Raw genomic sequence first — 230686 nt, 5'->3', positions numbered from 1 at the left:
ATACGGCGTCTCTTTAAAAATACTGTTTTTGACTTTCATCATGGCATCAAGTTGACTTTCAGGGTCAGTATGGAAGGTTGTGATATCGATGATGTCATCGAAGGTACAGCCCGCTGCCGCTAGCGTTTTGCGCAGATTCTCAAATGCCAGCGTCACTTGCTTCTCAAAACCCATCTCTGGACTACCGTCCTCAAGACTGCCCACTTGACCTGAAACAAAGAGTAAATCCTTTGATTGAATCGCGGCAGAGTAACCATGTTTTTCATAAAGCGCGTGTCTGCCAGCTGGAATAATTGCTTTTTTTTGACTCATAAAATGCTCCAATGGGTTTAGATGGATCAATTAAGAACGGAAGATAGACAGCGCTTCTCACTGGATTTGCTATCATTTAACATACACTACGTATGTTAAATTAAAACATACGCGTCGTATGTATTTTTAAGTAGCTAACATAAGGAGATACTATGTCAAAGCGTGCGTTAAAAATGGCTGAAACTCGGAAAAGTATCATTGCTGCTGCCAGAAAATCATTTGCTGAATATGGCTATTCAGAAACCTCAATGGATAAGTTAACCGCCGATGTGAACTTGACCAGAGGGGCGCTTTACCACAATTTTGGAAACAAACAAGGACTGTTTGCCGCGGTCGTTGAACAAATTGACTTAGAGATGGTAGAGAAAGCCAAGGCTAGGGCAGAGGGATGCAATAATTTTTGGGAAGGATTGCTGATTGAGGGGCAAACCTATATCGAAAGCGCACTCGATCCAGAAGTTCAAAGAATCATTTTATTAGACGGTCCCGCTGTCTTGGGAGATCCCTCGCTTTGGCCCAGTCAAAATCGCTGTTTGTTATCTACCCAGCAGATTGTGACTCAACTGATTGCTGAAGGCACGATGAAGGAGGTCGATCCGGAAGCTGCTTCCATGCTCATTAATGGCGCTGCTATGAATGCTGCCCTTTGGATTGCTTCGAGTCCTGAGCCAGAAATTGCTTTACCGAATACAGTGGCGGCCTTCAATGCCATGTTGTCTGGATTTAAAGCATGATGGTTAGCCAATCTAACCAGTTGTCTAGCCTTACCTCAACGCGCTTAGATGCTCATAGAAAAACACACCAAACTTAATTGCGTACTTTTCAACCGACAACCTTGAATGCTTAATACTGCAATTTTTTGCAAAAAAATATTTGATTAATCAAGAAAAAGGAGATTACATTTATAACAAACTGACATGACATAATCTCTCTTATTTTTTAAAAGTATCTTTAATGTCAGTTAGTTGAATGTTTTTATTGCTAACTTAAATAAATTGGTGATAATATTTATTTAAGTTATTCTTAAATAAACCCAATTCAAAAAGGATCAACACTAGCAGTTATGATCTAAAAAATTTCTATTTCCTATTTTTTAGGAAGACCCGGCTATGAATAATACTCAAAAAAAACGTATAAGTTCTTGTTGGAAAGTCTTCCTAATGATTCTTATGTCTACTGCAATAATATATATGGTCATTCACTACCATACCTATCAATATAATCCTATGTACTTTAGTCGCACTAGAGTATGTACAGCTTTATATATGGGCATAGTGATAACACTCAGCATACTTATCTTTATAACTACTAGGCACAAAAAAATCAACGTTAGATTAATCATTTATACCACTAGCGTAGTGCTATTTTTATTAAGTATTTGGGGGTTTCGATTGCAAATGGCCATTGACCCAGTCAATTGGAAGCAAGAAATCATCACCTATCATTCGATTGTTTTATCGACCATTACAAATACCGATAACGATGAATACTGGAGGAGGCAGCTAGCTGAAAATAATCTTGAACTCAAAGAAAGTGAAATTAGAGAAGTGAGTTTACTCGTTGAGGAGGGGGATTAAATATCCTTTATTAATATTAACTAAAAAATCAGCGCTATTTAATAACTATTATATTAAAGTAGTCTAATTATTTACTAAGATATGGTGTTGTCTTGTAGGTGTTAAACTTATTCACTTATAGCTACTTTATATTATAAATAGTTATGAATTAAATATTTATAATATAAAGTTTAATACTGGAATAAAAAAGCGTTTCTTTATTAAAAACGCTAGTTATTTCATTGTTCAAGTTGCCTCAATATTATTGACGGTGGCATACGTTGTTTCCAGATTGTTAGATGGTTTTATTGAGAAAATATCTTAAATTATCATATGGGTAAAAATTAAATATTGGATAAAAACATGGAAGATTTAGCGTTCAAAGATCATTTTTCTAAAGACTCAAAAGATTATGCTACTTATCGTCCTTCATACCCTATTGGTTTAGTCAATGAGCTCGCTGATTTATGCATTAATCAAAACCGTGTTCTAGACTGTGGTTGTGGTACAGGGCAGCTTTCTGTGTTATTGGCGGCAAGATTCAAAGAAGTGATCGCCACTGATGCAAGCTCAGCGCAAATCGCCAAAGCCCAAAAAAAAGAGGGGGTCATCTATCGAACAGCGTTGGCGGAACAAAGTGGACTGGCCGATGAGTCAGTAGATTTGATTACCGTTGCTCAAGCAGCGCATTGGCTAGACCTAGATAAGTTCTATAAAGAAGTCGAGCGGGTTGCCCGGCCCAATGGTGTTTTGGCCTTAATTACCTATGGTGTTTTACAAGTAGAAGGGACAGTGGATGCGCTTGTTCAACAGTTCTATTATCAAACCATTGGACCCTATTGGCCAGCAGAGCGCCAGCATGTAGAAGACGTTTATCGCAGCTTGCCTTTCCCATTTACCGAGATCAAAGTACCTGTTGTAACTATGCAGGAGTGCTGGAATTTAGATGAACTCATGGGATATTTTAATACGTGGTCAGCTGTTAAAGAAGCCAAAAAGGTGTTGGGCTTCAATCCTGTAGATCAGCTTAGAATGGCGTTGTTAGCTGAATGGGGCGATCCTGACAGTAAGAAAAAGATCATTTGGCCTTTGTCTATTCGGGCAGGGACAGTAAACGTTCAATAAGTTTACACGTTACCGCCATAAAAATTTTTCTTTATAAATGGATAAATCAAAAGCAGCGTTTGGTTACAGTCTCAGACCTTTCTTTACTTATCTTACTTTAATAGGACAGAAGTTAGATGAGAATACATTGAACTAAGCAATTTTTAACAATAACCTGAAATCATACCTTTATGTAGCGATCCACTTATTTCTACTTTATTTAAAACTGAAAATATCTATGGTGCTGAATATTCCAAAATGAAAATTAAGGAAATCATCATGAATCATTTTAAAGAACTAAGACAGCAAATGATAGATCATCAACTTATGCCGCGCGGCATTCGCGATCAAACGGTGCTCAATGCGTTGAATGCAGTACCACGTGAAGCTTTTATACCTACCGATCTTGTCGAATTTGCTTATAAAGATTCCCCCTTACCTATTGAAGAAAACCAGACCATCTCACAGCCCTTTATGGTGGCATTGATGACAGCCGCACTTGAGCTAACATCAAACGATCGTGTGCTTGAAGTTGGGACCGGATCTGGATATGCCGCTGCTGTGCTCGGAGAGATTTGTGAAAGTGTCTATACCATTGAGCGCCACAACGCTTTAGCCGATACGGCTCAAGCAAAACTTAACGAGCTGGGATATACCAATGTTCAGGTCAAACATGGCGACGGTACTCTCGGCTGGCTAGAAAAATCCCCTTTTGATGCCATCATTGTTGCCGCTTGCGGGCCTGATGTCCCGCAAGCGCTCAAAGAACAGCTAGTGATTGGCGGGCGTATGGTTATTCCCGTGGGTTCTTCTTTGGAATCACAAAAACTGGTTCGTATTCGGCGTGTCAGTCACAATGAATATGAAACAGAAGAGTTGGAAGACGTGCGTTTTGTGCCACTGATTGGCACGGCAGGATGGCAAGATAAAAGTGAGGACAGCTCAAGAGTGCAGACTTTGTCTGAATTGATTACTCAATCAAGTGAATCTTTTACAAGTATTGCTGACGTCAATCTAGACAATCTCATGGCGCGTATCGGAGACAGCCGTGTCGTGCTGCTCGGAGAGGCGTCACATGGTACTGCTGAGTTTTATGAGATGCGTGCGCGTATCACAAAAGAGCTTATAGAAAAGAAAGGTTTTACCATTATTAGTGCTGAGGCTGACTGGCCAGATGCCGCGCATATCAATCGTTATATCCAAGGACAAGAACATGATGCGCTGCGACAGAAGCAACCTTTTTCCAGATTTCCTACTTGGATGTGGGCCAATAAATCCATGCTCAAATTCACCCACTGGCTTCATGATTATAATCAGAAAACCAAATCTTTAGAACAAAAAGTAGGGTTTTATGGGCTAGATTTATACAGCTTATATGGGTCTATTGAAAGTGTGTTGAATTATTTGCAAGAAGTGGATTCTAAGACGGCCGAAATTGCCCGCGACCGTTATAGCTGTCTGCTGCCTTGGTCGGATGAACCTTCTTTGTACGGTCATGCTGTGATCACTCAGCAATATAAAGACTGTGAAACAGAAGTGCTCAGAAATCTACAGGATTTACTTAAGAAGCGTCTAGAGTATTCTGCAGCCAATGAAGCGCAATTTTTTGACGCCGAACAAAATGCTAAGCTGATAGTCGATGCCGAACGTTATTACCGAACCATGTACCATGCTGAAGACAACTCATGGAATCAGCGCGATCAGCATATGGTTAAAACCTTACAGGCCGTGCTCGATTTTAAAGGTCCTGAGTCAAAAGCAGTCGTTTGGGCACACAATTCTCACGTCGGCGATGCTCGCGCAACCCAAATGAGCGCGCGCGGCGAACTCAATATAGGGCAATTGGCGCGGCAAAAGTATGGCGATAAAGTCTACAATATTGGTTTTGGCACCGATCATGGCACGGTTGCCGCGGCTTCTGATTGGGGTGGACCAATGGAGATAAAACAGGTACAGCCATCACACATTGACAGTTACGAACATCTTTTTCATGATTTATCGATAGATAATTTTCTGTTGCCATTACGCTATCCATTAAATGAAGATATCCGTAAAAAACTACTCCCCGAGCGTTTAGAACGAGCAATAGGCGTTATTTATAGACCGGAAACTGAGCGGCAAAGTCATTATTTTTATGCCTCTTTGCCCTCTCAGTTTGATGAATACATTTGGTTCGATAAAACGCGTGCAGTTGAAGCGTTGGCAAAGCAGAGGGGAGAAGGATCATTCGATACCTTTCCGTTTGGTTTATAAATATTCATATATCATATTGCGCGATTGGGGCGACGGGCTTTCTAAGTTATATATGCGGTGAGGAAGGGTGGTACGCCCATCAAGACTCGAACTGACTTCTTATAGGTCAATACAAAGTGGAGCTAATACCAGTACTTGAACTTAAATATAACTTTTGGAAATTCTATTTAAAGAGTTTTCTTTTTGCCACTATGAGGAGGCAATCAATAAAACACTGGAAGCGCTTTATAGTAAAATTACGAACTTTTGTTATCGCTTTCAATAAGCATAGTTTTCAATTCTATTTTTTCGCATTCAAAAACTATTTCTGTATCACCTAATAAAAATAGTGAATGTATAATCTTATTATCAGGCGTTACGTCTACTTCATGTGCCATTATGGTGATTGGTAATATCCAACAATTGATATTAACATTGACAATATCAGAATAGATAATTTCTATTAAATCTCTGCCATATCTTTGCTCGATCTTCAACGAGATTTTATCATTTTCTAAATCATAATAAATCGCCTTAATTATACCTCTATTAAGCGTCTTCTCTATATCGTCTATTCCGTTTAAATCACTTGATAAAATTAGGCTTAAATCTTCCCTACGTTTAAGTATCTCAGGTACTACTTCATCATAGTAGTACCTAAAATCCCAATTATGGTCTCCACGAGAATTTACAGAGTGTTTGATATATTTCATTATAACTGTCCTTACATCATATGTTTTGGTAATAATTTAACTAGGTAATACCTTTGTAGAGATATTTCGTAGTTAGAATCCAGTTTTAACTGCAATTTATCCCTCAAACCACTGCGACTATTTCAGCAAGTTAAGACATCATCACTATTAGACCGTGCTGAACCACATTTTTTTGGATATAGCTACATCACAAACTCGACAGCAAAACGCTTGTCTCGCTGTTCAGAATGCCGTCAATTTCTCTTACTTGACGCAGTACTTCATCAAATTCTCTCAAGCTTGTCGTGTGTATCTCTGCCACCAAGTCCCACGCCCCATTGGTCGTATGAAGCTTAATCAATTGCGGGATACCTCGTAATTTCCTAATCACTTGTGACGTAGACTTTCCGGTTACTTCAATCATCATCATCGCTTTGACGGTTTCTTTATCTAAGGCCTCATGCACGCGAATCGTAAATCCTAAAATAGCGCCGTTATGAATCAGTCTGTCCAATCTGTTTTGGACAGTGGCACGTGAGACTTTGAGTTTTTTTGCAAGGTTTGAAATGGTTGCGCGGCCGTCTTGTCGCAATTCAGATATCAGTTCGCTGTCTAAAGAATCATAAGTATAGTACGCCATAAAAAGGCTTCCTTTATTGAGTTTTGACATTATGCTAAGTAGCACCTAGCAATATGTCAAAAAATGATCAATATTTAATAAATTATTGACATTTTAACTGACATTTATAGTTGGTAGGATATTGATTGTCGGTTTAATAAACCATATTCATGGAAGGGAGCAAAACTAATGTCTAAATTTATCGTATCACAAAAGCAGGGTGTGCCATTTATTAGTGTACAGGCGATGGCTGAAATAATCAGCAATCATGGTATAGAACAGACCATAACAGAATTGGTAGATGCTTTAGAGAAAGATTTTTGTCGTTGGGATCAGTTTGAAAAATCCAGTCGTTTTGCCTCGCATTCTAAAGACGGGGTCATAGAGTTGATGCCTGTCAGCGATGGTGACATGTTTGCGTGCAAATATGTCAATGGCCATCCCATCAACACCAAGCGTGACTTGCAGACGGTAGCGGCCTTTGGCGTCTTGTCGGATGTTGATACCGGCTATCCAATTTTACTGACAGAAATGTGCATTTTGACGGCACTGCGCACGGCGGCGACCTCGGCACTGGTTGCCAAATATTGTGCGCCTAAAAACGCCCAAACGTTGGCGCTCATTGGTAATGGTGCGCAAGGAGAGTTTCAAGCAATGGGTATGAAGGCAGTGGTAGGTATCTCAAAAGTGCGTTTATATGATGTCGACCCAGCCGCGTCTGAAAAAGTCGCGCGCAATCTTGCCGATTCGGGTTTAGAGATTACTATTTGCAAAACAGCAGAAGAAGCCGTTGACGGTGCAGATATCATCACGACCTGTACCGCCGATAAGAAAAACGCCACCATTCTCCGTGACGATATGGTCAAAAAGGGCGTTTATATCAATGCCATCGGTGGCGATTGTCCGGGCAAAACGGAGCTGGATGCCAATATCTTGTTAAGAGCGGATCATGTCATTGTCGAGTTTGAACCACAAACCCGTATCGAAGGCGATATCCAACAGCTCTCTCCTGACTTTCCTGTGACGGAGTTTCATCGCATCGTGAACGGTGAGGCAGACGTACGTACCAACGACAATAACTTAGTGGTATTTGATGGTGTGGGTTTTGCCTCAGAAGACTTTACGGCTTTGGTATTTTTGCGTGATTTGATCAAAAAACAGGACGCCTATGAGCTACTTGATTTGATCCCGCAGCAACAAGATCCTAAAAACCTCTATTCGGTCGTGAAAGCGCATAACAAAGATCATAGCGTATTGACGAATGAAGCCATGGCTATATAATCGCTTCACTTTAAAAGCGATGCACAACATTATAATGCGTGACTGGAATGAGTTTTTATTGTTGGCTGTGCCGTTGCCGACAAAGGTGGCAAAAAACTCATCCCAGCCAAGCTGACTCTTTTTTATAGTTGTCTTACTATATGTTTGGCATGTTTCTTAGGCAGTTGTAGACACATTTTTTATTTTAAATCTCTCTGCTACTTTTGTAAGAGATTTAACATAGGAAAAAAATAAATTTGATTCCAAGTTTAATTTTTATAAAAAATATTTTATTTAATAGAGAGAGAATTATGACTGATGTGATGACAAATATAAGAATAGTAGAAGTTTATTCAGATGTTGCTGGACATAAAAAAGGCGCTTCTCTAGGCATTGATGCATTGCGAGCATCATCACAAGAGCTTAATGCCGAATATTATGAAAAGCTGCAATTTGACAGTATTAAGGATGACAGTAATAAATATGACGAAGATTATGAGGGAGAATCGCAATTTTCGCACGCAAAGTATGCGGATGTGATCGAGCCGATTATATCTAAGTTAGCCCATAAAATAAAAGATATAAGAGAAGAGAATAAATTTCCAATTGTTATCGCAGGCGATCATTCTAGTTGTGCAGGCACAATGCATGGTCTGAAAATGGCGCATCCTGATGCTGAAATTGGTGTGGTATATATAGACGCGCACGCTGATTTTCATTCGCCTTATACCAGTGGCTCAGGAAACATGCATGGTATGCCCTTGGCGATGGCGTGTGCCATCGATAACTTGGAATGTCAGCGTAATGAGCTCTCTGATGCAGAAAAAGCGTATTGGGAACGATTAAAGTTTATGGCATCCGACGAGCCATCCATCAAGCCAGAAAATATCGTGTTTTGTGCCGTCAGAGATTACCAAGAAGAGGAGATGGAATTAATTAAAAGACATAAAATCCCTTTATATAGCGTGGCTGAAATAACGAAAAAAGGCATTAGCGCCACAGTCGCAGAAATCTTTAAAAAACTAGAATACTGTGATCATATTTATGTCTCATTTGATGTGGATAGTGTTGATCCTTTATACGTCCCAGGAACCGGTACGCCTGCGATGAATGGTCTGTCGTATGAGCAAGCCATGCAGCTCAATATAGAATTAATTAAAAATGAAAAAGTGTGTTGCTGGGAAATAGCAGAAATCAATCCCTTGTATAACAATTCAAAAGATGACTCAACCAGAATATTTAAAATTTTAGAAGAAGTGACGCATTCTCTTTTAAATAATTACTAGTAGGAAAGATTAAAAATGAGTTAAAAGAATCCAACCTAAATAGTTATATAAAATTATTTAGGTTGGTCAAAAAAGGGACGAAAGGTAACAATAATATGGATATTATTAAAGCCAGTGCTTCAGATCAGGATGTCAGCAGCACCAGTATCAACATCAAACAATTTTTAAAATTCTTCATACCCTCTATGATCGGGTTGATCGTCTTCGTATTTCCCATTCCCTATGTAGATGGTAAGTTTGTCAGCTACTCCGAAGGATTTACCATTCCTATCGCTGTGCTAAAAGATTATATACAAAGTTATATGAGCGACTTTTTAACAATGCTGGTCGTCACCTCAATTATGATTACGGTGGTTGGTAGCTTGTATACCAAAATCATGAAGCCTGCATTCATTTTAAACAATCAATTTTTGAATAACTTACTAAACGTAAAAACATCTTGGCTAATGCTTAGACTACTTGGTGCGTTTTTTGCCGTCGTGACCTATTTTCAATTTGGGTTTGAGACCATATATTCAGATAACATTGGTGGTCTATTGTTATATGAGTTGATGCCCATACTTTTTATCGTGTTCTTTTTAGCGGGGTTGTTACTACCGTTGTTGCTTGATTTTGGCTTATTAGAATTTGTTGGTGTTTTATGTACTAAGGTCATGAGACCGTTATTTGGTCTGCCAGGCAGATCATCTGTTGATTGCTTGGCATCATGGTTAGGTGACGGCACAATTGGCGTATTATTGACTGATAAACAATTGCAAAGTGGATTTTATACCAAAAGAGAAGCAGCCGTGATTGCGACAAGCTTTTCAGCGGTTTCGGTTACCTTTTGCTTGGTGGTGATCTCCCAAGTCAAGCTAGAAAGTTACTTTATCAATATGATTGGGGTAGTTGCATTATGCGGCATCGTTTGTGCGCTTATCGTACCAAAATTATTCCCTCTGTCTAAAATTGAAGATACGTATATCACAAAGAACGATGAGGTAGATTGTGAAGCCATTCCCGAAGGAAGAACGTTATTCAACTATGGCTTACATAAAGCGGTGCAAAAAGCAGAAAAGAGTCCCAGTTTTTTCGCTTTCTTAAAAGACGGATCAAAAAATATCTTGGATATGTGGATAGGCATACTACCTGTCGTCATGGCAATCGGGACTTTAGGTTTGATTGTGGCAGAAAAAACGCCCATATTTGACTATTTAGGTATGCCATTCATCCCATTCTTAGAGCTATTGAATATACCGTTTGCAGCAGAGATGTCAAAAACGATCATGGTAGGTTTTGCCGATATGTTCTTACCGGCCATTATCGGCTCGTCAATAGAATCAGAGTTGACGCGATTTGTCATTGCTTGCTTATCCGTTTCTCAATTGATCTATATGTCAGAAGTCGGTGGATTGATTTTGGGAACAAAAATCCCCGTGAGCTTTGTTCAGTTGTTAGTTATTTTTCTATTAAGAACTGTTATCTCATTACCGATTATTGCGTTATGTGCTCATATGATTTTTTAATGACTTAACTCCTGCCTTCAAATCTAGACAGTAATACCTATTATCTATGGCGCGATTGATAAAAACTTCGCATTATCTTTTCGGTTTCATTACTCTTTTTATATATAGTGAGTTCGGTATAAAAACGATACAGCGGGACGGATATCAATTTTTTGCAGCCTTTGCCTGCGCAGGCACAGCAAGCCAGAAAAATTTATATTAGTTCCGCGTCATAAAATAATGTATCTGTTTTATTTAGAATCGACTATACATCAAAAACAGGCGTATTACTTAGCAGTAGTAAGCCTGTTTTTGATGTAATGATTCTCGCAAATGGGCAACGAGCAATTTTAACTTTTGATCTGGTTGCCGCGCTTTGGGATAAACGGCATACATGCCCAGTTTCTTTCGGGTAAAACGTTGTAAGATTTGCGTGAGTGTATTTTGCTGTATCTCCTCATAAACCAGCGCTTGGGGTAAAAAAGCGATACCTAAATCGCTGAGCGTGGCTTGTTTAATCGCACTAAGATGATTGCTATGAAACCGACCATAGACAGACATTAACTGTTTTGTACCATCAATATGTAATGGCCATACGTTATTAGACGCATTATCAAATCTATAGATCAAGCACTCATGACTCTCTAATTCTTCAGGGGTTTGAGGCATACCATGTTGCTTTAAATAGTCTGGAGTCGCACATATCACCCAGTGGCTATCTATAAGGCGCTTGGCAATAAGCGAGGAGTCTTCAAGCTCAGCAGTTCTTACTGCTAAATCAAACCCTTCTTCTATCAAGTCAACCAACCGATTGGTAATGTGTAAATCCACCGATATTTCAGGATGCTCTTTACAAAATTCGGCAATAGATTCGCTCAATATCAAATTCGCAGAGACCGCTGGCATGGTTATACGTATGTTGCCTTTCATATCTTTACCGTAACCCGTTACAGCATTTTCGGCTTCTTGCAAGGCAGATTGGGCAATTTTGGCCTTGTCATAAAGCGTCCTGCCAGCATCGGTTAAGCTGAGCTTCCTAGTGGTTCTATAAAGTAGCTGAGCATTTAAGTTCTCTTCTAATCTAGCAATGCGTTTGCTTACCACGGAATTGGTTAATGACAGTTTTTCAGCGACCTTAGAAAACGACCCTTCATCAACCACTTGGACGAATAAAACCATATCGTCGGCTTTGACCATATTTGTGCTCCAATTGGTGTAATACGGTTTGGATTATAGCAAAAAAAGAAAATAACATTCTCCTTTGATGCAATATATCAATCTATTAACAAGGCGTAGACTGTTTTAGGATGTTTTAAACATGAGACCATGGACTAGCTGAACCTATACTTGACTCTATCTGAGAGACAGCGTGGATAAATTAGCAATGCCTGTCCGTGAATGTTTAATACAGCTTAGTCAATATGGAGTCATCAAAATAAAAGCTTCAATGACTTGGTTCAAGGAAGATTAAACGATAGAAAAAGGATGTGATTTTGAATCAAACAATATATGGGCTGCTGGCATTACTGCCAATCGTTCTCTGTGGTATTTTTTTGATAGGCCTGCAATGGTCGGCCAAAAAAACCATGCCAATCATTTTAGCGGTGACCGCCGCGCTTGCTATTTTTGTATGGGATATGACGCTTAATCGCGTGTCCTCATCTATTATTCAGGGTTTGGTTATTACTGTCTCGGTGTTGTGGATTGTCTTTGGTGCTATTTTTTTGCTAAATACATTGAAACATACTGGTGCCATCGCTGTTATCCGTGCTGGGTTTACCAATGTATCGCCAGATAGGCGGGTGCAAGCCATTATTATTGCCTGGTGCTTTGGCTGCTTTTTGGAAGGCGCTTCTGGCTTTGGTACAGCTGCCGCTATTGCCGCCCCTTTACTGGTCGCGATAGGTTTTCCGGCACTGGCTGCGGTATTGATGGGAATGATGATACAAAGTACGCCCGTATCATTTGGTGCGGTCGGTACGCCTATTGTGATAGGGGTAAATAAAGGGTTAGATACAGCAGCGATTAGCACGCAACTTGCCCAACAAGGTTTACAGTGGGACAGCTTTTTACAACTGATTACGAGCCAAGTTGCCATGATTCATGGGGCTATTGGTACGTTCATGCCACTTTTTATGGTGATGATGCTCACGCGCTTTTTTGGTAAAAACAAAAGCTGGAGAGAAGGCTTCGCTATTTGGCCATTTGCTATTTTTGCAGGTTTGGCATTTACGATTCCTTATACGGTCACTGGTGTTTTTTTAGGGCCAGAGTTTCCATCATTGGTCGGTGGTTTGATCAGTATTACTATCGTTGTTAATGCTGCCAAAAGAGGGTTTTTAGTACCAAAAACCACATGGGATTTTGAACCGCAAAAAAATTGGCCAAGTGAATGGCTTGGTAAGTTAGTGGTTAGTAAAGAAGATATTACGCCGGCTTTAGACGATAAAAAGATGTCCACCCTTATGGCGTGGTTCCCTTACTTACTGGTTGCGCTTTTACTGGTGTTTTCAAGAGTATTTACAGGCTTTCAGTCTTTGCTTAACAGTGCGACAGTAGACCTAACTTCGATTTTAAGTGAGGCAGATATTAGTGCCAGCTTTAGTCCTTTATATTTACCAGGCGGCTTGTTACTCATCAGTGCCTTAGTTGCCGCCGCGCTGCAAACTAAAAAACCTGTTAGTGCACTAAACAATGCCTTTAAAGAATCAGGTAAAACGGTGTTAGGGGCAGGTTTTGTCCTTATCTTTACGATTCCAATGGTTAGAATTTTTATTAATTCAGGCGTAAATCTATCAGATGTGGCGAGTATGCCAGTCGCCAGTGCAGAGTTATTTGCGGGTACTTTTGGTAATGTTTTTCCCTTAATCAGTGCCACCATTGGGGCTTTAGGTGCCTTTATCGCAGGCTCTAATACCGTATCAAACATGATGTTCAGTCAATTCCAATATGAAGCCGCCATGAGCTTAGATATTTCACCGTCTCTAATTATCGCAGCTCAAGCGGTTGGCGCAGCAGCTGGTAATATGATCGCCATACATAACGTGGTGGCTGCATCAGCGACCGTGGGTTTACTTGGTATGGAGGGTGCCACCCTGAGGCGTACTATTTTACCCACCTTATATTATGTGTTGTTCTGTGGAATAATCGTGATGGCCGCCATTTATATTTTCGGTTTTCAAGGGCCCTTGTCATCATGAATGACATACCATTACAAGATAAGGAGCGTCATATCTCTTCATCAAATCGAGTTTCTCAAGACATACTGAGTCCTTATCAGGTGTTAGATAAACTAACCAACTTATTAGGCGCCAGCAATATACAGGCAGACCCAGAAAAAAACGAGCATTATAGAATGGGATGGCGCTCTGGTGGCGGCACTGCCTTGGCAGTTTTGTTTCCGCAAACATTGCTAGAGATTTGGCGTAGCCTAGAAGTGTGTGTAGCAGGCGACTGCATCATTATCATGCAAGCGGCAAAAACAGGCCTGACGGAAGGCTCAACACCCAGTGGTAATGACTATGATCGACCCGTTGTTGTTATCAATACCTTGGCAATGAACCAGTTATACTTGGTAAATGATAACGAGCAAGTAATTAGCTTACCTGGGGCTACCTTGCATCAGTTGCAAAGCCAGCTTAATGCCGTCAATAGAGCGCCTCATTCAGTCATTGGTTCCTCGACTTTAGGGGCCTCTATTATTGGTGGTATATCTAATAATTCAGGTGGGGCGCTGGTTAAAAGAGGTCCGGCTTATACCGAGCTTGCGTTGTTTGCTCAAATAAACGAACACGGCCAACTGGTACTCGTCAATCACCTAGATGTAGAGTTAGGAGATACCCCTGAAGCAATACTCACTAACTTACAAACCGGTAATTTTGATAAAAGCAAACTCCCTAATACTGGTAAGCTGGCATCGGACAAAGAGTATATCGCAAGAGTGACAGATGTTGAGGCAAGCACACCGAGTCGTTTTAATGCTGACAAGCGCAGGTTATGTGAGGCCAGTGGGTGCGCTGGCAAGCTTGCTGTATTTGCCGTACGCATTGATACTTACCCAACCGCTGCAAGAGAGAAGACCTTTTATATAGGCAGTAATAGTGTGGGTGAGTTGGCACAGTTGCGACGACAGATATTATCAAGTTTCAAAAATATTCCTGAAGTTGGGGAATATATGCACCGTGATATATTTGATGTATCCGCTAAATATGGCAAAGATACTTTCTTGAGTATTAAACATCTCGGTACAGACGCCTTGCCAAGATTGTTTTCTATCAAAGGCACGATTGACGCCAAGTTGAACAAATGGCCGTGGATGCCGAAACATTTTACTGATAAAGTCATGCAATTTATCGGTAATATATTTCCAAAGCATTTGCCCAAGAGAATGATAGAGTACCGTGATAAGTACGAGCATCACTTAATAGTAAAAATGAGTGACGACGGTATAGAAGAGGCACAAAATTTCTTAAAGTCTTTTTTTGAAACTTCAGAAACGGGTACTTATTTTGAATGCAATAAAGAAGAATCAGAAAGCGCCTTTTTAAATCGTTTTGCCGCAGCTGGTGCGGCATTACGGTATGAAGTCATACATGAAAAAGAGGTAGGGGAGATATTAGCGCTTGATATTGCCATCCCACGTAATGAGTTAGAGTGGCTGGAAACCCTACCTGAAGAAATAGCACAACATTTAGAAAAGAAGCTCTATTACGGACATTTCTTTTGTTATGTGTTTCACCAAGATTACATCTTAAAAAAGGGCAGTGATGCTCATCATGTCAAAAAAATGATGCTAGCATTATTGAATGAGCGCGGGGCAAAATATCCTGCTGAGCATAACGTCGGGCACTTATACGAAGCGGAACCTGATTTGCAAAACTTCTATAAAAGCCTAGACCCAACCAACAGCTTTAATCCCGGCATTGGTAAAATGTCAAAAACCAAACGCAACTGCTCGTGTTGTGTGTAATAGTAAATGGGGGCTGCGCTTGTGGCTGCAAAAATGAGTCAGTTGTATCCATCGGCCAGTACTGAGCGCTGCACAATGAGGCATCCAAGAATATTACCTAGTTATCTAACAGAATAAAAAGGGTAAGCGTATGATTATTTCATCTGCAAATGACTACAGAGCCGCTGCCAAGCGCCGCCTGCCTCCGTTTCTATTTCATTATATAGATGGCGGGGCTTATGATGAATATACCTTAAAACGTAATGTTGAAGATTTATCACAAATTGCCCTTAGGCAACGTGTACTCAATGATATGTCGCAACTGAGCTTAGAGACGCAGTTGTTTAATGAAACCCTGTCTATGCCTGTCGCGTTATCGCCCGTTGGTCTGACAGGCATGTATGCACGCCGCGGTGAAGTACAAGCCGCTATGGCCGCCGATCAAAAAGGCATTCCGTTTACCATGTCGACGGTGTCGGTGTGTCCAATTGAAGAAGTGGCCCCTAAAATTAGCCGTCCGATGTGGTTTCAGCTTTATGTATTAAAGGATAGAGGCTTTATGCAAAATGCCTTGGAGCGTGCTAAAGCGGCGGGGTGCTCGACACTGGTCTTTACGGTAGATATGCCAGTACCAGGGGCACGCTACCGCGATGCGCACTCGGGTATGAGTGGTAAAAATGCCGCGATGCGCCGTTACTTACAGGCTATGACGCATCCCCAATGGGCGTGGGATGTAGGATTAAATGGCCGTCCGCATGATCTGGGCAATATCTCGACTTATTTAGGTAAGCCGACAGGGTTAGAAGATTATATAGGCTGGCTGGGGAATAATTTTGATCCTTCCATTTCTTGGAAAGATTTGGATTGGATTCGTGAATACTGGGATGGGCCTATGGTCATCAAAGGTATTTTGGACCCAGAAGATGCCAAAGATGCGGTGCGTTTTGGGGCGGACGGCATCGTCGTATCCAATCATGGTGGACGCCAGTTAGACGGTGTTTTGTCCAGTGCGCGTGCTCTACCGTCTATTGCCGATGCGGTGAAAGGAGAGATTAAAATATTGGCCGACTCCGGCATACGCAATGGCTTAGATATTGTGCGCATGCTGGCTTTAGGTGCCGATATCTGTATGCTAGGGCGTGCATTTATATATGCGTTAGCCGCGGATGGCAGTGCAGGGGTAAGCCATTTTCTAGAGCTGATGGATAAAGAGATGCGCGTTGCAATGACCTTGACTGGCGCCAAAACGATTGCTGATATTAATTCAGATTGTTTGGCAAAACTGGATAAGTAAACCGAACTTGTGGAAATGATAATTACATGAAGTGCGCTTATTGTTTTGGTTGATGAGCAGCGAGATCTTCAACACGCCCTAGTTCCGCGTCATCAAATAACGTATCTGTTTTATTTAGAATCGATTATAAGAGGATTAAGGATGACCATAGATAACGACGTATTACGAGAACGCATTAGTTTACTGGCTTCATTCCTTGGTGACGCGATTGCTCGCCAGACTGGGGAGCAAACTATCCATACCATTGAGACGCTGCGAAAAGGGTTTATTCAGCAGCGACGCGCACCTAATGACACCCATAAGCAGCAACTTATCGACTTCATCGCCTCTTTAGACAATCAAACCTTAAAAAACGTCATCCGTAGCTTCTCTATTTATTTTTTCTTAGCCAATCTCAGTGAAGAAAACTACTTACGAGAGCAGCGTCAGGCACTGCGGGCACAGTCCGAGCAAAGCTGGGAGGGGTCGTTTCGTCGCACCTTACTTGAGTGCCGTGAACGAAATATTGAACCTGAGCAAATGCAAGAACTCATTGATCAATTAAAATTTATACCTGTCTTTACCGCGCATCCTACCGAAGCGCGCCGCCGTACGACAATGAATATCCTGCAAAGTCTGTTTACCCATAGCGATGCGTTAAATAATTTTGATGAAAATAGCGTCTCGTACGAACAAGCCAAAGCGCAAACCGCGCAAACCATTGATTTATTGTGGTCATCTGATGAGGTGCGTACGCGTAAGCCCTTGGTTTATGATGAGATCAATAATGGTCTGCATTATTTTAATGCCAGCTTATTTAATGCCATCCCCAAAGTTTATCGCAATATGAAAGCCGCCATTGTCGATATCTATCCAGAGTTGAGCGACTATCCCTTACCTGCCTTTATGAGCTTTGGCTCTTGGATCGGTGGCGATAGAGATGGCAATCCGTTTGTGACGTTTGAGACCACAGAACTTGCCGTTCTCATGCACGCCGATACTGTGCTGCGCCATTACCAAGTGCTGCTAAAAAAACTGCGCCGCCAGCTGATTCATAGCGACACAATCGTGACGGTTATGCCCGAAGTCTATGACAAAATCAACCATTATGCCGAACTTGATCAGCGTGTGTTTGATTACAATCTTGATGATTATGTCAACGAGCCTTACCGCCGATTACTCTCCTTAATTCTTAATAAAGTTAAAGCCACCAATCAACTGATTCAAAGCAAAGGGGATGACAGCGACGCCAAAAAAGACGCTTATGCCAACCCGCAAGAACTGCTAGAAGATTTGCGTATCATTCGTCAAAGTGTCAATACCCATGACACCGCGCATGGCGAAGGGCTGCTCCTTGATATGATTCGTCTGGTCAAAACCTGCGGCTTTCATTTGGCGGCCCTCGATATTCGCCAAGAGTCGTCCTATCATGGTGAAGTCATTGCAGATATTTTTGCTAGCGCTTCAAATCTACCCGACTATCAAACGCTCAGTGAAACAGAGCGTCAAGAATGGCTAACGCGCTTACTCAAAAAGCCCGGTACACCGCTCATTTATACGGATAATTTGAGCGATAAAACCCGTGAACAGTTGGCATTAATGAACTCGGTCGCGACATTGCGCAAACTGGTCGGGCAAGATACCTTTGGTAGCTATGTGATTTCGATGACCAACAACGCCAGCCAAATATTAGAAGTGCTACTGCTTATGCGCTTTGCAGGCTTATGCAGAGTTGATGACGAGGGGCAATTAGCCGCCGACTTACCAGTCGCGCCTTTGTTTGAGACGATCGAAGATCTTAAAAATATCGATCAGATTTTACCTGCTGTATTAGATAATCCCCTGTATCGAGGATTGCTTCAAAACTCAGACAACACCCAAGAAATCATGCTGGGATATTCAGATTCCTCAAAAGATGGCGGGATCATTACCTCTGCATGGCAGCTTTATAGCGCGCAACAAACCATTGATCGTATTGCAAAACAATATGGCATCAAAACACGATTGTTCCATGGGCGCGGCGGTTCTGTGAGTCGTGGCGGCGGCTCAACACACAATGCCATCGCCGCCCAACCTGCTGGTACGCTGCACGGTCAGATAAAAGTCACAGAGCAAGGCGAGGTACTTTATGCCAAATACGCCAACACCGATACCGCGGTGTTTGAGCTGACCATGGGTATCACAGGCACGTTAAAAGCGTGCTCATCAAGGTTTGTGGTACAACCGTTTGAGCTGCCCAATTATGAGTCGCTCTTTGCACGTTTGGCAGACGCAGGTGAGCGGCGCTATCGCGAATTGACCGACCATACTGAAGGGTTTTACCAGTTTTACTCACAGGTCACCCCTGTACAAGAAATCTCTTTATTAAACATTGGCTCACGTCCCTCGCATCGCAAAAAAGGCTTGCCAAGCAAAACCACCTTACGGGCGATTCCTTGGGTGTTCGGTTGGTCATTAGCCCGCTTTACACTGCCAGCTTGGTATGGAGTCGGTAGTGCGCTGCATAGTGTCAAAGCAGATGAAGATTTGATGAAAGAGATGAACGCTCACTGGCCGTTTTTTAGCGTGTTTATTAGCAATATTGAGATGGCATTTACCAAATCTGAGATGAGTATCGCTCAAGCCTACAGCCAATTGTGCGACGATGAGGCCTTGCGTGATAAGATTATGGCAGCCGTCATGGAAGAGCACGAACTGACCTATTCAGGTCTGAACGCGTTACTTGAGCAAACCTCGTTATTATCAAATCAGCACAATCTTGCTGCTTCTCTGCACTGGCGAAATGCGTATTTAGACCCCATTAATTATATACAGATTGAGCTGTTAAAACGTGCCAGACAACAAGGCAATGAACAAAGCGATGAAAGTGACAAGGGTAATATTGATGTTGAAGATCCATTAATCCGCAGCATCAATGCTTTGGCGGCTGGTCTGCGTAATACGGGTTAATCTCCGTATATCTTTAAGGAAAATATGAAGCATATTACTTATATTCATGAGGATCCAAACTGGACCGAGTGGCAATAGTCGGATAAAAAACTATGGCCACTCGTCTTATGCTAAGACAAGATATATGAATAAGCACTGGACCGCCCCGAGTATGTCGGAGGTTGAATTACTCGAGTTAGGCAGGGATGTCTAACAAGGTTAAATTATCATAATACCGTTTTTCAAATTCAAAAAGTGACATATAACCAATCGTGCTACGTATACGAGCTATATTGAACCAATCTACTCATTCAAGGGTTGCTATTCCAACATCATTTACGCCGTTCCAGCTCTGCTTTAGATATTTAATCACTTCACCTTTATCTATATCAATGTCTTGATATAGATAAAGTTAGCAACCCACAATTGATCAGGACGGTGAGCATTAAATTTATGATGGATCAGGTCATTAGCTCGCTTCTGATCGTCACGAAATTTAATCGTGATTTTATTTTTACCACGCCAGACGCCTTGTAGGTCATGCAGTCTTATTAATCGCTCTACGGTACATCGAGCAACCCTTATACCATCTGCTTTCATTTGCTGCCAAACTTTACACACACTATAACGGCCTTTGCTATCCTGCCAAATGTAGAGGGACAATCGTTTGGTGCTTTATCAGCAGGTGAACGACGCGTTCTTTAATCTTAGAATTGTAGGTTTGTTTTTTCACCGGCATATTGTCTCAGAATGTTGAGTCTCCGATAATTTCGGGGCGTGTTATCAATGATACGCCCTCAATCATATTACAATGAGTAATACTGCTTAAACTTTACAAGCCACGCTCGCTTCTTTGGCTTTTTCGTACACAGTTTGCGGGTCTAAGCCCGAAGCGGCGACATCATTTAGATATTTTTGGGTACCTGCCTGCAATGGTGCTTTCCATTGAGGGTCATTTAAAGGGTCTGGGATATCGATCATGGTATCGCCTTTGGCTTTGGCTTCTGCCATGAACCTGTCGTCTTCAGCATCGAATACTTTACCAGCAATCGCCCCCATTGCTTTGCCAGAGTTTTCATCGATAACTTTTTTGAGATCATCGGGTAGGCTTTCATACTTGTCTTTGTTCATCGTCACCATAATGGCAGAGCTATAAAAAGGAATGTTGGTATGAGTGTTGGTCAGCTCAATCAATCTAAAAGAGCCTGTCGCATCCCATGGTAAGCTCAATCCATCCAAAACGCCGCGCTGTAAGGATGTGTAAATATCAGTGGCTGGCAGACCTACTGGCGTACCGCCGGCAGACTCGATGATATCTCCCGCAATCGCTGATGGACGACGCATACGCAGACCCTTTAAGTCATCTGGTGTGCGAATGGCTTTGTCAACAGTATGCATACCACCCGGGCCTGTACCCATCATAAATAACAAATGCGTGTCTTCGTATTCACTAGAGATGACCCCATCATCGTATAGGGTTTGGAGCATACAGTTCATTTGTGTGGCAGAGTTAGACAGCCCAGGCAGTTCGGCTACTTGGGTCAGTGGGAAGCGGCCATTGGTATAGCCTTGCAGTTGTGAGCCGATATCGACCGTGCCTTTGGCAGTGGCATCATAGGTCGCATCAGGTTTGCTGAGTGTTGCTGATGGGTATATCTCAACTTTTAGGCGGCCACCAGATTCTTCTTCAACCTTGCGTGCCCATGGCTCAAAAATCTCAGTATGGGTTGCTGCCGTTGCAGGCCAAAAATGCGAAAATCTTAGCGTAGTAACCTCATCCGCACCATCTGCACTAGCAGTATCATTTGATGGTGAGCAGCCAGCCAAGCTAATCAGTGCCGCCAATGTCAAGCCAACGGGCAGTATCTTTTTCATCATAAAATCCTGTTTTGATTTTTTATTCTAAATAAGAACTTATGTTCGTATAATGAATTAAAATTACTTTGTTTTTGTGTTATTGTCAATTTTATTTACTGCTCATGCGCTTGGATTTTTATCGTTGATTTTTTCGATGGCGTCTAGTGTGGTCTCACATTGTCTTGTAGCCGCACCGCAATAGCTTAAAGGGGACAGTATATTATCAAGTTCGCTATTAGTCCCAACGCTGATAGAGGACTTTTTTAGTAAAGGTCGTAGCGTTGCTACAAACCCTATATGGTTGTCATGTGCCTGCTTGGAGGCTTGCTTTATTAAGGGGTAAACGCTGTCTGCATTGGCTTGAAAATGACGCTCTAGGGCTTTGGTTAAATACGCATCGCTATTTAAATCAAGATTGGCTGCCATACGCTCAGGGTATACTTGTAGTCCTTGCAGTAATGTTTTTAAATAAGAGAGACTGCCGCCAACCAGCGCTGTGCCCTCAACTAAAGGTACCCAGCTGGCATGCCACTGTCCTAGTGCACGCTCGAAAGGCTGCGCGGTTGTATTGCTAATGACACTCATATGTCCATGCATTCTTATCGCGCCAGCTTTGATTAGGGCACATAGTACAGGGTTGTGTTTGTGCGGCATTGATGAGGAGCCGCCCATACCCTCAACGGCAGGTTCGGCCAGCTCACCTAGCTCAGATTGAGACATCAATGCGATGTCTTCGACGATATTTTCTAGGGCACCAGCACAAGCATCTAGTGCCGCAGCGATGGTATAAATAGGCTGTCTATTGGTATGCCAAGGGAGTAGGGGCGCTGATAAACCAAGGGCGGCTGCCACCTGCTGCGGTAAAGCGAAGCGCTCATTGTCTTCGTCGCTTACCCCCACAGGCCCACCCCATTGTAGATACAGTCCTGATTGTGCGACTTGTACCAAATACGGCGCAACTGCTATCAATGAAGCTGCCCACTGTGATACTTTTGTACCAAACGTGATAGGCAGGGCTTGCTGCATTAAGGTTCTACCTGCCATTGGCGTTGTCTTGTGTGCCTGAATCAGTGTTTTGCACGCGCCAAGTATGTCAGCGACATCTTGATTGATACGGTTGAATGCAGGTTTAAGCATTAACATCATGGCAGTATCGATCACGTCTTGGCTGGTCAACGTTTGATGAAAGTAAGGTCTTGTGTCTGAGGGCAATAACGATTTTGCTTGTTTGACAAAAGGGACGGCTGCGTTGCCGCTCAAATATGTGTCTGCTCCTATGGCATCAATATCGAATGCGTCTATCGTCAATGCTTGTTTAGACTGTTGAAAAACATCGTTTGGAATCAGTTGGTTTTTCTCTCTTATCTCTAAGATAATAAGTTCAAAATCAATCATGGCCTGCACAAATGCACGATCGGAAAACTCATTTGCGATGTCAGGATGTACAAAAGGCTGATTGATTAGTTGATTAATTTTCATTTAAAATCCTTAACTTTGGTGAGTGTTAAATAATATATCTATGAAACAAGACAAGAAAATATCCTCTGATAGTCCAGATTTCGTGACGTCTCTTGCTGGCGGCCTCAGTGTCTTGATGGCTTTTGATGAAAGCCACGCTACGATGACATTGAGCGAAGTGGCTGAACGTACTGACATGGACCGTGCAAAGGCGCGGCGCTATTTATTGACCTTGCACGCTTTGGGATATGTTCACAAGGACAAGCGACAGTTTAAACTGTCGCCTCAGACCTTGAGTATTGGTTCCAGTTACCTAAGCAGCACTCATCACCATGATATTGTGCAGTTTTATTTAGAACGTGTGACCGAAAAAACAGGCGAGTCCTGCTCATTTGCTGTGCTAGATGGCGATGATGTGGTCTATATTGCTCGGTCTGCGGCTAAGCACCGTCTCATGTCAATTGCCTTATCAATCGGCACCAGATTGCCTGTTGCCTATACTTCTATGGGCCGTACTATTTTGGCCAACCTACCCGAAGAAGAGCGTGAAGACTATATCAGTAAAGTCGAGCTGACCGCGCACACATCCTTTAGTGTTACCGACCGCACGCAGTTCAAAAAAATGCTTGATGAAGCGCGTAACAATCAATACGTCATTATCGATCAAGAGCTGGATACAGGTTTGCGCTCATTGGCATTACCGATCTACAAATCAAACCATGAGCTTATTGGTGCCATAAATATTAGTACCAATGCTATGCGCGTCTCTAAAGAGGTTTTGATCGACGAGTTTTTGCCTATTTTACGTGACTGTGCCGAAAGCATTCAAAAGTATTATATTTAGAAAAACCATTTCAATATAAAAACGATTCAGCGAATGATATCGATATCAAGGCTGGCAACGCTTTATAGGGTTGGTGGCCTTTTTTGTTGGGTTGTGCCCAACTCGTATTGCGGTAGTAAATATCCGAGTTCAAGCCTATCGTTATCTGGAACAGAGAGTATCAGTATAATACGCAAATCATTGACAGAAGAATAAAAAAAGTATAATTTAATTCACTATACGAACATTAATTCTATTATAGAACAAATATATTCGTATCGATAGAATATTTAGCGATGAAAGTTTGCCCACAAAAACATGGACATTGACTGTTTTTACTTCAGACCATGGGCTTATAAGAAGATATTTTTTAAGCATATATTGGTTCTGCTGTACTTGAACAATCAAAAAGGGATTTTATGATGAAAAAGATATTGCCTCTGAGCTTGACATTGGCGGCTTTGATGGGTTGCTCGCAGTCAAACGAGACTGCGACAAATGCTGAGAAGAGTAATGATGAGGTCACCACCTTACGCTTGTCACATTTATGGCCAGCGACATCCGCCGCGCATACAGAGGTGATAGAGCCTTGGGCAAAAAAAATCGAGACAGACTCGAACGGCCGCTTAAAAGTCGAAATCTACCCGTCTGCCACCCTAAGCAAACCTGACGCTACTTATGAGGCTACTGCCAAAGGTACTATCGATATTGGCACACAACTTCAAGGCTATACCAACGGCCGCTTCCCCTTGACTCAAGTCGCCGAGCTGCCTGGCCTGTCCAGTTCAGCCACGCAGATGAACTGTATGCTCCAAACTTTATATGATGATGGAGTAATCTCCAGTGAGTACGAAGATACCCATTTGTTATTTATGATGGGTACTGGCCCTGGCGGGATGCATACCGTTGACCAAGCCATCCGTACGCCAGATGACTTACGAGGCCTGCGTATGCGCCGACCATCAGCAATCGCAGGCGACATCATTGAGTCAGCAGGCGGTACGCCCGTCGGTCTGCCTGCCACTGATTTGTATACTTCGCTGCAGCGTGGCGTGTTAGATGGGGTAAGCCTAACGTGGGATGCGATGGGGCCGTTTAGGTTAATTGAGCTGACCAACGCGCATACCAATATTCCGTTTTATAGCTCTGCTATGATGGTCACGATGAATAAAGACAAGTATGAAAGCCTGCCCGATGATCTCAAAAAAGTCATCGATGATAACTCAGGCAAAGCCATGGCGGCGAGCGCTGGTAAAGTCTTTGATGCTCAGGACGCTAAATACATGGCTGAAGCTAAAGCCAAAGGCGATACCATGATTGATATTCCTGACCCTTTAAATGATCCTCAGTGGAAAGGGCCGCTGGAAGCAGGTACTGAAAAGTATCTAAACGATGTCGCTGCTTTGGGCCTAGATGCGCAAACAGTCTATCAAAAAGCAAAAGAAGCCAGTGTAGCCTGTAAGGTATAACAAATGAGATTTTTAGGGTCTATTAAGTCTTCAATAGATCCTAGGACGTCTCTGCGCTTTTAGTCCATTTAGAAGCTTTTGTTCAGATTGAGAAAATACCTTAATAATAGGCAATAAAAAAGACCCCAATAGGGTCTTTTTTATTACTTTGTTTAAAAGTAATACGCTCTAAATATCTAATACTAGCTGAGCGCTTTTTGCCCGTGAACAACATGGGGTGAATTGATCGTTTTTCGCTTGTTCCTCTTCTGTGAGAAAGACATCTTTGTGATCTGGCACGCCTTCTAGTACACGAGTTAAACACGTACCGCACATGCCTGATTCGCAAGAAAAAGGGATCTCAATATCAAACGCTTCTAAGGCTTCAATGACCGTCTTGTCTGCTGGTACGTTGATGATTTGTCCTGTGCTACTGATCTGAACATCGAAGCTGTCATCATCGGCGGTGCTGATCGGCGCGGCAGAAAAATACTCGCGATGTAATTGTGCAGCAGGCCAATCTTGTGCTTTTGCGGTCTCAAGAACGTGCTCCATAAAACCACCAGGGCCACAAACGTAGACATGTGTGTCGGATTGAGGTGAGGCAAGAACGCTTGCTGCATCCAGCTTTTGCGTGGCATCCCCATCATCAAAATGAAAATGTACCCTATCAGCAAAAGCCGATGCCTGAATACGCTGCATAAAAGCGGTCTTATCTGGGCTGCGCGTGCAGTAATGCAACTCGAAGTCTGCGTCAGTATGGGCCAGTCGCTCTGCCATACATAAGATTGGCGTGATACCGATGCCACCTGCAAACAGCAGGCTGCGCTTGGCGTCGTGGGCCAGTGGAAAAAGGTTTTTGGGTTCACTGATTTGTATGCGGTCGCCGATATTTATTTTTTGGTGCATGGCTACCGATCCGCCACGTGAAGCTGGGTCTTTTAGTACTGCTATTTGGTAACGATGGTTTTCGTGGGGGTGATTGCATAGCGAGTATTGACGCGTAATGCCGTTAGGCATTTTGACATCAACATGGGCTCCCGCACTAAAAGGGGGCAGCGCTTTACTATCTGCGCTTGCCAGCTCAAAAAGACAGATATCGTTCGCAATCACTTCTTTTGACTTTACCAAAACTTCCATCATGATAGGTATCCTTGACTCACTAAATACCATGCCAGCATACTTAGCGAATTATTCTTTAAATTGTCATTTGATAATGGTATTAACCTCAGCGTTTATAGATTGGCGTCTATAAATTGACGTTCTCTATCAGTTGGTTTTCTTCTTTGATGAGCGTGTCTAAGATACGCCGTGACTTGACACCACCGGTATCAATATTCAATTTTAATAGTTTGCGTTCAGGATAGGTCAATAGGTTGAGCTGCTGACGCTCTAGCATCTCCAAGTCCTCACTGAATATCTGATGCTGCCCTTGGCGAATCTGCTCTGTCAGCTCGGCGTCCTCTGGTTTGAAGTTACGGGCCATGCCCCAAAAATACCAAATAGAGGTCTCCGTCTCAGGGGTGATAAAATCGACGACGATGCTGCCTGCTTTATGTTCAGGATCCGCCTCGTAACCACCTTTTCCAGCATGGGCAACCCCAACTTCAATCATGACGTGACTGGGAGGGCTGAATTTACAAATTTGCCATCTGTCTACTGGGACATCGTCAGCCAGTTGATTGGCGCGCAACGCCGCTTGCCAAAAAGGCGGGGCGATGATGTTTTCCATAAAACGGCTGGTGACAACCAAGTTGTCTTCGGAGGTCGTATTGACAGGGGTTTCATCGATCTCTTCTTGCCCGATGCTGCTGGCATGGACATAGGTCTCATGGGTGAGGTCCATCAGGTTGTCAATCATGAGGCGATAATCACAGTTGATGTGAAACAGACCACCGCCATACGCCCATTCAGGATTGTTTGCCCATTCTAGTTCTGGAATGTTTGATTCATCGGCAAGATCAGCATCACCTGTCCATACCCAAACGAAGCCATGACGCTCGACGACAGGGTAGCTGCGGTTACAAGGGAAGCCTCTGACTCGTTGGCCTGGCATGGCTGCGGTTTTGCCGTCGCTGCCCATCTTTAGGCCGTGATAGCCGCACACCAGTAGGCCATCTTCTACATAACCTAGCGATAAAGGCGCACCTCGATGCGGACAAAAGTCTTCGATGGCAGCGACGCCTGTGTCGCTTTGATAAAAGACAATATTTTCACCGCATATGGTGCGACCTAGCGGCTTTTCTTGATATTCATCTGGCGTACAGGCGACGTACCAGCAATTTTTTGGAAACATAGCAAACTCCTTTTGTGTGTAAAAATCCCTTTAATTGGATCCAATCTATCATAAAAATAGCGTTTGTCTACCGAAATTTGGATAAATTGGATCCAATGATATTGATATTAACCATTTCTTCGTGCAAAGATTTATATGGATCAGCAGTGATATAGTTAATCTTATTGCTACTCATTAATATGTTTGCATCGTTTATACAAAAGATATGCTTGAGTAGACATAACCATAAAAAACAGTACGGCTAATCTATCATGGCCATACACTGTTTATACTGCTAGCGTGCTATTCTAGATTGGTGTTGATGGCTGGCTTATTTGGTCTTTTAAAAATGTGAATGGATGGTGAGGTTTTAATGAGTAAAGCGGGACAACGCGTGATCAGCGCATTGCGGCAAATGATCATTTCAGGTGAGCTGGTCGCGGGAGAGCGTATTGCTGAAATACCGACGGCTGAACGTCTTGGAGTATCTCGTACGCCCATACGCATCGCTTTTCGTTCCCTTGAGCAAGAAGGGCTGTTGATTAAACTAAAAAATCGCGGCTATCGCGTGCGTGAAGTGACGCCTGAAGAAATCAATGGTGCCGTTGAAGTCAGAGGGGTGTTAGAAGGGTTGGCTGCAAGGCAGGCCGCCGAAAAGGGTCTGGCAGCAGAACATCGTCAAAGTATGGTGAAATGTTTAGTGAGAGGGGATGCATTATTTGCTAAAGGATATGTGACGGAAGAGGATCTCGAAATCTATCATGAGATTAATCAACGTTTTCATACGTTAATCATTGAAGCCAGCCATAATCCTGCCATTGATATCGCAAAAACGCGCAGTGAACACATGCCATTTGCCTCTGTCAGCTCATTGGCTATTGATCGTGATAACTTGGCGGGAGAATATCGACGGTTTAATTTTGCCCATATGCAACATCATGCGGTGTTTGATGCGATCAGCCATGGTCAAGGAGCAAGGGCTGAAGGGATCATGAGAGAACATGCCAATGCCACTTTGCGTTATGCACAGATATTCAACTCTGACCTAAAAGATCCCGATACGATACGGGTCATTAGTGGCGATGCAAATGAATGACTAGAGGGTTATTGAGGACTATTTGGGAATTAATCAGCATTTTGTGCTGGTGTGCAGCTGACAATCAATGGATCCATTAGCTCTTATTTACGTCACTTATAGACGATCAAGCAAAGACCCAATAGGGTCTTTTTTGTTGTTGTACAAGTCATCCGTCATGTTTTCAATAGTCCCAGTGATAAAGGAAATGCTAGATACGATATGTAATTGAATAAGATATGAAATAACTCGATTGACAAGCGAAAAAAAAGGGTGTAATTTAATTCATTATACGAACAAAAATTCTAATTAAGAACAATTATAGTTTATCAAATTATCTAGGAATAAACCATGACCGCCGTTTATATTTGTCATCCAAAACGTTCAGCAGTGGGTCGCTATGGCGGCGCTCTGGCCGATATCCGTCCTGACGATCTGTTAGCGCAAGTCATTAAAGCGGTAATCGATGATGCGCCTGACTTTGATCACAGCGCGATTGAAGATGTCTTTATAGGCTGTGCCAACCAAAGCGGCGAAGATAACCGTAACGTGGCGCGCATGAGTGTGTTGCTATCAGGTCTACCAGAGACTGTACCTGCCAATACCATCAATCGATTATGCGGCTCAGGTCTGGATGCGGTCGGCACCGCATTTCGCGCGATAGCCAGTGGTGAGATGGATCTGGTACTGGCAGGCGGCGTTGAGTCGATGACCAGAGCACCATTTGTCATGGGTAAGCCTGAAAAAGCCTACGACCGCAGCCAAACCTTGCAAGACACGACTATGGGCTGGCGCTTTATCAATAAAAAGCTAGATGCTATGTATGGCACAGAGGCCATGCCACAGACGGCTGAAAATTTGGCTAAAAAATACGATATCTCACGCGCTGATCAAGATAGCTTTGCACTATGGTCGCAGCAAAAAGCGGCCACCGCGCAAAATGACGGTCTACTGGCGGCTGAGATCACCCCTATCACTATCGAGAGACGCAAGAAAGATGCACTCATCGTCGATACCGATGAGCATCCACGCCCAGACTCGACTATAGAGGCTTTAGAAAAATTGCGTCCTATCTATAAGGACGGTACGGTCACCGCTGGTAATGCCTCAGGGATCAATGATGGTGCTGCCGCCATGCTAATCGCGAGCGCGGCAGCAGTAAAAAAATATGGCTTGACCCCAATGGCAAAAATTGAAGGCATGGCAACAGCAGGTGTGCTACCAGAAATTATGGGTATAGGGCCTGTACCTGCGACCGAAAAGCTGTTAAAACGACTCAACTTGACCTTGGATGATATGGACATCATTGAGCTTAATGAAGCGTTTTCGGCGCAGGTACTTGCGTGCTCACGTACGCTTGGGCTTGATGATAACGATCCGCGTATCAACCCTAAAGGTGGATCTATTGCCTTAGGTCATCCATTAGGCGCTTCTGGCGCGCGTATTTTGATTTCAGCAGTTTATGAATTACAACGCATCAAAAAAGATCGTGCACTTTGTACCATGTGTATTGGTGTTGGTCAGGGCATTGCTTTGGTCGTATCAAGAGTAGGAGAATAATCATGGCATTTTTGAGAACAGACACGCACCTTATAGCGTATAAAGACAGTGGTGAGGCTTATTTGCCAGCGTTATTTATGGCGCACCCTTTAGGGATGAGCTGCGCTGTATGGGATCAGGTTTGCGATCAATTGCACGGTCATTATCGCTGTGTTCGCTGGGACTTGCCTGGGCATGGCAGTAGTGATGTGGCCCAGCAGGACTTATCGCTAGATACATTGGCGCAAGACGTGCTTGAACTTGCTGATGCGTTAGACATTGAAAGTTTTAGTTTTATTGGTACATCCATCGGCGGCGTGATTGGCCAGTCGTTGTGCCAGCTGGCAGCCGAGCGCTTAGAGCAAGTATGGCTGACCAATACAGGCGCTGTGATTGGTACAAAAGAAGCATGGGCAGAACGCGCGGCTAAAGTCCGTAGCCTAGGTTTGGTTAACATGACCGATCAAATTGTGCCACGTTGGTTCTCACCAAGCTATGTAAAACAAAACCCTGAAGTATTGCAAGGCTGGCAAGTGCAATTGTCACGCAACGATGATGAAAGCTATGCCAAGCTTTGCGAAGCCTTAGCACAAGTCGATAATCGTGGAAAACTATCTACTTATACCGACAGGGTTGTCTTGATAGCAGGGGCGGATGACGTATCTACCCCCACTGCTGCTTTAGAAACATTGAGAGCTGAATTTGCTGATGCAAGCTTGAGGGTCTTTAAAAATGTGGGTCATGTGCCGTCCATTGAGGCGTTAAGCCAATTGGTTGAGTGTATTCAAACACATCCTGCTCGTGAAACGATTGGTCAGACAGGCATTGACTACGAGCAAGGTCTAATACAACGTAAGCGCATCCTTGGTGAAGATCATGTCGCCAAAGCCTCTAAAAATGCCACAACGTTAGATAACCCTTTTCAACAATTTATCACTCGCCATGCGTGGGGAGAATTGTGGGGTGACAACTGCCTAACTGTGCAACAAAGAAGCATGATTACGACAGCGATACTGGCCGCACTAGGACGTGATGGTGAGTTAGGCTTGCATCTGCGTACCGCTCACCGTTTGGGTATCAATGAAGATCAATTACGCCAAGTATTAATGCATGTGTCTATATACGCTGGTGTACCAGCTGCTAACCATGCTTTTTCTTTGGCAAAAGCTAATGGATGGGGTGAGTCACTGTCTTAAGCTGACTCTCGTAAGGAACACGCAACCTACAACGTTTATTGATAAACATGGAGACAATTATAATGAGTCAACACTACCCTTATTTTTTGGTTCGTGACCGCGCTTGGCAACCTGCGCAGTATACGCCAGCCTATAAAACATCTGTACTGCGCTCACCGAGGGAGGCTTTGGTCAGCATTCAGCATGCCAGCCCATCCGAGCGTAGCGGTCCTGTCTTTAATGGACTGGACATTGGACGTTACGATAATGACCTATTAATGAACTTTCGAACAGAAGGTACAGAAGCAGGCTTACCAGTTGGTGAGCGCATTATTGTACATGGTCGCGTGATTGATCAGTTTGGCAAGCCAGTACCTAACACCTTGATTGAGATGTGGCAAGCCAATGCAGGAGGTCGCTACCGTCATAAAAAGGACAGCTATCTTGCCCCCCTTGACCCCAATTTTGGCGGGGTTGGCCGCTGTCTTACGGATGACGATGGGTGTTACCGTTTTCGCACCGTGCGTCCTGGCCCTTATCCATGGCCAAATGGGATCAATACGTGGCGTCCTGCTCATATTCACGTTTCGGTCATGGGTGCTTCAATCTCAACGCGACTGATTACCCAACTGTATTTTGAAGGCGATCCGCTGATTCCATTGTGTCCAATTGTGGGGGCTTTAAAAGACCCTGACGCAGTTGAGACTATGATCGCTCGCCTAGATATGCCGATGAGCCGTCCGATGGATTATCTGGCTTATCGTTTTGATATTGTCGTTCGCGGTGCCTTACAAACCTATTTTGAGGAGTAGAACATGTATAGCCAATACAAGTTACAAAATGACACCGGTTTGCTGCATGAAACGGCTTCCCAAACCGCAGGGCCTTTTGTGCATATCGGTTTGGCACTAGAGATTGCAGGTTTTGAATCGCGGTCAGATGAGATTTGGCAAGACTTGGCAAAAGCGGATGCTAAAGGAGAACACATTGAGCTGGTCGGGCATGTCTATGATGGCAATGGTGACTTAGTGCATGATGCTTTAATTGAAATATGGCAGGCTGATAGTGATGGCAACTACATCAGTAATTTTGATAACAAACAGCCCTTTAGTGGGTTTGGCCGTAGTGCTTGTGCCATAGATGGAGATTTTCATTTTCATACCGTCAAACCCGGCCCCGTTGATTTTGATGGTAAATTAATGGCGCCGCATGTCAATCTTGCGATTTTTGCCCGTGGAATCAATATCCATCTACAAACCCGTGCCTATTTTGAAGATGAAGTCACCGCTAACGAAAGTTGTCCGATCCTAAGCTCGGTGCCATCACCGACGCGCCGCCAAACCCTGATCGCCAAAAAAGAACCAAGCGATGGCAAACCGCGTTATCGATTTGATATTTACTTGCAAGGTGAGGGTGAAACGGTCTTTTTTGATTTTTAGAGCCAAGCCCTTATAAGGTGTTTTGTTTTTGATAAAAAATGGCAGTACAAACAAGGATGTAATAGGTAAGAAAAGGGATATTATGAAACACAAAACCCAAGTGGCTATTATTGGTGCTGGCCCATCAGGTCTGTTACTGGGTCAATTACTCACTAAATCAGGTATCGACAACGTTATTTTAGAACGGCAAACGGGCAAATATGTTCTAGGACGTATTCGTGCAGGCGTCTTAGAACAAGGTACTGTCAACCTCATTCGCGAATCAGGGGCTGGTGCACGTATGGATAAAGAAGGACTGATTCATACTGGCACAGATTTTAGTTTTCAAGGTGATCATTATCATATCGATCTCGAAAAATACAGTGGCGGTAAGCACGTCGTTGTTTACGGTCAAACCGAAGTCACGCGTGACTTGATGGAAGCCCGTGAAAAAGTGAGCGGCGTGACGATATATGACGCTAAAAACGTCGAACTGCATGATATCGAGTCAGAAAACCCTTATGTGACCTATCAGCATAATGCCGAATCCCATCATTTAGACTGTGACTACATTGCAGGCTGCGATGGGTTTCATGGTGTCTCGCGCAAATCTATCCCATCTAATGAATTAGAAGAGTACGAGAAAGTTTATCCATTTGGTTGGCTTGGGCTCATGAGTGACACACCGCCTGTGAACGACGAGTTGGTGTACTGCGCGCATGAACGCGGTTTTGCACTTTGCTCTATGCGTTCTCCAACTCGCAGTCGCTATTATATTCAAGTGCCAGATACCGACACAATTGAAAACTGGAATGAAGAAAAATTCTGGGCGGAGCTTAAGCGCCGTATTCCACCAGAGATGGCTGAACGCTTAGTGACTGGTTCTGCCATTGAGATGAGTATTGCACCGCTGCGTTCTTATGTCTGTGAGACGGTGCAATATGGCAAGGTATTCTTATTGGGAGATGCCGCGCACATCGTACCGCCAACAGGGGCCAAGGGCTTAAATCTGGCCGCAAGCGATGTGGAAACAGCGTTTCGCTTATTTGTAAAAATATATGAAGATGCGCGCACCGATCTTATCCCTCGCTATCAAGAGATATGCTTAGCGCGGGCTTGGAAAGCCGTACGTTTTTCATGGTGGATGACCATGCTATTGCATCGCTTTCAGAGTGCAGGTCGCTTTGATTTTCGAGTACAGCAAGCTGAATTTGATTATTTTATTCACTCAGAAGCAGGCAAGGCGACTATTGCTGAAAACTATGTTGGATTGCCCTTTGAAGCCTTGGAATAGATAGTAAAGCTTTAGTTATTCAATATTTTTATAGAGGATGATTCGATGTTAAATAAAGTGACAGACTCTGCCAGTGTAGCCATGAGTCAGGTTAATGATGGGGCAACCATCTTAATAGGTGGCTTTGGCTTGGCAGGTCAACCTACAGAACTGATTGATGCGCTGATTGAACGCAATGCAAAGGATTTAACCATCGTTAGCAATAATGCCGGCAATGGCGAGACAGGATTGGCCTTGTTGTTAAAGTCAGGCTGTGTGCGCAAAATTATTTGCTCATTTCCGCGTCAGCATGACTCATATATTTTTGATGATCTGTATCGAACAGGAAAAATCGAGCTAGAAGTAGTACCGCAAGGAACACTAGCGGCGCGTATGCAAGCGGGCGGCAGTGGTTTTGGTGCCATCTATACGCCAACCGCGTATGGGACGCTATTGGCTGAAGGCAAAGAGACGCGGACAATTGATGGTATCAATTATGTCCTAGAGTACCCAATTAAAGCCGATTTTGCGCTTATCAAAGCCTTTAAGGGTGACCGCTGGGGTAATTTAACGTATCGAAAAGCGGCACGCAATTTTGGTCCCATTATGGCAGCAGCATCTCATCATACAATTGCTCAAGTTAGCGAAGTGGTTGAACTGGGAGACCTAGATCCTGAACACATTATTACCCCAGGTATCTTTGTGCATGACGTTGTCTTGACTGAAGGAGAAAGATGATGAGTGATTATACACCACGTTCTGTTGATGAGATTGCTCAGCGTGTTGCTCAAGATATCGAAGAAGGTATGTATGTCAATTTGGGTATTGGGCAGCCCACTCGAGTCGCCGATTTTTTGCCAAAAGACAAAGACATCTTCTTGCATAGCGAAAACGGTGTCCTAGGTATGGGTCCTGCGCCTGCTGAAGGTCACGAAGATGGCGATTTAATCAACGCAGGCAAACAATACATCACGCTGCTCGATGGCGGCAGTTATTTCCATCATGGCGACTCATTTGCTATGATCCGCGGTGGACATATTGATTTGTGCGTACTTGGGGCTTTTGAAGTAGCACAAAATGGTGATATTGCCAATTGGTTTTTGGGTCGACCAAAAGATATTCCAGCCGTTGGCGGCGCGATGGATCTTGCCGTGGGTGCCAAGAAAGTCTATGTCATCATGGATCATGTAAGCAAAAATGGCGAACCCAAAATTGTCGAAGCATTGCAGCTACCTATCACAGGCAAGCGATGTGTCAATCGAATCTATACTGACTTAGCAGTGATTGATGTCACTGAACAGGGCTTAGTGATTCGTGACATGGTAGATGGATTGAGCTTTGATGAGTTACAAGCCAAGACTGGGGCAAAATTATTAAAGTCATATGTTCACAGTTAAAATAATCTAATCTATAAAAAAGAAACAGTCTTTACCATCAGGAAAGGAGTCTATGATGAAGAGAATCCATTTTTCACCGCAGTGCCAGCTACTCGTCCTATCTACTTTGATAATAGAGCAGACTATTATGATTAAGTGGGAGGTGTCACATGGCATTCTTAATTAAACTTAGCAATTCTATTTCTAGGTTGTGTCAATTTATTGGTGGCATTAGTTTAATCATTATTGTTCTTGTCACTATTATAGACGTGGTCACCCGGTATGTTTTCAAACTTACTGGCGGTGAGTTTGGTTTTACCGTAAAAGGCAGCGTTGAGATTGTCTCCTACTTCATGCTATTTGCTTTGCTTGCCGCCTTTGCTGCTTTTGTTGAACGCTCACAAATTATCGTCGATGTCTTTACCCAAAAAATGCCACAGTCTATTAAAGGCTACTTAATGGGGACATTCATGATCGGCTTCTTTCTAGTTGGTATCGTTTTTGCTTGGGGTCTCTATGAGAGTGCCATTGACGCCCTTGAACACGGCAATATGACACAAGACCTTAGAATCTCAATGATGCCTATTTTCTTGGTAAGCGCATTTTTAAGTGTCTTGCTTGCCATACGCTCCCTAATCGAATCCATCAACATCTTTAAAACAGGCGAATTTTTTGACGCCGAGGAGACAGGCGCATGAGTCCAGAAATTATTGGTGCTGTCGGTTTGTTATGTATGATCGTAATGGTAATGTTGCGCGTTCCAGTAGCGTTAGCAATGTTAGGGGTTGGGCTCGTAGGATTTGGGGCAGTGACGACATCAAGTGGTGCTCTACAAATGCTCAAAGACATCCCAGTTGATGTCTTAGCCAAATATGATTTTAGTGCCATCCCTCTATTTATTCTAATGGGGGTATTTGCTACTCACTCAGGTATGGCAGGCAAATTGTTTGAAGCTACTCGCACCATATTTGGCGGGGTAAGGGGCAGTCTAGGTATTGCAGGTATCGGCTCTTCTGGTATCTTTGCATCCATCTCAGGCTCCTCTTTAGCCACTGCTTCTACCATGACTAAAGTGGCCCTGCCGCAAATGGAGAAGTACGGCTATCAGCCAGGCTTTGCCTGCGGTATCTTAGCCGCAGGTGGTACACTTGGCATCATGATTCCGCCCAGTATTGCTTTACTGGTTTATGCCATTTTAACCCAGCAGTCTGTGGGTGATATGTTCATCGCAGGCTTCTTACCAGGTATGCTCGGCATGGTGATGTATTCAATCACAGTCATGATCATGGTACGCTGGAAACCGCACCTAGCACGCCGCGGTGAGTCAACGTCTTGGAAAGAGAAGCTATTGTCGCTGACTGGCCTAATACCCTTTAGTTTTATCTTTATTGTGATTATTGCGGGTATCTTCTTTGGATTATTCACCCCAACAGAAGGGGCAGCAGTGGGTGCCTTTGTTTCTTGGGCTTATGCCTTTGTTAAAGGCATGCGGATGGAAGGGCTTAAGCAATCACTAGTTGAGACACTGGCATTATCAGCGGTCGTGTTCTTTATGCTTTTGGGCGCAGAGGCGCTGGGTTATTTTATATCAGTATCGCAATTGTCAAGTTCTCTAGCCGCTTGGATTGGTGGGTTGAATGTTAGTCCAATGATCATTTTGATCAGTATTTTAATCATGTACTTTTTGCTTGGCCTGTTTATGGATGCCTTGGCAATGTTGGTGATTACGATCCCTGTGGTGTATCCCATTATCTTAGCATTGGGGTTTGATCCAGTTTGGTTTGGTATTATTGCTGTACTAACTGTAGAGCTTGGGCTTATTACACCACCTATGGGCATGAATATCTTCGTGATCAAGGCAATGGCACCGCATATTAAATTGTCTGATATGTTCCGCGGGGTAGCACCATTTATTGTCTCTGATTTGATCAGGTTAGTAGTATTAGTGACATTTCCAGCAATATCATTGGTATTGTTGGGTTAATCGCTACAATAGGTTATTGGATATAACCTTCTCAAAATATTCAGATAATGATAAATTTCAAAGCCATATTATCATCAAGATAATATGGCTTTTTTTATAAAACGTCATTGCAAAATCGTTTTCGCAACTTGTATAACAACGCTCAATTTCTCTAACACCCTCTTGTAATACTGACTAATGTTATCAACTAGGTTTATTATTTTAATGTTAATTTTATCTATTTATAACCAAATTAATCGAGTTAAAAAGAAGAATGAAATACCAATGAGAACTTAAATTAATTATAAAAGAATAATAATATCAAAGACTAATAAATAAAATAGGTAAAAATTACTACTTTTTTAGATATATTTCGACTAAATATATTTATCTCAAGAGCTTTACAAGTTATTAAGTTTGTTGATAATATTGGTTGGTACTAATTGCTTAAATAAAAACGCTTGTAAGTATCAAGAAACTTAATCAAACACTGGAGCATACTATGTCAGATTATGAAAACCGCTGGACAACCGTGAAGGTAGATGTCACCGAAAATATCGCTTGGGTGACGTTGAATCGTCCAGATCAACGCAATTGTATGAGTCCAACGCTCAACCGAGAAATGATAGATGTATTAGAAACGCTAGAGCAGGATCCAGATGCTGGCGTTGTAGTTATCACTGGCGAAGGGAGCGCTTGGACGGCTGGTATGGATCTAAAAGAGTATTTCCGTGAGACAGATGGACAACCTGAAATTGCTCAAGAAAAAACACGTAGAGATGCTTGCAGATGGCAATGGCAACTATTACGTATGTACAATAAGCCTACTATTGCGATGGTAAATGGCTGGTGTTTTGGTGGCGCTTTTTCACCGCTAGTGGCGTGCGATCTCGCTTACTGTGCTGATGAAGCCACATTTGGTCTATCAGAAATCAACTGGGGCATTCCACCAGGTAATCTTGTTAGCAAGGCTATGGCAGACACTGTAGGCCATCGTGAATCACTCTACTACATCATGACGGGCGAACCGTTTAAAGGCAAAAAAGCCGAACAAATGGGTTTAGTCAATAAAAGCGTGCCACTTGATGAACTGAAAGCCGAAGTAGAGAAAGTTGCTAAAGTACTACTACAAAAAAATCCCGTTGTTCTACGCTATGCGAAAAATGGTTTCAAACGCTGCCGAGAGCTTACATGGGATCAGAACGAAGACTACCTATATGCTAAGCTTGACCAATGTCTCATGCGTGATCCAGAAAATGGTCGCGATGAAGGTATGCGTCAGTTCTTAGACGAAAAAACTATCAAGCCAGGTTTGCAAACCTATAAGCGATAGATTTTTCACCTTTTCTTCTGTGAAGAGGAGAAGGTGAATTTTTTATGCAGTGTTATTTTCTAAGCTCCTTTGTTGATAAAGGTCTTCGGAAATTTTTTTAATCAATAAAACAAGAATAGTGTCAATCACTTCTGTTCCTCTCTGGAAAAGGAATTCCAATATGTATCATGCCCAGCTGTTTATTAATGGCAAATCATGCCCCGCAATGGACAACAGTACCTTTAGTCATGTCGGTCCAATGACAGGTGAGATAGTGACCAGCGCATCTGCCGCAAAAGTAGGAGATGCCAATAGAGCTATCGAGGCCGCCGCCGCCGCTTTTCCTATTTGGTCAGCATTGCCTCCAAGTGAAAAACGCCTACGCTTGCTCAAGGCTGCAGACTTACTTGCTTCACGCGCCCAAGCATTCATTGATATTGGTATGACAGAAATGGGTTCAAGTGGTGCATGGTATGGCTTCAATGTCCAAGTAGCGGCCAATATGCTACGCGATGCTGCAGGTATGATCACTCAAATTCAAGGCGATATCATTCCAAGCGATGTCGAAGGTCGAATGGCCATGGCTTTGCGTGTACCTTGCGGTGTGGTCGTCGGTATGGCACCTTGGAATGCACCTATTATATTGGCCACTCGAGCCCTAGCGATGCCACTTGCTTGTGGTAACACGGTAGTGCTTAAAGCCTCTGAACACTGTCCTGCTACTCATGAACTACTCATCAAAACCCTAAATGAGGCAGGCCTCGGTGAAGGTGTGGTCAACTTGGTAACTCATAGTAGTGAAGATGCACCAAGCGTCGTAAAGGCTTTAATCGCTCACCCAGCTGTCAAACGTATTAATTTTACAGGTTCGACCCATGTCGGAAAAATAATTGCCAAACAATGTGCCCAATATTTAAAACCTGTGATACTAGAGTTAGGAGGAAAAGCGCCTGTTATTGTCTGTGAGGATGCTGATATTAAAGAGGCTGCCAATGCTATCGCCTTCGGAGCCTTCTTTAATCAAGGGCAAATCTGTATGAGCACGGAGCGCGTGCTGGTCAACGAAAAAGTTGCTGATAAGCTTATCGAACACCTCAAGGCCAAGATTGACAGTTTTATTACAGGTTTACCAACTGAGCAAGTCCACATTGCCCATGTTATTAGTCAACACGCGGCTGATCGTATAATGGCTATGGTGAAAGATGCTGAAAATAAAGGAGCCAAAGCCATAACCAGTTATTCCTGTGATGGTACCGCCATTAGCCCGGTTTTGTTGGAAGGTATCACGCCAGAGATGCATCTGTACTTTGAAGAGTCTTTCGGCCCTGTCTGTACGCTAGAGAGAGTTGCTGATGACAATGAGGCTATTACCAAAGCCAATGCATCAGAATTTGGGCTATCTTCTGCCGTTTTTAGTCAAGATATCGGCCGCGCGATGAATATTGCCAAACGCATTGAAAGCGGAATCTGCCACATTAATTCAGCGACTGTTGACGATGAAGCGCCCATGCCATTTGGTGGCGTCAAAGCCAGCGGTCATGGACGATTTGGGAGTAAAGCCTCAATCAGCGAATTTACCGAATTACGCTGGATAACCATGCGCAGTACGCCAAAACATTATCCAATTTGATTATAATAAGAAATGTTTTAAGGAAGAAACTTATCATAACAATAGGAGCAGTTCATGATCCAATCCACTTGTAACATTTATCCAGAACGCACCGTTGCTGTCGGCAATCACGAAGTCCAAATTCACCGTAAAAATACTCAAGAAGGTGAGGTTGTATATATAAACGCCATCGAAGAACTACACGACTACCCAAGTTATTTATTTGATAAGCTATATGAATATGCTGACAAATATCCAGACAGAATACTTATTGCCCAACGTGAACTAAATACAGCAACTAGAGAGCGCGGCAAGTGGATAAGGCTTACCTATAGCGAAGTACTGCAGAAGGCTCGCAACATTGCCCAAGCATTGTTTAAATATGAGCTATCAGCGGAACGCCCGTTAATGATATTGTCCGAAAACTCACTTGAAGTATTTTTATTGATGAGTGGGGCTATGCTTGCTAACATCCCATATACTCTGATTGCCCCAGCGTATTCGTTAGTTGCCCAAACGCCTGATAAGTTGCAGTACGTCATTGATAAAGTCACACCAGGGTTGTTTTATGCAGGCGATGGAAAGGGCTTTTTGCGTCAACTTAAAGCATGTAATCAGCTAGATAAACCTATCATTACATCAACTGGAATGCTTGATAGTGAGGAGTGTATTCATTTAAATGATCTTCTCACTACTGTCGCCACTGATGATGTTGAGCAAGTACATCACCAAATGACCCGCGATAGCATTGTAAAGTTCCTCTTTACCTCAGGCTCAACAGGCAACCCTAAAGTTGTACCGACCACTCACCGTATGCTTTGTAGTAATCAGCAGATGCTTAAACAAACGTTGTGCCTAGATGAAAACAACCCTCCTGTATTAGTCGATTGGCTAAGCTGGCATCATACTTTTGGCGGTAGCCACAACCTTGGTATTGCCTTGTACAATGGTGGATCATTTTACATTGATGAAGGTCGCCCGATTGAAGGTCACTTTGAGGAAACTATTCGCAACTTAAAAGAGATCTCTCCGAGTAAATACTTTAACGTACCAGTGGGATGGGCTATGCTTGCTGATGCCTTGGAGGAAGACGAAGTACTGTGCAACAACTTTTTTAAAAATGTTGATCTGTATTTCTTTGGTGGAGCGAGCTTGTCGCCAGATCTTTGGAAACGACTTAGTGATATTAGCTATCGACATTGTGGCGAAAAAATCCGCATTATGGCGGGTCTTGGCATGACAGAAACATCTCCATCATGTACCTTTACAACAGGGCCATCGAATACCACTGCCAATTTTATTGGTTTCCCTGCACCAGGGGTTGAGGTTAAAATTGTCCCTGTACAAGATAAGCTTGAGTTACGTATTCGAGGGCCTCATGTCATGGCAGGCTATTGGCGACATGACTGTACCGAAAAAGGCATCCTTGATAGCTTTGATGAAGAAGGCTTTTACCATACAGGTGATGGCGTGACCTTCTATAACCCTAATAATTTTTCAGATGGCTTAGTATATAACGGTCGCATAACGGAAGACTTTAAGCTAATGACAGGCACTTTTGTCAATGTTGGCGAATTACGAAATCGTATGGTACTACAAGGCCATAAGCTGATTGAAGATGTGGTATTGACAGGTGAAGGTAAGGATGAGATCGGTGCCTTAGTGTTTGTCAAAGAAAAAGCGGCGCGTAATATGACAGGAGATTTTGATCATGACTTAAAACAAGTGCTAGAGCATGACAAAATACAGGCATGGTTTAACGATTTTATGGACAAAGTTAATGACGGCTATGATGCAAGCTCAAAACGTATCGCCCGTATTTACCTAATGAACACACCAGCCAGCGTGTCTCTCGGTGAAAAGACTGATAAAGGCACTCTGAACCAACGTAAAATACGTAATAATAGGTTGAATGAAAATACTGCTTTATATGGGAACAAGTTAGATAAGCTAAGATTTTTAGTTAGAAAGTCTAATATAGAGAGCGAAATAACTTAACGCTACTAAATAGTAAGGAAGGCAGATTGAAAGATTTACAACTCAATAAGCTCATTGGCAACATTCCAACTGTTAGCTACAGTGTGGGACAACTAGATAAACTTATCCATCAACAGCTTAGCGAAGCATTATTAGAAATTGGTGTGAGTTTGCCGCAGTTTACTATGTTAGCGAATCTACATTTACGTGGCGAAACTGCAAATGCTAAACTCGCTTCACGCTCTTTTATAAGTCCACAAGCATCGAATCAAATCATCAAGACTATGGAAGAAAGAGGATGGGTAAGTAAAGGTGAAGACCCCAATCATGGGCGCATCTTACTTATTGGACTAACTGAAGCAGGCCAAAACGTCTATAAGCAGTGCGAGATTAAAGCCTTTAGTTTCGAAAATAAAATGTTAGAGGGTATACCCGTTGAAAATGCACTTATGTTAAAAGCTACTATACAGCGATTAATAGCTAATTTAAAAGAAGACGACTAGTGCTGATTGCTAGAATAAAATAATTGTTTGTAAATAGGTGTGGTGTCGAAACTAATAAGTCAGGTGAGAGAAAGGGGTTAGCAACTTTACTCATAAATAATCTGAGAGAACATATGATGAACTAGATTTAGTTATAAGATAATCATCCCTGATAAGACAATCATGTTTTTAGGCGATATGGCCTATAATAAGAATCTGATAGGCGCTGACTTATAGTCATTTGCTTGGTCAGTTTCTTGATGTCGAATTGAGTACTCATTGCTGCAAATCCAGTGTTTATCCTTGAGTATGGTGCGAGGCATAGCAAGCGATATATTTTTTAGATGAGAACTTAAAAATTGGTTGTTCGCTATTCTTTTGCTATTTATTTATGCTCAATGTTCAATACGTCCTAACCTATCTAATAAAAAAGGCGGCTAGCACTCTATATACAGAGTACTAGCCGTCTTTTTTATATCTGGCATTTTTCTAAGTGGATTTGCTAATCTTGTGAATGGATGGTGGTTTACTATGTATCGCTAGTTTTGTGCCTATTGTAAGAGTAGCCAACATATAAAATAACGTTATTGGACTTTTTCTATTATTGAAATAATTTAACAAAATCAATAAAAATATGTCAATCTAGTTGATAATATTTTTTTAATATACTATTGTCTAAAATGTAATATATGTTTAATATTAGGGTTATACGAAATTAATTGAATATATAATGTTTTATAATTATAAAGAAACTTTACAAATTTACGTGTATTAATGTTAAAGTCATAGCGCTCTTTAACTCTATTCTTAACCAAGATGTTCAGCTACTTTAATCAGAAATTAATAGCTCAATAAAGTACGGTTTTTATCTTGCATCTACCAATCAAAAGGACTTGATTATGTCTAACATATCTTTTAGCTTTGCCCCTGATTTTTGCTTTTCAAAGCTATTTTCTACACTTATATTGTCGCTTACAGCATCAGTGAGTCTAGTTGCGTGCGGCGGTGCAGAAACAAAAGGTGCTAATTCTGATGAAGTCATTGTCTTACGCATGTCGCATTTTTTGCCTGCACCAGCAGCAATGAACACTGATGCATTGGAGCCTTGGGCCAAGAAAATTGAAGAAGAATCAAAGGGCCGTCTAAAGATTGTAAATTTTCCAGGATCAACGCTTAGTAAAGCGGATGAGACTTATGATGCGGCGGTGAATGGTAAGGTTGATATTGGTATGCAGTTGCAAGGGTATAGTAGCGGTCGTTTTCCATTATCTCAAATCGCAGAGTTACCTGGTATGTCAAACTCAGCTGCACAAATGAGTTGTATCATGCAGACCTTATACGATAACGGTACTATCTCAAGTGAGTATGAAGACTCTCACGTCTTGGCATTATATGGTAACGGTCCTGGTGTGCTTCATAGTAATAAGCCAATCGCTAAGCCTGAAGATATGAAAGGTCTGCGTATACGTCGTCCATCCGCAGTGGCTGGCGATATACTAGAAAGTATGGGTGCTGCACCTGTAGGAATACCTGCTAATGATATTTATACTTCATTACAACGCGGAGTCGTTGATGGCTTAAGTTTGCAATGGGATGCGGTTCCAGTATTTCGCGTGGATGAGCTTGTAAAAAACCATACCAACATTCCTTTTTACTCATCAGGTTTTGTGCTGAATATGAATAAGGCAAAATACGACTCACTTCCTGACGATTTGAAAAAAGTGCTTGATGACAACTCTGGCATGGTATTTTCTAAAATGGTTGGAGAGGTTATCAGCGCAATGGATGTAGAAGCACTGCAAGCGGCTAGAGATACTGGTAGTAATATCATCGATATCCCGGATCCATTGAACAACCCTGCTTGGTCAGGCCCATTAAAGCAAGGTACTCAAAAATACCTTGATTCTATAAGTCAAACTGGTGTCGACGCCGACGCAATATACAAAAAAGTACAAGAGGTTAGCGCTTCTTGTAAAGTGTAAAAGTCACTCATACAAAAATTATCGTTCATTTTATCTTTTATGAAAAGGAAGTTTTATGCGTATTTATAACGCGCCTTTACAAGAAATGCATTTTTTACTGACTGAAGTTTTTGACGCGCCATCATTTTGGGAAGCAAATGAGAGCTTGAGTCATATTGATATTGACACTGTAAGTGTGGTTCTTGAAGAGCTAGATAAGTTCACTAAAAACGTACTTCTACCACTCAATCGTAGTGGGGATGAAGAGGGCGTTAGTTTTTCAATTGATGCGCAAGGGTATGGCAAGGTGACCACACCTAAGGGTTTTAAACAGGCATATCAACAGTATATGGAGGCGGGCTGGATTGGTTTGGGCGCAACGACAGAATATGGCGGGCAAGGCTTTCCTAAAATGGTGTCTATGTTTCAAGAAGAGATGATGTTTAGTGCCAATCAAGCATTTGCTCTTTATCCTAATCTTGCTTTAGGCGCTGGATTGTGTCTATTAAAATCAGCGACTGATGCGCAAAAGCATCTCTATTTAGAAAAGATTTACTCTGGTGAATGGGCAGGAACGATGTGCTTGACTGAGTCTCATGCCGGTACAGACGTAGGATTAACCAAAACCAAAGCACTACTTAATGAGGACGGTAGCTACAATATTACAGGTAGTAAAATCTTCATTACTGGCGGTGACCATGATTTGACGGAGAATATCATTCATCTCGTATTGGCAAAAACACCAAATGCGCCTGCTGGTTCTAAAGGTGTTTCTCTGTTTATCGTGCCAAAATATCTCATCAAAGATGATGGTCAAGGAAGTGATCAGTTAGGTGCTCGCAATGCTGTTTCTGTTGGTTCTATCGAGCACAAAATGGGCGTCAAAGCGTCAGCAACTTGTGTACTTAATTTTGACAGTGCTAAAGGTTGGATGGTGGGAGAAGAAAACACTGGCCTTGCCTCTATGTTCATCATCATGAATTATGAACGTTTGGCCATTGGTGTACAAGGCATTAGTGTGGCGGAGCTGGCTTATCAAAACGCTGTTGCTTACGCCAATGACCGTCTCCAATCTCGTAGCGACTCTGGCATAAAAAACCCTGATAAATCAGCAGATGCTATCATTCATCATGCTGATGTGCGCCGAATGCTGCTCAATGCAAAATCTCATACGGAAGCCTCTCGCTGTTTTGCCATGTATGTTGCAAAACAGTTAGATATCGCAAAATATAGCGATGATGAGCAACTTATTAAGGTAGCAAATGACCGTGTTGCCCTATTAACACCAATTACCAAAGCATTTTTAAGCGATAAAGGTTTTGAGGTGACGGTCGACTGTCAGCAGGTATTTGGTGGGCACGGCTACATTCGTGAGTGGGGTATGGAGCAGATTGTACGTGATGCTCGAATTGCACAAATTTATGAAGGCGCAAATGGTATTCAGGCATTAGATCTGCTAGGACGAAAAGTTGCCAAAAATGGAGGCGCTATATTGTCTGATTTCTTAGCTGAGATTCGTGCATTTATTAACAATATGCAAGCTGAGCATCATATTAAGCAAGCGACCTTAAATGCAGTTGACAGCATTGAAAGTTTGACCAAGACGGTACTGGCTAATATTGATGAGCGCAAAGATGAAATTAATGGATGTGCAGTGAACTACTTACATGCTATGGGTTATCTATGCTTTGCTTATATGTATGCAATGATAGTAGAGACTAGTCATGATAAAGAGGAATATTTTTATATTAATAAACTAAAATTGGCAGACTATTTCATTGATCACATTCTTCCTCGTATGCAATCACACGTACAGATGGCCCAAGCAGGAAGTGAATCTATAATGGCATTTGATTTAGATTATTTTAGTTATGCGTAAATAAAATATGAAAACACATCTGTAGTCTAGCAAAGCAAACTTATAGTTTGAGAACGACATAAATATTATAAGTCAACTTATAAAATCTAAGGATAGATCATGAGTCATATAATTTTTAAAACAACTTTATCAACGGTAATCGTAGCATCTTTATTAAGCGCTTGTAGTGCTATTGAGCCAAAAGCAACCAATACAAATTTAGTAACTACTTCAGATAATCTATACAAACCTGACACGCATCCAGCTGGGCTACCTACTTCCCCCAATGAGATGCGTGTCACATTACTCGGTACGGGTAGCCCTGTGCCAAGTGTCAGCCGTTATAGTATGTCAACGCTTGTTCAAGCTAACGGTTACAACTTTGTGTTTGATGCTGGTCGTGGTAACGTTATTCGCCTAACGCAAGCGGGTGTTCCTCTAGGTAAGATTGATGGAGTATTTCTCACCCATTACCATTCTGATCATGTAAATGGGTTAAGTGACTTATGGATGACAGGTTATATACCAGCTTTTGGCGGTAGAGCGGGAGGTCTTGAAGTTTATGGACCTAAAGGCGTTAATGCGCTTGTTGAAGGTTTAAAAATGGCTCATGCAGATGACATTAGGGTACGTGTTGCTGACAAGGAAATCAAAGACGAGTCAACTACTGACATTAGAGCAAATGAGTTTGATACCAATAGCGTTGTATTTAATAAAAACGGTGTAAAAATTACTTCTTTTGATGTTGAACATGACCATAACGGCGCTATACAGCCAGCTGTCGGCTTTCGTATCGACTATGCGGGTCATTCCGTATTGTTAAGTGGGGATACCACCCCAACACCCAATGTAATCAAATACGGTAAAGACGTTGATTTATTGATTCATGAGGTAGCAGATTTTGAAGATATAAATGCATTACCACAAGTATATGCGCATCATACTAACCCACGACAAGCCAGTAATATATTCAATCAAACAAGGCCAAAAATGGCGGTATATAGTCATATCGTTGATGGCGGCTCTTCAAAAAAGCTTACTCCTATTTCAGATGATGAATTCATCAAACGAACGAGAGAAAATTATAGTGGACCGTTGGTGATGGGAAAAGACTTAATGAGCTTCTCTATCACATCCAAAGGAGTTGAAGTTTATCGTTATTAAAAAACAAGACAGTGTTCTAAAAAGCTAGTTTGGTTTTTGGTTGATTCATTGTCTTAGTCGATGTAATTGGCGTATTGGATCATTACTACCAAAACGTCATTCACTTTTCTTTAAACAAAATAGGAATGCTTTTTCAGAGTTCTATTATATTTATATATGATGCTTGGCTTCACTGCAAGATTCTTCTATTCTAAGCCTTTAAGAAGTGACACTCAGGCACAATTTGGGCACACAAGTTTTTCCATGATGTTTATTAAGAGCTTGAAAAAGAGAATTTCAATCGACGCAGACTCTTAATTTCTCCTACAGCCCATATTTTACGAACAAAAAAAAGCCCCAGTCGTTAAACTGGGGCTTTCTAAATTTGGTAGGCATAAGCAGACTCGAACTGCTGACCTCTACCATGTCAAGGTAGCGCTCTAACCAACTGAGCTATACGCCTATTTAGGTTGAGCATTTTAGCAAGTTTTGAAGACTTTGCAAGTCTTTTTTAGACCAATATTCAATTATCCGCAAAATAATAAGAAAGTGCTCCCATTACCGCGGTTTATACTTACCAAAAAGCCACTGCCGTTAGCTTCTGATACAAGCTTTAATATCAGTACAGCACAGAAGTGTTACCATAGATATCGTGAATGAAGCCGTTATCAAATAAAATTAGAATATAGAGGAGAAGAACATGGGATTATTAGTTGATGGTCAATGGCAGGATAAATGGTATGACACCGACGCCAATGGCGGAAGTTTTAAGCGTGAAGATGCAGGTTTTAGAAACTGGGTAACGGTAGATGGCAGCGCTGGGCCGTCAGGTAAAGGCGGTTTTAAAGCCGAAGCGGGTCGCTATCATTTATATGTGTCTTTGGCGTGTCCTTGGGCGCACCGGACCACGATATATCGCAAGTTAAAAGGGTTAGAAGACATGATCTCGATGTCTGTGGTCCATCCGTTTATGGGCGATCATGGCTGGACGTTCGCAGAGGGCGACTGCGTTACTGGCGATCCGATTGTTCATGCAGATTATTTATATGAGGTGTATACCGCCGCCAAGCCAGACTATACTGGCCGTGTGACAGTCCCTGTGCTGTGGGACAAACAGACCAATACCATCGTCAGCAATGAATCTGCTGAAATCATTCGTATGTTTAATTCAGCTTTTGATGAAGTAGGGGCAGCAGAAGGTGACTTCTTACCATCAGCGTTAGTAGAAGAGATCGATGAAATCAATGCGTTCGTTTACTCTGCAGTCAACAATGGTGTTTACAAAGCGGGTTTTGCGACCACGCAAGAAGCCTATGAAGAGCCTGTAACGACGTTGTTTGATGCGTTAGATACCTTAGAGGCACGCTTAGCAGACCGTCGCTATTTGATGGGTGAGCAGATAACTGAGGCCGATTGGCGCTTATTTACCACATTGGTTCGCTTTGATGCGGTTTACGTGGGTCATTTCAAATGTAACATACGCCGTATCGTTGATTATCCTAACCTGTGGGGCTATCTGCGTGATCTGTATCAAGTTTCAGGCGTGCCAGAGACTGTGAATATGGAGCACATCAAAACCCATTACTACACCAGCCACGCCAATATCAATCCAACGGGTATCATACCAGTGGGTCCGGTTTTAGATTTTAATAAGCCACATGACCGTGCGCGTTCACAACACTAAACTGACAGACAGTTGGGTCTAATAAACTGGCTCAATAGGGCAATGAATATTGTCTGATTAAGTCAGTTTTCATGAACCATACCCTATACTTTATTCATAAAAAATGCGCCAGCTGATATCAGTTAGCTGGCGCAATGCGTTTAAAAATATCAAAGCAAAATGCAGAAATTAAGCGTTATTCAACTGTCTTGCCGCCTCTAGCGCAAAATACGTCAAGATACCATCAGCACCAGCACGGCGGAACCCAATCAACGACTCTAAGATGACCGCGTCGCTCAGCCAGCCATTTTGAATCGCTGCCATGTGCATGGCGTATTCGCCTGAGACTTGGTAGGCAAATGTCGGTATGCCAAAGGTGTTTTTGACTTCGCGGATCAGATCTAAGTATGGCTGGCCAGGTTTAATCATGACCATATCCGCGCCTTCATTGATATCCATCGCCACCTCATGTAGAGCTTCAGCACGATTACCAAAGTCCATTTGGTACTGTTTTTTGTGGCCACCTTTTAAGTTGCCAGCACTACCTACCGCATCACGGAATGGGCCGTAGTAAGCTGACGCGTACTTGGCTGAGTAAGCCATGATGGCGGTATTAGCAAAGCCTTCTGCTTCAAAAGCATCACGCATGGCTTTGATACGACCATCCATCATATCGCTAGGAGAGATGATATCAGCGCCAGCGCGGGCGTGTACCAATGCCTGCTCAACCAGCACCTCAACGGTTGCATCATTGACGACATAACCATTTTCATCGAGTAAGCCGTCTTGACCATGAGACGTATAAGGATCTAGTGCCACATCTGTCATTACTACCATCTCTGGAACCGCGTCTTTGACTGCTTTGACCGCGCGGGCAGTAAGGCCGTTTTCATCGTAGGCGGCTTTGCCATCAGGGGTTTTTAGTGAGTTATCAATGACAGGGAAAATGTCGATTGTGGTCACCCCTTCGGCCAACAGCTCTTTAGCATAATCAATCAGCAAATCGATTGATAAGCGCTCAACCCCGGGCATACTAGCAATGGCTTCGCGTTGATTGTTGCCTTCCAATACAAAAACAGGGGCGATAAAGTGTTTGGGATGCAGTTCAACCTCACGAATCATCGCTCGGACATTGTCGTTATAACGTAGACGACGTAGACGGGTTTCAGGGAATTGACGATTAAAAGTATAAGTCATAATTTTTCCTTATTTGATTATTAGGGCGTGTTAAAAAAGGGCGGTGTGCAGTACCGCCACTATAACCAATAGCGTGCTACAAAAGCAAAAAACCCCACCGAGTCGGTAGGGCTGATGGTATTTACTAATGATTAATATGCGATCAATCGCCAATCTAATAGCGAACCAATCTCATAAGCACTCAGCGGCGCAGACATTAAGGTTCAATAATCTGTGTGACTGGTACTTCTTCAACGCGGCCTTCTTCAACGACGCCTTTATTTAATGTGGTCGTTTTGGTCACCACACCCACGGCAGCATCTTTTTGACCGTCGTTATTCACATCAACAACCGCAGTCGGCTCAAAGGTAGTGACTTTCTTCGCTTGGGCTTGTTTTAGGTCAGCCGCTTCTTGCGGAGATGCGACACGCGCTGAACCAGCAGCATCGATAGCTTCGACTGCTTTTGCTTTATTGGTGTTCGTCGGTAGAGTCAACACTTGAGCCAAGTTGGTGTACTGCGGTACAGGAATAGCAGTCGGTACATCTAGATCGGCACCGCCGCCCAATACTTGATACAACTCGATTTGGCTGATAAGTTTTTGTAGCTCTAAATCTAAAATACCTTGCTGCGTTGAGAACAACGAGCGCTGTGCATCGAGCACGTCTAAATAGTTATCGATACCCGCTTTAAAGCGCGCATCAGCGATTTGATACGTCTGCTCGAAGTTATCCTGCAATCGATACTGTGACTCTAACTGCTCGCCAAGCGTTGCCCGTGTTGCCAGTACGTCTGACACTTCACGGAAAGCGGTTTGGATAGAGTTTTCGTAACCTGCAAGGGTTTGCTCACGCTCAATTCTGGCCACATCATAATTGGCATCTAGGCGACCTGCATCAAAAATAGGCACACTGATGCTTGGTCCAAATGACCAGCCAAACGAGCCGCTTTTGAACAAGTTGTCCAAGTTATCACTACTAACGCCCACACTACTTGCTAAGCTGATAGAGGGGAAATAAGACGCGCGCGCCACTGCAATATTGGCACCAGCGGCCTTTAGGTTGTACTCCGCTTGCAGTACATCAGGACGGTAGCGTAGCAATTCACTTGGCAAGCCTGCATTAAAGATTTGCTGATTGGTGATATTGCTGACAGCAGGCGTTGGAATCAAGTTGGTTGGAATGGGTCCACCAACCAGAAACTGTAGTGCATTACGAGATTGTAAAATACTGCTTTGCGCCCGTAATACAGCGAGTTTGGCGGTCTCTAATGACGCACTTGCTTGCAAAGAAGGCAGCCTTGGATCGATACCTGCTTCAAACCGTTTGCCAGCAATGAACAATGACTGCTCACGGCTTTCAACGGTAGCTTCCGCCAGCTTTAGCTGAGCCAAGCTATAGCTCAAATTGGCATAACTCTGCGCGATATTACTAACCAAACTAATTTGTGTTGCGTCTTTGGCTGCTGCCGTTGCTAAGAAGTTTTGCAGCGCCTGATCTTTTAAGCTGGCAATTCTGCCCCAAAAGTCGAGTTCATAATTTGCCAGACCAAGATTAACACTGTAGCCATCGCTGGTAAGATTCCTTTGGCGTTGGCGCGAGTAACTCGCGCTACCATCGATGGTGGGTAAATCATTAATATCGGTGATTTGATATTGAGCACGCGCTCTTTCAATCGCCAAACGAGCGCTTTCGAAGTCTTTATTGTTTTCAAGACCCAAGGCAATCAGACCTTTTAAACGCTCGTCACTATAAAAACTCTGCCAGCGTTGACTAGCAATACTTGGCTGCTCAGCTGTACTAACCGTCTCTTTATCAAATGCCCCATAGGTTTGATTAATGGGAATGTTAGGTTCAGCAAGGACAGGACGCGTATCAGCTTTTGGAATGGTGTTACAGGCAGCCATGCTCATTGCTAAAGCAGTTAATCCGATTAGACGACCGCCATTTTTACGCATGCGTAATAGCACGGGCTGCGTAGTGGTGGCCACATTTGCCACCACTACTGAATTGACGTTAATTATTTTTTGAGCACTCATTGTGTGTTGTCTCCAAAGCTTGCAGGCTGATAACTCTCAGAAGGCGTTGGGTTATGTGGATCAGGCGTACCATTACTACCGTTACCATCATTTTTATCATTAGGCTTGTTGTTCTCATATTTGTGCGGGAATAAACTACGTACCCAAATATAGAACATAGGAATAAAGAAGATACCTAAGATGGTAGCGGTAACCACTCCACCAAGTACGCTGGTACCGATGGCATTTTGACTACCTGAGCCAGGACCGGTGGCGATAAATAATGGCACAACACCCAGTCCAAAGGCAAGTGAGGTCATGATAATCGGACGCAAACGTTGACGTGCCGCCGTCATGACTGCCTCTGTGAGGCTATAGCCTTCCTCTTGGTGTTCTTTTGCAAACTCAATAATCAAGATGGCGTTTTTGGCAGATAGACCAACCACAGTGAGTAGACCTACTTGCAAGTAAATATCGTTACTAAACCCACGTAGCCACGTAAAGATCGCCGCACCCAATACCCCAAGTGGAATGACCAATAAGACTGAGAAAGGAATAGACCAACTCTCATACAAGGCTGCTAGACATAAGAAGACGACCAAGATTGAGATTGCATAAAGCGTAGGCGCTTGTGCCCCTGACTTTTGCTCTTCAAGTGACATACCCGTCCATTCATAGCCTATACCTTCAGGCAATTTCTGAATCATTGCCTCCATGGCGCTCATTGCTTCACCCGTACTCATACCAGGCGCTGCGCTACCTTGAATATTCATTGACGGTAAGCTGTTATAACGAGTCAGACGCGGTGAGCCAGATTCCCACTCACTGCTAGAGAAGGCGTCAAAGGGAATCATCTCGCCTGCGTCATTACGTACATACCACTTATCGATATCATCAGGGTTGGTACGGCTATCCGGTTCGCCTTGAACATAAACGCGCTTAATACGACCACGATCGACAAAGTCATTGATATAACTTGAGCCCCAAGCGGTTGAGATAACGCTATTAATATTCGCTAATGATAAGCCATAAGCGGCCGCTTGCTCTTGATTGATATTAACTTTTAACTGTGGCGCATCTTCTGAACCGTTTGGACGTACATCAGCCACTTGATCGTTCTGGGCTGCCATACCGAGTAGCGTATTACGTGCTTCAAGTAGGCCCTCATGTCCAAGGTTGCTTGTGTCCTGAATCATTAAGTCAAAACCAGTGGCGTTACCAAGCTCGGTAATCGCGGGTGGTACAACGGCATAAACTTGTGCTTCGTTTAACTGGGTAAAGAAATAACCCATGGCGCGACCAGCAACCGCCTGCGCGGTGTTTTCTGCACCAGAACGATTCTCCCAGTCTGACAAGCGCACGAACGCCAGTCCCATGTTTTGTCCTTGACCAGAAAAACTAAAGCCGGCAATGGAAAAGACAGAAGCGATATTGTCGGTTTCCTGCGTTTCGTAATAGTCAGTGACTTTATCGAGTACGGCTTGCGTTTCATTAAGCGTCGAACCAGCAGGGAGCTGCACTAAGGTAAACATAACACCCTGATCTTCTTCTGGTAAAAACGAGCCTGGAATACGTAAGAATACCACGGCCATAATACCGATGATGGCAGCATAACCAATCAAGTATAGCCACTTTAAACGAATACTTTTGCCAACGAAGTTTTCATACGAGCGACTAAGTTTAGTAAAGCCGCGGTTGAACCAACCAAAGAACCCTTTTTGTCTCTCGCCATTGCCTTTCTCATGGCTCTTGCCGCGTTTGAGCAAAGTCACACAAAGGGCTGGGGTAAAGATAAGAGCAACCAATGCTGATAGCACCATACTGGTGATCAGGGTGATTGAGAACTGGCGATAAATCACACCTGTTGAGCCGCCAAAGAAGGCCATCGGTACAAATACCGCTGATAGAATCAAGGCAATACCGATAACAATCTTACTGATCTCGCCCATGGACTGAATCGTGGCGTCCTTGACAGAGATGTGCGGGTCTTCTTCTAAGATACGCTCGACGTTTTCGACCACGACGATGGCATCATCGACCAGCAGACCAATGGACAGTACCATCGCAAACATGGTCAGTACGTTGATACTAAAACCAGCGATATAAAGGACGGCAAACGTACCTAGCAAAACGATAGGAACGGCAAGCGTTGGAATAATAGTGGCACGCCAGTTTTGTAGGAAAATAAACATGACGATAAAGACTAATACAATCGCTTCGGCAAGGGTATGTACAACCTGTTCGATAGACAAACGAACAAATGGCGTGGTGTCATAAGGAACAACAGAGACCAGACCCGCTGGGAAGTTTGTTTCCAGCTCTGCCATACGCGCGCCAAATGCTTCTCGAGTGGCAAGCGCATTAGCGCCGCCTGCCAATGAAATAGCAAGACCAGCGGCTTCTTTACCATTATATAAAGAGATGACACTGTAGTTTTCACTACCAATCTCAACATCGGCAACATCACCCAAGCGTACTTGCGCACCAGAGACGTCTGTTTTTAATAGAATGTCTTTGAATTCTTCAGGGGTTTGTAGATAGCTTTGTACGGTGACCGTTGCATTAATAACTTGTTGTTCAGTATTAGCAGGTGCTTGCCCGAGCTGGCCTGCTGACACTTGCGCATTTTGCGCACGTACCGCTTCGACCACATCAGATGGCACCATGTTATAGGCACGTAAGCGGGCAGGGTCTAACCAGATGCGCATGGCATAGGTAGAGCCAAACACTTGAACTTCGCCCACCCCTTCAACACGACTGACTTGATCGACGACATTTGAGTTAATGTAATCGGCAATATCGCTACGATCCATGCTGCCGTCTTCAGAGACAAACGCTTGCACCATCAAAAAGCTGCTAGAGGATTTATTGACGTTGACGCCTTGACGCTGAACAGATTCAGGTAGCGAGCTCATCGCCGCTTGCAGTTTATTCTGCACCTGTACCTGCGCGGTATCAGAGTCTGTACCGTTCTCGAAAGTCAAAGTGACAGAGGCGCTGCCATTTGAAGAGCTTGATGACGACATATACATGAGGCCATCAAGGCCTTTCATGCGTTGTTCAATAATCTGTACAACTGAGTTTTCAACGGTTTGTGCGTTAGCACCAGGATAGCTTGCACTGACTGAAATCGTCGGTGGCGCGATACGTGGATACTGTTCAATCGGTAAGTTAATAACCGATATCACCCCGATGAGCATGACCAAAATAGCCAATACCCATGCAAAAATAGGGCGATTAATAAAAAAACGTGACATAGTATATCCCTAAGTCTTCCTATCTTTGAATGGAATTATTGAGCAGCGGCTTCTGTTTGTTCTTTACTAGCGTTGTTGTTGCCAGCTGGCTTCTCATCCACTGTTTTTGCAGCTTGCTGCGGCGTTTTCGCATTGGGTGCGTTTTGGGCAGATGGCGCGTTGCCAGCATTGTCTAAAGGCTTAACAACCACCTCTTGTTCAGGTTTGACCTTACTACCACCGATCACCACGACTTTATCACCTGCTTGCAAACCATCAGTAACGACCCATTGCCCATTGTAGGTGCCATTGATCGTAACGGGACGTACTTGAATCTTATTGTTTTCATCAGCGATATAAACTTGCGTCTCACCTTTAGGGGTACGCATCACCGCACTTTGTGGAACCAAGCTAGCATTGTTGATCACGCTTTGTGTCAAGCGGGCAGTCACGTACATCCCTGGCAACAATATATTGTTGTTATTTGGGAAAATAGCACGCAAGGTTACCGCCCCTGTTGATTCATCAACCTTTGCTTCAGACAAAGCAAGCTTGCCACGTACTGGATAAACGGAACCATCTTCTAATATGAGCTCAACCGAGTTCATGCCAGCCTGCGCTTTGCCTTCAGATATCTGCTGACGCAATCTTAATAGCTCAGATGATGATTGGCTGATATCGACATAGATAGGATCTAAACGTGAAATCGTAACCAAAGGATCTGCTTGACTGGCACTTACGAGCGTACCAGCGGTAACACTAGAGCGATCGGTACGACCAGTAAGCGGTGCACGTACGATGGTACGGTTAAGATCTAGATTACTAGCGGCCAAACCTGCTTGAGCGGTCTGAATACCCGCTCTTGCACTTTCGATACCTGCTTGCGTTTGTCCGACAGCGGCCGCTGCACTTTGCACTGCTGCTTGTGCCGTACGTACTTCTGTTTGCGCTTGATCATATTGCTGCTTTGAGATGGCATCGATACTTACCAAGCCCTCTAAGCGTTGTAGATCGTTTTGCGCTTGCGCCAAAGATGCTTGGCGGCTGGCAAGCTCAGCTTTTGCATTGGCGTTGTTTGCTTGCGCGGTTTGATAATTGGCCTGTGCTTGTTGCACCGCTGCCTCACCACTAGCAATAGAAGAGGTGTAATTATCAGTATTGATACGATAGAGTGGTTGGCCTTTTTTGACGTTACTGCCTTCGCGGAATAATACTTCGTCAATGACACCATTGACCTGTGGGCGAACGTCAGCCGTTTGATAAGCGGCGGTACGTCCAGAAAAAGTTTGTACTTGAGGTACGGTCTCTAAGGTGACAGTCTGCACGTTGACAACCGCAGGTGGCATCTGTTGCTGTGCCGCTTCACCCGCGGCGTCCTCGTTTTTGTCACAGCCAACAAGTACAGCTCCAGATAGTACAGATGCTATTACAAGCGCAAGAGTAGAATGCTTCATCAATGTCCTCGGCGATAGGTAAAAATAAATAATGACAGTATAAAAAGTTATCAATAAATCTTTGTGTATCGAATATTAAAATTAGTATTTGTTCCAAGCACCTATACCATCTTTGCCGACGCCATATCAAATGACGTTTGTTTAGCAAGATCTCGCTATTAGGACATCTGATAGCGACATGTATTTTCAGTGATAGGCGTAAGATTCTCTGACATCAAAAATGTAGTTAAACTACAAATTCAACTGATAAATTTAATGAGTAATTATAAACTATAGGGGTAACCCCATAGTCAAGTAATTGAACATAGGGTTTGAGATAAAAAATGACATGGCAGGCTGGTTATAATGACAAATCTATTGTTATAACAAGCGTAAGCTCCAATATCAGCTAATGCGAAGACATACAATCTTCAATTGAAACTCATTGTAAAATTTTGTGAAAATCACAAAGCCATACGAGCGTAAAGGTCTTTAAACGGGCCCAAATCAGGTTTGTTAACAAAAAAATGATTTTGGCAACCCCTAATTACGATCATAATAACAGTTGTTCAGCATAAGCTTCTACTCCCAAACACGCACTGTCTGATTATTGAGCAAAATTCTGAATTAGATAAAGCTACAATAAACGTGCACTCGCAAGCTCAGTTAATTGATATAAACCCTGACGGTAACGGTTGTCAGGCAGCGTACTTAAGGCATCCTGTGCCAATCGGGTTTCTTCAAGCGCGCGCTGCTTACAGTAATCCAATGAGCCTGAACGACGCACCAAATTAATAAGCTGCTCGGCGTTTGGCGTTTTGCCAGTTTGTACGGCAATACGTAGCTGCTCATAGCCTTCAGGATCACTGTCATTTAATAGCTCAAGGGCTTTAATAGTGGGTAGGGTGGGCTTGCCTTCTGCCAAGTCATCGCCTAAGTTTTTGCCCATCAACTCGCTATCGCCGCTGTAATCAAGGACATCGTCAATGATTTGGAAGGCGTTCCCAAAATGCTGACCAAAATCACCCAATGCCTGCATATATTCTGTCTTGTTTTGCAAAATAGCAGCACCTTGGGTCGCCATCATAAACAGACGCGAGGTCTTACCGTCAATAATACGTAAGTAGTCCGCTTCCGTGGCAGCCGGGTTGTGCTGATGTTGTAGCTGTAATACCTCACCCTCAGCGATATCACACGTACCATCTGAGAACACCTGCAATAGTGGCAAGCTTTGAAAGCCAACCAATAAATTAAAAGCCCGTGCAATCAGATAGTCACCAACCAAAACCGCTGTTGCATTATCCCATGTGGCATTGGCCGTTGGTTTGCCGCGGCGCTGGCCTGATTCATCAATCACATCGTCATGGACCAAGGTTGCCGTGTGCAGCATTTCAGTAATGGCCGCCAAATGCATGGCTTTTGTCGATGGATTGTCATCAAACATACGAGCACATAACAAAGTAATCAGTGGGCGCATACGTTTACCGCCTGCATCAATCACATGCTGAGAGACGCTCATCACCAGTTGGACTTTTGAATTTAGGCTACCGAATACTTGCTTATCCATAATCTCAAAATCATCAGCCACAATGTTTTGTATATCAGCATAGCTAAGCGTGGACAAAGAGACACAAGCGGTGTTATTAGAAGAGGTACTGGTCATAATAAGTAGTCGTATTAATAAGAGTAAAGAGAATTTTTTATAGCCTTGACTCTGTGCATCGGTAAGGCAACATTTTGTCTATGATAACATAGCTCTGTATTCAAATTGTTGCTTAAAGTGCGTTAAGAGACTAGTGACAGCCATTTATTGATATAAGACTGAACGACCATTACAAATAAAATTGACACATTAAAACACCTTTAAATGATAATAGGATGAATGCTTACTCTGTGCACAATTTTATAGGCAGGTAAGCGCGTAATAAAAGACTGTAAGTAACTGATTGTATAAGCTATAATAGCCGTCGTTAGGCATAAAGCACCACATTTTATCTTGATATGACTTATATTTGTTGAAAGTGCCGTTTTTGAGGGGCTTATAAATGAGGGTAATTATCGTAATAAAAGATAAGACAGTGAGTGTCATAGCTTTACAAATACAAGATGCGCTGCTTGCTTTTATAAGCAAAAAGACGTAAAATCTTGCCTTTAATTTTTCCCTGTCGTGTTCGTCGTAAAAGCGCTGGTATGACATCAGCCACGGCACACGGGTTAAACGGAGTCATACAATGTACGCAGTAATCAAAACTGGTGGTAAACAGCACCGTGTAGTCGTCGATGAGCTTTTAAAAGTTGAACTACTAAAAGCAGAAAAAGGCGAAACAATCAAATTTGAAGACGTGTTGATGGTTGTTGACGGCGATAACGTCAAAATCGGTCAACCTGTTGTCGATGGTGCAAGCGTAGAAGTTGAAGTGGTTGAGCATGGTCGCGGCGAAAAAATCCGTATCATCAAGCACAACCGTCGTAAGCATTACCACAAAGAGCAAGGTCACCGCCAATGGTACACCTTGTTAAAAATCAAAGCCATTAATGCCTAATCATCCATTTAGCTATGATTGCTAAATAGCGCACTAAATGCTTAAGAGTTGTCGCATCAGCGATAAGTCATATTAACAAGGAGATTTTCTCATGGCACATAAAAAAGCTGCCGGTTCGACTCGTAACGGTCGTGATTCAAACCCAAAAATGCTAGGCGTAAAAATCTTTGGTGGCCAAGCTATCACAGCTGGTAACATCATCGTTCGTCAACGTGGTACAGAATTCCACGCAGGCGAAGGCGTTGGCATGGGTCGTGACCATACTTTATTTGCACTGAATGACGGTGTTGTAAAGTTTGCGACCAAAGGTAAATTTAACCGTCGTTATGTGATGGTTGAAAGCGCATAATTGCCCATCTTAATTATTTCACTCTAATAGAATGAAGTGATTGGATGACCTAAAGCTCCTATTACCGTCTGGTAGTAGGGGCTTTTTTTATGCTTAGCCTTCTTGATAAATCGTTATCATGGTAGTAAGAGAGCGCGAAAAGCCGTTTCCTATATTCTTTAGTAGGGTGTTACCATTACGGTTACAAGTGTGTATGGCAGGCGTAGTAATGATTGCAAATCATGACTAGGCGCGTAATAAAAAAACTGGCACACTGTTCCCATCGTTTATGACCCCAAGTTTTATATGGGTGACGTAAACAATCATAGAAAACAAAAAATTTATTAAGACATTTTATTTTTAAGCGATTATGTACTTTGAGAGAGGATCAATGATGACTTTATTAAACAAGCAATCAGTTAAACAGACAACTTTAAAACAAAAAGTAATGAGCGGCGCACTAACAGGTATATTGATGACCTCACTGGGTGTGGCAGCGCCTATAGTTGCATTAACGCAAACGGCAACCGCTGCACCTGCTGATAACCTAACGGCTGCCAAACGTTTGAATAAATTGCTGACCAATACTAAAAGTATGACAGCAAATTTTAGTCAGACAACTAAAGGGGCGAGTAGTGGTACTTTTTCGGGTACGATGAACGTACAACGCCCAAACAACTTCCGCTGGGAAACAAAATCGCCATCAGAGCAGTTGATCGTTGCTAACGGTAATTCTATGTGGGTGTATGATAAAGACTTGGAGCAAGCAACTAAGCAGAATGTAGACAGTCAGGTCGGGAATACGCCAGCGCTTTTATTGTCAGGTGATCCAAGCAAAATTGATAAAAACTTTAAGATCACCCAGCCATACGACAATAAAAACTATTATGTACTTTATCCAAAATCCGATAGTGCCAGCTTTAAGAGCTTATCCATGAGCTTTAGCGGTGGTAAGCCTGTCATGATGGTATTGAATGATACCCTTGGTCAGACTACCTCAATTAAATTTAGCAACATCAAATTGAACCCAAGCATCAATAGCAGCCAGTTCAAATTTACACCACCAAAAGGCGTTGATGTTATCAATCAATAAGCCTTAGCGGTTTAAATCAATTCAAAATAAAAGAGGATAGATCGTTTAAGGTCTGTCCTTTTTTTTGTTAAAAATAAAGAGGGTTAAAGATGAACGGGTTGTTGCGTATTGATAAATTTTAAAGGGTATATACGCTACGACATGGCTTGGATAGCGTCTATATCTGGCATTGGCGGTAGTTCACCAAGATTGGTTAAGCCAAAAGCATCTAAAAACTGGGCAGTAGTATGGAGTAGCGCTGGACGACCTAACGTGTCTTTATGACCTTTTTCTATGATCCAGCCTTTATCAAATAGCTGGCGCAGTATATTACTTGAGAGGGTCACGCCGCGTACATGCTCGATGTCGCTACGAGTCACAGGTTGTTTATAAGCGATGACGCTCAAGGTTTCAAGCAGGGCTTGGCTCAGACGTTCTTGACGTTGGGGAAACACGCGCTGTATCAGATGGCTGTAGCTATCAGCAATTTGCAAACGATAACCACCAGCGGTCTTATGTAATTTTAAAACACTATGGTTCAAACGTTCTTGTAATAACGCCAAAGCGTCTTGCAACTCTTTGGTCGATAAAGACAAATACTTCTTAAGATCATTTGCGGTCAGTGGCGCTTCTGAGGCATGTAACAACACTTCAATCTGCTTGCTCAACGCCTCAAGAGCGCGCGGTTCATCAGACGACACAGACGCAGTTTTAGGTCTTGGTGGTTGTGTATTACGACTGGGTTTTGTGTCATCCACATTAGCCATTGGCTCGGTACTCTTTTTCTTTAGTTATTGGGTTTTCAATCATGTCGCTGGTAGGAAAAGCTATTCTTATTGACTAAACCAACCATTGCAACATCAAATGTTCAAGTGGTTCGCCTGTATCAGACTGAGACTGAGACTGAGACTGAGACTGAGACTGAGACTGAGACTGAGACTGAGACTGAGACTGAGATGGAGAGAGACTCTTGCTATCCTTGTTATCGGCTAAGCTCTCACTATTCGACTCAGTTGTCACCACACCGATCAATTGCCGCTTCATCAATTCAAGAACAGCGACGAAACTGACGACCACACCGACTTTCCCTTGGGCTTTATCTAGTAGCTCATAAAAGGAGCGTGAACCCGCTGTGCTTAATTGGCGACTGATACTGGCAATCCGATCTGCAAGCGGTACGATATCGACTTTGATGGTATGCATCTGATAGTCTGGCTGCAATTGCATCTTAAACAAGCTATCGATCAATAAGGTAGGCGAGTAATGTGGTAATTCAGCATTCATTACTTCTTGATCTGGCATACTGACCATCGCTAAAAATACATCGCGCTCTAAACGAACCAGATTGTCCAAACGCTGACTGGCGGCTTTAATTTGGGCATATTCTTCCAGCCGTTCAATCAGCTCCGCTTTTGGGTCGCGCTCATCGGTCGGCGTTTCTGGTTTGGGCAGTAGTAGCTCAGTTTTGATCGCAATCAGGGTTGAGGCCATCAACAAATAATCACCTGCCAACTCAAAATGCGCCGTGTCCAGCTCGCTGATATAAGCCAAATACTGCTCGGTGATGGGCAATATCGGCAGTTGCGTCAAATCCACGTTATTCTTTTTGACCAGATATAACAAAAAATCCAGTGGTCCTGCGAACTGCTCTAACCAAATAGCAAACGCTTGTGGCGGCACATATAAATCTTCTGGCAAGTGTTGTACGGGCGTTTGATAAATGCGTAGAGCAGTATTGTCACGTATATCCATAATGCTTTTATTTAAGCTTAGCAAGTGAGCGAATACCAATAGCGCGGCGCGTTTTATCTAATTGCTTGCGGCTGTGACGACGGGCTTTGTCTGCGCCCATTTGTAAGATTTCTTCCAGCTCTTTGGGATTGGCCATCAGTTCTTCATAACGCTCGCGAAATGGAGCAATCTCGCTATTGATTTTATCAAACAAGGCTTGTTTGGCATCGCCCCAACCGATTCCTGATGCGTATCGTGCACGCATATCAGCAATCTCTTCAGGAGTCGCAAAGGCTTTATAAATCTCAAAAATAGCAGAGTCATCAGGATCTTTTGGCTCATCAGGCAATTGTGAGTTGGTCACAATTTTCATGATGGCTTTGTGCATCTGTTTTTCAGAGCTCACTTGCGGATTAGACTCACCAAATAAGGGTATGGTGTTGCTATAGCTCTTGCTCATCTTACGACCATCAAGACCCGTTAATAGCGGAATATTATCATCGACAACCGCTGACGGTAGTGTAAAGAGGGTTTTATAACGATGATTGAAGGTACCAGCGATATCACGCGCCATTTCAATATGCTGAATTTGGTCACGACCAACAGGCACATGAGTGGCATTAAACATTAAGATATCAGCGGCCATTAGTACAGGATAACCGAATAGCCCCATGTTGATACCTTGATCAGCATCGACATCTTCTTTTTCCGTGTTGATATCGACCGCCGCTTTGTAAGCGTGGGCACGATTCATCAAGCCTTTGGCACATGAGCAGCTCAATACCCAAGCAAGCTCTGGAATCTCAGGGACGTCTGATTGACGATAAAAGGTCACACGCTCAGGATCAAGACCGCAAGCAATCCAAGTCGCTGCAATGGCCTTGGTCGATTCATGAATAATAGCAGGATCATAGCAACCGATAATGCCATGATAATCGGCCAAAAAGAAGAAGGCCTCATCGTCACTATTTTGGATAGACTGAATGGCTGGACGAATCGCGCCAACGTAATTTCCCAGATGCAGCGTGCCAGTCGGTTTGATACCCGTTAAAATTCGTTTGGCTTGTATTGAATTGTCAGGCGTGGGGGTCTCAGAGGTGTTGTTATTACTCATGGTAAGTCCGTTAAGTCGTTTATCAAGTTATTATATAGTCAATCCAATATAAAAAAGGCACAGCGAGACTGGGACTCATTTTTTTGATGCCTCTGTCTGCGAAGGCACAGCAAGCAAGAAAAATTGGTTCCAGTCTCGCTCTATCATGTCTTGTATCCATTTTATTTAGGATCAATAGATATAGGGTAAATAGGACAAAATATTAGCCGAAAGTATAGCAAACTTTATCAGTTCTTTTGGGAATAAAGGTCTACTTATAGATATCGCTACGACCATTTGGCCCATGCTTAAAGCGACGATGAAACCACATCCACTGAGTGGGATCGATACGAATGAGTCCTTCTAGCACTTCATTAACGCGAGTGGCATCAGCGACTTCATTATTGCTTGGATAATTTTCCAATTCGGGTGTAATGGTCAAATGATAGTGCGGGCGTTTGCCTTTAGGCAAGTTGTCTGGGGTTTGCCGATAAGTATGTAGTGCCATCACAGCGGGCGAGTGAGCTTTGTCACCCAGTTTGGCCATGCGACGGGCAGCAGTAATGGTCGCGGCTGGTACGCCAAAAAAAGGCGCCATCACACCCTGCTTTAGGCCATAATCTTGGTCAGGAGAATACCAAATAACGTGTCCGGCTTTAATAGAAGTGACTAAGCTCCGCATATCACGGCTGGAGATTTGCTTGCCAAAGACATTGGTACGACCATTATAAATAAACCAGTCGAGTAGTGGGTTGTTTTGCGTGCGGTACATACAGTCCACAGGGAAAAACTGAGCGCAAAATAAGCCACCCAAATCAAGCATCGTATAATGTGCTCCTAACAAAATCACGGGACGATTGTCGTTTTGGGCATTGACGATATGTTGCAAGCCAGAGATAGAAACCGTACGAGTAAAGACATTTGGACGAAACCATGCGCATAAGGTCTCGAATACGCCGATGCCTTGATTGACGAAGACTTGCTTAGCCATTAATTCACGCTCAGCTTCAGGCTTTTCTGGAAAGGCAAGTTTGAGATTGATCAACGTATCACGGCGACGTGAGCCTGCGATCTTATAACACAGTACACCGAACTGACGTCCGAGCCAAAACTGCCATCTCAGCGGCAAATACATAATTGGCAATAACATAAAAAACAGTAACCAAATGGCCCAGTATTTCGGCAATAAAAATTGCCATTGAAACGATTTTTTATCCGCGTGTGCTGTGCGCTTATGCGTCTGCTTAATCGTAGGCGTCCCTTCAGGCAGGGCAGGCGATTTTACCGACTGTTGTACGTTCGGGGAGCGGGTTTTGTTTGAAGATTGCTTACTGGGATCGTATTGTTCGGGCGCTTTCATAATGTCCTTTTGCAGCACGGTTTATGGAATCGGATTATTGCTGTCTTATAGCACTGTCTTGCAGCAATGCATTTACAATACTGTTTTATAGTACTGGGGCTAATGAGAAAATTTAGTATCATGATGGGGTAGCGTCAGGCGCTTTGCAAGCTTGAATTTCTAAGACGCGCCTATTCTAATAGAGTGAGTTCGGTATAAAAACGAGTCAGCGGGACGTGTATGAATTTTTTGCAGCCTCTGTCAGCAACGGCAAAGCAAGCCAGAAAATTTATATCAGTTCCGCGTTATAAAATAACGTATCGGTTTTATTTAGAATCGACTATATATTGACACTTGGTAAATGACTATAAAAGACATAGGTAGCATTCAAGTTTTTAAACATTGTGCATCAAAGACAGCGATAGACGGGCATAAAAAAACCTTACAAGCTGTGACCAGCTTATAAGGTTTTGCAAAACTATCTGCTTACTTAATACGACAACTGCAGCTCCGAGAAAAAGACAACAGTTGCAAAAAAATAAGAGATCGCTTTGATTAACGTTTTGAGAATTGTGGACGTTTACGTGCTTTACGTAGACCCAATTTCTTACGTTCAACTTGACGTGAATCACGAGTAACAAAACCAGCTGCTTTTAGAGCAGGTTTCAAAGTTTCGTCAGCTTCGATCAATGCACGAGTAATGCCGTGGCGAATTGCGCCCGCTTGACCACTGATACCACCGCCTGCAACAGTGACATATAGATCATATGCATTAGCAGAATCAAGTAGTTCTAGAGGCTGGCGAACAACCATGCGTGAAGTTTCGCGGCTGAAGTATTCGTCAAGTGGCTTACCGTTAACAACGATACTACCTGTACCTTTTGATAAAAAGACACGAGCAGTAGACGTCTTGCGGCGACCAGTTCCGTAATTGCGTTCCATAAGTATATCCTTAGATGTCTAGTTCTTTAGGTTGCTGTGCAGTATGTGGATGTTCAGTACCCGCATATAGCTTTAGCTTCTTGATCATTGCATAGCCAAGAGGGCCTTTTGGAAGCATACCCTTAACTGCTTTGTGTAGAACATCTTCAGGCTTATGTGCAAGCAGCTTATTGAAGTTGGTTTCTTTAATACCGCCTGGGTAGCCAGTGTGGCGATAGTATTTTTTATCTTGTGCTTTTTTACCCGTTACCGTGATTTTGTCAGCATTGATGACAACAATAAAATCACCAGTGTCTACGTGCGGCGTAAAAGAAGGCTTGTGCTTGCCACGTAAGCGACTAGCGATTTGAGTGGCTAAGCGACCAAGGGTTTTGCCGTCAGCATCTACGACATACCAGTCATGGGTCACTTCAGCTGGTTTTGCACTAAGTGTTTTCATGATAAAACCTTAAAATTAGAATTCGTTGAGAGTTTAGCTGGGAACGGGGCTCTCAAAAAACAGACTGCACATTATAAGCAGTAGCGCCTACGCTTGCAAGCTGCATTGGGGTTTATTTTTGCCTTATATACATTAAACTGCAGCGTTGGGCCAGTTTTTAAGCGGTTTTAGACATTTTTAACCGATATTAGATGATTTTATAAAATAGTGCCCATCAAATAATGGCGGTCATGGCGCTTAGTAAGCACGCACAATTATGACAACGACAACTGGTAAAGTCCAGCAACAACTTGTCCGACTTTGGTCTGTTTTAAACAGTCAAAACCGATTGTCGCTTGATTTGATGATTGCTGAGCGCTCACATGTTCGTTGAGCGTGCTTGCTAATTGGGTCAATTGACCATCCAAATCTTTATCTGCTTCCAAATAAATCAATGTCTCTGTATCAATGAATGACTGAGTAATCAATGCCGTCAGAATGGGTTGCCACAAATCTTGTGCGTAAGGTGGATCAATAAATACCACATCGAAATGGGGTTGGGTTGGCTGATTTTGCGTCAATACCTGCTCAGCGGTGCCCTGAATGATTTGATAGGTAGTGGCGTCAAGCCGTAATTGTTCGGTACTCTGACACAACATATTTTTTTGCGAGGCATTGACTTCGATAAAGGTGGCATGAGCCGCGCCGCGTGATAAGGCTTCAAATCCTAAGACGCCGCTACCAGCGCAACTATCAAGTACGTAAGCGCCATGTATGTCAGTCAAAAGCCAGTTAAATAGTGTCTCGCGCAGGCGATCTGGTGTTGGACGTAAACCCTCGGCATCAACGAAACGCACGATACGACGTTTAAATTGACCGCCAATGATGCGTACATCGCCTGCTGCCATACGGTTGGCTTTGCTGTTTTTTCTAGGCACACGGCCGTTTGAGGGTTTTGTCATTGTCTGTCTCGTTTACCGTCTTTTTACTCAGCGGGTGCGGTTGTGGCTGCTTGCTCTTCTAATGCTTGTGCCTCTTCTAGGGCTTTTTCTTCTTTGTCACGTAAGGCATCACGAACCGCCTTTTGTGCTGCTTTTTGACTTTTAATGACGCGAAGTTGATCCGGTGTTGGTGGCAAAATAGGATTGGTTTTGCGCTGTAATACCCAATAATCAAACAATTCACGACCAATTGGAGCGGCAACGGCACCGCCGCCACCACCGTTCTCGACCAAGATAGCAAGGGCGATTTGTGGGTCGTCTACGGGCGCAAAGCCATTGAACCAAGCGTGATCCCAGTAACGTGAATCCAGCGCCGCTTTATTATAACTCTTGCCTTGGGCAATGGATTTTACTTGCGCGGTTCCTGACTTCCCAGCGATACGATACTTGGGATTATAAGCGCGGCGTGCAGTACCACTCTCAACCGTGGTTTCCATCGCATCGTGCATACGTATCCAGTCAGAAGGCTTGCCATTATAATCAATTCTACCATCGGGCTTGGTGATGACGTTCACTTTTGCCGCACCGTCGCTACTCTTTAACAGATGCGGTGTGATGTGATGGCCTTTATTTGCCGTCATAGCCGTGGCATTGGCAATCTGTAGCGGTGTCGCTAAGAAATAGCCTTGACCAATACTGACCGAAATGGTTTCGCCAGGCAACCAACCTTTATCGTAGGTCTCTTTTTTCCATTTTGGTGAGGGCATAATGCCCGGTCTTTCATTGGGTAAGTCGATGCCCGTTTTTTCACCAAAACCAAACCGTACCATCCAGTCGTGCAAGCGCTGGATACCCATCTCGTAGGCCAATTTATAATAATAAGTATCCACTGACATGACGATGGATTTTTTTAGATCGACCGTACCATGACCGCCGCGCTTCCAATCACGAAAACGATGAGAATCTCCCGGTAGGCTAAAATAGCCCGGATCATAGATGGTGGTATCCCAATTACGCAAACCATAATGGATACCGCCCAATCCCTCAAAGGGTTTGATTGTCGAACCGGGTGGATAGGTGCCTTGTAACGCACGATTGTATAATGGCTCGTCAGGGTCTTCTCGTAGCGCATCATAATCTTTAAAAGAGATGCCCGAAATAAAGGGATTTGGGTCATAGCTTGGATTACTGACAAAGGCGAGTACGTCACCGTTTTTTGGATCGATGGCGACAATCGCACCGCGGCGACCGTCAAGCTGCTGTTGCGCCACGGTTTGCAGACCGTAATCTAAGCTCAACGTAATGTCGTTACCAGATATCGGCGGCTTGGTATCGAGTTGCCGTAAAATATTGCCATGTGCGTCGGTTTCTACCGATTGGTAGCCGGGCTGTCCCAGTAAAACATCTTCATAATAATCTTCGATGCCAATTTTACCGATCAGATCGGTACCAGCGTATTTATCCTTATCAATGCGCTTGCTTTCTTTGTCATTGATACGGCCTACATAGCCAATTACATGAGCAAACAACTCGTCATATGGATAAGAGCGGGTCAGCTTGCTTTGAATATTCACACCGCGAAAGAAGGGCTTGCGCTCACTAAACTGTGCCAATTGCGCTTCAGTTAAATCGATTTTAACGGTCACAGGGTCGTTTTTACTTTTACTCACACGGGCTAAAATATCAGTAATGTCTTTGTCTGACAGATCAAAAATGGGCGCGAGTAAATGTAGGGTACGTTCAGGGTCATCAACCTCATCAGGGCTCAACATAGCCGTAAAGACAGGTTGATTGTCTGCCAATATTATACCGTTACGATCATAAATATAGCCGCGGCTAGGCGGTGCTGAGATCAGCTTGATACGGTTGTTATCGGCCTGAGTGGTGTACTTATCATGAGCGTAAACTTGCAAATAACCATAACGCGTTATCAAGCCGCCCAAACCAGCAAATATTAAAATCCCAAGGATAATAATACGGCTGGCAAAAACACTATTGACCCGTTCGGTACTGGGAGTTAGCGGTTTATTCATATAAAGTCAGAGCCCAAACAGTCAGTGAGTCAATAAAAAAGAAGTAAATGAGTGGGGTAGTGGCGCAAAGTGAGGTGAGCATAAAGGATAATACAAAGGATTTCAATCACATAGAGAGAACGGATGTAAGATTCTAACGCATTACATGGCCTACAGCTTGCAGATAGATGACAGATAGATAAATACTGGCATTTACCCATGAATTATAGCAGAACAAATGAGCAGACGCAGTAACTGACGACTTGTTTTATCAAGGACATTGGCGACAGGGCTTACAGATTTCATCAACAATCTGTCTTTATAAATAATAGGTGAAACGTGTCATCTCTAGTCACAACTTGCCGAGGGTCTACGTATGCTAATGGGTAGCAAGTATGCTAAAATCAGGCGATTTATTTTATAGTTATTTTTTTATTTTATAGACACCGTTAAAGGCAGAGCGCGTTCTTTTAAGCGTTCTCATTTGCTAACAGCCGTTTATTAGCAATAATCATTTATTAGCAACGACAATCAACCTGTCAGAGGCAAGATAAATCATGGATGCAACTTCATTGTGGCAAACGATAGCTGAGCACCCAGAGTTTTTTGCCATGCTAACCATTCCACCAGTAACGGCATTCGTTACTTGGATACATGTGTGGATGGCGCTCAAAATGCTGTTTTATCCCGTTAAGTTTTGGGGTATTCGTATTCCAAACTTTCCGTTTTTTGGGCTACCGGGGATCGGCTGGCAAGGCATCGTGCCGCGTAAGGCGGGTAAAATATCAGGCGTTATCGTTGATCAGACACTCTCAAAGCTTGGGTCTTTAGATGAGTTTTTTCAGGCAATGGAGCCTGAGCAGATGGCGATATTTATCACTGATACTGTTGATAAAAACCTTGAGCCATTGATTGATGAGATTATGCTGGATCATTCTCCGGCTTTGTGGGGCAATCTGCCTTACGCGGTAAAACGCCGCGTCTATGCGCAAGCGCATCAAGAATTGCCCAATATTATGCAGTCGCTTGTGACCGACTTGACCCATAATGTCGAAGATTTGGTCGATATGCGTAAGATGATTGTCAATACGATGGAGAATGATCGTCGGTTGATGGTTAATATGTTTTTGAAGGTGGGACAAAAAGAAATCAATTTTATTTGGCACATCAGCGCTTTGATTGGTTTGGTCTTCGGTATTATTCAGATGTTCCTGTTTTTGGTCGTGCCCCAGCATTGGACCGTGCCGTTTTTTGCCGCGATTTGGGGCTTTCTCACCAATTGGATCGCCATTTGGATGGTGTTCAATCCAGTAGAGCCACGCTTTATTCCTTATTTGAAGTTTTTTACTGCTCAAAGCCGTTTTCCGTTTATCAAACCGCAACTGCCTCATATTGCCCAATACCGTCTACAAGGCGGCTTTATGAAGCGTCAAGAAGAAGTGTCTGAGGTATTTGCTGAGATTGTGGTAAAGGATTTGGTCACGCTTGAAAATATCATGAACGAGATGATGTATGGTGAGCGTGCAGCGCAAACACGAGACTTGATGAAGTCGCATCTTTATACCGTACTAGAATCTCCCGTCATCAGCACCACATTGCGTGTTGGTTTGGGACGCCGTGAATATGGGCAGCTCAAGAACACCATCATTGATAAATCTATTATTGCCACGATGGTGCCGTTACGAGACCCCGAGCTCAATGAAAGCCGCGCGAGTAAGATATTTGGTCTGTTTCGCGATCGGATTCGTGCATTGACGCCTAGGGAATTCCAAAACTTATTGCGACCCGCATTTCGTGAGGATGAAATGACCTTGATCATTCTAGGCGGTTTGACAGGTTTTTTAGCAGGTTGGCTGCATTTGGTTTTGGTCTTTTTTCCAGCCATGCAATGATAAATAAGTTTCTGATTTCTTTATACACATCATATACAAAGTGGATACAGAAACGTGACAAGTTGACGCTAATGTAGCCTGCTGTAAGCCTTTCGTACTTTAAGGTTTATGGCAGTGCTGACAATGACAACAGTAGCGATCGATAGGGAATGGTTTTACCATTCTAGCACTCAAGTTTTTTAAACAAACAATGACCGTATTAGGGTAAACAAGGTTAGACCGTATGTTAATCACAGAATTGGGTTATTTTGCCTTGCTAGCCGCCTTTATGTTGGCGATTTTGCAGGTGGTATTACCAACCATTGGGATCATGCGCGATCATGTTGCTTGGCAGCGTCTTGCGCCAAGTCTTGCATGGGCGCAGTTTGCTGCGATGATTACCTCCTTTGCCGGATTGATGGCAGGCTTTTACTACAATGACTTTAGCTTAGTTTATGTCACTCAGCACTCTAATACGCTATTGCCTTGGTATTACAAATTATCAGCGACGTGGGGCGGTCATGAAGGGTCTTTACTGCTTTGGATGACCATCATGGCCACTTGGTGTGCGCTGGTCTCTTACTTTAGCCGTGGATTACCCTTGTCTATGCGCGCACGCGTGTTGGTCATTTTAGCAGGCGTACAGATGATGATGCTCGCCATGCTCATCTTCACCTCTTCTCCCTTTGATCGCACCTTACCCAATTTACCGGTAGATGGCGCGGATCTAAACCCTGTGTTGCAAGATTTTGGTTTGATTATTCATCCGCCTATGCTTTATATGGGCTATGTGGGTTTGGTCGTGCCATTTGCTTTTTGTATGGCGGCATTGTGGGAAGGACGTTTGGATGCGGTGTGGACGCGCTGGTCGCGCCCATGGGCACTGGCGGCTTGGGGCTTTTTGACCGTTGGTATCGCGCTTGGCTCATGGTGGGCTTATTATGAGCTTGGCTGGGGCGGCTGGTGGTTTTGGGATCCAGTAGAAAACGCTTCTTTGATGCCGTGGCTGGCAGGAACGGCATTACTGCATTCGTTGGCAGTCACTGAAAAACGCGGTGTCTTCAAGGCATGGACGATCATGCTAGCGATTTTTGCATTTGCGCTCAGTTTACTGGGTACATTCCTCGTACGCTCTGGTGTGATTACCTCGGTACACTCGTTTGCCGCCGATCCAACACGTGGTCTTGTGATCTTGATAATTCTAGGTGTGATCATTGGTGGCGGCTTACTCATGTTTGCTGTGCGCGGCTGGCGCTTGACCGTCGAGAGTCAATATCAGCTGATTTCACGTGAGTCATTTTTGGTGATAAACAACGTCATTCTTCTGATTTCGACCTTAGTTGTCCTGCTGGGCACACTGTATCCCATTATTGCCGACTCCTTTAATCTAGGTCAGGTATCGGTTGGCCCTCCTTACTTTAATGCCCTGTTTGTTCCTCTGGCATGGCTGCTACTAATAGCAATGGGTATGGGTTCAAATATCCGCTGGAAAAAAGACAATCGACCGCTCTTAAGCGCTGGTCTGGTGATTGCGGCAAGTAGCTTGGTATTAGCAGCGATTATCGCTTACTTTGTCAGCCCTTCAGCAATGCTGAATATCGGCGTGACATTGGCGATCAGTTTTTGGGTGCTACTGTGGATGGTGGTTGATTTCAGAGACAAAACCAAAAATGCCCCAAGCCGTCTCAAAGGGTTACGCCAGTTGCGTCTCAGTTATTGGGGTCAACAAACCGCTCATATCGGCGTGATTGTGACCGTTATTGGTATTGCCTTTACCACCACGCTCAGTATTGAACGCGATGTGGCGCTAGGACCGAATGACAGTGTCCATGTTCAAGGTTATGATTTTGTCGTGAAAGGCTTTCGTGAGCTAAAAGGCAGTAACTTTGATGCCACGCAAGCAGAAGTCGCGATCAGCAAAGAAGGTCGTGCGGTGACCACTTTGTACCCTGAAAAACGCAATTTTATTATCAGTATGATGCCGATGACTGAGGCGGCGATTGATGCCAGTCTCATGCGTGACGTATACGTAGCGCTTGGTGAGCCTATCGCTGAAAACAGCAATCAGTGGGCATTCCGTATTTATGTAAAACCGCTGATTCGTTGGGTATGGCTGGGTGCGCTTATCATCGCATTAGGAGCGGTATTAAGCATTTTTGATAGGCGTTATCGTATCAAAGAAACAAAAACCCTGACACCAATGGTGCCCAAAAAGTCAGGCATTATTGTAAGTACCGATACTAATGCCAGTGCAAATGCCAGTGCAAATGCCAATACTGACGTCGATTTAAGTACACCAGTCACCAACTCAGGGGACAAGTAAGATGAGCTTATCAAACAACTCCTCTGACCAACAAGCGAAGCAGGAGAAAGGGAATAGCACTAAAACCATGAACAAAAAACAACTCAAACTGTGGTTTTTGATTCCGCTCATTGTATTTTTAGCTTTGATTGTCATGCTTTACCTGCGTTTAGGTAAACCGACAGATATCGTGACCAACACGGCGCTTGAGCGACCAGTCCCTGCTTTTGAGCTGCCATTATTGTCTGATACCAGCCGTATCATGACTAATGACAACTTACCCGATAAGCCCTTTTTAATGAATATCTGGGGTTCTTGGTGTCCAACCTGCGTTATTGAACATCCTTTTTTGATGCAATTAGAAGAGCGCGGTGTCAACTTGGTGGGCGTCAATTATAAAGATGACATCGGTGATGCCTTGGGGTATTTGAACCGAGGAGGCGATCCGTTCTCGATGTCGATTCAAGATTTATCGGGTCAGTTTGCTTTAGATTTAGGATTGACAGGGGCGCCTGAAACCTTTGTCGTTGATGGTGATGGCGTTATTCGTCAGCACATTATTGGTGAAATTAATGAAGTCAACTGGCAAAGCCGTATTGCGCCTTGCTTGATGGTACTTAATGATGCCAATAGTAATAAGGTAAGCCCGGAGCTGAGTCAGATTGCGGAGGTATGCAAATGATTTCGCATTCCTTAAAGGCGCATTCCTTAAAGGCGTTTACCTTAAAGCTTGTAAGCTTACTGATAGCCTGTCTATTTAGTGTGACAAGCTATGCTGCCATTGAAGTTTATGACTTCGACTCAACGCAGCAAGAAGCGCAGTATCGTGCGCTCATAGAAGAGCTTCGCTGTCCTAAATGCCAAAATCAGAATCTTGCTGGCTCTGATGCGCCCATCGCACAAGATCTGAAGCAAAAGACCTACGATATGGTAAAAGACGGTCGTAGTGATAGTGAGATTCGCGCTTATATGCAAGAGCGTTATGGCGACTTTATCAGTTATAAGCCACCCGTACGTCCATCAACATGGATTCTATGGTTTTTTCCGCCCTTATTGCTCATCGTTCTATTGATAGGATGGTTTTGGCAAAGCAAACGGCGTCAGCGGGTCGCTAGTGGAGAAAGTGGCATCAAGGTAGACCGTACCGTGGCCGCTTTGTCTGCCGCTGAAAAAGCCGAGCTTGATCGTCTCTTAGCGCGCAGTCGTAACGATGAAAAAAACGATCATGACATCACAAGTCTTGAGGACAAAAAATGACCCTATTCTCTACTGTTGGCTTATTTATTGCTTTAAGCTTACTTATCGCCTTAATACTGGCCGCTATCGCTATTATGCCGTGGTTAAGATCGTCACGATCATCGCACAAACCTGTGGACAATCAGCTACTAGACATCAATGTTGCGGTGTTTCGCGAGCGCCTAACCGAGCTACAAGCAGACAAAGATAATGGCGTTATTGATGACAGCCATTATCAGAATCAAAAACTTGAGCTTGAGCGTCAGCTTTTGGATGCGCAGCGCGAAGTTATGCCAATGGTCACACCGGGTATTAAAAGTCGCTTAATCATCATGGTCTGGGTGCCTGTACTGGCAGCCATGGCATATTTGATGGTTGGTGATCGCACGCCTGTGTTTGATCTTTGGACAAGCGAGGACAAAGTGGGTCAAGTTGCCGACGACTTGTTGACTGGCAAGATTGACCAGCCGCCCGCTTGGGCGATCGAAGATGGGACGCAACTGATTAGTGCCATGCAGACTAACGTCTATCGTCACGCTGACGATCCCAATCGGTGGATGCGTCTATCGGAGCTATTCTTATCATTAGAAGCCACTGATTCGGCTATAGAATCGCTATCACGCGCCTATCGTTTGTCACCAGACAACGAAGAGATTGCAACCACCTACGCGCAGATTAGCTTTTTTGCCAATAAAGGGCAATTAGATGCCAATAGTCGCCGAGTATTACAGGATGTGTTGGCCAAAAACCCAAACCATGAAGGGGCACAGATGCTAATGGCCATGGGTGAAGCGCGCAGTAGTAACTTTGAGCAAGCACAAGGTTGGATCAGACGTCTGCGTGGTAATATTGCCGCTAAGCCGGGCGATCATTCACAAGCGCTGGCAAGTCTAGACGAGTTAAGCGCCAATGTGACCGCACAGCAGCAGCAAGCCTCTGAAGGTGTCGAGGTAACCATAAAAATCAATGCCAACTTGTTGCCGCTCGTGAAGGGCGATGACGTCTTATTCGTCGCGATACGCGATGTGAAAGGGGGGCCACCGTTTGCCGCCAAGCGCTTACCAATCAGTGTGATCAAGCAAGGCGAGGCAGTTATTAGCCTAAGCGATCTTGATGCTATGATGCCAGAACGGACGCTACAGTCTGCTCGAGCGGATAAAGTTCAACTGGCGGTCATCGCTCGTATTAGTCATAGTGGTACGGCTAGTGCTGCCTCAGGAGATCTGTCGGGCAATCCTGTGGTCATTAGAGCGGATCAAGATCAGGCTAATGTCGAAATTAATCAACAGATTCCATAAGATAAGCGCTTGTTTTTGTTGATAATCAAGGCAACCGCTGTTGCTCGCTACAATAGCGTGCAACAGCGTTCTATGAACAGATAAGTCATGGCAACTTATCACCGCCATAATGAAAATACTTGAGGTTTGCAAAGCCACAAGGTAAGGTAGCTTTGCAATCAACCAATCCCTAAACTATATTAATCCCAAAATCCTATCTATTAAGGAGAGTCGTGTCATGATGCGTATTATTTTGCTAGGTCCACCAGGCGCCGGTAAAGGTACTCAAGCCCAGTTTATTTCTAAAGAATATGATATTCCGCAGATCTCAACTGGAGATATGCTGCGTGCAGCTATCAAAGAAGGTAGCGAGCTTGGCAAAAAAGCCAAAGACATTATGAATGCTGGTGGTTTGGTGTCTGATGACCTTATTATCAACCTAGTAAAAGAGCGTATCGCCAAGCCTGACTGTGCCAATGGTTGTATTTTTGATGGTTTTCCACGTACCATTCCTCAAGCGCAAGCATTGGCAGATGCCGATGTGGCGATTGATCATGTGATTGAAATCAGTGTGCCTGATGATGAGATCGTCAAGCGTTTATCTGGTCGTCGTCAGCACCCAGGCTCAGGCCGCGTTTATCATGTCGATCACAACCCGCCAAAGCAAGAAGGTATCGATGATGTGACGGGCGAAGCGCTTATCCAGCGTGAAGATGACCAAGAAGCGACCATTCGTGACCGTCTATCTACTTATCATGAGCAAACCTCAGCCTTGGTTGGTTTTTATCAAGATAAAGCCAAAGAAGGTAATGATGCGCCTAGTTATAATAAGTTTGATGGTACTCAAGGTATCGATGAGGTTAAGCAGCAAATCTTATCTGTCTTAAAAGGCTAAGGCGTCTCAAAAGTTACTAGCTTTAATTATCAAAACCTCGACTTTCAATAGTCGAGGTTTTTTTGTTTTTAGAGAATTGAAATTGTTTACTATTATAAAGCCAAAATATAGCCACAAAAAAACCGCTTACTCACCATAAGTAAACGGCTCTTTATCAAAAGTAACGCTTATAAAGTCAGACCATTATTAGGTCAAAAATTAAGCGTTACCTTGAGCATCAACTTGCGTTTGCTGTTGGCTTTGTGCATAGGCTTGATCAAAGTTCACAGGTGCAAGCAATAATTGCGGGAAGCTACCACGTGTCACGATATCACTGATGACTTCACGAGCATAAGGGAACAAAACGTTAGGGCAGTATGCGCCTAAGATTTGGCCGATTTGATCTTCAGGAATATCTTTTAATAAGAAAATCCCTGCTTGATGAACTTCTGCAATGAAAGCCGCTTCGTCAGCATTCTTAGCCGTCACGCTCACGGTTAGAATGATTTGATAATGATCGTCATCAAGCTTCTCAGCATTGCTTGAAAGGTTGATATCAAGCTCTGGGTTCCACTCTTTGGTGAATACTTCAGCGCCTGGGACTTCAAGTGACATATCTTTTACATAAATGCGTTCTAATGCCAATTGTGGTTGTGCGTCAGCCATGGTTATTCCTCTAAAATTAAATCAGATAATGGAGCAAACTGTCGTTTTAATAAAAGCTCATTGTAATATAAATCGAGACAATATCTCGACATTTTTTAGCAAGATCTTCTATCTTCGCATCTGTCCTTACGCTAGTAAAGACAGATAGACAAAAAATATAGCAGATTAACCTGCTAATAGCTCATCAAGTTTGCCTTGTTGGTTCATCTGATTAAGCTCATCAAAACCACCGACAAAGGTTTCACCAACGAAGATTTGCGGTACAGTGCGATAATTATTGGTTTTTTTCATAAGCGCTTGGCGCTCTTCGCTACTCATGTCATGCATACCAATCTCTTCGTAATCAACGCCTTTAGATTGTAATAATTGCTTAGCGTTTGAGCAGTATGGGCAGATAGGGGTCGTATAAACTTTAACAGGTACAGTCATGATAAATCCTTATTTATAAATGTATGAGGTAAGCGTATTGTTATAAGCAATCAGTTAAAAAATTATTATAATCGGTTCGTTACCAATAAGTGAATTGAATATATTTGGTGACACTCAGTATTAAAGTGGGGATAAGCGTTGCGAATTCAAGTTGATAGAATGTAAAAGGTTGCACCGTCTGCCAAAAACGACATAAAAAAAGACACCTTATTAATAGGTGCCTTTTTTAAATGCCAGTAGTTATTAAAGCTACATCAATAAAAATTATCAACGTTACGTTATTAAAAACCATCAATGTCACACTAATAAAAGATGGCAATGTACGCCATTATTTATGCAAACTTGGTTTGGCTTTGCCTTTTGGTTTGGCGTCTTTTAGACCAACCAACGGCATGCCAGCGCTTTGCCAGCCGCCGATACCACCTTCTAAGCGATAGACATTTTCTTTACCGATCATTTGTACCGCAGCGCCTGCTTGTACGCCCATATCGCAGATAATAATCACTGGCTGCTCAATCGCACGAATCTCACTGATGCGGTCTTTTAGCTCAGAGAAGGGTATGTTGCGACTGCCTTGAATATATCCTGACGCAAATTTCTTCTTATCACGAATGTCGATAAGCTGTGCGTTTTGAGAGTTGACCATCATCCCAAGGGTATTGGGTGATATTTTTCTGCCGCTACGTTTGTTTTCAATCGTAAAAAATAGCACGGCAAGTACGGCTAATATACCAAATAAAAACGGGTGGTTGCCCACAAATTCCAGCGCACGTTCCAAACCATACCTCCAAAAAAATGAGTGTTCTATCAAGCTGAGAAGACAGCCTAACGAATTGAACAAGGCGCTATTATACCGATAAGGTCATCTATAGTAAACGTGCGATGACCAACCTAGCATTTAACCATTAATAAGACCATGTTTAATAAGGTTTGGTATCTGCCTCTTCTCTGAGCGTAACGAGGTTTTCAACACGGCGCTGCAATACGACACCGTCAGCCACTGCTTGCCAAAGGGCGCAGCCTTTACTGTTATGCGTATGACGACAGTCACGGAATTGACAGTCACCAGCCAGCGGCGCAAGCTCAACAAAGCCTGAGATAATATCATCAGGGGTTAAGTGCCAAATACCATACTCACGAATACCGGGGGTATCCACAATGCCGCCTTGGGTTAGATCGTCTGGATTGAAGGGCAGTAAGCGGCTGGTCGTCGTGGTGTGCTGGCCCAGCTGAGAGTTTTCGGAGATGACGTTGACGCTTTGACCAGAGTCGGGCAATAGAGCGTTGATTAAACTGCTCTTACCGACGCCAGATTGACCAGCAAAAATCACTAGCTTCTTATCTATGTAACGTTTTAGCTCATCAAGCCCAGTCTGCTCATCGCTGTCCGCGATATTCTCAGGACAATCAACGGAGGTGAGCACACTCTCATACCCAAGAGCGGCATATTGTGCCAGCAGCTCACTGGTATCAACGCCATTTTCTTGGGCCAGCAGATCGGCTTTATTGAGCACCAACAATGGCTTGACGCCAGCATGGTGACAAACGACCAGATAGCGGTCTATGAGCGTGGGCGCGGCAGCAGGTAGCGGTGCAAATACAATGGCCAAAATATCGACATTGGCAGCAACGGGTTTGAGCTTATGATAACGATCAGGGCGTGAGACCAAGGATGTGCGCGGTTTGACTGATTCGATACGTCCAAAACCTGTATTGGAGTCGGCGCTCCAGCGTACGTGGTCGCCCGCTGCTAGCATGGGTAGGTTGGTACGTACATGACAGCGCCAAATATCATTCAAGGCGAGTACTTGCCAAAACGGCTCAGGATCATCAGGCCCGATTTCAGGTTGCTGTGGTATCACCGCAGGCAAGCTGGTCACTTGTACCTCTAGTTGCTTGCCATAATGCGCCATGACCACGCCATCCATCAAACTGTCATCGATGCTGTCTTGACTGTCCAGCTGTTGCTTGTCAATACGACGAATCTGTTGCTTAGTCAGTTTGCGCTGCCGGATTAATGCCATGGGTTTTGACCTATTAAAAAAATATTGCTAAGTGTAGCGTGAAAATTTGCTAACATACAGCCTAAAGCGCGGATGGCAGATAGTGGTTTTGTAATATTCTATCTATCATGAACCACTAGATTTCTACTAACTTTAGATCTGTAAGGATTTTTGAGCGCTACTAACGTTAGATTTCTCAGGGTTTTAGCTAAGTATTCGTCTTGATCTGTTTAACATTGCGCCAACATTGTCTCAAAATTTATTGACCATAGGATATTTTATGACCACCGGTGACCACCCCAATAAGATTAAAATTAAAAACCAAGGCAAAAAAGGGCTGGTATGGATTGACCTAGAGATGACCGGACTTGATACCTTAAATGATGAGATTATCGAGATTGCAACCGTTGTCACTGATGAAGATTTAAATGTATTGGCTGAAGGGCCAGTATTTGCGATCAAGGTGTCTGACCGCGTCTTAAATGGTATGGATGACTGGAATACCAAGCAACATGGTCAGTCAGGTCTAATTGATCGGGTGCGCCGTAGCACCGTCACATTGGCTGAAGCTGAAGCTGAGACCATTAAGTTTTTAAATAAGTGGGTCGATAGTGGTAAGTCGCCGATGTGTGGCAATTCCATCTGCCAAGATCGCCGATTTATGGCTCGTCAAATGCCAGAGCTTGAGAGGTTCTTCCATTATCGCAATCTTGATGTGTCTTCCATCAAAGAGCTGTGTTTCCGCTGGCGTCCAGATATCTTAAGAAACTTTGAGAAAGGCGGCAGTCATTTGGCATTGGATGATATACGTGACTCTATTCGTGAGCTTAAGCATTACCGCCAGCATTTCTTTAAATTGATGCCTTAAGACTAATAAAAAAACCGTTTGCAAAGATAGCAACGTGTAACTGGTACAAATTTTTTTGCTTGCTGCGGCGTTGCCGACAGAGACTGCAAAAAATTTATTCCAGTCACACGCTCAATCGCAATGTATCGCTTCTAAAATAAACCAGCTATCGGCTAAAAGATGCAAAGAAGCAGCCATCAAAAAAGGTCTATTGCACAAGCGATAGACCTTTTTTATGATAAATAAGTGCTGCTTTGTTAGCTAAAATCTCGGTCAGATAATATTAAAGTCAAATTCAATCAGAGCCAACTGAGCGTTATCTTTTATATCTTCTGGCGAAGTGACAACTCCAATTACCGCGCTGACTTTCGCTTGCCGCTTGTCTTTGTCGAGCAGACGCCAATCGCCAAGCACATAACGTTTTTTATCATTAGCGAGTTGGTGGACGGTAGGCCTGTGGGTATGACCATGCAATAACGCATCATTATCAGCCATGACGTCAGTGACCGCTCCATTGTTAACATCCATGATATGCGCTGCTTTATTGGCATTGTTCTGCTGGCTTTTTTTGCGCATTTTATCAGCGATGTCCAAGCGTTTTTCTAATGGTTTATTAAGTAGATACCACTGGGTCATACGGTTGCGCATGAGTCGGCGAAACAACTGATACTTTTTATCATCGGTACACAAAGCGTCGCCATGTTCCAAACGATAATGTTGCTGTCCAACCATTAAATTATAAGGCTCTTCAATCAACTCACCGCCGAATAGATTACAAAACAATTGACCCAACAGAAAATCACGATTGCCATGCATGACCAAAATCTCACAACCCTGTATACGCAAATTTTTTAGTTTAACGATAAGCGGTGTCAACCAATGCACGTGACGTGCTTCTTCTGATAAGGACAAATACATATCATCACCCAGCCATACCTCAAACCAATCACCTAAAATGAACAAGCGTTTAAGATCTGGCAGAGCAAGGCAGTCATCAAGCAATGCCAAAAAAGCCTGCACTAAGGCAGGCTCTTCAGAGGACAAATGCAAATCGCTAATCAATACTTGCCGCACCTCATGAGGTCGGGTCGTTATCAGATGATTAAAACTTTGCATTTATCTGTGTCCTTATAACTTATCGGATAATGAGTATTACCCAATAAAATTTATTGAGCAATACTCATGAATTCACAGCGGCTAAGCCGCTGCTACTAAACAACCATTACTGAGTAGCTGTTACTGAGTAACTGTTATTGAGTAATGATGGTCGCTGAGTTAATAACGACTGGCTCTTTTGGTACATCAGCATGCATACCAAAACGACCAGTTGGTACGCTGCGCATTTTTTCGATTACGTCCATACCGCTTGTTACTTTACCAAATACGGTATAACCCCAACCCTGCATGTTTTTGCCAGAATGGTTTAGGAAATCATTGTCTTTTACGTTAATAAAGAACTGGCTAGTGGCTGAATGTGGGTCTTGCGTACGCGCCATTGCAATAGTGCCTTTATCGTTCTTTAGGCCATTGTCTGCTTCGTTTTCGATAGGCGCATTGGTTGGTTTTTCATTCATTTCAGCGTCCATTCCGCCGCCTTGAATCATAAAGCCATCGATGATGCGGTGAAAAATCGTACCGTCATACTGACCTGATTTTACATAGTTCAAAAAGTTTTCGACGGTCTTTGGCGCTTTTTCTTCATTGAGTTCGATAACGATCGCACCCATACTGGTGTCAAGTTCTACTACTGGTGGCATGTCTACCATGAGATATTCCTTTTTTAATTGCAGCGCCTTAAGTGACGCTGTCAAGTGGTGGTTAAAAAGTTGGTTGATAAAAGTCATGGGTAGTCTAACGGCTTTTTTATGCTGTGTCATGTATCAGGCTGTTAATGCGTTTGCAAAAGCTGATAGAATAACGCAACTTTATCCATTTCCGACCATTTTTAATTATGCCAGCAAATAATGTGGTTCTATAACCTACTGTTTTTGTGGCTCAAGTTTTTATCGCTGTTTTATTATTTTTTATCCAAAAGTTTGGTTCGAATTTTCCATAATGCGTGATGGCACGTGTTATGAATTGACAATTTGCGTTAGGAGCAATGCCCGATGAGTGAGCACTCAAGCAACACTGAACAAAAAAACGACTTTATTCGTAATATCATTCGTGACGATGTCAATGCGCAAAAATACCAGCAAATCGTGACCCGTTTTCCGCCTGAGCCAAATGGCTACTTGCATTTGGGTCACGTAAAGTCTATCTGCCTAAACTTCGGTGTGGCAGAAGAGTTCGGCGGTGTGTGTAATCTGCGTTTTGATGACACCAACCCAACGGCAGAAAAGCAGGACTATATCGATAACATCGAGAGCGATGTCAGATGGTTGGGTTTTGAGTGGGTTGGGGAGGCGTATCATGCCTCAAGCTACTTCGATCAGCTTTATGCTTGGGCGGTGCAACTGATTGAGCAAGGTGATGCTTATGTGGACTTGCAGTCACCTGAACAGATTAAAGAAAACCGCGGTTCGTTTAATGAAGCCGGAACGCCTTCAATCTATCGTGACGCCAGTGTGGCAGACAACTTAGCGCTGTTCAACGATATGGAATCAGGTAAATATGCGGAAGGGAAAGCGGTTTTGCGTGCCAAAATCGATATGGCAAGCCCAAACATGAACCTGCGTGATCCTGTCATCTACCGCGTCATGCATCAAGCCCATCATCAAACGGGTGATAAATGGTGTATCTATCCCATGTATGACTTTGCGCATCCGCTGTCTGATGCCATCGAAGGCATTACTCATTCATTGTGTACACTAGAGTTTGAAGACCATCGTCCTTTTTATGATTGGGTGATTGAAAAGATCGGTTTTGAAGTAGCACCGCGTCAGTACGAATTTAGCCGTTTAAACGTCGATCATACGATGACCAGTAAGCGTAAGCTAAAACAATTGGTCGATGAAGGTATCGTTAGTGGTTGGGATGATCCACGTATGCCGACCATTGCTGGCATGCGCCGCCGTGGTTATACCGCAGAAGGTCTACGTGATTTCTGTGATCGCGTTGGTATAACCAAATCTGACAGTGTGGTTGATTTTCGCTCATTAGAATTTAGTGTTCGTCAATCCCTAGAAACCACTACGGCACGCGGTATGGCGGTGTTAAAGCCATTAAAAGTGACGATTACTAACTTTGCGGAAGCGGTCAGTGAGTGGGAATCGCAAAAAGCCGAGGGCGTCAATGCGCGCTTCGATGATACAACGCAGACTCTATGGTTGACGCAACCAAATCATCCGAACGTCGATATGGGTGAACGTGAAATTCCTTTCACCGAAACGCTATATATCGACCAAGGCGATTATGAGGTTGAACCGCCAGCAGGCTATAAGCGTCTGTCACCTGAAAAGCCAGAAATTCGTCTACGCAATACCTATATATTGGCAGTGACCGAACATATCACCGATGACAGTGGCAACGTTGTTGAATTAAAGGCAACGATTGACCCTACGACATTGGGTAACAATCCTGAAGGCCGTAAGGTTAAAGGCGTCATTCATTGGGTATCAGCAAGCCAAGGTGTGCCTGCAACCGTACGTATGTATGAGCAACTATTTAATGTGGAAGACCCAAGTAGTGTGAGTGACGTACATCAAGCGCTTAATCCGAACTCGTTGACTGAGCTGCAAGCAGTGGTTGAGCCATCATTGGCCAATGCGGAGGCAGGCACGCGTTTTCAGTTTGAGCGTGAAGGGTATTTTATCTCTGACGCAGTGGAGCACACCAGTGACAAGCCCGTATTTAATCAAATCGTCAGCTTACGCGACAGTTATAAACCTGCTTAATAAATATTATCAGCACCGTTCATATTTATTTTTAAACAACTACTGAACAATAGTAGTTTGCAAGTTCGCCCATTTCTAGTACGCTAGGAATGGGCTTTTTTGTGGCTAGGCATAAATTTTAATCGTAGAGGGAGAGGGTATAAGAATGGCAAAGTTTTTGAATAGTAGTGGTACGACTTATCATTTAGAAGAATTGATTAAAAATGCGTCTGACAGATTGATTATTATCAGTCCCTATCTCAAGCTCAATGAGCGTATCAAAGAATTGCTCGAAGACCGTAATCGCTTGAAAATAGACATTCGCATCGTTTATGGCAAAAACGATTTACACCCTGAAGAGATAAATTGGCTAAAAAACTTAACCTTTATCCGTACCAGCTTTTGCAAAAACTTGCACGCTAAATGCTACCTGAATGAAAACGAATGCATCATTACCAGCTTGAACCTTTATGAATTCAGTCAAGTTAATAATAATGAAATGGGTGTGCTTATTTATCGCAATGAAGATGCCAAGCTTTACGCCGATACTTATGAGGAAGCCCAGCGCATCATTCGTATCAGTGATGAAGTCAGAATGTCCCTTGAGAAGGTGAATGAGCCTGATAATGAGGCAGAGAGTAAAACCAATCCTGCTCCTGTTGTGGCTAATAATAAGGTAAATGCGGCTGCGGCATCTACTGCCACCGCAGAAGCTGCAACGCCTAACTATTCTAAACTGACTACTGCCAAGCTTGCCAAAGAGCGAGGACTTAAAACGCAAGAACTAAACGATAAATTACTGGCAGCTGGTTATTTAGAAGCACAAGAAGGCGAGTTGATATTAACCGAAGCAGGACGTGCGGCTGGTGGTACTAGCAAAAAGGGTAAATTTGGCGAGTTTTGCTTGTGGGATTCGGGTATGGTTGTTTAGAGCACAAAGAGTATTGTTTAATTAAGGGTTACTTGATTAATTGACGAGTTATTTATAAAAGGAATAACCGCATTACAATCTATCACAAGACATTCATAATCAGTTTGTTACTATAAAATGACGTTTTTTTGATATGCTTTGGTTTGTTTGAATAGATAAGCATGTCGATGATAATAATAGAGCGCGAAGATATTTTTAAGTATCAGTGCTCATCACTAATAAGCTAAGGAATTAAGCATGGCACATTTACGTTTAGGCGATACCGCTCCAGACTTTAATGCGACAACCACAGAAGGTGATATCAATTTCCATGAGTGGGCAGGCGACAACTGGGTTGTTTTCTTCTCACATCCAGCAGACTTTACCCCAGTCTGTACGACCGAGCTTGGTCGCGCTGCTGCGCTTAATGGTGAGTTCCAAAAGCGCAATGTCAAGCCAATCTGTATCTCTGTCGATAGCTTAGAAGATCATAAAGCATGGGCAAGTGACATCGGTGAGACGCAAGGTACTGAGATGAATTTTCCAATCATCGCTGATCCTAATAAAGAAGTCGCTGAGCTGTATGACATGATGCATCCAAACGCCGATAGCACACATACAGTACGTAGTGTCTTTATTATTGATCCAAGTAAAAAGATTCGGTTAACACTCACCTACCCAGCCAGCTGTGGTCGTAACTTTGATGAAATTATTCGCGTGATTGATGCGCTGCAATTGTCTGATGAATATAACATTGCAACCCCAGTGGACTGGAAAGACGGCGATGACGTTATCATCCCGCCAAGTGTAAAAAATGAAGACATTGCTGCTAAGTATCCAAAAGGTCATACGGAAGTGAAACCGTATCTACGTACGACACCTGCGCCCAATAAATAGGCCAAAGACGTATGCTTATTAACTAAAAATAAAAAGCCCTATAACTTAATGTTATGGGGCTTTTTACTTTTCATATAACAAGTGGCAGTAAGGTTTTGCTATGATGAGTAAAGCAATAAGTTTTATCTAAAATAATATCGTTTGCCAGTATCGCCTGATCATAATCGTATCTTTTTTATTTAGGACTGACTATATAAAGTTCTAACAGTGTTGAGTCGCTTTTTATTCTATCTTACAAGGAGTTTGTCATGAAAAAATTATACATAACCCGTACGGCACCCAATCCGCGTAAAGCCTTAATTTTATTGGCATCAAAAGGGATTGATGTTGATGATATGGATGATATCGACGTAGTAGATATTGATTTTGCTGCCAATGAGCAGATGTCAGAGGCATTTACTACAATAAATCCGATGCAGACCGTCCCCGTTTTAACATTAGACGATGGTACCGTTCTCAATGACTCGCAGGCAGTATGCGAATATTTGGACCGTGTCTATGGTGAGCGCTCAGTAATGGGTAACGATGTGGTACAACGCGCGCAAGTATGTTCAATGCGCCGCATCGCTGAGTTTGAGATCTTATACAATTATATGCTGGCATTTCAGCACAGTCATCCGTCCAAAGCGCAACGCGTTGAACAAGTACCAGAGTTTGTTGCACCTTCTACCGCGCGCCCAAGCAAAGCCTTGGCTTATTTTGAAACGGTCTTAGAAGGTCACGACTACTTGGTAGGAGATCAATTAAGTTTCGCTGATATTGTGCTTTATCTTGGATTGGATTTTGGTAAGCTTCTAAAAGTAAATCCGACTGAACAGGGTAAGAATCTTGCTCGTTTTTATGAAAAAATGAATGAACGGTTTAGTATCTCAAACATGGCAAAAGCCAAGCTTGCTGGAGATAATAAGTAAAATAAACCGTTTATCATTCCTGAAGTAAGTATAACGCACAGCCTTAGATGGGTGAGTTGGTAAAATACTCAGCTATTTAGGCCTGTAGTGCATTAAAGTAGTGAGGCAAAAAAGCAACAGACATCGTTGTACGATTCAGATTAACACTTTGTTACACTGACCCCTAGTATCAACGTTATAGTGGTCAAACTAAGTAGCGGTCAAATTAAATAGTAGGCAAACTAAGCTGCTTCGATAGATTAGATAGGCAGTCATCATTATTTAGAGTATAGAAAAAGGTGTAAATACAAGGCATGAGTGTTATGGCATTATCTCTTAAAACGTTGTCTGTTAGAGTGGGTATATTATCAAGTGTGCTGGTAGCAAGTTTGGCATTAAGTGCTTGTCAGGATCCTGTTTCGTTGCAAGAGCAGGATATGGGGGAAAGCGCTCAAGAGTCCAATGATAAGCTGCAAAGCACGCTTGTTGCTGCTAATAACAACGCTGTACCTACCGATGAGTCAGCCACAGAGACGCTGAGTGCGGAACAAACAATGATTGCCAATCTGTCTAAGTATCGCTGGACACTTATTTCTGCCACAGATAACAAGGCTCAACCCTTGAGTACCTTGACAGCAGATGACACTCAAATAAGATTGTCGTTCGATCAGTATCAAGGTCAAAATACATTAAACTATAGCGTGGGTTGCAACACGATAAGTGCGGTTTATCAGCTACAAAGTGCAGTCCTCACGATTGAAGACAGCATGAGTACAAAAATGTCATGCGGTAAACTCGATATCGTTGAAAACAGCTTAATTAACCTGATGCAAGGTGATAATCAAATCACGGTAATGCCAGGAGAAGTCTCCCAAGAAGATCGACCAATCTTGACTCAGCTAACAAATGAGGGGACGACGTTGGTTTGGGAAGGCAGTCTGACGCCGCAAGCCAAGTACCATAGTAAAGGGGATACAGTATTTTGGGCCATAAAGGATAAGATGGTTCCTTGTAAAGACAGTACCTCTCAGAGGTGTTTGCAAGTTAAACCCGTTACTTATAACGATCAAGGCGTCAAAAGTAGTGAGGGCGAATGGACAACATTTGCTGGCGTAATTGAAGGTTATCAGCACAATGACGCGCACAGTGAGGTGCTACGATTACAGCGTTACCAGTTAGATAGTAGTGCGGCGATAGATGATGAGTCTACAAATGCATTAAAAGAGCAGTATGCTTATGTATTAGACGCTGTGATTGAAAGCTCAGTGACAGAGTAAATCCTGAAAACCAGATTAACTTAATCAATGATCCAAAAAACGCGCTATCAAGCGCGTTTTTTTAGGTCATCTTTTTAATGGTCGTTTTTAACGGTTGTTTTCTAATTAAGTTATTAACGTAAGTTACCGAGATCTTCTTCGGTCAAACGCCAACGTCCTTTTTTCTTAGAAGTTCCACGTCCACGCATGGCGCTATTAAGTATCAATTTATTCATCGAATGGCTTGAATGCGCATGACAAATCGCGCAGGCGAGTCCATCTGCTGCATCTTGTTGTGGGGTAACTTCTAAAGAGAGTATGCGGCAAACCATCTCTTGCACCTGCTCTTTGGCCGCCGCGCCATAGCCGCACACTGCTTGCTTGATTTGGCGCGCGGTGTATTCTGATACTTCCAAATCCAAGGCGACCATGGCGGCAATGGCAGCGCCTCGCGCTTGACCAAGTTTCAAGGCGGAGTCTGGGTTTTCTGCCATAAACACTTGCTCAATCGCTGTATAAATTGGCTCGTCTGCGTATTTTAGATGATGCTGCGTGATGCGTGTTAAGCCATTAAAAATCCGCTTGAGACGCTCAGGCATCTCTTTGGTGTCTGTACGAATGGTGCCTGCATCAATATAGGTCAGTTTATCGCCCGTTTGTTGAACGATGCCATAACCCGTCATGCGTGAACCTGGATCTATCCCTATAATAATTGCCATAGTCTTCCGTATTACTTACATTTTGTTTTATGGCTTAAAAATAAGCGGTAAGTTTGATAGTATAGCAATCAATCCCCATATACATCATATGTTAGCCATTTTAATTTGTATGGCGCTCAATTTATTGGTTTTTATTTTATAGGACGACACTTTATGGGTCAGATAGTTGGTATCGCCATTGTTTGGTTTATTATCGAGATGCTACTGTGGTATTTGCTCGCGCAGTTTATGAGTGGCTGGTGGGTCTTTATGTGGTTTATTGTCGCTGCGATCATTGGTATTGCACTGATACGCAAAGGCATGGCCTCTCTTAGTCCAATGGCACAGCAAATGAAAGCAGGTGGCATGATGAACCCTGCTATGCGTCCGCCAGAAGCTACCATGATGAAAAGTGTGGCAATGGCGGCAGCGGGTGTCTTACTGCTTATTCCTGGCGTACTTAGTGATATTATTGCATTGCTTCTTGTATTACCGCCCGTACAAAAGAAACTAAAAGACGTCGCCAACAATTACGTCATGAACAATCAGCAAAAAATGATGGAAATGATGGCAAAACAGATGGGTGGACAAATGGGTGCTGGTCAAAACCCATTCGGCGGTGCTGGCGGTATGAATAAGCAAAATCCCTTTGGTCAGCAGCAACAAAACCCGTTTGGTGATGTTTTTAAACAGCACACGACGGTAGATGGCACGGCAAAAAATGTCCCCAAAGATGTGAAGAAAATCACAAAATCTGCCAATGACGAATAAAGTTTGAATAATAAGTGTAGAGCAGATAAAAAAAGCCCCTTTCGTCAATAGCGAAAGGGGCTTTTGGTTGGTTGTTATTCATTTTCTACAAAGAGTAATTTATCTACAAATTACTCGTCAGCAAATCAATAATTAACCGAATATAACAACCGAAGTGCCGCCGTAAGATGGTGACCCATGAACCGTGAAGTTCAGGGCGGATGCGTCACTACCTCGGCAGGTTTCCTGATACACCGCAAGCGGTGCAGGCATACACAATGAGGTAATAGATACCACATCCTGGTAAAGCATTATCGGCTCAGGGAATAAACATCTACTAGCCAACACTTCAGAATATAATTATCTTAACCAATGGCCTGATTGATTGCAAGTCTGGTTTACAGATTGATACGAGGTATTAATAGTGAGTATGATTGATCTATCGCTTTCACCACATTTTTAATGAAATTTTGTCTATGAATGTTATAAATAAACGTTCTATAGTCAGTCCAATATAAAAAAAGCACAGCGAGAATGGGACTAATTTTTTGTAGCCTCTATCGGCGTAGGCACAGCAAGCAAGGAAAATTAGTTCCATTCTCACCCTATCATTTTGTATATCCATTTTATTTGGGATCAACTATATCGTACAAGAGGTCAGTTTTCAGCTATTTTGAGATGTGTGTTAAGATAGGATACTTTCAATTTCCTATGACAATATTATAAGCGTTCATCCACTTGAGGAGCGGTAATCCATGACCAACAATCAGCCACAATCAGAATTTATCAACGACGATCAGACCACGCTTAGTAATGAGCAAAACAGCGAGCAATTAAAAAAAGTGCCGCATGTGTTGATGATCCTAGATGGTTTTGGACACCGTGAAGACGATAAGGACAATGCGATTGCCGCTGCCAACATGCCGCATTTGGACAAACTGTATCAGCAATATCCGCATGGATTGATATCTGCGTCTGGAGAAGATGTAGGGCTGCCAGATGGTCAGTTTGGTAATTCAGAAGTAGGACACATGAACTTGGGCGCAGGCCGCGTGCTTTATCAAGATTCCACCCGCATCTCAAGTGAGCTTGCCAATCGTGATTTTTATAAAAACGAAGCGCTGGTCAATGCGGTAAAAGCAGCCAACGAGCTTGGCGGTAATGTTCACATCATGGGACTACTATCAGATGGCGGCGTGCATTCGCATCAAGACCATATAGAAGCCATGTGTCATTCAGCCCTCGTACATGGTGCCAAAAACGTCTTTGTCCATTGCTTTTTAGATGGGCGTGATACACCGCCAAAATCCGCTGATAAATATGTAGATCGCCTACGTACGCACATTAATAAGCTAAATGCGCACTATGAAGGCGGCCGCGTACAAATTGCCAGTATCATTGGTCGGTACTATGCCATGGATCGTGACAATCGCTGGGATCGAGTACAAAAGGCTTATGAGCTTCTTACCGAAGGCAAGGCAGATCGCTTAGCGACGCGAGCAGATGGGGCGGTGCAAGCCGCCTATAAAGCACGTGAGACGGATGAATTTATTAGTCCTACAACCGTAATTGGACGAGATGAAGTGCCTTATACCGTTGATGACAATGATGCGCTTATTTTTATGAACTTCCGTGCTGATCGCGCCCGTGAGCTTGCACAAGCTTTTGTGTTACCCGATCATGAGTTTTCTGGTTTTGCTCGTCGTAAGCGGCCCAAACTGGCGGCGTTTGTCATGCTGACCAAATACTCTGACGTATTGGCTGACAATCCTACTACCAGCATTGCTTACTATCCTACGTCATTAACCAATACCCTTGGCGAATACTTGCAAGATAAAGGGAAAACCCAGTTGCGTATTGCTGAAACTGAAAAGTATGCCCATGTGACTTTTTTCTTTAGTGGCGGCCGTGAGGCAGAGTACGATGGTGAAACACGTATCTTAGTGCCTTCTCCAGACGTGCCTACCTATGATTTAAAACCTGAAATGAGTGCGCCTGAAGTGACGGATAAACTGGTCGAGGCGATTGAGTCGGGCAAGTACGATGTATTGGTTGTGAACTATGCCAATGGTGATATGGTAGGACACACAGGGGTATTTGAGGCGGCTGTACAAGCGGTGGAAGCGCTAGACATTTGTGTAGGGCGCGTAGCAGCAGCGGTACAAGCAGCTGGCGGTAATATGCTCATCACCGCCGATCATGGCAACTGCGAACAGATGCAAGACTATGAAAGCGGGCAGGTACATACTCAGCATACCACTGAACACGTACCATTGATCTATGTTGGTGAGCAAAAATTACAAGTGCGTCGTGGTGGCAAACTAAGTGATATCGCGCCGACAATTTTGTCGCTGATGCATATTGAGGCGCCAAATGAGATGACAGGTGAGAGTTTATTAATACCAGCGTAATAAATCAGCCATAAGCTCATAGGTTGTGGTGTCTGCGTATTTGTATTATTGCGTCATATAAAAGGGGAGAGGTAATGATTATCTCTCTCTTTTTTTCATATTTTTTATGGATTTTTAATTTTTGAGTCCAATTCTATTGCTCGATGCGTCAATGAAAACGTTATACTAAAGGACGAATAATGACGGCGATATTTATGACTTGCAATACTGTCCTAGTTTTAAACACGCGCTTGGTGCTATCTTATCAGTCAGTACACGCCACTACCTCTACAACGTAAATCTTATCTATTCTATTATCTAAATGAGTTCTCTTATGCATCCTATCAATCTTATCCGTGGCTCTGAGTCTAAGCAATTGAACAAGCATGCAGTGATGACCATTACCGTCCCTACTGTCCTTAAATGTGCGCTGGCTATCAGCTTGGTTGGGCTAAGTGTTATGTCGGCACAAGCGGCAGTGACAACGTCCAACGGAGTAAATGGTGATACATCAAGTCTACAGCTGATCAATCTAAATGCTGATGAGACGGCTACGCGTGACAATACGGATAATTTATCAGACATTGCTGACATGTTAGATGCAGCAGATGATTATGATGACTCGATAGATAGCGTTCCAGATGAGACGGCTTTAACAGATGGGTCTGCTCCAATAGAGGATACGAGCGATATCGATACCCATATTCCCTCTGAGGTTGCTCACGTATCTTTGAATGCTATTTCTCCTGAAACGCTCAAAACATTTGTCGCCGTTGTGGATCTCATCCGCCGTGAATATGTCGATACAGTCAATGACGAAGAGCTATTTAACAATGCGATGAGCGGTATGCTGACCAAGCTCGATAGTCATGCAGAGTTTTTAGATGCTGAGGCTTATGAGAACCTACGTGCTTTTACGGAAGGGGATGTCGGTGATATTGGTATCCAAGTTGCTTACCAGCCGGATGTAGGGTATTGGGCCATTACTGAGGTCACCAATGACTCGCCTGCTGATAGAAAAGGCATTGCGGTTGGTGATTATCTTCATCAAATTGGCGAGTTTAAACTTGATGAAAACAAGAAAGCCAATGATATTGAACAACTTCTGACAGGGGTGGCGGGTACGCAAGTAGATATCGTTACCTCCAAAGCGGGACGCCGCAAACACACCACTACTTTACAGCGTAATAATAGCCATCCTCAAGTGATTGAAACAACGCTTGTTGATGGCATCGCCGTTGTTAAGTTACCTGCGTTTCAAAACAACAGCCGCGAGAAGTTATTGGAAGGCTTGATCAATCTAGATGCGCCTGTTTCCGGTATGCTATTAGACCTGCGTGATAATCCAGGTGGCGTATTGACCTCAGCAGTAAACGTTGCCAGCCTGTTTATGAGTGATACAGACGTGGTACAAGTACAAGCACGGCAAAACGACTCACGGGTACTGGCGACTCAAGGTGAGGCGATACTTAGAAATTTGCCGATGGTCGTTCTACAAAATCGTTATTCGGCCTCAGCAGCAGAAGTGTTGGCAAGTAGCTTACAGGCACAAAAGCGCGCAACCATCGTTGGCGAAGTTAGCTATGGCAAAGGGTCAGTACAGTCGGTCGTACCGCTCAATGATGAGCAGGCAGTCAAGCTGACCGTTGCCAATTATATGACAGCCTCAGGGAATAAAATTGATGGAATTGGTGTCAAGCCAGATGTGACTTTATCAGGTAGTGAAAGCACGTGGGAGCAGCAAGCAATGGATTTGTTAAAAGAGCGCGCACTTGACTCGGGCATTCGGTTTGTTCGAAAGCCAGCTAACAATAACAATAATAAGGCAGTCGCAAAAAGCGTGACTAATTAGAAAACATAAAGTCGAAAACGTAAATGTAGTCAATCCAATAGAAAAAAGTCACAGCGAGAATGGAACTTATTTTTTGATGCCCTTTTTTGATGCTCTTGCCTGCGAAGGCACAGCAAGAAAAATTGGTTCCAGTCTCGCTCTATCGTCTCCTGTAGCCCTTTTATTTAGGATCAACTATAGGTAAGGATACAGCCGTTGTTTGAACACGTATTATGAAACAACGGCCAATTTTAACGTTATTCTTCAGACTGCTCTTCAGCGATTTCCAGTTTTTTCATGCGATAGCGTAGAGAGCGAAAAGTCGTTCCTAGCAGCTTAGCGGCTTGCGTTTTATTCCAATCAGTTCGCTTGAGCGCAGTAATAATCAGCTGCTTCTCTTGTTCTTGTAAATAATGTTCTAACCCTCGAGACGGGAGCTGATTTTCTGCCAGTTCGTTCAAACCGCGGTTTTCATCTACTGTCGGTTGTGCTGAATGCTGAGTAACGGGCTCTTTATCATCGTGGCGGCTTGCACTGTTTGACGCCTCTGCTTGATAACTGGATGGGCGTTGTTTCATTGAAGGGTAATGCTGAATATTGGTACGGTACGGATGTAGATTGGTCGTGACGTGCTCAGCTTTTGTCGCGGCTAGGCTGTTGGTAGTGGGAATAGATTCTTTTTGATTCTCTATTGACTCAGGAGTGGTCGGCTCAGCTGCGTTTTGCTCAACGTTTTCAGCACGAGTAGGGGTAGCGTGCTCACTATGAGTTGGTGAGGGTTCTGATTTAGGCTCCGCATCGTTTTCCATCTCTGGAAGGCCTAAATGACTAATATCAATGAGTGACGTTTCTGCTAAAGTCACTGCGCGCTCAAGCACATTGCGCAGTTCACGAACATTACCAGCGAAGTTGTGGTGCTGCAAACGCTCATAAGCCCCAACTGTCAATGATGGCGGTGTCTCTAATTGCCATTCTTGAGAAATCATTGATAAAAAATGATCTGCCAAGACAGGTATATCGTCACGGCGCGCATTAAGCGTGGGCAGCTTTAATTCAATGACATTGATGCGATAGTACAAATCTTGCCTAAACGCGCCATCCTGTACCAACTGGCTCAGATTTTTGTGGGTTGCCGATAAGATACGAATATCGACAGGTATCTCTTTGGTGTCGCCGATGGCTCTCACTGTTTTTTCTTGAATAGCGCGTAATAGTTTGACCTGCATGGCCAACGGTAGGTCCGCCACTTCGTCTAAAAACAAGGTCCCACCATTAGCCTGCTGAAACAATCCTTGTTTATCAGCAACCGCACCCGTAAAGCTGCCTTTTTTGTGACCAAAGAACTCAGATTCCATAAGCTCTGATGGAATCGCGCCGCAGTTGACGGGTACAAAACTGCCATCTCTACGCGGACTTAAGTCATGAATCAGCTTGGCAACCACTTCTTTCCCAGTACCTGACTCTCCTGATAAAAACACAGGCGCTTGTGAGCGTGCCAATTTTAATATGGTGTTTTTCAAAGGATGCATCACGGCAGAATCGCCGATCAGCCTAGTATTTAGGAGTTGTTCTTCAGGTGAGCACTCAGGGGTGGCGTTTGCTTCGTTGTCTTGATGAATCACCTTTAGCGCGTTTTCTACCAACTGACGCAGGCGCGGCAGCTCAAGTGGCTTGTTGACAAAATCAAAAGCGCCAAGCTTCAACGCTTCGATAGCAAGATCCATGCTGCCATAAGCAGTAATAACGGCGATGGGTGTCTTCGAGCTATTGCTGATTTCTTTTACCAATTCTAAACCTGAGCCATCAGGCAGCTTTAGATCGGTCAGACAAAAATCGTAATCGTTGTCTTGCCAGTAGGATCTTGCTTGCGACAAAGTATAAGCAACATCACTTTTGATGCCCATTTTGGTCAAAGTTATTTGCATTAATCGACACAAATCTACTTCATCATCAACGACTAGGGCGGTGGTTGTCATACATTATCTCATCGTATTCAATAGCTGTTAAATATTAAGTCAACATGCCCTAACGGCAAAATTTTTAATACACAAGAAGTTTCTTATTCAGAGGACGTCTTTGTCAACGTCGCTTTCTACTGTACTTAAGTGAGTGTCCGCATTCACGGCTGGTGCTATTAAGCGAAAGCAGGTTTTGTCGTGTTCGGGGACATAAAGTAGACGTGCTTGATTGGCTTCACAAAACGCCTGAGATAAATACAATCCCAATCCCGTCCCTGATTGATCGGTAGTAAAAAATGGATTAAATAGATGCGGCAATTCCTCAGCACTGACGCCAGTGCCAGCATCTAAGGTATCAATTATAACATCGTTGTCTGCACAATAAACCTCGATTTCGACATAGGCATGGGGATGAGCATAACTACTATGACGCAAGCCATTATTGATTAAGTTGATTAATACTTGCTCTAACTGGTGCGTATCAAATGATATGGTAGGATTTGTTTTTACGCGTAAAAAAACATCATGCCCTTGAAAGTAATTTTCCAAGAAGATGGGTAGCCATTCAGCCAATACAATCGTCTGCTGCTGGGCTTTTTGTTGGCGTGACAGTTTTAGAATATCTTCAATGATACGGTTCACGCGCTTTGTTTGCGCAAATATCATTTTGTAGAGCTCATGATTGCCATCCATTTCGATGGTTTGGTGGTCATCTAGCACATCAGTTTCTGTGATATCTTCCATTAGCAATTGGCTGGCTTGCGATATGGCTGCTAGAGGATTGCGGATTTCATGAGCAATACTCGCCGTTAACTGCCCCAAAGAGGCCAGTTTTAGCTGCTGTGCACCGGCTTGTTCACGGCGTAAATCTTCTAGAATGATAAGTTTGCTGTCGTCTTTTAACGGTGTGATTTGTACGCGCAGCTTATCGAATACAGAGACATTGGCGACAGCGGGTAGGTCGTAGGTAAAGGTACGTGATTGACCTACGGCAACGGATAAGCAGGCTTTAAAGAGCTGGGCGTGCTGTTTGCTAAGCTGATCCTGAAAATTAGAGAGGAGGGCGGTATGGTGGTTATTTCGCTCATCTTTGGTATCAATGAAGATGTGCGGTGCTGGTACAGGGGCGCTAAGGGATACGCTCAGTAATTGATGAGCTGATAAGTTTGCCAAGACAATACGTTCTTTGTCGATGACAATGACGCCGTTTACCATTTGTGTGATGACTTCTTGATTGATGACATTGAGTCGCTCAACCTCTTTGGCATGGCTTGCCGCTACTTTTTCAAGCTGTACTAGGCGCTGTGAGATAGACCAACTTAAAATACCCACTGCCAAAAAACTGGCTGACATGAGCAATGCGTCGCCTAAATTGGCCAAGCTCATACTATTGGCAATGGCATAAAAAAACTGCTGGTAGATCACAAAAATAATAGCAAGCAAGGTGATAATTAATGCTTGCGAACCATGAAGCAACATAAAGCTGGCTGCTACCACCACCATGTATAGCATGGTTAATTGCAAATCAGGGGCGCCAGCTGTATAGAGGAGTAGGCTTAAGATAATGACATCTAACACCAAACCAAAAGCCAGCTGCCGCCGCAATTTTTTGGTGACGACGCAAAATAGTCCCAGTAAAATTAAGCTCAGCAGCACATAAAAACTCAGCACAGTCTGCTGCAAAAAACTTGGTAATAATGGGCTACTGTCAGTACGCGCATTGATGTATACCATCAACATAAAGAACAAACTGACGATGAATCGATAACTGCTATAGATCAACCCCAATCTACGTAATTGGGGAATAGGTAGACTATCATCACGATGTAAATAATCGGTAATAGCAGAGACAAGGCCAATAGCAAGCTTCATAAGTGTGCCGTCATAGAAGGAGAGTTGCTAATAGAATTACGAAAGCGTTACGGTTGAATCAATCCATGGCGAATCGCTAAGTGAGTCAATTTAACATCACTATCAACCCCCACCTTTTCATAAATACGATAGCGATAAGTATTGATGGTTTTGACACTGACAAACAGCTGATCTGCGATTTGTTGCGGGCTTTGGCAATTAACCACCATCATGGCAACTTGCTTTTCGCGATCACTTAACAAGTCAAATGGTGAGTTTGCATTATCGGATAATAAAACATCAGCCAGCTGTTCAGCGACATCTTGGCTAAAATAGCGGCCGCCTTTATACACCTTTTTGACCGCAATGATCATCTCATCAAGTGGCGTACCCTTGGTAATGTAGCCGTTGACGCCTGCTTTGATGAGCATTGACGGGTAAGGTTGTGCTGCCATACTACTAACCGCTAAGATCTTAAAACCCATATCGAGCTGGATGAGACGTTTGGTTGCCTCAAGTCCACCGATGTTAGGCATGTTCACATCAAGCAAAATCACATCAGGGTGCAACTGTTTGGCCATCTTAATTGCCATGTCTCCGCTGTCCGCTTCCCCTATAACTTCGATATCAGCACTGTCTGACAACATGCGGCTAATACCCATTCGTACCAAATCATGATCATCTACTACCAGTACTTTAATCATAACTATACTCTTTATCATTCATAAAAATGGAGGTGTTACTCGCGTCAAATGACAGCTATTTACAAGTCATTTGAATGGTTATTTTAATTTTTGAGCACAAGAAGTAATGTTAATCTATTATTGAAATATCGTTATCTAACATAACAAAATGCGAATATTTACAACTGTTTACGTTAACGTATATTGCTGAATTGTGATTCAATGTTTCTGTAATATAAAGTGGTTGTAGCAAAATTTGAATTCGTTCAAAATAAACCATTAAATTGGCTTGAGAGATTAGACTTAAATTCAAACCATGATACACTAAAAATACAAAAACTCTATACGAGTACTTACAAACACACCCATAAACGCTACGTACGTTCTTGGCGTCAGAAAATATGCAATTGGCGTGGTAACGGAAGCAGGAGGCATAATGAAGCAACTACCATTAACCAAACAGCAATTAATCGCTGCTATGATTTCATTGAGTTTGGGCAGTGTTGCACAAGCCGCCCTTACTATTAATGGTAGCCCTGATAATAGCTCTAGTGCTCGTATGAGTTGGGGCGGGGCAGATAGTTTGTCTGAAGCACGCAACATCATGTACAAGTCTAATAGCTCTGCAATAAAAAAAGTCGATAATGGCTACGGTTCGACCAGTATTACCAACACCAATAGCAACAGTTTTGCCAGTAACAATAATAGTTACAATAGCACTAATCGTTATAATACGACTTATCGCGGGGCATTCGGCAGCAGTAATATGATTCCGATCAGCACCGACTCACGTAGCGTCGCTGTTATTGATGCCGAAACGGGCGAATCTATTTATGAAAAAGATGCCGATGTTGCGCGCCCCATCGCTAGTATTTCTAAGTTAATGACGGCCATGGTGGTATTAGACGCAGGCCTTGATATGCGTGAAGAGATTACGCTAGATCCAGAGGATTTCATCGGTCCCAAACGTGCCAGCTCAAACCTAAAAGCAGGTGATCGTCTAAACCGTGCCGAAATGCTGTTAATGGCATTGATGAAATCAGAAAACCCGGCAGCAAAAAGCTTGTCTCGTAATTACCCAGGTGGCTATAACGCTTTTATACGTGCGATGAACCGTAAAGCGCAAGACTTGGGGATGACCACGGCTTTCTTTGGTGATCCGACTGGCCTTGATAAGCGTAATGTTGCCTCACCAAATGACCTTGTCAAAATGGTACGTGCCGCTGGTAATTATGATGTGATTCGTCGTTTCACGACCACCAAAAGTTATGACTTTTTTGTGTCAAACTTTTCTAATGGTAACCGTACCTATAAAGCCAATAACACCAGTAGCCTAGTGCGCTCTGGAGATTACCCGATTGGTATCTCAAAAACCGGTTTTATTAATGAAGCGGGTCGTTGTGTCGTTATGGAAACACGCGTGAATAACCGTCCAGCGATTATCGTCATATTAGGCGCAAACAGCTCAGCCACGCGTTGGGGCGATGCTAAAAATATCTTAAACAGTTTGGCGACTCGCCGTACGGTATAAGTTGATTAACTAAATTATTATAAAAAGGCTGTTATATTATATAACGGCCTTTTTATTGGGTTAACATTAAGGACGCCTTGTATGAGTCAAGCATCAAAAACGATTGTGCCAAAACTGTATTTACTGACCAACGACGATGAGTTTGTCCTTCTTTATCAAAAGCTAGAAGCAGCGCTGGCAACAGGGCTAATCGCGCTATTACAAGTTCGGCGCAAACAGACATTGGCACTGCCAGATGGAAGACTGAAGCTTTATGAAGAGGCATCAAAAATTGTGCAGTTGGCCAACACTCATAATGTCGCTGTTGTCATCAATGATGATATCGATTTGGCCGCAAGGCTGGGTGTTGGGGTTCATCTAGGTCAAGAAGATGGCAAAATTAGTGATGCCAAACAACGATTAGCGCCAAACCAACTGATTGGTCGGACTTGTCATGGCGACATGAGTCTCGTTAAAGAGGCAAAAAATGAGGGTGCAAATTACGCGGCAATGGGTGCAGTTTTTACCTCTACAACCAAGCCAAATGCCAAAACCATCGAGTATCAGCAGTTAGTAGAAGGGTGTCAACAAGAGATAGACCTATGTGTAATAGGCGGCTTAACGGCAGAGAATGTCTCGGAGCTGGCAGGTTTGCCCATTACTTATGTGGCAGTGGTCGGTGATGTTATGGACTTGCCAGTAGATAAAATTGCTCAGCGCTGTGAGCAGTGGCAGCAAGCGTTTTTTAAGTGGAAAACACCTGCTTTATAGCAGATGCTTCCAAAATAGCAGGTGTCTTAAAAGATAAAATATAAGATAAAAACAATCTATTATGCGGCGTGATCCATACACAAAGTAGCGTAGGGCAGTGCTTCTAAGCGCTGCTCTTCGATTTGCTCTCCGCATACTTCGCACTCACCATACGTACCGTTTTCGATACGGCTTAACGCATTTTCGACATAAATTAAGTTTTGACGGGTTTCCTCTTTAAGACTTTGACGCATGTCATTTTGACGATATGAGATGGCTTGATCTTCCCAATGTTCATTGAGATCATCTTGTGGATTTTGGATATGATCTTCAATTTTATCAATGCGAGTCTCATACTCTTCTTTTAGTGTTAATAAACTTTGTTTGGCACGGTCTAAATCGATACTCATAGTAATCTCCTAATAGATTGTTTTTATTATTAACTCACCTAGCATAAAGCGCTTAACTGACAAGTGCCACCACGAAATGTTACGGATGATTAAAAACGCTTTGAGACTTCTTAGATATTTTGATTCAAAACAAAGTCTTAAATTGTTTGTATTAAAAACCCATAAGGCTGAAGTTTTTGACACGTTTTTTTATGTCTATTGAGAGAAAGCTGATAGAATACATCGCCGCTAATACTTGCTTATATATAGGCTTTAATTAAATTGCTTTTGACTGAGTCTGATCGACTGGTACTTATTGATTAGTGCTTATCAATTAAGCTTTTCAGATCAATTCCTTTTAATAAAGGCAGGTAATAATGAGCGCAGCAGCAAATAATCAAAAGCAACTTTCGTTTTTTAATAAACAGATTAACCGATAGATTGATGCACAGGAGCAGGTAATGAATTTTTTGCGTATGAGTGAGCTGAACTTAACGGATAAAGTGGTATTGATTCGAGAAGATCTAAACGTACCTATTAAAGACGGTAACGTTACCAGCGATGCTCGCCTGCAAGCAAGTTTGCCTACCATTAAGTTGGCACTAGAAAAAGGCGCTGCCGTCATTGTGTGCTCGCACTTAGGCCGTCCAACTGAAGGAGCGCCTGAAGCGATCTATTCATTGGCACCTGTTGCGGATTATTTGACAGATAAGCTTGGCTCACAGCTGTCTACCCCCGTGCGTCTTGAGCGTGACTATTTGACACAAAGTGTGTCAATCAACGCCGGCGAAGTGGTGTTGCTAGAAAACGTGCGCTTCAATACAGGCGAGAAGAAAAACGATGCGACTTTAGCCAAAAAATATGCAGATTTATGCGATGTGTTCGTCATGGATGCTTTTGGTACCGCTCATCGCGCGCAGGCGTCAACGGAAGGCGTCACCCAAGCGATGCATCAAGCCGGGAAAACAGCTTGTGCCGGTCCTTTATTGGCGGCTGAGCTCGATGCCTTGAGTCTAGCGCTTGAAACGCCTGCCCAGCCAATGCTTGCTATCGTTGGTGGATCAAAAGTATCGACGAAACTTGAGGTGCTACATAGCTTGGCAGAAGTTTGCTCACAAATCATCGTCGGTGGCGGTATTGCCAATACCTTTCTAGCGGCGCAAGGTCACAGTGTCGGTGCATCATTGTATGAAGCGGATTTGGTTGATACGGCTCGTGATATCATGACTAAAACTGAGATCTTATTGCCAGGATATGTGGTTGTAGCAGATAAAACCGAGATCAATTTTGACGATTTTACTGGCTCATTACAACAAGCTAAGGCGACTATTAAGTCTGTCGATATGATTGGTGATAACGACATGATATTGGATATTGCGCCAGAAAGTGCGGCTCAGTTGGCTGACGCTATTATCCATGCAAAGACTATCCTATGGAATGGGCCAGTGGGCGTTTTTGAAGTGGATGCGTTTGGTAACGGGACACAAATTCTTGCTAATGCAGTTAAAGAAAGTGCGGCTTTCTCAATTGCTGGTGGCGGTGATACCTTAGCAGCTATCGATAAATATCAGGTAGCCAATGGTGTAAGCTATATGTCTACTGGCGGCGGTGCCTTCTTAGAGTTCGTGGAAGGTAAGGTGCTTCCAGCAGTGGCCGCGTTACAAATCACAGTCTAGGGCGTTATAAGATAAAAGCCGTTCAAACACTAAGCCGTTAGGCACCGTTTAGTAACATTAGATGTACAATTAATAATAAGTATCTAAGTTAGTCTATAGACAAGAGATTACCACTATTTTTTCAAGATACTATTGTTTAAGGTACGAATTTTCAAGGTACTAAGCTTGTAATACGCTTAAAGGTTAGCAAGTATTATTAAGTGGTAATTATTTGTTTCTATAACAAACATTATCATTGCATGTATTATTTGCACTCTATAAAATAGCCAAACCATGTATTTTGATATGCTTTATTGATGAGAGGTTTATTATGTTAAAACGTCATTTGTTACTTGCTAGTGTACTTGCTGGTACTTTTGCAGTTACTGCTTGTAGCCAACAAACTGAAGACAATGCTGAAGCGACTGTAGATTCTGCGGCCGATGATGCTGCTGTGAATGCTGACGCTGCTGCTGCTGAAACTGAAGAGACTGCTGCTGAAGCTGAAGTAGCGGCTCAAGACGCTGGTACTGAAATCGCTGACGGTGCTGAAACTGCTGGTGCTTCCGCATCAAACGCCTTAGAAAACACGGGTGAAGCGGTTGTAGTCGGTGCGAATGAAGCCGTTTCTGCCACTGCTGGAGTGGTTGCCGATGGTGCAGCTGCTGTTGAAGACAACGCAAGTGAAAACGCAGTAGAAGCAGAACAACAGTATTAATTAACAGAGTTAATTAATTGTTAAGCAGTTATATCACCTTGATAAATAATTTGCATTAACATCGATTTAATTGATCGCTGTTTTATAAGCCCTCAAAATACTAAAAAAGCCTTGGCGATTGCCAAGGCTTTTTGCATTTGTGTCTTCTTTTAAAGAAACGTTTATGTATAGGATAAAAATTTACGAAAACTGGTAAGCGAATAAATAGTCCGCCAACGGCTACGAAGACCGAGCAATTTTTGCTATAATCCCTCTGTCTTAATTGAGCCGAAATCATCAAACTTGAAAGTAACCTGTTGCGCCATGACGGTTACCGAGTCAAATTTCGGATCAATTATTCTCAAGTTCCATCTCAAAGCGATTGTTTCAAAAGCTGTTTTTAATACACTATTCAAAATTTAATCTGAGAGCGTTTTATGGCCTTAATATCCTTGCGTCAACTTCTAGATCATGCTGCTGAACACAACTATGGTGTTCCTGCCTTTAATGTCAATAATTTAGAGCAGATGCGTGCAATCATGATGGCTGCGGATGCCTGTGACTCACCTGTCATCGTCCAAGCCAGTGCTGGCGCCCGTAACTATGCAGGGTCAGCATTTTTGCGTCATCTGATTATTGCTGCTATTGAAGAATGGCCACATATACCCGTGGTAATGCATCAAGATCATGGTATGTCGCCCGCTATCTGTCAGCGCTCAATCCAGCTTGGCTTTTCTTCAGTGATGATGGACGGCTCGCTGGGTGAAGACGGCAAAACGCCAATGGATTATGATTATAATGCCAGCGTCACGCGCGAAGTGGTCAAGATGGCGCACGCTTGCGGTGTCTCTGTAGAAGGCGAGATCGGCTGTTTGGGTAGTCTTGAGACGGGCATGGCAGGTGAAGAGGATGGCTCTGGCGCAGAAGGCGTATTGGATCATGAACAACTATTGACCAGTGCGGACGAAGCTGAGCAGTTCGTAAAAGACACCAACGTTGATGCGTTGGCTATTGCGATTGGTACCAGCCATGGTGCTTATAAGTTTACGCGTCCACCGACAGGTGATATTTTATCTATCGAACGCGTAAAAGAGATTCATGCCCGTATTCCTAATACCCATCTGGTTATGCATGGTTCGTCATCAGTACCGCAAGAATGGTTAAAAGTTATCAATGAAAATGGCGGTGATATCGGTGAGACTTATGGTGTACCCGTTGAGCAAATCGTTGAAGCGATTAAGCATGGTGTGCGTAAGGTCAATATCGATACCGATTTGCGTCTAGCATCGACAGGCGCTATCCGTGAGTTCCTTGCAAAAAATCCAAGTGAGTTCGATCCACGTAAATACTTTAAAGCGTCTATGGTAGCGATGTCTGACATTTGCACCAATCGTTTTGAAGCTTTTGGTTCTGCAGGTCAAGCGCATAAGATTCGCCCAATTAGCCTTGAGGGCATGGTTGATTTTTATAATTAATTGACCTTTTAAAACCGTTTGGCTAAATTCTTTGAGGGGCGCTGGGCGTATGCAACACCAGCGCCCTTTTACAAATGGATGTTTGATTGATATGAGTCAAGGATAGTAGATTATGATTGGACTGATTACTGGGCAGGTACAATATCTCATGGCGCCAACGGCCTGTATCATGACGACCTCTGGGGTAGGTTATGATATTGAGCTGCCATTACCGTCATTTTGCCAATTACATCTTAATGAGCAAGCCAGCATTTGGACACACTTTCACGTTCGAGAAGACGCCCAACTGCTTTATGGCTTTATTGATCGTAAGGAGCGCGATGTCTTTCGCCAACTGATTAAAATCAACGGCGTCGGGGCAAAAATGGCACTGGCGATGCTGTCTGCAATGTCAGCGGCTGAGTTAAAAATGCATGTTGAGCAAGACTCAGAGGCTGCCCTGACTCGTATTCCGGGCATCGGTAAAAAAACGGCACAGCGCTTGTTGATTGAGTTAAAAGACAAGCTTAAAAATATGGAAGTGGATAACACGTCTTTAGAGCTGACCCATCAGCCCGTAACCATATCCCATGAAGGCAGTATCATTGCTGAAGTGGAAGGCGCATTGATAAGCTTGGGTTATAAAGAAAGAGAAGCGCAGCAAGCCATTAAGGCAGCCAAAAGTAATGGCGATGTGTTCGAAGATACTCAAGGCTTACTAAAAGCCACCTTACAGCAGTTATCTGGCTTTTAAGTATTTTCGTGTCCACCTTATTGTGTCTGTTCAATATAAAGAGAGGCAATGGACACGCCCTAGCATCGCTGCATTTTTTTAAAGCGAATCGGCTATCGTATTACCAATAAGTATTGTATAAATAAGCGACATTAGATGTCGCTTATTTTTATTTTGGTGGGCCTTTTATGAGGTTTTGCATGACTTATACGCAGTGTTTGGTTATGCTATTTGTTACTTAAATTTTTTACTATAATGATAAAACCTATGATGCAAGATCGTTTGATTAATCCGCTAGAAGGCGCAGGTGATGCGCCAGATGCCAATATTCGACCAGCATTATTGGCTGAGTATATTGGTCAGCCAGTGGTGCGTGAGCAGATGGAAGTTTTCATTGGCGCTGCCCGAGGTCGTGATGAAGCGTTAGATCACACTCTGATTTTTGGTCCACCAGGCTTGGGTAAAACAACACTTGCCAATATCATCGCTCGTGAGATGGGTGGTAATCTGCGTTCGACATCAGGGCCTGTACTCGAGCGTCCGGGCGACTTAGCGGCTATGTTGACCAATTTGGAGGCGGGTGACGTCTTATTTATTGATGAGATTCATCGTTTGAGTTCGGTTATCGAAGAGATATTGTATCCGGCTATGGAAGATTTTCAACTCGATATTATGATTGGTGAAGGCCCTGCTGCTCGTTCCATCAAGCTTGATTTGCCGCCATTTACACTGGTGGCAGCGACCACAAGAGCGGGGCTGTTGACATCACCTTTACGTGACCGCTTTGGTATTGTGCAGCGTCTTGAGTTTTATAATATTGCTGATTTGACCACGATTGTCAGCCGTGCGGCTCGTCTCATGCGCGTACCGATGAGCGAAGATGGCGCGGTCGAGATTGCGCGCCGCTCCCGTGGCACGCCAAGGATTGCCAATCGTCTGTTACGCCGTGTGCGCGATTATGCTGAAGTCAGAGGCGATGGCAGCATCAATGGCGCGATTGCTGGCAGTGCGCTTGACATGCTGGCTGTGGATAGACGAGGGCTTGATCATTTAGACAGACGATATATTGAAATACTGCACGAGCGTTTCGATGGCGGTCCTGCAGGTGTTGAAGCGGTAGCAGCGGCAATGGCTGAGGATCGTGGCACGCTTGAAGACGTGATTGAACCTTATTTGATCCAGCAAGGCTATGTGCTACGCACGGCGCGCGGACGCGTATTGACGCAAATGGCCATTGATCAGATGCTATAGCGCCTCATTATATAAGCATGATTGATCGTATTTTCGACAGCTATGCTTATGATTAAACAAGTAAAAAATACGCATGTTTCCAGTTAAGGCATGCGTATTTTTTATTGGTGACTGTTTAAGTAGATTAAACCGCCGGGAGGGTTTGCGGCCAAATTTTACCCGGGTTTAAGATATTATTGGGATCGAGTGCTGATTTGATCGCTTGCATCAGCATCAAAGCATTGCCATGCTCTTGTTGCATATACTTTTGTTTGCCTTGACCAATACCGTGCTCACCAGTACAGGTGCCGTCCATTTCAATGGCGCGTTTGGCCAATCGACCTATAATGTCTTCTGCCGTTTTGATTTCTTCAGGGTTATTGGTATCGACCAGTAGCAGAACATGAAAATTACCGTCACCGACGTGACCGACAATAGGCCCAATCATACCAGACGCTTCGATATCTTTTGCCGTCTTACTGACGCATTCAGCCAAACGTGAGATCGGTACACAAGCATCAGTAGAGAGGGCACTGGCTTTAGGTCGTAGAGCAGAGCTGGCATGATAGGCGTTGTGCCGTGCTGTCCAAAGACGCTTGCGCTCAGCTTCATTGGTATCCCAAGAAAAATCACTGCCCCCGAACTCTTCGATGATGTCCGTAAACATTTGCGCTTGCTCACGAACATGGGCTTCTGTGCCATGGAACTCAACAAATAAGGTTGGGGTTTCGCTCAGACTCAGATTGTCGTACTGATTGCAGGCTTTGATTTGCATTGCATCAAGCAGCTCAATACGAGCAATGGGCAAGCACATCTGAATGGTCAACATCACTGCCTGACAAGCGTCTTCAATGGTTGGAAAATGACAAATCCCGCTACCAATACATTCACTAATGCCAAACAGTTTAAGCGTAATCTCTGTAACGATACCAAGCGTGCCTTCTGAGCCTATCATCAACCGCGTTAAATCGTATCCAGCGGCCGACTTTTTGGCGCGTGTTCCTGTACGAACGATCTCACCAGTTGCCGTGACGACTTCCAAGGCAAGCACCACATCTTTCATAGTGCCGTAGCGTACGGCATTGGTGCCTGATGCGCGGGTGGCAACCATCCCGCCAATACTGGCATTGGCACCAGGGTCTATCGGAAAAAACAGGCCAGTATCCCGTAAGTAATGATTCAATTGTTCACGCGTTACCCCCGGCTGGACGGTAACGGTTAGGTCTTCATTGTTGACCTGCAAAATAGCATCCATGGCATGCATATCGATACATAATCCACCGTAGGGTGCATTTAATTGACCTTCTAAAGAGGAGCCAATGCCAAAAGCAATCACTGGCATATGATGCTGATTGCAAATCTCCACAGCCGTCGCCACGTCTTGTTTATTCTGTACCGTCAACACCGCGTCAGGTGGCTGGTTGGCAAGCCACGTCATCGTATGCCCATGCTGCTCACGTAACGTTGCATTGGTGCTTAATTGTTTACCAAAACGGGTTTTCAAAGCTTCAATCGCGACACGATAGCCAGGTTTTACAGTCTCGTTGAGGGCAGATGCTGACATATTGGACTCCTACATATAACAGGTGTTTTCGCCGAGTAGACGAGAGGTAAAACAAGATATCGTCGCTTATTGAATGACGCGTTGGGCGTTACCTTTTATTGATAGGTTTAATAGTAAAGCAATCAAACAGCTAAGCCAAGATTCGCCAAACGACGACCAAGATAGCCAATAGATAAAAGATAGGCGCAAACCAGCCGACTTGGGTTGCTATGGCAATAGACACGGCAAATCCTGCAAGCGCTAGCCAATCACGGCGGCGGTCGTTCAACATGTCAGCGCGTATTTGCTGGATTTCTCGCAATTGACTGTCTTGACGTGATCCTTGTGCAGCCAGACTCTGCAACCCTTGGTCAAGCAGTTTGGGAATATCTGTGGTTGATAGCAATAGCTCTGGCAACTGCGCCCGTAATTGTTGTAAGTTACGCATAGGATCGAGTTGCTCTTTTATCCAGCTGCTTAAAATAGGTTTGGCAAGTGACCAAATATCAAGATCAGGATAGAGATCGCGCCCAAGTCCTTCCACATGAACCAAGGTTTTAAGTAGCAGCATTAGCTGCGGCGGGATGCTCATATGATGGCGGCGTGCAATGTCCAAAATCTGCATCAAGACGCCTGCAAAGTCGATGTCATTAATGGATTTTTGTAGCATTGGACCGACTGTGCGTTTCATATCACGCATCAGCGCATGCTTATCGGTATTGGGCGGTATCCAGCCTGCTCGACTGACAATATCAACCATCGCAGTGAAGTTATTATTCATTACCGACAAGAGCATCCGCGCGACGATGAGCTGATCGTCTTTTGACAAAGTACCCATGATAGCGCAATCAAGGCCGATATAGCGCGGCTCATGACCTAAGTCTACCGCTGCCATATCAGCGCTCAATGTTTTGACAGGCGGTGTTTCTACAAAGACATTACCCGGATGCATATCAGCATGAAAGAAGTTATCACGAAAGACTTGAGTAAAAAAGATGGTTAAGCCTTTTTCTGCCAATGCCGCACGGTCATAACCCAGCTTATCAAAGACCTCAACTTGTGAGATAGGAACGCCCTGAATTCGCTCCATGACCATCACGTTTTTGGCAGCATCATAGACTTCGGGCACATACATCAATGCTGAGCCTAAAAAGTTATTACGCATCTGTGTGGTATTGTCCGCCTCAAGCGTCAAGTCCAACTCGTTTAGCATCACTTGGCGATAGTCTTCGACAATATCGATGATATGTACCGCACGTGCAGCCTCGATACGAGCCGATGCCCAGTTGGCAAGCTCACGTAATAGCTCAAAGTCCGCCACGATGGTCGTGCGAATATCGGGACGCACTACTTTTATGACCACTTCACGCCCGTCGTGCAAAGCAGCCGTATGTACTTGCGCAATAGAAGCAGCCGCCAAGGGTTTTACATCGAAGCGAGCAAATAACGTACCGATACTTTGACCCAGCCCATGCTTAGGATCTTGTATTTGGGCAATAGCGACATTGGAATCAAAAGGCTTGACCTTGTCTTGTAATTGCACCAATTGCTCAATAATGTCAGGTGGCACCAAATCACGACGCGTTGATAAAAGCTGTCCCAGTTTTAAAAATAGTGTACCCATGTCCTCGAGTGCATACTTAATGGCATTCGGTTGATGTTTTTTACCCCAAGCGGCTGGGTGCATACGAATTAGACGCGCTACGGGTTGCAGCTGCGGTGCCTCTTCAACCGAAAAATGGGTATCAAGGCGATACATGGCGGCGATACGCCAAAGCTCTAGTAAGCGTGCACGGTGGGATAATAGCATGGGGTATGGGTACTCTACAGAAAGTCGAAAATAGGACAGGGCGTTATGTATTACTGGGCGCCGCTCAATCAATCGTGTTGATTATTGATGGTTGGTTATCGATTATTAATAAATTGAGCCTGCTCGTTTTTGATAGCGGCAAGTCTGGCTTCTTCCCGTTCGACATCAGCACGTAGCTTGAGCAGTTGCTGCTTGAGGTCGTTGACCTCGCTCATCTCCACAGGATCAGCGGTGCTATTGCCTGCCACATCATTGGCCCAATCACTCACGTCATCAAAGGCGCGCTTGGCACTATGACGCCAGCTGCCTTTGAGCTGTGAGATCAATAGATGCAACTGACTTGCCATCGGTTTGCCAATCAAGGGTTCAAGCTGACCGGCGATATCTGGATCAAAGCCTGCAACCAACTGTTTCAGTTGCATCAGCACTTTATAGTCACCCTCGATTGGTAGGTTGCCTTCTGTACCGCGCATCAGGTTCAATAGTTGCGCCGGATTATCAACGGTGATGACACAGTCGGGACGGCTATGACCCATGCGTGCGCGCTCCATGCTGGCTTTTTGACGCTCATCCATCTGGCCGCGTGCCTCAAATACGCTCTCTGTGGTCACAGGTTCAAAGCGTAATCGCTCCTCTGTAAACAAGATGTCTAAATTGATTTCAGGCATAACCATATTGAGTCGTAACACTTTCCCAGCGAGCGGTGCCAATCCAGCTTTGGTGATCTCGTCACTTGTAATCGCAAAATTAATCAGTTTTTCGGCACCAGCCAAAAGTAAGACAGTTAGCATAAGGCTCTCGCATCTTTGGGTGCGCCTTAAAAAGACGCATCGGTTATAGGATCAGGGATTATGACTATATTTATGGTTATGCTTATAGTTATCTGAAATTATTAGGTTTATTCTATCATTGACGTTTGACGTTTGACGTTATGCTTTAAAACCACGATGCACAGCGACGATACCAGCGGTTAGGTTATGATAATCGCAATTCTCAAACCCTGCTTGTTGCATCATCTGTTTTAATGTTTGCTGATCAGGGTGCATACGAATCGATTCGGCCAAGTATTGATAACTCTCAGAATCATTAGCAATGATTTTACCCATCATCGGTAATGCAGTAAAAGAGTATAGATCATACGCTTTAGACAACGGCTCAAATACAGGTTTTGAGAATTCTAAAATCAACAATCGACCGCCGGGCTTGAGTACGCGGTACATGGCTTTTAGGGCTGCGTCTTTGTCGGTGACGTTGCGCAAACCAAAGCTGATGGTAACCAAATCAAAACTTTCATCATCGAAAGGCGCAAGCGTTTCAGCATTTGCCAAAACAAAGTCTACGTTGTTACAGCCAGCATTAATCAAACGCTCACGGCCGACCTCAAGCATTGCAGCATTGATATCTGACAAGACAACGTGGCCGTTTCTACCAACTTCGCGGCTAAAGACTTTGGCTAAATCGCCCGTACCGCCAGCGATATCGAGTACATGCTGACCAGAACGCACCCCTGACAAACTAATGGCATAGCGTTTCCACAGACGATGAATACCAAAAGACATCAAGTCATTCATGATGTCGTATTTTTTAGCGACTGAGGTAAACACATCTGCCACGCGGGCTTGCTTTTCAGCTTTATTGACGGTTTTATAACCAAAATGCGTTTCTTCATTACCATCAGTATCCGGCGTATGCGGGTTGTTGATGTCATCACGCTGATTAAATAGGGTTTGCTTAGTCGTCTGAGTATTTGCACGACTATTGACGGTATTATTTACAGAATTATTCAAACTGTCATTATGGGTGTTGTTTTGATTGGTGTTGTTATTTGGCATAGTGGTTTGTTGGCCTTGTGGCGCTCCAGTTGGTAGGTCTTGGACTTTCGTAAAATCGTTGGTGCTATTAGCAGCAGCGGGCGTACTGGTTTCTTTCACTGCGTTAGAAGTAGCAGCATGAGGCAATTGACTGGTTCGTGCTTGAGCCTGCGCGCTGATATTTTGATTATGAGCAATGCTATCCTTGACCAATTTATCTTGTATATGACCGTTGGTGGTAGAGGTTTGCCCCTGAGGTGCATTATTATTTGTGTTATCAGTCATCGTCTGGTCCTATTATTCATTGTTATGATGGTCGTTTCGAGAGTATTTTTTATGATGAGCTTTTCAGTAGCGATCAATCAACAGATAAAAACAACTGTCAGCTCGTTCATGATAATTCCTATGATACACCAAACGCTAGTGGCTTACCGCCATTATCCGTATCATGAACTTGGTCAATAATCATAAGCTCACGTTCGCAAAACGGTTCAATAAAGCCGCTCACACTGTCTAACGGACGCATGGCGATAAATCCAGCATCAATAAAGTCATATAAGGGATGATAGTTATAACGGTAGGCTGTCCCTTTAGCCAAGGCAAAGGCTTTTTGCAACATAAAGGAGTTAATATACTTATCAGTGCGATAGCAAACTTCTTTTAAATGCCCAATCTGTACGCGTCTGGTATCTGCTTCATCGACAGCACGATAGGCGGCCAGCATGTTGTCTTCATTCACTGGCAACTCTTGACTGAGTAGCCATTCGGCCAAATGCAAATCCAACTCTATCGCTAAAATTGCTGCCTGTATGGCCATACTACCAGTTTCTAAAGCAGCCGCTGGCGCAAAACGTTCTACCTTTTGGGCTTTGGGTACAATGCGTTCTAACTGCTTGGCAAGCTGTTTAAACTCATCGCCGCCGTAGAGCTGCGTCAAAAAATAATTGGCCATCAGTTGGTTCTGAGGCTGCTCGAAAAGGGCTTGATGCGTATGCTGAATACGTTGGCGTTGCCAGTCTTGTACCTCATTGAGTTTAGCGTTCAGAGCTGAATCTTCGTGATAAGGTAATGCCCAAAAACGTATCAAATGCTGTTGTAAATCGGCTAAAGCGGCCATGACAAGTAAACCTAGATAAAAGTAAAAAAGAGGATCAAAAAATGGAAGTGGGGCAATCAAGATAATGGCATTTTGAGATAAGCGTACTTATAACAGGCTATATCTAAGATTGTGTTCACCTTAAAAGAAAATAAAGCAGAATACAAATGTCAAACTGTTACATAGCTGCGTTATTTACTCAATGGGTCGGGTGCTATGATAAAGCCGATACGCTTTTAATCCTAGGAGACGGTAGTGATGAGCAAAAAAAAGAATAAAACGACGCCAGCTGAACCACAAGCAGTCAGTGCCCAATTTAGCGACACAGTGGTCGAGCAGCGCTTAACACCCAACCCGTTAAGCCAGTTTTCTATGGATAAAGATGCGCTTAGACTAGCATTGGTCACAGCCCAATATGCCCTACGTGCCACGCGGCAACAACCACCGACGACGACGAATAAACCCACAGGACTGTTGGTGCTGGTCAACGGTATGGAACAAGCCGGTAAAGGCTCCGCCGTCAAGCAGCTGCGACAGTGGGTAGATCCAAGACTACTCAAGGTCGAGGCTACCATCGGCGACTGTCCACTGGCGTCCCAGCCCATTTGGCAAGCCCATACCCAAATGATGCCGCGCCATGGTGATGTCATGGTTTATTTTGGTAACTGGTACTCTGACTTGCTCTATAACGCCATGCGTCTGGCGCTGTCGGACAATGACAACGACAACGACAATGACAGCTCTGACAAAGCTGAAAACGCTGACACATCAAAAGACAGCGATGCTAATACCTCTAATAACGATAACAATAAAAATAACAACAATGACGAGCGACTCAATGAAACATCGGAAGCGTATTTGCAGCAGCAATTGACCGAACTACAAGCGTTTGAAAAAGATTTGGTCGCCAATCAAACCAAACTGCTTAAGTGCTGGTTTCATGTTGATATCGACACACTTCAAAAACGGCTAACTGATGATGAGCCTGACCCTCAGTTTTTGTATCAAATTGATTGGAACAATAAAAAGGTCATCGAAAAATTTAATAAAGTAGCAGCGACCTTGCTGCGGCAACAGGATGACTGGGTCATCATAGATGGTAAAGATAAGTCACAAGCGGTCAATCAATTTTGTCATGAAGTCCTGCACGCAATGCAAAACGCCTTATCGAGTAGTCAAACAAGTCCTGACGCGCGATCGGAAAATCCCTTAGTAGATAAAAAGCAGGATAAGCAAAACGGGAAAACAGAAAAATTTAACCCTGTCAAAATACCCAAAATTCTAAAAGACATCGATGATTCAAAAATAGACAAATCCGACTATCAGACAGCGCTGGCAGAAAAACAAGCTCGTCTTGCTGAGCTGCTACGCGCCCGAGATGGTCATCATATCGTCTTCGCCTTTGAAGGTATGGACGCGGCTGGTAAGGGCGGCGCTATTAAAAGACTGGTGGCACCGCTCGACCCGCGTGAGTATCAAATTTATAACATTGGAGCGCCCATGCTTTATGAAGCTGAGCATCCTTATCTGTGGCGTTTTTGGACACGCCTGCCAAATGAGCAAACTGATCGCATCAGCCGCATTGCCATCTTTGATCGTACTTGGTACGGACGCGTGCTGGTTGAGCGCATTGAAGGCTTTGCGGCTAACGACGAGTGGCAGCGTGCTTATGATGAAATCAATCGTTTTGAGGCGGATTTAGCGGCGGCTGGCACTATTGTTATTAAATATTGGTTGGCTATTGATAAAAAAGAGCAGCTCAAACGCTTTGAGGCGCGCCAAGAGACACCGCATAAGCAATTTAAATTGACGGACGATGACTGGCGTAATCGAGACAAGTGGTCAGACTATGTGCAATCGGCTGCTGATATGCTGGCACGTACGGATACTGAGCAAGCACCGTGGTGCATCATCGCAACCAATGATAAGCGACAAGCGCGTTTGCAGGTGTTAGACCATGCGATTGAACAATTAACAGCACTATATAGTTAGTTCAAGATAAAATCGACACGGTAATAACAACGTTCTAAATAGCAACGTGCTAAATAACAACATGCTACTGAGTAAATTTCTCTTGCTGGCTGTGCGCAAGCGTGACAGAAGGTGCAAAAACTTGCCGCAGCAGCACGGTATCGGTTTTAAAGTAATTCGGCAATATAAATACTGAGGAGTGAAGACTAGGATATGAATAAGGTGTGAAAGTTTTGATTTTAAAAAATCAGTGACTTATCGCTATTTTTTTCTCAATACCACCATGAATTTAAAACCCAAACAATTATTGCAAAGCGCGTATAATTGGCCGCGAAATAACGAGATTATCTGCGTCAAGTCGCAGTAGTTACAAATCTTGCAATATCATCATGCATTCTGTGCTTATATTTAATATAATAGGCGCGTTATGGCCTTGGTGGTGGCAGAACTAGGCGTGTCTAATGAAGCATGGTTAACCTTGATACGGTGCTTTGAGTGTCTTGCCTAAACTTGTGACTAAGCCTTTACTAAGCTTGTGACTAAGCCTGTAACTAAGTCTGTAATGATGACTATGACTGTATTCGCTTCCGTATGAGCAGTTCTTTATAAAAGTATTATTATAAATACCTAAGCCGCAAGATGCTGTAATCAGATGATTTGGCAATGTCACTTGCGGCTTTGTGACATATTGAATGTCAGGGTTTTTACCCTTTAAAAAGTATATTGTATATTTTATAGATGACATCTTGATGTCAGATGTCATAACAAACATGACGATAGCAGCACCATGCCATTAACCGTATATAATTTCAATCAGCTTACGCAGGACGTATCAACGTATGGGTATTAGCAGCAGTTCTACAGAGCCAACCAAAACCGTCGGCTCTATGAGAATAAATCTATTTTTTGCCATTTTACTGATTGCGATGACCGCCTACTTTTTGTGGTGGGGTCTAGACTACACAATGCGTCAACAGACGACGCTCTTTATTGTAGCAACCGCTTTTGGTGTCTTTATGGCATTTAATATCGGTGGGAACGATGTCGCTAACTCCTTTGGTACCTCGGTGGGTGCAGGGACATTGACGATTCCGCAAGCGCTTGGTATCGCAGCGATATTTGAAGTCTCTGGTGCCGTGCTGGCAGGCGGCGAAGTGACAGACACCATCCGAAGCGGTATTGTCGATTTGGATGGGCTGTCGGTGACGCCCAACCAGTTTATTTATGTCATGTTGTCAGCGCTTATTGCTGCTGCATTTTGGTTGTTGTTTGCCACCAAAAAAGGCTTACCCGTTTCGACCACTCATGCCATTATCGGCGGCGTGATCGGTAGCTCCATTGTATTGGGTATTACCTTAGGTGGGACTGATATGGCGTTATCCACAGTAGATTGGGGAACGGTTGGAACCATCGCGATCTCTTGGGTGTTATCACCGTTATTAGGCGGTGTTTTCTCCTACCTTTTATACGGTCAGATTAAGAAAAATATCATTGAGTATAATGATAGAACAGAGGCGCATATTGCGGTTCTAAAAGCGGATAAAAAGACCCTAAAGCAGAACCACAAAGAGTTTTTGGACGGGTTAACAGAGTCAGAGCAGCTGGCCTATACTTCAGCAATGCTACGTGATCAAGAAATCTATAAAGATGATGATTGCGTGGTTGAAGATTTAGAAACCGACTATTATAAGCAGCTTTATGAAATTGAAAATGAGCGCGGTAGCTTAGATACTCTAAAAGCACTAAAACAGTGGGTACCTATTATTGCGGCGGCAGGCGGCGCGGTCATGACGTCTTTGGTTGTATTTAAAGGCCTTAAAAACGTCAATAGCGGTATGACGACGCTCCAAGGCTTTTTAATCATGGGCATGATCGCAGCGCTTGTGTGGCTTGCGACCTTCATTTATACCAAGAGTATTCGCGGTAAGCATAAAGAAGACTTGACCAAAGCGACCTTTATTATGTTTAGCTGGATGCAGGTCTTTACCGCGTCTGCCTTTGCCTTTAGTCATGGCTCAAATGATATCGCTAATGCGGTCGGTCCTTTTGCTGCGATTATGGATGTGATTCGTACCAATAGCATTGCTACAGAAGCGGCTGTACCGCCTGCTGTGATGTTGACATTCGGTGTTGCTCTTATCGTTGGTCTTTGGTTCATCGGTAAAGAGGTGATTCAAACCGTGGGTACAAATTTGGCAAAAATGCATCCGGCGTCTGGCTTTTCCGCTGAGCTGGCAGCGGCGGCTGTCGTTATGGGTGCGTCAACGATGGGCTTGCCAGTGTCTAGTACGCATACGCTCGTTGGGGCTGTGCTTGGCATTGGTATTGTCAATAAAGATACCAATTGGGCGCTAATGAAGCCAATTGGGCTAGCATGGGTTATTACACTTCCTGCGGCGGCTATTATGTCTGCTATCAGTTATCTGTTGCTGAGAAGTATCTTTTAATACCAATTTGACTATGGTTCTGGGTTTTTACTACTTAAACGGGTCAAGGCACTGACATAAAAAAGCTTAATAAAAAACGCTTATCGGCATCATGCCGATAAGCGTTTTTTTTGTGTTCGAGCCGCGTTTAAGCAATGTTCAATCTGTACCAAATTGCTTACGTTTTTTGGCAAAAAAGCGATCTAAGCGATCCATTGCATCTTCTAGGTCATAAAGGTTTGGCAAAAATACCAAGCGGAAGTGGTCGGGCTTGTCCCAATTAAATCCTGTGCCTTGTACCATCAAAACATTCTCATCGATAAGCAAATCCATCATAAAGCTCATATCATTCTCGATTGGGTAAATATCTGGATCCATCTTTGGAAAGCAATAAAATGCCCCTTGTGGCATGGTACAAGAAATACCTTTAATCGCATTGAGTCGCGATACCGCCATTTCGCGCTGCTTGTATAGGCGACCGGTTTGTGACGTCAAATCTTTCATACTTTGATAACCGCCCATGGCCGTTTGGATGGCATACTGACCTTGAACGTTGGAGCACAAGCGCATCGATGCCAGCATATCTAAGCCTTCAATAAAGTCGGCAGCATGTTGCTTACGCCCTGACACCATCATCCAGCCTGCACGAAAGCCAGCGATACGGTGTGATTTTGATAAGCCATTGTAGGAGAGAACTAGTACATCGTCGGTCAAAGTGCTCATCGGCGTGTGTACGGTATCATCATAAAGAATGCGGTCATAAATCTCATCGGCCATGATGATTAAATTGTGCTCTTTAGCGACATCAATAATTTGCTTGAGTAAGTCATCACTATAAAGCGCACCAGTTGGATTATTGGGGTTAATGACCACAATACCCTTGGTTTTACTCGTGATTTTAGATTTTATGTCTTCAATATCAGGATGCCAGTTGTCCTCTTCGTTGCAGCGATAATGCACGGCTGTACCGCCGGATAGATTGGTCGCCGCTGTCCAAAGCGGGTAGTCTGGCATCGGAATCAACACCTCATCACCATCATTCATCAAGGCCTGCATGGTCATCACAATCAGCTCAGAGACACCATTACCAAGATAAACATCGCGCACATCGACGGCTGACAGTAGTCCTTTAGATTGGTAGTACTGCAAGACCGCTTTACGCGCCGAAAAAATCCCTTGCGAATCCGAATAGCCAGTTGCTTCAGGCAAGTTCATAGCCACATCTCGCAAAATCTCGTGCGGGGCTTCTAAACCAAAGGGTGCCGGGTTACCCACGTTCAGCTTTAGTATGCTTTTGCCTTCAGCCTCCATTCTATTGGCGGTCTGTAATAGAGGGCCACGAATGTCATAGCAAACGTTTTGTAATTTATCAGATTTTTTAATTGTATTCATAGAGTGACCACTCATGGGATTTTTTTGTGACAGTTGCTGAGTATCAGAGGTTAGGGGTAACCCACTTATTTGAGTTTTATGATTAGGCGAGGCTGATGTTGTCGCAGTACTATGTCGCTCTTCGCTCACTTGGACTGCCGCACTGATTGACGTTGTATTATTATCGCCATCACTATTGGCTTCGTTTTGATGCTCGCCGCGCAATAAATAGCCTTCACTACAGCCTAAAATACGCGCGAGTGTGGGCAATTTGGATGAGACGATACCATTGGTACCACGCTCCCAATTAGAGATTGCACCGCGACTTACTTTTGCGCCTGCGGCGGTCATTGCTTGTGCCAATTGTTCAGCCGTCAGCCCTTTAGCACGGCGTAACTTTATCAATCGCTCAGCTTGTGAGTTTACGTGCTTGTCATCAACTGTCATCGTTTATGCCTTTTTTAATCTCTTACTCTGTATTAGAAAATACTTTAAAGAGCGTTTTTTAGTATTTGCAACGTAAATTAAACGCTAATGCAAGATATTATTGCATGAATAATAAAAACGCAAGTCCCAGCCCAAGTTTTTTTAAGATAATATAAAATTGCAAGAATAACTTGCATTACGTAGGTCTTCCATTATTTATTTGCTCAAAATTTATGTTTGAGCGCCTTAATTAATAGGGTACTGCGTTCGTATTTTCACCACTTGTCCCTTGAATAGTGAGTCGGTAACCAGCAGATACAACACATCGTTTTTATAATCATGCTTTTATAAATAGGCAAACAACGATATATTTTTGATAATATCTTAAGTAACACATAATCAAATAAGGATAAGTTATGCAAGACAATCAACTGACCAAAGAAGAAATCAGCCAACTTACCGAAGCGGATTGGAAAGAGCGTCTCAGTGCTGATGAGTATCACATCATGCGTGAGAAGGGCACAGAGCGACCATTTACGGGCGTCTATAACGATGCGACTGATGATGGCGTTTATCGCTGTAAAGGTTGCGGCGCCAGTTTGTTTGATTCAAGCAGTAAGTTTGATGCCGGTTGTGGCTGGCCAAGCTTTGACCAAGGCGTCGATAATAGTGCTATAGATGAGCATGTCGATAACTCATTGGGCATGACTCGCACAGAAGTGACGTGTAGTAACTGCGGCGCGCATTTGGGGCACGTATTCCCTGATGGGCCACGTGAGACCACTGGTATGCGCTATTGCATCAACTCAGTATCTATCGATTTAGACAAATCTGAAAAATAGTTTTTATATTGGCTATGAGATGACATTAGCTATTAGATGACGTCATCACGTAAAGAATAAAGAAAGGAAGCACGTGTTGCTTCCTTTTTAATGTCAGGCCCTGTATATTCAGACTGATTAGCAAATCGCACTTCTCGTCAAACAATAATAAAAACACCACCCATTTAAGGACAAATAATGAGCACTGTTTATGATTTTACCGCCGAGCGTATGGACGGCAGCGTGCAAGACTTTTCTGATTACAAAGATAACGTGTTGCTAATCGTCAATACCGCAAGTAAATGCGGTTTTACACCGCAATTTGAAGGGCTAGAAGCGCTGTATCAGCAATATAAAGATCAAGGATTGGTCGTGATCGGCTTTCCTTGTAACCAGTTCGGCAGCCAAGATCCTGGCAGCAATGATGAAATTGGCGCGTTCTGTCAAAAGAACTACGGTGTCAGTTTCCCCATGATGGCAAAAGTTGATGTCAATGGTTCAGACGCTCATCCAGTCTTTACATGGCTTAAAGACCAAAAGAGCGGTTTGCTAACCGATGGTATTAAGTGGAACTTTACCAAGTTTTTAATCGGTAGTAATGGTCAAGTCATTGATCGTTATGCGCCAACCACCAAGCCAGACGCTATAAAGACCGATATTGAACAAGCATTGGTCAGTAAGTAAGGTAGAGATTAAACATTATTGGTTTTGTATAAAAATATAAAATCAATAAAAACAAATGCTTGTCAGAATCACAGTTAAAAATGAATAAAATATCTAAAAAAGTGGTAAATACTGTTTGACAGCCATGTGTAAATCTATATAATACACACCCACAGCAAGGGGACTTAATTAAGTTAGCTTCTGTGAAAGTTGACTAAGAGGTGACAATCTTAATTAGCTAGATTTTAAAGAAACTTTTCAAACCAATTAAAGGTGTGAAGTTTCTAGAATTTTCCCTTTAAGGAAAATTCGCTTGCGAACCTAAAATTGCAGTGCAATTTTTTAACGGTTCTCAGGGTGATTAGCTCAGTTGGTAGAGCGTCTGCCTTACACGCAGAATGTCGGCGGTTCGAATCCGTCATCACCCACCACTGATTTAGAGACGTGGTAAAATAGACTAAAACGACCTAAGCAGCGGTAGTTCAGTTGGTTAGAATACCGGCCTGTCACGCCGGGGGTCGCGGGTTCGAGTCCCGTCCGCTGCGCCATATTTAAAACGAATTTAAACTTACGAGTTTAAGCAAGTTTCGCCTCAAACATAACTTTGTTTGGGGTTTTTTTGTGCTTGTATTTCCTCTTAAAACCTTTTTTTATAAGGGCTGGTTGTTTGCCTCTATTGACCGTTAAGAAAAGTTCTGCTCTTTAATGATGCATGAATGATAAGTTCTTTCGCATGAGCTCTATCTTTTAAAAGTCGGTGACCAAGTGCTCAGTGACCAAACGGTGACCATTTTGTGACCAAGGCTATTAAAAATCTTGGCGATAACTGCTCCCTAAAATTTAAGCTTATCAACAAGTTTACCTCTACGGTTTCTTCAGCATAGCTCACGTTGCACCAAGTCAGATACCACTGGCTTATCCTATCAGGGATATTAAGATAGATATATTAGACTGGGGAAATAAATGATTACTTTAAAGTATATTGATAACAGTGATAACTGTACTGAGAAATCTTTATATTTTGATACAGATGAAGGTTTATATCTGTCCAATATGGATTTACATAGAATCAGTTTTGAAAATATGACAATACGTAATAGTAATATAAGCAACGCTGAACTGAGAAACGCTATTTTTACTGACGCAACATTTATTAACTGTGACTTTTCGGGTTCAGGTTTTATCAATATATATTCAGAGAATACAACTTTTAATAATTGTATTTTTGATAACGCAAGGTTTTATTCTGTCACTTTCGAGAATAGCATATGGAATAAATGCTCATTTTTAAGTACTAAAATGCATCTAGCTATTATCAACGGTGATGATATGCAGAGTGCTGTCAACAATGAATAGATAATCTAAGTATGAGACACACATAAGACCTGAACCATGACTGAGCATGATTCAGGTTTATGTTTATTAGAAGTAGACAATAATAGAGAGAAGTCTAAAGCTTGTAAACCATCAAGAGAGTTAACCTATACTGTCAATCTTCTAGCAACTGTTTGACAACCCTGATACGCCAGAAAAAGAAGCCGATGGCATCAGTGCGACAAAAGCCCTCAGTCTTGCCGCTCAGCAAGGTCAGACTATTTATACAATCACTAAAGCCAACTATGCTGAGATATTGCCAAAGCTGAACCATAGCGATGTGGTGATGACGGATATTCGTAACGGCGTGAATGCAGGTAAAACCGTCACAGTGCATGACACTCAAATTACTCTTAATGGCTGGTCAGGTACGGGCTATACCATCTTAGATCCAGAGTCAGGTGCTGGGGCTTATATGATTGGTGGCGGATTGGATGGAGGTTTTACTGCTATTCCTGGTATACAGAAAATACTTAGTGTTGTAGGCTTGGGTTACGTTTATATAAGATTACTTGCGATTCTAGGCAACTCTCTTCCAGATTTTTTAAATGGAATAGCTAGATCTATATTTTTACTATCCCATATTTTGAATATAGTTAACCTTGCAAATAATTGTAACTCAAGCCTCATAACACAAATTGTAATAATAGGAATGACATTACTAACTGTAGCTATCATTGGGTTATTATTTGTTTTTGCTGCACCTGCTATCGTAGGACTACTCTCTTTATTCGCAGTAGGATATTTTAATTCAAAACTAGTTTCAGCTACTATTAATACTTCAGCCTGTCAAAGAGAATACTAATATATGACTTCCCTTAATGAAGCGATAATACGTAAAGGATTTTGGAAAGAATGTTTATTATGGATAGTTAGTTTTATATTTTTTTTATTACTAGGAGTTGATAGTTGGGCAGCTTACTTTATGTTTGGTAGCACTGTACTATTTATGTTTGATAATGCGAAGAACAAAAGAGTAAGTAAAGGAACATTGTTTCTTATAATCTCTTCTATAGCTATGTGCATTATTGATTTTATATATAATCACTATTCCGTGTGATATAGGTGTAGTTAAAGGTCTTTTAAAGATTAAACAAAATAAATCTGAATCATGACTAACTATGATTCAGATTTATTTTGTTTAGAGTGTTAGCACTGGAATAGTAGAATCTATTATAACGATTTAAGCATATATTCGGCTAAGGTTAAAGCTAATAGTGATAGAGAAAAAATAAAAGACTATCACCTCTCTACTGGTTAAAATAAAAGGAAAATCAATTAAGATCATTAAAATATCTATTATATGAAGTATAAATATTATACTTTTTTATCTTTATATAAGTATAATATTTATACTTATTAGGTGACCAAAATAAGATTATTAGTTAGCGTAAACTGTATTAAAGTATGCTAAACATCATGGTTAAATATTGGATGGAACCGTTGTTATGTAAGGACTCATATCTTAATATACATTAAAGTCACTTAATGAAATATGGTGGGTCTAGCCTGTCACGCCCGGGGTCGCGGGTTCGAGTCCCGTCCGCTGCGCCATATTCTGTAGTAAGCAGAAAACGAATTTAAGCTGTAAAGTTTAAGCAAGTTTCGCCTCAAACATAACTTTGTTTGGGGTTTTTTTGTGTCTGTGTGTTTTGTAAAAACTATTTATTAATAGTATGCTAATTTTTTGGCTCAGCGATCTTATCTAATAATTAAATATTGTGCTCAATAAGCGATATGCGACTAAGGAGTAAGTTTTGAGTGATAGTAAAAAGCTAGATGTTGATATTGGGCAAGATCATATTGTGATACAGCGACGTTATGACGCCTTAGGTGCTGTGAATGATTTGCTCATCGCGATTTGGTTTCTGATCGGTAGTTTTTTCTTCTTAAAAGAATCATTGACGACAGATGGTACATGGTTATTTATTGCAGGTAGCGCGCAGTTGCTCATTAAGCCGATTATTAAACTGATCAGTTTGATCCATGTTGGTAGAGTATTTAAGAAATCAGGGCAGCAAAAGGCGGCGGCTTCAGAAAATACTAAACAGTTTTAGTAAGCGTGCAGTCATCATTATATCAATTAGGCAATACACGTCCCTAAATTATTTACTTATCATAACTTATCAGAAACTGACTCTTTTTACTCATTGTTTTCTCATATCTTAAGCGGTCTAATTATCTTCGAAATCAATGTAAGACAAAAGTAGGCCGCCGTTGAATATGTGCGCCTTTAGATTTGAACCATGCCGCCGTCAACAAATAACTCTATTCCATTGACGTAACTTGCATCATCAGACGCAAGAAAAACTGCCACCGTGGCCATCTCTTTTGGCTTAGCAGCTCGTCCAAGAGGAATTTGAGAGGCGAATGACGCTAAGAGTTCTTCTTCTTTCCCAGGCTCGGCAAGACCAAGAAGTCCTGGTGTTTCTGTCACGCCAGGGCTCAAAACATTGATGCGTATGCCTTTTCCTTTAAGGTCAATAACCCAACTTCGAACAAGGTTTCTTACCGCGCTTTTACTTGCACTGTAGACACTAAAGGCAGGCGTTCCGCTCACAGACACTGTCGAGCCTGTAATAATGATAGATGCTGAAGGTGAGAGAATAGGGAGCGCTTTTTGAACCGTAAAAATAACCCCTTTTACATTGGTATCGAATGTTTTGTCGTAACTTTCCTCTGTTATCTCCCCAAGCGGTTGAAATTCTCCCGTTCCTGCATTAGCAACAACAATGTCTAACGCACCAAATTTATCTTGGATCATCTTATATAAATTACTGAGCTCTTCAGGCTTAGAAACATCGGCTACGAATGCTGTTGCTCTTTCACCCAGCTCCTTCACAGCCTCGTCGAGCTGTGTTTTTCTGCGGGCGGTAATGATGACCGATGCGCCTTCTTGAATGAATTGCTTTGCGATAGCAAACCCTATTCCCGAGTTACCACCCGTTACGAGCGCAATCTTACCATTTAACTTTGACATATTATCTCCTAATAAGATACTTTTATAGTATCTAAATAAGGCAAAAAAAAGCCTATTTTTTCTTTGCCACCTTTTTCCCCATATCATCAATTGATATAGAGCTTAATTTTGTTTTCAAATCGCTTTGTACTTCTTCAAGAACATCATGCATTGCACCTTGAATGTTAGTGCTGATTTCACACGAAAAGTTCTTTGGATAACCATGTACCATAAATGTGTTAGGCGCTTCTACGGCCATATAGACGTCATACAAAGAGATGTTTTCTGCTTTACGTGCCAGTGTACTTCCACCATTTCTTCCGGATGAAGTACTAACCAGTCCAAAACTTGAAAGTTTGGCTAGAATTCGCTTAATAAAAATTGGGTTCGCGTTGACACTGACCGCAAGCTCGTTAGAGTTCAGTTTTTCATATTTAGCGAGCCCAGTGAGGATATGGACAGCAATTGAGAATTGGGTGTTTGTATTTGACATGAGTTATAAGATACTTTGATAGTATCTTATTTGCAAGCAGTTTTTTACTATGGGTTTTTTAAATCATGTGGAGAGTTTATTAGCAATCGTGGCGCCATCTTGATTTTCGCTACCAGATTGCTTAATTAACCCCTTCCAAGTTAAAGCTTTAGGATTGACAGCGTAGTGCATATATGCTGAAGTTAGATTATAAAATACCAACTACAAGCTAAAACTTCGAAGCTAGTGATAGGTACTAAGTTTTAGAAGATTTATCACATTGATGGAGACTGACTGATGAATCATGCCGATCAAAAACACATGAATCCTTATATAAAGTTTACCCTAATGATTCTGACGTCTACCATTGTGATGTATATCATGATGTACTTTAATACTTATGAATGGGATCACATTTATTTTAGTGAAACCAGAGCATACATGGCTTTGTATATGGGTGCCGCCATGGCGGTGATTATGTTGGCATTTATGACCAATATGTATAAAAAGACCAAGATAAATTTAATGATTTACGGACTGAGCGTACTATTATTTGCAGTAGGCATTTGGGGCGTGAGATCCCAAGCAACTGTCAATCAAGTCAGCTGGATGAAAGCTATGATACCGCATCATTCTATCGCTATTTTGACAAGCTCTAGAGCGGATATAGAAGATCCAAGAGTACGCGAACTCGCTGATGGCATTATTGAAACGCAGAAGCGTGAAATTAAAGAGATGAAAGCATTGATTCAAGAGTTGGAATAGGGATGTTTGCTGTAACAACATTAATTTCTTTGATGGAGGAGGCGATGTTTATATCTTGCTGAGTCGTTATAATCATCTCACCCATTGACCGCTGTATTAGCAGGTCTTCTCTGACGTAGCTGCTATTAGCCGCGCTATCAATGAGTATGTAGGGCGTTGTTTGATGGGTTGTGGTTCGCTGCCCGTCGCTGATACTCTCTAACTGTGTTTTGATGACACTATGGTCATTAACGGTTCTACCAAGTCCCGTGGCCAACTGTGTTAAACGTTCAGCCAAATGCTGACCGCCAAGGCTGGTTTGTGTTAGGGTCGGGGTATGATGTTGTCCAGTTTGTGCGTGGGTTTGCGGCTGGGTTGATAGTCTCAAGTTGCGTTAAGCGTTGTATTCGTCATTTAAACTTAGGAACATAAATTAGTATCTTCACATCTTATGTAACCCTGTAGTTCTTGATCATCCTTGTTATAACTTATTTCTAGCCAACCTGATGAGGCATCGATAACATTAAATTTAGAGCCTACTGAAAGATAGTCAGTGTTATTTTCATCATAGAATGAATCGTATTTCACTGTAGCCGTGTTTGTAGTATAACCATTCGTTTGTTTACTACTTAACCTATTACGGAACAAATCTGATTCGATCCCTTTTTCTACGATAGACTGATTCTTATATAGATAGGTGCTTAATACCTCATTAGTATCGTAATTTACTAAATCTCCTCCAGTACCAAAAAAGTTACTTAACTTCTTATCATAGCTGCACCTATAGTCTGAATCACACTTATAAACATTCGCCAGATAAAATGACTCGTAATTAATGTAAGGATGATTAGCATTTCTATAATCTTCAGAATATGATATTGCTGAAAATATATAAGACTGTCCATCTATATTGCGGAAAAAAGCATACTCTAATTTTGGTATATCATTTGGTACTTCAATGGTATCTAAATCAATTTTGTTACCTGAAATATCTTCAATAAATAATTTTAGACTCTGATCTTCTTTTATTGATGCTATATGCAAATTATCAGCTACTTGGTATTTTTGATCTGAAACATAACTATGACTAGAGCACGAAGCTGATACTAATAAAGTTGACAAAAAAATGGTGTTAATTAGAAAGGTATAATTCTGGAAATCACTACTCATAGGTTTAAGTTCCACTGTTTGCAAAGCTTCGTTTCAGGGTTGGCAGAATATAGCTGTGTAGCAGTTATTTCAATAAGATTTCTAGAGGGTTGTCAGGCGTAATGGTCTCTTCTTCTGTTTTGCAAGCAGTAGCTAAAAAGAGAAAGCTAAAAAAGAACCGATTGCTAAATATTTTTTTAATCATAAATTAAGGTGCTGTAGTAGATAAGCACTATGCTAGACTACTTTTATGAAGATAAACCATTGTAAACTAAGTAAAAAAATACAGCGAAGGCTATTTATTCTTGAAAGAGTGCGAGTTTATATTTAACTATGGGTCAACATCCAATCAACTTAAAACGCTGAGAAAATGGTGTGATATTTAACCCTTATCTACTACAGCCCCTAAATTAATTATCTAACCATCATTCCAGCTTCATACTCAATAACTAATGGCTCATGTAATGTGTATTGTTGCGAGTTCATTATTATTTTTGAGGTCATAAGTACCATGACATAATCGTCTTCTACAGCCATCCATTTTATTGGCGTTGTTTTAGAGGATTCAATATTATTATTATGAAATGTAAGTTTGCCTCTATTTTGACCTTCAACTTGAGAGATATCATATTTGAAAGTTTTCCCGTCATGTATTCCTTCGATATAGCATTCTGAACTTGTGTTTTGATAGCAGTAAACTAGTAATTGCTTGATGGGATGTAGTAAGTAATTTACTTTCCTAGGATCACCTGAGTTCAATATCTTATTCAAAGATTTTTTTGCATTGTAGTCATAGTCCTTAGTATGCGGTGTTTGTAATATTTCAGAGCAATCATCGTTTGAATAAGTGGACTGTAAACCGTTAGATGGAATGTTAATCGAATCAACTGATGAAATAGAAGTTCTTCTAACATCAGGTTCATTAATCGAATTACTATTATCTTTATTAGTATTTAATTGTTGATTCGAAGGCTCAGTTGCACCGCAACCAAACAACAATAGTGATGATATCAATACAAATTCTTTCATAATCTACTCACATTTACATTTCCTAGTAGGAAGAAGCCAAACATCTCCAAGATAGGACGTGGCATATCTATCCTGATAATTCATAGTAACTACAGTTACATGCCCTTTCTTAGCCATAATAAAAACATCCTCATGAGTTAAAGCTGATTTAAGTTTATAAAAATCGGTGCTATTAGTAAGAGTATAATCTGGCTTTGCCAATGTTTTTAAGTATTTATTCATTTCACCAGCATCAATAATGTATCTTTTACCTTCTTTTATGTTTAGATTCGCAGAAGGTGCACTTTTTGGAATAAGTTTACCTGCTTTGTTCAATCCATAGCTTACTCTTGCAGCACATGAATTTTGAACTCCGTTTGGATGATTAATGCCATACCCATTTCCAATATTGCCACCAATTTTTTCCCATGCTTGTGCTCCCGTATAGCTGTCATAAAACAAATAGTGTTTTTTGAAATCATCAGCATAGGGAAGTTTACAGTGACATTTTCTGAATCTACTAATAGTAGTTTTAGTGAGCTGTTGAATTTCTTGACTTCTAGTGCTTGACATACGGTCTGAAGGTATTCGAGCTGCATGTTGAAGGTCTTCTGTACTCGCATTACTAGTACCAAAAACAGCGAATGGATTAGATTGACGTTCATTTGGTGTCCTAGGCATGTGCTACTCCTCATTTAAATCTGTTTTTAAGTGGATAGTCATATTTTGTTCTATAGAGGTATACATCATATCGGTAAAGCCATCTTCATCAGTCGTACCTTCAAACATATCCCCCGTTATTTCAGCTTGTGCAATATAGTCAACGAAACTATAGGGAATATCATCGTCGTCAGTGAATCTGAATTGAGCAGTATAGTTATCTAGTTTCAAATGAACCTTAATCTCATCAGGATTAGAGCTAAAGAACGTCTCAGTATTGCCTTCAGCATCAGTTACACCCTCAAATGTCTCTTTCGTATTCTCATTGATCGCAATATATGATGTGTTGGCATAGGGAATATCATCATCGTCAGCAAACTTAAATTGCGCTTTAAACATCGCACCAGCTATCAAACTCGGCAACCCCACCAACCCAAGCCCATCATTTCCACCACCAGCCTTACTATGCTTACCACCTTTCTCCGTAAACTGTTTCGCTGCAATCGTAATATCAGCGCCATCAAGCGTGATACTAGCACCGCCCGCTGTCAGCGTAATCTTGTTCGCCGCTACTATTTCAACCTCTTTAGTCGAGGAGGATATATTCACATCTTGCTTAGCCGTCGCTTCAAGCTTACCTGTGTGCGCAGACAGCATGATACTGTCTTTAGCATTGGTCATACTAAACTGACCATCGGCTATGATATTGAGTGACTCACTACTGACTTGATTATGACTGTCACCACTACTGATCATCATATCTTGCTGAGTCGTCGTTATCATCTCACTCATCGACCGCTGTATTAGCAGGTCTTCACTGACGTAGCTGCTATCAGCCGCGCTATCGATAAGGGTGTAGGGTGTTTGTTGGTAGGTTTTAGTCTGCTGCTCGTCGCTGATATTCTCTAACTGGGTTTTGATGACACTATGGTCATTAACATTGCGTCCTAACCCCGTGGCCAATTGCGTTAAACGTTCAGCCAAATGCTGACCGCCAAGGCTGGTTTGGGTCAAGGTAGGGGTGTGGTGCTGATAGTTGTGTTGTTCTGATTGCGCATGGGTTTGTGGTTGGGTTGATAGAACAAGTGCTTCGCCTGATTTGATATTGATTTGAGCATTGGTGGTGGCATTAATACCTTGATGTTTAGCGCTATCTTTTGCTGGATTGATGATGCCCATTTTTAGACTGGCAGATACGCCAGCACTGTCCACTTTTAGCTGTGAGTAAGCCTGTTCTGTCCGATGATCGGTCACCCATTCGGTGAGGCCATTGTCTGTGTTGCGATAGCCGCTCTCTACGGCTTGCTCTTCGGCTGTCGCAAATAGGCTAGGGCGACTTTGGGATAATAAGCTACCTGTGTTGATTAAGTGCTCGCTATCACCAATAGATTGCATGAGCGTTTGGTCATCAGCTCTGTGCGTAAAGTGTGTACCATAATTAGCCCCTGCTTGTGCTTCTAATCGATTGATAGGTTGGGCAGCATGATCAAGTAGGTAGCTCTTGGTAGGTGTCATATGATTGCGGCTGTCACCATCACTTTGAGTCTCAGTGATGCCTGTCATCGGTGGGAGCGCGTGCCTACTATAAAAGCTACCAACCCACGGGGTATCTGCGGTAATCAGACGTAGCTGAGTCAAGTGGCTGCCAGCTTCCAAGGAGGAGGCGTGGCGTTCGTGATGACGGGCACTATTGGTCAAGCCTGTCACGTGCGCCAAACTATTGCGAGCCAAATGAACGATATGAGTAGCGCGGTAATGCTGGTTCAGCGTACTGTGATCGACCAATATAAAGGTGTCAGCCACGTTTAAATCGGTGGCATGAGACAATGCATGATAGACGCTGTAGTGACTTTGCAGGCTGCTTGCCACAATGGACGCTTCATCAATGGTTTCTGTATCTGATACGGGAGCAAACGCGGCGGGCGTGTCCAATGTCAATGAAGTAAGCGCATTATTACTGGTTTGATTTTCCTCCTGATCATTATCAATGCGAGTAGCAACATCAGCGGACTGAGTGAGGTGGGCGACACTTGCGCTATTGAAACGCTGCATGGTCACTGATTTCGGTTGGCTAACGACCTGCTCGCTCAATGCTAAAACGGGCGCATGGACGCGGTCATGTAATACTTGTTGATAGCGTAGAGCACCAATGTTTAAGCTGGTATCATTGCCATCGCTTGGATAGGCTGAGGTGAGGATAAGCGTTGGCGGATGATGCTCGTCAGTTTGCTCATGGCGCAGGTAAGCGGTCAATCCTTGGCGTGCAAGTCGCTCGCAAATATGTGCCCAATCACTGATTTGCCATTGAGTCATACGCGCGGGTGTCCAGCCAGCACTGCTTTCACCGACATTTCCACCCTCACTATCGTCTACTATTTCTATATCCAATGGGGCTACGCGCTCTGCAGTCATGGCTTGTACAGACAAATCCGTATCTATGCGGCTACGTAAATGTTGATGCAGTCGATAAGTGAGGGGTTGTGCGAGTAGACGATAATAGCCATAGCTGCCATCATGATCTAAATGATGCACAGCCGTTATATACAAATGGCGATAACTTAAACCATTAGGCGTATCAAAGCTTAAGGTTAGAGGGCTACCGATTAAATGGGTAAATGGCGTAAAGGGCGGGTGATGGCGCTCATGAATATAGACCTGTAGCACATAAGTGTCAATACCATGCTGCTGGTATTGAAACGGACCATTGGGGTTCAAGCGTTCAATAATAACGGCTTCATTGGAGCCTTGGATGAGTGTGTCTTTCCATGCTTGATGCGCATTTATATCTTGCTGAGCACTTGGATAGGGCGCTTGAGTACTGCCTTCGCTGGCATAGAGCCTATCAGGATGCATGGGGAGGACGGTATTGGTCAAGCGTAACATAGTCAAGTCTCTATTTTTTGAGCCGTGGCATCATAAACAGCCGTGCCTATTTACTATTGTCGTTGTAAGCAATGGCATTATTCGGCAAGGGTAAATTCGATACGGCGGTTACGAGTGCGGCCCTCTTCATTGTCATTACTGGCGATAGGGTCAGCATCCCCTTTACCAGCCGTGCTAAGACGGGCGGCGTTGATATTACGACCGATAAGGTATTGTTTGACCGCTTCTGCCCGTTTATTTGACAGAGCTAAATTGGCCGTTGGATTGCCGACATTATCGGTATGACCTGTAATCAGAACGGGTTTATCACCGATGCGGCGCAGGGCGGCGGCCATATCGTCTAAGATGCCAAGACCTAAAGGCGTGAGATTGGTACTGCCAGATTCAAACTCGACGATGCGATTGCCTAACGTGTCATCTATAAGACGTTGCTCACCTTCTACTACGACCAACTGGTTTTCTAATTGATAAAGATCGGTCAGACGTGTATGAATACGATTTTGAATCGCTTGTTTTTGTTCAATGCTACCAACTTTGCCATGTAAGCTAATGGTCGTGCCATGAATGTCGATACGACCTTGGCGAATGTTGGAGATATCACTATCGATAATAGCCGTTGCCACCTGTTGCCAATTGGTGGGTAGACTGATGTTTGAGCGCACTTCAATCTCATCCCGAACTATTTGGTTGGGGTATTGTGCCTTAAGCTTTTCTAGCAGTTGCTGCTTATCTGAGCTGGTCGCGACCACGCCTTTAATAACGACAGGAACGTTTTGCGCGCCATTGGGCTCATTACCTTCATTATTAGCGGCAAGAACCACAGCGCTGATGGGCAGGGTCACAGCAGCGACTAGGAGTAAGTTTTTTGTGAGGCTGGCGTGCCTAGTTTTTGTCATTCTAGTTAGGACTTTCATTAAAGTACCTTTTTCATCTTGTTATGAGTGAGCAGTGACTAATAATTGAGCAGCGACTAAATGCAGCGATTAAATACATCGGTAAGGCATAGTAACGAACGAACTGACGAAGAAAGCTACTGTGCCAAAAAGGTTTTTTTAAACAATTGCCTAGCATCATACAGGTAAAGATTGTCTTGTAACAAGATTTGATTGAAACGAGTTAAGCCAATGTCTTCATCGATATAGCTTTTTGTCCAATCACTATTGGCGATAACGACCCAGTCTTCAGAATAATGCGCTTCATTTGTCGAGATTTGCTCCAGTATGCGTCCATCTGGTTTGCTAAAACTCAAGAGCAGACGATAGCTGTTAGCAATTCGATATATATAGGTATTTAGATAAAGCTGATGTGGCTGATAAAATCCACTGATAAGATCGTGCCAAAAAGTCGCCATATATATCGCACTTGCTCTATCAGAAGTAAGCGACCAGCAGATGGTTTTATTAAGACCGTGAAAGCCTTTGGCAAAAGTAGGCAAAAATAATAGACCTGTAGCAATAATTTGTTGAATCAGCTGCGATTTATCAATGTCCATTAAAATTGCGATATCGTGCAAAGTGGCGGTGTTGATAAAGTCATAATAATGAGTGCTAGCACTGGTATTGACGCTGAGCTGGCTATGATTGAGATATTCCATCACTTGAGTACTGTCAGCTTGTGACTTAGCTGCGCTCAGGGTTTCATAAGTATCATCCCAAAGATTGGATGACTTAACGGGCAGATAGTTCATCCAGTTTTTTGGTTTATCAAGGTGCTGCACCCCAAAACCTATTAGCGGATAGTTTCTATCACCACTATCGTGACTGGGAACCAAAACGCCAGTAATCACTTCATTAGATCTGGTGTCGACATGGCTGAAGTTTAAAAAGGTAAGACTATTGGTATCTTGCTTATCTATGAGACGCTCATTAAATATGTCATTTGAAATGGCAAGCGCTTGGCTGACCCATTCATCGATGGCATTGGTCACATCGATGTGAGCGCGCGCCCTTATAAAATCTCCGCGAGCAGGCAGTTTGCCAAAATATACTAAAGGTAAAGAGTCAGGAGTCATGGCGTTTGCTCCTCCTGCTCAGTTACCGCTAGGTTTTCATTATCGTCGGCAGAAGTGTTGGTTGAGGGGTTCGCTGGTGCAGGGCTGTCCTCAGTCGCATTAGCAGTGACATTCAATTGACCTGCTGGGGCTGCAGGTGCTGTATTGGCTGGCGTGCGGTTCGGCGCGACCGAGCTGGCTGCTGCACCAGTAGCAGCCGTGCTATTATTGGCTGTATTGTCATCAGCAATTGGCTTGGCTGTACGCGTGACCCCAAGCGCGATCACCTCATCTGGCAGTTTCATGCCCGTAAATGGATTGGTCGAGCGGCCTTGACTGGCGGTAGTGCTATTGCCACTGATGATTCTAAAGCGTACAGAGACAGTGACGCCGTCCCCTGTCCACGCCATCTCAAAGAGGTTGTCACCAATCTCAGTACGACGGGCGCTATTGATAAGGCGTTCTACCCCAAAGCTACCGGCTTCCTCAAAGATCGTAAAATCTTTACCATCATAATCCTTGGCTCTGATACTGGCCCCAGGCTGGCTGCTTGGATTTGGCCATACAAAGGTGGTCCATGCCTGCGTACCCATACGATAACGTAGCTGTTGACCATCGACCACAATCGTATACTCGGTCAAACCACTGACGGGTAACGGCATGATTTGGAAGGTCGTTTGATTGGATGCGCCATTACCATTTGCTGAACTGGACGAGCCTGCACTATTGCTGCCCGTATAGTTGACAAAGTAGCGACCAAAGTCAGCGACAAACTGCGGGTTTAGACCCAAACCTGCGCCATTCCAAATCTTACTTGAAATTTGATCGCCACGACGAATGATAAAGGGAGACAAGGTTTCATTAACGAAACGTGCCACATAACCATCTGGACCAAAGAATTGACCAATCTCTGCTGGCGTTGCTTCTAAGTTGGCATTGGCAGTAAAGGGATATTTCTTTTCTAAATTATCAAGGAAAGGCTTACGAACTTGTGCTTTCCAAACTTTGTTAATTTCTGCCTTCGTTGGCGTCAGCAGCATATTGAATGATCGAGTTAGTGGCTCACTCAATAAAGGACGAACGAGTTGCTTTATTTCAGAGTTGGCTTGACTCAATATCTGCTCATCTAATATCTGTAGAGACTTGGTCAACTCAGATCCTTCAGGGCTAAGCGTTTGTGAGGCAAATAATAAGGCATCAGGGCCAATATCGTCACTGCGCGCAATATTGTTAAAACGCGTACGAATGTCTCCCAAGCTGGCAATATAGTTGTCCAGTAAAGACAAGTCTTGGTTGTCTTCTCTTGGCGTCACCAAAGCATGTATAGAGGCGAACTCTTGTGAGATGACACCTGAGGCAGATGGCGTGGCAGGCGCGGCATTATTAGAGCCACTGCCGAGCGCCGCTTCTGCTTGACGCAGTTCAGCAGGACTTTGACGCAGTATGGTTTGTTTGAACCAATTAACAAATGAGCGCCGAGACTGACCACCGTTTTCTGAGGTTTGACTGGCAGCTTGGTTGTCCCACTGAGTTTGACGATCAACTGTCTCAAATAATGTTTTTAGCGGGGATTCTGTGGCATTAGATAGCTGGTTTAATAAGACAGCATGGTCACTAAATCCTTTACTATCACGAACATAAACTTGTGATAAAAAGCGTTTCCACTCACTGATATATTCTTGTTTATAGCGATTGACCAGATATTGGCGGATTTGTTCAGGACTACCTGTCAAGGTTAGATCGTCTTGGCTACTGGTCGCCAGCACCCAGTCATCTGCTACCACTCTTGTCGTGGCCGCTTTATCAATCTCATCACTAACAAAAGACTCCCAGGCTTGTTTGGTAAAAGTACCTGATATCACATAGCTGCCAAGTAGAGCTTCGTTAGCGGTATTTTGGGTAATCTGAGCCACTGTGACCGAAGGAAAGCGAGCCGAAGAACGCATTTTTATTTCGGAATAAACACGCTCACGAGCAGGTTGACCTTTACTCACTTTAGACAGATTGGTACGCGTTTTGTCGATCAGTGCCAAGTCGTTTTGGATCAATGGAAAGGCGGGGTCATCGACGTGCGCCAGTGTAAAGCTCAAGATGCGCTCGGCTTGGCGAATCATCTTGTCACGCGGCATATCAGCACGATTGGCTTCAAGCCAGTTACGCCAAAATCTTGTCATCTGATCACTCAAATGACTGGTCTCTAAATTGTCATGATTACCCAGCATGAGATAAGCTTTGAGCGCATTATATGCATCTTCAACGTCCGTAGGATCTGACTGAATATAGGCATCATTAGTAGCGGTGTCAGAGGCTTCATCGTCATTTGATGACTCTGTGCGTACCTCTAACTGAGTGGCGTTTGCGTTTACCTCCGTCAAAAATGATTCTATATTTTGCGTGGTTGGTGCTAACACAATGATGCTAACCCCGTTGTAATATTCTGCTAGCAGCTTTTGTTTGAGCTTGTCACCTTGATACAGACCGAAGCCTAAAGACAAGGGTTTGTCTTCCTCGTAACCTTCGAGTTGCTCAATTCTACTTTGTAAGATACTCAGTGATTCAAGTTGAGATTGCAGATCACCGTTAGCGTTTTTTTGCTGATCAGCGACTTGCTGTAAGTCAGCCACCACGCGTTCGGTAAGCTGTTTATTATTGGCGTATGACCATGTCCATAAGGCCGCAGCCGTGCACAGAGTTACCACAGCAGCTAAAGTCGCTAACGCACGATGACTGCGTTTATTACGGTTTTTGTGCTGCTTGACCAAATGCTTGTCTTTTAGGATAACCTTTGAAAACAAGTCTTGTAAGAAATAGGGTTTGTCTGCGCCTTCTTGCGGCGTGTTGAGCGATACGGCAGGCGGGCGCAAGTCATAGTTTTGCACCATTTGTAGCGTCATTTGACTGCTAACTTGCCCATCTTGCAAGGCACTAGTGAAGTAAAATCCACGCAGTATGGGCTTAAATTGGAACGGGTTGTCTTCAAATAAGGCATGCATGAGCGTGCGTATCATGGGGCGCAATGACTGAAATTCTATAGGAAACGTCATGAGACTTGGAGACACCGTGCGTTGATGACGCAGGGACAACTTGGTTGTGCTCAAATCTTTTAGACCGTTGACCAAGGTACCAAAATGCTCTTCAAACACATCGGTAATATTGATATTTTCAGGGTCTTCAGGGTAGGGAATGGTTGCGCCCCATACTTGACTGCGCTCTTCTTGTTCATAGTCATTAAAAAAGTCACGGAAGCCTGAAACCAAATCCATTTTGGTAAAGACAACATAAACGGGAGCGTAGACTTCTAACTGTTCGGTTAAATCTTGCACTCGGCTACGTAAATTTTTGGCCAAATCCAGCGCATAGCTTGGATCGTTTTTGGTAAGCTCAGCGATACTGACCGCGATGATAATGCCATTGATGGGCGCTTTAGGGCGATTTTTTTTGAGCAGGTTTAAGAATGATAGCCATTCTGAACGATCTTCTTCGTAGACCGAGTAGCGTCCTGCGGTATCAAGCAAAATGCCTTCGGTTGAAAAAAACCAGTCACAGTTACGCGTACCGCCAACACCTTTGACCGATAGCTTGTTGGTCTTCTCCATAAACGGAAACTTTAAGCCTGAGTGTAGTACCGCTGAGCTTTTGCCAGCCGCTGGATTACCAATCACCATATACCAAGGTAGTTCATACAATGCCGCTTTGCCCGTTTGATCACCAATCTTTGATTTACGAATGGTTTTGATGGCATCTTGCATTTGTTGACGCAGCGCTTGCACTTCTTGGGTATTTTCATCTTTTGCTACTTGAGATGCTTCATCGTCGCTCGTATTGTCCTTGTCTTCGACCAAGTTACTCAGCTCATCTGAAGCAAGCTTGCGCTTTTTCCACACATAATAAGCAATCCCGCCCAACACCGTAACGGTGATCAGGATACCAACGATGATGAAAAAGGTTTTAATGGCCACATAGTCATATAACAGGACTAGGGCGACTATGATTCCCAAAATTAACAACACTCTTGGGTTATAGATAAGATGAAAAAACCTTGAAAACATGAGTGCTACCTAGTGTGATCTTAAGACAATAAAATGAGTGTTTACAATGATAAAGCGTGCCCAAGAGCTATGAATCAGATGTTTGAGAAAAATCAGCCAGCCACAGCATAGCGCATTGCTTATGTTGGGTAATCAAAAATAGTTTTTCTGACTCTTGTTGGTTTGTTTCTGCTAAATCCACGCATAACGACAAGCTGATGAATGGCTTTAACCAATTATTCAATGGCATATAATGCCCTAAATGATGCTCATTTACTAGAGCACCTTTTGCTATAAATGCGTCAACAAAGCTCAAATATACTGATATGTCATAAGGCTGTATTGATGGATTAATGTCTGATAGAGCGACTATACTGGTATCTTCTATTTGAACATTAGTCTTTTCGTTAATATTCTTGTTGATGTCAGATGATTTTGAGATGGGTTTTTTTGTCAGCGCTTCGTCAGGATTTGGTGCGGATGTATGGGTCGGTGATAAAGATAAATCATTATGCAGTAACAGATTTTTTATGGTCGTTAAATGGTTAAGATAGCGACGTTTATTACTCTCATTATTTTCATCATGAGGCGTACAAATCTCAGTCAATAACATACTGGTGCTGATCGTGGTATCGGGATCAAGCAGCGCCTGCGCCGCTTTATTCATAAATAGCAGCAGTGTACCGGCCTCGGTAGGAACAACGTTAGCGGTGTAGTGGGAGGATCGATAGCTATCTAACCATTCTTCATCAATCTGTGTATCAGCAATTATCATTAAGCAAAGCTCAGGCAAAGCTGACTGCGACAATGATAGGAGATGCTCATTGATAAATTGAGTTGGGTCGTAAGGGACGGTACTGTCTGCTGAGTTGGCTTCTGTATAAACATCAATATCAGTATCAGTCACTATAGAGGTCACGCGAAGCAATGTTTCGGGAATACCATAGGTCGCTAATTGCTCTTTTACCGCTGCGATCAAAAAGTCAGAATCAGCGCGGGCGGGTAAGCATAAATAAATAGCTAGCGCGGAGAGTGAGACATCAGAGGTAGTAGGCAGAATGTCTTCACTGCTTGCGTCGTTTGCACTCACCAAATAATGCTGTTGCCATTCAGGATGAACATGAATCGCTGAATTGGATTGGATCTCATCTGATGTATGCTGCTGGAAATATTCGGCGAGGTTGGATAGGAGGTCATCGCTCAAAGCAAGTTGCTCGTGGATCAATGAATATAGGCGTAAAGTTGTCGTATTGAGTGCTGCTAGACGCTCTGCATACTTGTCGTCTTGGTCAAACATGTCATTATCGTAATGGTTATTGGCATCATCACTATCGTCGTCATTTAAAACGGAATTTGCGATATTCGCATCAGTCATATATACGCTGGGTAGAGAAGTCGCGTCAGTGAGCCTTGTAATTGGCTTAATCAGTATTGGCAATCCATCGAAATCTACCAAGTCCTCACTTAATACGGTCAAGTCTTCGTCATTCTCAATCACCTCAGACCAATGGTCGCCTTCTGGCAGACAGACACGACTATGTATAAATAACTGATAAGTATCAGGTGTCTCAACGTCTTCATGCTTGCTAGAATCTCCAGACATCACATCTGATCCATCGTTTTCTTGCTTATCTCGTTTTTTTTGCCACCACAAAATTGCTCCTATAGAGCTGAGTAATAACAGCGGAATCAATACAAACCATAAGAACAAGCCAGATGACGTTAGATGTCGCGCATTGTCTTTAAAATACATCCAAACCAAAATGAGATACACCACTAACAAGATCATCAAAGCATAGCGGCTGTATGACAGTATTTTTTTTACGCGCACTTATCAAAACTCCTTATTTGTCGAGTTATTACTCTATTATAATGAGACAATAAAAGTCGTGAGGACTTATTTTATGGCATACGCCTGTATCTTTCTACCAAATTGAAAGACTTTATTTTACTTGTATGATAGCGGATTTTAAAAACAGTTTTGTCTTTAAACCGCCATTTTGACTAAAATTTACAATAGTTTCGAGTATTAACAAGGATTATAGAGAAGGTTTGTCTATTTTGGTTTTTACAAAGACCATCGAGAAAAGAGTAAAAATAAATAATTAGTATAATTAAGTCAGCTTTATTTTAACTGAATAGAATTTGCCTATATAATGCTGGTTAAATGAGAAGATAGACGCCTGTTTATTTATTTTTACTCTTGTTACTTTAACTGCTGCTGCCTTTTATTTATGATCTATTTGACTGTTTCTGTCTTTGTTCTCGTCTCTATTGTCATAATTATCATGCTCTTTGATCGGCAGCTATGTGGGCGACTGTTTGATAAAGTAGGCAGACACTCACAGCGTTTTCGTACCTTAAAAGCCAATCGATTAGTCATAAAATCGCCAACCAAATTTTTTCGTTCATCTGTTAAGCGCTTCAATCGTCTTGTTCAGCGTACAGATGTCTCTCGCATCCCAGTGGTAATAGCGCTATCACTCTTAATTGTTATGACGACAGCGGGCTTGTGTTACGCCTTGATTACCAATAATTCGTTAAAGGTCTATCACGCTCAAGATACAACGCTTAGTAACACGAACTCGCAAATCAGCCAATTACTGATGGGTGAGCGCTTGCGACCACCAGCGCCACCATCAGAGGAGCTGTTTGCAGAGCTCGATGCGGAGATTGCAAGTTACCAAGCTAGTAAGACAGAAGAGGGATACTGGCCAGACGCTCAGACTGAGACGTCTCAAGACGATAGACCACTCATGCTACCTGAGCCTGATTTGTCTAACTTGGATGCACAAGATCATACCACTGGCTATTCAGGCGATATGCTGGCCTCACACATACATGATGGTCATATCAATATCAAAAACGCCGACCGTAATTGGAAGAAGATGAACTCGGAATTTGTTCAACGACTGTTGACCGTATATAAGGTAATGAGTGATCAGTATGGCTACGACATGGTGCTTTTAGAAGGGTATCGCAGTCCTGAGAGGCAGGCACGATTGCTTAAAAAAGGCAGTCATGTGACTAAGGCGGGGTCTTATAAGAGCTATCATCAGTTCGGTCTAGCGGCAGACACTGCTTTTATTAGGAATGGCAAAATTGTGATCAGTGAAAAGGATCCTTGGGCCATGCGAGGTTATAAATTATATGGTAAAGTAGCCAAATCTGCTGGACTTGTGTGGGGTGGCGACTGGCGTATGATGGATCTTGGACACGTAGAGCTACGCAAAAAAGGAGTGCTTGGTCGCCCAGAAATGGCGGAACTCTTGACCAGTCAATAATGATAATAATATTTCAAGGTAAATGAAAATATGGACAGAAGTAAGATATTGCCGATGACATTAATCGTCACCAGTTGTTTACTGAGCAGCTTGTTAACAGGATGTAGCACTGGTGGAGGAAGTCAGTCAAATACCAAGGGCTCTGCAACTATTGATCAATCTTCTGGCAGTGCCACAGGTTCTGATGATTTTAGTCGTCTAAAAGCTCAGTTGGAACAACAACAGCAGCAGCTTGAAACGATGAGTGCCGAGCAGCAGTCATTGCAGGAACAACTCAAGCGGCAACAGCTTACGTTGACCATTAGACCTACCGTCAATGCCAATGCAGGACACGCCGCGCAAGGAACCGCCAGCACTGCGTATATTGCGTTTTTGGAAGAAGAAAGTCAGTTCACCGATATTGAGGCGTTAGCGGCAAAAGAGGTCAGCGTCATTCCTAATCGTGAGGCGAGTGTGACATTAGCCGTTCCGCAACAAGCGCAATTTATAGCGGTCAAAGTGGGACTAAGATATACCAAAAAACGCTCACAGTTTCTGGTTCCGCTTGCCAGTCTCATCGCAGATACCCCGCTTGTGCTTAATATAGGCGCCTGTGATGTAAATATTGCTGAGGGTATCAGTCCAGAGCAGGTAACCACCTTTACCACCAAACTTAAATATTATCAGCAGCCGCTAGTCAGCTGCTCGTAGGAGATTGTCTTGAGCAAACACAGAGTATTATGGGGCGAGGGGCTGTTTTTACGACCTCAGCACTTTCAAATTCAAGACACCTATCATAATGCGCAGCGGGCATTGAGCATGAAGCTGATGCATCCGTATGCTTATGGCGTCTCTGATGTTCAGATTGATAATCAGCTGTTAGAAAGCAACTTATTGAGTTTTCTAAGTATTGATGCGGTATTACCAGACGGTACCATTTATCAAGCGCCGCGTACCGATGCCTTACCAAAAGCCATGAATTTAAACAATCAAGACAATGGCGATGAGGTGTTTATATTTTTGAGCTTAGAGATTTTTCATAGTGGCGGCAATAATATACAAACCGACCGCAGTGACAATCCAGCGCGCTTTGTTAGAGACACGATTGAGGCTCAAGATTTATTCAGTCAAGCGGCGGAAGCGGTCATCGACGTTATCAAACTGTCGCCAAGCTTGCAGTTCAGTCATTCTGCTCAAGCACCGAGTCAGGACACCGTGTCTTTGTTGGTTGGTAAGCTGGTACGCACCACTCAAGGTTTCTACCAAGTGGATGACGATTACATCGTACCGAGCGTTCATATCACGAGTAATCCTGCGCTCATTGGTCAAGTCTATCGTTTGATGACTATGATTAATACCAAGTCTACGTCATTGTACGATCATCATCGTCAATCTAATAACGACTTACTAGAATTTCGCTCGTCAGATATTGCCTCTTTTTGGCTATTGCATACCCTTAATACGGCTTATTCTCAGTTAAGCCATTTATATAACAATGCCAAGTTGCATCCAGAACGTCTTTATGAGGCGCTGTTAAATGTGGCCAGTCAGTTGGCAACTTTTAGCTCATTATACAAAGTGGGCGATTTACCTGCCTATCATCACGACAACGCCAATGAGTCGTTTAACAGCATTATCTCGATCATTCGTGAGTTGCTCAACACCGTGATTGCCAGTAACTTTATATCGATTCCATTGCGTCAGAATAAACCATCTTACTATGTAGGCGAGTTGAGTAGTGACAAGATCACGCGTGGCTCACAGCTTTATCTGTCTGTCAGCTCATCGTTACCGATGCATGAGTTGATTGATATCGTACCACGGCGCTTTAAGGTGGCAACGCCTGACTCCGTAGAGAAACGAGTATTGTCAGCACTGCCGGGCTCACCTGTCTCGCATGTGACGCAAGTACCGAGCGCCATACCTGTGAGACCAGGCTTTAGCTATTTTACTATTGAGCCAGTTGGCGAGCTCTACGATGAGATGATGAAGTCTGAGTCTATCTGTATCTATGTACCAAACGGCTTTGATGACTTAAAAATTGAGCTGATGGCTATTGTTCAGTAGTATTTGTAAAACCCTATAAAGGCAGATTGATTAGAGCGTCTTATTTGTAGTTGATATCATGCTCACTGTCTGCTAAAGCCATTTTTGGCACCCTTATTCAGCTGTATTTAAAATAATTCGCATTAGGAATACTCATGTCAGGGAACAACTCAGGGGGCGCTGCGCCCTCATTATTAGATTCAGGTGAGGTGGCCTCAAAGGTCTCAGCGAGCGGTCTTGATAAACGTATCAGTAGCCAGTCGCTGGTTGATATGATGTACGACGGTTTTTATTTGGTATTTTTATTACGTAATCATTATTTCAGTACCGAGCCGCATAAATTTCGCCAAAAAATATATGACTTTTTAGATAAGTTTGAGATCAATGCCCGCAAAAGAGGCTTTTTGTCAGAGGACATTCATGAAGCCAAGTACGCTTATTGCGCATTGATTGATGAGACCATCATGACGTCGCAGGAGCCGGCGTTTCAAACGCTAAAAGATGCGTGGGAGCTCAATCCTTTACAACTGGATTTGTTTGGTTCACAGATTGCTGGCAATGAGTTTTTTGAGCGCTTAGACGGTTTGCGTGAGCAAGGAGAAAAGCGTCTGCCAGCGCTAGAGATTTATCACTATGCTATGCTGCTAGGCTTTCAAGGAAAGTATCGCTTAGAGGCACCAGAAAAGATCCGTTATCTGATCTCACGCTTGGGCGATGAGATTGAGCACCTGCGCGGCAATAAAAATGAGTTTTCACCGTTTTGGGCAATCCCTGATCAAATCAAGCATACGCTCACCAGTGAGACACCGCTGTGGGTGATTCTTGCGGTCATTGCCGTATTATTAACGGCGATATTTGCGACCATGTGGCAATTGACCAATCATTTCTCTGACAATCAGCTATCCGCCTATGATCATGTGATTCAAGAAAACAAAGAACAAGCGCATATCTCAATATTTTTACCGTAGTGCATCTTCAAGCATAAAAAAACCCTCATCAAAGTGATGAGGGTTTTGGCAAATGCCATAATTGAATCTAAGATGACTCAAGAAATTTACTACTAGAATATGGCTCTCCAACCTGGGCTCGAACCAGGGACACACGGATTAACAGTCCGTTGCTCTACCAACTGAGCTATTGGAGAATAAGTTGTAAGAAGTTAAACGCTTACAATAAGCTTAACAGTCTCTAATGAGTTCTTGCTAAGTGGGGCGTATTCTAGCAAAGATAAAAAATACGTCAAGCATTTTTTTGCATAATTGATAAAAATCGTCATTTTAATGATGTGGTGGATAGTTTTCTTCAAAAAAAAGTAAAAGCGTTCAAAAAAAGCCGCCACATACTTGCTATGTGGCGGCTTTATCTATAAAGGTAGAGTTAAGATCAATGCTTGTTAAAAACTACTCAGCAACGTCTAAATCGGCAACGGCTTTTTCGATACGAGACAAGGCGTCTTTTAAGGTCGCCTCATCGGTTGCATAAGAGATGCGCATGTAGCCACCAAGTCCAAAGGCATCGCCCGGTACGACCGCAACGCCTACTTTATCTAATAACCATTCTGAGAACTCGGTACAAGAGGAGAGACCAGCGGCTTTGATAAGAGGCTTGATTTCTGGATAAACGTAGAAAGCGCCATCAGGACGCAAGCAAGTGATACCTTTAATGGCATTCAAACCATCAACCACAAGATCACAGCGCTGCTCAAAAGCTTCGACCATCGGCTCTAGGACGCTTTGATCACCACTGATAGCAGCTTCTGCCGCGACTTGGCTGATAGAGGTTGGGCAAGACGTTGACTGTGACTGCACTTTCTTCATGGCGCCAATCAGTTTGGCAGGGCCACCCGCATAACCAATACGCCAGCCTGTCATCGCATACGCTTTAGACACGCCGTTTAAGATAATCGCACGATCTTTCAGCTCGGGCGCTGCATTCAAGATATTGTAGAACTTATCACCTGTCCAGCGAATGTGCTCGTACATATCGTCTGAAACCACATAGACGTTTGGATGTTTTTTCAATACTTCAGCGATGGCTTTTAGCTCATCTAGCGTATAGATCATACCCGTTGGGTTAGATGGGCTGTTCAATACCAGCATTTTGGTTTTGTCAGTGATGGCCTCTTCTAACTGCTCAGCGGTGATTTTAAAGTTTTGTTCAGCAGGGCATTTAACGATGACAGGCACGCCTTCTGCAATGAGTACCATATCAGGATAGCTGACCCAGTATGGCGCTGGAATGATGACTTCATCACCCGGATTGATAAACGCTTGCGCAAGGTTAAAAAATGATTGCTTGCCACCAACCGATACAAGGATTTCATTTGGCTCATAGCTGATGTCATTGTCACGTTTGAACTTCTCAATGATGGCCTTTTTTAGCTCTGGCGTGCCGTCAACCGCGGTGTACTTGGTAAAGCCGTTATTGATTGCCTCAATCGCCGCCTGTTTAATATGGTTTGGGGTATCAAAGTCAGGTTCACCAGCGCCTAGACCGATAATATCTTTGCCAGCCGTTTTTAGCTCTTTGGCTTTATTAGTAATCGCTAGAGTCGGTGAAGGCTTGATGCTATTAACGCGGTCAGACAGTTGTAATTCGCTCATGAGAGATCCTTTTCATAGTGGAGTGGATAAAATTCTATTGTTAAGAGTAGCGTTTTTTAGGGGTCGATGGCTCATGAGATGACCAATAAAAAAACCATCATGTTGACTGGTTTTGGGTCATTTATACTCAGTGTCCATCAATAAAAATAGGCAACAAATACAGTCGCTTTTAATTATCGCATTATCGATTGTAGCATGCTGTCATGGCAGTGTCTTATATTGGCAGTAACAGAAGATGACGAATATATGAGTAGGAACGTGCAAATGATGGTAGCTGGAGCAATAAGGTAAAAAACGAGGGCAGAACGTGATTTCGAAACCACAACAATAAACTCGTTCCCTTACGCTATCATTATTTAGAATAATTAAATAAAATGAATGATTACTTAAATAATATTTGATCAACATTCTCAGTTCAGTCGCCAATAATAATGATTAAAAAAATCTAGTATTGACGTGGTTTGGTTGACGACTATGAAAGGGGCTTTTTACGAGGCGCGTATTGGTCATCTATTGGCTGATGAGCCAAATATGATCGCCGCTGGCGTGTTTTATATGTTTTACATATTGGCACTTTGCCTTTTGGTTTTATATCCACAAATCAAAGCAGGGGCGTCAGTCGGTCACATCTTCCTACTCGGTGGTCTGATGGCTTACGGAACGTATGATTTCACCAACTTAGCACTGTATAAAGGTTATACATTGGATACCGCCTTGGTTGACTTTGTTTGAGGTGGATTTTTGACTGGTTCAGTCAGCGGCATTGTTGCTTGGCTTGCCTATCGTTTCCACTGGTTAAGCTAGCAATTGGCTCCATTGTCAAAATAAGAGGTTACACAACTTAGACCATTTGTCGACAGGTGAGCGTTTGTGCTGTGCGGCTTGCTACGGTATAAATGACACTTAGAATAAACAGACGCGTAGAATAGATAGACACTTAGAATAAATAATTGTTAGACAATCGCAAGGAATGTTATGCCGCAATACAATACCAGCTCGACTGCCAAAAAAGCCCCGTTAAATCATGAGCTATATATGTCGATACTTATGACACCGGATATGGCAAATTTTATCGGCAATGTCCATGGTGGTGACTTACTTAAAATGCTTGATCAGGTCGCTTATGCGTGTGCCAGTCGCTATAGTGGTAGCTATGTAGTGACCTTATCTGTTGACCAAGTGATGTTCCGCGAGCCAATTTATGTTGGCGAACTGGTAACCTTTGCGGCCAGTGTCAATTATGTTGGCAATACCTCGATGGAGATTGGTATTCGGGTCGAGGCAGAAGATGTACGCGCCCGTACTGTACGCCATACCAACAGTTGCTATTTTACGATGGTTGCTATCGATGATAATGGCAAACCAACACCAGTACCACCACTCGTTATCAAAAATAAGATGCAGCAGTGCCGTGCCGATGCAGCGCTAGAGCGAAAAAACCTGCGTATGGAAAGCTCGCATCGTCCAAGCTGTGACATAGAAAATATGGTGGGAGAGCTGGCTGGCAATCGTGAAGATCAGCCCGAATAAAAGCTCAATTAACTAGGCGTGTCCTCGTTTTAGCCCATTTAGGTGCATATTGATTGAATTGAGGACACGCCCTAGCTTGCGCTAAGTTTTTGTAAGACCCATCATCTAAATGAGCTGTTAATTATTAAAAGTACGGATACTTTGAGTAGGAGTAGGCTGCCTTTTATACTCACTATTGAGCCACCTTAAGCCAATTTTACTAAAAATAAGATCACTTATAAAATTGTGGTCAACCGTTTGTTATTTTATTGAGACCGTTATGAATGTAAGGCCACCAAACCGCCCTCTAGACTCTTCCAATTCTGTTCAGTCAGTGCCGCAAAGCAGTCGCGCTCGCGGTACTGGTAGACCAAATCCCAACTCCGAATATACTGCTGATAAGGCAACAGAGGGGGGCGAAGCACACTCTGGCTCCTTAATAACCGTATTGATTGCCGTTGGTGCAAACGTTATTATTGCTATTGCAAAAACAATCGCTGCATTCATGACAGGCTCTGCCTCTATGATCGCGGAATCCGCGCATTCGTGGGCGGACGCAGGTAACGGTACTTTATTAATTGTTGCCGAAAAAAAGGCCATCAAACCTGCTGATGAGAGTCATCCATTGGGTTACGGTAAGGAGTCGTATGTTTGGTCAATGATCGCCGCTTTTGGTGTCTTTATGGCAGGCTCTATTGTCTCTATTTATACAGGCATTACCGAATGGAACGCGGCGGAGAGTGAGACCAACTATACCATTGGCTTTATTGTGTTGGCAGTGGCTTTTTTACTAGAAGGATTCTCGCTAGTACAAGCGTATCTACAAAGTAAAAAACACGGTCAAGCCATGAATGTTAGTGCCATTGGTTATGTGGTCAATACCTCAAACCCAACGCTACGCGGTGTGTTTTTTGAGGATTTGGCCGCGGTAACTGGTTTGGTTATTGCAGCAGCAGCAATGGGTATGCATGCGTATACAGGCGAGCCATTTTGGGATGCGCTGGGTTCTATTATTGTCGGCTTGTTATTAGGCGCCGTTGCTATCTTTTTAATCAGTCGTAACCGAGATTTTTTGGTGGGGTATAAAGTATCAGAAAAAATACACGGTTATGCTTTGAGCGAGTTGCTCAATCATCCTGACATCGATAGTGTCTCGTATCTACATCTGGAGTGGGTAGGTCCTAGAAAGATATTTATGGTGGCGGCAGTAGACATTGCTGGTAATCAAAAAGAGCAAGAGCTTGCACAAAAATTTGAAGACATAGAAAATCAATTCCGTAGTAACCCGCTGTTTCAAGAAGCCATTTTGACCTTGTCAGTGCCCAATGCAGAAGTTTTGACGTTAGAAAAACAGGCATTGGGTCAGTAATCTATCACCACTTATAACTAGTAACTAGGTAATAATCCTATGACATCATTAATAAAAAATGCCGCCTTTGCCATGACATTGAGTGTTAGCGCTATAACCGCAATGGCCATCCCAACGCTATCTGCACAAGCGGCTGTACCAACAGATACTTCTTTAATGAAGTTAATCGAAGTCACAAAGGTCGTAGAGACGATGAACGATATGTCCAACGATAGTGAGGTGACAGAGCAGATCATGCAAACCATGCTCGCATCGATGCCTAATAATGAATTAAATACCGCTCAGCGCAAACGTTTCAATGAAATTGTACTCAAGTACAGTAAAGAGATGATGAACCAAGACAATACAGAGAGTCTTAATAAAAAGATAATTGATGCCTATGTTCAGTCTGCCAAACAACACTTTACTCAACAAGAAGTTGATGCACAGATTAATTTTTATAGCACTCAAGTTGGGCAAAATATCATCGATAAACAACCTGCAATGATGAAAGAGTATATGGCGCAGATTATGCCTATCGTCATGGAGTCAACCATGAAAAAAATGCAGGAAGTTATGCCAAAGATGGCAGCAGAACTCCAAGCGCTTAAGCACGAAGATTAATTCTTTGGCTGATGTTTTTAGTCAGCACTTAATTATAAATATCTATTCCATAGTTGATCCTAAATGAATGGATAGAAGAAACGATAGAGTGAGACTGGAACCCATTTTTCTTGCTTGCTGTGCCTTCGCAGGCAAGGGCATCAAAAAATGAGTCCCATTCTCGCAGTGCCTTTTTTATATTGGATTGAACTATATTGCCGTTATTATTCATAGCAGCATTGCCCTAATCTGATATTAATAATTGAGGGAATGGAAAAAATAAGAAAGCGGTAAAATCGCGAATAAAAAAAGGTCGCTCTATAGAGCGACCTTTTTACTATTTTTTAATTTTATTGTTTTCTAACTTTGCTATTTTCTAAATAGTTATACCAATCATTAACTTAACCATTTAAAAATTTAGTTTTTTGGGGCATTTGCACCGATGAACCATGCATCTTTATCGATAATACGGCTAGCTTCTGTCAATAGGTCAGCGGTGTCTTCATCACCCCCATCACCTGCCGTATCGATAGATTTACGTAGTGTCTCAGCAACCGTTTTATAGCGCTTAGTAATTTCACGAACATGTTGATCTACTTCAGTGATATCCGTTGGATAATCATCTAAAACAGAATCTTTGGCAACGCGACTTGCTAGACCGTTTGGTTGACCACCTAAGATGACAATACGCTCAGCAATCATATCTGATACCTCACGGATACGATCGGCAGTATCATCTAATAACTGATGCACACCAATGAATCCAGTACCTTGTAGATTCCAATGGCACTGTTTGCCATCTAAGGTCAAATCAATAACGTTTGCTAAATTTGCGTTTAGCAAATCTATCATTTTTTGGGCGGTATCGTCTGAAATGCCACTTGCGAAACGTTCTCTCATAATTTACTCCGTTGTTTTAGTTTTGATAAATTCTAATTTATGAATTAATAGTTTGTTATTAAAATTATACTTAATAATTGCTACTAGAATGACTGCTTGTTAATTCATGATCAATAATAGCAGCTTATGTCAAGAAACAAACCCCCAAGCGTTATGCTTTGTGAAGTGGTCGTGTAATGGCTTTGTTAACCATGAAAATCTTTGTAAATATAGCCTAGGGTCTGTGCGTTTTTTATAACTGTTTCTTGTCATTTATTCTAAATAAGATTAATAGTAGCGGCTTGAGGTAGAGAATATAGTCAGTCTTCAATAAAAAAGATATGCATATGATCATTTGATACTGGCAACCATTTTCCTCGCTTGCTATGCCGCTGCTGACAGAGGCGGCGCAAACTGTACGCCAGTAATGTACGCCAGCATTGCTGTATTTCTTTTATAGTGGATCGACTATAGAGAGCTTAGCATGGTGGTTGTGAGCACTGAATAAAGCCGAAAGGTATGGTTTAAAAAGCCTTGTTTCGACCCCATATTGTTATAAACTTTAATAAGAAGAAAGCCATTATGCGAATGCCTGAACCGCGCTCGTCGCGTCAGTTAAACCAATTGGCCACTCAGCTTCAAGGCGAAGCTGAAATTAGTGGTGTCAATGCGTCAGGGACGCAAATATCTAGCCGTGCTTTTGAGATGGTCACAGACTTTGAGCCAGCAGGCGATCAGCCTCAAGCGATTGAAAAGCTTGTTAGCGGCATCAATTCTGGTATGGATGAGCAGTTATTGCTTGGTGTGACAGGCTCCGGTAAAACTTATACCATGGCCAAGGTCATCTCCGAATGTCAACGTCCAACCATTATCATGGCGCACAACAAGACCCTTGCTGCCCAGTTATATGGTGAATTTAAGTCGTTTTTTCCAAACAACGCGGTTGAATATTTCGTCAGCTATTATGACTATTATCAGCCTGAAGCGTATGTGGCGGCCAGTGATACCTTTATCGAAAAAGACAGTGCCATTAATGATCACATCGATCAGATGCGTTTATCAGCCACGCGTGCGCTGTTAGAACGCCGCGATGCAATTATCGTCGCGTCGGTGTCGTGTATCTATGGTTTGGGCGATCCAGAAAGCTATTTAAAAATGCTATTGCACGTCGTCGTTGGCGATCAGATAGATCGTACCGCGACGATCAAGCGGTTGGTTGAAATGCAGTATACGCGTAATGAGCTGGATTTTGGTCGTGGTACGTATCGCTTGCGTGGTGAGCTGCTTGATATTTATCCTGCTGAATCTGAGCAGCTGGCAGTGCGCGTGCATCTATTTGATAATGAAGTAGAAAAGATCACTTGGTTTGATCCGCTAACAGGCAAAACGGTACGTAGCGTGCCGCGTATTACCATTTATCCCAAATCGCATTACGTGACCCCGCGCAACAAACTAGAGGCGGCAAGCCATACCATTCGTGAGGAGCTAGAGCCGCGTTTGGAGTATTTCCGCGATAACAATAAGCTGGTTGAAGCGCAGCGCCTTAAAGAGCGTACGCAATATGATCTTGAGATGATTCAGCAGCTTGGCTACTGTAACGGTATCGAAAACTACTCGCAGCATCTATCTGGTCGCCCATCAGGGGAAGCGCCGCCGACCTTGTTTGATTATATTCCAGAAGATGCGTTGTTGTTCCTTGATGAATCCCATGTGACCGTCTCGCAGATTGGCGCAATGTATAAAGGCGATAGATCACGCAAAGAAAACTTGGTGAATTATGGCTTTCGTCTGCCAAGTGCGATGAATAACCGCCCGATGAAGTTTGAAGAGTGGGAGCGCATCAAGCCTAAGACCATTTATGTGAGTGCGACACCAGCATTGTATGAGCTTGAGCATAGCGAGCAAGTGGTTGAGCAAGTTGTGCGTCCAACAGGTTTGATTGATCCTGAAATTGAGATACGTCCTGTATTGACGCAAGTTGATGATGTGTTGTCAGAGATTACCAAACGCCGCGAAAAAGATGAGCGTGTCTTGATTACAACATTGACCAAGCGCATGTCAGAGGATTTGACCAGTTATCTCAAAGAGTACGATGTCAAAGTTGCTTATTTGCATTCTGATATTGACACCGTCGAGCGTATGCAGATTATTCATGAGCTACGTACTGGCGTGCACGATGTGTTGGTCGGTATTAACCTGTTACGTGAAGGTTTGGATATGCCAGAGGTGTCATTGGTTGCCATATTTGACGCCGATAAAGAAGGATTTTTGCGTTCTGAGCGCTCGCTGATTCAGACCATTGGTCGAGCGGCACGTCACTTAAATGGTAAAGCCATTCTCTATGCCGATCGCATCACGCCAAGTATGCAAAAAGCGATAGATGAAACGGATCGACGCCGTGATAAGCAGATTGCCTTTAACTTGGAGCATAACATCACGCCAAAAGGCGCGCGCCGTAGTATCACCGATAAGATTGATACGGGCGAGAGCTTGGATGCCAACGACAATCAAGCCATTCCAGTGAAAAGTAATCTGCCTGACGTGGATATTAATATCTTACGTAGTCCGGATTTGCTGGCCAAAGAAATTAAGCGTCTTGAGAAGCAAATGCAGCAGATGTCGCGTGATTTGAAATTTGAAGAAGCCGCAAAAACTCGTGATAGAGTGCTTGAGCTAAAGGCGCATTTAATCTAATCGTTTAGTATAGTTTGGATGTGATCGATCTATTTTAGACGGACTAACACTATAAGTGGTAAAAGTGAGTTGCAGGATTTGCGGCTCACTTTTTTTATGGTCGCAATATAATATCTGATTTTTTATGATCGTAATATAGTACCTAGAAAAATGTGAGAAGGGTGAATCTGATTGAGAATAACCTTAAATATCTTTTAATATCGTCGAGAATAGCCCTGTATTTTTACTAACATCAAACGCAGTTTTACATATCGCACCTTAAAATGTGTCCCCATATCTTATAGGATGTAGTAATAAAGTATGACCTGTGAAGCATATGGATAAATGCTCAGCATTGATTATTCAACAGTGATTATAAAGTCAGGCGTGCTCACACATTATATAAATTTTAAGTTAGGGAATTGTTCATGTTCGATATCAAGTCATTTTTTAAGCGCGAAGTAGAGAAGAAGCTCATTGATGTAGATGATTATATATTTATGCCTGAGCGGGTAGAGATGGAATTAGAAGGCGGATTATTAAATTGTGTGCTCAATAGCGATGGTCGAGTTGATATTTTTTATAGTAAACATGGCATCACGGAAGTGGGCTCTGCATCGCGTAAGCATCCTTTTACGGCATTCGAAACTGAGCTTTATCATGGTGTCTACGATGATGTGATTGATGACTTGGTTAAAGAAGTAGAGAAGATTATCGATGGCTCTTCTAAATATTTCCGTCGAAACAAAGTATTACCCTCTACCACGGCTTTAACGTCAAAGCCTTTTGATCAAAATTAATCTAAGCGTTTTCTCTCTCATCAAAAGGTCAGAAAATCTGATAATAAAAAAGGGACATCACATATGATGTCCCTTTTTTATGTTTATACTTTTATTATCTAACTTTGATACTAACTTAGCTATGATTCAGCATTTACTACTTATTTAGTAAAACTGGCATAACAGCTTTGGATGGACTTTGCGACCACTTTTGTGACTAGCTGTGTACGATATTGACTATCGATAGCCGCGTTGCCAAGCTCTACAATGCTTACTTGCTGCGGGGCTTGTTCACTAACGCAGCCACAAACATTACTCTTTACCGTCTCTTGCTGAGTGTCCGTCATCGCAACGCTAGCAATGCGCCAAGCATTTTGTTTTTCGATTTGGCTACGGCACTGAGTATCGATGGCTGATCTAAAGATATTCATACCAATCTCATTTGCTGTACCAATGGCATTACCTGCATTGTTATTAGCACCATCTGTCGTCGCACATCCTGCAAGAGCGAAAGTAGCAAGTAGAAGCGTTGACGCAAAGCGTTTTTTCATGGATCAGTCCTTTAAGGTTTTTGATTGTAATGGTTGTGTTTAATGCAAATTGACATTTACTGGTTAAAACGCATTTTTTCAGTGGGTCATATAGTAGCAGCAAAACCTATCGATGACATCATCAACTATAACCTTGCCTCTGACTAATATGGTTTTTATAAATGTTTATGGAGCTATTAGATTTATAAATAATCCAAATGACCAACTAATGACGAATTATTTTTTGATTACATCGGATGATGCTATCTTATTCTGTAATTTTAGGTATGATCAAGAATACATGGCTGCCGTTGGTACTCTTATGTTATTACGTCTATCCACTTTATGTATGCTCTCTATAAGTACAAGCTTATGTACTCATGCCGCTGACATCGTATTGCCAAAGTCAGTGATTGTTGATTTGATAGATCAGCATTGTGCTTTTCCAAAGCCAGATCCTAAGGCAAGTCTTAGCCTTGAATATGAGTGTGCAGATAAGGATGACGATGTAGACGATGCTGATCAAAGTATGAATTATGAGCTGCGCCTATTGCCTTTGGTTGCGCAAGATTTTAATCAGGATGGGATTAAAGATGTCGCATTAGAAGTTGAGTCCTCGGGCCCTATGGGCGGCAGTGCAACGACCAATAGTGCCATACATTATCTGATATTAGATAAGAACAGCCGAATTACTGATGATCATGAGTTGCTACTATACGCGCCGTTTAGCGAAAATATCGTTGAATATGAAGTAAAGGGTAATCGTATACATTATATAGCCGCGCCTAACTACCGCTCACATCCTGAGGCTTACGACAATGATGAGTTGATAGAGCCGACTATAGCGTTCGATATTAACTGGGTAAAAGGCATTCCGATAAGCACTTATTTTCGGGACAACTGTCAATTGTCCAAAGAGCCTGATAAACGGTTATTTACTAAGGTACGCGGTGTGAAGCGCAATGCCACTATTGATATTCATAACTATACAAAGGTCGTCAAAGAAGAATTGCAGATAAATAATATGCAAGTGTCTGCCGAATTGAATGGTTGTGATGCTAAAAATGTGACCTTTTTTATTGAGCCGAGCGCAGGAAATAATTTGCCAGTGTTGGCAGATATCTTAAAGTCTTTGATTCCAATAACTTCTCAGCATGAGCCACTTAGAGAATTATTAAAACTTGATCAACAATCGAAAATTGCGTTTGGCGAGGTAGTGAATCTGTCAAATAATTGGTCAGCGCAAGTTCATATAGAACGTGATTTTGACAATGCCAGTGTGATCATTAATCTATCTTAGTAGAGGTTAGAAGTTTTATGAACGCTAAGTTACTTATTTTTTTTATTTTGATTGCCTTGATTCCTAGCTTATTTTTCATAAGGAGTGTGTATGTGTTGTCTGATCATCACATAAAGCAGTGTCACTGGAAAGGTTTTGGATCAGACGTTATGGGAGATGGGTTTAGTTTTGAAAACAATGTTCAGCTTGGAGATGGATTAATTCGTATAGATAATCAACCAACTGCACAAATAGTGCTTAGAAAGTATCGTCCTTATGCAGATAATATTATTGCAGTCAGCAATGTAAAGTCTTTGGAATTGGGAATGTATTACGAAAAAGGCTGTTCTTAGGAAGCAAAGTCAACACTATATCTCTGTTGCTAAGTTGAGACATAAAAAGCCAGCTACGACCTATTGTCCTAGCTGGTTAAATTTTTTCAGAAGAGTGGGCTAATTTAACTAATAGTTTTAGACATTTTTGCCATGTTGTTTTTGTTGAATGTCTTTGGCCAGTTTATAGCAATCATTGATATGATCGTTTGCGATTTTCTTAAAGATGGTATAGCCCATAGTCGCCGCAACCAGTTGTCCGCCAAGTGGAATAAACTTTGTTACTTGCTTAGCGGCAATACGACCACCAAAGCCTTGGATAGTCTTTTTGACGATACCGCGTGTTGCCATAAGGCCAGCAAAATCGACAGTACGGTCTTTAAGCGCGCTCCAATGAACTTCTCTCGATTGTAAATCAATGGCTGATTTGCGGTCTTCGATTAGGCCAAAACGCTCACTGATTTCGGGTACAAGCTGAGTCAGCATACCAGCATCAACAGCCACATCAAAAAATGGAACGGGTACAATGGCCACGCCAGCAGATACGCGAGCGCGTTTTTTTACCAATTTTTGACACTCTTTTTTAATTTTATCTAAGTCTAGGTTTGGGTCAATGGTATTTGGTAGTTTTTCAGCAAGTGGTGTCGTTTTCATAGGATGTCCTTATAAAAGTAATTAAAATTGATAACAAATGCATCAGGTAGTCACTATTTTAGGGGTTTATGAGTGGCATACAATCATTGCTTTGTAGCAAAATGCAGATAATTACTATGACTGTGCACCGTTTTTGTAAATACAATAGCGTTAGAAGCCGTAATAAATAATCTTCTGCACGTTTCTTTAGGGTAAGCATGAAACAGATTTATTTTAAATAATTTTATAAAACCATAGATCTTGGACTGAACCGCTCAAAATTGTCATTGTGAGCCCTTAGTAAAGCCAGTAGAATATGCCCATGCTAAATTTAACCCCCCGTTATATCAATACTCGCATCGACGAGTTACCTTCCGCGTTGCAACCGCTTGCTGCCCAATCATTTACCCTGGCTCGGCTATACGCTGGTCGCGGTATCACTGAGCCCACTGAGCTTGATACCTCATTGTCTGGCCTGTTACCTGCTGAAGGGTTGCACGGTGTCACAGAAGCCGTACGTCTATTAGATAATGCGATTGATGAGCGTCAGCGTATCTTGATTGTGGGCGACTTTGATTGTGATGGAGCAACCAGCACGGCGCTGATGATGCGCGCGCTTACCAAGATGGGGACTGAGGTTGATTTTTTAGTGCCGGATCGCTTCAAGTATGGTTATGGTCTGACGCCCGAGATTGTCGAGTTGGGTATTGAAACCTTTCAACCAGACATGATAGTGACGGTCGATAATGGTATCTCCAGCCATGAAGGCGTGGCACGAGCACAGGCAGATGGTATTACGGTTATTATCACCGACCATCATCTGACGACTAAAGAAACACCGCCTGCCGAGGCAGTGGTCAATCCCAATCAACTCGACTGCGACTTTACCAGTAAGGCGTTGGTCGGGGTGGGCGTGGCTTTTTATGTGCTTGGGCGATTGGCGAAACTGCGCCGCGAGGCCGGCAAGTCTACGGTGCAAGTCAGCCAATATTTGGATCTGGTGGCGCTCGGTACGATTGCTGACGTCGGTGTGCTGGATAAAAACAACCGTATCTTGGTGCATCATGGACTGGCAGCTATTCGTCAGGGACGGTGTTGTTTAGGCATTTTAGCGTTATTAGAGCAAGCAGGTCGCGATCCCAAGCAATTACAGGCACAAGATTTTGGTTTTGTTTTAGGGCCACGTATTAACGCGGCTGGTCGTATGGATAATATGCGGATTGGTATCGAATGTCTATTGACTGAGGATTGGGGCACTGCCCAACGTTTGGCGCAGGAGCTTGAGCAGCTCAATCGCACTCGTCGTCAGGTAGAAGGGGAGATGCGAGCACAGGCGGATAATATTGTTCAGGTATTGGCCAATAGTAATGATGCTAGTGATAATAACGGGACCGATACCGATAACTATATTGATAGCGATGAACACGGCGATATGATTGCTCAGCATACGCCTGATAAAAAAACCGCTGATAATCATAAACGTAGTACTAACAAACGCAGTATCGTCTTATATCAAGACGACTGGCATCAAGGCGTGATTGGTATTGTCGCTGGCCGTTTAAAAGAAAGTCACTATCTGCCCAGTATTGTGTTTGCCCCAGCAGATACAGAGCGTACGGGCGATGATGATGCGATTAAAGGCTCGGCGCGTTCTATTGCTGGCGTGCATATTCGCGATGCCATTGAACAAGTTGCTGAACGTCATCCCGATCTTATCAGCCATTTTGGTGGTCATGCGATGGCAGCAGGTTTGACCCTGAAACGTCGTAATTTTGATGCCTTTGTCGCCGCCTTCAATGAGGTCATGGCACAAATGGATGATGAGGTGTTTGCTGAGCAAAAATTCAGTGATGGACCGTTACAAGCAAGCGATTTTAGCCTGTGGTTTGCCGAGCATTTGGCAGATGCCAGCATTTGGGGTCATGGCTTTGCCCCGCCGATATTTGATGGGGTGTTTGAGGTATTGAGTTTTAAAGTCTTAAAAGACAAGCATCTCAAACTGTCATTACGCTATCCTGACGTGCAGTATCCGATTGACGCTATTTATTTCAATTACGATAATAGTGTTTGGGACTATCGCGCCAAACAGGTACACGTGTTGTTTCAGCTGGATATTAATGAGTGGAATGGCAAACAAAGCTTACAGTTAATGGTCAGAGATTTGGCAGTGGTAGAAACGAGTTAAGCCATGTAATAGCGCTAACTATTTAATAGGTCTAAAATCAAGTGTCTTTAATACTTCCAATCAAGCGTCGGGAATTGCCAATCATAGCGTATGGCCAGCATGCGTAACGTAAAAATCGTACTCATCGTGGCAATGTCTGTAATCCATGCAGCCACGCCAAGGTTATGTAGAGCAAAGTAGAGAATACCGCCAGCCAACGCCGCTGTGATATAAATCTCTTGCTGTAGCACCAGCGGAATCTCGTTGCAAATCATATCGCGGATGATACCACCGACCACAATGGTGATAACACCTAATAGTAATGCCACAGGCACGTTTGCGTCCATACTGTCAGCGACCTTGATACCGATCAAGGTAAAAGCAGACAGCCCAATGGTATCTGAGAGCTTAAGGAATTTATTGACCCGCTTTGAGTTGGGATGAAAAAATATTTGCATCACCAGTGAGGATATGGTGATAACGGTCAGGTAACTCATGTCCACCATCCAAAACAACGGATGACGATTCAAAATGACATCTCGTACTGTGCCGCCGCCAATAGCCGTCACAATTGAAACCAGCAAACAGCCAAACACATCGAAGTTTTTGTGCTTGGCCAGTATCGTGCCCGAAATACTACAAGCCACAATGCCGATCATATCAAACAAATAGATCAAGGAGCGCGGGTCAAAAGTGGTGATCAGCACGGTAGGATCTAAGGCGATAGCCAACATAAGCAAGCCTCACTGGTTAATAATGTTTATCAGTACTAATTTTATATTAGGAAACTTCTGCTAAATTCTGTTAAGTAACGAGGCGAATAGAGGGCAGGTGCCAGTCGAATCTAAGCGCTAGCATGCGCACCGCAAAAATGACAAACAACATAATGAACTCATTGATACCAGTGCTGACACCGAAGTACTGCAACAGTAAATAGGTGAAAGACCCTGCGATGCTGGCAGTGATATAAATCTCACGCTGTAGCACAAGAGGAATCTCATTACAGATGATATCGCGTAGTAATCCACCAAGAATCGCTGTCCAAACGCCCATCATTACCGCGATAAGAGGAGACATATCTTGGACCAAAGCGACTTTAAAACCAATCACGCTAAAAGCCGCCAGACCGATGGCGTCAAAGAGCTTTAGCGCATTATCGATCTTATGATATAGATGAAAAAATATTTGTAGAATAAGAGAGGTAATGGTAATAACGATCACATAGTTGAGATCTGTCATCCAAAACAGCGGATGACGATCTAGTGCCATATCACGTAACGTGCCGCCGCCAATCGCATTGACCATCGCTACCAAAATACAGCCCGCAACATCAAAGCCTTTGTGCTGAGCCAGCAGCGTACCTGCTATCGCGCACGCAATTACGCCAACCATATCTAATAAATATAATAAAATATCGGGAAAAATTAACGCATTGACCATGGTTATGTTGCCAAATCTCGATCATCAAAAATGATTGGGTTTTTTTGAATGAGTGTTTTTTGAATAGATGTATTGTTGACGCGCCAAACGCAATCAGTCTGGGATATATTCCAGTTCTGGGTCGCGGTTTAACCATCTTTTGCAAACAATATCAGCCCTATAATAATCAGCACAATACCGAACAAACCCATGGCTGACGGCAGCGGATTACCCAGCAAGATCATTCCACCGATCAAGGCAAAAATAATTTCACTGGCTTGGGTGGAGTCAACGCCTGCGACTTCGCTTGACGTTACCGCTTGCTCACGGGCATATAAAAACAGACTGGTCGCTGCCACGCCTGATAACAAAGCAACCAACAGCGTATTAAATATCTGCGCGCTACCCGGTAGTTCAGGGCGCACAAAAATACCTAAAACCAGCCAAAATGGCAAACTGCCCACCGTCATTAACCACACTTTGTTAAAGGCGTTTTGCAACAGATCCGTCTCGATAATAGGAATACGCCCGATCAGAGTCTGTAGAGTAGAAGCAGGAGCAGTGGTGGTGACATGTTCATCAGCGGTACTATCGTGAGCACTGGCCAGTAGTGCCGTCTCAGCGCGCATAGGCTGCGACTGATTGTCTTGATATTCGGCACCGTGCTGCTCAGCCTGAGATTGTTTGGCTTTGTGTTGTTTAGAATTATAAGACGCCTGCCAGACCAATTGATTGCCAATCGGATAGCTAAACGCGGCAATTAAAGCCGGCAACGCGCCGTACAACAACATTTGTGTTAGCGGAATGGTATTGGCATCACTCGGTGCATGTAGACCTTCACTGATATTGACCAGTACCACACCAACGAAAACGATCAGAGCGTAGACGATGAATTTTTTGTCAAAACGCTGTCCGAACGCCAGCAACACTAGCAAACTGGTTACCACTGTAAACATGAAGGTTGCCGCGACCACCCAGCCACTGGCATGGTCTCCTGCATAACAGATCCCCGTATAAAACACACCAAAGCCAATACTACCGGTGATGCACCAAAACCCGATATGCTGCCGAAAAATATGCCAAAGCTCACCGATGCGTCCAACGCCATGCTGAATAGCAATCATCGCCGTCAGTAGCAGCAGCATAAATACATAACGCAAACTGGCTGACCAAAACCAATGCCCACCAGCCGCACTCATCAGCTCATTTAACACAAACGTTGAGCTAAAAAATGCCCCTGAAAGTAGCCCTAGTAAGATCAGTCGTATCATGTTTACTCCCTAAAAATATATACCCGTATGCTGATTTGTATTTATTGTCTTAAATGCACGCTATAACGATGATTAACGTATTATTTGCCTTTGGCATCTGCCCAAATAATTTTGTGCAATTGTAGCTGAAAGCGTACGGGGAGAGCGTCAGCCAATATCCATTCTGCAAGCTCGCGTGCCAATACAGGCACCTCAGGGCTGAGATCCTCATCGATATCATCTGCGACATTGAACATCGGCGAAAACCATACCGTACCGACCAATTCGTTTAACTGATGCTCAATTAGTGTGTCTTTTGCCCAGTCGTAATCTTGACGATTCATGATGACAAACTTAATCTGATCATGTTGGGTAAGATAATCGAGGTTTGACCATAGGTTTTTATCGACTTCACCTGAACTGGGTGTTTTGAGATCCATCACTTTACTGACGGCTGGCGGGACGTTCTCTACCGTGAGCGCGCCTGCGGTCTCAAGAGAAATCTCATAACCATCGCTAAGCAGACGCTTCATCAGCTCAATGGCATTAGGCTGGGCTAAAGGTTCACCGCCTGTCAAACAAATACGCTTACAAGGATGGCTTTTAATCGTCGCGATAATGGCTTCTAGTGACTGACGCTCGCCGCCCGTAAAGGCGTATTCGGTATCACAATAAACGCAGCGTAGCGGACAACCTGTTAAGCGCACAAATATCGTAGGCAAGCCTGAGGTAAGGGCTTCGCCTTGCAAAGAGTAAAAAATTTCCGTTAAACGTAGACCCGCTTCAGGGTCAGTGACAGGAATGGTGGCATTACGTAAAATTGACATAGAAAGACACAGTATAGGAGTAAGAATAAAAATTTAAGAATGAGGGAATAGGATTGTATCCGCCATTTTTGGAGCCGTCATTATACGCTAATAGTCAGCAGTAAGCCTTATTTTGCAAAGAGTAACATATTTTAGGTATTCAAATCAGGATTGTCCCAATCAGCATGGGGACGAATCAACCAATCAAGTCCGGCGCGCCGCTCTGAGACGACACTTTCGATCATAGCGTTTGGTATTTCTTGTTGATTGATGCGGGCATTCACACAAGCCCAGTGGTATCGATAAATAAGATCTGCTTCATCTAGCACCGTTTCTAAATCACGTAAATTGGCAGACTGCATAAAATCTTCAAAAGCCTCGCACCGAGCCACTACATTTATCGCATAGTCACAATCTACGGTATCGTTTGGAAAATCCAACCTTTCGACCAAACCCAGTGCCCACAATAATGACCAATATGCTTCATATTTCCAAATCATATTAATGACGTCTTGTTCATCGCCTTCATTATTGAGTATTTTAACCTCAAAAGGAGTGAGCGCTTGTCCCAATTCAAACTGCTGAATTAAGCCCAAACACCACTGCGCGCTTTCAGGCGTATAACGGTCATTATTTCGATCACAAGCCGCTTGAATGCTGATCAGACAAGCGATGGCTCTTTTAGCGATGGCTTCTTTGGATTTATAGACTGCCTGATCGGCCGACTCAATGGGTGGTAGCCAGTCGATGTAAGGGATATTATGTTGTTTTAATTTGATGATGGATTCAGCTTTGCGTTGTTCGGCTGTTTTCATCTTTATTCTCAATTTTGTAGGGTATATGACAGAGTATAATATTATTTTAATGTCCAGATTAAAATTAAAAATGACAGACAACATAAAGGTGCTTAGAAAAATCTAAGCACCTTTTAGTAAACGCAGAACCAAGAACGGTATAAAGGCGACAATTAGTCTAAACGTAATAGCTCATTGACCGCCGTTTTTGCACGTGTTTGGGCATCAACTTTTTTCACGATAATAGCAGCGTACAAGCTGTGCGTGCCATCTTCTGAAGGTAAGCTGCCTGGTACGACAACTGAACCTGCTGGTACGCGACCACGATGGATCTCACCTGTTTCACGATCATAAATGCGCGTAGATTGGCCGATATAAACGCCCATAGAGATAACCGCGCCTTCTTCAACGATCACGCCTTCCACGATTTCAGAGCGTGCACCGATAAAACAATTGTCTTCAATGATGGTTGGATTGGCTTGTAATGGCTCTAACACGCCGCCGATACCAACGCCGCCTGATAAGTGAACGTTTTTACCGATTTGAGCACACGAACCAACGGTCGCCCAAGTATCTACCATCGCACCTTGATCGACGTAAGCGCCGATATTGACGTATGAAGGCATGAGTACCGCACCGGCTGCGATGTATGAGCCTTTGCGGGCTATGGCTGGCGGTACGACGCGGACGCCAGCTTCTTTAAACTGGGCTTCGGTCCAATCAGCAAACTTAGTTGGAACTTTGTCATAGAACTGTACGTGTTCGCCCGCTGGCATGACGTAATTGTCGTTTAGACGGAATGAGAGTAGGACCGCTTTTTTTGCCCACTGGTTGACGACCCATTCGCCATCCTTTTTTTCTGCAACGCGCAAGCTACCATCATCTAGCTGCGCAAGCACTTGCTCGACCGCATCACGCACGTCTTGTGGCATGGTGCTTGGGCTGTATTCGTTGCGCTTTTCAAACGCTTGTTCGATGGTTTGTTGTAATGACATAAACATTCCTAAATGGGTGAAGGGAAAAACTGAATTTTATCGTTAACAGCCTATTATAACTTGTAATAACTTGGCCTAAAAAGGTGCTTGCCATATTGTCGCTAATTTGGCGACTTTTAGCAAACCGGATAAGCGTAAACCTTAACCTTAGCGCCCGTTTTATTTCTGTTTTACTTCTCGGGCGTATGGCTCTCTAGCCATTCTAAAATATCTTGATAGACAAGCTGATTGTCTGTTTCGTGCAGGGGCTCATGACGCATATTGGGATACAGCTGAATCTCAACATTACTAAAATTCTGTTTGTTTAGACGAGTGGCAACCTTGCGAATCCCTTTGCTTTTATCACCAATCGGATCGTCTTCGCCGCTGACAAAAAGCATGGGAAAGTGTTTGGCAATGGTCGTAGACCAGCGTTTATTCAACCCTGTATCCATCAGCGAAAATAAAGTCATAAAGCCATTGTTGGTAAAGTCAAAACCACACAGTGGATCGGCTTCATAAGCTTCAATGTTGGCAGTATTTTCACTGAGCCAAGCGAACTGTGAAGAGGCATTATCATCGTCAATTTGAGCATTGAGTATTTTGTTCATGACGGTTGCCAGCACAGTGTTTGGCTGCCTAGGAGCAACTTTCGCCAAGACTTTATTGACAGGCACAAGGACTTTGGTCAGTGGATTGGCATTGGCGCTTCCCATTAAAATGGCACCTGTAAAATTGTGCGCGTGATGCTTAAGCACATTGCGTACAATAAAAGAACCCATCGAATGACCCATTACAAAATGCGGGACATTCGGATGACGCGTTTTTAAGCTGTCTGCCATGACAATGACGTCTTTTAGTAGGGACTGTACGGGATGCTCATCACCAAAAAACCCTAAGTCTGCTTCTGTTTTGACGGTCTGACCGTGACCAAGCTGATCGTAAGTTGCCACCGCAATGCCGTTATCTGCCAAAAATTGTGCAAAATCTGCATAACGACCGCTATGTTCTGCCATACCATGTACAATCAATAAAGTGGCGGTGATGGCAGTGTCTTTAGCGCTTGGCTCAAAAAAATGATGATGCAAGTAGTGGATGTTATCAGATGAAAGAATGTGGTCATGACTGGTATCAACGTGGCTATTCATATCAGATTCCTTGAAATGTTCTAATGACTTGTTATTTTAATGGACACGCGCTAATAAGATATTTTAGAGCGGTGTTAAGACCTGCGTATTATACGTCTCATTCCACGTAATGGTAGTAGATGCTGGTAATCGTTTCGCTTACTACGCAATTTAGCGACAAAGCGGGACAGGGTCAATGCCATTTGACATGCAGCTTGTCGTTTTGGGTATTTATATGAGCGGCAGTGGGTCAATAGCAATCAAAAACCACCTTATATTTACTTAAATGGGGATAAAGGTTTACAACATATTCAAAGTTTGCTTAAATGGTTTAACTAATGAAACAATGTTTCGCATAGCAGAACACTGCTTTTAGCATTTACCCATATAGTAACCGTCTTTTTTATCTAAATAGTCTATTTTTCACGCGTTAGGGATAACCGATAAATTGACTATAGTTTATTTATTAAAAGGATTGCTATACTATTACACGCCTGTAATGCATCAATGATGTCATTAGCTTTATTAAATCGATTATTTCAAGGATGAATTCAATGATTAATTCTCTCAAGTCTCCATTACTTTTATCAGCCACGTTAAGTGCCATTTTAGGCCTGACCGCATGCTCATCTCCAAGCTCAGAAAGCACTGACAATACAGCGGCAGACAGTACGACTGCTGATGCCGCGGACGCCAACAAGCTTGATACGAAGTTTCTTACCATTGCTACAGGCGGCGCGTCTGGTCCTTACAATATCATCGGTACATCACTATCAGAAGTATATGTCAAAACCTTTGGGGTGAACTCAAAAACGCAAACCACAGGGGCTTCTGTCGAAAACGTCAATTTGTTGACCCAAGGCAAAGTCGATATGGTATTGGCGCTCAGTGATGTGGTTACCGATGCGGTAGAAGGCAAAAACAACTTTGAACAACCAATCACTAATATTCAACAACTGGCGGTCTTGTATCCTAACGTTGTGCAAATCGTCACGACCAAAAATTCTGGCATCAAAAATATAGAAGACCTCAGAGGCAAGCGCATCGCAGTAGGCGATCAGGGCTCTGGAACAGAAGTCAATGCACGAACCTTACTAGAAGGTTTTGGCATTACTTATGATGATGTGACGGTTGACTATTTAGGTTTTGCGGAAGCGGCTGACGGCATGAAAGCGGGCAAAATCGAAGCCGCCTTCTTTAGTAGTGGTTTACCAAACTCGTCGCTCATGGAGCTTGAGCAAGGCTTAGATTTACAATTGATCAGCATCGATCAAAACAAACTCAAAGAGATCATTGCCACCAAGCCTTACTTCAAAACCTTTGAGATTCCAGCGGGAACTTATGGTAATGAAGCGGCTATTCCAACCGCGGCGATTATGAATGCTTTATTGGTCAGCTCTGATTTGTCTGAAGCGGATGGTTATAAATTAACCAAAGCATTATTTGATAATCTAGACGGTTTAAAAACCGCGCACCAAGCGGCCAACGATATCAGCCTAGAAACCGCTCGTGAGGGCATGGTTGCTCCTATCCACCCAGGCGCGAAAAAGTACTATGATGAGCAAGGTGCCAAGTAAGCGGCTTTGGTTTGTCACAGGCGCGGTGCTTATTGTTTCATTGTTAGGTTTGACTTTGGGGAATCTGGTTGTCCGCCAACCTGTGGTTGAAGTTCGCGTGAAGAGCGTTGATGATGCAAGTGATAAGGTTTGTTATTTTGACCAACCCAACTTTCAATTGCGCTGGATACACTCTGTAGAAAAACAATGGTGGGAGGAGCAATACCAACGTCAAGACGATGGACTGCTCTTGACCACCACTTATTTCGAAGCTTTTGGTGCTGGTACCCCTTCCACTGAAACGCTGGCTCCCGTACAAAAACCTGGCTATTTAGGTTATCAAATCAATGAGAAGCTGCCCAATCTTAATTGGGTGGTCTCAAGGCTTACCAAAGGTGAGATTGATTATGGTAACCACCGATTTCTCATACACCAGTGGGTGCCAGACTATTCTGAAGTCGTGATCATGCCAAAAGCGTATGGTTTCATTGATAGATTTAAAAAGGACTTGTGTCATGAACTCCCAAGTGACGGATCATAATAATGATTTACCCATACACTCCAACACCGACTCTGAAACTAATGTTGACGCTGAACTTGAGGTGCAAGCCCATAATAAAGCCATATTAGAAAAATACGATCGAGAGTCGATCACGCGGCATATTACCCAAGGACCCGTCAAATATATTATTGCTGGTCTTTGTATCATATATTCGCTCTTTCATTTATATATTACTTTTAATCCGATGCCAGCGTTGTTGCAGCGCTCTGTACACGTGGGCATTGGTTTTGCCTTGATTTTTTTGATTTTCCCAGCTGGTAAGAAGAGTAGCCGTAAGCAAGTTGCTTGGTACGACTGGGCGTGGTTCGCTTTTTCCTTATCGGGTATGGCCTATCTGATCTACGAATACCAAGACATTGTGACGTCACGTGGTGGTATGGCAAATCAGATGGATGTGATTTTTTCACTGATTACCGTGGTTTGTGTATTAGAAGGCAGTCGCCGTATCACAGGCTGGATCTTGCCGATATTGGCAGGTATATTTTTGGCTTATCCATTTGTCAGTCATATGGATTTTATGCCAGACAGACTATTGACGCGTCCTTATGATATGGGCGATATTTTTGGTCAATTGTTTTTGAAAACCGAAGGCTTGTATTCGGTTGCGATTGGCGCGTCGGTGACGTTTATCTTCTTATTCATTCTCTTTGGTGCGTTTTTGGCACGCTCGGGCATGGGTCAGTTGTTTAATGACTTGGCGCTGGCCATTGCCGGTCATAAAAAAGGGGGACCGGCAAAAGTGGCGGTCATTTCCAGTGGATTTATGGGCAGTATTAACGGCTCTGCTTTATCCAACGTTGTGAGTACGGGTGCTTTTACCATTCCCCTGATGAAAAAGGTCGGTTATCACAAAGACTTTGCGGGCGCGGTTGAGGCCAGTGCTTCTGTCGGTGGCCAAATACTGCCACCAATTATGGGCGCTAGTGCGTTCATCATGGCAGAAACGACAGGTCTGCCGTATAGTACGATTGCCTTGGCGGCCTTATTACCCGCCATATTATATTATTTGGGCGTCATCGCGCAGGTGCATTTTCGTGCTGGCCGCCGTGATCTAAAAGGGATTGCCAAAGAAAGCTTACCTGCGGTAAAAGAGGTATTAAAAGCGCGCGGCCATATGTTATTACCGATCGTGTTTTTGATTTTCTTATTAATCAGAAACGTGCCAGTAGGTTATGCGGCAGCCTATACCATTGGTTTTACCGTTGTGATTAGTATGCTGCGAGCTGAGACTCGTATGAGCTTTGCTGATATTTTGGGCGCCCTAGAAGATGGTGCGCGTCAATCACTCGCGGTCATGGCAGCGTGTGCGGTCGTCGGGATTATCATTGGGGTGGTGAGTTTGACCAGCTTTGGTACGGTCATGACGTCATCCATTGTTACGCTAGGCGCAGGCTCGCTATTCTTTACGCTGATCTTAACCATGCTAGCGTCAATGGTCTTGGGTATGGGGCTGCCGTCTATTCCGGCCTATATCATTACGGCAACGATGGCAGCTCCGGCATTGGCAGGATTTGATATTCCGATTTTATCGGCGCACATGTTCGTCTTTTACTTTGGTATCTTTGCTAATATTACCCCGCCTGTGTGTTTAGCGGCTTTTGCTGGGGCAGGTATTTCTGGCGGCGATCCGATGAAGACGGGATTCTTGTCCCTCAAGCTGGCGTTGGCAGGATTCATCGTGCCGTTTATGTTTATCTATAACCCAACGATGCTGATGATCGATCCCACAGGTCTTGCCGTCACGGCCAAAGATTTCCCGCTACCGCCTATTATTGATATTATCACGGTGGTTGTCACATCGGTCACTGGCGTCATCGCGCTCAGCTCAGCATTGGAAGGATATTTTAAAGGTGACATGAATCCATTGACTCGCGCAATATTGGCTGTTGGAGCGTTGTTATTGATTTATCCTGAGATTACCACAGGTATTGCGGGTGGCATCATCGTTCTAGGTATTGCTGTATTTAATATTAAGACAAGTAAGACGCCAACACCGACGGTGACTGTTTAACGGTTAAAGATAGGCAAATACCAAATAAGAAGGATGCTAAATGCTGATGAAAGACTGATACAAATTTTCTTTGCTTGCTGCGACATTGCCGACAGAGGCTACAAAAAATTTATACCAGTCTTGCTCTATCGTTTTTATACCGAACTCACTATATTGGTTTATCTGTAGCCATATTCTTTTTTCAAAGACATAAAAAAAGGGTGAATAACAATAATTGTTATTCACCCTTTTTATTTTCTTAGCTGATACTTTATGACTAATAATTAATCCATCAATTAACAGCCAAGTTTGCCTTCTGCTTCCAAGGCCTTTTTACTACGGATTGGCGCTGGACAATCTTCGCCATAATACTGACGGTCTGCAAAGTAGCTTGAGCGTACCATGGGCCCTGCCCAAATGCTAAAGAAGCCGATCTTTTTACCATAGTCCATATAACGCTGGAACTCATCTGGATGGACGTAGCGATCAACAGGCGCATGATTCTTACTTGGTTGCAGATACTGACCAATCGTAATCATATCGACGTCGTGTGCTTTTAGATCATCAAGCAAGGCATAAATCTCTTCTTCCGTCTCACCAAGACCGACCATAAAGCCGCATTTGGTGGCGATATCAGGACGACGCGCTTTATAGAGCTTAAGCAAATCAAGTGAGTGCTGATAGTCAGAGCCTGGACGGAATGCTTTGTACAAACGTGGCACGGTTTCGATGTTATGGTTGAACACATCGGGCGCGGTCTCTGTCAATAAGTCCAGTGCGATGTCCATACGACCACGGAAATCAGGCACCAATATCTCAATCAAACAGTTTGGACTCAGCGCTCTTGATTCATTAAGCACTTCTACAAAATGTCCTGCGCCGCCATCTTTTAGATCATCACGGTCAACAGACGTAATGACCGCATACTTGAGCTGTAGACCTTGAATAGTTTCAGCCGTATGACGTGGCTCGTCCGCATCTAGGGCATTTGGACGACCATGACCGACATCACAGAACGGACAACGACGCGTACAGATATCGCCCATAATCATAAAGGTTGCCGTACCATCCGCAAAACACTGTGGCAGGTTAGGGCAGGCCGCTTCTTCACAGACGGTATAAAGCTTTTGCTCACGTAAGGTGGCTTTGATGCGCGCCACTTCAGCTGGCGACGACATTTTTACCCGAATCCAATCTGGCTTTTTCTTAGCTTCAACGGTCGGGATTACTTTAATTGGGATACGCGCAACTTTATCGTAACCGCGCAATTTTTCGCCTTGTATGGCTTTTTTAGGTTTTGCCTTGACAGCAGGTACATGGGTTTGAACGGCAGTTGTCATAATAAGTTTATCTCTTAACCCTTTATAGTATAAGGGTTTATGGAATTATTAGCATGTGTTCTGAGTGAAGGTATTATAGCAGAAATTTAAAAACAGATTTTTAATCAATATGAGTAAGATGACTCATAGGTTATTAAATAAGGTTACTACGCTACTACTTGTTAGCATAGTTTTAAATATCAATATCGATATTCAACTCATTCAGGATTTCTATGGCAGCGCGAAAGGCTTCTTGCGTGGCAGGTGCGCCGCAATATGGCAAACTGTGCATCAATACTTCTCGAATCTCAGCGACGCTCGCCCCATTATTGATCGCTCCTCTGATATGTCCTTTTAACTCATTCGGACTCTTTTGAGCCACCAAAAAAGCAATGGTGATTAAAGAGCGATATTTGCGCGGCAATATGGCGTCATCCTGCCACGTACTGCCCCAAGCATGTTCAATAATCCAATCTTGTAAGGGCTGGGTAAAACCCGTGGCCGCATCCAGCGAGCGCTTGACGTGATCTTCACCCATGACCTCGGTGCGAACTTTTAAACCGTTTTTATAATGAGAGTCAGTATTTTGATTGCTGTCCATATTGTCGCTCACTTTGTCCTCATTTAAATTATTGTTCAAATTGTCGCTCATTTTATCCTCCTTGATGGTTGCTAAATGCATTTGTGTTGTCGCTGTATGTGCCGCATTTATCATGGATTAACTGTATGGTATTTGCTTGAATATAAATCAAGCAGCAGCCCAACAAAACAATAAGACAAATATTGATTATAAAATGAAGTTAATCATATGGTTGATGGCACTATTTTTATAATAAATGTCCAATATGGCCTTATTATAAGCCTTTTCAGAGCTCAGCCATTAACATTTAGAGCGTTTTAAGCTATGATTGCACACATAATTATTCTATCTAGTACAGGTCGCAGGCTGTCATGTTGACTACCCACGTAATGTACTAAACTCCCAACTGACGAGGACGACTATTGTGTTAGAAGCTTATCGTAAACATGTCGAAGAACGTGCTGAGCTAGGAACCGTACCACTACCACTTAATGAAAAACAAGTAGCAGAATTGGTTGAACTATTAAAAAATCCACCAGCAGGCGAAGATGCTTTCTTAATGGATTTGCTAGAAAACCGTATTCCTGCTGGTGTTGACCAAGCAGCGTATGTTAAAGCGGCGTTCTTGGCAGCGATCTTAAAAGGTGAAGCTGAGTCTCCATTGATTAGCAAGCAAAAAGCGGTTCAAATCTTAGGAACGATGCAAGGTGGTTACAACGTGCAGCCATTGGTTGCTGCCTTGGATGATAGCGACGTTGCTCAAGACGCAGCAGACGCTTTGAAAAAGACATTGCTGGTATTTGATGCGTTCAATGACGTCACTGAAAAAGCAGAAGCGGGCAATGAGATTGCAAAAAGCGTTGTTCAATCTTGGGCGGATGCTGAGTGGTTCTTGAACCGTGATGCCGTACCAGAAAAAACCACGTATACCACGTTTAAAGTGACAGGTGAGACCAACACGGATGACTTGTCACCGGCGCAAGACGCGTGGAGCCGTCCTGACATCCCATTGCATTCATTGGCGATGCACAAAAACTCTCGCGACGGCATCAATGCTGACGAAGAGGGCGTAGTCGGTCCGATGAAGCAGATCGAAGCGCTAAAAGAAAAAGGCCATCCATTAGCCTATGTGGGTGATGTTGTAGGTACAGGTTCTAGCCGTAAGTCTGCGACCAACTCAGTATTGTGGTTGATGGGCGAAGACATTCCTAACGTGCCAAACAAACGTGGTGGCGGTCTAGTATTGGGTAACAACATCGCTCCTATCTTCTTTAACACCATGGAAGATTCTGGCGCATTGCCAATCGAAAAAGTCGCGGTTGATAACCTAAACATGGGTGATGTGTTTGACATCTATCCGTACGAAGGCAAGATCACTAAGCATGATTCTGACGAAGTACTGTCTACTTTCAACTTGAGCTCGCCAACCTTGCTTGACGAAGTGCGTGCGGGTGGCCGTATTCCATTGATCGTTGGTCGTGGTTTGACCAATCGTGCTCGTGAATATATGGGTCTTGGTCATTCAGACGTATTCGCTAAGCCAGAAGAGCCAGCTGATACGGGTAAAGGCTTTACCCTTGCGCAAAAAATGGTTGGTAAAGCATGTGGCCTGACAGGCGTACGTCCGGGCATGTACTGTGAGCCAAAAATGACGACGGTCGGCTCTCAGGATACGACAGGCCCAATGACGCGTGATGAGCTAAAAGACTTGGCATGTTTGGGTTTCCAAGCGGATCTTGTCATGCAGTCATTCTGTCACACAGCGGCTTATCCAAAGCCAGTTGACGTTGAAACTCAGCACACACTACCTGACTTCATCATGAACCGCGGCGGCGTCAGCTTGCGCCCAGGTGATGGTATTATTCACTCATGGTTGAACCGTATGCTACTTCCAGATACCGTTGGTACTGGTGGTGACTCGCATACCCGTTTCCCAATGGGTATCTCGTTCCCAGCGGGTTCTGGCTTGGTTGCGTTTGCTGCAGCAACTGGTGTGATGCCACTTGATATGCCTGAGTCTGTTCGTGTTCGTTTCGTCGGTGAGCGCCAAGCGGGTATCACGCTACGTGACTTGGTACACGCGATTCCTTATCAAGCGATCAAAGAAGGCTACTTGACGGTTGATAAGAAAGGTAAAATCAACGAGTTTAACGGTCGTATCCTTGAGATTGAAGGGTTGGAAGACTTGACCGCTGAGCAAGCGTTTGAATTATCTGATGCATCAGCCGAGCGTAGTGCCGCTGGCTGTACCATCACGCTATCAGAAGCGTCAGTAACTGAATACCTAAACTCAAACATCACGCTGCTTAAGTGGATGATTTCTGAAGGCTATGGAGATGCGCGTACCATTAGCCGCCGCGTTGAGCAAATGCAAGAGTGGTTGGCCAATCCAAGCCTCATGCGTGCTGATGATGATGCGGAATATGCAATCGACATCACTATCGATATGTCAGACATCAAAGAGCCTATCCTTTGCTGCCCGAACGATCCAGATGATGCAAAAACCCTAGCTGACGTGGCTGGTGATACCATTGATGAAGTATTCATTGGTTCATGTATGACCAACATCGGTCATTTCCGTGCCGCTGGTAAACTGCTACAAGACGTGCCAGCAGGAAGCCTCAAGACTCGTCTATGGATTGCACCACCTACTAAGATGGATGCCCGCCAGTTGATGGAAGAAGGCTACTACAACATCTATGCACAAGCTGGCGCTCGTACTGAGATGCCTGGTTGTTCACTATGTATGGGTAACCAAGCACGTATCGCACCGAAGTCTACTGCGGTATCGACCTCGACTCGTAACTTCCCGAACCGTCTAGGTCAAGGCGCGAATGTTTACCTAGCGTCAGCCGAGCTTGCCGCAGTCGCCGCCGTACTTGGTAAACTGCCAACCAACGACGAATATCAGCAGTATGCTGGCATGCTAAACAGCATGGGTGATGAAGTCTATCAATACATGAACTTCGACCGTATGGAAGACTATACAGAAGAAGCAGACAAGATCAATGTCGCTCAGTTGACCTAATTTTGGTTAGAAATTGAGTTAGACGTTTTTAGATAAAGAAAACCCCGTATCGTGATGATGTGGGGTTTTTTCAATTTATTGATATGACATTGTTTATTAGTAAGTCCGTACAAGATTTTAGAGACTAATATAGTTTTGCAATAAAATATTCTCAAATAATATGTTTATAGACTTTCAATATGGTGCGACATAGATTGACGTATAGCATTTCCTCTCATTTGCTTCCAAAAATAATTTAGATTATATTGATGGAGAATCAGAGTACATATACAAAAGTTCTAATTACAAACAAAAAGAGTAAATCATATGAACGGAATTATAGCTATACTGCAGATACTATCTTTACTAGGTATTGCGAGCTTATTTATATTTAGGAAATATTTATTCTCTTATTCTTCTGAAAAAGGAAAAAACCTTGCTACAAGAGAAGACATAGAGGAAATAACTAGAAAAATAGAAAATGTAAAGTCTGAATATTTAATTGAACTTGAAACAGTTAGAGTTGAACTTTCAAAGTCGTTACATCAAAAGAATGAAGTTTGGATAATGAAAAGGAATGCTTGTTTAAAGGCTCTTAATCTAGCAAATGCCGTTTTAAGTAATTATGAATACACTAATATATCTGAAGGTGATATGACTCCTCAGCGAGAAAGCATTGAATCTGCACGTTCATGTTTTAATGAACTAGCCTGTACTTGTGAGGGTTCAGAAGTAATTCAACAATTAAAAAAAATAATGTTTGAGAATGGTACTCTTGATTCGATAGTAGATCTAAGAAATGCAGTTCGTAAAGAGCTTGGATTTGAAACAGAGTCAATCGACTTAGATAGAGATTGTGCATTTATTGGTAAAATAAACTGTGATATTGATAGAAGTTAATTATAGTAAACTCATATCAAATTGATGTGGGGTTTTTGCATTGTAAATGGATTGGCTGATTTTCTAAGCTATCTTATGTATAATACAAGTGCATGCAGAAACCGTAGCTTTGCAATATTTTTATTTTTCTCACTCGGGACGGACCGAACTTTGATAGGCACTTTTTTTAAATGCAGGTGCTTTGGAGTCTTGGTTGATTACGTTATCACCGCTCAAACGTCGTATCGTCTATGTGACTCTGTTTGAGATTATCGCAATTATCTCTTCCACTTTTGTACTGATGAAGCTAAGCAATAGCGATGCGTCAGAATCTTTGCCTGTCGCCATGATGGTATCGCTGGCTGCGATCATTTGGAACTTCTTATATAACACTGCTTTTGAGGCGTGGGAGCGGCGCAAGCAAATAGCGCAGCGTACGTTATTGATTCGCAGTGGCCATGCACTGGTCTTCGAGATTGGTTTGGTGTTGATTTGCTTGCCAATATATATGATTTGGTACGGTGTTGGTTTGATACAAGCGTTCGTGATGGAAGCCGCACTGTTGCTATTCTTCTTGATTTATAATTTCGTATTTACTTTTATCTTCGATAAGATATTTACCTTGCCTTATGAATATAACTCGCTGTCTTCTTAGCAACGTCTTATCCAAACATATTGATCATAAAAAAAGGCTGCCAATTGGTAGCCTTTTTAGTGTAACTGTTTATTTAGTATGAATACCTAATAGGGTTATTTACCTTGATAAACTGGTTTGCGCTTTTCTATAAAGGCACTAACGCCTTCTATAAAGTCATCGGTTTTTGCCATTATAGTCTGTTGTTCAATTTCCGTGTTCAGCGCCTCTTCCAAACCAGCAAAAGCGTGCACATTGAAGCTCTCTTTCATAGAGGCCAACGCCTTACCTGGCAACTGGCTCAACCGTAGCGCCAATGCTTGTACGGTGGCGTCCAGATCATCAGCGCTAACGACGTTATTCACTAAATTTAAGCGAGCCATATCTTCTGCTTTAAGCTTATCACCCAACATCACAAGCTCAGTGGCTTTTGCTGCACCAACCAATTGATTCAATAGATAAATACCGCCGGCATCGGGAATCAAACCGATATTGACAAACGCTTGGACGAATTTGGCATTATCAGCGGCAATACGAAAATCGCAGGTCAGCGCCAAGTTCATACCAGCCCCAGCGACCGCGCCTTCTAATTTGGCAATGATCGGTTTATGGATGTGACGTAACTTTAAGCTGACTTCTCCTGCGCCTTCTACCATACCTTTTAATTTATTTGAAATTGTGTCCTTATCTAATCCTTCAGATAACATCTCTTTAATATCGCCGCCACTTGAAAAATTACTACCAGCCCCTTGTAGAATAATCACGCGTACCTGATCATCTGCTGCTGCTTGATCCAGCGCTGTTATGACGTTATTTTTTAACGGCGTTCCAAAAGCATTTAAGCTTTTTGGGTCGTTAAAAGTAATGGTAGCAATGTGATTTTCAACTTGATATCCGACTATAGGCTGTGACATCTTGGATTTCCTTATTTTTAATGATTATTTATGCTGCTGTATAAAAATTGACGGTAATAAATCACTCAATATTTATTCATAACGCTGGTTACTATAGCAGCTTACTAAGATTATAAAAGTAGGTTTTGTAGGCGCTAAAGACACATCGAAACGCTGGTCAAGCACTCCAAACTCCCGTACAAGTCGCTGTAATTATGCGCGCGCAAACAGAGGAGTCATAAAAATTACGTCACGTACTGCGTTAATGGATTATGCTAATATTTCAAGGTGAGCGCAAAAAATCATACGATGTGACGTTCAAACTTTAATCAAACAAGGATGTGATGATGCCAAGGATAAAAATTAACGATGTCGATATTTATTTTGAGGACAGTGCCCCAAATGACACGCAAAAACCTGTGATCGTGTTTGCTCATGGGCTACTGTGGAGCTCGCAGATGTATGACAAGCAAGTGGCGTATTTTCAAACAGAGTATCGCTGTATTGCTTTTGACTTTCGTGGACAAGGTCAATCACAAATCACCAAGTCAGGCTATGATATGGAGACGTTGACTGAGGATACGATAGGATTGCTCGATGCGCTCGGCATTGATAAATGTCATTTTGTTGGCTTGTCTATGGGCGGCTTTGTGGCACAGCGTATTGCTATCAATTATCCTGAACGACTGCTGTCGCTTATCTTACTGGAAACGTCCGCTGATCCTGAAGCAGCGGAAAATATTCCTAAATATCAGAAGCTGGTAAAAGCCATTCGCTGGATAGGCATGAAGCGTGTTTCTAAAAAAATAATGCCCATTATGTTTGGCAGCACCTTTTTGACCGACAAATCCCGCAAGAAAGAACATAAAGAATGGCTTGCGAATTTAAACAGCAATCGTAAGGTTGGCTCAACCAGAGCAACCATGGGTGTGATCGAGCGCAAGGGCATTTATGAGCGCCTAGGAGAGATCGATATACCAACGTTGATTGTGGTAGGCGATGAAGATGTGGCCACGCCTTATTCAAAGTCTGAGCGCATGCATTTTGCCATTAAAGGCTCAAAGCTTGCCGTTGTCAAAGGCGCGGGGCATACCGCAACCGTAGAAGCGCCTGAGCAGGTCAATCAAATGATGAAGCAGTTTTTGGAAAGTTGTGTTTAAAGCGTCACAACTTTATAGTGCCCTTTACAGATTGTGATCTTTACATTAAATAAAAAGACCGCTATCGATATTTGATAGCGGTCTTTTTTGTACAGTCTGGCATTTACACAATCTATAGTCAGTCCTAAATAAAATGATGAGAAGTATTGCAATGCGCTACTAAGATAATTTTTCCTTGCTTGCTGTGCCCGCGCAGACAGAGGCTGCGCAAAATTTATCTCAGTAGCGCTGTATTTATTTCATAGTAGACCGACTATAGCAAATAAATACTTAACGGCTATAATCCGGCGCTGTAGTCGATACTACCGTCATCCACTTTGCCAAACACTTCAGCGCGGTTCACAATTTCAGTGGCCCACGCGCGATGGGTGGCAGGCTCTAGCATGGTGTTGTTGTATTTAAAGACGGCTTTGGCCTCGCTATGTAGTATCGCTTGTGCCTCATCCAAGATGCTCGATGGTACGCGATACGCTTGCTGTACCAAAGCGATTTGGCTTGGGTGAATGACCGTTTTGCCAACCAATCCCAAGCTGACATCGTGAGTCAGCTCTTGCATAAATAAGGTGGGCTGATCCAAGTATTCAAAAACGGGCGCTGTCAGATAAAAGCCATGCGGTACAAAGCAGCCAAGCAACTGATAGGCAAGCGTGCCAATAGGCGTGTCATAAACGATGCTGTTTTTGGGTCGGCGCAAACGTAGCGTCGCAAACAAGTCATTACCGCCAATACGCAGCGCAAAGACGGGCTGATTAAAGGCTTCTTTAAATCCAATGGCAAGCTCTTGGTTGTGATGCGGGTTGAAAAGTGCAGCGGTCTCAAGGGTTGGCATGAGCAGCTGGTCGGCACTCAAATTCTGACAAGCCATACGCCAATTGGACAGACTGCACATATCCACTTTTGGCATGACAAAACCATCGATAAGGTCGATATGAGCATAGTCCGCCAGCTGTTGTAACATCAGCGGATTGCGCGGACGTATAAATACTAATGGACGAGTCGGATGATCCGTTTGCGCTTTTGACTGAAAACCTGCTTGTTTTGAGGGATCATGAATACTGTCGATATGCGTCGCCCATGTATGCAGCAGCGCTTTTAAGCGTTCCAATGCCAGCTCAACGTCATTATGACTGACGGCATCTTCTAAACAAATAATAATACTATTAATCGTCGGTAGTTTTTCACGCGTGATGACTTGCCAGATATCTTGGCGCGTTGCTGGCATATAAAGGCTGGCACCAAGCTGATAAGGGTGATGGGTGTGTGGCCTAATCATGGCATGACGCTCAGTAATCAGATGCGCGTAAGACTGAGTATAACTATAAATGTTTGATTCATGGTTTAACGTTTTTGACATAATCGGCATCGTAAGTAGTGAGTGGGCGTAAAGGTAGGTAATATGATCAATTGGCAGGCTTTTTTAGATCGTCAATTGAGTTCTACAAAATGATCGACATGGCAATGATTAGTAGGTTAATGCTCTTGATTGCGCTGCTTAATAAGTGTAATGGCTTGGTACGGTAGTATTTTATCACCTAATACACTAATCAAGATGTTTCGCTGGGTACATAAATGTCGCAGTAATTCGGTGTCAGGATGTTCGGCGGTTGCCAGTAGGATACGCTCTGGGTCGCGGCGCAATATGGCCCGCGTCGCCTCTGCAATCGTCGGCTTGATACGGTTGCGATTGCCAATCTCATAATCTGCTGCCAGCTGATTGATTAAGTCAGCAGTCTGGTAGCGTGGTTGTTTAAAGGTTGGCAGCGAGCAAGGCGCTTTGGATAAATGACGCCGTGCCTTATTGACGCAATCAATAAAGCCTAAGCTATGATCAATCGTCACCAAGTTATCATAAAACACACTGCGATGTAGTCCTAATTGCGGTTCGGTATACAAGCTGCGAGATATGAGTCCTGATACCGTGCTGTTTAAGAGTCCTGATGGAATTAACCAATCCTCTTCGCTTGCCGCTAACCAAGCGACGCCCGCTGGATCAGCCAAAGTCAGTAATGGAATGACATTTGCGCCTTGATGAAAGATATTGGCAAAATTGGGATGACTCGAATCGCTAAATGGCTCTAAACTGCGGGTCAACTCTTGATAAATCGCCCCTTTACCGGTCCAGCCATCGACGAACACGATAGGACTGTTTGGATAGGCGTCTAATAGCAGTTGTAAGGCAAGTGGATCAAGGCCGCGGTCACGAATAATACTGATACCATAATGCGTACTTGGTAGCGCATAACGGCTTTGCGTATCCGCCAATGCTCTTTGTAGCAACACCCCAATGGGCAAACCTGCCCGCACCAAACTGACCAAAACTAATGGGTGCTCATCGCTCACTTGCGACTGAAAAATACCATGTAAGGTATGTGCCAAGTTAGCAACATCCGTCGCCGTTCTCGCTGTTCCTTGTGCTAGGGCCTGACTATATAGCTGCTCATGCATGGCACTTGGTGCATCTTCTAGTGTCAGCATGTCTGAATAATGACGTTGACCACTTTGAATGAGCGCTTCTTTTTGACTGACAGGCACATCGGCAACAGCGTCTTTATCCACAATATCGAGCAGCACGGTCACATCGCGGGCAAGATAGCTACCCGAGCCGTAACTTTTTAAACTTGCTCTTTTTGTCGTGATATTATTTTCGGGCATAGAGTGTGAGCACTTGTTTGGGTGGTAGTAAGATATGGTGAGATTACGCCTGGATTACTCAGTATAGCGCTGCTCGTGCAGCTGACCGCGATTGGGCATACCGTACCAGTCCAGCAGCTGCAAAAAGGGTAGATCTGCCAGACTGTCACCAAAACCAAAGCTTGGGCGCAGGCTGTCTAAATGATATTGCAATAAGAACTGCACAGCATGACGTTTATGAACTGCATGCGGCAATATCGCAAGGTTATTTGCATTCACATGGACATAAAAGTGGGCATCAAAATCCGGTATCAGTGTCGGCAATTGCTTCGCCAAGTCGGCCAGTGCCTGATGGTCTTTTTGGGCATGTTTAATCGCTAGATAAATGGTCAACTGCGTATCATTAGCGCTCTTATCAGAGCTGGTACAAAAGTGATCAGTATGCAACGTCATCACTAAATTATTAAGAGCGGAGCCGGTTGTTTCAGAGTAATCATTAATGAGTGCCGTGATCTGATGTAACTTGTCTTGCATAGGTTGCAGCGTGTCATATATGTATTGTTGCCAATCGCTGAGCATTTCTCCTTCAGGCGTTAAAATAACGGCGCCATGGGTCAATACTTTCCAACTGTGAAAGGGCAGTTTTACACGTTTGATTTCGCTGCGATCACGAGCGGTTACTACGATTAAGTCAGTATTAATAAGTAGCCAATTAAAAAAAGCAGCTTGGCGTTGGCTCATAAAGCTTAATGGCTGACCTTTTTTATTGACCGTTGCACAAACCAAATGTTCGGGTTCAGCAGTGGGTAACTTCCATGTATCAATTTTACGCTGGGTTTGGAATAAAGTATCGTCCAAGTCCATTAGTGCGTAGGGCTTAATGAGAGTTGAATCGGACTGAAAAAATGGTGTGGTCATGGGTTATTTGTGCCTTGATTGTTTTTGAATAATTCGCTTTGATACAAAAAACCATCGATAACATCTTTTGTTTTTAAATACGCTCTTACGGCATAAAATTTAATGAGCAAATAAATCTCTAATATAAAAATCGGCGTCATAGAGAGATAAAACAATATACTGCTTTTAAGTAATAGGAGAAACAAAGCCGCCATGATGCCTATCCAAAACAGGCAGCCCATAACAACAAGAGCCATGAATTTCTTAGCATTATTAATCCAATAATTTGTTAGCCTATTAGAGCACTTGATGTATCTTCCGTTTTCAAACCTTATGATGCGACCCGATTTTAAATCGCTAAGATCATATAAGTTAATTTCTAAGCGACGCTGAGACATCAGGAACTCTATTTCTTCAACCTTATATTCTTTGAGTAGATAAAAGCGTCTATAAAAAAGTTGCTTAATTAAAAATGGTTGATTGTTCAACCGTTCAACGAAGCTATTGTCATCGATGATTTTGTACAGTACCTCAAATTGCTTATCGTCTTTGGCATCGACACGATTAACGATATAGTGAAAGCATCTTATAATGACAAAAATGACTGCAAAAACAAGAGCGAGGATGGCTAGATTATTGTCACTGAGTCCTAAAGCTATTTTAATGTTGGATAGAAACTCAGTTAAGTTCACTATCAGCACCCACTACAAGTACGTTATCTAAGCCTTTCCACAACTCATCGACGCTATCTACCGCCGTCTCCACACACAAAACGATCAAATCCCAGTCGTTTGGATTAACATTATAAACAAAATTGGTCATGCCAAGCCCGTAGTTATCATTAAAGCTCAGCATAGTGGTGATAGCGCCGCCAAGCGCAATCGGTGAGCGTGTCAAAGCACTAAATTTAACCGTAGACTTAGCGTCCATTTCTGTCTTTTTAGTTTGCGCCTCAAGCCACTCTGCCAATAAAAATGGCAGCCAAACAAATTCATTACTTCCTAACACCAACACCTTTTTTGGTAACGTCAGCTCATTGATATTCGTACTTGCTTGACTACGAAACGTTTTAAAAGCCGATTGAAAATGAGCCAAATAGTTGGCAAAGCCCTTGGTACTGTCAAGCGTTGGAAATCGTCCCCAGTTGCCTGTATTACCCAGCGCCTGACTGCCAGCTTCGGTGGTATCAACCGACGGCATAATAATTGGTTCAGGATTAGGAGCGTCTGTCCACTGCCAAGCACCAGATAGTAGGTAATGCCGATGAAAGTTAATACCAGTCAAACGATCAGCCATGCGCTCAGGTAACGCGCCATTTTCGGTTTTGTCCGTATTTTCTGGATCTAACGACCAATCAACGAGCGTGGTAAGATGCACCGATTCTAATTGTGTGAGTCCTGCCTGACGCAGCGCTGTCACGACATTGATGCAGGTATTGCCTGTCGACGCTTCATCATCGACCATGATTAAGGTTTTGCTCGCAAGTACTTGCTTTTGAATATCTCTATTAGAGCTTTGGTAAATCAAGTGCTGGCTGGCGTGACTGTGATCTTCATTAAAAGTGGTCAGTAACGTCTCAGTATTATCATCATTGTTATTGTCGCTATGCTGCGCGTGACGAGTAGAGTTTAATAATAACGCGTTTGGATAGCGCGTTTTTAGCGCTTGATGGACACCAGCTGATAAGCCAACTGCCGTCTCTGCCATACCAATGACTAAGATTGGCTCAGGCAAATCATTAGGCATCAAGTTTGCCAAGTCAGTAAAGGCGTGGCGCATTGTATGGGGGGCAACTGGTATATGCCGCCCCAGCACTTTTGAGACGAATAAAAAGGCCCGTTTTGGATTGATACGCTGTGCAAATCCAAGCAGGTCTTCGAGTTCATAGCTGTCGCTTTTTTCCAAGTCATTTTTAGCCGTTGCTGAATTGGTTTGATAGGTTAGATCAAGTGTGCCGCGAGGGAGGGTAATGCTGCGCTCATAAGTTTTATTAGGTGTTATATTTTGATTTGTAGCATTCATTATTTCTTATTGTCCTATGTGTTTCTATATTTTTTACTGTTTCTTAGCCTTGACAGCCAACCAGCCATAACGCACTGCGACTTTGCTTACTTAACTGCGGCGTGGTCAAAGGTGTAGCGTTTGCTGTATAAGCCACGCTCTCCAAGCTGACACCTGTACTCGCGAGTAAGGCAGATAATAACTGAAATTTCACCGCATAGTTCATATTTTGTGCATGTTCATGGACGAGACTGGCCGTCACCATGCCGATGTCCTCACCAGTTGGCAGCAATAAAGGACTACCACTAGAGCCAGGTTGAATGGGCGCTGTAAATTGCAGATAACGGATATCATCGTTTAGACCGGTCAGTCCTGAAATACAGCCTTGGGTGACTTGTAGTTGACTGCTCAGACCTGATAGGGGGAATCCCAGCGTTGTAATGGTTTCGCCCAACATATCGGTACATTGCTGTGCCAAGGGAAGATAGCTAGGTAGAGGGTCGCTGACTCTTATAATGGCTGAATCGCTACCGATATCGCTGAGCACGACTTGTGCCTCGCGATCAGGCTGACCTTGCTGACGTATACCAATCATTTGAGCTGACTCAATTACATGATAGCAGGTAAGCAAATGATAGCTATCAATGGCAAATGCCGTGCCTGTCCAAGTCTCACCTACGGGTACTTGGCGAGGAGGGCGTGCCTCATTGTGAGGGCGGGCTTGCTGCTGCTGTGCTTCTTGAATGAGCGCATGCGTATCGGGCGGGCGCACATCGAGACTGATTTGTGCACGATGCTCAAGACTGGCCAAACCTTGCGTTGAGGCCTCGCCGAGGGCGCGACATTTGAGCTGTCCATTACGTTGGTATATTTCTAATATAATGGCGGCTTTGATATGGCGTTCGCGCGCTATGAAGTCATAACGAAGCGCACCATTATTGAGTGTCAGACAAACATCGCTTAGCTCAACCGCTGGTAGGTTTAAGCTTGGTTCGTAGTAAGTATAAGCGATAAGCTGTAAAAAACTAACGCCTTGTTGAGCAAATAATTTGGGTAGATCAAGCTGCCATTTGCTTGGGTTATTTGTATCATCTATCGTCGCCCAGTCTTTAGGCTCATGTAGATAAGCGGGGCTACAAACCGCCTTGCGATTTGCATCTAAAGGCAACCATAGTAGCCCAAGCTGTTGCCCAAATCTAAGCGGACTGGTAGCAGTAAATGCGATTGAACAGCTCGCTTCTGCGATCACAGTATTGGCGCCTAACACAAGGGTGGTCTGTACGGTCATCGTCTACCTCTCATTGACGCTCACTGAATATGTGCTCAGCCATCAGCCGTTATTTATATTATCTACTTTGCTTACTCAGCAGACCCTTCAATTTTGACACTGGTCATAATAGAACGTACTTGGCACGGCGTTATTTGTTTCACAATATCTGCAAGTTTTGGTTTGTCGGTTAAACCAAGCCAATAGGCAAAACCAATTTGCGTCAAATCCACACCACTATGGGCGGTGTAACCAATGCCACCAGAGGGGCGACTATTGATTTCAAGCACGCGATGCTGACCGTGATCATCCGCTTTGGTCTGTACACTGACAATACCGTCACAGCCAAATGCCTTGATCAATGGAATGACGACATCCATGACCGCTTGCTCGTAGCCGAGATGTTGGATTTTGCCTGTTTTATAGCGAGTGACGGCAGCCAATACTTCACCAGATTCACAGACCACATCGATGGAATACTCCTGTCCAGACAAATAAGGCATGAGTAGCATGGGAATGGGTCGTTCATGCACCATTAGACTGTGTGCATAGGCATTGATAAACTGGGCGGTGTTGATCCTCTTGTCTTCGGTAAAGTATAAGTGCTCAAAACTATCGTATTGCTGATCCGACTCTTTTTCTGAATCCAGCTGCCAAAACCCTTGTGCAAAAATACCCGTGACAGGCTTAACGCACAAAGGCTGATGCCCGTGTGTGTCAAGTAAGTCCTCAAGCACTGAGAGATTATCAAAGCGCCAAGCATCTGCGACAGGGATGTTGTGCTGGTGGCACTGCTGCATAAAGGCGAATTTATCATCGATTGATTTTAACGCATCGACGCTGGTTGCGCCCGTTAATAAGCGAATACCAGCGACATCAAAATACTCACGGTTGTTTTCGTAGTTGATGCTATTACGTCCCGTCAGCAATACTTTAACGTTGTTTTGTATGGCTTGTTCTAACACAAATTGCCAGCGTGGCAGCACTGATTCATCAACGGCTTGCTCCTCGCTGTCTACTGCGATTGCCATTGGCTCATAATAGCTGCGATCGGCAAACTCAAAAATCTCAGGTCGGTTGTGGCGATGTGAAGCGATAATAGTAAATGGTGTCACAGATTGGGCTTTTAGCGCCTGTAGACTGAATAACATATCGCGCTGGCTGGCTTGACCTTCAGCCAACCAAACGGCAAACGACGGTATATGATGACTATTATTAGCAAGGTTATCCATAGTTCTCTCGGGTTATATACGTTATCTATCATTGGATAACTCAGTGTCATGATCGCAGCACTATCAGCAATAGGATAAACCAAGCAGGTCAACTAACGTTAAAAAAGACCCCGTCTTACACAATTGATAGCAGCCTACATTATATACAAATGCTAAGAGTTATAAATACTCTTAATAAGATACCATTCAGTACTTTTTTAGCTTTTTTAATAAGTTATAGGGTAGAGCGTACCAATTAACGTAGGAAGATATCCGTACTACTAATATTCGTACTACTATAGAATGATAGCTGGCATAATAAACACTACAAATAATAAATCATTTAAAGGACATAGAATGAGCCAAAGCCAATCTCAACAATTAATCGCTGGGGCCAATGCGCCACTACCGACTGACGCTATTAGTATTCGCATTTTAAGCCAAAGTGCCATCGATTGTGCCGCTTATCGTTTGACTGCCGATGGCAAAGTGCGCGGCGATGGGGACATGATATTTTATGGACAGACGCGTAGCGATGATGGCAGTGTGAGCTTTCGTGGTCATGACAGTGATGGGTTCTTTGATATTAACCTGCCTGCTCAGCCAGCCAGTATTGAGAAAATAGCGCTTGCCTTTTCTAGTCCCCAAACACTGGCGCAAGTTGGAGACGTGGACATTCAAGTCATGCAAGGCAGCCAAGTGCTCATGACGTGTCAACTAAGCGCCGCTGGACGCAATGAAAAAGCGATAATTTTGGCTGAATGCTACCGCAGACAAGGCAGTTGGAAGTTCCGTTTTATTGCACAGGGATTTGAGGGTGGTCTAAAGCCCTTATCCGAGCATTTCGGTGTCGAGATTGCAGATGAAGCGCCCAATCAGCCGCCTATTCAAAGCCAGTCACAGAGTCAATCGCAGGGCCAGTCACAAAACGTACCGCCGCCGATCAATACACAGCGCCCAATCAATACGCAAAAAGCAGGCAGTGCCTCGCCAACCAACGCTCCACAAACCAGTACACCGCCGCCAAGACCAGCAAGTCCGTCGATTAATTTGAGCAAAATCACTTTAACCAAAAACCAATCTAGCATCAATCTTAAAAAACGCGACAACTTTGGTAAAATTTCCGTCAATCTAAACTGGAATCAGCGTCCAAACGCGGACAAGCAAGCCCCTAAGAAAGGCATATTAGGCGATCTTTTCAAGCAGCACAAAGCCGGCGGTATCGATCTTGATGTTGGGGCGATGATTCATCTTAAAAACGGTGAAAAAACGCTCATTCAAGCATTGGGTAACCGATTTGGTAGTTTGCCATCAGCGCCCTATGTCTGCTTGCGTGCCGATGATAGAACAGGACAGGTCAGCGGTGGCGAGTGGCTTGATATCAATGGCCAGCAGTGGTCACAGATTGAAGAAGTATTCATTTTTGCTTTTATTTATGAAGGCGCACCAAACTGGGCGCAGACAGATGGGGTAGTGACCATTCATGTACCGGAGCAACCACCGATTGAGACGCGCTTGACAGAAGGCGCAGGCAATTTACCGATGTGTGCCATTGCGCGTTTGGTGAATCAGCAAGGCAGCATCAACGTCGAGCGCATCAACCAATATTTTCAGGGTCACCAAGAAATGGACAAAGCCTTTAATTGGGGATTTAGCTGGAAACGTGGAAGTAAGTAAAATTTATCTCAGTAGCGCGTTATAGGGTGTTTTTTGTATTTAGAACTGGCTATACAAGCAATCAGCCCCTCTACCACAGGTAAAGGGGCTGATTGCTTGTATAGCTATGCCATGCTTTTACTAAAATCGTTTAAGCATGAGGAGTGATAGCAGGCATCAAGTCATGGAAAGTGCGACCAGAAGCCGTTTCACCAATGGCATGCATTTTCCACTCATTATTGTGGCGATAGACTTTTGCCATAATCATGGCCGTATGGCTGCCTTGTGACGATAAGTTATAACGGGCAACCTCGCTGTTGTTATTGGCATTAACGATACGACAAAACGCGTTTTCTACCGTCTCAAACGTTTGACCAGTAAAGCTATTAACCGTAAATACCAGCGATACAACGTTGGCAGGCACGCGTGATAGGTCAACGTTGATGACTTCATCATCACCGTCGCCGTCACCTGTCCGGTTATCACCCGTATGCACGATACTGCCGTCTTTTGATTGTAGTTGACTGAACCAAATCGCATCGACCGCTTGTTTGTTGGCATCAAACATAATACAGGAGGCATCTAGATCGATCGAGTCGCCGCCGCTACCGCCGCCGAACAACTTCCCTAAAAAGCCTCCCTTTTTGTCTTGAGGTCTTTGGGCGACATCCCAACCCAATCCCAGTTTTACCTGTGTAAGATCGCCACCAGCTTCTTTACTGAGTGATATTTTTTGACCTTTTTGCAAGCTAATTGCCATGAGAACGTCCTTATAATAATGGTTAATAACGTCTTGGATAAAATGTATGTTTAAAATTTTCTAAAGACTTGGTTCTAAAAACTTGGTTCTAAAAACTCTTTCTAAAGACTTGGTTTTAAAAACCTTGCGATACTGGTAATAAGCGTCTTATTATAAAATGTTATCTAAAAAACCACCGCCACCACCGCGTCCCCCTGAGCTTGTGCCCAATATGCTTTGTAACCAGCCTTGATAACTGTCACGATTGCGTGAGCAAATAATGACCTTACCCGCGCCTGAAAAGTTCAATACCATGCCTTCGCCACTAGTGACAGAATTAATAATATTACTCATAATACCTTTTTTCTTACTGGTTGACACAGACAGTTTATAGTCAAGACTTGAGTCCCAACATACCACATGTCCATTATCGATGATGACATCTTTATCTGGCGTCACCTCAATCTCAAATAGAGAACCAAAACCTGATACCACCACTTGGCCTTGACCCTGAGTCTGCATGACCATAAAACCGCCTGTGTCACCAAACACCGCGCCGCCTAAATTGCGCTGAATATTGGCTCTGATATCGACACCAGTCTGAGCGGCAACAAAAGCCCCATCACTCAAGGTATACTGTCGTGATCCGACCTCAATGATCTGCATGTCACCATCTAGCGTTGGCGCAAGTAAGCAGTCACCTTCACCATGTACCGCTTCAATCTGCTGTTGAAACAACGACTCATCGTTTGCAAATCGGCGCATCAATGATTGCATAAGGCCACCTTGCAGCTTACCTTTAAGCTCAAGGTTTGACTCCATCATCACCATTGCATTGGCTTCACAATAGATTGAATCGCCTTTTTTTAAATTGCAATGCAAAAAAGGCTCAATAGTCCCAATTAAGCTGAATGTTGCGGCCATAGATTTTAGATCCTTATTCTCATTCTCTAAAGTAAGCTTTTATCGTCAATCAATTAAAACAAAAGCCATCAAACGCTTAAAAAAGGGCACTTGATAGCTTATGGTTTGCGCAACCAATATCTGATTGCGCTATTTAAACGGGTAAACGGTAAATACGGTAATGACTAAACAATGATTAGACATTGACGCCATAAGACGATGCTAATGGTCCAAGACCACCGCTAAAGCCTTGACCCACAGCACGGAATTTCCAGTCACCGTTGTGACGGTATAACTCACCAAAGATCATGGCAGTCTCAGTGCTACCATCTTCTGATAAGTCATAACGGGCAATCTCAGACGCGCCCGTGTCATTAACGACACGAATATAAGCATCGCCCACTTGACCAAAGTTTTGATTGCGCGCTTGACCTTCATAAATGATGGCACATATTGCTATTTTACTTATGTCAGCTGGGATGTTTGCCAAATTGATTTTGATTTTTTCATCATCACCATCGCCTTCACCAGTACGGTTATCACCTGTATGTTCAACCGCGCCATTGTCTGACTTTAGATTGTTAAAGAAAATAAAGTCTTGATCGTTACGGACTTTACCCGCTTCGTTGACCAAAAATCCAATCGCATCCAAATCAAACTCTTGACCGTCAGTGGCACGGGGATCCCAGCCAAGACCGACAGTAATATTGGTTAAACCTGGGGCTTCTTTTGATAAGTTTACGTTGCCGCCTTTTGTTAAGCTAATAGCCATATAAATATCCTTTAGATTAATAATTGAGTGGATGTAATGACAGAAAAATGAATTAAAAATATTGTAATGGTTAGTGGCAGAGGCGACTCGTAAATGAACATGACGGTAGACCGCGCCCTGCTTGTCATTACGTTTTACTATACTAAGCGATTAGCGACTAAGCAAGACGTATTTTGTGCGCTTACGATATGCTTACCAAGAGACATAATTATTCGATATCTCTGATGTTTTTTAACACTTTCTTTATATTGGTTAAGGTTGCACGAGCAGAAAATACTTGGCTCAAACATGGTTAATCAGAAAAAACCGACCAGCCCGTTTTTTCTACCAGCCGCTCTAGTGCCTTTAATCCAAGTTTTGAATTTCCTATATGATCAAGGCCGGGTGACCATACCGCGATTGAGCCTTTGCCAGGTGCTATGGTTAAAATACCGCCGCCAACGCCGCTTTTACCGGGCAAACCGACCTGATAAGCAAACTCACCAGAGCCGTCATAATGCCCGCACATCATCATGAGGGAGTTGATCCGCCGTGACCGCTGTGAGCTGATGACGCGTGCATTGGTGTGTTGATTCACACCATTAGATACCAGAAACAGACCAGCGCGGGCAAGCTGTTCGCAATTCATCGCAATTGAGCACTGATGAAAATACACCCCCAATACTTTATCTACTTCATGTTTTAGGCGACCAAAGGATTTCATAAAATGGGCAAGCGAGGCGTTTCGGTCTTTGTGTGCCATCTCAGACGCGGCCACTTTATGATCAAAACGGATGGAATCATCGTCTGCAATAAAGTGAACAAACTGTAGAATCTCCGCCAATGTTTCTTTAGGTTCGTGTCCCATCATAATGGCATCCACCACCGCAATCGCACCTGCATTGATAAAAGGGTTACGCGGTCGTCCAGATTCATGCTCGAGCATCATAATTGAGTTGAACGGATCGCCGGATGGCTCACGACCAACGTGTGTCCAAAGTGCATTACCCAATGTGCCAAGACCAATAGTCAATGTGAATACCTTAGAGATACTTTGAATAGAGAACAGCGTGTCTGCGTCGCCTGCTGAATATAATTGGCCATCAGGCGTTGCTACGGCAATACCAAACTGGTTTGGATCTACATGAGCCAATTGCGGAATATAATCCGCCACTTTCCCACGATCAATCTCCTGTGCCATCTCTGCGGCAATATCATCAAGAATTTGTTGCATATAAGTTGTTCGGCCGTATTTCTATTGGATTATTGGAAAGCGGTGATTTTAACTGAATAAAGGGCAATAAGGAGGAAAAAATTGTATGTTGTCTAGCAGTAACCTGAGCCTCTCAGTGCTTTATCATAATATAAAAAAACAGACCATACCTGATGATATGATCTGCTTAGAAACACAGTGTTATAGGGCTGTCTATCATAGAACCTAGTGTAGACGAGCTTCCTCAGCTTTTTCAGCTTTGCGATATTGGAGTGAGGCTATCAACGCCCAACCAATAAAGGCAATACCGATAAGACCGGTGATAATCTCAGGTACGTGGAATTTCACCGATAACAACATGATGAGTGCCAAAGCCCCAATCGCATAATGCGCGCCATGCTCAAGATAAATAAACTCATCAAGTGTGCCTTTATCAACCAAAAAGATGGTCATCGAACGCACAAACATAGCACCGATTGCTAGACCGAGCATAATAACAATCACATCATTGGTAATGGCAAATGCGCCAATCACACCATCGAAACTGAACGAGGCATCAAGTACTTCTAGGTATAAGAAACCAATGATACCGCCTTTCATAATAGCGCTGGTCGCCGCTGCGCCTGAGCCATTTTCGGCGTTTTCCAAGTCTTCTTCAAGGTCGCCCTCGAGCATGCCAGAGACCACCTGAACACCAAGATAGACTAAGATACCCCAAACACCAGCGATCAAGACGGCCGCTGCCTGATTGTCATTGGCCCAAGAGACGGCGACCATCAAGACGATAAGGGCAACGAATACACTCATGGCATCGACTTTGCCCAGTTTTGCTAAACGGCTCTCAAGCCAGTCGAACCAATGCACTTCTTTATCATCAAATATGAAATTTAAGAAAACCAGTAGTAAGAAAATGCCGCCAAATGCTGAGATTTCAGCGTGATGCGCCATGAGTCTCGCTGAATACTCGTCTGGACTGTATAGCGCAAGATTGATTACTTCCATCATGCCAAGATCGGCCGTCACTGCAACAATAACGATAGGGAAGACCAAGCGCATACCGAACACAGCGATCAAAATACCAACCGTTAAGAAAATCTTTTTCCAAAACTCATTCCAGCCTTTGAGGACTGAAGCATTGACGACCGCATTGTCGAATGACAATGAAATCTCCATAACAGCCAAAATAGCAGTAATAGATAGAGTCGCCAATAAGCCACTCATACCGCCATGTGAATATCCCCACCATGCCGCAATCGCTAAAGCGATGGTGGTGAAGATAAAGTCTAAATAAAAATGTCTCATGACACATCCTGTCTGGTTGCATAAGGCTAAGGTCAGTCTATTATAGACACACCATAAAAAAGTGGCTATTGCTAACCACTTCTTATATATAATTTTAGATGAAACATAAAGTATTATTGACTATTTGGCTATCAATAATTGTGATTATTTTGCAACGAGACATGTTTTGTCTTTCAAAACAAGTTATTCGCTTAAATATCAACACCATACTGCTGGCACATGGCTTGCAAACCACCTGAATACCCTTGACCAACTGCGCGGAATTTCCACTCACCATTATGGCGATACACTTCACCAAATACCATGGCCGTCTCAACAGAGTAGTCTTCTGCTAAATCAAAACGTACCACTTCAGTACCTGTGTCTTCATTCACAACACGAATAAAAGCGTTGGCTACTTGACCAAAGTTTTGACTGCGAGCCGCCGCGTCATGAATGGTCACAGTCACCACAATTTTATCGACATCAGCAGGCACCTGGGTTAGGTTTACTTTGATGACTTCATCATCTCCGTCGCCTTCACCCGTACGGTTATCGCCTGTGTGCTCAACCGCACCATTATCAGACTTTAACTGGTTATAAAAAATGAAGTCATGGTCGCCGCGTACTTTGCCTGCATTACTCAGCAAAAAAACGCTGGCATCAAGATCGAACTCAGCGCCAGAGGTCGCGCGCTCGTCCCAACCGAGACCGATAAGTAGCTTGGTTAGATTTGGATCGGTTTTTGTTAGCGATAAATTACCGCCTTTATTAAGGGATAAAGCCATGGGATTGTCCTTATTATTAGATTTGGTTAGAGGTTTGAATATACTTATAATCATAAAAAAACGATGTTGAGCCAAAAATGGCGTAAGACCATCGTTTAATGACGCTCTATCATAACAACAAAAAATGACCCAATCAAAGCTGATTAGGTCATTGTTATGTTTCATATAGACAAGACAAACTGCTAATTGATCAGCACAGATTTATAGACTCTGACGATGACGAATCTCAAAGCTTTGATGAATGGGTTTTTTGATATTAAAATCAAAACCAATCGTTTTTTGAGTGATGTCGACGATGTCATAACGCTCAGTCAACTGCTCATCCAATTCAAAACGTGTAAAGTTGTTAGAGAAGTACAAGACGCCATCAGAGGTTAAACGGTTCATCGCGCGGTTGATAAGCGCCGCATGATCGCGTTGCACATCAAATGTCCCTTGGAACTTTTTGGAATTCGAAAAAGTCGGTGGATCAATAAAGATAATATCAAACTGTTCCGTATTGTCCTTGATCCATTCAAAGATATCGGCGGCCACAAACTGATACTTGTTGCGACTGACATCCAGACCGTTTAGCACAAAGTTCTGTTTGCCCCAATCTAAATAATTCTGCGACAAATCGACACTGGTGACTTTTTTAGCGCCTGTCAATGCCGCATGTACGCTCGCTGTACACGTATAAGCGAAGAGGTTTAACACCGATTTACCGCGACTGTTGTCTTTAATACGCGCCCGCATGTTACGGTGGTCAATGAACAAACCAGTATCTAGGTAATCAGTGAAATTAACGTAGAAATAAGCACCGTCTTCACGTGCCACATAAAACTTACCACGCTTTTCGGTGTTGCCTTGTTTGCTATATTGATCATTACCAGACTGCCGCGCGCGTGTTTTGATAAAGACCTGCTCGCGGTTAATATCGAACACTTCTCGAATGCCCATCAACGCTAGGTTAAAGCGTTTTTTTGCGGTCTCTGGTGGAATGGTTTTGGGCGGCGCATATTCTTGTACATGGGCATAATCACCATACAGATCGATCGCAACCTTAAAGTCAGGCAGGTCAGCATCGTATACACGAATATTACTGACGTTGTCTTTTTTGGCCAGTTTTTTGAGCTTAACCAGATTTTTTTGCAAGCGATTGATAAAGTCTTGCCCATCTTCCACGTCAATCTCATGCTTCTCAAAGCGGCTCACAAGGTTGCCTGTTTGCCCAGCAATCAAGGTGCCATAACGGAAGTAAACCGTGATAGCGCCGTTGTGACAGCGCAAGGTTTTTGGTTCTTTGATGGGCAAAATATCGACTTGTTCGACACGAGATGCCAGTATGCCGAGCATCGGATTAATACCACTACCAGCAAAGCTGTCTTGCAGGATAAGTCCAATCGCTTGATATAACGGCTTAATCATCTCTTCATCGCCCAAACGCTCACCATAAGGCGGGTTGGTAATAACGAGCGGGTTACTCAATCTACCATCATCAACCAATGGTTTTAGGACGGTGCTGAGTTGATCTAGTGCGCGTGTTTCAATGTCGAGTAGGGGCAATATGTCTTGTAAACCTGCGGCGATTAGGTTTTTTTCGGTGGCTACAATCGCGCCACTATCTGCATCGAATCCCAAAATTAGAGGTAGCGTATCGGGCTGCTCATTGGCAATTTCTAATGCTTCGCGAAAACGCGTCTGCGCATCATCAATCATCTGTTGCCACAATGCGTCATCATGATGCTGCCATTGATAAAACCCAAATTGATTGGCTGCTTTATCGATACCCACGGCATAATCGCAATGCATGAGTAGGGCTTCGATAATGAATGTCCCAGAGCCACACATCGGATCGATGAGCGCATTATAAAAAGGCGCGTTGCCAGCTTCATTTTTCTTGTGCCAGCCTGCACTATAAAGTAAAGCGGCTGCCAAGTTTTCTTTCAATGGTGCTTCGGTCATTGCCACGCGGTAGCCACGACGATGCAAACTGGTGCCGGACAAATCTAAATATAGCTCAGCTTGCTTATCGTTTACGGTCGCAAAGATTGAGAAATCTGGGTTTTTGCTATCGACGTTGGGACGGCTGTCATAAACTTCATTGAATGTGTCGGCAATCGCATCTTTGATACGTAGCATGGCAAACTGCTGGCTGACTGCCACGCGTTTGTCCACTGACAAGCGAATCGCAAAAGTTTGCTCCAAATTGAACTGTTCTGTCCAATCAACAGATTTTGCCAGACCATAAATTTGCTCAGCCACATCGTATTCTGCGTTGATGTTTCTGCGTTTGATTAGCATCAATACCCGAGAGGCCACGCGTGACCAAAGACAGATGGTATATAAGTCGCGTAGCGTACCGGTGACCGCAAGACGGCCCGTACTTTTAATATCGCTTGTGATACCAAAGCTTGTCAGCTCAGTTTGTAGCGGCGCTTCAAGACCATCGGCACAGGTGACAATAAGATCAAGCGACAACGCTGATGAAGAAGCGGCTGAAGCGGCGGGCGCGGTGGTTACGGTCATACGGATACCTGTGGGCTAAATGGACAAAAAATGCAAATAATAAAATACGCGGTTTAACCGATAATTTTACCATAATTCAAGGGTGGATGGTTCAAAGTGGTGATGTTTAGCAGACCCTAATGTCGTTATTTATCGTTCTTGGTTAATGGTAAAGGCTCTGAAACCACCTGTGTCGTGGTCGCAAAGGGTTTGGTCGCGATAGGATACTCCACATCCTTTGGCATGAGCAAGCGCATGTGCGGGTAGGGAGTGGAGATGTCAGCAGCATCAAAAGCACGCTTGATGTCCTCTCTTAAGCTTTCTTTGATTTTGGGCATACGGGCAACGGCGGCAGGCTTTACCCAAAAACGGACGATAAAGAACACGCCGTATTCACCGATTTCTGCCACAGTGGCTGAATGTTCAGGACGGCTGAGCACCACTTCGGTATCGGTGAGTACTTGTAAAATCTCTTTGCGTGCCGTATCGATGTCATCTTCAAAAGCAATACGAACCCGAATATCAAAGCGGATAAAGTTTTTTGAGGTCAGATTGATGACCTCAGACGAGGCGACGTTGGAGTTTGGGATAATAACGGTGATATTGTCACGAGTCAAAATATGGGTGGTGCGTAAGGCGATAAGCACGACGCGACCTTCATTGTCATTGATATGAATCCAGTCGCCCACTTGAAAAGATTGCTCAAGCAAAATAGTAATACCAGCGATAAAGTTGGCAAGCGTTGATTGAGCGGCAAAACCAACTGCCAAACCCACAATGCCCAAACCGGCAACGAGCGAGACAATATCAAAGCCAAACTGTGCCATGACGCTGGCAAGCCCGAGTACTAGTAGTAGCACAGATAAGATATTTTGAAGGAGCTGCTCGATTGAGGCATTGAGACCGTAATGCTGCAAGACTCTGTGGATAATCTGTCCAGATGAGGTCCAAAGAACGTAATAAATGCCCGCCCACGTACTGGCTTTAGCAGTGGCCTTTACGGTCTCAGGTTCAAAGTTAAGCTGACTCATAATGGCAATCAAGCTCGCCACAATCCAAATATAACGTAGTGCTGAGCGTACAATCTTAGTACGGCGCTCATTTAGCCGAATTTTTGCTCGGCTTTGTTTAACGATATAAATGCTGAGCCAATAAAAAAATCCCAATACAGCAAGCAGTATTAGGATTTTTATGCCAGTACTGACCAGCTCTACCGCTTTAGATGACCAATCAAGCCTATCTTCTTCTATAGAACCGCCAAGTGCCAGATAAAGACTCGTATGGAGATCACGAATAATCTCTTCAAAAAAATCAGTAATACTGGCAAATGGCATTGGTTAGTCCATGCAAAGTTTTAAATGGAATTGCCTCAAGTTAAAATTGTTAAGACATAACTTGAGGGTGATTGGCACTGATGATTAGTACTAAGCATATCGGTTCTACAGCTTTAGACAAGCGACAATTAAAAGTTATCTTCTTGAGTATCATGGAATTGATACGGGATTTCCATTTTGTCTTGTACGTCACGTAGTGCCGTCCGTAGACCTTCTAATATAGTAGGATGATAAAAAGGCGTGTCTAGCATTTCTTTGACGCTCAAATCATTGGTGATCGCGGTCGCTAGAATGTGCCCAATGTATTCAGCATCAGGCCCTACCATGCTGGCACCGAGCACTCTGTCGGTTTTTTTACAGCCATAAATATGCAAGAGACCACAGTTAACGCCCATGACACGGCTGCGACCTTGGTTATCAAAGCTGACGCTACCGATGACATATTCTAATTCTGGGTCTTGTTGAATCTCTGGGAGAGATTTACCAACATTGACGATTTGCGGTGAGCAAAACACGATAGAAAAAGGAATGGCTGGCGGGCGAATATAGGCGTCATCAGTATTTTTACACACCATACTTCCTGCACTATAGCCCTCGTCACTCGCCACATGTAATAGTGGAATGTTGGCATTGGCATCGCCGACAATATAGACGTTCAAATCACCGATCTGACCAGTCTTTTTACTGAGATTTTTTGGTCGGTTTTTATCATCAAGCTCAACGCCTAGATTCTCAACCCCTAACTGCTTTATATTATTACGGCGACCTGTGGCGACCAGTACATATTCACCTTGCCACTGGCGTGACTCTCCAGCACTGTCTTCGTAATCAATAAATGCTGTCTCATCTTCGGCCGAGCGGGTGCCCACATCTTTAATAGTGCTACCCAAATGCATGGTCAACTCATTGTTCAAACAGGCGATGGCTTTATCATTAATATCGTCATCTGCCAGCCCAGCAACACGTTTTTCCCGATTAAATAAGGTGACTGTTACGCCCAAACGCTTGAACGCTTGTGCCAGCTCAAGTCCGATTGAGCCTGCCCCAATGACAGCGAGTGACTTTGGCAAATCTGGCATCTCAAAAATCGTATCAGAGGTTAGCATGGTGTCCCCAAGCTTATCTGCCCAACCATCTGGAATAGAAGGTGAGCTACCCGTTGCAACGATGATCTGAGCGGCTTCAATCACCTCATCATTAACTTCAATCAATCCTTGCTCATTAATATGGGCATGACCGGCAATTTTTTTGTGCTCAGGCCAGCTGTTTACTTGTTTTTCGATGTAGCTGGCAAAGTGACTGCGCTCATCACGAACGCGCTGCATGACTTGTTTGCCATCTATTTGGGTGGTGGCGTGAATACCAAATTCTGCTGAATGATTGGCATCATGGGCGCGCTCAGCCGCTGCAATCAATAGCTTACTTGGCATACAGCCTACAGCGATACAGGTCGTTGTCCAAAACCCTTCATTAATAATGACAGTATCATCATAGATTTTACTGGCTTGCCGAAAGGCGTTTTGACCCGCTGTTCCGGCACCAATAATGGCAACAGACACTTTACGAGTCACGGTGGCCGCTGTGTTGTCAGCAGAAGAGTCAGACTGTTTATTCATATTTCTCTCAAAGAATGATGGGCTATTATTAGATTTTTATCATAACGCTTACACGTGAGCTGTTGATGACGTTTTTTTATGAATTATGGTGTTAATTTGGTGATTAATTTGCCAATATCTCAAGTAACCGATCAGTATAACCTTTAGCACGTAAGTTGCGCTGAGCATGAGTCAGGTTACCGTCTGCATCAAACACAAATGCTGAACGCACAAGCCCCAACGTGATATTGCCATACATGTTTTTTTCTTTAATGACGTCAAAATATTGACACAGTTTTTCATCGGTATCACTGATAAGCGCGATGTGTAAATTGTGTTTGGTGATGAATTTTTCGTGTGACTCAACGCTGTCACGCGAGACACCAATAATGTCGTAGCCTAAATCAGCAAACTCGTTAAGGTGAGAGGTGAACTCGGTTGCTTGCGTGGTACAGCCAGGTGTATTGTCTTTTGGATAAAAATAAAGAATCAGCCCTTTATTGGTATTGGCAAGCATCTCTTTTAGATTGATTTCATCGTGAATAAAATGCTTATCCAACTCTCGTACCATAGTCACTGGGAAAGCGGGTAAGGTGAGGTTCTCTGTGGTTGGCTTTGCCATTGTAAAGTCCTTATTGGTTTTGATTATTTTGAGGTTTTGGCTATTTTGATTATATAGAGTTGCTATTTTTAATAGTTTTATTCTAATGATCGTATTCTTTTTAATGATCTTATTCTAACAGTCTTATTATAGGCAGATTTGTAGAGATTAATAATGCGTTTTACACTTTGTGTCTTCATTGATAACAAAAAAGACTGGCAATAGCCAGTCTTTTATATATTGAGCGAATTATCTATTAAGCAGGTTTTTGTGGCTCTTTTAAGTCTAGACCCACGGTGCACTGCTGCAAGTCTTTTTGCATTTTTTTCACGTAAGGGAGGTTTGAAGGGTCTTTTTTGTCTTGCGCGTAGCTTTCAATTTCCCACATCTGACCGATGGTCATATTGCTTCGTACACCAATAGTGCAACTACATAGCTTGGTTGCATTGCTTTTGTCAGCAACTTTGTATTTGACCGCACCATTGACACAAGTATTGATATTGCTTTGCTTAATATCAGCAGCGTTTGCTTGTGGTAACGTAAAAATGGCCGCTAGGGCTAGGGGTAATATTGGCAAAAACTTCATAAACGTCCTCTCAGGGGTGGTGTCAATTTCCTAGATCTTGTACTCGGCTATAAATTTGTCATTAACGACCAATCAATCGAATTTGACTGATTTAAGGGTTAACTGGTTTAAGGTTTAACTAATCTATAGCGGAGACTACCTTCTTTGATGTAGATAAGCGCTCATACCATAGCAAGTATGGAGATTAAAATACAACGTCAGCTTGCTGTGTTAATGCAAGCAAATGTTTCTCTAATGTTGAGAGACAACCATTGCTTGCAAAATGCATTACTGTTGATAATGAGTGGGATCAGCAACGCCCGCTTGTGCAAATCCTTGACGGCGTAGCGTACAGCTGTCACAAACGCCGCAAGCAAGACCATTTGAGTCTGCGCGGTAACAAGAAATCGTTTGCCCATAATCGACACCCAATGACAGTCCCAGCTCAATGGTTTTGGCCTTGGAGAGCTGCTGTAATGGTGTTTGAATAGACAGGTGATGACCGGTTACGCCCGCTTTGGTCGCAAGGTTTGCCATGTGCTCGAAGGCGGCAATATATTCTGGACGGCAGTCAGGATAGCCAGAGTAATCGACTGAGCTGACGCCAATAACGATATGATTGGCATCAGTGACTTCAGCAACGGCCAGCGCATAAGATAAGAATATGGTATTGCGGGCAGGCACATACGTATTGGGTATGGCGTCGTTATCAATCTCATCATGTTTTTTGTTGGGGAACGTATCGGTATCACCGTCAGGAACGATCATACTGTGATCGGTCAGCGAGGAGCCGCCCAGTTGAGCGATATCGATATCGATAATTCTATGATTGACACCAGCGGTCTCTGCGATGGTTTTGGCAGCGACAAGCTCACTATTGTGACGTTGACCATAGTTAAAACTGACCGCCGTCACAGAAGCATAGCGCATCTTAGCCCAATATAAACAAGTAACCGAATCAAGTCCGCCTGATAGTAGCACGACTGCATTTTGATCTTTATGAAGTGCCGATACGTCGGCATCAGAGACTGGATTGGTAGGAGTGTTTTGCGGGGTAACGTTTGTCATAGTGGTATCTATTATTGGTTTACGAAAAACGGTTATTTTAGCAAAAATACGGCCATTACAGAACCACGAGTCTCATGTAACCTTGATAAAAGTGCGATTTGATTTTAACAAACGGTCTATTTAATAAAAATAGTATTTAACGTCATCATTTAATGTCATATTTTCAAACTGTTAGCAATATTTGTTATAATCTCGGCCTTTAACGCATCCGAGCTAATACCTGTTGCTGGCGGCTTTTTATAGCGCTTTCTTTATGGCAATTGGCTTTTTAGCAAAATCACCTTCGTAAAGATATTGAGTAATTTATGACCACAGCGACCTTATTTACGCCAAAAATCACCTCTGAGTTTGATGATAAGCCTGCTGATGCTGAATACAATCATGCGCTAAAAACTGACACTGATCTTATGAAATATGATGGTGTCGCTGAGAATAGGGATGACGAAAACCTCAATGAAGAAAACCGTGATGCAGAACAGTCTATACCTTCTGAGTCTGCTGAATTTCGCAAGCTACAAAAAAAGCTGCGTAGACAAGTCTCTTGGGCAATTCGTGATTTTAATATGATCGAAGATGGCGATGTGGTCATGGTGTGCGTCTCAGGCGGCAAAGACAGCTATACTTTGCTAGATATTTTGCTGCTTCTAAAGCGCATCGCACCGATTAGCTTTGATATTGTCGCGGTTAACCTTGATCAAAAGCAGCCCGGTTATCCTGAGGATATTTTACCCGCGTATTTAAACGAGCAGGGCATTGCTCATTATATTTTAGAAAAAGACACGTATAGCATTGTCAAAAGTGTGGTGCCAGAAGGCAAGACTTATTGCTCTGCGTGTTCGCGTTTGCGCCGTGGCTCATTATATGGCTTTGCCAAACAAATTGGCGCAACCAAAATCGCGTTGGGTCATCATCGCGACGACATGTTGGCCACATTTTTCTTAAATCTGTTTCATGGTGGCACCCTTAAATCAATGCCACCTAAACTGCTCAGCGACGACAAACAAAACTTACTTATTCGCCCGCTTGCGTATGTCGAAGAAAAAGACATCATCGAGTATGCGCGTTTAAAAGAGTTTCCTATCATTCCATGTAACTTATGCGGCAGCCAAACCAATTTACAACGTGCCATCATCAACGACATGCTTCGAGAATGGGACGATGCCCATCCGCAGCGTTTGGCCTCTATTTTCAAAGCCATGCAAAACGTGGCGCCGTCGCAATTGGCCGACCGCGAGTTGTTTGATTTTGAACAGTTAAGTCTTGATCGTGATGATAACGAGCGCATCTTTGAAGGCGATAATATTCAAGCAGGGCAGACAGACAGTCTTGCCGAAATTGGGTTGCCCGTGTCGCCAAAAACGCAGACTTTTAATCCCAAGTTTGCAAGTGACAGGTTTGCAAGCGACAAGACGCATTCGATAAACGCAGGTAAAGCAGCAGAAAATAATCGCACAGCTCAAAAAATACCAACGATTAATCCTGTTATTTAAGCTTTAAAGATTGATACCAATTGTACGGTATTGAGTTATGAGAAAATATAAAAAACCAGCACACTATGAATTAATGCGCTGGTTTTTTTACGTATGTAGAAGTTACTATTTAATAAAATTAGCTGTTTGCAAACACAGGTAACGGATTGAAAGTAACGGCTGAGCGCGGCAGTTTTGCCACATCTTGCATGCGCCAATCATCTTGACCGTCATTGCTCACTTGTAAGTAATACTTGGCTTTTACAGGATCGATATCTACTTGGGCGCTGTACTTGTTGCCCTCGACATGCTGCAATGTCACATCACGGTCTTTTTTGATGTCGGTTGCATGCGAGATAGAGAGAGCCAGCTTATCAGGATAAGTCAACGGCTTACCGTCTAAGAGTTTACCCGATTGCAAGCTCTGCTCTGGATAATTCAAGTAAAACAAAATTCCTCCATCATCCGCAAACTGCATTTCGCCATGCAAATCCAAGTCATAAGTCAGCTTATCACGCGATACATCTTGATAAAGGGTTTTACCATCCATGTACCAGTCGTCACGTACCACACTGTCACGAATCTGATAAGAGTAGTAAACAAACCAGAGGCAAGCGATGACCACAAAGGTTGGCATACCAATAACAAAGATGACCACCATATAGTTTTTGTACCATGGCTGAGTATCTTGATGCTTGAAGTTCGGTGCTGGGGTAGACATAAAATACCTATTAACTGTACCAATGGATAATCTGATGGATGAGGGTCATCAGGTTAATAAATCAGTCATTCATTGATTCTGGACTAATGAATGACTTATAAAAAATGCCGCAATTGTTTTTCTAAAATACTACTGTATCTGACCTTGAGTGGTAAAAACGTTTTGCTTACTCACTTTGTATTTACCATCTTCACTGGCGACATTGAGCGTCACAGGTGTCTGACCAAACTCGATAACGTCAGGGTCGCCATAAATACTCACAGGCATATTAAAGCTTTCACCAGCCTCTAGTGGCACATCATTGAAGCGCAACTCTAAGCTCAAGCCGTCTTGCGGGGCGAGCGTTATCTTGTAGTTATGAGCGTTCTGCGTTTTGTTGGTTAATTTGACGATATAGCTGTTTTCAATCATGCCTTGAGCGTTCACAGAGGACAACTGATTGCGATCACGGCGAATGTCAATCTCTAGTGGCACGCGATCAGTCAACGCATAAACCACGCCTCCACATAATAGCGTTAATAACGCCAAATAGGCAAACAGTCGTGGACGCAAGACGCGACTCGGTTCTTTTTCTGCCAATTGACGTTCTGTTGTATAACGAATCAGCCCACGTGAGTAGCCAACTTTGTCCATGATCTCATTACAAGCATCGATACAAGCAGCGCACTGAATACAACCAACCTGCAAACCATCTCGAATATCAATACCCGTTGGGCAGACCTGAACGCACATTTGACATTCAATACAATCACCTAGATTGTCAGGATGAGTGCCTTTTTTACGAGCACCGCGAGGCTCTCCGCGTTCGTAGTCATAAGACACCACCAAGGTATCTTTGTCAAACATCACACTTTGGAAGCGACCGTAAGGACAAATTTGAATACACATTTGCTCACGCATGTAACCTGCATTGGCATAGGTTGCAAACGTAAAGATAAACATCGATACCCATATCCATGTCGGCCATTCAGGGACTGGCACAAAACCGATGGTTTGCCAGCTTTGGTACAAATAATCGGTACCAGCCACATAGCTGACAAAGGTCGCGGCGGTAATGACTGACAAGACAAACCAAATAAAATACACCAAAGTACGTTTGAAAGCTTTTTTGGCATTCATTGGCTCTTTATCAAACTTAATGCGCTTATTGCGATCACCAATCACCCACTTTTCAACGTATTGATAAAGGTGTGTCCAAATCGTTTGGGGACAAGCGTAGCCACACCATACGCGGCCTGCATAAACCGTCACGACAAACAAAGTAAAGGCGGCAATAATGGCAAATACGGCAATAAAATAAAAATCTTGCGTCAAAAAGGTCATGCCGAAGATATAGTAATGCTGTGAGGGAACATCAAACCATATTGCTTGTCTGTCATTGTAACGTAGCCATGGCAAAAGCAAAAACGCCGCCAAAAGCGCATACATCGTAATGACTCGAATATTTTGATAAAAACCTTTAACGAATCTAGGATGGACGCGATGCTTGGTCGCATCAAGATCCACTTGGTGTACAGGAATTTTATTGGATGGTTGTGCTGACATAAACGTGCCTCTTTTAAAAAAGAATCAGTTTGCTGGCATGATGAACAAACACCTGTATGAATCAGATGTGTAAATGTGTGGTGTTATCAATGTCAGTAAGTAGCGGAGGAGCTTTGGATAAGGAATATCTCTTTACCTATAGATCCACTACAAAAGGTCGACTGCAAATAAATAGCATCATAAAAATCAATAGTAGTGTGCCAAATCAGCCACTGACAATTCACTTTTGAATGCTCTTATTTTAACATTCTCCCTACTTTAAATGGGGTAATAATCTTAAAAAGCAATCCATAAATGACAATAACTGGTTAATAGGCAGTCATGTATTACGTGTCTATTGATAGTCGATAAATACTTGAATATGAGCATGTAAAAAGGGAGGGCCGCCGTAACAGTCCTCCCTTTGTTCAATCTTATCCATTTGTATTTGCGTCAGAAACCGACTCAAATCATCAATTAACCGTTGCTTCTACCGTTGCCGCTGCTGGCTGAGAACCAGCAGTAGAAGTAGCAGTAGGAGTAGCAGCTACTGGTTGAGCCGTAGTAGTTGAGGCATTAGCAGCAGACGGAGTCTTATGATCTGATAATGAGTAAACATAAGCAGCAAGTAGCATAATACGTTCATTACCTAGCTTCGTTTGCCACTCAGGCATGACACCAGCACGGCCATAACGTAACGTCTCACGAATAGTCTCACGATCACCACCATATAACCAAATCTCATCAGTTAAGTTCGGTGCGCCAGTTGAATGCATACCTTTCGCATCTTTACCATGACAAAGCACGCAATTGGTCGGCTGATTAAAGATTGCTTCACCTTGAGCGACTTTTGTCTGATCAAGCTCATAACCGTTTTGGTTGCCAGATATAGACAGGACATACTCAGCTGCCGCACGGACACCATCTTCACCGATCTGATCACGCCATGCCGCCATGCCGCCAACTCGACCATTATGCAGCGTGGTCAAGATATTTTCAGGTGCGCCACCATACAACCAATCGTTATCAGTCAGATTGGGGAAGCCAACGGCACCTTTAGCATTCGAGCCATGACATACCGAACAGTTCTGCAAGAATAAGCGGCTACCCACTTTTAAAGCATTTGGGTTTTCAGACAATTTCTCAACGTAAGGCGCAAGTTCTGCTACCTTTCCATCAATGTTTGCCTGCAAATCTGCCGGTGGGTTTTCGCTATGACGTCTGGTTGATTGTAGCTCAACCAGTTCCGCCAAAGTCGATGTAGCACCGCTCGCATCCGCTTGCGCTAGAATATTCTTTTCAAAGTTATCGGTAAATACTTTGTTGTTACTTTCAAGATCACTATAAAGCTCATTCTTGGAAGTCCACGCTACAGTTTCGCCATCGACTTCGACGGTGGCAAGACCATCCCAGCTTTTTGGAAACATAGCAGGGAAAAATACCCAGTACGCAACACCCCAAATGATGGAGCCAAAAAATATCACCAACCACCATTTAGGCAATGGCTTATCGTATTCTTGAATACCGTCATAGGTATGGCCTGTGGTGCCATCCTCTTCTAGTTTTGGTTTGTACTTCAGTACCATTATCAAGACGCCAAGAATTGCCGCCCAACACATGAAACTTAGTATGGTAATCCAAGAACTCCAAAAAAATGTCATCATTTATCCTTATTGCGCTGCTCTTCAGACAAAGATTCGATATCTTCATCATCAAGCGCAAGTTGTGCATCTTCTTCGAAGCGTTTTTTGTTTTTTGGCGAATACGCCCACCATGCAACACCTACGAAGGCAACAAAGGCAGAAACGGTCGCAATTGTTTGTAATTCACCAATACCCATTAGCGCTGTCCTTCCATCGCGGTACCTAACTGCTGTAAATAGGCAACCAAAGCATCAAGCTCAGTGGCACCAAGAACCGCATCAGGTGCTCCTTCGATGTCTTCTTCAGTATAAGGCACACCAAAGCGATCACGGAATAGACGCATTTTAGTTTGAACGTTCGTACCATTCACTTCATTAGTAGCAAGCCATGGGAAACCTGGCATGACGGATTCAGGTACTAATGAACGGGGGTCAATTAAGTGCTGTTTTTGCCAATCTTCAGAGTAGCGTCCACCAACACGTGCCAGGTCAGGTCCAGTACGTTTTGAACCCCATAAGAATGGGTGATCCCACGTTGATTCAGCGGCACGTGAGTAAGGTCCATAACGTTCAACTTCGGCACGTAGCGGACGAATCATTTGGGTGTGACAAACATGACAACCCTCACGGATATAGATATCACGGCCTTCGAACTCTAGTGCAGTCCATGGCTCCATTGAGGGAAGAGGGGTGTTGACCCCACCTTCTTCAGGGGACTTGTTGTCATATATCAACGGCACGATTTCAACTAGCGTTGCAAAGCTAATAGCAATAACGATACCGATGACCAACAAGCCTGTATTTTTTTCAATAATCTCATGCGGTGTACCAGCCATGATCGCTCCTTATACGTTAGCTGTCGAAGGCTTTTCGACACTAGGTTCATGATCAGTTGGATCGGCAACATCTACAGGCTTACCTTCTGGCATCTTGATTGTCTTATAGCAGTTGTAAGCCATAACAAACATACCCGATACATACAGTAGACCACCAAAAGCACGACCCATATATGGGAAATGCGAGAATTCAACAGTATCAACGAAGCTGTATACTAAAGTACCGTCTGGGTTGGTAGCAAGCCACATCATGCCTTGACCAATACCTGAAATCCACATAGAGACGATATAGAAAATAGTACCCGCAGTCGCCAACCAGAAATGCGTGGTAATCAAGCTGATAGAATACATTTTTGGCTTGTTATAGATACGTGGTAATAGTACGTATAGCGAACCAATCGTAATCATACCAACCCAGCCAAGTGCGCCCGAGTGAACGTGACCAATGGTCCAATCTGTATTATGTGATAACGCGTTGACCGTTTTGATCGACATCATTGGGCCTTCGAACGTCGACATGGCATAAAACGACAAGGCGACAATCATAAAGCGAATGATAGGGTCAGTACGCAGCTTATCCCAACTACCGGATAGTGTTAATACACCATTAATCATACCGCCCCAAGAAGGTGCGAATAGGATAATAGAGAACACCATCGCTAGTGACTGTGTCCAATCTGGTAATGCTGAATAATGCAAATGGTGACCACCTGCCCACATATAAGCGGCAATCAACGCCCAAAAGTGAACGATAGACAAACGGTAAGAATAAATAGGACGACCAATCTGTACAGGAACAAAGTAATACATCATACCGAGGAAGGCCGCCGTTAGATAAAAGCCAACCGCGTTATGGCCGTACCACCATTGCACCATCGCATCAGTTGCACCGCTAAAGATCGAATAAGATTTAAATGCACTGACAGGAATCGCCATACTATTGACGATATGCAATAGAGCAATCGTAATAATAAAAGCGGCAAAGAACCAGTTCGCCACATAAATGTGTGAGGTTTTACGTTTGATAAGCGTACCGAAGAAAACAATGGCATAAGAGATCCATACCAAAGCAATCAAGATATCGATTGGCCACTCAAGCTCAGCGTATTCTTTGGCGGAGGTCAAACCCAAAGGCAAGGTAATAACTGCCGATACGATAACGGCCTGCCAGCCCCAAAAGGTAAACCAAGCAAGATAAGGGGCAAACAATCTGGTCTTACAAGTACGTTGAACAATATAGTAAGATGTTGCGAACAGGGCAGAGCCGCCGAACGCAAAAATAACCGCGTTGGTATGTAGCGGTCTTAAACGACTGAAAGTCAGCCATGGGATATCAAAGTTAAGTGCTGGCCATACTAACTGCGACGCAATGAACACCCCAATACTCATGCCGACAATGCCCCATACTACGGCCATTGTCGTAAAAAATCTTATGACAGTAATTTCGTACTCACGGTCCACTGGGGCGACTGCTGTGTTTTGTAAACTCATTGGATGATTCCTTTACAGCCCGAATTATCAACAGAATTAACTAACGCTCCGCGTCATCCTTATCATAAAAAGTAAAGATCTGATGGTGACGACGGTACATACTGTTTTTAACTAGCTTATCATTCTAATACTATTAACTATCAATCTTAGCCTTCTTATCCTATTAACTGGTTATAGATAAAAAGGAGCGCTTGGAATGTGCTGCGCTCTTGGCTAGCTGATAGTAGGATTGTTAATAAATGGTTAGAGTAAATAAGACGATGCGCCGTTTTTGAGCATCAAACATCTAATGGGGCTAAGTATTTATCTTAATTATTACCAAAAATTGTACCAATGAAGATAGATACCAATATCCATAAAAAATGTATTGCCATAAGACGTGTGCTAGCGGCGGCTGACAAAAAACAGATGTAAGTAATGTTTAGTTAAAACTCCTGACTCTGTTTAAGGGTATTGTAACGCAATCTTAATGAAATATCATCAGAACTATGCGGCAAAATACAAACTCTTTAGTAAAAATATTAGCGAACCACTTATTACAACTTAATTCTGTGTTTATTTTATACCCAATTGTGTCAGTATTCTAGGGATATGTTTGGTCGGTAAACAAACAGAAATCTATAAGAAAAGGGCTTAATAAAGGAAGAATTTTTGTAACAATCGTGCTCAAAGCGGTACAAATAAGTTTTACTTATTATCGGCTCGACCCTTATAATGAGGCTAAATCAGATTGATGCCAGCATTTTTTATAAGGCTGTTATCAGTCCTATTTTATAATTCGACACCCAGTCGGGCAAGATCGAAGCACCTTAGCCTACGATAATATTAATTAAGGATAATAACATGGCAGTATTTTTGACAGATGAATGGTTTGAACAAGTAGAGAAGATGGGTCATGAAGCGGGTGAGCTTAACTTACCACCTGCACTTGCCAATATGATCGTCAATCTAAAAGTGTCTGATCCCAATCAAGACATCGAAGCCAATTTCGCTAATGGTTTGTTACACCGTGGTCTAAACGACGCAGCCACCACTACTTTATTGCTTGACCGTGATATCTTGCAATCTATCATCACAGACTTTGATACCAATCAAATTATGGGTGCATTTATGAGTGGCAAGATTCGCGTCGAAGGCGATATGTCACAGTTAATGGCAGTACAAACCGCTCGCCCAAGTACTGAGCAAAAAGAGCTGTATACCCGTATCAAGTCAATGACGACGATGGCATAGTTCTATATTTTTTAGCTATATTCAAAACCATAGCAATAAAAAAGCCCCTAACAAATAATTAGGGGCTTTTTTTTGAGTTCAGTACAAGAATACTTTTCTCATTGAATCAACTGGCTTTTGATTGTGATACTTCACCTTGCTGGTTTTCTTTGTAAATAGCCGCTTGTAGCCAAACGTTTGCTTGTACGTAATCATTTACCTCAATAGACGCTGTTTCTGGCGTGTTGAGTGCGCCAATACGTACCACGAACGGAGCGGCGTCTTGTTCACGTAGTACCACCACATCGAATAAGATAATAGATTTGTCATTAAACACGGTGTTTTGCTTACCGAGCACCTGACCTTGGCACCAGGCTTCATCTTCTTGACCTAGGGTGTCGCCAAATAAATAGGCACACATGTGACCCAAGTTGATCTCTACAGGTGCCATTTGCGCTTCGGTCTCAGGTTTCCAGTCATCGATTTGGGCTTGTAGGTCGTCCGGAATTTGTCCATCATTGGCCGCCACAATGTCATTAAACGCGCGATGATAGCGAATAGATTCTTGATCCTCTACCATTACCACTTCGTTTTGCTCACTTAATTTGATTTCGTGTGCCCAAGCACTCAAGTTTACAAAGTAAGACGCATCGCGCTGATACAGATAGCGATTGGCGGTATACAACTGATCAAAAGCATAAATAATACTGCCGTCAGCGGTGCGCAAGCGTAATACCGCATCATGTGAGTTATCGTTAGCAATGACGCGCTCAATTTTACAATTGAGTCCATAAGGGCTATCGACGCAAGGGAAGGCATTGATAAAGCGTTCAGGCTTACCATCTTTCATTGCCAATACTTGATTGATGTGACACGGCTGGTTTTCAGATAACAACAAGCAGCTGTCTTGCGCACTTATATTGCTATTTAAGCCTTTAGGCATCGCCGCTTGTTCAATCATCTTCTGTAGCCATTCTGGCACGTCATGACTCATGTCGTCGGTTAAGATGCGCCAATGATCAGCATGGCCTGCAGATTGCTCATCGGTTAAAGTGATTTTGGTCGGTGTTTGGATATTTTTATATTGATAATTAATAGTCATGAAAATACTCAAAATTAAGTCAGCGTGAAGTTTGGGCCCCAAACGGCGGTTGTTTACCTATTATTCAATAATGCTCATATTGGTTGATAATAGTGAACAACGTTGCTATCGGTGCAGCTACTGATATAGGGCGACAAACAGCAATGAATGGTTAATGACAATTGTCTTTAGCATATAATATATAGGTATTGACGCCAGCAATAGCAAGCCCCTCATAAAAAATAGTAACAAAACCCAAATTTTTAGCAGAAAATAGAGCCATTTTTTGCTAATGACTGGCACATATCAGCCAAATTGTGTCAAACTACCTCCCTTTTGACAGCTGTCTTTGGCTTGTCATAAACCCTGTTTTTGTGTTCGATTTATATGTGAGTATGGCAAGTATATGATGCATCTTTGGCACCGCTCATTTTACAGCATATATAAAGTCGTACATAGATAAGATAAAGAGTTTGAATATGTTTCGTCCTTTAGCGTTATTTATCGGCTTAAGATACACCCGAGCAGAGCGTAGTAATGGTTTTATCTCATTCATATCGCTCATCTCGATGATCGGTCTGACTCTTGGGGTTGCCGTATTGATTACGGTACTATCGGTCATGAATGGGTTCGATCGTGAACTAAAAACCCGTATCTTAGGCATGGTGCCACAAGCAACGGTCGTTTCAACTGAAATCATCGGTGATTGGAAGCAGTTGGCGGATAAAATTAAAGAAGATCCAGAAGTGGCTGCTGTAGCGCCCTTTATCCAGCTGCAAGGTATGTTGACCTCAAATGGCCAAGTTGCAGGGATTATGGTCACAGGTATCGACCCTGAGTATGAGAAAAAGGTTTCTATCATCAATGATCATATGGTTGAGGGTAGTATTGATACCTTACAAAGTGGCGACTTTAGCATTGTACTTGGTCAAGATATGGTGCAGTCGTTGGGCTTGCAGATAGGGGACAAAGTCACTTTAGTGTTGCCTGAAGCTTCGCCTTCACCTGCAGGTGTGATACCGCGCTTTAAACGTTTTACCTTGACGGGTATTTTTACCATTAGCCCAGAAGTAGACAGTCTCATGGCATTTATTCCTATGAATGATGCCGCAAAACTGTTGCGTCTGCCTGATGGCGCTCAAGGCGTACGCATGAAGCTTAACGATATTTTCACTGCGCCCATTGCCTCAGAAAAAGCGGCCGCAATAGCCCCTGAGCAGTTATATCCTAATAACTGGACACAAACCCACGGCAATCTATTTGGTGCGATTCAGATGGAAAAAGCCATGGTCGGATTATTGCTATTTTTAATCATTTTGGTCGCTGCCTTCAATATCGTGTCTAGCCTTGTGATGCTCGTCACAGATAAAAAGGCAGACATTGCGATTTTGAAAACCTTTGGTGCCTCTCCTCGTTTGATTACCCAAGTCTTTATGGTACAAGGCGTTGTCATCGGTGTGATTGGTACAATCGCGGGCACCATATTGGGTATTATATTTGCCCTCACTGTCAGTGATATTTTAGGGTATATCAACCAAGTCTTTGGGTTGAACCTATTCGATGCTTATTTTGTTAACTATTTACCATCACAGCTACGTTTGTTAGATGTCGTATTGATTACTGGAGCGTCATTTATCTTGAGCTTCTTGGCAACCATTTATCCGGCGCGCCGAGCGGCAAAAATTCAGCCAGCGCAAACGCTGCGTTATGAGTAACGATTTAAAAGTCGTTTGTGGCTTAAGAAAAGCTCAACATCATATACAGTTAACAACATTTAACTGAGCATCAACCTCAGTATGAATAGAATAAAGGAAGCGTCATGTCTGCCATTTTAGAGGCAAAAGATATCAATAAGATCTATGATGAAGGCGCGGTTAGTACGCAAGTATTAACAGGGCTGGATTTGAGTGTTAACGCCGGTGAGCGTATCGCGATCGTCGGCACCAGCGGCTCAGGTAAAAGTACCTTGCTGCATTTACTTGGTGGTCTTGATACACCAACCAGTGGTGAGGTTTGGCTACATGGTCAGCTATTAAATAGCATGAATGAGACTGAACGTGGGGCGATGCGTAATAAGCATTTAGGCTTTATTTATCAGTTTCACCATTTGTTGGCTGAATTTACGGCGGTCGAGAACGTTGCTATGCCTTTATTAATGCGCCCAAAAGTATCGATAAACGAAGCGCGTCAACAGGCGATTGATATCTTAGAAAGCGTGGGTCTTGAGCATCGTTTGGCGCACAGACCAGGTGAGTTGTCGGGCGGTGAACGTCAGCGTGTGGCCATTGCCCGTGCGCTTGTGACCAAGCCATCGCTCATCTTAGCCGACGAGCCGACAGGTAACTTAGACTACGATAACGCTCAAAGCGTTTTTGGACTGTTGACAGAGTTGCAAAATACCATGAAAACGGCATTATTGATGGTGACTCACGATCGCAATTTGGCGGCCCTTGCTGATCGTCAGCTGATGCTACGTAATGGTCATTGGGCACAGTACTAAATGATTAAACACGGCCAACTAGGCTATGAGGTCATAGCCTGACGCTGCGCAAAAACTGGTGTGAAAACTGAGCCTGTTTTTAAAACAGGCTATTGCTAAACTAAACTTTTGATACAAAAAACTCAGTGAAAAAGACACCATAAGCAAATTTAAACGAGGTTGCTTATAAGCAATCTTATCCCATGTTATGAGGCAGATATCATGAATAAAAATGAAGACCCAATCGACGCTTTTGGCAGTGCTGAAGAAGGCAATGAGCCACTAAAACCTTATATGGATCCGACGCTATTTGATACGTTTGATAAACAAGCGCAAGTCGAGATTTTAACGCCCGTTTTTGATGCCATTACCTTGGCTGGGGTTGATTACAACCTAAAAGCTCAAGACAGCGCGACAGGTAAGCGTTATACGTTACTCAAAGGCGAAAAAGTCGTAGAGGTTTTTACCATGGACACAAATCTTGCTGACAATGTGCAGGTAGCCATTGAGAAAAGTGCAAAGGAAGAAGAATAGTACGGGTGTCATCGACAAGTACTATTTGTGATTTTAGCTTATAAGCCAGCATTGACTTGCTTGATAGCAGCCTAGTGATACTCAGTAGACTGTTTTGATATTTGAGCTTAAGGTTTAGGCGGTTTGTTAGAAGGTTGTTGTTGGCGTTTTTGCCAGCTAATAACGGTTTTGTAACGCCACACTGCTTTAAATGCCAATCCGCAAATGATACTGGTGATAATGGCTAAAATCGTCAGACCTATACAAAAAGCGGTAAGCGATACGGTGCCACGATAAGTAATAAATGGATTGGCACCGTTTGCCAGTAACCATAAGCTAAAGTCTGCAATCATGCGACCGATGAGTCGAAAGCTAATCATCGGTACGTCAATAATCTTAGCCCCTACATAATAACTTGCATAAAAAATAGGCAAAGTTGTAAGCGGGTTGGTAATCCAAGTCAAACCAAGTGCCATGGGTACGTTGGCACGAAAAACCAGCGAGCCGATTAACGCCAATAGCATCTGTCCAGGCAGTGGAAAAAAAGCACTGAGCACGCCAATGTAGACCGCTTTATTTAGGCTATGACGATTAAAATGCCATAATCTTGGATCAGCCAAATGCGGTGCGAACAATTTTAGGGTACGACTTTCTAGGATTTTCTCAGGCGTAGGAAGCAGGGCTTTTAGACGTTTTTGGGGCACAGGATCGCCTTAAATCATTAGCTACAGTCCGCTCAATTTTATTGATGAACCGGTATAAAGTAATGTCATTAATGAAAAGTATGGGTGAGAATAGATGGAATGATAATGCCAGCGTATTATTATCGCAATAGTTTTAATCAGTATAGGGTAATCTAAATATAAATGCCATTGTAGGACGTATCCGTTGTGACGGGTTTAGATATAAGTTGGCATTTGGCGTCCCTCTATAACTGTAGTAAGATCGCTATAAGAAAGAATCAGCATGGCTGGGATAAATGTTTTGCCGCCTTTATCAGCAACGCCGCCGCTAGCAAGAAAAATTTGTACCAGCCACACCTTATGATGTCATGTATCGGTTTTATTAAGTAGCGACTATATAAATTGCTATAGCTAGCCACACTTTAGTATCCATATCAAAAAGCAAGGAGCATGAGTGTACTGGTTAATTGGCAGCTTGGTTATCGTCGTTATGATGGGGGTGTTGGCAGTTGCAGACAGTATGGCAATGTCAATCGACCCATTTTTATTAGATGTCGCTGGTACACCTAATTTGTTTATATTGCTAGTGATGTTTGCCATCATGCTAATGGTTATCGCTCAATACAATGTACCTGTAGATCATTTCAATAATAATGCTGTATCAAACTCTTCTAGTCATTCCTCTTCTGATCGTAAAACGCCTTTTCGTATTATTACTTATATTTTGGTTGCTATTGTCGCAACTGCCCTTATCTTTGGCAGCGTTCTGCAAGCAATCATTAGCCAGCAACAAGCAAAAGATGCGGCAATAGCAGATCCGATGCGTGTAAAAGCTTTGGTGACGGTCGAAGGCATAAGTGATAGTGTTTATGACCCCTCAACAGAAAATGGCTACCGTCAAGTCGTCACGATCAGTCAGATATCACCCTTAGTGGCTGAGCTGACGGATCAAGATTTGGATAATAGAGCGGATAGTGGTTTAACCTCCCATAAAAATAGCCTAAGTAAAATATCTACAAATGATAATGGCTTGGGTAAAAATCATAACGACACCTATCGCGTGTTGCTCAGTGCTTATCCCAAAAGCTATTCAAAATCATCATCTAATAAACCTTCCAATGATGAGCAGTTAACAGGTTTAAATCACTTGCGGCCAGGTGATCAACGATACATGAGCTTGACTCTGACACCGCTTTCTGTTTCTGGGCAACACGCTGACAATCCATCAGGTTTCGACAGCTATCGCTGGCTACGGGGTCGCCACATTGATGGGACAGCGACTGTATTGGCGACTGGTCGCACAAATATCACCAATACCCAACTAACGACATCGAAGCCCTCTGACTCCTACCTTCAGAGGTTTCGTACTTATATTGATCAAGGGCGCTGGCAGTTACGCCAATATTTCTATGAAGGCTGGGCGGGATATAGCCCTCAAGAGCAGCAAGCGAAAGCGGTCACGTTGAGTTTGCTGACTGGTGATCGAAGCTTAATCAGCCGAGATATCAAGGATCTCTATCAACTGGCTGGTATCTCGCATTTGCTTGCGATATCAGGTACACATATTTTATTTTTGACGATTATGTTGTCGGGCGGCGTCGTGCTATTACTGGATCGATTTTGCCCTTTGATTTATCGTTCTGTTCCGCGCTGGCAGGTGCGCTGGGGAGTGATGGTTGCTGCCGCTTTTATTTATGCATTATTTACAGGCTTTGACGTACCAGCTGCCCGTACGGCGTGGATGTTATTGGCGGTAGGGTTGGCGCGTTTAACGTTATTGCCCATTGGCACCATACGAGTGTTGTTTGCACTGGCCGTGTTAATGGCTTGGTATGACCCTTATGTACTCTGGCAAGCAGGCTATTGGTTGTCTTTTATTGCGGTAGCATTGCTCCTTAAGTATGAAGATAAATCCTATCAGTATGCGCAAGCTGAGGCGACTCATAAAAACCGTGGAAAAGAGTTTTTTAAGCGGATTGGGCTTATAAGTAAGCGCTTATTTAAGTTACAGTTTTGGTTGTTTCTCACTTTATTACCCATCACCTTGTTATTGTTTGGCAAAGTCTCGCTATGGGGACTGGTAATCAATTTATTTGCGATTGGTCTGTTCGGCTGGGTAATTGTGCCGCTCAATTTGTTGGCAGGACTTTGTTATCTCATATCACCGACCATCGCCGATGGCGTTTGGTCACTTGTTATTGCTATTGTAGGTGCTCTACATAAACTGATTGTAGCTCTTACATCACTACCAGTATTGTCAAAAGCATGGTTATACACCCCAGTAAATATGGCGATGATACTCATGGTATTACTGAGCCTACTGCCTTGGTTATTACCACGAGGTTTTATTAGTCGCTGGCTGACCATACCGCCGCTTACGTTGCTGATGATGACGGTATATGCCAATCAGCAATCATTGGCAACGATACCCACGCTATATATCCTACCAACTGGCGACCGTTATCTAAGTGCGGCCTTGTTACAGTATCCTGTGGCAAATAATGACAGTAATATCGAGAATAAAAATACCAGTTGGCTGGTTTTAGCGGATCATAGATCGACAACGACCCGAACGCTACCCAGTAGACTGACGGCAGATAAGCTATCGGCAATATTGGCGCAGCAGTTGGGGAGTTTGTCCGTTAATAAATTAGACGGTATCATAGTGCAGAGTAGTGCGGCCGGATTGACAACGACGTTGACGACTGACAATAAGTCTACCGCATCGAGCACTGACACCTCGCTACTACTTCCAAAGACCGTTGCACAGTTAAGTGAGTACCTTCCCATTAGTCAGTACTGGCAAGCAGGACGCTCTGATCGTTGGTCAGGGGTTCAGCGCGCGTATAAAGAAATACGCCGCTCTGATGGTCGCTCAGAGATGAGTGCACAGGGCTGTGAGCAGGGTAAGACATGGAAAAGTGCAACGGGCGACCTATCTATACAAGCGCTCACTGGCTGGAGTCAGATAGACGATGCTAGTGTTTGGGACTGTACCGTGGCTATTGATACTAGCTTGCCCATACGAGTGCTAACATACAATGCCGCTGATCCACTCCGCTCATTACCGGTGACGGCGCAATCAATTGCGTTGAACAATCCATTGACTGCTCAGCAAACAGATAGCTTGCCTTCGCGCCTTATTTTAAATGCGGACACGCACCAGCGCGTCTGGCAGATGTGGTCATTGTTGTGTCCACCTGAATTCCTTAATAACAAGCGACCTAATAATAAACTGTCTGTTGATAAGACAATATTCAGCCATACGACATGGCTTGGGCATAGTGATTCTCATATCACGACCGATGTTATGACGTTTCAACACATCAATGATATCGTAACCTATGATGATAAAGGATTAGAGGCGGCATTGCCTTTGTATAAAAAAGTCGATACCGCACCCTAAAAACAATACTTAAGTGATAGGGTTTATAATATCGTGATATTTCACAGTTATACTATTGAACCCTGAATAAAATACCACCATACTTAGCAGCCTATCAATATAGATAACTGCAACCGTTTAAAAGTAGATAGAGTACGAACATTTTCTTATCCTATCTACGTTTTATCCCCTTTTTTTATTGTTTTAGATTGTTTTGACTTAGGAAGTTATATGCCCAACTGGCCACCAGACCCAAATAAACGTCCTGATAATTCAGCAAACCAACCCGTATCAATGCAGCAGCCAAGCCCGCCGAGTGGACAAGAATGGCGAGTGATTGAGAACACATTAATGGCAAGTGTGGTTGAGCAGCGCCGCGCTCGTCGTTGGAGTATCTTTTTTAAGCTATTGACCTTCGGCTATCTATTAATGTTATTTTTGATACTCGGTCGTGGTTGCACCAGTAAGGCACCAACGGGTCTGGATGGCGTTGATACCAGTCAGCCGCATCTGGCCGTGGTTGAACTACAAGGCGTTATCAGTAATGACGATGTTGCCAATGCGTACGATGTCAATGAAGCCTTGACGCGGGCTTTTGAAAACCCTAACTCAAAAGCGGTGGCGTTAGATGTTAACTCACCAGGTGGGTCACCCGTACAGTCAGATGAAATCTGGCAAACCATGATGGACTTGCGTCAAGAGTATCCTGACAAAAAACTCTATGCGGTGATTGGTGATATCGGTGCCTCAGGTGCTTATTATATTGCGTCAGCAGCGGATGAGATTTATGTCAATCCATCAAGTTTGGTGGGTTCTATTGGCGTCATTATGCCAAGCTATAATGTCGAAGGGTTGATGGATAAGGTTGGGGTAGAAGACCGCACCATTACGGCTGGCGAATATAAAGACATCTTAAGTTTAACACGCCCATTGACAGATTATGAAGAAGCTCATGTCAAAAACGTATTGGCTAATACGCATCAGCACTTTATTAATGCGGTCAAAGAAGGTCGCGGGGATCGTCTAAAAAATCCTGAGCAAAACAAACTGTTTTCAGGGTTGTTCTGGACAGGCGAGCAGTCTATTGAGCTGGGTTTGGCCGACAAAAAAGGTAGTATTGCAAGCTTAGAGAAACAACTAGAGCTTGACGATATCGTGAATTACAGCCCAAGAGATCCGTTCCAATCATTGATGGATCGCTTTGCCATTAAATTGGGTGCAGGCATTGGCTCTAGTGTCAGTCTGGATATATTACCAGAAGAAGAGGGTAATGCAAAAATGCGTTAAGCATTTTATCTTTTAAACTTAATGTGTATGATTGTTAAGGCTGAGCATGGTGACATGCTCAGCCTTAATTGTAGGTCATACCAAATATAACAATGCGATAAGCATGCCTGCCGCTGCGGTCACGGCATAAAACGCCATTATAATAAAAGGTGTATAACCTATTCATAATAATCTAATGAGAGCCTGTTATGAGTAATGACATGAATTTGCAGCATTTTGCTGCCCTGCCTGTATCTAAGATCACACAAAAACCCGTCATCCATTTTGCTCATGCTAATGGCATGCCAAGCGCGGTTTATGAATCTTTTTTTGAGCCTTTGGCAAAATTTTTTACGATTGAATATATTGTCCTGCTGGGAGCCACGCCTGACTATCCGGTGGATGACCATTGGCGCAGTCTCACGCAGCAGATTATCGATAGTGTGAATAAAACATGTGAAAAACATGGGATAACACAAGTGGTGGGTGTGGGTCATTCGCTTGGGGCTATGTGTACGTTGCAAGCCTTGTATCGAGCACCGCAGCGCTTCAACCAAGCAGTCTTGATGGATCCGCCTTGGATTTATGGTAAGGTCAGCTTACTATGGCATGTGGCGAAAACCGCTGATAGATTGCCTTTGATGAACAACCGCTTAATGGATAAGCTGTCACCCGCTGGCGTGTCTAAGCACCGCCGTGATGTTTGGGATAGTCGCACAGAGGCGTATGAGCAGCTACGGCACAAAAGCTTTTTTAAAGATTTTGATGAGCGCAGCTTTCAAGGATATATCGAGCATGGTTTGCATGAGCGTGCAGACGGTAAGGTGACGCTCGCTATTCCTAAAGAGGTTGAGGTGGCCGTATTTCGTACCAATCCGTCTTGGTATTGGCTCACGCCTAATCGCGCGCCCAAATTGCCTGTTACTTTGATTATTGGTGAGAAGAGTCTGTTCTTGAAACGTCATTTTCCGCAGCAAGTCAAATCACGCCTGGGGATTCCTTATAAAACCCATGCTGGTGGTCACATGTTTCCGCTTGAACATCCAGAATCAGTGGCACAGCAAGTACTGACATTGATTCAGCAGCAATTGACAGACTAATTGGCGTCATATTGATGTCAGACAGATTGACAGAATATTTTTTGAGCAACCATTTTATGCAAACAAACGCCACTGGTTCAAACCCGTTCGCTGCATCGCCTAAGCGTGATCCTTTATTTTCACGTTTGGGCGTGTTTTTACTGACGATAGGCATAGTGATTGCTTTTTTCATCAGTCAGTTGCTTGGCGTGTATGTCACAGGCAAGTTGTTGTTGCCCTCTACTAAAAACACCACAGCCGCAGATGTATTCTTTTTCGGTAGTAATAATGGCACGGTGGTCAGTTGCTCCGTCATCATTAGCTGTGTGTTACTCGTAGCAATTAGCGTTGCGATCATTCGCTTAAGAGGGGGCCGTAGTCGTCAATATCTGGCACTCAAACCGTTTTCTTGGGCAGTCAGTATAAGAATGCTTGGGCTGCTTTTGATATTTATGATTGTGAGTCAAGTGTTGACGTATTTTCTTGATGAGACACCATTGGCGTTTGTCGATCCGTTATATCAATCTGTCAGCTCGGTGTGGCTACTGGTCTTGGCAATGGTGATTGTCGCACCCTTGTATGAGGAGTTGGTCTTTCGCGGTGTTCTATGGTCTGCGATTACAGAGCAGTTTACTGACTCGTCTGTGAGGTATCATGGAGAGCTTGTAGCCAGCGTAGTGACTAGCCTGATATTTGCTGTGATCCATTTGCAATATGGTCTCTATGAAATCAGCACCATTGTGATACTGGCGCTGATCTTTTGTTATGCGCGTTTTCGATCCGGCTCATTACTATTGCCAATGTTATTGCATGTTGTCAATAATGGGGTGGCAATGTGGCAATATCTGGCACAGAGCGTTTAAGTCAGCAAATTATCCAGCGTGCTATAGCAAGTCAGTCAACCGTTATGCAGCCATACAGTATCTGGCTAAATAGTAGCTGGCTAAATTAGTAGCTGGCTAAATCTTATTTATGCCTCAGGATTCAATAATAAAACCTCATCTGCTGCTTGTTTGATCTCTTCAATCGTTAGTTGAGGCTTACCACTCAACGCTTGTCGCCATCTGCGCGCGCCAGCTAAGCCCTGAAACAATCCTAAGTAGTGCCGAGTCATGGTCGGTAGTGCTTCGCCTTTGTTGATCTGCTCTTCTAGGTACGGATACAATTGCGCTAAAATATCCGAGCGCTTAGGGATAGGCTCACCCCATAAGCTATTAGCCTCCGCCAATAAATAAGGGTTGTGGTAAAACGCTCTACCAATCATAACGCCATCGATATGCTGTAAGTGCATTTGGATGTCATCAACCGTTTCAATGCCACCATTGATTTCGATATCGAGTGCAGGAAAATCTTGCTTTAAACGATAAACATCATCGTAACGTAGCGGCGGTATCTCGCGGTTTTGTTTGGGACTGAGTCCTTGTAGCCAAGCAGTACGTGCATGGACGATAAAACGTGTACAACCAGCCTCAGCGACTTTTTGAACAAAATCTGCCATAAATTCATAACTGTCAAAATCATCAATACCAATACGATGTTTGACTGTCACCGGTATATCAACAGCTGCTTGCATATGCTTTACTAAGCTTGCAACCGTTTCAGGCTCTGCCATCAAGCACGCCCCGATTTTATTGTGCTGTACACGATCCGAGGGACAGCCCACATTGATATTGACTTCATCATAGCCATTTTGCTGAGCAAACTCTGCGCACTGAGTCATCTCTATAATGTCGGCACCGCCAAGTTGTAGCACAATGGGATGCTCAAGCGTATCAAAACGCAAGTGACGCGCACGATTGCCATGTATCAACGCACCAGTACTGATCATTTCAGTATAGAGATAAACGTGGGGGTTAAAAAGTCGCGCAAAGTAACGGTAGTCGGTCGTTGTCCAATCAATCATAGGGGCAACGGAAAGCCGTTTGTTGGTCATATCAACCATGGTTGTTGAGCCTTAATATGGGAATGTTTGAGTCTGAGAGTTGAGGTGTTAGCAGCCACACATTATAACGTTGTGTCTCTATATAGGTGCGTATTGATTGAATTAAAGGCACACCCTAGATGACCTCATCAATCTTTTTGAATTCAGGTAAGTTATAAAAGTAAATACCCATTATGATGCCGATAAAACCGATAAACGCGATATAGAGGGCGGGTGAAAAACTGACATAGGAAGTGGCGTAGCTAAGTCCGAAAGGCACCAGTACACCGACAATACCGTAGGCCATATTATAACAAAAGGCCATTCCGGTTAGCCGTACATTGGTGGGAAATAACTGCACAAGAATGGCAGGAACCATGCCAACAATGCCCGCAAAAAAACCTAAGAGAGAGTACATGATTAGGATGTAGTCACCACTTGACTGCAAATGGTAGAAGAATAAAAACATCTGAATGATCAGTAGCGAAGAACCAATTGCCAAAATTTTGCCAAAGTTTTGATGATTTGAGATTATTCCATAAAAGATACAACCCAAAATCATAAAGACAATACCAAGACTGTGTGAGAACCCAAATAAATCGTCATCTAGCGTAAAGCGTAGTTCAATCAAATCGGGTAGCAAAAGTACAATCACAGTGGTAATACTCGAAATAAGCATGGTAAGAACCATACCGATAAATGTTGAATGTTTGCAATGTTTAAAAAGAAGACGGAACGGTTTAGCAACATAATCAGTCGGTTTTGAGGCTTTCATTTCAATAAAAAAGGGCGATTCATCTATCCATCGCCATGCCAATAGTGGCAAGAAACTCAAAACAGCACCAGTCATAAATGGTATACGCCATCCGTAATCGACCAATTGTCCAGGCGTCATGCTGTTCGTCAACCAAAGAAAAAAAGCATTAGAGAATAACACGCCTATATAAAAACTGGCAGTAACGTAGCTACAAGCCACTGATAGATAGAGGCGAGGCACGTGTTCTGCTACGAAAACCCAAGAAAGGGGCGTATAAAGCCCAAATGCCATGCCTTGTATAAAGCGTAAGGTGATAAATAAAGCTGGCGCCAGCAATCCCCATTCAGCATAAGTAGGTAACAATGCCATCGCCAGTAAAGTGACGACCGTCACTAACATGCTGGTCAATAGGACAGGCTTTCGGCCTTTAATATCACCATAACGCCCGAAGAGAATGCCGCCAAGTGGACGAGCCAAATAACCAATAACAAAAAGTCCAAGCCCTTGCATTTTGGTCACAGCAGGATCGATATTAGCAGGAAAAAAAGCGGCCGCTACAATGTCTGAGAGATACAAATAAATCAAAAAATCAAAAAACGCGACTGCGCTACTAAAGCATATAAACAGTATTATATTCTTGTCTTTAGACGACATGAGGGCATATTGAGAACGAGAAGGCATAATCAGTCGCGTATCCAAATAAAAAATGGCTTGTTAAGACAGTTATTCTTTCAATAACTACCTATAATAAAAAACGACAAATCAGTATAAACGAATAATGATTTGTCGAAAAAATAAGGGGTTCTAATTTAGCAGACAATCGAAAAACAAGTAGTTTGATTAAAAGCGTGTCAATTGGAAATGATTGATACAAGCGCTGTGGTGTTTGAAAAATTTATCAATACTTAACTGTTAATCGATGTGTTGTTCAAGTTTTTTAATTATTATAGAGTCGATTTTAAATAAAACAGATACGTTATTTTGTGACACGCCCTAATATAAATTTTTCTGGCTTGCTATCCCTTCGCAGGCAAGGGTCGCAAAAAGTTCATATTCGTTCTGCTGTATCGTTTTTATACCGAGCTTACTATAGTAACCAGTCAATCGGTAGCCATGACATGATAGTTAGCCAAATATGGTCACTCACATCGACGCGTGGCTCTGAATCGTAAACCACTTTTTTATCATTTTCCATGGTAATCCATTGCAGTTTGCCATTATCTAGTAACTTGACTTCATAAGCTTGAGTCAATAAATTGTCGCTAAGTGCCCCATGCAATTGGGTCGCCAGTTGATCGTCATTGATAATCACGCCCATTTCAGTATTGATGTTGGCAGAGCGAGGATCGACATTATAAGAGCCGATAAAAACTTGATAATCATCAACGGCAAAGGTTTTGGCATGTAAGCTGGTGGAGGATTGGCTACGGGCTCTCCAGAGTTTGTTCTCGCGCTTTTCTTCAGAAGCCGTTGATTTTAACTCGTAGATCTTAACGCCTGCTCGCAGCAGACTTGGTCGCCATTGAATATAACCAGAATGAACGGCGGTCACGTCAGTGGCATCAAATGAGTTGGTCAAAATTTTGATATCGATACCCGCCTCAGCCAATTCGATCAAAGTATCGACACCGTCTTTGGTGGGAACAAAGTAAGAGGAGATAATGGTCAGCTGTTTAGTTGGGCTGCCCAATAAGGTACGCAATTGATGCACCAAATTGGTCTCAGAGGACACACTTTTGGTCAATTTGCCCACATCATCACTCAAAAATTGCATGTCTGTCCAGCGAAAAGGCACTTGCTTATTGAGTAAATCTTTGTCTATTGTCGACTCTTCAATAGCGTTTCTATAAACCGTCAAACCCTCGCTATCTTCGCTTTTTTCTTCTTTATCAAGCTTGTCGAGTCCCTCTAAAAAATCTGAGGGTGCGGTACGGTCAGGCTTAACCAGCGTTTCTATATCGAACGATAAGGGTGATGACCAATAACTAGCAAAACTGTTATCAATGTCTGCGACTACTTTCCCAATAAGTAAAACGTCCAAGTCGGCAAATTGGCTGCTTTGGTCATTGCTTAAATACTCATTGCCGATATTGCGTCCACCAATAATGGTGATTTGCTTATCGAAAGTCATGCTTTTATTGTGCATGCGGCGATTGATACGTGGCAAACCTGTGACATAGTTTAAGGTTTGAAACTTGCGATGAACCATGGGATTGATGATACGTACCGCAATGTTTGGATGACTAGAAAAGCGCAACAGATGCTGGTCTAATTCAGCATTATTATTAAAATCGTCCAATAATAAGCGAACAATGACACCGCGCTCAGCGGCTCTCCATAAATCTCTCAACAGTAGCTGACCGGCTTGATCGTCGTGCCAGATATAATACTGCGCATCAATATTGCGTGTGGCCATATCAGTCAAAATACTGCGAGAAGCAAAAGCATTGGCACCCGTCACGATAGGATGATAGCCGGATAACTCAGGATGAATATCGTTCTGCTCGCTAATAGCGCCAACCAAATCGGTATTGTTGATTCCAGTAGTATCGATTGCATTAGTATCGTCTTTTTGACTACTGTCTTGCTGATATAACGCTTCGACACGTTCTGATAAGGCTAAGCTATCAGGTAGATGGGGCTGCTTTGGTAAGCTTTGGCAGCCACTAAGACCTAAGCTAAGTCCAAGTGTTAGGCTCAACGATAAGTTACTAGGTTCTATACTGAACATCGACATAAATGAATGACCTTAGGGAGCCTTTATCTAATGAATAGTTATTAAAAACGCGTAGGTAGTTACGGCTTGTTTTTACAGATGATAGCACTGATTACGGGGCGTATGATAATATCGCCTAAGGCAAAATTCAAATCGCCGCTAAGCTTAGCAGTTGTTGCTACCTCTTCCTATTATAAATACGTTATTTTTAAAAAATTTCGCTTCTATTTTGCCAATTTTTTAAAGTCCGTTGATTAGAGCGCGTTCTTAATTCAATTTATCTTATTTTTGTTACCATTTCTAAAATGAGGACGCGCCCTAAAATAAGTTGCCATGATATGATAACGCTAGCGTATTCGTTTTATAATTAGAAAAATAAGCAATGCTTTTAACAGCAGTCACATTAATACCAATCAAAGCAATGGAATATTTATGAGCCAGTCGCAAACGCATGATGAGAATCATTCAAACCCATTAGATCCAAACTGGCGCAACGATGCCTTAGATTTAGGGCTTGATTATGGTATGCAGACCATCGCCGTACGGGCAGGTCAGCATCGCACGGATGAGGGCGAACATTCAGAACCTATTTTTACCACCAGCTCTTATGTCTATCAGTCAGCCGCCGATGCCGCGGCACATTTTGATGGCACCAAGACAGGAAACGTCTACTCACGCCATACCAATCCTAGTGTGCGCACTTTTGAGCGTCGCTTAGCTGCGCTTGAGAACGGTGAGCGTGCCGTAGCCACCGCCTCTGGCATGGGCGCAATTTTGACTATGTGCTTGGCATATCTAAAAGCTGGCGATCATCTACTGGCGGCCAATCAACTGTTTGGCTCCTCTATTGGTTTGTTTAACAATTATATGGTCAAGTATGGCGTTGAGGTCAGCTATGTCGATTGTTTTGACAATGACGCTTGGGCCAATGCCGTTCAGCCAAATACCAAAGTGATTTATTGTGAAAGTCCAAGCAACCCGCTGGCTCAAATTTGTGATATCGATTACTTAAGTGAGTTATGTAAGGCCAATGACATATTATTGGTCGTGGACAACTGCTTTGCCACGCCAGCGCTGCAACGTCCCCTAGATTTGGGCGCGGATGTTGTCATTCACTCTGCGACTAAATACTTAGATGGACAGGGGCGTGTACTTGGTGGGGCGTTGGTGGGTAGTGATAAATTGATGCAAGAGGCGTTTACAGTGGTACGCTCAGGTGGTATCAGCATGAGCCCCTTTAACGCTTGGGTGTTTACCAAAGGGCTTGAGACGCTCAAACTGCGTATGCAAGCGCATTGTCATAATGCCAATCAAGTGGCTACGTTTTTGGTTAATCATCCCAATGTCAGCACGGTGCATTTTTCAGGTTTGAGCGATCATGCCGCGCATGAGCTTGCCACCCGTCAACACCATATGAAAGAAGGCTATGGTGCTATCATGGGTTTTGAAGTAAAGGCAACTGATGACCGCGATGAAAAAGCCGCTGCTTGGCATGTGATTGATTCAACGCAAATGGTCTCTATCACCAACAATTTAGGCGATGCCAAAACCACGATCACGCATCCTGCGACCACCACTCACTTTCGCCTAACGGCTGAGGCGCGAGCAGAGGCTGGTGTCAACGAGGGCTTAATTCGTCTGTCCGTAGGTTTGGAAGACGTGGAAGATATTATCAAAGATTTGGCGCGCGGTTTAGACAGTTTGTAAAGATAACGGTATAATCACCGTCAACGGATTCACTTTACGTTATAGTCAACACTAAACAAAATAAATACCGAGCATGATAGTGCGTGACTGCGACAAATTTTTTTTGCTTGCTGTGTCTTCGCTGACAGAGGCTACAAAAAATTTGTTCTAGTCCCGCTGTATTTTTTTATATTGAGCTGACTGTATCAGTAATTACCTAATCAATAATTACTTAATCAATAACTATCTAATCAATAATTACTCATTACTATAAAGACAAAGAGGCAACTATGAATATTCAAGCATTAATGCAACAAGCTCAAACCATGCAAAAGAAAGTAGAAGCAAACGTGGAAAATGCCAAAAAAGAGCTGGCAAATAAAGAAGTACAAGCAGAAGCGGGCAGTGGTCTGGTAAAGGTCACCATGACCGGTCGTCATGTGGTCAAGCGTTTGACCATTGACCCAAGCTTGCTAGAAGATGAGCCAGATATGATCGAAGATCTGATCGCTGCTGCCATCAACGATGCGGTTCGCCAAGCGGACGAGTTATACGAAGAAACCATGGCGGGCGCGACCTCAGGTATGGGTCTGCCACCAGGTATGCAAGGCATGTTTTAAGCACTAAATACTTTATGCTAAAGACAGAATGGGGTTGTTATCGACACGATACGACCCCATTTTTATAGCTACGGTTTACAAATAAAGGATGTAACTTTGCTGACAGCCAAATTTGATCAGCTGGTCAAACAGCTGCGTGTCTTGCCGGGTGTGGGTCAAAAAAGCGCCCAACGTATGGCGCTGCATTTGCTCACCAAAAAACGCCCACAAGGCATTGCACTCGCTCAAGCACTTGACGAGGCGATGCGTGATATTGTTGAATGCCAGCGTTGTCATAGCTTCAGTGATGAAGAGGTATGTCCACTATGCCAAGATCCAAGACGTGATGATGGTCTATTGTGCGTGGTTGAAACGGCAGCCGATGTCATGGCGATTGAGCAAACCGCGGGCTACCGTGGTCGCTATTTTGTGTTGGGCGGTCATTTATCCCCCATTGATGGCATCAGCGCCGATGACTTAAACATCGATCAGCTGGTTTGGCGCGTCAAGCAAGAACCTGTCGAGGAGCTAATCCTCGCCACAGGCACCACAGTTGAAGGACAAACAACCGCGCATTTCATCAGTGAAGCAGTGGGTCGCCATGTCAATAAAATCACGCGCTTAGCGCAGGGCGTACCGATGGGCGGCGAGCTTGAATACCTTGATAGTATGACACTTGGTCAAGCCTTACAGAACCGCTCCTTTTTATAAAACCAACGTTGGGCTTAATTTATGGCAAACTATGGTTATAATGGCATTATTGTTTTTATCCCATTTTATTAAGATGCTATTTCGTGTTTTATTTTCTTTTATTTATGCAGGTATCTGCCCGTGTCCAATCGTGCTCTCAACGCTTCAAACCTTAAAAAAGACTCCTCTGATGTTACTGGGGAGGCCATAACTGATCAATCCGTTCAATCAGGCCAAACCTCTTCAGGTATAGACATTGATGCCTTATTAAATGCTGCAAGTGAGGTGGTCGTAACTTGGGTGCGAGAGCAGCACCAGTTGGATGAGGTGATTGAAGCGTTGGCCACTTGTGGTCGCGTGGCATTGGATACAGAGTTTATTAAGCGCGATACCTATTATCCGCGTTTGGCATTGGTGCAATTAAACACTGGCGATCATATCTATTTGTTGGATGCGCCGCAGCTACAATTGGCTGAGCTTTGGCAGGCGTTAAGTCAGGTTGACGTTGCTATTTGGCATGCGTGCGGTGAAGACTTGGGGATTTTTTATCTGTTGTCAGGTTGTCCGCCACTCACCAATATTTTTGATACGCAGATTGCGCTGTCTTATCTGACGGGTCAATTACAAATGGGCTATCAGCAAGCGCTTGCCGATCAGTTGGAGACACACATTGATAAGGAGCAAAGCCAGTCTGATTGGTTGCAGCGGCCGTTATCAGATGAGCAAGAGCGATATGCCATTGATGATGTACGGTTTTTGCCAGCTTTGTATTTACAGTTAGAGGCCAAGCTAAAAGCACAAGGTCTTTATGATTATGTGTGGGCAGATTGTCAGCTCTATGCCAGTGATTTGTATGAGGCTCAGCATGTCGAGGATGACGCCATGTATCTGACAATGGCAGATTATCGCTATACCTCACAGCAAATGGCTATTTTAAAAGCGATTGCCACTTGGCGGGAAGGGCTGGCGCGTGCCACCAATCAGCCGCGTACTTTCATTATCAAAAAACAAGCGGTGCGTGAGATTATCACAGAAAAACCGAGCAGTATGCGCGAGCTGGCGCACAAAACCACAATACACCGTAGCATGCTGCGATTGTACGGTGAAGAGTTGCTCAAAGTGATTAGAGAAGCTAAAAGCTTACCACCTACTGAACATCCAGCTTGTCTCTTGCCACCTTATCGCTCAAAAAATAAAATCCTGTCAAAAGCGGTGCAACACGCTATTGATGAGCACGCCAAGATGCTTGGCATACCTGCCAATGTGTTGATGCGTAAAAAGTGGCTCAGTCAATTGTATGAAGTGATTGCCTTTGACCAAGATATTAGCCATTTGCCGCAAGGGTTGAAGGGCTGGCGTCATGAATGGGTCATGCACACGTTAATCCCCGTCATCGAAAAACATAAGATTGAGCTGCAACAAGGCATGGGTATCAGAGTTTAACGAGTTGCCGTACGTTTATTAATCAGGTATTTCATGTTTGAATTGCCCGTGTGCTAAAAAATAGCAGGTCTGCTCGGCGACTTGTTTATTGACCAACATACCAGTATGCGAAACGGGCAGAACGATATGATCTGTTGCTGACTCAATTTTGGTTTCTTCTACGTAAACCGTCCCGTCATGGGCAAGCTGATGCTCTA

At 43.3% G+C, this 230686-nt stretch carries 194 protein-coding genes, 4 tRNA genes, 1 other RNA gene and 1 pseudogene (2 of these 200 cut by a window edge); 101 read left to right on the top strand and 99 right to left on the bottom strand.

Going from position 1 to position 230686, the window contains the following annotated elements; genetic code table 11:
• A protein-coding gene (locus AAJP47_RS01605; protein ID WP_346716157.1) for a RidA family protein crosses the window boundary here: on the bottom strand, positions 1-312 show its 5' portion. 81 nt of this gene lie to the left of the window's left edge; 312 of the gene's 393 nt are visible here — the first part of the coding sequence; it begins with the start codon at positions 310-312; its stop codon lies off the left edge, out of view.
• A 152-nt stretch (positions 313-464) separates the two neighbouring features.
• On the opposite strand from AAJP47_RS01605, the gene AAJP47_RS01600 reads away from it, so the two are divergent.
• The 4 genes from AAJP47_RS01600 to AAJP47_RS01585 all read left to right on the top strand — a co-directional run bounded on the left by AAJP47_RS01600 (position 465) and on the right by AAJP47_RS01585 (position 5225).
• The gene (locus tag AAJP47_RS01600; protein WP_346716156.1) at positions 465-1046 is read left to right on the top strand and encodes a TetR/AcrR family transcriptional regulator; all 582 of its coding nucleotides are present in this window, start codon (positions 465-467) and stop codon (positions 1044-1046) included.
• A 375-nt stretch (positions 1047-1421) separates the two neighbouring features.
• Entirely contained in the window at positions 1422-1889 is a 468-nt protein-coding gene (locus tag AAJP47_RS01595; protein ID WP_346716155.1) for a hypothetical protein, read from the top strand.
• 342 nt (positions 1890-2231) lie between these two features.
• On the top strand, positions 2232-2993 hold the full coding sequence (locus tag AAJP47_RS01590) for a class I SAM-dependent methyltransferase (RefSeq protein WP_346716154.1): 762 nt from the start codon (positions 2232-2234) through the stop codon (positions 2991-2993).
• A 258-nt stretch (positions 2994-3251) separates the two neighbouring features.
• Positions 3252-5225: a protein-L-isoaspartate(D-aspartate) O-methyltransferase gene (locus AAJP47_RS01585; protein WP_346716153.1), complete on the top strand. Its 1974-nt coding sequence runs from the start codon at positions 3252-3254 to the stop codon at positions 5223-5225.
• A gap of 236 nt (positions 5226-5461) precedes the next feature.
• On the opposite strand, the gene AAJP47_RS01580 is transcribed toward AAJP47_RS01585, so the two are convergent.
• Positions 5462-5917: a hypothetical protein gene (locus AAJP47_RS01580; RefSeq protein ID WP_346716152.1), complete on the bottom strand. Its 456-nt coding sequence runs from the start codon at positions 5915-5917 to the stop codon at positions 5462-5464.
• A 187-nt stretch (positions 5918-6104) separates the two neighbouring features.
• On the bottom strand, positions 6105-6536 hold the full coding sequence (locus AAJP47_RS01575; RefSeq protein WP_011514116.1) for an Lrp/AsnC family transcriptional regulator: 432 nt from the start codon (positions 6534-6536) through the stop codon (positions 6105-6107).
• A 168-nt stretch (positions 6537-6704) separates the two neighbouring features.
• Here AAJP47_RS01575 and ocd point away from each other — a divergent pair, with 168 nt between their 5' ends.
• The 3 genes from ocd to AAJP47_RS01560 all read left to right on the top strand — a co-directional run bounded on the left by ocd (position 6705) and on the right by AAJP47_RS01560 (position 10566).
• On the top strand, positions 6705-7796 hold the full coding sequence (ocd, locus tag AAJP47_RS01570; protein WP_346716151.1) for an ornithine cyclodeaminase: 1092 nt from the start codon (positions 6705-6707) through the stop codon (positions 7794-7796).
• A 290-nt stretch (positions 7797-8086) separates the two neighbouring features.
• Positions 8087-9061, top strand: coding sequence for an arginase (locus tag AAJP47_RS01565; RefSeq protein WP_346716150.1), 975 nt, complete (start codon positions 8087-8089; stop codon positions 9059-9061).
• A 95-nt stretch (positions 9062-9156) separates the two neighbouring features.
• Positions 9157-10566: a YjiH family protein gene (locus tag AAJP47_RS01560; protein ID WP_346716149.1), complete on the top strand. Its 1410-nt coding sequence runs from the start codon at positions 9157-9159 to the stop codon at positions 10564-10566.
• Between the two features lie 270 nt (positions 10567-10836).
• On the opposite strand, the gene AAJP47_RS01555 is transcribed toward AAJP47_RS01560, so the two are convergent.
• Positions 10837-11742, bottom strand: coding sequence for a LysR family transcriptional regulator (locus AAJP47_RS01555; protein ID WP_346716148.1), 906 nt, complete (start codon positions 11740-11742; stop codon positions 10837-10839).
• Positions 11743-12038: 296 nt separating this feature from the next.
• Here AAJP47_RS01555 and AAJP47_RS01550 point away from each other — a divergent pair, with 296 nt between their 5' ends.
• From AAJP47_RS01550 to ppc, 4 genes are all read left to right on the top strand, one after another.
• Positions 12039-13745: an L-lactate permease gene (locus AAJP47_RS01550; protein ID WP_346716147.1), complete on the top strand. Its 1707-nt coding sequence runs from the start codon at positions 12039-12041 to the stop codon at positions 13743-13745.
• Entirely contained in the window at positions 13742-15514 is a 1773-nt protein-coding gene (dld, locus tag AAJP47_RS01545) for a D-lactate dehydrogenase (RefSeq protein WP_346716146.1), read from the top strand. The genes AAJP47_RS01550 and dld overlap by 4 nt, the downstream gene beginning before the upstream one ends.
• 130 nt (positions 15515-15644) lie before the next feature.
• Positions 15645-16787 (top strand): FMN-dependent L-lactate dehydrogenase LldD, encoded by a 1143-nt coding sequence (lldD, locus tag AAJP47_RS01540; RefSeq protein WP_346716145.1) that lies wholly within the window; start codon positions 15645-15647, stop codon positions 16785-16787.
• 141 nt (positions 16788-16928) lie between these two features.
• Positions 16929-19715: a phosphoenolpyruvate carboxylase gene (gene ppc, locus AAJP47_RS01535; RefSeq protein ID WP_346716144.1), complete on the top strand. Its 2787-nt coding sequence runs from the start codon at positions 16929-16931 to the stop codon at positions 19713-19715.
• Positions 19716-20078: 363 nt separating this feature from the next.
• Here ppc and AAJP47_RS13440 read toward each other — a convergent pair whose 3' ends face one another.
• The 3 genes from AAJP47_RS13440 to AAJP47_RS01520 form a co-directional block, all read right to left on the bottom strand.
• Positions 20079-20357: an IS3 family transposase gene (locus AAJP47_RS13440; protein ID WP_497198667.1), complete on the bottom strand. Its 279-nt coding sequence runs from the start codon at positions 20355-20357 to the stop codon at positions 20079-20081.
• A gap of 162 nt (positions 20358-20519) precedes the next feature.
• Positions 20520-21569, bottom strand: a complete 1050-nt coding sequence (locus AAJP47_RS01525) for a TRAP transporter substrate-binding protein (RefSeq protein WP_346716143.1) — start codon at positions 21567-21569, stop codon at positions 20520-20522.
• Positions 21570-21671: 102 nt separating this feature from the next.
• Positions 21672-23030 carry a lyase family protein gene (locus AAJP47_RS01520; RefSeq protein WP_346716142.1) on the bottom strand — a complete coding sequence of 453 codons (1359 nt, stop codon included), beginning with the start codon at positions 23028-23030 and terminating at the stop codon, positions 21672-21674.
• A gap of 40 nt (positions 23031-23070) precedes the next feature.
• Here AAJP47_RS01520 and AAJP47_RS01515 point away from each other — a divergent pair, with 40 nt between their 5' ends.
• Complete coding sequence (locus AAJP47_RS01515; RefSeq protein ID WP_346716141.1) at positions 23071-23853, top strand: IclR family transcriptional regulator domain-containing protein; 783 nt, start codon at positions 23071-23073, stop codon at positions 23851-23853.
• Positions 23854-24254: 401 nt separating this feature from the next.
• Entirely contained in the window at positions 24255-25301 is a 1047-nt protein-coding gene (locus AAJP47_RS01510) for a TRAP transporter substrate-binding protein (RefSeq protein WP_346716140.1), read from the top strand.
• Between the two features lie 168 nt (positions 25302-25469).
• Here the strand turns inward: AAJP47_RS01510 and AAJP47_RS01505 are convergent, their stop codons facing one another.
• The gene (locus tag AAJP47_RS01505; protein WP_346716139.1) at positions 25470-26423 is read right to left on the bottom strand and encodes a PDR/VanB family oxidoreductase; all 954 of its coding nucleotides are present in this window, start codon (positions 26421-26423) and stop codon (positions 25470-25472) included.
• Positions 26424-26529: 106 nt separating this feature from the next.
• On the bottom strand, positions 26530-27576 hold the full coding sequence (locus AAJP47_RS01500; RefSeq protein ID WP_346716138.1) for a Rieske 2Fe-2S domain-containing protein: 1047 nt from the start codon (positions 27574-27576) through the stop codon (positions 26530-26532).
• A 352-nt stretch (positions 27577-27928) separates the two neighbouring features.
• Between AAJP47_RS01500 and AAJP47_RS01495 the strand changes: the two genes are divergently transcribed.
• The 17 genes from AAJP47_RS01495 (at position 27929) to AAJP47_RS01415 (ending at position 47737) form a co-directional block, all read left to right on the top strand.
• Positions 27929-28651: a GntR family transcriptional regulator gene (locus AAJP47_RS01495; protein WP_346716137.1), complete on the top strand. Its 723-nt coding sequence runs from the start codon at positions 27929-27931 to the stop codon at positions 28649-28651.
• A 330-nt stretch (positions 28652-28981) separates the two neighbouring features.
• Positions 28982-30190 (top strand): 3-oxoadipyl-CoA thiolase, encoded by a 1209-nt coding sequence (gene pcaF / locus AAJP47_RS01490; RefSeq protein ID WP_346716136.1) that lies wholly within the window; start codon positions 28982-28984, stop codon positions 30188-30190.
• Positions 30191-30192: 2 nt separating this feature from the next.
• A complete protein-coding gene (locus AAJP47_RS01485; RefSeq protein ID WP_346716135.1) occupies positions 30193-31365 on the top strand; it encodes an alpha/beta fold hydrolase in 1173 nt (390 codons plus the stop codon).
• A 62-nt stretch (positions 31366-31427) separates the two neighbouring features.
• Positions 31428-32156: a protocatechuate 3,4-dioxygenase subunit beta gene (pcaH, locus tag AAJP47_RS01480; RefSeq protein WP_346716134.1), complete on the top strand. Its 729-nt coding sequence runs from the start codon at positions 31428-31430 to the stop codon at positions 32154-32156.
• A gap of 3 nt (positions 32157-32159) precedes the next feature.
• Entirely contained in the window at positions 32160-32783 is a 624-nt protein-coding gene (gene pcaG, locus AAJP47_RS01475; RefSeq protein WP_346716133.1) for a protocatechuate 3,4-dioxygenase subunit alpha, read from the top strand.
• A gap of 79 nt (positions 32784-32862) precedes the next feature.
• On the top strand, positions 32863-34056 hold the full coding sequence (gene pobA, locus AAJP47_RS01470) for a 4-hydroxybenzoate 3-monooxygenase (protein WP_346716553.1): 1194 nt from the start codon (positions 32863-32865) through the stop codon (positions 34054-34056).
• Between the two features lie 45 nt (positions 34057-34101).
• Positions 34102-34773, top strand: coding sequence for a 3-oxoacid CoA-transferase subunit A (locus AAJP47_RS01465; protein WP_346716132.1), 672 nt, complete (start codon positions 34102-34104; stop codon positions 34771-34773).
• On the top strand, positions 34773-35432 hold the full coding sequence (locus AAJP47_RS01460) for a 3-oxoacid CoA-transferase subunit B (RefSeq protein WP_497198666.1): 660 nt from the start codon (positions 34773-34775) through the stop codon (positions 35430-35432). Before AAJP47_RS01465 ends, AAJP47_RS01460 begins: the two co-directional genes overlap by 1 nt.
• A 149-nt stretch (positions 35433-35581) precedes the next feature.
• Positions 35582-36109, top strand: a complete 528-nt coding sequence (locus AAJP47_RS01455) for a TRAP transporter small permease (protein ID WP_346716130.1) — start codon at positions 35582-35584, stop codon at positions 36107-36109.
• The gene (locus AAJP47_RS01450; protein WP_346716129.1) at positions 36106-37395 is read left to right on the top strand and encodes a TRAP transporter large permease; all 1290 of its coding nucleotides are present in this window, start codon (positions 36106-36108) and stop codon (positions 37393-37395) included. Before AAJP47_RS01455 ends, AAJP47_RS01450 begins: the two co-directional genes overlap by 4 nt.
• A 481-nt stretch (positions 37396-37876) precedes the next feature.
• Positions 37877-38707 (top strand): p-hydroxycinnamoyl CoA hydratase/lyase, encoded by an 831-nt coding sequence (locus AAJP47_RS01445; protein ID WP_346716128.1) that lies wholly within the window; start codon positions 37877-37879, stop codon positions 38705-38707.
• 160 nt (positions 38708-38867) lie between these two features.
• Positions 38868-40316 (top strand): aldehyde dehydrogenase, encoded by a 1449-nt coding sequence (locus AAJP47_RS01440; protein ID WP_346716127.1) that lies wholly within the window; start codon positions 38868-38870, stop codon positions 40314-40316.
• 54 nt (positions 40317-40370) lie between these two features.
• Positions 40371-42293: a feruloyl-CoA synthase gene (locus AAJP47_RS01435; RefSeq protein WP_346716126.1), complete on the top strand. Its 1923-nt coding sequence runs from the start codon at positions 40371-40373 to the stop codon at positions 42291-42293.
• Between the two features lie 26 nt (positions 42294-42319).
• A complete protein-coding gene (locus AAJP47_RS01430; protein WP_346716125.1) occupies positions 42320-42775 on the top strand; it encodes a MarR family winged helix-turn-helix transcriptional regulator in 456 nt (151 codons plus the stop codon).
• An 878-nt stretch (positions 42776-43653) separates the two neighbouring features.
• Positions 43654-44736 carry a TRAP transporter substrate-binding protein gene (locus AAJP47_RS01425; protein WP_346716124.1) on the top strand — a complete coding sequence of 361 codons (1083 nt, stop codon included), beginning with the start codon at positions 43654-43656 and terminating at the stop codon, positions 44734-44736.
• Between the two features lie 55 nt (positions 44737-44791).
• Positions 44792-46594 carry an acyl-CoA dehydrogenase C-terminal domain-containing protein gene (locus AAJP47_RS01420; protein WP_346716123.1) on the top strand — a complete coding sequence of 601 codons (1803 nt, stop codon included), beginning with the start codon at positions 44792-44794 and terminating at the stop codon, positions 46592-46594.
• Positions 46595-46693: 99 nt separating this feature from the next.
• A complete protein-coding gene (locus AAJP47_RS01415) occupies positions 46694-47737 on the top strand; it encodes an MBL fold metallo-hydrolase (RefSeq protein WP_346716122.1) in 1044 nt (347 codons plus the stop codon).
• Between the two features lie 365 nt (positions 47738-48102).
• On the opposite strand, the gene AAJP47_RS01410 is transcribed toward AAJP47_RS01415, so the two are convergent.
• Positions 48103-48179: transfer RNA gene (locus AAJP47_RS01410), tRNA-Val, on the bottom strand.
• Positions 48180-48416: 237 nt separating this feature from the next.
• On the opposite strand from AAJP47_RS01410, the gene AAJP47_RS01405 reads away from it, so the two are divergent.
• Complete coding sequence (locus tag AAJP47_RS01405; protein WP_346716121.1) at positions 48417-49400, top strand: glutathione S-transferase family protein; 984 nt, start codon at positions 48417-48419, stop codon at positions 49398-49400.
• Between the two features lie 168 nt (positions 49401-49568).
• On the opposite strand, the gene hemB is transcribed toward AAJP47_RS01405, so the two are convergent.
• The 5 genes from hemB to AAJP47_RS01380 form a co-directional block, all read right to left on the bottom strand.
• The gene (gene hemB, locus AAJP47_RS01400) at positions 49569-50576 is read right to left on the bottom strand and encodes a porphobilinogen synthase (RefSeq protein ID WP_346716120.1); all 1008 of its coding nucleotides are present in this window, start codon (positions 50574-50576) and stop codon (positions 49569-49571) included.
• A 196-nt stretch (positions 50577-50772) separates the two neighbouring features.
• Complete coding sequence (locus AAJP47_RS01395; protein WP_346716119.1) at positions 50773-52593, bottom strand: efflux transporter outer membrane subunit; 1821 nt, start codon at positions 52591-52593, stop codon at positions 50773-50775.
• A complete protein-coding gene (locus AAJP47_RS01390) occupies positions 52590-55829 on the bottom strand; it encodes an efflux RND transporter permease subunit (protein WP_346716118.1) in 3240 nt (1079 codons plus the stop codon). Before AAJP47_RS01390 ends, AAJP47_RS01395 begins: the two co-directional genes overlap by 4 nt.
• 35 nt (positions 55830-55864) lie before the next feature.
• On the bottom strand, positions 55865-57262 hold the full coding sequence (locus AAJP47_RS01385) for an efflux RND transporter periplasmic adaptor subunit (RefSeq protein WP_346716117.1): 1398 nt from the start codon (positions 57260-57262) through the stop codon (positions 55865-55867).
• Positions 57263-57878: 616 nt separating this feature from the next.
• Positions 57879-58904, bottom strand: a complete 1026-nt coding sequence (locus tag AAJP47_RS01380) for a polyprenyl synthetase family protein (protein WP_346716116.1) — start codon at positions 58902-58904, stop codon at positions 57879-57881.
• Between the two features lie 568 nt (positions 58905-59472).
• Here AAJP47_RS01380 and rplU point away from each other — a divergent pair.
• The 3 genes from rplU to lolA all read left to right on the top strand — a co-directional run bounded on the left by rplU (position 59473) and on the right by lolA (position 61205).
• A complete protein-coding gene (rplU, locus tag AAJP47_RS01375) occupies positions 59473-59784 on the top strand; it encodes a 50S ribosomal protein L21 (protein WP_057761012.1) in 312 nt (103 codons plus the stop codon).
• 91 nt (positions 59785-59875) lie between these two features.
• Positions 59876-60133: a 50S ribosomal protein L27 gene (rpmA, locus tag AAJP47_RS01370; protein WP_296237754.1), complete on the top strand. Its 258-nt coding sequence runs from the start codon at positions 59876-59878 to the stop codon at positions 60131-60133.
• Between the two features lie 373 nt (positions 60134-60506).
• Positions 60507-61205: an outer membrane lipoprotein periplasmic chaperone LolA gene (gene lolA, locus AAJP47_RS01365; protein WP_346716552.1), complete on the top strand. Its 699-nt coding sequence runs from the start codon at positions 60507-60509 to the stop codon at positions 61203-61205.
• A gap of 134 nt (positions 61206-61339) precedes the next feature.
• On the opposite strand, the gene scpB is transcribed toward lolA, so the two are convergent.
• The 8 genes from scpB to mrdA all read right to left on the bottom strand — a co-directional run bounded on the left by scpB (position 61340) and on the right by mrdA (position 69681).
• Positions 61340-61951: an SMC-Scp complex subunit ScpB gene (scpB, locus tag AAJP47_RS01360; protein ID WP_346716115.1), complete on the bottom strand. Its 612-nt coding sequence runs from the start codon at positions 61949-61951 to the stop codon at positions 61340-61342.
• Positions 61952-62024: 73 nt separating this feature from the next.
• Positions 62025-62936, bottom strand: a complete 912-nt coding sequence (locus tag AAJP47_RS01355; protein ID WP_346716114.1) for a segregation and condensation protein A — start codon at positions 62934-62936, stop codon at positions 62025-62027.
• Between the two features lie 7 nt (positions 62937-62943).
• Positions 62944-64029, bottom strand: a complete 1086-nt coding sequence (locus AAJP47_RS01350; protein ID WP_346716113.1) for a tryptophan--tRNA ligase — start codon at positions 64027-64029, stop codon at positions 62944-62946.
• A 250-nt stretch (positions 64030-64279) separates the two neighbouring features.
• Entirely contained in the window at positions 64280-65368 is a 1089-nt protein-coding gene (locus AAJP47_RS01345) for an LpxL/LpxP family acyltransferase (RefSeq protein ID WP_346716112.1), read from the bottom strand.
• 534 nt (positions 65369-65902) lie between these two features.
• The gene (rpsI, locus tag AAJP47_RS01340) at positions 65903-66289 is read right to left on the bottom strand and encodes a 30S ribosomal protein S9 (protein WP_021813618.1); all 387 of its coding nucleotides are present in this window, start codon (positions 66287-66289) and stop codon (positions 65903-65905) included.
• Positions 66290-66299: 10 nt separating this feature from the next.
• Positions 66300-66728, bottom strand: coding sequence for a 50S ribosomal protein L13 (gene rplM / locus AAJP47_RS01335; protein WP_346716111.1), 429 nt, complete (start codon positions 66726-66728; stop codon positions 66300-66302).
• 254 nt (positions 66729-66982) lie between these two features.
• Positions 66983-67669 carry a 16S rRNA (guanine(966)-N(2))-methyltransferase RsmD gene (gene rsmD / locus AAJP47_RS01330; protein ID WP_346716110.1) on the bottom strand — a complete coding sequence of 229 codons (687 nt, stop codon included), beginning with the start codon at positions 67667-67669 and terminating at the stop codon, positions 66983-66985.
• Between the two features lie 23 nt (positions 67670-67692).
• The gene (gene mrdA, locus AAJP47_RS01325) at positions 67693-69681 is read right to left on the bottom strand and encodes a penicillin-binding protein 2 (RefSeq protein WP_346716109.1); all 1989 of its coding nucleotides are present in this window, start codon (positions 69679-69681) and stop codon (positions 67693-67695) included.
• 536 nt (positions 69682-70217) lie between these two features.
• Between mrdA and AAJP47_RS01320 the strand changes: the two genes are divergently transcribed.
• The 6 genes from AAJP47_RS01320 to adk all read left to right on the top strand — a co-directional run bounded on the left by AAJP47_RS01320 (position 70218) and on the right by adk (position 77241).
• Positions 70218-71552, top strand: a complete 1335-nt coding sequence (locus tag AAJP47_RS01320) for a DUF445 domain-containing protein (RefSeq protein ID WP_346716108.1) — start codon at positions 70218-70220, stop codon at positions 71550-71552.
• Between the two features lie 223 nt (positions 71553-71775).
• On the top strand, positions 71776-73854 hold the full coding sequence (locus AAJP47_RS01315; protein WP_346716107.1) for a heme lyase CcmF/NrfE family subunit: 2079 nt from the start codon (positions 71776-71778) through the stop codon (positions 73852-73854).
• A gap of 1 nt (position 73855) precedes the next feature.
• Positions 73856-74515, top strand: coding sequence for a DsbE family thiol:disulfide interchange protein (locus tag AAJP47_RS01310; RefSeq protein ID WP_346716106.1), 660 nt, complete (start codon positions 73856-73858; stop codon positions 74513-74515).
• Entirely contained in the window at positions 74512-75090 is a 579-nt protein-coding gene (locus AAJP47_RS01305; protein WP_346716105.1) for a cytochrome c-type biogenesis protein, read from the top strand. The genes AAJP47_RS01310 and AAJP47_RS01305 overlap by 4 nt, the downstream gene beginning before the upstream one ends.
• On the top strand, positions 75087-76367 hold the full coding sequence (ccmI, locus tag AAJP47_RS01300) for a c-type cytochrome biogenesis protein CcmI (RefSeq protein WP_346716104.1): 1281 nt from the start codon (positions 75087-75089) through the stop codon (positions 76365-76367). Before AAJP47_RS01305 ends, ccmI begins: the two co-directional genes overlap by 4 nt.
• A gap of 220 nt (positions 76368-76587) precedes the next feature.
• A complete protein-coding gene (gene adk, locus AAJP47_RS01295) occupies positions 76588-77241 on the top strand; it encodes an adenylate kinase (RefSeq protein ID WP_346716551.1) in 654 nt (217 codons plus the stop codon).
• Between the two features lie 198 nt (positions 77242-77439).
• Here the strand turns inward: adk and secB are convergent, their stop codons facing one another.
• The 4 genes from secB to rsgA all read right to left on the bottom strand — a co-directional run bounded on the left by secB (position 77440) and on the right by rsgA (position 80339).
• Complete coding sequence (secB, locus tag AAJP47_RS01290) at positions 77440-77886, bottom strand: protein-export chaperone SecB (RefSeq protein ID WP_346716103.1); 447 nt, start codon at positions 77884-77886, stop codon at positions 77440-77442.
• Between the two features lie 165 nt (positions 77887-78051).
• Complete coding sequence (grxC, locus tag AAJP47_RS01285) at positions 78052-78315, bottom strand: glutaredoxin 3 (protein WP_346716102.1); 264 nt, start codon at positions 78313-78315, stop codon at positions 78052-78054.
• A 328-nt stretch (positions 78316-78643) separates the two neighbouring features.
• Positions 78644-79093, bottom strand: a complete 450-nt coding sequence (locus AAJP47_RS01280) for a rhodanese-like domain-containing protein (RefSeq protein WP_346716101.1) — start codon at positions 79091-79093, stop codon at positions 78644-78646.
• A 142-nt stretch (positions 79094-79235) separates the two neighbouring features.
• Positions 79236-80339 (bottom strand): ribosome small subunit-dependent GTPase A, encoded by a 1104-nt coding sequence (rsgA, locus tag AAJP47_RS01275; RefSeq protein ID WP_346716100.1) that lies wholly within the window; start codon positions 80337-80339, stop codon positions 79236-79238.
• A gap of 259 nt (positions 80340-80598) precedes the next feature.
• Here rsgA and orn point away from each other — a divergent pair, with 259 nt between their 5' ends.
• Positions 80599-81186, top strand: a complete 588-nt coding sequence (gene orn / locus AAJP47_RS01270; protein WP_346716099.1) for an oligoribonuclease — start codon at positions 80599-80601, stop codon at positions 81184-81186.
• A 252-nt stretch (positions 81187-81438) separates the two neighbouring features.
• On the opposite strand, the gene AAJP47_RS01265 is transcribed toward orn, so the two are convergent.
• Together AAJP47_RS01265 and AAJP47_RS01260 are read right to left on the bottom strand one after the other, a co-directional pair.
• A complete protein-coding gene (locus AAJP47_RS01265) occupies positions 81439-82281 on the bottom strand; it encodes a UDP-2,3-diacylglucosamine diphosphatase (RefSeq protein WP_346716098.1) in 843 nt (280 codons plus the stop codon).
• Between the two features lie 134 nt (positions 82282-82415).
• Positions 82416-82931, bottom strand: coding sequence for a peptidylprolyl isomerase (locus AAJP47_RS01260; RefSeq protein ID WP_201509998.1), 516 nt, complete (start codon positions 82929-82931; stop codon positions 82416-82418).
• A 342-nt stretch (positions 82932-83273) separates the two neighbouring features.
• On the opposite strand from AAJP47_RS01260, the gene AAJP47_RS01255 reads away from it, so the two are divergent.
• The 5 genes from AAJP47_RS01255 (at position 83274) to AAJP47_RS01235 (ending at position 88954) form a co-directional block, all read left to right on the top strand.
• Positions 83274-85001: a glutamine--tRNA ligase/YqeY domain fusion protein gene (locus AAJP47_RS01255; RefSeq protein ID WP_346716097.1), complete on the top strand. Its 1728-nt coding sequence runs from the start codon at positions 83274-83276 to the stop codon at positions 84999-85001.
• A 145-nt stretch (positions 85002-85146) separates the two neighbouring features.
• Positions 85147-85911 (top strand): phospholipase D family protein, encoded by a 765-nt coding sequence (locus tag AAJP47_RS01250; RefSeq protein ID WP_346716096.1) that lies wholly within the window; start codon positions 85147-85149, stop codon positions 85909-85911.
• A gap of 237 nt (positions 85912-86148) precedes the next feature.
• Positions 86149-86787, top strand: a complete 639-nt coding sequence (locus tag AAJP47_RS01245) for a peroxiredoxin (protein ID WP_346716095.1) — start codon at positions 86149-86151, stop codon at positions 86785-86787.
• 248 nt (positions 86788-87035) lie between these two features.
• On the top strand, positions 87036-87698 hold the full coding sequence (locus AAJP47_RS01240) for a glutathione S-transferase family protein (RefSeq protein ID WP_346716094.1): 663 nt from the start codon (positions 87036-87038) through the stop codon (positions 87696-87698).
• 302 nt (positions 87699-88000) lie between these two features.
• The gene (locus AAJP47_RS01235; RefSeq protein ID WP_346716093.1) at positions 88001-88954 is read left to right on the top strand and encodes an META domain-containing protein; all 954 of its coding nucleotides are present in this window, start codon (positions 88001-88003) and stop codon (positions 88952-88954) included.
• A 113-nt stretch (positions 88955-89067) separates the two neighbouring features.
• Here AAJP47_RS01235 and ruvC read toward each other — a convergent pair whose 3' ends face one another.
• Complete coding sequence (ruvC, locus tag AAJP47_RS01230) at positions 89068-89652, bottom strand: crossover junction endodeoxyribonuclease RuvC (protein WP_346716092.1); 585 nt, start codon at positions 89650-89652, stop codon at positions 89068-89070.
• Positions 89653-89805: 153 nt separating this feature from the next.
• Here ruvC and AAJP47_RS01225 point away from each other — a divergent pair, with 153 nt between their 5' ends.
• Entirely contained in the window at positions 89806-90402 is a 597-nt protein-coding gene (locus tag AAJP47_RS01225) for an FxsA family protein (RefSeq protein ID WP_346716091.1), read from the top strand.
• A 142-nt stretch (positions 90403-90544) separates the two neighbouring features.
• Here the strand turns inward: AAJP47_RS01225 and ssrS are convergent.
• Positions 90545-90740, bottom strand: a non-coding RNA gene (gene ssrS / locus AAJP47_RS01220) — 6S RNA.
• A 396-nt stretch (positions 90741-91136) separates the two neighbouring features.
• Here ssrS and gpmI point away from each other — a divergent pair.
• Together gpmI and AAJP47_RS01210 are read left to right on the top strand one after the other, a co-directional pair.
• Complete coding sequence (gene gpmI / locus AAJP47_RS01215) at positions 91137-92792, top strand: 2,3-bisphosphoglycerate-independent phosphoglycerate mutase (RefSeq protein ID WP_346716090.1); 1656 nt, start codon at positions 91137-91139, stop codon at positions 92790-92792.
• A gap of 313 nt (positions 92793-93105) precedes the next feature.
• Positions 93106-94623, top strand: coding sequence for a S41 family peptidase (locus AAJP47_RS01210; protein WP_346716089.1), 1518 nt, complete (start codon positions 93106-93108; stop codon positions 94621-94623).
• A 236-nt stretch (positions 94624-94859) separates the two neighbouring features.
• On the opposite strand, the gene AAJP47_RS01205 is transcribed toward AAJP47_RS01210, so the two are convergent.
• From AAJP47_RS01205 to AAJP47_RS01195, 3 genes are all read right to left on the bottom strand, one after another.
• On the bottom strand, positions 94860-96578 hold the full coding sequence (locus AAJP47_RS01205) for a sigma 54-interacting transcriptional regulator (protein WP_346716088.1): 1719 nt from the start codon (positions 96576-96578) through the stop codon (positions 94860-94862).
• An 87-nt stretch (positions 96579-96665) separates the two neighbouring features.
• Positions 96666-98432, bottom strand: coding sequence for a sensor histidine kinase (locus tag AAJP47_RS01200; protein WP_346716087.1), 1767 nt, complete (start codon positions 98430-98432; stop codon positions 96666-96668).
• Positions 98433-98479: 47 nt separating this feature from the next.
• Positions 98480-99115 (bottom strand): response regulator, encoded by a 636-nt coding sequence (locus AAJP47_RS01195; protein ID WP_346716086.1) that lies wholly within the window; start codon positions 99113-99115, stop codon positions 98480-98482.
• Between the two features lie 415 nt (positions 99116-99530).
• On the opposite strand from AAJP47_RS01195, the gene AAJP47_RS01190 reads away from it, so the two are divergent.
• On the top strand, positions 99531-100625 hold the full coding sequence (locus tag AAJP47_RS01190; RefSeq protein ID WP_346716085.1) for a serine hydrolase: 1095 nt from the start codon (positions 99531-99533) through the stop codon (positions 100623-100625).
• Positions 100626-100706: 81 nt separating this feature from the next.
• Positions 100707-101375, top strand: a complete 669-nt coding sequence (locus AAJP47_RS01185) for a thiamine phosphate synthase (RefSeq protein ID WP_346716084.1) — start codon at positions 100707-100709, stop codon at positions 101373-101375.
• 59 nt (positions 101376-101434) lie between these two features.
• Here AAJP47_RS01185 and AAJP47_RS01180 read toward each other — a convergent pair whose 3' ends face one another.
• Positions 101435-101764 (bottom strand): TraR/DksA family transcriptional regulator, encoded by a 330-nt coding sequence (locus tag AAJP47_RS01180; protein ID WP_346716083.1) that lies wholly within the window; start codon positions 101762-101764, stop codon positions 101435-101437.
• A 440-nt stretch (positions 101765-102204) separates the two neighbouring features.
• Here AAJP47_RS01180 and AAJP47_RS01175 point away from each other — a divergent pair, with 440 nt between their 5' ends.
• The 5 genes from AAJP47_RS01175 to ruvB all read left to right on the top strand — a co-directional run bounded on the left by AAJP47_RS01175 (position 102205) and on the right by ruvB (position 107533).
• Positions 102205-103419, top strand: a complete 1215-nt coding sequence (locus tag AAJP47_RS01175; protein ID WP_346716082.1) for a phosphoglycerate kinase — start codon at positions 102205-102207, stop codon at positions 103417-103419.
• A 310-nt stretch (positions 103420-103729) separates the two neighbouring features.
• Positions 103730-104116 carry a hypothetical protein gene (locus AAJP47_RS01170; protein ID WP_346716081.1) on the top strand — a complete coding sequence of 129 codons (387 nt, stop codon included), beginning with the start codon at positions 103730-103732 and terminating at the stop codon, positions 104114-104116.
• 416 nt (positions 104117-104532) lie between these two features.
• Complete coding sequence (gene fba / locus AAJP47_RS01165) at positions 104533-105570, top strand: class II fructose-bisphosphate aldolase (RefSeq protein ID WP_346716080.1); 1038 nt, start codon at positions 104533-104535, stop codon at positions 105568-105570.
• Between the two features lie 112 nt (positions 105571-105682).
• On the top strand, positions 105683-106303 hold the full coding sequence (gene ruvA / locus AAJP47_RS01160; RefSeq protein WP_346716079.1) for a Holliday junction branch migration protein RuvA: 621 nt from the start codon (positions 105683-105685) through the stop codon (positions 106301-106303).
• A 249-nt stretch (positions 106304-106552) separates the two neighbouring features.
• On the top strand, positions 106553-107533 hold the full coding sequence (ruvB, locus tag AAJP47_RS01155; protein ID WP_346716550.1) for a Holliday junction branch migration DNA helicase RuvB: 981 nt from the start codon (positions 106553-106555) through the stop codon (positions 107531-107533).
• 124 nt (positions 107534-107657) lie between these two features.
• On the opposite strand, the gene AAJP47_RS01150 is transcribed toward ruvB, so the two are convergent.
• The 5 genes from AAJP47_RS01150 to AAJP47_RS01130 form a co-directional block, all read right to left on the bottom strand.
• On the bottom strand, positions 107658-109076 hold the full coding sequence (locus AAJP47_RS01150) for an FAD-binding oxidoreductase (protein ID WP_346716078.1): 1419 nt from the start codon (positions 109074-109076) through the stop codon (positions 107658-107660).
• 130 nt (positions 109077-109206) lie between these two features.
• Entirely contained in the window at positions 109207-110865 is a 1659-nt protein-coding gene (locus tag AAJP47_RS01145; protein ID WP_346716077.1) for an ABC1 kinase family protein, read from the bottom strand.
• A gap of 95 nt (positions 110866-110960) precedes the next feature.
• Positions 110961-111656: a ubiquinone biosynthesis accessory factor UbiJ gene (locus AAJP47_RS01140; protein WP_346716076.1), complete on the bottom strand. Its 696-nt coding sequence runs from the start codon at positions 111654-111656 to the stop codon at positions 110961-110963.
• Between the two features lie 138 nt (positions 111657-111794).
• Positions 111795-112961, bottom strand: coding sequence for a bifunctional demethylmenaquinone methyltransferase/2-methoxy-6-polyprenyl-1,4-benzoquinol methylase UbiE (ubiE, locus tag AAJP47_RS01135; RefSeq protein ID WP_346716075.1), 1167 nt, complete (start codon positions 112959-112961; stop codon positions 111795-111797).
• A 118-nt stretch (positions 112962-113079) separates the two neighbouring features.
• Positions 113080-113793 (bottom strand): FFLEELY motif protein, encoded by a 714-nt coding sequence (locus AAJP47_RS01130; protein ID WP_346716074.1) that lies wholly within the window; start codon positions 113791-113793, stop codon positions 113080-113082.
• A gap of 237 nt (positions 113794-114030) precedes the next feature.
• On the opposite strand from AAJP47_RS01130, the gene AAJP47_RS01125 reads away from it, so the two are divergent.
• Positions 114031-115764, top strand: a complete 1734-nt coding sequence (locus tag AAJP47_RS01125) for an ATPase (protein ID WP_346716073.1) — start codon at positions 114031-114033, stop codon at positions 115762-115764.
• Between the two features lie 818 nt (positions 115765-116582).
• Positions 116583-118190, top strand: a complete 1608-nt coding sequence (locus AAJP47_RS01120; protein WP_346716072.1) for an inorganic phosphate transporter — start codon at positions 116583-116585, stop codon at positions 118188-118190.
• Between the two features lie 138 nt (positions 118191-118328).
• Here the strand turns inward: AAJP47_RS01120 and AAJP47_RS01115 are convergent, their stop codons facing one another.
• Positions 118329-119987, bottom strand: coding sequence for an aminotransferase class I/II-fold pyridoxal phosphate-dependent enzyme (locus AAJP47_RS01115; protein ID WP_346716071.1), 1659 nt, complete (start codon positions 119985-119987; stop codon positions 118329-118331).
• Between the two features lie 395 nt (positions 119988-120382).
• Here AAJP47_RS01115 and msrB point away from each other — a divergent pair, with 395 nt between their 5' ends.
• The 7 genes from msrB to AAJP47_RS01085 all read left to right on the top strand — a co-directional run bounded on the left by msrB (position 120383) and on the right by AAJP47_RS01085 (position 124881).
• Positions 120383-120808, top strand: a complete 426-nt coding sequence (msrB, locus tag AAJP47_RS01110; protein ID WP_346716070.1) for a peptide-methionine (R)-S-oxide reductase MsrB — start codon at positions 120383-120385, stop codon at positions 120806-120808.
• A gap of 177 nt (positions 120809-120985) precedes the next feature.
• Entirely contained in the window at positions 120986-121471 is a 486-nt protein-coding gene (locus tag AAJP47_RS01105) for a glutathione peroxidase (protein ID WP_346716069.1), read from the top strand.
• A gap of 334 nt (positions 121472-121805) precedes the next feature.
• A tRNA-Val gene (locus tag AAJP47_RS01100) sits at positions 121806-121881 on the top strand.
• 40 nt (positions 121882-121921) lie between these two features.
• Positions 121922-121998, top strand: a tRNA-Asp gene (locus AAJP47_RS01095).
• A gap of 415 nt (positions 121999-122413) precedes the next feature.
• On the top strand, positions 122414-122806 hold the full coding sequence (locus tag AAJP47_RS13435; protein WP_497198665.1) for a pentapeptide repeat-containing protein: 393 nt from the start codon (positions 122414-122416) through the stop codon (positions 122804-122806).
• Positions 122807-123110: 304 nt separating this feature from the next.
• Positions 123111-123629, top strand: coding sequence for a hypothetical protein (locus AAJP47_RS01090; RefSeq protein WP_346716068.1), 519 nt, complete (start codon positions 123111-123113; stop codon positions 123627-123629).
• A gap of 952 nt (positions 123630-124581) precedes the next feature.
• Positions 124582-124881 (top strand): YrhK family protein, encoded by a 300-nt coding sequence (locus tag AAJP47_RS01085; RefSeq protein WP_346716067.1) that lies wholly within the window; start codon positions 124582-124584, stop codon positions 124879-124881.
• 176 nt (positions 124882-125057) lie between these two features.
• On the opposite strand, the gene AAJP47_RS01080 is transcribed toward AAJP47_RS01085, so the two are convergent.
• Together AAJP47_RS01080 and AAJP47_RS01075 are read right to left on the bottom strand one after the other, a co-directional pair.
• On the bottom strand, positions 125058-125804 hold the full coding sequence (locus AAJP47_RS01080; RefSeq protein WP_346716066.1) for an SDR family NAD(P)-dependent oxidoreductase: 747 nt from the start codon (positions 125802-125804) through the stop codon (positions 125058-125060).
• Positions 125805-125856: 52 nt separating this feature from the next.
• Positions 125857-126276, bottom strand: a complete 420-nt coding sequence (locus AAJP47_RS01075) for an Rrf2 family transcriptional regulator (protein WP_346716065.1) — start codon at positions 126274-126276, stop codon at positions 125857-125859.
• A 276-nt stretch (positions 126277-126552) separates the two neighbouring features.
• Here AAJP47_RS01075 and AAJP47_RS01070 point away from each other — a divergent pair, with 276 nt between their 5' ends.
• On the top strand, positions 126553-127020 hold the full coding sequence (locus AAJP47_RS01070) for a DUF305 domain-containing protein (RefSeq protein ID WP_346716064.1): 468 nt from the start codon (positions 126553-126555) through the stop codon (positions 127018-127020).
• Here AAJP47_RS01070 and AAJP47_RS01065 read toward each other — a convergent pair.
• Both AAJP47_RS01065 and AAJP47_RS01060 read right to left on the bottom strand, forming a co-directional pair.
• Positions 126983-127387, bottom strand: coding sequence for a hypothetical protein (locus tag AAJP47_RS01065; protein ID WP_346716063.1), 405 nt, complete (start codon positions 127385-127387; stop codon positions 126983-126985). The genes AAJP47_RS01070 and AAJP47_RS01065 overlap by 38 nt on opposite strands.
• A 32-nt stretch (positions 127388-127419) precedes the next feature.
• The gene (locus tag AAJP47_RS01060; RefSeq protein ID WP_346716062.1) at positions 127420-128169 is read right to left on the bottom strand and encodes a hypothetical protein; all 750 of its coding nucleotides are present in this window, start codon (positions 128167-128169) and stop codon (positions 127420-127422) included.
• Between the two features lie 278 nt (positions 128170-128447).
• On the opposite strand from AAJP47_RS01060, the pseudogene AAJP47_RS01055 reads away from it, so the two are divergent.
• A pseudogene (locus AAJP47_RS01055) lies at positions 128448-128534 on the top strand (IS1595 family transposase); the annotation flags it as partial.
• A gap of 28 nt (positions 128535-128562) precedes the next feature.
• On the opposite strand, the gene AAJP47_RS01050 reads toward AAJP47_RS01055, so the two are convergent.
• From AAJP47_RS01050 to AAJP47_RS01020, 7 genes are all read right to left on the bottom strand, one after another.
• Positions 128563-129177, bottom strand: a complete 615-nt coding sequence (locus tag AAJP47_RS01050) for a hypothetical protein (RefSeq protein WP_346716061.1) — start codon at positions 129175-129177, stop codon at positions 128563-128565.
• A 3-nt stretch (positions 129178-129180) separates the two neighbouring features.
• A complete protein-coding gene (locus AAJP47_RS01045) occupies positions 129181-129837 on the bottom strand; it encodes a T6SS effector amidase Tae4 family protein (RefSeq protein ID WP_346716060.1) in 657 nt (218 codons plus the stop codon).
• 3 nt (positions 129838-129840) lie between these two features.
• Positions 129841-132699 carry a DUF2345 domain-containing protein gene (locus AAJP47_RS01040; RefSeq protein WP_346716059.1) on the bottom strand — a complete coding sequence of 953 codons (2859 nt, stop codon included), beginning with the start codon at positions 132697-132699 and terminating at the stop codon, positions 129841-129843.
• A 77-nt stretch (positions 132700-132776) separates the two neighbouring features.
• Positions 132777-133595 carry an OmpA family protein gene (locus AAJP47_RS01035; RefSeq protein WP_346716058.1) on the bottom strand — a complete coding sequence of 273 codons (819 nt, stop codon included), beginning with the start codon at positions 133593-133595 and terminating at the stop codon, positions 132777-132779.
• Between the two features lie 134 nt (positions 133596-133729).
• Complete coding sequence (gene tagF / locus AAJP47_RS01030; protein WP_346716057.1) at positions 133730-134710, bottom strand: type VI secretion system-associated protein TagF; 981 nt, start codon at positions 134708-134710, stop codon at positions 133730-133732.
• Entirely contained in the window at positions 134707-138738 is a 4032-nt protein-coding gene (gene tssM / locus AAJP47_RS01025; RefSeq protein ID WP_346716056.1) for a type VI secretion system membrane subunit TssM, read from the bottom strand. Before tssM ends, tagF begins: the two co-directional genes overlap by 4 nt.
• A gap of 67 nt (positions 138739-138805) precedes the next feature.
• A complete protein-coding gene (locus tag AAJP47_RS01020) occupies positions 138806-140548 on the bottom strand; it encodes a hypothetical protein (RefSeq protein WP_346716055.1) in 1743 nt (580 codons plus the stop codon).
• Between the two features lie 412 nt (positions 140549-140960).
• Here AAJP47_RS01020 and AAJP47_RS01015 point away from each other — a divergent pair, with 412 nt between their 5' ends.
• From AAJP47_RS01015 to icmH, 4 genes are all read left to right on the top strand, one after another.
• Positions 140961-142001 carry a M15 family metallopeptidase gene (locus AAJP47_RS01015; RefSeq protein WP_346716054.1) on the top strand — a complete coding sequence of 347 codons (1041 nt, stop codon included), beginning with the start codon at positions 140961-140963 and terminating at the stop codon, positions 141999-142001.
• 30 nt (positions 142002-142031) lie between these two features.
• Positions 142032-142691: a hypothetical protein gene (locus AAJP47_RS01010; RefSeq protein ID WP_346716053.1), complete on the top strand. Its 660-nt coding sequence runs from the start codon at positions 142032-142034 to the stop codon at positions 142689-142691.
• Positions 142692-142700: 9 nt separating this feature from the next.
• The gene (gene tssK, locus AAJP47_RS01005) at positions 142701-144047 is read left to right on the top strand and encodes a type VI secretion system baseplate subunit TssK (protein ID WP_346716052.1); all 1347 of its coding nucleotides are present in this window, start codon (positions 142701-142703) and stop codon (positions 144045-144047) included.
• Positions 144048-144181: 134 nt separating this feature from the next.
• On the top strand, positions 144182-144994 hold the full coding sequence (gene icmH, locus AAJP47_RS01000; RefSeq protein WP_346716051.1) for a type IVB secretion system protein IcmH/DotU: 813 nt from the start codon (positions 144182-144184) through the stop codon (positions 144992-144994).
• A 100-nt stretch (positions 144995-145094) separates the two neighbouring features.
• Here the strand turns inward: icmH and AAJP47_RS00995 are convergent.
• Positions 145095-145170: transfer RNA gene (locus tag AAJP47_RS00995), tRNA-Asn, on the bottom strand.
• A gap of 256 nt (positions 145171-145426) precedes the next feature.
• Complete coding sequence (locus tag AAJP47_RS00990; RefSeq protein ID WP_346716050.1) at positions 145427-146629, bottom strand: pyridoxal phosphate-dependent aminotransferase; 1203 nt, start codon at positions 146627-146629, stop codon at positions 145427-145429.
• A gap of 456 nt (positions 146630-147085) precedes the next feature.
• Here AAJP47_RS00990 and AAJP47_RS00985 point away from each other — a divergent pair, with 456 nt between their 5' ends.
• From AAJP47_RS00985 to AAJP47_RS00970, 4 genes are all read left to right on the top strand, one after another.
• On the top strand, positions 147086-147361 hold the full coding sequence (locus AAJP47_RS00985; RefSeq protein WP_346716049.1) for a DUF2177 family protein: 276 nt from the start codon (positions 147086-147088) through the stop codon (positions 147359-147361).
• Between the two features lie 243 nt (positions 147362-147604).
• Entirely contained in the window at positions 147605-148159 is a 555-nt protein-coding gene (locus tag AAJP47_RS00980) for an acyl-CoA thioesterase (protein ID WP_346716048.1), read from the top strand.
• Between the two features lie 259 nt (positions 148160-148418).
• Positions 148419-149507 carry a cation diffusion facilitator family transporter gene (locus AAJP47_RS00975; protein WP_346716047.1) on the top strand — a complete coding sequence of 363 codons (1089 nt, stop codon included), beginning with the start codon at positions 148419-148421 and terminating at the stop codon, positions 149505-149507.
• A 39-nt stretch (positions 149508-149546) separates the two neighbouring features.
• Positions 149547-150110 (top strand): DUF2059 domain-containing protein, encoded by a 564-nt coding sequence (locus AAJP47_RS00970; RefSeq protein WP_346716046.1) that lies wholly within the window; start codon positions 149547-149549, stop codon positions 150108-150110.
• A gap of 28 nt (positions 150111-150138) precedes the next feature.
• On the opposite strand, the gene AAJP47_RS00965 is transcribed toward AAJP47_RS00970, so the two are convergent.
• Positions 150139-150321, bottom strand: coding sequence for a hypothetical protein (locus AAJP47_RS00965; RefSeq protein WP_346716045.1), 183 nt, complete (start codon positions 150319-150321; stop codon positions 150139-150141).
• A 185-nt stretch (positions 150322-150506) separates the two neighbouring features.
• On the bottom strand, positions 150507-150989 hold the full coding sequence (gene dps / locus AAJP47_RS00960; protein WP_346716044.1) for a DNA starvation/stationary phase protection protein Dps: 483 nt from the start codon (positions 150987-150989) through the stop codon (positions 150507-150509).
• A 561-nt stretch (positions 150990-151550) separates the two neighbouring features.
• Between dps and uvrB the strand changes: the two genes are divergently transcribed.
• Together uvrB and AAJP47_RS00950 are read left to right on the top strand one after the other, a co-directional pair.
• Complete coding sequence (uvrB, locus tag AAJP47_RS00955) at positions 151551-153662, top strand: excinuclease ABC subunit UvrB (protein ID WP_346716043.1); 2112 nt, start codon at positions 151551-151553, stop codon at positions 153660-153662.
• A gap of 407 nt (positions 153663-154069) precedes the next feature.
• Positions 154070-154441 carry a hypothetical protein gene (locus AAJP47_RS00950; protein ID WP_346716042.1) on the top strand — a complete coding sequence of 124 codons (372 nt, stop codon included), beginning with the start codon at positions 154070-154072 and terminating at the stop codon, positions 154439-154441.
• A 140-nt stretch (positions 154442-154581) separates the two neighbouring features.
• On the opposite strand, the gene AAJP47_RS00945 is transcribed toward AAJP47_RS00950, so the two are convergent.
• Positions 154582-154971, bottom strand: coding sequence for a hypothetical protein (locus tag AAJP47_RS00945; RefSeq protein WP_346716041.1), 390 nt, complete (start codon positions 154969-154971; stop codon positions 154582-154584).
• A gap of 208 nt (positions 154972-155179) precedes the next feature.
• Here AAJP47_RS00945 and AAJP47_RS00940 point away from each other — a divergent pair, with 208 nt between their 5' ends.
• Complete coding sequence (locus AAJP47_RS00940) at positions 155180-156250, top strand: hypothetical protein (RefSeq protein ID WP_346716040.1); 1071 nt, start codon at positions 155180-155182, stop codon at positions 156248-156250.
• Positions 156251-156267: 17 nt separating this feature from the next.
• A complete protein-coding gene (locus AAJP47_RS00935) occupies positions 156268-156582 on the top strand; it encodes a hypothetical protein (RefSeq protein ID WP_346716039.1) in 315 nt (104 codons plus the stop codon).
• A 117-nt stretch (positions 156583-156699) separates the two neighbouring features.
• Here AAJP47_RS00935 and AAJP47_RS00930 read toward each other — a convergent pair whose 3' ends face one another.
• The gene (locus AAJP47_RS00930; protein WP_346716038.1) at positions 156700-157215 is read right to left on the bottom strand and encodes a hypothetical protein; all 516 of its coding nucleotides are present in this window, start codon (positions 157213-157215) and stop codon (positions 156700-156702) included.
• Between the two features lie 301 nt (positions 157216-157516).
• On the opposite strand from AAJP47_RS00930, the gene recJ reads away from it, so the two are divergent.
• The gene (gene recJ / locus AAJP47_RS00925) at positions 157517-159379 is read left to right on the top strand and encodes a single-stranded-DNA-specific exonuclease RecJ (RefSeq protein WP_346716037.1); all 1863 of its coding nucleotides are present in this window, start codon (positions 157517-157519) and stop codon (positions 159377-159379) included.
• A gap of 47 nt (positions 159380-159426) precedes the next feature.
• Here recJ and AAJP47_RS00920 read toward each other — a convergent pair whose 3' ends face one another.
• The 7 genes from AAJP47_RS00920 to AAJP47_RS00890 all read right to left on the bottom strand — a co-directional run bounded on the left by AAJP47_RS00920 (position 159427) and on the right by AAJP47_RS00890 (position 165749).
• Entirely contained in the window at positions 159427-160092 is a 666-nt protein-coding gene (locus AAJP47_RS00920; RefSeq protein WP_346716036.1) for a trimeric intracellular cation channel family protein, read from the bottom strand.
• Between the two features lie 70 nt (positions 160093-160162).
• On the bottom strand, positions 160163-160798 hold the full coding sequence (locus tag AAJP47_RS00915; RefSeq protein WP_346716035.1) for a trimeric intracellular cation channel family protein: 636 nt from the start codon (positions 160796-160798) through the stop codon (positions 160163-160165).
• Between the two features lie 128 nt (positions 160799-160926).
• Positions 160927-162048: a multidrug resistance efflux transporter family protein gene (locus tag AAJP47_RS00910; protein ID WP_346716034.1), complete on the bottom strand. Its 1122-nt coding sequence runs from the start codon at positions 162046-162048 to the stop codon at positions 160927-160929.
• 80 nt (positions 162049-162128) lie between these two features.
• A complete protein-coding gene (gene queE, locus AAJP47_RS00905) occupies positions 162129-162854 on the bottom strand; it encodes a 7-carboxy-7-deazaguanine synthase QueE (protein ID WP_346716033.1) in 726 nt (241 codons plus the stop codon).
• Between the two features lie 131 nt (positions 162855-162985).
• Entirely contained in the window at positions 162986-163648 is a 663-nt protein-coding gene (locus tag AAJP47_RS00900; RefSeq protein WP_346716032.1) for a DUF4272 domain-containing protein, read from the bottom strand.
• Between the two features lie 152 nt (positions 163649-163800).
• A complete protein-coding gene (gene dapD / locus AAJP47_RS00895) occupies positions 163801-164622 on the bottom strand; it encodes a 2,3,4,5-tetrahydropyridine-2,6-dicarboxylate N-succinyltransferase (RefSeq protein ID WP_346716031.1) in 822 nt (273 codons plus the stop codon).
• A gap of 170 nt (positions 164623-164792) precedes the next feature.
• Positions 164793-165749 carry an alpha/beta hydrolase gene (locus AAJP47_RS00890; RefSeq protein ID WP_346716030.1) on the bottom strand — a complete coding sequence of 319 codons (957 nt, stop codon included), beginning with the start codon at positions 165747-165749 and terminating at the stop codon, positions 164793-164795.
• 533 nt (positions 165750-166282) lie between these two features.
• On the opposite strand from AAJP47_RS00890, the gene AAJP47_RS00885 reads away from it, so the two are divergent.
• The 3 genes from AAJP47_RS00885 to AAJP47_RS00875 are packed head-to-tail and all read left to right on the top strand — an operon-like array spanning position 166283 to position 169857.
• A complete protein-coding gene (locus AAJP47_RS00885; RefSeq protein ID WP_346716029.1) occupies positions 166283-167305 on the top strand; it encodes a TAXI family TRAP transporter solute-binding subunit in 1023 nt (340 codons plus the stop codon).
• A complete protein-coding gene (locus tag AAJP47_RS00880) occupies positions 167286-167825 on the top strand; it encodes a DUF1850 domain-containing protein (protein WP_346716028.1) in 540 nt (179 codons plus the stop codon). The genes AAJP47_RS00885 and AAJP47_RS00880 overlap by 20 nt, the downstream gene beginning before the upstream one ends.
• The gene (locus tag AAJP47_RS00875) at positions 167800-169857 is read left to right on the top strand and encodes a TRAP transporter permease (RefSeq protein WP_346716027.1); all 2058 of its coding nucleotides are present in this window, start codon (positions 167800-167802) and stop codon (positions 169855-169857) included. Before AAJP47_RS00880 ends, AAJP47_RS00875 begins: the two co-directional genes overlap by 26 nt.
• Before the next feature lie 275 nt (positions 169858-170132).
• Here the strand turns inward: AAJP47_RS00875 and lipA are convergent, their stop codons facing one another.
• Both lipA and AAJP47_RS00865 read right to left on the bottom strand, forming a co-directional pair.
• Positions 170133-171176, bottom strand: a complete 1044-nt coding sequence (gene lipA / locus AAJP47_RS00870; RefSeq protein ID WP_346716026.1) for a lipoyl synthase — start codon at positions 171174-171176, stop codon at positions 170133-170135.
• A gap of 172 nt (positions 171177-171348) precedes the next feature.
• Complete coding sequence (locus tag AAJP47_RS00865; protein WP_346716549.1) at positions 171349-171756, bottom strand: carboxymuconolactone decarboxylase family protein; 408 nt, start codon at positions 171754-171756, stop codon at positions 171349-171351.
• Between the two features lie 403 nt (positions 171757-172159).
• Here AAJP47_RS00865 and acnB point away from each other — a divergent pair, with 403 nt between their 5' ends.
• From acnB to AAJP47_RS00850, 3 genes are all read left to right on the top strand, one after another.
• Positions 172160-174763 carry a bifunctional aconitate hydratase 2/2-methylisocitrate dehydratase gene (gene acnB, locus AAJP47_RS00860; protein ID WP_346716025.1) on the top strand — a complete coding sequence of 868 codons (2604 nt, stop codon included), beginning with the start codon at positions 172160-172162 and terminating at the stop codon, positions 174761-174763.
• 306 nt (positions 174764-175069) lie between these two features.
• A complete protein-coding gene (locus AAJP47_RS00855) occupies positions 175070-175642 on the top strand; it encodes a hypothetical protein (protein WP_346716024.1) in 573 nt (190 codons plus the stop codon).
• Between the two features lie 193 nt (positions 175643-175835).
• Positions 175836-176276: a PACE efflux transporter gene (locus AAJP47_RS00850; protein WP_346716023.1), complete on the top strand. Its 441-nt coding sequence runs from the start codon at positions 175836-175838 to the stop codon at positions 176274-176276.
• Positions 176277-176371: 95 nt separating this feature from the next.
• On the opposite strand, the gene AAJP47_RS00845 is transcribed toward AAJP47_RS00850, so the two are convergent.
• Positions 176372-177169, bottom strand: coding sequence for an enoyl-CoA hydratase/isomerase family protein (locus AAJP47_RS00845; protein WP_346716022.1), 798 nt, complete (start codon positions 177167-177169; stop codon positions 176372-176374).
• A gap of 326 nt (positions 177170-177495) precedes the next feature.
• On the opposite strand from AAJP47_RS00845, the gene AAJP47_RS00840 reads away from it, so the two are divergent.
• A complete protein-coding gene (locus AAJP47_RS00840) occupies positions 177496-178308 on the top strand; it encodes an alpha/beta fold hydrolase (protein ID WP_346716021.1) in 813 nt (270 codons plus the stop codon).
• Positions 178309-178585: 277 nt separating this feature from the next.
• On the opposite strand, the gene AAJP47_RS00835 is transcribed toward AAJP47_RS00840, so the two are convergent.
• The 7 genes from AAJP47_RS00835 to AAJP47_RS00805 form a co-directional block, all read right to left on the bottom strand.
• The gene (locus AAJP47_RS00835; RefSeq protein ID WP_346716020.1) at positions 178586-179662 is read right to left on the bottom strand and encodes an HpcH/HpaI aldolase/citrate lyase family protein; all 1077 of its coding nucleotides are present in this window, start codon (positions 179660-179662) and stop codon (positions 178586-178588) included.
• Between the two features lie 116 nt (positions 179663-179778).
• Entirely contained in the window at positions 179779-180960 is a 1182-nt protein-coding gene (locus AAJP47_RS00830) for a cysteine protease StiP domain-containing protein (protein WP_346716019.1), read from the bottom strand.
• A gap of 54 nt (positions 180961-181014) precedes the next feature.
• Positions 181015-181857: an HAD hydrolase family protein gene (locus tag AAJP47_RS00825; RefSeq protein WP_346716018.1), complete on the bottom strand. Its 843-nt coding sequence runs from the start codon at positions 181855-181857 to the stop codon at positions 181015-181017.
• On the bottom strand, positions 181854-182528 hold the full coding sequence (locus AAJP47_RS00820) for a hypothetical protein (RefSeq protein WP_346716017.1): 675 nt from the start codon (positions 182526-182528) through the stop codon (positions 181854-181856). Before AAJP47_RS00820 ends, AAJP47_RS00825 begins: the two co-directional genes overlap by 4 nt.
• A complete protein-coding gene (locus AAJP47_RS00815) occupies positions 182515-183858 on the bottom strand; it encodes a phosphoribosyltransferase domain-containing protein (protein WP_346716016.1) in 1344 nt (447 codons plus the stop codon). Before AAJP47_RS00815 ends, AAJP47_RS00820 begins: the two co-directional genes overlap by 14 nt.
• A gap of 43 nt (positions 183859-183901) precedes the next feature.
• Entirely contained in the window at positions 183902-185125 is a 1224-nt protein-coding gene (locus AAJP47_RS00810; protein ID WP_346716015.1) for a S1 family peptidase, read from the bottom strand.
• A 71-nt stretch (positions 185126-185196) separates the two neighbouring features.
• Positions 185197-186336 (bottom strand): ATP-grasp domain-containing protein, encoded by a 1140-nt coding sequence (locus AAJP47_RS00805; RefSeq protein ID WP_346716014.1) that lies wholly within the window; start codon positions 186334-186336, stop codon positions 185197-185199.
• A 336-nt stretch (positions 186337-186672) separates the two neighbouring features.
• On the opposite strand from AAJP47_RS00805, the gene AAJP47_RS00800 reads away from it, so the two are divergent.
• Complete coding sequence (locus AAJP47_RS00800; protein WP_346716013.1) at positions 186673-187992, top strand: TerD family protein; 1320 nt, start codon at positions 186673-186675, stop codon at positions 187990-187992.
• A gap of 130 nt (positions 187993-188122) precedes the next feature.
• Here the strand turns inward: AAJP47_RS00800 and AAJP47_RS00795 are convergent, their stop codons facing one another.
• The 12 genes from AAJP47_RS00795 to queC form a co-directional block, all read right to left on the bottom strand.
• Positions 188123-188731 (bottom strand): TerD family protein, encoded by a 609-nt coding sequence (locus tag AAJP47_RS00795; RefSeq protein ID WP_346716012.1) that lies wholly within the window; start codon positions 188729-188731, stop codon positions 188123-188125.
• A 150-nt stretch (positions 188732-188881) separates the two neighbouring features.
• Positions 188882-189634, bottom strand: a complete 753-nt coding sequence (locus tag AAJP47_RS00790) for a TIGR00266 family protein (RefSeq protein WP_346716011.1) — start codon at positions 189632-189634, stop codon at positions 188882-188884.
• 175 nt (positions 189635-189809) lie between these two features.
• A complete protein-coding gene (locus AAJP47_RS00785; protein ID WP_346716010.1) occupies positions 189810-190385 on the bottom strand; it encodes a TerD family protein in 576 nt (191 codons plus the stop codon).
• 292 nt (positions 190386-190677) lie between these two features.
• Positions 190678-191598 (bottom strand): glutaminase, encoded by a 921-nt coding sequence (locus AAJP47_RS00780; protein ID WP_346716009.1) that lies wholly within the window; start codon positions 191596-191598, stop codon positions 190678-190680.
• 204 nt (positions 191599-191802) lie between these two features.
• Positions 191803-192879, bottom strand: a complete 1077-nt coding sequence (locus AAJP47_RS00775) for a DUF475 domain-containing protein (protein ID WP_346716008.1) — start codon at positions 192877-192879, stop codon at positions 191803-191805.
• Between the two features lie 191 nt (positions 192880-193070).
• Positions 193071-193646 (bottom strand): TerD family protein, encoded by a 576-nt coding sequence (locus AAJP47_RS00770; protein ID WP_346716007.1) that lies wholly within the window; start codon positions 193644-193646, stop codon positions 193071-193073.
• Positions 193647-193847: 201 nt separating this feature from the next.
• On the bottom strand, positions 193848-196154 hold the full coding sequence (gene rlmKL / locus AAJP47_RS00765) for a bifunctional 23S rRNA (guanine(2069)-N(7))-methyltransferase RlmK/23S rRNA (guanine(2445)-N(2))-methyltransferase RlmL (RefSeq protein ID WP_346716006.1): 2307 nt from the start codon (positions 196152-196154) through the stop codon (positions 193848-193850).
• Positions 196155-196279: 125 nt separating this feature from the next.
• Positions 196280-197467, bottom strand: a complete 1188-nt coding sequence (locus tag AAJP47_RS00760) for a mechanosensitive ion channel family protein (protein ID WP_346716005.1) — start codon at positions 197465-197467, stop codon at positions 196280-196282.
• Positions 197468-197595: 128 nt separating this feature from the next.
• On the bottom strand, positions 197596-199083 hold the full coding sequence (locus AAJP47_RS00755; protein WP_346716004.1) for a dihydrolipoyl dehydrogenase: 1488 nt from the start codon (positions 199081-199083) through the stop codon (positions 197596-197598).
• Positions 199084-199186: 103 nt separating this feature from the next.
• Positions 199187-199684 (bottom strand): peroxiredoxin, encoded by a 498-nt coding sequence (locus AAJP47_RS00750; protein WP_346716003.1) that lies wholly within the window; start codon positions 199682-199684, stop codon positions 199187-199189.
• Positions 199685-199919: 235 nt separating this feature from the next.
• A complete protein-coding gene (locus AAJP47_RS00745; protein ID WP_346716002.1) occupies positions 199920-200249 on the bottom strand; it encodes a hypothetical protein in 330 nt (109 codons plus the stop codon).
• 267 nt (positions 200250-200516) lie between these two features.
• Positions 200517-201296: a 7-cyano-7-deazaguanine synthase QueC gene (queC, locus tag AAJP47_RS00740; protein ID WP_346716001.1), complete on the bottom strand. Its 780-nt coding sequence runs from the start codon at positions 201294-201296 to the stop codon at positions 200517-200519.
• 407 nt (positions 201297-201703) lie between these two features.
• Between queC and ttcA the strand changes: the two genes are divergently transcribed.
• Positions 201704-202786, top strand: coding sequence for a tRNA 2-thiocytidine(32) synthetase TtcA (gene ttcA / locus AAJP47_RS00735; RefSeq protein ID WP_497198674.1), 1083 nt, complete (start codon positions 201704-201706; stop codon positions 202784-202786).
• Between the two features lie 118 nt (positions 202787-202904).
• On the opposite strand, the gene AAJP47_RS00730 is transcribed toward ttcA, so the two are convergent.
• From AAJP47_RS00730 to ccoN, 6 genes are all read right to left on the bottom strand, one after another.
• Complete coding sequence (locus AAJP47_RS00730; protein ID WP_346715999.1) at positions 202905-203486, bottom strand: FixH family protein; 582 nt, start codon at positions 203484-203486, stop codon at positions 202905-202907.
• A gap of 129 nt (positions 203487-203615) precedes the next feature.
• Complete coding sequence (gene ccoG / locus AAJP47_RS00725) at positions 203616-205031, bottom strand: cytochrome c oxidase accessory protein CcoG (protein ID WP_346715998.1); 1416 nt, start codon at positions 205029-205031, stop codon at positions 203616-203618.
• A gap of 452 nt (positions 205032-205483) precedes the next feature.
• Positions 205484-206671: a cytochrome-c oxidase, cbb3-type subunit III gene (gene ccoP, locus AAJP47_RS00720; protein WP_346715997.1), complete on the bottom strand. Its 1188-nt coding sequence runs from the start codon at positions 206669-206671 to the stop codon at positions 205484-205486.
• Entirely contained in the window at positions 206671-206850 is a 180-nt protein-coding gene (locus AAJP47_RS00715; protein ID WP_346715996.1) for a cbb3-type cytochrome oxidase subunit 3, read from the bottom strand. The genes ccoP and AAJP47_RS00715 overlap by 1 nt, the downstream gene beginning before the upstream one ends.
• Positions 206850-207488, bottom strand: a complete 639-nt coding sequence (gene ccoO / locus AAJP47_RS00710; protein ID WP_346715995.1) for a cytochrome-c oxidase, cbb3-type subunit II — start codon at positions 207486-207488, stop codon at positions 206850-206852. The genes AAJP47_RS00715 and ccoO overlap by 1 nt, the downstream gene beginning before the upstream one ends.
• Before the next feature lie 9 nt (positions 207489-207497).
• Positions 207498-208979: a cytochrome-c oxidase, cbb3-type subunit I gene (ccoN, locus tag AAJP47_RS00705; RefSeq protein WP_346715994.1), complete on the bottom strand. Its 1482-nt coding sequence runs from the start codon at positions 208977-208979 to the stop codon at positions 207498-207500.
• A gap of 843 nt (positions 208980-209822) precedes the next feature.
• Here ccoN and AAJP47_RS00700 point away from each other — a divergent pair.
• Complete coding sequence (locus tag AAJP47_RS00700) at positions 209823-210212, top strand: SCP2 sterol-binding domain-containing protein (protein WP_346715993.1); 390 nt, start codon at positions 209823-209825, stop codon at positions 210210-210212.
• Between the two features lie 106 nt (positions 210213-210318).
• Here the strand turns inward: AAJP47_RS00700 and AAJP47_RS00695 are convergent, their stop codons facing one another.
• A complete protein-coding gene (locus AAJP47_RS00695; RefSeq protein ID WP_346715992.1) occupies positions 210319-211293 on the bottom strand; it encodes a hypothetical protein in 975 nt (324 codons plus the stop codon).
• A gap of 458 nt (positions 211294-211751) precedes the next feature.
• On the opposite strand from AAJP47_RS00695, the gene AAJP47_RS00690 reads away from it, so the two are divergent.
• The 3 genes from AAJP47_RS00690 (at position 211752) to AAJP47_RS00680 (ending at position 214285) form a co-directional block, all read left to right on the top strand.
• Positions 211752-212987, top strand: coding sequence for a lipoprotein-releasing ABC transporter permease subunit (locus AAJP47_RS00690; protein WP_346715991.1), 1236 nt, complete (start codon positions 211752-211754; stop codon positions 212985-212987).
• Between the two features lie 104 nt (positions 212988-213091).
• Positions 213092-213772: a lipoprotein-releasing ABC transporter ATP-binding protein LolD gene (gene lolD, locus AAJP47_RS00685; RefSeq protein ID WP_346715990.1), complete on the top strand. Its 681-nt coding sequence runs from the start codon at positions 213092-213094 to the stop codon at positions 213770-213772.
• 201 nt (positions 213773-213973) lie between these two features.
• Positions 213974-214285, top strand: a complete 312-nt coding sequence (locus AAJP47_RS00680) for a hypothetical protein (protein ID WP_346715989.1) — start codon at positions 213974-213976, stop codon at positions 214283-214285.
• A gap of 107 nt (positions 214286-214392) precedes the next feature.
• Here AAJP47_RS00680 and AAJP47_RS00675 read toward each other — a convergent pair whose 3' ends face one another.
• Positions 214393-214968, bottom strand: coding sequence for a DUF2062 domain-containing protein (locus AAJP47_RS00675; protein ID WP_346715988.1), 576 nt, complete (start codon positions 214966-214968; stop codon positions 214393-214395).
• 433 nt (positions 214969-215401) lie between these two features.
• On the opposite strand from AAJP47_RS00675, the gene AAJP47_RS00670 reads away from it, so the two are divergent.
• From AAJP47_RS00670 to AAJP47_RS00655, 4 genes are all read left to right on the top strand, one after another.
• The gene (locus tag AAJP47_RS00670; protein WP_346715987.1) at positions 215402-218353 is read left to right on the top strand and encodes a ComEC/Rec2 family competence protein; all 2952 of its coding nucleotides are present in this window, start codon (positions 215402-215404) and stop codon (positions 218351-218353) included.
• A gap of 210 nt (positions 218354-218563) precedes the next feature.
• Positions 218564-219619: a signal peptide peptidase SppA gene (gene sppA / locus AAJP47_RS00665; protein WP_346715986.1), complete on the top strand. Its 1056-nt coding sequence runs from the start codon at positions 218564-218566 to the stop codon at positions 219617-219619.
• Between the two features lie 188 nt (positions 219620-219807).
• Positions 219808-220698 carry an alpha/beta fold hydrolase gene (locus AAJP47_RS00660; RefSeq protein WP_346715985.1) on the top strand — a complete coding sequence of 297 codons (891 nt, stop codon included), beginning with the start codon at positions 219808-219810 and terminating at the stop codon, positions 220696-220698.
• Positions 220699-220754: 56 nt separating this feature from the next.
• Entirely contained in the window at positions 220755-221540 is a 786-nt protein-coding gene (locus AAJP47_RS00655; protein ID WP_346715984.1) for a CPBP family intramembrane glutamic endopeptidase, read from the top strand.
• A gap of 107 nt (positions 221541-221647) precedes the next feature.
• Here AAJP47_RS00655 and dusA read toward each other — a convergent pair whose 3' ends face one another.
• The 3 genes from dusA to AAJP47_RS00640 form a co-directional block, all read right to left on the bottom strand.
• Positions 221648-222619: a tRNA dihydrouridine(20/20a) synthase DusA gene (dusA, locus tag AAJP47_RS00650; protein ID WP_346715983.1), complete on the bottom strand. Its 972-nt coding sequence runs from the start codon at positions 222617-222619 to the stop codon at positions 221648-221650.
• A gap of 115 nt (positions 222620-222734) precedes the next feature.
• Complete coding sequence (locus tag AAJP47_RS00645) at positions 222735-224036, bottom strand: MFS transporter (protein WP_346715982.1); 1302 nt, start codon at positions 224034-224036, stop codon at positions 222735-222737.
• A gap of 406 nt (positions 224037-224442) precedes the next feature.
• A complete protein-coding gene (locus tag AAJP47_RS00640; RefSeq protein ID WP_346715981.1) occupies positions 224443-226092 on the bottom strand; it encodes a phospholipase D family protein in 1650 nt (549 codons plus the stop codon).
• A gap of 411 nt (positions 226093-226503) precedes the next feature.
• On the opposite strand from AAJP47_RS00640, the gene AAJP47_RS00635 reads away from it, so the two are divergent.
• The 4 genes from AAJP47_RS00635 (at position 226504) to AAJP47_RS00620 (ending at position 230489) form a co-directional block, all read left to right on the top strand.
• Positions 226504-227778, top strand: coding sequence for an O-succinylhomoserine sulfhydrylase (locus AAJP47_RS00635; protein ID WP_346715980.1), 1275 nt, complete (start codon positions 226504-226506; stop codon positions 227776-227778).
• A 269-nt stretch (positions 227779-228047) separates the two neighbouring features.
• Positions 228048-228377, top strand: coding sequence for a YbaB/EbfC family nucleoid-associated protein (locus AAJP47_RS00630; RefSeq protein ID WP_025651278.1), 330 nt, complete (start codon positions 228048-228050; stop codon positions 228375-228377).
• A gap of 96 nt (positions 228378-228473) precedes the next feature.
• Positions 228474-229067 (top strand): recombination mediator RecR, encoded by a 594-nt coding sequence (gene recR, locus AAJP47_RS00625; RefSeq protein WP_346715979.1) that lies wholly within the window; start codon positions 228474-228476, stop codon positions 229065-229067.
• 120 nt (positions 229068-229187) lie between these two features.
• Positions 229188-230489, top strand: coding sequence for a ribonuclease D (locus AAJP47_RS00620; protein ID WP_346715978.1), 1302 nt, complete (start codon positions 229188-229190; stop codon positions 230487-230489).
• An 18-nt stretch (positions 230490-230507) separates the two neighbouring features.
• Here the strand turns inward: AAJP47_RS00620 and AAJP47_RS00615 are convergent, their stop codons facing one another.
• Positions 230508-230686, bottom strand: partial view of an esterase/lipase family protein gene (locus AAJP47_RS00615; protein WP_346715977.1) — the 3' end only. Its footprint extends 508 nt past the window's final position; only the last 179 of its 687 coding nucleotides appear in the window; the start codon falls outside the window, past its right edge; it ends in the stop codon at positions 230508-230510.

Origin of the sequence: Psychrobacter halotolerans, from assembly GCF_039680845.1 — a bacterium.
Taxonomy (GTDB): Bacteria; Pseudomonadota; Gammaproteobacteria; order Pseudomonadales; family Moraxellaceae; genus Psychrobacter.
Note: the sequence above shows the minus strand (reverse complement) of the source record. Positions and strands in the feature narration are given on the sequence as shown.

Excerpts from the sequence above, each read along its gene's own strand:
- AAJP47_RS01600 (WP_346716156.1), top strand. The coding sequence starts at position 465 with ATGTCAAAGCGTGCGTTAAAAATGGCTGAAACTCGGAAAAGTATCATT.
- AAJP47_RS01595 (WP_346716155.1), top strand. The coding sequence starts at position 1,422 with ATGAATAATACTCAAAAAAAACGTATAAGTTCTTGTTGGAAAGTCTTC.
- AAJP47_RS01590 (WP_346716154.1), top strand. The coding sequence starts at position 2,232 with ATGGAAGATTTAGCGTTCAAAGATCATTTTTCTAAAGACTCAAAAGAT.
- AAJP47_RS01585 (WP_346716153.1), top strand. The coding sequence starts at position 3,252 with ATGAATCATTTTAAAGAACTAAGACAGCAAATGATAGATCATCAACTT.
- AAJP47_RS01580 (WP_346716152.1), bottom strand. The coding sequence starts at position 5,917 with ATGAAATATATCAAACACTCTGTAAATTCTCGTGGAGACCATAATTGG.
- AAJP47_RS01575 (WP_011514116.1), bottom strand. The coding sequence starts at position 6,536 with ATGGCGTACTATACTTATGATTCTTTAGACAGCGAACTGATATCTGAA.
- ocd (WP_346716151.1), top strand. The coding sequence starts at position 6,705 with ATGTCTAAATTTATCGTATCACAAAAGCAGGGTGTGCCATTTATTAGT.
- AAJP47_RS01565 (WP_346716150.1), top strand. The coding sequence starts at position 8,087 with ATGACTGATGTGATGACAAATATAAGAATAGTAGAAGTTTATTCAGAT.
- AAJP47_RS01560 (WP_346716149.1), top strand. The coding sequence starts at position 9,157 with ATGGATATTATTAAAGCCAGTGCTTCAGATCAGGATGTCAGCAGCACC.
- AAJP47_RS01555 (WP_346716148.1), bottom strand. The coding sequence starts at position 11,742 with ATGGTCAAAGCCGACGATATGGTTTTATTCGTCCAAGTGGTTGATGAA.
- dld (WP_346716146.1), top strand. The coding sequence starts at position 13,742 with ATGAATGACATACCATTACAAGATAAGGAGCGTCATATCTCTTCATCA.
- lldD (WP_346716145.1), top strand. The coding sequence starts at position 15,645 with ATGATTATTTCATCTGCAAATGACTACAGAGCCGCTGCCAAGCGCCGC.
- ppc (WP_346716144.1), top strand. The coding sequence starts at position 16,929 with ATGACCATAGATAACGACGTATTACGAGAACGCATTAGTTTACTGGCT.
- AAJP47_RS01525 (WP_346716143.1), bottom strand. The coding sequence starts at position 21,569 with ATGAAAAAGATACTGCCCGTTGGCTTGACATTGGCGGCACTGATTAGC.
- AAJP47_RS01520 (WP_346716142.1), bottom strand. The coding sequence starts at position 23,030 with ATGAAAATTAATCAACTAATCAATCAGCCTTTTGTACATCCTGACATC.
- AAJP47_RS01515 (WP_346716141.1), top strand. The coding sequence starts at position 23,071 with ATGAAACAAGACAAGAAAATATCCTCTGATAGTCCAGATTTCGTGACG.
- AAJP47_RS01510 (WP_346716140.1), top strand. The coding sequence starts at position 24,255 with ATGAAAAAGATATTGCCTCTGAGCTTGACATTGGCGGCTTTGATGGGT.
- AAJP47_RS01505 (WP_346716139.1), bottom strand. The coding sequence starts at position 26,423 with ATGATGGAAGTTTTGGTAAAGTCAAAAGAAGTGATTGCGAACGATATC.
- AAJP47_RS01500 (WP_346716138.1), bottom strand. The coding sequence starts at position 27,576 with ATGTTTCCAAAAAATTGCTGGTACGTCGCCTGTACGCCAGATGAATAT.
- AAJP47_RS01495 (WP_346716137.1), top strand. The coding sequence starts at position 27,929 with ATGAGTAAAGCGGGACAACGCGTGATCAGCGCATTGCGGCAAATGATC.
- pcaF (WP_346716136.1), top strand. The coding sequence starts at position 28,982 with ATGACCGCCGTTTATATTTGTCATCCAAAACGTTCAGCAGTGGGTCGC.
- AAJP47_RS01485 (WP_346716135.1), top strand. The coding sequence starts at position 30,193 with ATGGCATTTTTGAGAACAGACACGCACCTTATAGCGTATAAAGACAGT.
- pcaH (WP_346716134.1), top strand. The coding sequence starts at position 31,428 with ATGAGTCAACACTACCCTTATTTTTTGGTTCGTGACCGCGCTTGGCAA.
- pcaG (WP_346716133.1), top strand. The coding sequence starts at position 32,160 with ATGTATAGCCAATACAAGTTACAAAATGACACCGGTTTGCTGCATGAA.
- AAJP47_RS01465 (WP_346716132.1), top strand. The coding sequence starts at position 34,102 with ATGTTAAATAAAGTGACAGACTCTGCCAGTGTAGCCATGAGTCAGGTT.
- AAJP47_RS01460 (WP_497198666.1), top strand. The coding sequence starts at position 34,773 with ATGAGTGATTATACACCACGTTCTGTTGATGAGATTGCTCAGCGTGTT.
- AAJP47_RS01455 (WP_346716130.1), top strand. The coding sequence starts at position 35,582 with ATGGCATTCTTAATTAAACTTAGCAATTCTATTTCTAGGTTGTGTCAA.
- AAJP47_RS01450 (WP_346716129.1), top strand. The coding sequence starts at position 36,106 with ATGAGTCCAGAAATTATTGGTGCTGTCGGTTTGTTATGTATGATCGTA.
- AAJP47_RS01445 (WP_346716128.1), top strand. The coding sequence starts at position 37,877 with ATGTCAGATTATGAAAACCGCTGGACAACCGTGAAGGTAGATGTCACC.
- AAJP47_RS01440 (WP_346716127.1), top strand. The coding sequence starts at position 38,868 with ATGTATCATGCCCAGCTGTTTATTAATGGCAAATCATGCCCCGCAATG.
- AAJP47_RS01435 (WP_346716126.1), top strand. The coding sequence starts at position 40,371 with ATGATCCAATCCACTTGTAACATTTATCCAGAACGCACCGTTGCTGTC.
- AAJP47_RS01425 (WP_346716124.1), top strand. The coding sequence starts at position 43,654 with ATGTCTAACATATCTTTTAGCTTTGCCCCTGATTTTTGCTTTTCAAAG.
- AAJP47_RS01420 (WP_346716123.1), top strand. The coding sequence starts at position 44,792 with ATGCGTATTTATAACGCGCCTTTACAAGAAATGCATTTTTTACTGACT.
- AAJP47_RS01415 (WP_346716122.1), top strand. The coding sequence starts at position 46,694 with ATGAGTCATATAATTTTTAAAACAACTTTATCAACGGTAATCGTAGCA.
- AAJP47_RS01405 (WP_346716121.1), top strand. The coding sequence starts at position 48,417 with ATGGGATTATTAGTTGATGGTCAATGGCAGGATAAATGGTATGACACC.
- hemB (WP_346716120.1), bottom strand. The coding sequence starts at position 50,576 with ATGACTTATACTTTTAATCGTCAATTCCCTGAAACCCGTCTACGTCGT.
- AAJP47_RS01395 (WP_346716119.1), bottom strand. The coding sequence starts at position 52,593 with ATGAGTGCTCAAAAAATAATTAACGTCAATTCAGTAGTGGTGGCAAAT.
- AAJP47_RS01390 (WP_346716118.1), bottom strand. The coding sequence starts at position 55,829 with ATGTCACGTTTTTTTATTAATCGCCCTATTTTTGCATGGGTATTGGCT.
- AAJP47_RS01385 (WP_346716117.1), bottom strand. The coding sequence starts at position 57,262 with ATGAAGCATTCTACTCTTGCGCTTGTAATAGCATCTGTACTATCTGGA.
- AAJP47_RS01380 (WP_346716116.1), bottom strand. The coding sequence starts at position 58,904 with ATGACCAGTACCTCTTCTAATAACACCGCTTGTGTCTCTTTGTCCACG.
- rplU (WP_057761012.1), top strand. The coding sequence starts at position 59,473 with ATGTACGCAGTAATCAAAACTGGTGGTAAACAGCACCGTGTAGTCGTC.
- rpmA (WP_296237754.1), top strand. The coding sequence starts at position 59,876 with ATGGCACATAAAAAAGCTGCCGGTTCGACTCGTAACGGTCGTGATTCA.
- lolA (WP_346716552.1), top strand. The coding sequence starts at position 60,507 with ATGACTTTATTAAACAAGCAATCAGTTAAACAGACAACTTTAAAACAA.
- scpB (WP_346716115.1), bottom strand. The coding sequence starts at position 61,951 with ATGGCTAATGTGGATGACACAAAACCCAGTCGTAATACACAACCACCA.
- AAJP47_RS01355 (WP_346716114.1), bottom strand. The coding sequence starts at position 62,936 with ATGGATATACGTGACAATACTGCTCTACGCATTTATCAAACGCCCGTA.
- AAJP47_RS01350 (WP_346716113.1), bottom strand. The coding sequence starts at position 64,029 with ATGAGTAATAACAACACCTCTGAGACCCCCACGCCTGACAATTCAATA.
- AAJP47_RS01345 (WP_346716112.1), bottom strand. The coding sequence starts at position 65,368 with ATGAAAGCGCCCGAACAATACGATCCCAGTAAGCAATCTTCAAACAAA.
- rpsI (WP_021813618.1), bottom strand. The coding sequence starts at position 66,289 with ATGGAACGCAATTACGGAACTGGTCGCCGCAAGACGTCTACTGCTCGT.
- rplM (WP_346716111.1), bottom strand. The coding sequence starts at position 66,728 with ATGAAAACACTTAGTGCAAAACCAGCTGAAGTGACCCATGACTGGTAT.
- rsmD (WP_346716110.1), bottom strand. The coding sequence starts at position 67,669 with ATGACAAAACCCTCAAACGGCCGTGTGCCTAGAAAAAACAGCAAAGCC.
- mrdA (WP_346716109.1), bottom strand. The coding sequence starts at position 69,681 with ATGAATAAACCGCTAACTCCCAGTACCGAACGGGTCAATAGTGTTTTT.
- AAJP47_RS01320 (WP_346716108.1), top strand. The coding sequence starts at position 70,218 with ATGGATGCAACTTCATTGTGGCAAACGATAGCTGAGCACCCAGAGTTT.
- AAJP47_RS01315 (WP_346716107.1), top strand. The coding sequence starts at position 71,776 with ATGTTAATCACAGAATTGGGTTATTTTGCCTTGCTAGCCGCCTTTATG.
- AAJP47_RS01310 (WP_346716106.1), top strand. The coding sequence starts at position 73,856 with ATGAGCTTATCAAACAACTCCTCTGACCAACAAGCGAAGCAGGAGAAA.
- AAJP47_RS01305 (WP_346716105.1), top strand. The coding sequence starts at position 74,512 with ATGATTTCGCATTCCTTAAAGGCGCATTCCTTAAAGGCGTTTACCTTA.
- ccmI (WP_346716104.1), top strand. The coding sequence starts at position 75,087 with ATGACCCTATTCTCTACTGTTGGCTTATTTATTGCTTTAAGCTTACTT.
- adk (WP_346716551.1), top strand. The coding sequence starts at position 76,588 with ATGCGTATTATTTTGCTAGGTCCACCAGGCGCCGGTAAAGGTACTCAA.
- secB (WP_346716103.1), bottom strand. The coding sequence starts at position 77,886 with ATGGCTGACGCACAACCACAATTGGCATTAGAACGCATTTATGTAAAA.
- grxC (WP_346716102.1), bottom strand. The coding sequence starts at position 78,315 with ATGACTGTACCTGTTAAAGTTTATACGACCCCTATCTGCCCATACTGC.
- rsgA (WP_346716100.1), bottom strand. The coding sequence starts at position 80,339 with ATGGCATTAATCCGGCAGCGCAAACTGACTAAGCAACAGATTCGTCGT.
- orn (WP_346716099.1), top strand. The coding sequence starts at position 80,599 with ATGACCACCGGTGACCACCCCAATAAGATTAAAATTAAAAACCAAGGC.
- AAJP47_RS01265 (WP_346716098.1), bottom strand. The coding sequence starts at position 82,281 with ATGCAAAGTTTTAATCATCTGATAACGACCCGACCTCATGAGGTGCGG.
- AAJP47_RS01260 (WP_201509998.1), bottom strand. The coding sequence starts at position 82,931 with ATGGTAGACATGCCACCAGTAGTAGAACTTGACACCAGTATGGGTGCG.
- AAJP47_RS01255 (WP_346716097.1), top strand. The coding sequence starts at position 83,274 with ATGAGTGAGCACTCAAGCAACACTGAACAAAAAAACGACTTTATTCGT.
- AAJP47_RS01250 (WP_346716096.1), top strand. The coding sequence starts at position 85,147 with ATGGCAAAGTTTTTGAATAGTAGTGGTACGACTTATCATTTAGAAGAA.
- AAJP47_RS01245 (WP_346716095.1), top strand. The coding sequence starts at position 86,149 with ATGGCACATTTACGTTTAGGCGATACCGCTCCAGACTTTAATGCGACA.
- AAJP47_RS01240 (WP_346716094.1), top strand. The coding sequence starts at position 87,036 with ATGAAAAAATTATACATAACCCGTACGGCACCCAATCCGCGTAAAGCC.
- AAJP47_RS01235 (WP_346716093.1), top strand. The coding sequence starts at position 88,001 with ATGGCATTATCTCTTAAAACGTTGTCTGTTAGAGTGGGTATATTATCA.
- ruvC (WP_346716092.1), bottom strand. The coding sequence starts at position 89,652 with ATGGCAATTATTATAGGGATAGATCCAGGTTCACGCATGACGGGTTAT.
- AAJP47_RS01225 (WP_346716091.1), top strand. The coding sequence starts at position 89,806 with ATGGGTCAGATAGTTGGTATCGCCATTGTTTGGTTTATTATCGAGATG.
- gpmI (WP_346716090.1), top strand. The coding sequence starts at position 91,137 with ATGACCAACAATCAGCCACAATCAGAATTTATCAACGACGATCAGACC.
- AAJP47_RS01210 (WP_346716089.1), top strand. The coding sequence starts at position 93,106 with ATGCATCCTATCAATCTTATCCGTGGCTCTGAGTCTAAGCAATTGAAC.
- AAJP47_RS01205 (WP_346716088.1), bottom strand. The coding sequence starts at position 96,578 with ATGACAACCACCGCCCTAGTCGTTGATGATGAAGTAGATTTGTGTCGA.
- AAJP47_RS01200 (WP_346716087.1), bottom strand. The coding sequence starts at position 98,432 with ATGAAGCTTGCTATTGGCCTTGTCTCTGCTATTACCGATTATTTACAT.
- AAJP47_RS01195 (WP_346716086.1), bottom strand. The coding sequence starts at position 99,115 with ATGATTAAAGTACTGGTAGTAGATGATCATGATTTGGTACGAATGGGT.
- AAJP47_RS01190 (WP_346716085.1), top strand. The coding sequence starts at position 99,531 with ATGAAGCAACTACCATTAACCAAACAGCAATTAATCGCTGCTATGATT.
- AAJP47_RS01185 (WP_346716084.1), top strand. The coding sequence starts at position 100,707 with ATGAGTCAAGCATCAAAAACGATTGTGCCAAAACTGTATTTACTGACC.
- AAJP47_RS01180 (WP_346716083.1), bottom strand. The coding sequence starts at position 101,764 with ATGAGTATCGATTTAGACCGTGCCAAACAAAGTTTATTAACACTAAAA.
- AAJP47_RS01175 (WP_346716082.1), top strand. The coding sequence starts at position 102,205 with ATGAATTTTTTGCGTATGAGTGAGCTGAACTTAACGGATAAAGTGGTA.
- AAJP47_RS01170 (WP_346716081.1), top strand. The coding sequence starts at position 103,730 with ATGTTAAAACGTCATTTGTTACTTGCTAGTGTACTTGCTGGTACTTTT.
- fba (WP_346716080.1), top strand. The coding sequence starts at position 104,533 with ATGGCCTTAATATCCTTGCGTCAACTTCTAGATCATGCTGCTGAACAC.
- ruvA (WP_346716079.1), top strand. The coding sequence starts at position 105,683 with ATGATTGGACTGATTACTGGGCAGGTACAATATCTCATGGCGCCAACG.
- ruvB (WP_346716550.1), top strand. The coding sequence starts at position 106,553 with ATGCAAGATCGTTTGATTAATCCGCTAGAAGGCGCAGGTGATGCGCCA.
- AAJP47_RS01150 (WP_346716078.1), bottom strand. The coding sequence starts at position 109,076 with ATGTCAGCATCTGCCCTCAACGAGACTGTAAAACCTGGCTATCGTGTC.
- AAJP47_RS01145 (WP_346716077.1), bottom strand. The coding sequence starts at position 110,865 with ATGCTATTATCCCACCGTGCACGCTTACTAGAGCTTTGGCGTATCGCC.
- AAJP47_RS01140 (WP_346716076.1), bottom strand. The coding sequence starts at position 111,656 with ATGCTAACTGTCTTACTTTTGGCTGGTGCCGAAAAACTGATTAATTTT.
- ubiE (WP_346716075.1), bottom strand. The coding sequence starts at position 112,961 with ATGACTGATAACACAAATAATAATGCACCTCAGGGGCAAACCTCTACC.
- AAJP47_RS01130 (WP_346716074.1), bottom strand. The coding sequence starts at position 113,793 with ATGGCCGCTTTAGCCGATTTACAACAGCATTTGATACGTTTTTGGGCA.
- AAJP47_RS01125 (WP_346716073.1), top strand. The coding sequence starts at position 114,031 with ATGAGCAAAAAAAAGAATAAAACGACGCCAGCTGAACCACAAGCAGTC.
- AAJP47_RS01120 (WP_346716072.1), top strand. The coding sequence starts at position 116,583 with ATGGGTATTAGCAGCAGTTCTACAGAGCCAACCAAAACCGTCGGCTCT.
- AAJP47_RS01115 (WP_346716071.1), bottom strand. The coding sequence starts at position 119,987 with ATGACAGTTGATGACAAGCACGTAAACTCACAAGCTGAGCGATTGATA.
- msrB (WP_346716070.1), top strand. The coding sequence starts at position 120,383 with ATGCAAGACAATCAACTGACCAAAGAAGAAATCAGCCAACTTACCGAA.
- AAJP47_RS01105 (WP_346716069.1), top strand. The coding sequence starts at position 120,986 with ATGAGCACTGTTTATGATTTTACCGCCGAGCGTATGGACGGCAGCGTG.
- AAJP47_RS13435 (WP_497198665.1), top strand. The coding sequence starts at position 122,414 with ATGATTACTTTAAAGTATATTGATAACAGTGATAACTGTACTGAGAAA.
- AAJP47_RS01090 (WP_346716068.1), top strand. The coding sequence starts at position 123,111 with ATGACGGATATTCGTAACGGCGTGAATGCAGGTAAAACCGTCACAGTG.
- AAJP47_RS01080 (WP_346716066.1), bottom strand. The coding sequence starts at position 125,804 with ATGTCAAAGTTAAATGGTAAGATTGCGCTCGTAACGGGTGGTAACTCG.
- AAJP47_RS01075 (WP_346716065.1), bottom strand. The coding sequence starts at position 126,276 with ATGTCAAATACAAACACCCAATTCTCAATTGCTGTCCATATCCTCACT.
- AAJP47_RS01070 (WP_346716064.1), top strand. The coding sequence starts at position 126,553 with ATGAATCATGCCGATCAAAAACACATGAATCCTTATATAAAGTTTACC.
- AAJP47_RS01060 (WP_346716062.1), bottom strand. The coding sequence starts at position 128,169 with ATGAGTAGTGATTTCCAGAATTATACCTTTCTAATTAACACCATTTTT.
- AAJP47_RS01050 (WP_346716061.1), bottom strand. The coding sequence starts at position 129,177 with ATGAAAGAATTTGTATTGATATCATCACTATTGTTGTTTGGTTGCGGT.
- AAJP47_RS01045 (WP_346716060.1), bottom strand. The coding sequence starts at position 129,837 with ATGCCTAGGACACCAAATGAACGTCAATCTAATCCATTCGCTGTTTTT.
- AAJP47_RS01040 (WP_346716059.1), bottom strand. The coding sequence starts at position 132,699 with ATGTTACGCTTGACCAATACCGTCCTCCCCATGCATCCTGATAGGCTC.
- AAJP47_RS01035 (WP_346716058.1), bottom strand. The coding sequence starts at position 133,595 with ATGACAAAAACTAGGCACGCCAGCCTCACAAAAAACTTACTCCTAGTC.
- tagF (WP_346716057.1), bottom strand. The coding sequence starts at position 134,710 with ATGACTCCTGACTCTTTACCTTTAGTATATTTTGGCAAACTGCCTGCT.
- tssM (WP_346716056.1), bottom strand. The coding sequence starts at position 138,738 with ATGTTTTCAAGGTTTTTTCATCTTATCTATAACCCAAGAGTGTTGTTA.
- AAJP47_RS01010 (WP_346716053.1), top strand. The coding sequence starts at position 142,032 with ATGGACAGAAGTAAGATATTGCCGATGACATTAATCGTCACCAGTTGT.
- icmH (WP_346716051.1), top strand. The coding sequence starts at position 144,182 with ATGTCAGGGAACAACTCAGGGGGCGCTGCGCCCTCATTATTAGATTCA.
- AAJP47_RS00990 (WP_346716050.1), bottom strand. The coding sequence starts at position 146,629 with ATGAGCGAATTACAACTGTCTGACCGCGTTAATAGCATCAAGCCTTCA.
- AAJP47_RS00980 (WP_346716048.1), top strand. The coding sequence starts at position 147,605 with ATGCCGCAATACAATACCAGCTCGACTGCCAAAAAAGCCCCGTTAAAT.
- AAJP47_RS00975 (WP_346716047.1), top strand. The coding sequence starts at position 148,419 with ATGAATGTAAGGCCACCAAACCGCCCTCTAGACTCTTCCAATTCTGTT.
- AAJP47_RS00970 (WP_346716046.1), top strand. The coding sequence starts at position 149,547 with ATGACATCATTAATAAAAAATGCCGCCTTTGCCATGACATTGAGTGTT.
- AAJP47_RS00965 (WP_346716045.1), bottom strand. The coding sequence starts at position 150,321 with ATGAATAATAACGGCAATATAGTTCAATCCAATATAAAAAAGGCACTG.
- dps (WP_346716044.1), bottom strand. The coding sequence starts at position 150,989 with ATGAGAGAACGTTTCGCAAGTGGCATTTCAGACGATACCGCCCAAAAA.
- uvrB (WP_346716043.1), top strand. The coding sequence starts at position 151,551 with ATGCGAATGCCTGAACCGCGCTCGTCGCGTCAGTTAAACCAATTGGCC.
- AAJP47_RS00950 (WP_346716042.1), top strand. The coding sequence starts at position 154,070 with ATGTTCGATATCAAGTCATTTTTTAAGCGCGAAGTAGAGAAGAAGCTC.
- AAJP47_RS00945 (WP_346716041.1), bottom strand. The coding sequence starts at position 154,971 with ATGAAAAAACGCTTTGCGTCAACGCTTCTACTTGCTACTTTCGCTCTT.
- AAJP47_RS00940 (WP_346716040.1), top strand. The coding sequence starts at position 155,180 with ATGACGAATTATTTTTTGATTACATCGGATGATGCTATCTTATTCTGT.
- AAJP47_RS00935 (WP_346716039.1), top strand. The coding sequence starts at position 156,268 with ATGAACGCTAAGTTACTTATTTTTTTTATTTTGATTGCCTTGATTCCT.
- AAJP47_RS00930 (WP_346716038.1), bottom strand. The coding sequence starts at position 157,215 with ATGAAAACGACACCACTTGCTGAAAAACTACCAAATACCATTGACCCA.
- recJ (WP_346716037.1), top strand. The coding sequence starts at position 157,517 with ATGCTAAATTTAACCCCCCGTTATATCAATACTCGCATCGACGAGTTA.
- AAJP47_RS00920 (WP_346716036.1), bottom strand. The coding sequence starts at position 160,092 with ATGTTGGCTATCGCCTTAGATCCTACCGTGCTGATCACCACTTTTGAC.
- AAJP47_RS00915 (WP_346716035.1), bottom strand. The coding sequence starts at position 160,798 with ATGGTCAATGCGTTAATTTTTCCCGATATTTTATTATATTTATTAGAT.
- AAJP47_RS00910 (WP_346716034.1), bottom strand. The coding sequence starts at position 162,048 with ATGATACGACTGATCTTACTAGGGCTACTTTCAGGGGCATTTTTTAGC.
- queE (WP_346716033.1), bottom strand. The coding sequence starts at position 162,854 with ATGTCAATTTTACGTAATGCCACCATTCCTGTCACTGACCCTGAAGCG.
- AAJP47_RS00900 (WP_346716032.1), bottom strand. The coding sequence starts at position 163,648 with ATGAAAACAGCCGAACAACGCAAAGCTGAATCCATCATCAAATTAAAA.
- dapD (WP_346716031.1), bottom strand. The coding sequence starts at position 164,622 with ATGTCATTACAACAAACCATCGAACAAGCGTTTGAAAAGCGCAACGAA.
- AAJP47_RS00890 (WP_346716030.1), bottom strand. The coding sequence starts at position 165,749 with ATGAATAGCCACGTTGATACCAGTCATGACCACATTCTTTCATCTGAT.
- AAJP47_RS00885 (WP_346716029.1), top strand. The coding sequence starts at position 166,283 with ATGATTAATTCTCTCAAGTCTCCATTACTTTTATCAGCCACGTTAAGT.
- AAJP47_RS00880 (WP_346716028.1), top strand. The coding sequence starts at position 167,286 with ATGAGCAAGGTGCCAAGTAAGCGGCTTTGGTTTGTCACAGGCGCGGTG.
- AAJP47_RS00875 (WP_346716027.1), top strand. The coding sequence starts at position 167,800 with ATGAACTCCCAAGTGACGGATCATAATAATGATTTACCCATACACTCC.
- lipA (WP_346716026.1), bottom strand. The coding sequence starts at position 171,176 with ATGACAACTGCCGTTCAAACCCATGTACCTGCTGTCAAGGCAAAACCT.
- AAJP47_RS00865 (WP_346716549.1), bottom strand. The coding sequence starts at position 171,756 with ATGGACAGCAATCAAAATACTGACTCTCATTATAAAAACGGTTTAAAA.
- AAJP47_RS00855 (WP_346716024.1), top strand. The coding sequence starts at position 175,070 with ATGAACGGAATTATAGCTATACTGCAGATACTATCTTTACTAGGTATT.
- AAJP47_RS00845 (WP_346716022.1), bottom strand. The coding sequence starts at position 177,169 with ATGTCACAGCCTATAGTCGGATATCAAGTTGAAAATCACATTGCTACC.
- AAJP47_RS00840 (WP_346716021.1), top strand. The coding sequence starts at position 177,496 with ATGCCAAGGATAAAAATTAACGATGTCGATATTTATTTTGAGGACAGT.
- AAJP47_RS00835 (WP_346716020.1), bottom strand. The coding sequence starts at position 179,662 with ATGTCAAAAACGTTAAACCATGAATCAAACATTTATAGTTATACTCAG.
- AAJP47_RS00830 (WP_346716019.1), bottom strand. The coding sequence starts at position 180,960 with ATGCCCGAAAATAATATCACGACAAAAAGAGCAAGTTTAAAAAGTTAC.
- AAJP47_RS00825 (WP_346716018.1), bottom strand. The coding sequence starts at position 181,857 with ATGACCACACCATTTTTTCAGTCCGATTCAACTCTCATTAAGCCCTAC.
- AAJP47_RS00815 (WP_346716016.1), bottom strand. The coding sequence starts at position 183,858 with ATGAATGCTACAAATCAAAATATAACACCTAATAAAACTTATGAGCGC.
- AAJP47_RS00810 (WP_346716015.1), bottom strand. The coding sequence starts at position 185,125 with ATGACCGTACAGACCACCCTTGTGTTAGGCGCCAATACTGTGATCGCA.
- AAJP47_RS00805 (WP_346716014.1), bottom strand. The coding sequence starts at position 186,336 with ATGGATAACCTTGCTAATAATAGTCATCATATACCGTCGTTTGCCGTT.
- AAJP47_RS00800 (WP_346716013.1), top strand. The coding sequence starts at position 186,673 with ATGAGCCAAAGCCAATCTCAACAATTAATCGCTGGGGCCAATGCGCCA.
- AAJP47_RS00795 (WP_346716012.1), bottom strand. The coding sequence starts at position 188,731 with ATGGCAATTAGCTTGCAAAAAGGTCAAAAAATATCACTCAGTAAAGAA.
- AAJP47_RS00790 (WP_346716011.1), bottom strand. The coding sequence starts at position 189,634 with ATGGCCGCAACATTCAGCTTAATTGGGACTATTGAGCCTTTTTTGCAT.
- AAJP47_RS00785 (WP_346716010.1), bottom strand. The coding sequence starts at position 190,385 with ATGGCTATTAGCTTAACAAAAGGCGGCAACGTAAACTTATCAAAAGAA.
- AAJP47_RS00780 (WP_346716009.1), bottom strand. The coding sequence starts at position 191,598 with ATGCAACAAATTCTTGATGATATTGCCGCAGAGATGGCACAGGAGATT.
- AAJP47_RS00775 (WP_346716008.1), bottom strand. The coding sequence starts at position 192,879 with ATGAGACATTTTTATTTAGACTTTATCTTCACCACCATCGCTTTAGCG.
- AAJP47_RS00770 (WP_346716007.1), bottom strand. The coding sequence starts at position 193,646 with ATGGCTTTATCCCTTAATAAAGGCGGTAATTTATCGCTAACAAAAACC.
- rlmKL (WP_346716006.1), bottom strand. The coding sequence starts at position 196,154 with ATGACCGTAACCACCGCGCCCGCCGCTTCAGCCGCTTCTTCATCAGCG.
- AAJP47_RS00760 (WP_346716005.1), bottom strand. The coding sequence starts at position 197,467 with ATGCCATTTGCCAGTATTACTGATTTTTTTGAAGAGATTATTCGTGAT.
- AAJP47_RS00755 (WP_346716004.1), bottom strand. The coding sequence starts at position 199,083 with ATGAATAAACAGTCTGACTCTTCTGCTGACAACACAGCGGCCACCGTG.
- AAJP47_RS00750 (WP_346716003.1), bottom strand. The coding sequence starts at position 199,684 with ATGGCAAAGCCAACCACAGAGAACCTCACCTTACCCGCTTTCCCAGTG.
- AAJP47_RS00745 (WP_346716002.1), bottom strand. The coding sequence starts at position 200,249 with ATGAAGTTTTTGCCAATATTACCCCTAGCCCTAGCGGCCATTTTTACG.
- queC (WP_346716001.1), bottom strand. The coding sequence starts at position 201,296 with ATGACAAACGTTACCCCGCAAAACACTCCTACCAATCCAGTCTCTGAT.
- ttcA (WP_497198674.1), top strand. The coding sequence starts at position 201,704 with ATGAAATATGATGGTGTCGCTGAGAATAGGGATGACGAAAACCTCAAT.
- AAJP47_RS00730 (WP_346715999.1), bottom strand. The coding sequence starts at position 203,486 with ATGTCTACCCCAGCACCGAACTTCAAGCATCAAGATACTCAGCCATGG.
- ccoG (WP_346715998.1), bottom strand. The coding sequence starts at position 205,031 with ATGTCAGCACAACCATCCAATAAAATTCCTGTACACCAAGTGGATCTT.
- ccoP (WP_346715997.1), bottom strand. The coding sequence starts at position 206,671 with ATGACATTTTTTTGGAGTTCTTGGATTACCATACTAAGTTTCATGTGT.
- AAJP47_RS00715 (WP_346715996.1), bottom strand. The coding sequence starts at position 206,850 with ATGGGTATTGGTGAATTACAAACAATTGCGACCGTTTCTGCCTTTGTT.
- ccoO (WP_346715995.1), bottom strand. The coding sequence starts at position 207,488 with ATGGCTGGTACACCGCATGAGATTATTGAAAAAAATACAGGCTTGTTG.
- ccoN (WP_346715994.1), bottom strand. The coding sequence starts at position 208,979 with ATGAGTTTACAAAACACAGCAGTCGCCCCAGTGGACCGTGAGTACGAA.
- AAJP47_RS00700 (WP_346715993.1), top strand. The coding sequence starts at position 209,823 with ATGGCAGTATTTTTGACAGATGAATGGTTTGAACAAGTAGAGAAGATG.
- AAJP47_RS00695 (WP_346715992.1), bottom strand. The coding sequence starts at position 211,293 with ATGACTATTAATTATCAATATAAAAATATCCAAACACCGACCAAAATC.
- AAJP47_RS00690 (WP_346715991.1), top strand. The coding sequence starts at position 211,752 with ATGTTTCGTCCTTTAGCGTTATTTATCGGCTTAAGATACACCCGAGCA.
- lolD (WP_346715990.1), top strand. The coding sequence starts at position 213,092 with ATGTCTGCCATTTTAGAGGCAAAAGATATCAATAAGATCTATGATGAA.
- AAJP47_RS00680 (WP_346715989.1), top strand. The coding sequence starts at position 213,974 with ATGAATAAAAATGAAGACCCAATCGACGCTTTTGGCAGTGCTGAAGAA.
- sppA (WP_346715986.1), top strand. The coding sequence starts at position 218,564 with ATGCCCAACTGGCCACCAGACCCAAATAAACGTCCTGATAATTCAGCA.
- AAJP47_RS00660 (WP_346715985.1), top strand. The coding sequence starts at position 219,808 with ATGAGTAATGACATGAATTTGCAGCATTTTGCTGCCCTGCCTGTATCT.
- AAJP47_RS00655 (WP_346715984.1), top strand. The coding sequence starts at position 220,755 with ATGCAAACAAACGCCACTGGTTCAAACCCGTTCGCTGCATCGCCTAAG.
- dusA (WP_346715983.1), bottom strand. The coding sequence starts at position 222,619 with ATGGTTGATATGACCAACAAACGGCTTTCCGTTGCCCCTATGATTGAT.
- AAJP47_RS00645 (WP_346715982.1), bottom strand. The coding sequence starts at position 224,036 with ATGCCTTCTCGTTCTCAATATGCCCTCATGTCGTCTAAAGACAAGAAT.
- AAJP47_RS00640 (WP_346715981.1), bottom strand. The coding sequence starts at position 226,092 with ATGTCGATGTTCAGTATAGAACCTAGTAACTTATCGTTGAGCCTAACA.
- AAJP47_RS00635 (WP_346715980.1), top strand. The coding sequence starts at position 226,504 with ATGAGCCAGTCGCAAACGCATGATGAGAATCATTCAAACCCATTAGAT.
- AAJP47_RS00630 (WP_025651278.1), top strand. The coding sequence starts at position 228,048 with ATGAATATTCAAGCATTAATGCAACAAGCTCAAACCATGCAAAAGAAA.